Source organism: Klebsiella sp. 2680, assembly GCF_900198535.1.
Lineage (GTDB): Bacteria > Pseudomonadota > Gammaproteobacteria > Enterobacterales > Enterobacteriaceae > Klebsiella > Klebsiella indica.
In genome coordinates this window covers 1,095,758-1,269,482 of record NZ_FZNJ01000002.1, presented here as the reverse complement: position 1 = coordinate 1,269,482, position 173,725 = coordinate 1,095,758, and the positions used below count along the sequence as shown (strand labels likewise).

General features: G+C 53.3%; 146 protein-coding genes and 2 pseudogenes (1 of these 148 only partly in view). 95 read left to right on the top strand and 53 right to left on the bottom strand.

Features of this window, described 5'->3' with window-relative positions; genetic code table 11:
- The first annotated feature begins 694 nt into the window (after positions 1 to 694).
- Positions 695 to 1,993 (top strand): MFS family transporter, encoded by a 1,299-nt coding sequence (locus FN037_RS13185; protein ID WP_142502411.1) that lies wholly within the window; start codon positions 695 to 697, stop codon positions 1,991 to 1,993.
- Between the two features lie 56 nt (positions 1,994 to 2,049).
- Here FN037_RS13185 and pssA read toward each other — a convergent pair whose 3' ends face one another.
- From pssA to trxC, 4 genes are all read right to left on the bottom strand, one after another.
- On the bottom strand, positions 2,050 to 3,405 hold the full coding sequence (gene pssA / locus FN037_RS13180) for a CDP-diacylglycerol--serine O-phosphatidyltransferase (RefSeq protein ID WP_138361131.1): 1,356 nt from the start codon (positions 3,403 to 3,405) through the stop codon (positions 2,050 to 2,052).
- A gap of 117 nt (positions 3,406 to 3,522) precedes the next feature.
- The gene (locus FN037_RS13175) at positions 3,523 to 6,177 is read right to left on the bottom strand and encodes a bifunctional acetate--CoA ligase family protein/GNAT family N-acetyltransferase (protein WP_142502410.1); all 2,655 of its coding nucleotides are present in this window, start codon (positions 6,175 to 6,177) and stop codon (positions 3,523 to 3,525) included.
- A gap of 53 nt (positions 6,178 to 6,230) precedes the next feature.
- Complete coding sequence (gene tapT / locus FN037_RS13170) at positions 6,231 to 6,911, bottom strand: tRNA-uridine aminocarboxypropyltransferase (protein WP_138361002.1); 681 nt, start codon at positions 6,909 to 6,911, stop codon at positions 6,231 to 6,233.
- 69 nt (positions 6,912 to 6,980) lie between these two features.
- A complete protein-coding gene (gene trxC, locus FN037_RS13165; protein ID WP_138361003.1) occupies positions 6,981 to 7,406 on the bottom strand; it encodes a thioredoxin TrxC in 426 nt (141 codons plus the stop codon).
- Positions 7,407 to 7,609: 203 nt separating this feature from the next.
- On the opposite strand from trxC, the gene FN037_RS13160 reads away from it, so the two are divergent.
- Positions 7,610 to 8,683, top strand: coding sequence for a tRNA/rRNA methyltransferase (locus FN037_RS13160; RefSeq protein ID WP_142502409.1), 1,074 nt, complete (start codon positions 7,610 to 7,612; stop codon positions 8,681 to 8,683).
- Positions 8,684 to 8,749: 66 nt separating this feature from the next.
- Here the strand turns inward: FN037_RS13160 and ung are convergent, their stop codons facing one another.
- Entirely contained in the window at positions 8,750 to 9,439 is a 690-nt protein-coding gene (gene ung / locus FN037_RS13155; RefSeq protein WP_142502408.1) for a uracil-DNA glycosylase, read from the bottom strand.
- Between the two features lie 310 nt (positions 9,440 to 9,749).
- On the opposite strand from ung, the gene grcA reads away from it, so the two are divergent.
- Positions 9,750 to 10,133, top strand: coding sequence for an autonomous glycyl radical cofactor GrcA (grcA, locus tag FN037_RS13150; RefSeq protein WP_138361006.1), 384 nt, complete (start codon positions 9,750 to 9,752; stop codon positions 10,131 to 10,133).
- Positions 10,134 to 10,179: 46 nt separating this feature from the next.
- Here grcA and srmB read toward each other — a convergent pair whose 3' ends face one another.
- The gene (srmB, locus tag FN037_RS13145) at positions 10,180 to 11,508 is read right to left on the bottom strand and encodes an ATP-dependent RNA helicase SrmB (protein ID WP_138361007.1); all 1,329 of its coding nucleotides are present in this window, start codon (positions 11,506 to 11,508) and stop codon (positions 10,180 to 10,182) included.
- 132 nt (positions 11,509 to 11,640) lie between these two features.
- On the opposite strand from srmB, the gene trmN reads away from it, so the two are divergent.
- Positions 11,641 to 12,381 carry a tRNA(1)(Val) (adenine(37)-N(6))-methyltransferase TrmN gene (trmN, locus tag FN037_RS13140; RefSeq protein WP_138361008.1) on the top strand — a complete coding sequence of 247 codons (741 nt, stop codon included), beginning with the start codon at positions 11,641 to 11,643 and terminating at the stop codon, positions 12,379 to 12,381.
- On the opposite strand, the gene nadB is transcribed toward trmN, so the two are convergent.
- The gene (gene nadB / locus FN037_RS13135; RefSeq protein ID WP_138361009.1) at positions 12,366 to 13,985 is read right to left on the bottom strand and encodes an L-aspartate oxidase; all 1,620 of its coding nucleotides are present in this window, start codon (positions 13,983 to 13,985) and stop codon (positions 12,366 to 12,368) included. The genes trmN and nadB overlap by 16 nt on opposite strands.
- 274 nt (positions 13,986 to 14,259) lie before the next feature.
- Between nadB and rseD the strand changes: the two genes are divergently transcribed.
- From rseD to acpS, 12 genes are all read left to right on the top strand, one after another.
- Positions 14,260 to 14,376 carry a rpoE leader peptide RseD gene (gene rseD, locus FN037_RS24780; protein ID WP_138361133.1) on the top strand — a complete coding sequence of 39 codons (117 nt, stop codon included), beginning with the start codon at positions 14,260 to 14,262 and terminating at the stop codon, positions 14,374 to 14,376.
- A gap of 39 nt (positions 14,377 to 14,415) precedes the next feature.
- Positions 14,416 to 14,991 (top strand): RNA polymerase sigma factor RpoE, encoded by a 576-nt coding sequence (gene rpoE, locus FN037_RS13120; RefSeq protein WP_004104583.1) that lies wholly within the window; start codon positions 14,416 to 14,418, stop codon positions 14,989 to 14,991.
- Between the two features lie 32 nt (positions 14,992 to 15,023).
- Positions 15,024 to 15,674: an anti-sigma-E factor RseA gene (gene rseA, locus FN037_RS13115; protein ID WP_138361010.1), complete on the top strand. Its 651-nt coding sequence runs from the start codon at positions 15,024 to 15,026 to the stop codon at positions 15,672 to 15,674.
- Positions 15,674 to 16,630: a sigma-E factor regulatory protein RseB gene (rseB, locus tag FN037_RS13110; protein WP_142502407.1), complete on the top strand. Its 957-nt coding sequence runs from the start codon at positions 15,674 to 15,676 to the stop codon at positions 16,628 to 16,630. The genes rseA and rseB overlap by 1 nt, the downstream gene beginning before the upstream one ends.
- Positions 16,627 to 17,106, top strand: coding sequence for a SoxR-reducing system protein RseC (gene rseC / locus FN037_RS13105; protein ID WP_138361012.1), 480 nt, complete (start codon positions 16,627 to 16,629; stop codon positions 17,104 to 17,106). Before rseB ends, rseC begins: the two co-directional genes overlap by 4 nt.
- Before the next feature lie 185 nt (positions 17,107 to 17,291).
- The gene (gene lepA / locus FN037_RS13100) at positions 17,292 to 19,091 is read left to right on the top strand and encodes a translation elongation factor 4 (RefSeq protein WP_138361013.1); all 1,800 of its coding nucleotides are present in this window, start codon (positions 17,292 to 17,294) and stop codon (positions 19,089 to 19,091) included.
- A gap of 15 nt (positions 19,092 to 19,106) precedes the next feature.
- Entirely contained in the window at positions 19,107 to 20,081 is a 975-nt protein-coding gene (lepB, locus tag FN037_RS13095) for a signal peptidase I (protein WP_138361014.1), read from the top strand.
- A gap of 224 nt (positions 20,082 to 20,305) precedes the next feature.
- Positions 20,306 to 20,986: a ribonuclease III gene (gene rnc, locus FN037_RS13090; protein ID WP_138361015.1), complete on the top strand. Its 681-nt coding sequence runs from the start codon at positions 20,306 to 20,308 to the stop codon at positions 20,984 to 20,986.
- Positions 20,983 to 21,888 (top strand): GTPase Era, encoded by a 906-nt coding sequence (gene era, locus FN037_RS13085; RefSeq protein ID WP_142502406.1) that lies wholly within the window; start codon positions 20,983 to 20,985, stop codon positions 21,886 to 21,888. The genes rnc and era overlap by 4 nt, the downstream gene beginning before the upstream one ends.
- 164 nt (positions 21,889 to 22,052) lie before the next feature.
- Entirely contained in the window at positions 22,053 to 22,790 is a 738-nt protein-coding gene (recO, locus tag FN037_RS13080) for a DNA repair protein RecO (RefSeq protein WP_142502435.1), read from the top strand.
- 11 nt (positions 22,791 to 22,801) lie between these two features.
- Positions 22,802 to 23,533 carry a pyridoxine 5'-phosphate synthase gene (pdxJ, locus tag FN037_RS13075; RefSeq protein WP_138361017.1) on the top strand — a complete coding sequence of 244 codons (732 nt, stop codon included), beginning with the start codon at positions 22,802 to 22,804 and terminating at the stop codon, positions 23,531 to 23,533.
- Positions 23,533 to 23,913 carry a holo-ACP synthase gene (acpS, locus tag FN037_RS13070; protein WP_138361018.1) on the top strand — a complete coding sequence of 127 codons (381 nt, stop codon included), beginning with the start codon at positions 23,533 to 23,535 and terminating at the stop codon, positions 23,911 to 23,913. The genes pdxJ and acpS overlap by 1 nt, the downstream gene beginning before the upstream one ends.
- On the opposite strand, the gene FN037_RS13065 is transcribed toward acpS, so the two are convergent.
- Positions 23,910 to 24,170 carry a YfhL family 4Fe-4S dicluster ferredoxin gene (locus FN037_RS13065; RefSeq protein WP_142502405.1) on the bottom strand — a complete coding sequence of 87 codons (261 nt, stop codon included), beginning with the start codon at positions 24,168 to 24,170 and terminating at the stop codon, positions 23,910 to 23,912. The two genes, acpS and FN037_RS13065, sit on opposite strands and share 4 nt — an antisense overlap.
- Before the next feature lie 95 nt (positions 24,171 to 24,265).
- A complete protein-coding gene (locus FN037_RS13060; protein ID WP_138361020.1) occupies positions 24,266 to 25,114 on the bottom strand; it encodes a MurR/RpiR family transcriptional regulator in 849 nt (282 codons plus the stop codon).
- A 211-nt stretch (positions 25,115 to 25,325) separates the two neighbouring features.
- On the opposite strand from FN037_RS13060, the gene yfhb reads away from it, so the two are divergent.
- Positions 25,326 to 25,961: a phosphatidylglycerophosphatase C gene (gene yfhb / locus FN037_RS13055; RefSeq protein WP_138361021.1), complete on the top strand. Its 636-nt coding sequence runs from the start codon at positions 25,326 to 25,328 to the stop codon at positions 25,959 to 25,961.
- 59 nt (positions 25,962 to 26,020) lie between these two features.
- The gene (gene tadA, locus FN037_RS13050) at positions 26,021 to 26,515 is read left to right on the top strand and encodes a tRNA adenosine(34) deaminase TadA (RefSeq protein WP_206665973.1); all 495 of its coding nucleotides are present in this window, start codon (positions 26,021 to 26,023) and stop codon (positions 26,513 to 26,515) included.
- Positions 26,516 to 26,557: 42 nt separating this feature from the next.
- On the opposite strand, the gene mltF is transcribed toward tadA, so the two are convergent.
- Entirely contained in the window at positions 26,558 to 28,174 is a 1,617-nt protein-coding gene (gene mltF / locus FN037_RS13045; RefSeq protein WP_142502404.1) for a membrane-bound lytic murein transglycosylase MltF, read from the bottom strand.
- Positions 28,175 to 28,348: 174 nt separating this feature from the next.
- Here mltF and purL point away from each other — a divergent pair, with 174 nt between their 5' ends.
- The 5 genes from purL to glnB all read left to right on the top strand — a co-directional run bounded on the left by purL (position 28,349) and on the right by glnB (position 36,814).
- Positions 28,349 to 32,236: a phosphoribosylformylglycinamidine synthase gene (purL, locus tag FN037_RS13040; RefSeq protein ID WP_138361024.1), complete on the top strand. Its 3,888-nt coding sequence runs from the start codon at positions 28,349 to 28,351 to the stop codon at positions 32,234 to 32,236.
- A 695-nt stretch (positions 32,237 to 32,931) separates the two neighbouring features.
- Positions 32,932 to 34,368, top strand: a complete 1,437-nt coding sequence (locus FN037_RS13035; RefSeq protein ID WP_142502403.1) for a sensor histidine kinase — start codon at positions 32,932 to 32,934, stop codon at positions 34,366 to 34,368.
- A gap of 13 nt (positions 34,369 to 34,381) precedes the next feature.
- Positions 34,382 to 35,086, top strand: a complete 705-nt coding sequence (gene qseG, locus FN037_RS13030) for a two-component system QseEF-associated lipoprotein QseG (protein ID WP_142502402.1) — start codon at positions 34,382 to 34,384, stop codon at positions 35,084 to 35,086.
- Positions 35,073 to 36,410: a two-component system response regulator GlrR gene (gene glrR, locus FN037_RS13025; RefSeq protein ID WP_138361026.1), complete on the top strand. Its 1,338-nt coding sequence runs from the start codon at positions 35,073 to 35,075 to the stop codon at positions 36,408 to 36,410. Before qseG ends, glrR begins: the two co-directional genes overlap by 14 nt.
- A 65-nt stretch (positions 36,411 to 36,475) precedes the next feature.
- Complete coding sequence (gene glnB, locus FN037_RS13020; protein ID WP_002914032.1) at positions 36,476 to 36,814, top strand: nitrogen regulatory protein P-II; 339 nt, start codon at positions 36,476 to 36,478, stop codon at positions 36,812 to 36,814.
- 100 nt (positions 36,815 to 36,914) lie between these two features.
- On the opposite strand, the gene hmpA is transcribed toward glnB, so the two are convergent.
- Positions 36,915 to 38,105: an NO-inducible flavohemoprotein gene (gene hmpA, locus FN037_RS13015; RefSeq protein ID WP_142502401.1), complete on the bottom strand. Its 1,191-nt coding sequence runs from the start codon at positions 38,103 to 38,105 to the stop codon at positions 36,915 to 36,917.
- A gap of 323 nt (positions 38,106 to 38,428) precedes the next feature.
- Here hmpA and glyA point away from each other — a divergent pair, with 323 nt between their 5' ends.
- Entirely contained in the window at positions 38,429 to 39,682 is a 1,254-nt protein-coding gene (gene glyA / locus FN037_RS13010) for a serine hydroxymethyltransferase (protein WP_142502400.1), read from the top strand.
- A 95-nt stretch (positions 39,683 to 39,777) separates the two neighbouring features.
- On the opposite strand, the pseudogene FN037_RS24610 reads toward glyA, so the two are convergent.
- Positions 39,778 to 39,891: pseudogene (locus FN037_RS24610) on the bottom strand (hypothetical protein); the annotation flags it as partial.
- 69 nt (positions 39,892 to 39,960) lie between these two features.
- On the opposite strand from FN037_RS24610, the gene FN037_RS13005 reads away from it, so the two are divergent.
- Entirely contained in the window at positions 39,961 to 41,094 is a 1,134-nt protein-coding gene (locus FN037_RS13005) for a 3-phenylpropionate MFS transporter (protein WP_142502399.1), read from the top strand.
- Here the strand turns inward: FN037_RS13005 and csiE are convergent.
- The 7 genes from csiE to FN037_RS12970 all read right to left on the bottom strand — a co-directional run bounded on the left by csiE (position 41,091) and on the right by FN037_RS12970 (position 49,381).
- Positions 41,091 to 42,368, bottom strand: a complete 1,278-nt coding sequence (csiE, locus tag FN037_RS13000; RefSeq protein WP_142502398.1) for a stationary phase inducible protein CsiE — start codon at positions 42,366 to 42,368, stop codon at positions 41,091 to 41,093. The genes FN037_RS13005 and csiE overlap by 4 nt on opposite strands.
- A 216-nt stretch (positions 42,369 to 42,584) precedes the next feature.
- Positions 42,585 to 43,196, bottom strand: a complete 612-nt coding sequence (locus tag FN037_RS12995) for an SIS domain-containing protein (protein WP_138361031.1) — start codon at positions 43,194 to 43,196, stop codon at positions 42,585 to 42,587.
- Positions 43,193 to 44,830 (bottom strand): FGGY-family carbohydrate kinase, encoded by a 1,638-nt coding sequence (locus FN037_RS12990; protein ID WP_142502397.1) that lies wholly within the window; start codon positions 44,828 to 44,830, stop codon positions 43,193 to 43,195. Before FN037_RS12990 ends, FN037_RS12995 begins: the two co-directional genes overlap by 4 nt.
- A gap of 17 nt (positions 44,831 to 44,847) precedes the next feature.
- Positions 44,848 to 45,801: an ABC transporter permease gene (locus FN037_RS12985; protein WP_138361033.1), complete on the bottom strand. Its 954-nt coding sequence runs from the start codon at positions 45,799 to 45,801 to the stop codon at positions 44,848 to 44,850.
- 1 nt (position 45,802) lies between these two features.
- The gene (locus FN037_RS12980) at positions 45,803 to 46,792 is read right to left on the bottom strand and encodes an ABC transporter permease (RefSeq protein WP_142502396.1); all 990 of its coding nucleotides are present in this window, start codon (positions 46,790 to 46,792) and stop codon (positions 45,803 to 45,805) included.
- Positions 46,785 to 48,293: a sugar ABC transporter ATP-binding protein gene (locus FN037_RS12975; RefSeq protein WP_142502395.1), complete on the bottom strand. Its 1,509-nt coding sequence runs from the start codon at positions 48,291 to 48,293 to the stop codon at positions 46,785 to 46,787. The genes FN037_RS12980 and FN037_RS12975 overlap by 8 nt, the downstream gene beginning before the upstream one ends.
- A gap of 104 nt (positions 48,294 to 48,397) precedes the next feature.
- On the bottom strand, positions 48,398 to 49,381 hold the full coding sequence (locus tag FN037_RS12970) for an autoinducer 2 ABC transporter substrate-binding protein (protein WP_142502394.1): 984 nt from the start codon (positions 49,379 to 49,381) through the stop codon (positions 48,398 to 48,400).
- A gap of 414 nt (positions 49,382 to 49,795) precedes the next feature.
- Here FN037_RS12970 and FN037_RS12965 point away from each other — a divergent pair, with 414 nt between their 5' ends.
- Positions 49,796 to 50,434: a DUF1007 family protein gene (locus FN037_RS12965; protein WP_138361036.1), complete on the top strand. Its 639-nt coding sequence runs from the start codon at positions 49,796 to 49,798 to the stop codon at positions 50,432 to 50,434.
- Positions 50,425 to 51,405: a nickel/cobalt transporter gene (locus FN037_RS12960; protein WP_138361037.1), complete on the top strand. Its 981-nt coding sequence runs from the start codon at positions 50,425 to 50,427 to the stop codon at positions 51,403 to 51,405. The genes FN037_RS12965 and FN037_RS12960 overlap by 10 nt, the downstream gene beginning before the upstream one ends.
- 259 nt (positions 51,406 to 51,664) lie before the next feature.
- Here FN037_RS12960 and suhB read toward each other — a convergent pair whose 3' ends face one another.
- Complete coding sequence (gene suhB, locus FN037_RS12955; protein WP_138361038.1) at positions 51,665 to 52,468, bottom strand: inositol-1-monophosphatase; 804 nt, start codon at positions 52,466 to 52,468, stop codon at positions 51,665 to 51,667.
- Positions 52,469 to 52,588: 120 nt separating this feature from the next.
- On the opposite strand from suhB, the gene trmJ reads away from it, so the two are divergent.
- The 11 genes from trmJ (at position 52,589) to sseB (ending at position 61,748) form a co-directional block, all read left to right on the top strand.
- Positions 52,589 to 53,323, top strand: a complete 735-nt coding sequence (gene trmJ / locus FN037_RS12950) for a tRNA (cytosine(32)/uridine(32)-2'-O)-methyltransferase TrmJ (RefSeq protein WP_138361039.1) — start codon at positions 52,589 to 52,591, stop codon at positions 53,321 to 53,323.
- Positions 53,324 to 53,558: 235 nt separating this feature from the next.
- Complete coding sequence (gene iscR / locus FN037_RS12945) at positions 53,559 to 54,050, top strand: Fe-S cluster assembly transcriptional regulator IscR (protein ID WP_138361040.1); 492 nt, start codon at positions 53,559 to 53,561, stop codon at positions 54,048 to 54,050.
- 176 nt (positions 54,051 to 54,226) lie between these two features.
- Positions 54,227 to 55,441: a cysteine desulfurase gene (gene iscS, locus FN037_RS12940; protein ID WP_138361041.1), complete on the top strand. Its 1,215-nt coding sequence runs from the start codon at positions 54,227 to 54,229 to the stop codon at positions 55,439 to 55,441.
- A gap of 26 nt (positions 55,442 to 55,467) precedes the next feature.
- A complete protein-coding gene (gene iscU / locus FN037_RS12935) occupies positions 55,468 to 55,854 on the top strand; it encodes a Fe-S cluster assembly scaffold IscU (protein ID WP_002913991.1) in 387 nt (128 codons plus the stop codon).
- A 19-nt stretch (positions 55,855 to 55,873) separates the two neighbouring features.
- Complete coding sequence (gene iscA / locus FN037_RS12930; RefSeq protein ID WP_004104506.1) at positions 55,874 to 56,197, top strand: iron-sulfur cluster assembly protein IscA; 324 nt, start codon at positions 55,874 to 55,876, stop codon at positions 56,195 to 56,197.
- Between the two features lie 197 nt (positions 56,198 to 56,394).
- On the top strand, positions 56,395 to 56,910 hold the full coding sequence (hscB, locus tag FN037_RS12925; protein WP_138361042.1) for a co-chaperone HscB: 516 nt from the start codon (positions 56,395 to 56,397) through the stop codon (positions 56,908 to 56,910).
- Positions 56,911 to 56,925: 15 nt separating this feature from the next.
- Positions 56,926 to 58,776, top strand: a complete 1,851-nt coding sequence (gene hscA, locus FN037_RS12920) for a Fe-S protein assembly chaperone HscA (protein WP_138361043.1) — start codon at positions 56,926 to 56,928, stop codon at positions 58,774 to 58,776.
- A gap of 1 nt (position 58,777) precedes the next feature.
- Positions 58,778 to 59,113, top strand: coding sequence for an ISC system 2Fe-2S type ferredoxin (gene fdx / locus FN037_RS12915; protein WP_138361044.1), 336 nt, complete (start codon positions 58,778 to 58,780; stop codon positions 59,111 to 59,113).
- A gap of 1 nt (position 59,114) precedes the next feature.
- Complete coding sequence (gene iscX / locus FN037_RS12910) at positions 59,115 to 59,315, top strand: Fe-S cluster assembly protein IscX (protein WP_004104502.1); 201 nt, start codon at positions 59,115 to 59,117, stop codon at positions 59,313 to 59,315.
- A 269-nt stretch (positions 59,316 to 59,584) separates the two neighbouring features.
- Entirely contained in the window at positions 59,585 to 60,871 is a 1,287-nt protein-coding gene (gene pepB, locus FN037_RS12905; protein WP_138361045.1) for an aminopeptidase PepB, read from the top strand.
- A 100-nt stretch (positions 60,872 to 60,971) separates the two neighbouring features.
- Positions 60,972 to 61,748 carry an enhanced serine sensitivity protein SseB gene (sseB, locus tag FN037_RS12900; RefSeq protein WP_142502393.1) on the top strand — a complete coding sequence of 259 codons (777 nt, stop codon included), beginning with the start codon at positions 60,972 to 60,974 and terminating at the stop codon, positions 61,746 to 61,748.
- Positions 61,749 to 61,782: 34 nt separating this feature from the next.
- Here sseB and sseA read toward each other — a convergent pair whose 3' ends face one another.
- The 3 genes from sseA to FN037_RS12885 form a co-directional block, all read right to left on the bottom strand.
- Entirely contained in the window at positions 61,783 to 62,628 is an 846-nt protein-coding gene (gene sseA / locus FN037_RS12895) for a 3-mercaptopyruvate sulfurtransferase (protein ID WP_142502392.1), read from the bottom strand.
- A 123-nt stretch (positions 62,629 to 62,751) separates the two neighbouring features.
- Positions 62,752 to 63,936: a M20 family metallopeptidase gene (locus FN037_RS12890; protein ID WP_138361048.1), complete on the bottom strand. Its 1,185-nt coding sequence runs from the start codon at positions 63,934 to 63,936 to the stop codon at positions 62,752 to 62,754.
- Positions 63,937 to 63,972: 36 nt separating this feature from the next.
- On the bottom strand, positions 63,973 to 65,184 hold the full coding sequence (locus FN037_RS12885; RefSeq protein WP_142502391.1) for a hypothetical protein: 1,212 nt from the start codon (positions 65,182 to 65,184) through the stop codon (positions 63,973 to 63,975).
- Between the two features lie 540 nt (positions 65,185 to 65,724).
- On the opposite strand from FN037_RS12885, the gene FN037_RS12880 reads away from it, so the two are divergent.
- The 11 genes from FN037_RS12880 (at position 65,725) to FN037_RS12830 (ending at position 83,281) form a co-directional block, all read left to right on the top strand.
- On the top strand, positions 65,725 to 70,671 hold the full coding sequence (locus FN037_RS12880) for an alpha-2-macroglobulin (RefSeq protein WP_142502390.1): 4,947 nt from the start codon (positions 65,725 to 65,727) through the stop codon (positions 70,669 to 70,671).
- Positions 70,672 to 72,996, top strand: coding sequence for a peptidoglycan glycosyltransferase PbpC (gene pbpC / locus FN037_RS12875; protein WP_142502389.1), 2,325 nt, complete (start codon positions 70,672 to 70,674; stop codon positions 72,994 to 72,996).
- Positions 72,997 to 73,427: 431 nt separating this feature from the next.
- Positions 73,428 to 73,859 (top strand): nucleoside-diphosphate kinase, encoded by a 432-nt coding sequence (gene ndk, locus FN037_RS12870; RefSeq protein ID WP_138361052.1) that lies wholly within the window; start codon positions 73,428 to 73,430, stop codon positions 73,857 to 73,859.
- A gap of 289 nt (positions 73,860 to 74,148) precedes the next feature.
- Entirely contained in the window at positions 74,149 to 75,315 is a 1,167-nt protein-coding gene (locus FN037_RS12865) for a bifunctional tRNA (adenosine(37)-C2)-methyltransferase TrmG/ribosomal RNA large subunit methyltransferase RlmN (RefSeq protein WP_138361053.1), read from the top strand.
- 274 nt (positions 75,316 to 75,589) lie between these two features.
- The gene (gene rodZ / locus FN037_RS12860; RefSeq protein ID WP_138361054.1) at positions 75,590 to 76,567 is read left to right on the top strand and encodes a cytoskeleton protein RodZ; all 978 of its coding nucleotides are present in this window, start codon (positions 75,590 to 75,592) and stop codon (positions 76,565 to 76,567) included.
- 26 nt (positions 76,568 to 76,593) lie between these two features.
- Positions 76,594 to 77,715 carry a flavodoxin-dependent (E)-4-hydroxy-3-methylbut-2-enyl-diphosphate synthase gene (gene ispG / locus FN037_RS12855; RefSeq protein ID WP_142502388.1) on the top strand — a complete coding sequence of 374 codons (1,122 nt, stop codon included), beginning with the start codon at positions 76,594 to 76,596 and terminating at the stop codon, positions 77,713 to 77,715.
- A gap of 91 nt (positions 77,716 to 77,806) precedes the next feature.
- Complete coding sequence (hisS, locus tag FN037_RS12850; protein ID WP_138361056.1) at positions 77,807 to 79,081, top strand: histidine--tRNA ligase; 1,275 nt, start codon at positions 77,807 to 77,809, stop codon at positions 79,079 to 79,081.
- A 34-nt stretch (positions 79,082 to 79,115) separates the two neighbouring features.
- Positions 79,116 to 79,736, top strand: coding sequence for a YfgM family protein (locus FN037_RS12845; protein WP_138361057.1), 621 nt, complete (start codon positions 79,116 to 79,118; stop codon positions 79,734 to 79,736).
- 10 nt (positions 79,737 to 79,746) lie between these two features.
- Positions 79,747 to 80,925, top strand: coding sequence for an outer membrane protein assembly factor BamB (gene bamB / locus FN037_RS12840; RefSeq protein ID WP_138361058.1), 1,179 nt, complete (start codon positions 79,747 to 79,749; stop codon positions 80,923 to 80,925).
- Between the two features lie 115 nt (positions 80,926 to 81,040).
- On the top strand, positions 81,041 to 82,519 hold the full coding sequence (der, locus tag FN037_RS12835) for a ribosome biogenesis GTPase Der (protein WP_138361059.1): 1,479 nt from the start codon (positions 81,041 to 81,043) through the stop codon (positions 82,517 to 82,519).
- Positions 82,520 to 82,987: 468 nt separating this feature from the next.
- Positions 82,988 to 83,281, top strand: coding sequence for a hypothetical protein (locus FN037_RS12830; protein ID WP_138361060.1), 294 nt, complete (start codon positions 82,988 to 82,990; stop codon positions 83,279 to 83,281).
- Between the two features lie 237 nt (positions 83,282 to 83,518).
- On the opposite strand, the gene FN037_RS12825 is transcribed toward FN037_RS12830, so the two are convergent.
- Together FN037_RS12825 and FN037_RS24605 are read right to left on the bottom strand one after the other, a co-directional pair.
- Positions 83,519 to 85,213, bottom strand: a complete 1,695-nt coding sequence (locus FN037_RS12825) for a TonB-dependent receptor family protein (protein ID WP_260607861.1) — start codon at positions 85,211 to 85,213, stop codon at positions 83,519 to 83,521.
- Positions 85,210 to 85,584, bottom strand: coding sequence for a TonB-dependent receptor plug domain-containing protein (locus FN037_RS24605; protein ID WP_260607860.1), 375 nt, complete (start codon positions 85,582 to 85,584; stop codon positions 85,210 to 85,212). Before FN037_RS24605 ends, FN037_RS12825 begins: the two co-directional genes overlap by 4 nt.
- A gap of 494 nt (positions 85,585 to 86,078) precedes the next feature.
- Between FN037_RS24605 and FN037_RS12820 the strand changes: the two genes are divergently transcribed.
- Complete coding sequence (locus FN037_RS12820) at positions 86,079 to 86,297, top strand: zinc ribbon domain-containing protein (protein WP_142502387.1); 219 nt, start codon at positions 86,079 to 86,081, stop codon at positions 86,295 to 86,297.
- Between the two features lie 6 nt (positions 86,298 to 86,303).
- On the opposite strand, the gene xseA is transcribed toward FN037_RS12820, so the two are convergent.
- The gene (gene xseA / locus FN037_RS12815) at positions 86,304 to 87,674 is read right to left on the bottom strand and encodes an exodeoxyribonuclease VII large subunit (protein WP_142502386.1); all 1,371 of its coding nucleotides are present in this window, start codon (positions 87,672 to 87,674) and stop codon (positions 86,304 to 86,306) included.
- Positions 87,675 to 87,832: 158 nt separating this feature from the next.
- Between xseA and guaB the strand changes: the two genes are divergently transcribed.
- The 3 genes from guaB to FN037_RS12800 all read left to right on the top strand — a co-directional run bounded on the left by guaB (position 87,833) and on the right by FN037_RS12800 (position 92,443).
- Positions 87,833 to 89,299, top strand: coding sequence for an IMP dehydrogenase (gene guaB, locus FN037_RS12810; protein ID WP_138361063.1), 1,467 nt, complete (start codon positions 87,833 to 87,835; stop codon positions 89,297 to 89,299).
- A 68-nt stretch (positions 89,300 to 89,367) separates the two neighbouring features.
- Positions 89,368 to 90,945: a glutamine-hydrolyzing GMP synthase gene (gene guaA / locus FN037_RS12805; RefSeq protein ID WP_138361064.1), complete on the top strand. Its 1,578-nt coding sequence runs from the start codon at positions 89,368 to 89,370 to the stop codon at positions 90,943 to 90,945.
- Between the two features lie 307 nt (positions 90,946 to 91,252).
- Positions 91,253 to 92,443 (top strand): site-specific integrase, encoded by a 1,191-nt coding sequence (locus tag FN037_RS12800; RefSeq protein WP_142502385.1) that lies wholly within the window; start codon positions 91,253 to 91,255, stop codon positions 92,441 to 92,443.
- A gap of 493 nt (positions 92,444 to 92,936) precedes the next feature.
- Here FN037_RS12800 and FN037_RS12795 read toward each other — a convergent pair whose 3' ends face one another.
- Entirely contained in the window at positions 92,937 to 93,971 is a 1,035-nt protein-coding gene (locus tag FN037_RS12795; RefSeq protein ID WP_142502384.1) for a transcriptional regulator, read from the bottom strand.
- An 87-nt stretch (positions 93,972 to 94,058) separates the two neighbouring features.
- Here FN037_RS12795 and FN037_RS12790 point away from each other — a divergent pair, with 87 nt between their 5' ends.
- From FN037_RS12790 to FN037_RS12755, 8 genes are all read left to right on the top strand, one after another.
- On the top strand, positions 94,059 to 94,286 hold the full coding sequence (locus FN037_RS12790; RefSeq protein ID WP_034497625.1) for a helix-turn-helix transcriptional regulator: 228 nt from the start codon (positions 94,059 to 94,061) through the stop codon (positions 94,284 to 94,286).
- A gap of 12 nt (positions 94,287 to 94,298) precedes the next feature.
- Entirely contained in the window at positions 94,299 to 95,288 is a 990-nt protein-coding gene (locus tag FN037_RS12785; protein WP_142502383.1) for a replication protein RepA, read from the top strand.
- 791 nt (positions 95,289 to 96,079) lie between these two features.
- Positions 96,080 to 96,433 (top strand): conjugal transfer transcriptional regulator TraJ, encoded by a 354-nt coding sequence (traJ, locus tag FN037_RS12780; RefSeq protein ID WP_142502382.1) that lies wholly within the window; start codon positions 96,080 to 96,082, stop codon positions 96,431 to 96,433.
- A gap of 81 nt (positions 96,434 to 96,514) precedes the next feature.
- A complete protein-coding gene (gene trbJ, locus FN037_RS12775; protein WP_142502381.1) occupies positions 96,515 to 97,309 on the top strand; it encodes a P-type conjugative transfer protein TrbJ in 795 nt (264 codons plus the stop codon).
- Between the two features lie 187 nt (positions 97,310 to 97,496).
- On the top strand, positions 97,497 to 98,888 hold the full coding sequence (trbL, locus tag FN037_RS12770) for a P-type conjugative transfer protein TrbL (protein WP_142502380.1): 1,392 nt from the start codon (positions 97,497 to 97,499) through the stop codon (positions 98,886 to 98,888).
- 81 nt (positions 98,889 to 98,969) lie between these two features.
- Positions 98,970 to 99,398, top strand: a complete 429-nt coding sequence (locus FN037_RS12765; RefSeq protein ID WP_142502379.1) for a HigA family addiction module antitoxin — start codon at positions 98,970 to 98,972, stop codon at positions 99,396 to 99,398.
- A 151-nt stretch (positions 99,399 to 99,549) separates the two neighbouring features.
- Positions 99,550 to 100,557: a PIN domain-containing protein gene (locus FN037_RS12760; RefSeq protein WP_012135940.1), complete on the top strand. Its 1,008-nt coding sequence runs from the start codon at positions 99,550 to 99,552 to the stop codon at positions 100,555 to 100,557.
- A 162-nt stretch (positions 100,558 to 100,719) separates the two neighbouring features.
- A complete protein-coding gene (locus FN037_RS12755) occupies positions 100,720 to 104,817 on the top strand; it encodes a HigA family addiction module antitoxin (RefSeq protein WP_142502378.1) in 4,098 nt (1,365 codons plus the stop codon).
- Between the two features lie 531 nt (positions 104,818 to 105,348).
- Here FN037_RS12755 and FN037_RS12750 read toward each other — a convergent pair.
- Positions 105,349 to 105,570: a hypothetical protein gene (locus FN037_RS12750; protein ID WP_142502377.1), complete on the bottom strand. Its 222-nt coding sequence runs from the start codon at positions 105,568 to 105,570 to the stop codon at positions 105,349 to 105,351.
- A 455-nt stretch (positions 105,571 to 106,025) separates the two neighbouring features.
- On the bottom strand, positions 106,026 to 106,217 hold the full coding sequence (locus FN037_RS12745; protein WP_185929266.1) for a YfgG family protein: 192 nt from the start codon (positions 106,215 to 106,217) through the stop codon (positions 106,026 to 106,028).
- Between the two features lie 372 nt (positions 106,218 to 106,589).
- Between FN037_RS12745 and FN037_RS12740 the strand changes: the two genes are divergently transcribed.
- Positions 106,590 to 108,851: an EAL domain-containing protein gene (locus FN037_RS12740; RefSeq protein WP_142502375.1), complete on the top strand. Its 2,262-nt coding sequence runs from the start codon at positions 106,590 to 106,592 to the stop codon at positions 108,849 to 108,851.
- Here the strand turns inward: FN037_RS12740 and ppx are convergent.
- The 4 genes from ppx to purM form a co-directional block, all read right to left on the bottom strand.
- Positions 108,848 to 110,386: an exopolyphosphatase gene (gene ppx / locus FN037_RS12735; RefSeq protein WP_138361068.1), complete on the bottom strand. Its 1,539-nt coding sequence runs from the start codon at positions 110,384 to 110,386 to the stop codon at positions 108,848 to 108,850. The genes FN037_RS12740 and ppx overlap by 4 nt on opposite strands.
- A 3-nt stretch (positions 110,387 to 110,389) precedes the next feature.
- Positions 110,390 to 112,450 (bottom strand): polyphosphate kinase 1, encoded by a 2,061-nt coding sequence (gene ppk1, locus FN037_RS12730; RefSeq protein WP_138361069.1) that lies wholly within the window; start codon positions 112,448 to 112,450, stop codon positions 110,390 to 110,392.
- Positions 112,451 to 112,630: 180 nt separating this feature from the next.
- On the bottom strand, positions 112,631 to 113,272 hold the full coding sequence (gene purN / locus FN037_RS12725; protein ID WP_138361070.1) for a phosphoribosylglycinamide formyltransferase: 642 nt from the start codon (positions 113,270 to 113,272) through the stop codon (positions 112,631 to 112,633).
- Entirely contained in the window at positions 113,269 to 114,306 is a 1,038-nt protein-coding gene (purM, locus tag FN037_RS12720) for a phosphoribosylformylglycinamidine cyclo-ligase (protein WP_138361071.1), read from the bottom strand. The genes purN and purM overlap by 4 nt, the downstream gene beginning before the upstream one ends.
- 362 nt (positions 114,307 to 114,668) lie before the next feature.
- Between purM and FN037_RS12710 the strand changes: the two genes are divergently transcribed.
- The 4 genes from FN037_RS12710 to FN037_RS12695 all read left to right on the top strand — a co-directional run bounded on the left by FN037_RS12710 (position 114,669) and on the right by FN037_RS12695 (position 119,736).
- Positions 114,669 to 116,099: a 6-phospho-beta-glucosidase gene (locus tag FN037_RS12710; protein ID WP_142502374.1), complete on the top strand. Its 1,431-nt coding sequence runs from the start codon at positions 114,669 to 114,671 to the stop codon at positions 116,097 to 116,099.
- 832 nt (positions 116,100 to 116,931) lie between these two features.
- Positions 116,932 to 117,558: a uracil phosphoribosyltransferase gene (upp, locus tag FN037_RS12705; RefSeq protein ID WP_138361073.1), complete on the top strand. Its 627-nt coding sequence runs from the start codon at positions 116,932 to 116,934 to the stop codon at positions 117,556 to 117,558.
- Positions 117,559 to 117,649: 91 nt separating this feature from the next.
- Positions 117,650 to 118,939, top strand: a complete 1,290-nt coding sequence (gene uraA, locus FN037_RS12700) for a uracil permease (RefSeq protein ID WP_142502373.1) — start codon at positions 117,650 to 117,652, stop codon at positions 118,937 to 118,939.
- Between the two features lie 95 nt (positions 118,940 to 119,034).
- Entirely contained in the window at positions 119,035 to 119,736 is a 702-nt protein-coding gene (locus FN037_RS12695; RefSeq protein ID WP_213799324.1) for a DnaA inactivator Hda, read from the top strand.
- Between the two features lie 39 nt (positions 119,737 to 119,775).
- On the opposite strand, the gene arsC is transcribed toward FN037_RS12695, so the two are convergent.
- A complete protein-coding gene (arsC, locus tag FN037_RS12690; protein WP_138361076.1) occupies positions 119,776 to 120,135 on the bottom strand; it encodes an arsenate reductase (glutaredoxin) in 360 nt (119 codons plus the stop codon).
- A 9-nt stretch (positions 120,136 to 120,144) separates the two neighbouring features.
- A complete protein-coding gene (bepA, locus tag FN037_RS12685) occupies positions 120,145 to 121,608 on the bottom strand; it encodes a beta-barrel assembly-enhancing protease (protein WP_138361077.1) in 1,464 nt (487 codons plus the stop codon).
- 225 nt (positions 121,609 to 121,833) lie between these two features.
- Here bepA and FN037_RS12680 point away from each other — a divergent pair, with 225 nt between their 5' ends.
- The gene (locus FN037_RS12680) at positions 121,834 to 122,901 is read left to right on the top strand and encodes an AI-2E family transporter (RefSeq protein WP_142502372.1); all 1,068 of its coding nucleotides are present in this window, start codon (positions 121,834 to 121,836) and stop codon (positions 122,899 to 122,901) included.
- Positions 122,902 to 122,979: 78 nt separating this feature from the next.
- On the opposite strand, the gene bcp is transcribed toward FN037_RS12680, so the two are convergent.
- Positions 122,980 to 123,450 carry a thioredoxin-dependent thiol peroxidase gene (gene bcp, locus FN037_RS12675; protein WP_138361079.1) on the bottom strand — a complete coding sequence of 157 codons (471 nt, stop codon included), beginning with the start codon at positions 123,448 to 123,450 and terminating at the stop codon, positions 122,980 to 122,982.
- A gap of 3 nt (positions 123,451 to 123,453) precedes the next feature.
- On the bottom strand, positions 123,454 to 124,023 hold the full coding sequence (locus FN037_RS12670) for a glycine cleavage system transcriptional repressor (RefSeq protein WP_138361080.1): 570 nt from the start codon (positions 124,021 to 124,023) through the stop codon (positions 123,454 to 123,456).
- 153 nt (positions 124,024 to 124,176) lie between these two features.
- On the opposite strand from FN037_RS12670, the gene dapA reads away from it, so the two are divergent.
- The 6 genes from dapA to ypfH all read left to right on the top strand — a co-directional run bounded on the left by dapA (position 124,177) and on the right by ypfH (position 130,947).
- Complete coding sequence (dapA, locus tag FN037_RS12665; RefSeq protein WP_138361081.1) at positions 124,177 to 125,055, top strand: 4-hydroxy-tetrahydrodipicolinate synthase; 879 nt, start codon at positions 124,177 to 124,179, stop codon at positions 125,053 to 125,055.
- Between the two features lie 16 nt (positions 125,056 to 125,071).
- Positions 125,072 to 126,106, top strand: a complete 1,035-nt coding sequence (bamC, locus tag FN037_RS12660) for an outer membrane protein assembly factor BamC (protein WP_138361082.1) — start codon at positions 125,072 to 125,074, stop codon at positions 126,104 to 126,106.
- Between the two features lie 230 nt (positions 126,107 to 126,336).
- Positions 126,337 to 127,050 (top strand): phosphoribosylaminoimidazolesuccinocarboxamide synthase, encoded by a 714-nt coding sequence (purC, locus tag FN037_RS12655; RefSeq protein WP_138361083.1) that lies wholly within the window; start codon positions 126,337 to 126,339, stop codon positions 127,048 to 127,050.
- A 238-nt stretch (positions 127,051 to 127,288) separates the two neighbouring features.
- Positions 127,289 to 128,158, top strand: a complete 870-nt coding sequence (locus FN037_RS12650) for a neutral zinc metallopeptidase (protein WP_138361084.1) — start codon at positions 127,289 to 127,291, stop codon at positions 128,156 to 128,158.
- Between the two features lie 12 nt (positions 128,159 to 128,170).
- Positions 128,171 to 130,171 (top strand): tRNA(Met) cytidine acetyltransferase TmcA, encoded by a 2,001-nt coding sequence (locus FN037_RS12645; protein ID WP_142502371.1) that lies wholly within the window; start codon positions 128,171 to 128,173, stop codon positions 130,169 to 130,171.
- Positions 130,172 to 130,248: 77 nt separating this feature from the next.
- Positions 130,249 to 130,947, top strand: coding sequence for an esterase (gene ypfH, locus FN037_RS12640; protein ID WP_138361086.1), 699 nt, complete (start codon positions 130,249 to 130,251; stop codon positions 130,945 to 130,947).
- 76 nt (positions 130,948 to 131,023) lie between these two features.
- On the opposite strand, the gene FN037_RS12635 is transcribed toward ypfH, so the two are convergent.
- From FN037_RS12635 to FN037_RS12625, 3 genes are read right to left on the bottom strand one after another with little or no spacing between them, the layout of a single operon-like run.
- Positions 131,024 to 131,224 (bottom strand): YpfN family protein, encoded by a 201-nt coding sequence (locus FN037_RS12635; RefSeq protein ID WP_138361087.1) that lies wholly within the window; start codon positions 131,222 to 131,224, stop codon positions 131,024 to 131,026.
- Between the two features lie 26 nt (positions 131,225 to 131,250).
- Positions 131,251 to 132,378 (bottom strand): succinyl-diaminopimelate desuccinylase, encoded by a 1,128-nt coding sequence (gene dapE / locus FN037_RS12630; protein WP_138361088.1) that lies wholly within the window; start codon positions 132,376 to 132,378, stop codon positions 131,251 to 131,253.
- Between the two features lie 3 nt (positions 132,379 to 132,381).
- Positions 132,382 to 132,735: an ArsC family reductase gene (locus FN037_RS12625; RefSeq protein WP_138361089.1), complete on the bottom strand. Its 354-nt coding sequence runs from the start codon at positions 132,733 to 132,735 to the stop codon at positions 132,382 to 132,384.
- Between the two features lie 526 nt (positions 132,736 to 133,261).
- On the opposite strand from FN037_RS12625, the gene ypfM reads away from it, so the two are divergent.
- On the top strand, positions 133,262 to 133,321 hold the full coding sequence (ypfM, locus tag FN037_RS12620) for a protein YpfM (RefSeq protein ID WP_100181659.1): 60 nt from the start codon (positions 133,262 to 133,264) through the stop codon (positions 133,319 to 133,321).
- Between the two features lie 133 nt (positions 133,322 to 133,454).
- On the opposite strand, the gene acrD is transcribed toward ypfM, so the two are convergent.
- On the bottom strand, positions 133,455 to 136,568 hold the full coding sequence (acrD, locus tag FN037_RS12615) for a multidrug efflux RND transporter permease AcrD (protein WP_138361090.1): 3,114 nt from the start codon (positions 136,566 to 136,568) through the stop codon (positions 133,455 to 133,457).
- Positions 136,569 to 136,956: 388 nt separating this feature from the next.
- Here acrD and aegA point away from each other — a divergent pair, with 388 nt between their 5' ends.
- The 3 genes and pseudogenes from aegA to FN037_RS12600 all read left to right on the top strand — a co-directional run bounded on the left by aegA (position 136,957) and on the right by FN037_RS12600 (position 140,707).
- Positions 136,957 to 138,939 (top strand): formate-dependent uric acid utilization protein AegA, encoded by a 1,983-nt coding sequence (gene aegA / locus FN037_RS12610; RefSeq protein WP_142502370.1) that lies wholly within the window; start codon positions 136,957 to 136,959, stop codon positions 138,937 to 138,939.
- 58 nt (positions 138,940 to 138,997) lie between these two features.
- A pseudogene (gene nudK / locus FN037_RS12605) lies at positions 138,998 to 139,595 on the top strand (GDP-mannose pyrophosphatase NudK).
- Positions 139,596 to 139,660: 65 nt separating this feature from the next.
- Positions 139,661 to 140,707, top strand: a complete 1,047-nt coding sequence (locus FN037_RS12600) for a DUF1176 domain-containing protein (protein ID WP_142502434.1) — start codon at positions 139,661 to 139,663, stop codon at positions 140,705 to 140,707.
- Here FN037_RS12600 and tkt read toward each other — a convergent pair.
- Positions 140,697 to 142,691, bottom strand: coding sequence for a transketolase (gene tkt, locus FN037_RS12595; RefSeq protein ID WP_138361093.1), 1,995 nt, complete (start codon positions 142,689 to 142,691; stop codon positions 140,697 to 140,699). The genes FN037_RS12600 and tkt overlap by 11 nt on opposite strands.
- A 291-nt stretch (positions 142,692 to 142,982) precedes the next feature.
- On the opposite strand from tkt, the gene maeB reads away from it, so the two are divergent.
- The gene (maeB, locus tag FN037_RS12590; protein WP_138361094.1) at positions 142,983 to 145,262 is read left to right on the top strand and encodes an NADP-dependent oxaloacetate-decarboxylating malate dehydrogenase; all 2,280 of its coding nucleotides are present in this window, start codon (positions 142,983 to 142,985) and stop codon (positions 145,260 to 145,262) included.
- 421 nt (positions 145,263 to 145,683) lie between these two features.
- Here the strand turns inward: maeB and hemF are convergent, their stop codons facing one another.
- Both hemF and amiA read right to left on the bottom strand, forming a co-directional pair.
- Entirely contained in the window at positions 145,684 to 146,583 is a 900-nt protein-coding gene (gene hemF, locus FN037_RS12585) for an oxygen-dependent coproporphyrinogen oxidase (protein ID WP_142502369.1), read from the bottom strand.
- Positions 146,583 to 147,455, bottom strand: a complete 873-nt coding sequence (gene amiA, locus FN037_RS12580; protein WP_138361096.1) for an N-acetylmuramoyl-L-alanine amidase AmiA — start codon at positions 147,453 to 147,455, stop codon at positions 146,583 to 146,585. Before amiA ends, hemF begins: the two co-directional genes overlap by 1 nt.
- 211 nt (positions 147,456 to 147,666) lie before the next feature.
- Between amiA and FN037_RS12575 the strand changes: the two genes are divergently transcribed.
- The 9 genes from FN037_RS12575 to cysM all read left to right on the top strand — a co-directional run bounded on the left by FN037_RS12575 (position 147,667) and on the right by cysM (position 155,338).
- Positions 147,667 to 148,092 (top strand): GNAT family acetyltransferase, encoded by a 426-nt coding sequence (locus tag FN037_RS12575; protein ID WP_138361097.1) that lies wholly within the window; start codon positions 147,667 to 147,669, stop codon positions 148,090 to 148,092.
- Positions 148,079 to 148,528 (top strand): DUF2919 domain-containing protein, encoded by a 450-nt coding sequence (locus tag FN037_RS12570; RefSeq protein ID WP_138361098.1) that lies wholly within the window; start codon positions 148,079 to 148,081, stop codon positions 148,526 to 148,528. Before FN037_RS12575 ends, FN037_RS12570 begins: the two co-directional genes overlap by 14 nt.
- 61 nt (positions 148,529 to 148,589) lie before the next feature.
- Positions 148,590 to 149,165: an RpoE-regulated lipoprotein gene (locus FN037_RS12565; RefSeq protein WP_138361099.1), complete on the top strand. Its 576-nt coding sequence runs from the start codon at positions 148,590 to 148,592 to the stop codon at positions 149,163 to 149,165.
- A 94-nt stretch (positions 149,166 to 149,259) separates the two neighbouring features.
- Entirely contained in the window at positions 149,260 to 150,159 is a 900-nt protein-coding gene (locus tag FN037_RS12560; RefSeq protein ID WP_142502368.1) for a Dyp-type peroxidase, read from the top strand.
- A gap of 346 nt (positions 150,160 to 150,505) precedes the next feature.
- Positions 150,506 to 151,522 (top strand): sulfate ABC transporter substrate-binding protein, encoded by a 1,017-nt coding sequence (locus tag FN037_RS12555; RefSeq protein ID WP_142502367.1) that lies wholly within the window; start codon positions 150,506 to 150,508, stop codon positions 151,520 to 151,522.
- Positions 151,522 to 152,355 carry a sulfate/thiosulfate ABC transporter permease CysT gene (gene cysT, locus FN037_RS12550; RefSeq protein ID WP_138361102.1) on the top strand — a complete coding sequence of 278 codons (834 nt, stop codon included), beginning with the start codon at positions 151,522 to 151,524 and terminating at the stop codon, positions 152,353 to 152,355. Before FN037_RS12555 ends, cysT begins: the two co-directional genes overlap by 1 nt.
- Positions 152,355 to 153,230: a sulfate/thiosulfate ABC transporter permease CysW gene (gene cysW / locus FN037_RS12545; protein WP_142502366.1), complete on the top strand. Its 876-nt coding sequence runs from the start codon at positions 152,355 to 152,357 to the stop codon at positions 153,228 to 153,230. Before cysT ends, cysW begins: the two co-directional genes overlap by 1 nt.
- Positions 153,220 to 154,314: a sulfate/thiosulfate ABC transporter ATP-binding protein CysA gene (cysA, locus tag FN037_RS12540; RefSeq protein WP_138361104.1), complete on the top strand. Its 1,095-nt coding sequence runs from the start codon at positions 153,220 to 153,222 to the stop codon at positions 154,312 to 154,314. Before cysW ends, cysA begins: the two co-directional genes overlap by 11 nt.
- Positions 154,315 to 154,426: 112 nt before the next feature.
- Positions 154,427 to 155,338, top strand: a complete 912-nt coding sequence (cysM, locus tag FN037_RS12535) for a cysteine synthase CysM (RefSeq protein WP_142502365.1) — start codon at positions 154,427 to 154,429, stop codon at positions 155,336 to 155,338.
- 132 nt (positions 155,339 to 155,470) lie between these two features.
- Here cysM and ptsJ read toward each other — a convergent pair whose 3' ends face one another.
- Positions 155,471 to 156,772: a transcriptional regulator PtsJ gene (gene ptsJ / locus FN037_RS12530; protein WP_142502364.1), complete on the bottom strand. Its 1,302-nt coding sequence runs from the start codon at positions 156,770 to 156,772 to the stop codon at positions 155,471 to 155,473.
- Positions 156,773 to 156,854: 82 nt separating this feature from the next.
- Between ptsJ and pdxK the strand changes: the two genes are divergently transcribed.
- Positions 156,855 to 157,742, top strand: coding sequence for a pyridoxine/pyridoxal/pyridoxamine kinase (pdxK, locus tag FN037_RS12525; RefSeq protein WP_142502363.1), 888 nt, complete (start codon positions 156,855 to 156,857; stop codon positions 157,740 to 157,742).
- A gap of 59 nt (positions 157,743 to 157,801) precedes the next feature.
- Here the strand turns inward: pdxK and crr are convergent, their stop codons facing one another.
- From crr to cysZ, 5 genes are all read right to left on the bottom strand, one after another.
- Positions 157,802 to 158,311: a PTS glucose transporter subunit IIA gene (gene crr / locus FN037_RS12520; RefSeq protein ID WP_101978383.1), complete on the bottom strand. Its 510-nt coding sequence runs from the start codon at positions 158,309 to 158,311 to the stop codon at positions 157,802 to 157,804.
- Positions 158,312 to 158,351: 40 nt separating this feature from the next.
- Positions 158,352 to 160,079, bottom strand: a complete 1,728-nt coding sequence (gene ptsI, locus FN037_RS12515) for a phosphoenolpyruvate-protein phosphotransferase PtsI (protein WP_138361108.1) — start codon at positions 160,077 to 160,079, stop codon at positions 158,352 to 158,354.
- Positions 160,080 to 160,123: 44 nt separating this feature from the next.
- On the bottom strand, positions 160,124 to 160,381 hold the full coding sequence (ptsH, locus tag FN037_RS12510; RefSeq protein ID WP_002913505.1) for a phosphocarrier protein Hpr: 258 nt from the start codon (positions 160,379 to 160,381) through the stop codon (positions 160,124 to 160,126).
- Positions 160,382 to 160,761: 380 nt separating this feature from the next.
- Positions 160,762 to 161,733, bottom strand: coding sequence for a cysteine synthase A (gene cysK, locus FN037_RS12505; RefSeq protein ID WP_142502362.1), 972 nt, complete (start codon positions 161,731 to 161,733; stop codon positions 160,762 to 160,764).
- A gap of 160 nt (positions 161,734 to 161,893) precedes the next feature.
- Complete coding sequence (gene cysZ / locus FN037_RS12500) at positions 161,894 to 162,655, bottom strand: sulfate transporter CysZ (RefSeq protein ID WP_138361110.1); 762 nt, start codon at positions 162,653 to 162,655, stop codon at positions 161,894 to 161,896.
- A gap of 230 nt (positions 162,656 to 162,885) precedes the next feature.
- Here cysZ and zipA point away from each other — a divergent pair, with 230 nt between their 5' ends.
- From zipA to FN037_RS12485, 3 genes are all read left to right on the top strand, one after another.
- Positions 162,886 to 163,902, top strand: coding sequence for a cell division protein ZipA (gene zipA, locus FN037_RS12495; RefSeq protein WP_171034870.1), 1,017 nt, complete (start codon positions 162,886 to 162,888; stop codon positions 163,900 to 163,902).
- 74 nt (positions 163,903 to 163,976) lie between these two features.
- Positions 163,977 to 166,001, top strand: coding sequence for an NAD-dependent DNA ligase LigA (gene ligA / locus FN037_RS12490; protein WP_142502361.1), 2,025 nt, complete (start codon positions 163,977 to 163,979; stop codon positions 165,999 to 166,001).
- A complete protein-coding gene (locus FN037_RS12485; protein ID WP_138361112.1) occupies positions 165,994 to 166,212 on the top strand; it encodes a DUF3820 family protein in 219 nt (72 codons plus the stop codon). Before ligA ends, FN037_RS12485 begins: the two co-directional genes overlap by 8 nt.
- On the opposite strand, the gene FN037_RS12480 is transcribed toward FN037_RS12485, so the two are convergent.
- A complete protein-coding gene (locus tag FN037_RS12480; protein ID WP_138361113.1) occupies positions 166,209 to 167,207 on the bottom strand; it encodes a bile acid:sodium symporter family protein in 999 nt (332 codons plus the stop codon). The two genes, FN037_RS12485 and FN037_RS12480, sit on opposite strands and share 4 nt — an antisense overlap.
- Positions 167,208 to 167,296: 89 nt before the next feature.
- On the opposite strand from FN037_RS12480, the gene FN037_RS12475 reads away from it, so the two are divergent.
- The 4 genes from FN037_RS12475 (at position 167,297) to FN037_RS12460 (ending at position 171,475) form a co-directional block, all read left to right on the top strand.
- Positions 167,297 to 168,223, top strand: coding sequence for a LysR family transcriptional regulator (locus FN037_RS12475; RefSeq protein WP_138361114.1), 927 nt, complete (start codon positions 167,297 to 167,299; stop codon positions 168,221 to 168,223).
- Between the two features lie 114 nt (positions 168,224 to 168,337).
- Positions 168,338 to 169,171: a xanthosine phosphorylase gene (xapA, locus tag FN037_RS12470; protein ID WP_142502360.1), complete on the top strand. Its 834-nt coding sequence runs from the start codon at positions 168,338 to 168,340 to the stop codon at positions 169,169 to 169,171.
- A gap of 67 nt (positions 169,172 to 169,238) precedes the next feature.
- On the top strand, positions 169,239 to 170,495 hold the full coding sequence (locus FN037_RS12465; protein ID WP_142502359.1) for a nucleoside permease: 1,257 nt from the start codon (positions 169,239 to 169,241) through the stop codon (positions 170,493 to 170,495).
- A gap of 95 nt (positions 170,496 to 170,590) precedes the next feature.
- Positions 170,591 to 171,475, top strand: a complete 885-nt coding sequence (locus FN037_RS12460) for a LysR family transcriptional regulator (RefSeq protein ID WP_138361117.1) — start codon at positions 170,591 to 170,593, stop codon at positions 171,473 to 171,475.
- A gap of 184 nt (positions 171,476 to 171,659) precedes the next feature.
- Here FN037_RS12460 and focA read toward each other — a convergent pair whose 3' ends face one another.
- On the bottom strand, positions 171,660 to 172,517 hold the full coding sequence (gene focA, locus FN037_RS12455; RefSeq protein WP_138361118.1) for a formate transporter FocA: 858 nt from the start codon (positions 172,515 to 172,517) through the stop codon (positions 171,660 to 171,662).
- Positions 172,518 to 172,632: 115 nt separating this feature from the next.
- Positions 172,633 to 173,725: the 3' portion of a sigma-54-dependent Fis family transcriptional regulator gene (locus FN037_RS12450; protein ID WP_138361119.1), read on the bottom strand. Its footprint extends 920 nt past the window's final position; 1,093 of the gene's 2,013 nt are visible here — the last part of the coding sequence; the start codon falls outside the window, past its right edge; it ends in the stop codon at positions 172,633 to 172,635.

The window sequence follows — 173,725 nt, the reverse complement described above, 5'->3', positions numbered from 1 at the left end:
ATCAAATAAAGCAAAGGGCTCAGTCGAAAGACCGGGCCCTTTGCTTTATCTGTTGTTTGTCGGTGAGCGCTCTCCTGAGGAGGACAAATCCGCCGGGAGCGGATTTGAACGTTGCGGAGCAACGGCCCGGAGGGTGGCGGGCAGGACGCCCGCCATAAACTGCCAGGCATCAAATAAGTGAAAAGGTCATCCTCACGGATGGCCTTTTAGATTGCTGACAAAGTGCGTTTTTCCGGAATTGCCCGGCGGCGCTTCGCTTGCGCGGGCCTACGAAAAACCCATAACATGATGATATTATTGGTTTTACATGCCAGGTAAGGCGATGGCCGCCACCCGGCAGAAATGCGAGCACAATATCTAAATCAGGTTTGTCATCAGCCTCAAAGGTCATCCTCACGGATGGCCTTTTTGCGTTTATACCGTCCGGGCACTGCCGGATGGCGGCTGCGCCTTATCCGGCTTACGTATGAACCAACACAAAGGCCTGCTCAGACTCACTTATCCTCATATTTCACTTTATCTTCGCCTGTGCGTTATCGTTAATCTTGAATGCTCCTGTCACGGAATAAAACGTGATAACCGTCACATATAAAATTATAACAATTGTATAACATTTTATTCACCAATTAATTTATCCAGATAATCTGCCACGCCCGACGAGACAGATTACAGTCTTTGCTGGAGTAGAATTATAATGACAGAAAGTAGCATTAGCGCATGCAGAACGCTGGATCATGGCGATACCCGGCGTCGTATATGGGCAATTGTAGGGGCATCGTCAGGCAATCTGGTTGAATGGTTTGATTTTTATGTTTACTCATTTTGCTCACTTTATTTTGCCCACATTTTCTTTCCTTCCGGAAATACCACTACGCAATTGTTACAAACTGCAGGTGTATTTGCCGCAGGTTTCCTGATGCGCCCAATTGGCGGCTGGTTATTCGGGCGTATTGCCGATCGACGTGGACGTAAGACGTCCATGCTTATCTCGGTTTGCATGATGTGTTTTGGTTCCCTGGTGATCGCATGCTTACCCGGTTATGCAACGATCGGGACCTGGGCCCCGGCTCTGCTTCTGCTGGCGCGTTTATTTCAGGGACTGTCTGTCGGAGGAGAATATGGCACCAGTGCAACCTATATGAGTGAGGTTGCCGTTGAAGGTAAGAAAGGTTTTTATGCCTCATTTCAGTATGTCACTCTGATTGGAGGCCAGCTTCTGGCGGTACTTGTCGTTGTAGTTTTACAACAAATCCTCAGCAATGAAGATCTGCACGCCTGGGGATGGCGCATTCCCTTTGCGCTTGGCGCAGTGTTAGCTATCGTTGCCCTGTGGCTGCGCCGTCAATTGGACGAAACGTCTAAACAGGAAACGCGCGCGCTAAAAGAGGCGGGATCGTTTAAAGGATTATGGCGTAACCGCAAAGCATTTATTATGGTGCTGGGTTTCACTGCCGCTGGTTCATTGAGCTTTTATACTTTCACCACCTATATGCAAAAATACCTGGTCAATACCGCGGGCATGACGGTGGGTACCGCGAGTATGATTATGACCGCAGCCCTGTTAGTATATATGTTAGTTCAGCCGTTGTTTGGTGCGCTCTCGGATAAAATTGGCCGTCGCACCTCTATGCTCTGCTTTGGCGCATTAGTTACCCTGTTTACCGTTCCTGTCCTCAATGCATTACAACACGTAAGTTCGCCGTATGCGGCATTTGCTTTAGTGGTATGCGCGTTGCTGATCGTCAGTTTCTATACTTCAATTAGCGGGATTCTGAAGGCCGAAATGTTTCCGGCCCAGGTTCGGGCCTTAGGAGTTGGGTTATCTTACGCGGTTGCCAATGCATTATTTGGCGGTTCGGCAGAGTACGTTGCTCTGTCGTTAAAATCGGCCGGGATTGAGCACGCTTTCTACTGGTATGTCACCGTCATGGGGGCGATCGCTTTCCTGGTTTCCCTGACGTTGCACCGTAAAGGTAAGGGCCTGCGTTTGTAGAATTAATGATATGCCTGCAAATGTCAGAAAAAAGCCCCGTGGTACGGGGCAACAATTCAGAGAATGCGGCTGATCAAACGATCTATTCGGATTCGTCGCAGACGCCGGATCAGTTTGCGGACTTTCACCGGGTAGTCGGCAATACTTTGTAGATCACGATAGTGCTGGACGATCGTGGTATGTTGACGGATGAGATTTAGCTCTTTTTCACGCATTGCGCTAAGCTGATTCTCCGGGTCATGAATAAGAATGGCATTTTCCAGATCCAGGCGCCAGGCGCGAGGGTTTAGATTGTTACCGGTCAGCAGCATCCATTCGTCATCAACCCACATGCCTTTCAGGTGGTAGCTGTTATCGTCGTCCTTCCATAAACGGATAATCAATTGCCCACTGTTGACATAATACTGTAGTCGGCTCAGAAAACGCCGTAGATTGATTTCATAAAGATAGGGTAGCGCACCGATAATTTTAAACGGCTGATCTTCCGGAATATAGAAATCATTAGCGGTTTTATCACCGACGATAATTTCAACTTTTTTCCCGCCGCGTAACAGCTGGATGATATTACGCACCAGTAGAGCGGGCAGGTTGAAATAGGGAGTGCAGATAGTCAGTTTATGCTCGGTACAGGGCATCAGATGGAAGATTGTTTTATTCAGCAGGCTGGTCTTACCCAGACCAACGAGCGGCGTTACCGATAGCCGGTCTTCATCCGCATTCCCGAGGAAGTGGTAGCTGCTATCGCGAAGTTCCTGACGATACTGACGGATATCATTTTTGATTTCCGGGCTTTTTGGGCGATCGGATCTGTCAAGACGATTAACGCCACGGCCTTGTACCAGGTGCTGCTCAACCCAGTCGAACATCACATCGGCCATCTTGCTGTTGCGGATACACTGATAGCGATCGTAACGATATTTATCGTGCTGATGCAGGTAAACGTCATTCAGACTGGCGCCGCTATAGAGCACGCAATCATCAATGATAAAGCCTTTGAAGTGGAGAACCCCGAGCGCTTCACGGGTATTGACCGGAACGCCATAAACCGGGATATCGACACCAGGATTTTTCTGCGCCATGCGGCAATACCAGTCGGCATTGGTGTTTGATGCTGCGGCACCAATACGGCCACGCTGGGCGCGATGCCAGTCCACCAGCACCCGAACATCCAGTTCAGGGCGCAGGCGCTTCGCATCATACAATGCCTGCAGAATTCCTTTGCCGCCATCATCCTGCTCCAGATAGAGCGCAATAATACAAATACGCTGGGTGGCCTGAGCTATCCTGGCCAGTAACGCTTGCCGAAAATCTGCCGGAGCGTAAAAGAACTCGATATCATCAACTGACTGATAAAGCTTAGGGAGTTGGGCAAGGTGTTGTTGATGTTTATTACGTTTAAATTTTGACAACATCACAGTGCGTTTCTTCTCTGTTTATTGAAGGGTCTTCTGTACCATGCAGACGACGTAAGCGGGCAATAATACCATTACTACCCGTTAAAGTAGTCAACAATTGCGCCCGGCTGTTTGTCATTGCTCAGATACAAGCTGAAGAGACAGACTGACAATCCCATCTTCAAGCTGAATATCAACCGAGAATCCCAGCTTTCTGGCGAGGCCGATCATGCCTTTATTATTCGGCATAGTGATGCCATTTAGCCGCTGAAGTCCATGGCTTTGTGTATAGGCAATCAGCTTTTCGAGTAGACGGCGGCCTAAACCCAGGCCTTTCAAGTCAGATCGCACCAGTACGGCGAACTCGGCATCAATATTATCCGGATCGGAGATTGCCCGCGTCACGCCGAGGATCTCATTCCCCGCCGTTGTGGAACGTACTGCGACAAAGGCCATTTCTCGATCGTAGTCGATCTGCGTCATATTGGCTAAGTCATCGTGCGTAAATTCGTTGATTTCGCTGAAGTAACGATAATAAAGATCTTCCTTCGTGACCTGGGCAATAAAGGCCAATAGCTGGGGTTCATCTTCCGGGAGGATTGGGCGGAACAGGCAGCGTTCACCATTCTTCATTATCACCCACTCTTCCAGTTGCTGCGGATAAGGGCGTATGGCCAGGCGGCTTTCTCTATCGCCAGTGAATGGGGACAGACTTAATGTTACGTCAAGCGCAGTGAATTCATGGCCGGAAGCCAGAAGAGGATGAATATCCAGACGCTGAATCTGCGGGCAATCGACAATTAAATTTGAGACCTGTACCAGCAGTTGGCTCAGGCCCGGAATATCCAGAGGGCGTAGCGCACTGCGCCCACGCACCTTTTTACTTTTGATGGCCTGAATAACCAGATAGCGCGCAAGGTTCATATTCAGCGGTGGCAGCGCGACAGCGGCCTGATCCTCCGCACGCCACTCCATGCCGCCTTCGCCCAGCATGATCAGCGGCCCGAAAACCGGATCGTGCTCCACAACCACCCGTAACTCCTGCGCCCCGGCGCGATTGGCCATGCTTTGCACCAGTAGCCCGTGAATGCGTGCCTGCGGCCAGGTCATTTTGACGCGATCGATAATGGCATCCGCCGCCTGCTGGACCTCGCTGGCGGTACGCAGATAAAGCATAACCCCCTGAACTTCCGACTTATGCGGAATATCCGGTGAACGGAGCTTCAGGGCCACAGGATAACCAATCTGCTCGGCAATATGCACAGCCTCGGCACTATCTGCGGCAATCCATGTTGGCAGGGTATGAATACCGTAAGCATGCAGGACAGGGCTCACTTCATGCGTGTCCAGCGACGTTGCGCCTTCGTCAATCGCACGCTGTAGCAAACTATGAGCTTCGGTGGAATTGGCGGTTAAGGAATTTGACAGTACCGGGGTTTCTCTGAGCTGTTTCTGGTTACGTCGATACTCCACCATATGCATAAAGGCGGTAATCGTCCCTTCGGGCGTGCGATAGGTTGGCAGACCAGCATCGCTAAACAGACGTCGGGCTTCCTGAGAGGAAAACTCACCACACCAGTTGGTGAGAACGGTGACGAACTTGCCGCGCGGATGACGCTTCAGGGCGTCAATGAGCGCCAGCGCGCTTTCTGTTCCTGGTGCGGCGGCGCTTGGTGAATGGATTACCAGTAGCGCATCGTAGTCATGGCTATCCAGCAGTACATTCAGCGCGTTGAGATAGTGCTCGCTACTGGCGTCATCGCGCAGATCCAGCGGGTTGGCGATGGCAATACCGTCAGGTAATGCCTGGCGGAGATTGTTGCAGGTTTCCTCGCTGAGAACGGCAAGTTTGCCGTTACGTAGCCAGAGTTCGTCGAGGGCCAGCGCTGCTGGCGCGGCGCCGTTACTGATAATCATCAGTTTCTCGCCGCGCAGAGGGCGCATGTGACTAAGGGTTTCGACCGCAGAAAAGAGTTCGTGTGTGTCCTGCACCCGCAGTAAGCCTGCGCGCTGAATAGCTGCGTCCCAGGCGGGATCCATACCGGAATTAACGTGCAGAAGCTTCTGTGCCGCCGGGCTGCGCCCACTTTTAATCACCAGGATGGGCTTGTTGCGCGATGCGCTACGGGCCGCTGAAACAAAACGTCGGGCATCGCTCAGGTGCTCAAGGTAGAGCAAAATAGCGCTGGTTTTACTGTCGCGCGCAAGGAAGTCGAGCAGGTCGTCAACATCAATATCCAGGCTATCGCCCAGGGCAATAAAGTAAGAAAACCCCATCTCGCGCTGCTGAGCCCAGTCGAGAATCGTGTTGGAGACCGCCGCTGATTGTGAGATAAACGCCAGTTTACCGCGATGAATCGGGACCGGTGAAAAACTGGCGTTGAGACCCTGCCAGGGAGCGAGAAGGCCCAGACTATTCGGCCCGAGCAGCCGCATTTGGTAGCGGGCGGCGCACTCAAGCAGAGCAGGATAGTGTTCGGGAATGGACGAGAGAATAATGCAGGTTTTACACCCTTTTTTCCCCAGTGCTTCCAGCAATTCAAGGTTTCTGCGGGCGTTAGTACAAAGCACAGCAAGATCGGGCGTGAAGGGCAGCGTATCGACGGTGGGCCAGGCCAGCACCCCGAGGACCGCTTTCCATGCCGGCGTTACCGGGAGAACCGGGCCGTTAAATCCGCCAGCCAGCAGGTTGCGCATCATCAGATAACCGGCGCGCTGTGGCTTCATGGATGCGCCAATAACGGCGATCGACTTTGGCCGCAGCAATGCTTCCAGGCCTCGTTGGCTCATACCGGTCTCCTTTGATCCGCAATGACCGAATGATTTTAAACGCTTTCTGGCAATTATGCTGTGATACTGCCCCTGTGCTGCGTTTTTCCTGCCAGGTAGCGTGTTCTGAATAAGCTAAAGTGATCGCCAAGCGCAGCGGCTGCGGTTTTATCCCCCGCGAGATCCAGCAGCGCAATCGCCACTTCGGCGGTGCAGTATTGCCCTTCCGCGTGAGCTTCCCGCAGTTGATAAGCGGAGATACGCGACAGGTCGACGGAAATCATCGGCAGCGCATCGAGCCACGGACTTTTGCGGAACATTTTTCGCGCTTCGGGCCAGGTGCCGTCAAGCATAATAAACAGCGGCGGTTTTCCCGGAGGCGGAGCATCAAGCACCTGGCGTTCAGTACCGGCATAAGAAGCCGGAAAAACCACCATCGGCTGGTATCGCGAGTCGGCGACTAAGTCGAGAAGCGCTTGTGGTGGTTCGGTGCGTGACCATTGAAATGCTTCCGTATCCGGCAGGATGTCAGCAATCAGCCGTCCGGTATTGCTGGGCTTCATTGGCTCGGTATCGAACATCACCAGACAAAAACGGCTGGCGGCAGTAGCCGGGGCGAGAGTGGCGCAGAGACACTGCTTCTGCGGGAGCAGGCAACCCTGGCAGCGAGGGATGCGGTTGCCGCGGGCAAGAAAAGGCCGGGTAGCGCGTGCGAGGCGTTCAGCGCGAAGGCGAAGGACAGCGTTATCAGTCATGGGGATCGCTAACAAAAGACGCCATTGTCGCAGAGGTGAAAACGGGGCACAAGCGGCGCCCCGTCTCGTTTACTGCTGGCCTGCTTCGTTTAGCCAGCTATCGAAAGGCGCTTTGGGGACGGCGCCGTTCAGCATATCGATAACCTGACCATTTTTGAACATCATAATGGTGGGGATACTGCGAATGCGGAAACGCGCGCTCAGTTCTCGTTCCACTTCGGTATTCACCTTCACGAAACGCATTTCGCCGCTGCGTTCTTCCGCCACATCTTCAAATACTGGCGCAAAGTTACGGCAAGGGCCGCACCACGGCGCCCAAAAATCGACAACAACAGGGAGATCGTCTTTCAGCAGTTTATCCAGCGTTGCCCCGGTCGCGTTGATCACATCGCCGTCAAAAAGATCGTGACCGCAGCGTCCGCATTTCGCGCCTTCTGCGCTACGATCGTCCGGGATGCGGTTCAGAGCCTGACAACTGGCACAAACGGTATTCATAACTAACCTCTGGTTATGGGTTGCAGCGCGGCACGTGGCCGATTTGTTTCTGTAATGTTACATATTATTGATGCTCAGATAATAAAGGACAATGAGTTTTATTCAATGAATACGATAGACTCCGGCTTTTAAATGAAATAATGGCTAAGTGATGGCACATCGGGTAATCTGCGCGCTTCGCGCAGCGCAGGTGGAGAAAATTGATGAGCGACGACGAACTGAAAAATAAAAGCGGCAAGGTCAAAGTGATGTATGTCCGCAGTGATGATGATTCTGACAGACGTACCCATAACCCACGAACCGGGAAAGGCGGGGGGCGTCCAGGAAAGTCTCGTGTTGACGGTCGTCACCGCCCTGCGCGCGATGAAAAAGAGAGCCGCGGCGGCGAGCGTAAACGTGATGAGCGCAAGCGTGAAGGTTTTGTCGGTGAGGGAACCTCTCCGTGGCGTACCGTATCCCGCGCGCCGGGTGATGACGCGCCGGTAAAAGTGGATCACGGCGGGATCAGCGGAAAAAGCTTTATCGATCCTGAAGTGCTGCGCCGCCAGCGTGCGGAAGAGACCCGCGTCTATGGTGAAAATGCCTGTCAGGCGCTTTTCCAGAGCCGTCCGGATGCCATCGTACGCGCCTGGTTTATTCAGAGTGTCACCCCGCGCTTCAAAGAAGCCCTGCGCTGGATGGCGGCTAATCGTAAAGCCTACCACGTGGTCGATGATGCAGAACTGGCGAAAGCGTCCGGCACTGAACATCATGGGGGCGTATGTTTCCTGATTAAAAAGCGGCACGGGACCTCGGTTGAACAGTGGGTGGCGAAAGCCGATGCTGAAGATTGCGTCCTGGCGCTGGAAGATGTCGGCAATCCGCATAACCTCGGCGCGATTATGCGCAGCTGCGCGCACTTCGGGGTGAAGGGGGTGATTGTGCAGGATGCGGGCGTTATGGAGTCCGGGGCTGCAATTCGTACCGCAGAAGGCGGCGCGGAACATGTTGAACCGATTACGGGCGACAGCTTTATCGATACGCTTGATCGCTTCCGCAAAGCGGGTTATGCGATTGTTTCGACGTCGAGCCATAACGGAACGCCATTGTTTAAAGCCGAACTGCCGAAGAAAATGGTGCTGGTATTAGGTCAGGAAAATGATGGTCTGTCCGATGCCGCTATCTCCAGCGCCGATCTGAATGTGGTGATTGAAGGAACCGGCAATGTTGAAAGCCTGAACGTTTCCGTTGCGACCGGCGTGCTGCTGGCGGAATGGTGGCGTCAGAATAAAGCATGATGCCTTAGTCCAGAGTTAAAAATGCCAGCGTAATGCTGGCATTCTCATTTTGAATCTGGCTCTGCGTTATTCACTTTCAGCCGGCAGCCTGGGTACCCAGTCAATCGGCGTTTCACCGCGTTCCGCCAGCCACTGATTTGCCCGAACGAAATGATTGCTGCCGAAGAACCCGCGGTGAGCGGAGAGCGGCGAAGGATGAGGCGCTTTCAGCACGCAGTGGCGCTGGCGATCGATAATCGCGCCTTTCTTCTGGGCATGTGAACCCCACAGCAGAAACACAACGCCTTCCCGATGCTGGTTAATCAAGGAAATCACTTTATCCGTAAAGGTTTCCCATCCGAGGCTGGCGTGCGAGTGTGCCTGGCCTGCGCGTACCGTTAATACGGTATTGAGCAGCAGTACTCCCTGACGTGCCCAGCTTTCGAGATAGCCGTGATTCGGGCGCTGGAAGCCGGGTATTGTCCCTTCCAGTTCCTTGTACATATTCAGCAACGATGGCGGCGTCGCAATCCCTGGCCGAACGGAGAAAGCAAGGCCGTGAGCCTGTCCCGGCCCGTGGTAGGGGTCCTGGCCCAGAATCACCACTTTGACGTCGCTGAGTTCAGTGTAACGAAACGCGTTAAAGACATCTTTTTGCGGTGGGTAGATGGTGATTCCTGATTGGCGCTCTTCAGCTACGGTTTTCAGGGTATTGATAAAATAAGGCTGCTGTTTCTCTTCTGCCAGCACATCGTGCCAGGTTGATGGGGCGGTCATTTTGCTCTCCTGCAAAGTGTCATTGCCATAGCTTAACTGCATCTTTCAGCATCACAAAATTTGCGCCGCCAGATTGACGTTCTTCATGCAAATAAAATTGAAAATTTACAAATTTATTTAGCATTCGCTGGGGCGTAACTTGATGTAAAACAATAATATCCGGTTATACCCATTTTTCTGGTGTGGTTTTTATTGATTTAAATCAAAGAATGCCGGGTGTCCGGCTGATATATATACACTCATACAACAATGGTTTTACCAATTGGCCGAGAAGGCCAATAATCGATAAACACTGCCTGGGAGGCACCAAATGATTACTGGTATCCAAATTACTAAAGCTGCAAATGACGACCTGCTGAACTCTTTCTGGCTGCTGGATAGTGAAAAAGGCGAAGCCCGTTGCCTGTGTGCTAAAGCCGGTTTTGCTGAAGATGATGTGGTTGCGGTAAGCAACCTGGGTAAGATCGAATACCGTGAAATCCCGGTAGATGTGAAACCAGAAGTTCGTGTTGAAGGTGGTCAACACCTGAACGTGAACGTTCTGCGCCGTGAAACGCTGCTGGATGCGGTTGAACATCCGGAAAAATACCCACAGCTGACTATTCGTGTTTCTGGCTATGCGGTGCGTTTTAACTCTCTGACGCCGGAACAGCAGCGCGACGTTATCGCCCGTACTTTTACCGAAAGCCTGTAAGGTTCATTTGATGTGAAAACGCCGGGATATCATTCCCGGCGTTTTTTTACTCTTCGTTTGACTGCGGCGCCGTATCCGCGCTGGGTTTACGGCGCTTACCAATGTTTTTGGTATCGCGATGACGTTTCTTCACGCGCGGTTTCTCTTTATCTTTCTTTTTCTTCTCTGCACGCTTCGCTAAGACTTTTTTCGACGGTTTACCCGTTAGCTTCTCGCTTGGCGCGCGCGTTACCGGGCGCAACTCATCGATCACGCGGGCCTTTAACGGTTCTTCAATATAGCGGCTAATTTTCCCCAGCAACAGGTGATCGTGGGCTTCAACCAGAGAAATTGCCGTTCCTTTCTTACCTGCGCGCCCGGTACGACCGATACGATGCAGATAGATATCCGCCGTACGCGGTAGATCGAAGTTGATGACGTGGCTGACGTCGGGAATATCAATACCGCGGGCGGCAACATCGGTAGCAATTAACACGTTAATACGGCCATCCGTCAGGCGATTAATCGCTTCGTTGCGCTTCATCTGCACCATTTCGCCTTCCAGCCAGCAGGTATTAATACCCGCTTCACGTAGCCAGCCAGCCAGTTCATGAACACGCTCACGCTTGCGTACAAAGACGATAGAACGCGTCGCTTCTGGCTGTTTCAGAAGATGGACGAGCAATGCGGTCTTATGTTTAATGTCATCGGCGCGGTAATACCACTGGTGAATCTTTTTGCGTTCACGAGTAGAAGGGTTAGCAGAGACCTCAACCGGCTCGTCCAGCAGACGCTCAGCAAAATCCTTAATTGCATCGCCTTCGAGGGTGGCGGAGAACAGCATGGTCTGCTTACGCCAGCGGGTTTCACCGGCAATGTGTTCGATATCCTGCGCAAAGCCCATGTCCAGCATACGGTCCGCTTCATCAAGAATCAGCGTTTCAACGGCGCGGCAGTCGAAGTTCTCTTCTTTAATATATTGCAGCAGACGGCCCGTTGTGGCGACAACGATGTCCTGATTCTCGCTAAACACTTCGGCGTGATTCATATATGCGACACCGCCGGTGATCGTGGCGATATCCAGATGGGTATGTTTTGCTAACTCACGCGCATGGTCGGCAACCTGCATTGCCAGCTCGCGGGTCGGGGTCAGGATCAGAATGCGCGGCGGACCAGACTTCTTGCGCGGAAAATCGAGCAGATGCTGCAACGCGGGCAGGAGATACGCCGCTGTTTTACCCGTACCGGTTGGCGCTGAACCGAGGATATCACAGCCATCAAGCGCAGGCGGAATAGCGGCGGCCTGAATGGCGGTCGGGCGTGTGAAACCTTTATCCTGGAGTGCGTCCAGCAGGTTTTCGTCGAGTTCGAGTTCGGAAAAAGTCGTTACAGTCATGATCTACCTCTGAGTGGACCGCCGATTATAGACGTTACCGACGCAATGTTCATCTGTTTGTAAGGCTATCTGTTCTCCGGTATTGTTCATAGCCTTAAGCTCAGGAGTTTTTTGCCCGCAAGGTTATTCAGGATGTCTCAGTCGAAGTTTGCGCTGCCGCGCAATGGTTTTACCTTTAAACAATTCTTTATCGCTCACGATCGATGTGCAATGAAAGTGGGTACAGACGGTATTTTACTTGGCGCATGGGCACCGATAGCTCAGGTAAAGCGCGTGCTGGATATCGGCACCGGCAGCGGCCTGCTGGCGCTGATGCTCGCGCAGCGAACCGGGGAAACTGTCATTGTTGATGCGGTAGAGCTGGAACAAGAGGCGGCGGAACAGGCGCGAGAAAACGCGGTGAATTCTCCATGGGGCAGGCGTATCCAGATCCACCAGGCGGATATTCAGCAATGGCAGCCGCCGCAAACCCGGCGTTATGAGCTGATTGTCAGCAATCCGCCTTTTTTCGTGGAAGGCGTACCCTGCGCAACCTTGCAGCGCGAGCAGGCCCGTTATACCACTTCGCTCGATCACGCGACGTTGTTAACCTGCGCCGCTGAGTTCATTACCGAAGAGGGCTTTTTCTGCGTTGTGCTTCCGGTCGATATTGGTAACGCGTTTGTGCAGCGGGCACAGAATATGGGCTGGCATCTGCGTTTACGTACTGATGTTGCGGAAACGGACGTGCGCCCGCCGCATCGGGTTCTGTTGGCGTTTTCACCAACGGCGGGGGAGGCGTGTTTTAGCGATCGCCTGGTTATCCGTGGGCCAGAGCAGCAATATTCCGAAGGATTTACCGCGCTGACTCAGGATTTTTATCTTTTTATGTGATCCAGCGGAGAGAGCACTGACGGCCCGCTGTTCGTCAGTTGATCAGGATAATCCAGCGTATAGTGAAGCCCGCGGCTCTCTTTACGCAACATGGCGCAGCGAACAATCAGTTCGGCAACCTGAACCAGGTTACGTAACTCCAGCAAATTATTGGAGACACGGAAGCGGGCATAGTATTCATCAAGCTCCTGTTGCAGCATATTGATGCGGCGCAGGGCGCGCTCCAGGCGGCGGGTCGTGCGCACAATGCCGACATAATCCCACATCAGTAAGCGCAGCTCGTGCCAGTTGTGTTGGATGACCACCAGCTCGTCAGGAATTTCGACCTGGCTTTCGTCCCACGACGGCAGCGCATTGACCGCCTGGGCGAAAGGTATGCGTTTAACGATATCTTCAGCAGCGGACCAGCCGTAGACAAGGCATTCAAGCAGCGAGTTTGAGGCCATGCGATTAGCGCCATGTAATCCGGTATAGCTAACTTCGCCGATGGCGTACAGGCCATCGACATCGGTGCGTCCGTTATCATCAACCATCACCCCGCCGCAGGTATAGTGGGCCGCGGGAACGACAGGCACCGGTTCTTTTGTCAGATCGATACCCAGTCCCTGCAGCTTTTCGTCGATCATCGGGAAGTGATGGCGAATAAATTCCGCCGGTTTATGGCTGATGTCAAGATACATGCAGTCAGCACCAAGACGCTTCATTTCATGGTCGATTGCTCTGGCAACGATGTCTCGCGGCGCCAGTTCGCCGCGCTCGTCAAAATCCGGCATAAACCGTGTGCCGTCCGGGCGTTTTAACAAGGCGCCTTCGCCACGCAGCGCTTCAGTCAGCAGGAAATTGCGCGCTTGCGGATGATATAACGCGGTAGGGTGAAACTGATTAAATTCAAGGTTGGCGACCCGACAGCCCGCTCGCCAGGCCATAGCGATGCCATCGCCGGAGGAGACGTCTGGATTTGTCGTATATTGATAGACTTTAGCCGCGCCGCCGGTCGCCAGCACCACCGCTTTCGCGCGACAGGTTTCAACCGCTTCTTTATTACGATTCCAGATCCAGGCGCCCACAACGCGACGTGTCCCCGGCAGGCCGATTTTATCAGAGAGAATCAGATCAACGGCGTTGTTGCGCTCCAGCACATGGATGTTGGGATGCGCCAGCGCCTGACTGACCAGGGTGGTCTCAACAGCTTTCCCCGTTGCATCGGCAGCGTGGAGAATTCGACGATGGCTATGACCTCCTTCACGGGTCAGGTGATAGCTCTCTTCGCCATTCGCCTGAACCTGGGTATCGAACAGTACGCCCTGATCGATAAGCCACTGCACACACGCTTTCGCATGACTGGCGACAAAAGAGACCGCATGACGATCGCAAAGACCCGCACCGGCAATCAACGTATCTTCAATGTGGGATTCTATGCTGTCGGTTTCATCAAAGACAGCGGCGATCCCGCCCTGCGCGTAGAGCGTTGAACCTTCGCTGACAGGGCCTTTGCTCAGCACCGCGACCGAACAGTGTTTCGCCAGGCGTAGGGCAAGGGATAAACCGGCAGCGCCGCTACCGATAATCAACACATCACAGGAGACATCAGGCGTTGTATTCATGGTTTTTGTTTAATTTACTAAACATGGTTGCTGAACAATAGCACCTGAAGGCGATAGTTTGTACATTTTTTTTGTCGCGTGTTGTGACGGCTAAACATAGCGCCTGAATCCAGCGGGCGGTAAATTTAAATGAAAGACACGTTTTACGCCGCCGCTGGCTGGCATCTGGATTTTATAGTGAAATAAAAGCCGGGTTACGCTACCCTTCTGGCGGGTCCTGCGCTTTTTCTTATTATCTTACATATCGTTTAGCAACCGGGACATATAATGAGAGATAACAACCTGTCAGCGGCTGCAAGACGAAAAACACAGGCGTAACGGAACTTTATTGTTTTCAGATACTCCAACCCACAGCTTGCTCATTTATGCAGTAATTGGGTGGTGTTTTTGAATTCACATGGGAATTGGGTTTGGGGAGACATTACCTCGGATGAGCGAGCAGTTAACGGATCAGGTCCTTGTTGAGCGGGTCCAGAAAGGAGATCAGAAAGCATTTAATTTGCTGGTGGTGCGTTACCAGCATAAGGTTGCAAGTCTGGTTTCCCGCTACGTGCCGCCGGGCGATATCGCTGACGTTGTTCAGGAGTCGTTCGTAAAAGCATGGCGTGCGCTGGATTCTTTCCGGGGGGATAGTGCTTTTTATACCTGGTTGTATCGCATTGCCGTCAATACGGCGAAGAATTATCTGGTTGCTCAGGGGCGCCGTCCGCCATCCAGCGATGTTGATGCTAATGATGCTGAAAACTTCGAAAGCGGCGGGGCGTTGAAAGAAATTTCGAACCCTGAGAACTTAATGTTGTCAGAAGAGCTGAGACAAATCGTTTTTCGTACCATCGAATCGCTGCCGGAAGATTTACGCATGGCGATTACGTTGCGGGAGCTGGATGGCATGAGCTATGAAGAAATAGCCGCCATCATGGATTGTCCGGTGGGCACCGTGCGTTCGCGCATCTTCCGGGCGCGGGAAGCTATTGATAATAAAGTTCAACCGCTAATCAGGCGTTGACGATAGCGGAATACTGGAAAAGGGTATCAGGTATGCAGAAAGAAAAACTTTCGGCCTTAATGGATGGCGAGGCGCTGGATAACGAGCTGCTCAATGAGCTGGGTCGTTCATCTGAAATGCAAAAAACCTGGGAGAGTTACCATCTCATCCGCGATACGCTGCGCGGCGATACGACTGAGGTGCTCCATTTCGACATCTCCGCTCGCGTTATGGCTGCGATTGAAAACGAGCCCGCTCGTCATTCGGTTCCTCTTATTCCTGAATCTCAACCTACACCGCATCAGTGGCGCAAGATGCCCTTCTGGCAAAAATTGCGTCCATGGGCCAGTTCGCTCACTCAAATGGGCGTCGCGGCGTGCGTATCCCTTGCGGTGATTGTCGGCGTTCAACAGTATAATGGCCAGGCGGATTCTTCTCAGCAGCCCGAGGCGCCGGTATTTAATACTCTGCCGATGATGGGTAAAGCCAGCCCGGTCAGTCTGGGCGTACCTGCGGATGCGTCAGCAGGAAGCGGTCAGCAGGCTCAGGTGCAGGAACAGCGCCGCAGAATTAATGCTATGCTGCAGGACTATGAATTGCAGCGTCGCCTGCATGCTGAACAGCTTCAGTTTGGTCAGGCCCAGACTCAGCAAGCTGCTATTCAGGTGCCAGGCTATCAAACTTTAGGAACGCAATCGCAGTAATGAAGCAATTTTGGTGTGCCATGTCGCTCATGGCAGGCAGTCTGTTTTTCTCCGTCAACGCCTCGGCTGATGCATCGTCCGGGGCGTTGTTGCAGCAGATGAACCTGGCCAGTCAGTCCCTCAATTACGAGCTTTCGTTCGTCAGCATCAACAAGCAGGGCGTTGAGTCGTTGCGTTATCGACACGCAAAACTGAATAATCGCCCTCTCGCTCAGCTGTTACAGCTCGACGGGCCTCGTCGTGAAGTGGTGCTGCGTGGCACGGAAATTAGCTATTTTGAACCGGGCCTTGATCCGTTCACTCTGAACGGTGACTATATTGTTGATTCCCTGCCTTCACTGGTGTATAGCGACTTTAAACGGCTGGCGGCTTATTACGACTTTATCTCCGTCGGGCGTACGCGCATCGCCGATCGCTTATGCGATGTCGTCCGCGTCGTTGCGCGTGACGGTACGCGTTACAGCTATATCGCCTGGTTAGATGTTGAAACGAAGCTACCGCTACGCATTGATTTGCTTGATCGCGATGGTGAAACGCTTGAGCAATTCCGCGTCGTCGCGTTTAACGTCGGCGATAACGTGAGCGCCAGTATGGAAACGCTGGCTAAGGCGAGTCTCCCCCCGCAACTGTCCGTTCCGGAGAGTAGTAATAAGGCCAACTTTAACTGGGCGCCAACCTGGCTGCCGCAGGGCGTTACCGAGGTGTCCAGCAGCCGACGCCGTCTACCCAATTTCGATGGCCCGGTAGAATCGCGGCTGTATTCCGATGGGTTGTTTAGTTTCTCTATCAATATCAATCACGCCACGGCAAACAGCAGCGATCAGCTCCTGCGTACCGGCCGTCGTACCGTAAGCACCACCGTGCGCGATAATGCAGAGATAACCATTGTTGGCGAGCTACCGCCGCAAACCGCGAAGCGTATTGCCGACAGTATTAAATTCGGGGCAGCACAATGATCAAAGAGTGGGCGACGGTTGTTTCCTGGAGTAACGGCATTGCGCAGGTGCACTGCGATGTTAAGGCATCCTGCAGTAGCTGCGCTTCCCGCGCCGGTTGCGGTAGTCGGGTGCTGAATAAGCTTGGTCCGCAAACCAGTCATACCATTAGCGTTCCATATGAACAACCGTTGTCGGGCGGGCAAAAAGTGGAACTGGGTATTGCGGAGAGCAGCCTGCTGGGGTCAGCGATGTTGGTCTATATGGTGCCGTTAGTCGGGCTATTCGTGATGGCGTCGATATTCCAGTTTCTGTTTGCCAATGACTTCGCTTCGCTGTGTGGGGCAATTCTGGGGGGCGTTGGCGGGTTTTTGCTGGCCCGTGGTCTTTCAGCGGGCTTAGCCACCCGGCAGTCATGGCAGCCGGTTATTCTTAGCGTTGGTTTGCCGCCAGATTTAGTCCGTGTTGAGACACCTTCCTCACCATTGGGTCAGTGATTTCACTGGCCCTTATCTTTACTTACAACTCCTGCAAGATCTCGTCATTTACTCCGGTTATGCTAGCGGTAAGAGCATTTCCTGGTTTCGTGGATGTAGTGTAGAATGCGGCGTTTTCGGATTAAAAAACGTCAGGCGCAGAACTGCGGCCTCATGATACGCGTAAGGCATAATTAACTCTAAATATGAAGAATATACGTAACTTTTCCATCATCGCCCACATCGACCACGGTAAGTCGACGTTGTCTGATCGTATTATCCAGATTTGCGGTGGCCTGTCCGATCGTGAAATGGCGGCTCAGGTTCTGGACTCCATGGATCTTGAACGTGAGCGCGGTATCACTATTAAGGCGCAGAGCGTTACGCTGGATTATAAAGCGACTGATGGCGAGACCTATCAGCTGAACTTTATCGACACCCCTGGTCACGTCGATTTCTCTTATGAAGTTTCCCGTTCCCTTGCGGCCTGTGAAGGCGCTTTGCTGGTGGTTGACGCCGGTCAGGGCGTTGAAGCCCAGACGCTGGCTAACTGTTATACGGCGATGGAAATGGATCTCGAAGTGGTGCCGGTCCTGAACAAAATCGACCTGCCTGCGGCCGATCCGGAACGCGTGGCGGAAGAGATTGAAGACATCGTAGGTATTGACGCTACTGATGCGGTGCGCTGTTCGGCGAAGACCGGCGTTGGCGTACCGGATGTGCTGGAGCGTCTGGTACGGGATATTCCGCCGCCGGAGGGTGACCCGGAAGCGCCGCTACAGGCGTTGATTATCGACTCCTGGTTTGATAACTACCTCGGCGTTGTCTCCCTGGTGCGTATCAAAAACGGCACCATGCGCAAAGGCGATAAAATCAAGGTGATGAGTACCGGGCAGGTGTATAACGCCGATCGTCTGGGTATTTTCACGCCGAAGCAGATTGACCGTACTGAACTGGAATGCGGTGAGGTTGGCTGGCTGGTTTGCGCGATTAAAGATATTCTCGGCGCGCCGGTTGGCGATACGCTGACGCTCGCCCGTAACCCGGCGGAAAAAGCGCTGCCGGGCTTTAAAAAGGTCAAACCGCAGGTTTATGCCGGCCTGTTCCCGGTAAGCTCGGATGATTATGAAAACTTCCGCGACGCGCTGGGCAAACTGAGCCTCAACGACGCGTCTCTGTTTTATGAGCCGGAAAGCTCAACTGCGCTGGGCTTTGGTTTCCGCTGCGGCTTCCTCGGCCTGCTGCATATGGAGATCATCCAGGAGCGCCTGGAGCGTGAATACGATCTGGATCTGATCACCACCGCGCCAACGGTAGTCTATGAAGTCGAAACCACCTCAAAAGAAGTGATCTACGTTGATAGCCCGTCTAAGCTGCCGCCGTTGAACAATATCCAGGAGTTGCGCGAACCGATCGCCGAATGTCATATGCTGCTGCCGCAGGAGTATCTCGGCAACGTGATTACCCTGTGTGTGGAAAAGCGTGGTGTGCAAACCAACATGGTTTACCACGGTAATCAGGTTGCGCTGACCTATGAAATCCCAATGGCGGAAGTGGTGCTCGACTTCTTTGATCGTCTGAAGTCTACCTCGCGTGGCTATGCGTCGCTGGACTATAACTTCAAGCGTTTCCAGGCTTCCAACATGGTGCGCGTGGATGTGCTGATCAATGGCGAACGCGTTGATGCGCTGGCGCTGATCACCCACAACGATAACGCGCCGTATCGTGGCCGCGAGCTGGTTGAGAAGATGAAAGATCTGATCCCGCGCCAGCAGTTTGATATTGCTATCCAGGCCGCTATCGGCAACCACATTATTGCCCGCTCCACCGTTAAACAACTGCGTAAAAACGTGCTGGCGAAATGCTACGGCGGCGACGTCAGTCGTAAGAAGAAACTGCTGCAGAAGCAGAAAGAAGGTAAGAAGCGTATGAAGCAAGTGGGTAACGTTGAATTGCCGCAGGAAGCGTTCCTCGCCATTCTGCACGTTGGTAAAGACGGTAAATAACCTTAAGGAGTTGGCATGGCGAACATGTTTGCCCTGATCCTGGTCATCGCTACACTGGTGACGGGTCTGTTGTGGTGCCTCGATAAATTTATCTTTGCGCCAAAACGTCGTGATCATCAGGCCGCTGCTCTGGCAGCGACTGGCGACCAGTTGGACAAAAAAACGCTGAAAAAAGTTGGCCCGAAACCCGGCTGGCTGGAAACAGGCGCTTCGGTATTCCCGGTACTGGCCATTGTGCTGGTGGTTCGCTCATTTATTTATGAGCCCTTCCAGATCCCTTCGGGGTCAATGATGCCGACCCTGCTGATTGGCGATTTTATCCTGGTGGAGAAGTTTGCTTACGGCATTAAAGATCCGATTTATCAGAAAACGCTAATTGAAACCGGTCATCCGAAACGGGGCGATATCGTCGTCTTCAAATATCCGCAAGATCCGAGCCTGGATTATATTAAACGTGCGGTGGGTTTACCGGGTGATAAAGTCACTTACGATCCGATCGCTAAACAGATCACCATTCAGCCAGGCTGTAGTTCTGGCCAGGCCTGCGGCAATGCTCTGCCGATAACCTATTCCAACGTTGAGCCGAGCGATTTCGTACAGACTTTCTCTCGTAGCAATGGCGGTGAAGCGAGTAGCGGTTTCTGGCAGTTGCCAAAAGGCGAAACTAAGGCTGACGGTATCCGGCTGACGGAACGCAAAGAGACGCTGGGCGACGTCACGCACAGTATTCTGACCGTGCCGATTGCGCAGGACCAGGTGGGGATGTATTACCATCAGTCCGGCTTGCCGCTGGCGACCTGGATCGTTCCGCCGGGGCAATATTTCATGATGGGCGACAACCGTGATAACAGCGCTGACAGCCGTTATTGGGGCTTTGTGCCGGAAGCCAATCTGGTGGGTAAAGCGGTCGCAATCTGGATGAGCTTCGAAAAACAGGAAGGTGAGTGGCCTACCGGAGTCCGTTTATCCCGTATCGGCGGCATCCATTAATTTCCCGCTCTTATTCACGCTGCCGCGGTAATAACGGCAGCGTGAATTATTTAAGATTTAAATCTTGCCAAACTAACGACATCCCTTGTTGTTGCGTATAGAATATCCCCCTGAAGTTTTAGGTTGTCTTTCGTAAGATTGACACAGCACACGAAACCGCGTTGGTTGTTACTCAGGTCGGTTTCGTGTGCTGCATTTTTGACGCATTTATCTATTGGTAACGCATGAACCCCATCGTAATTAATCGGCTTCAACGAAAGCTGGGCTACACTTTTCATCATCAGGATCTGTTGCAACAGGCATTAACTCACCGCAGTGCCAGCAGCAAACACAATGAACGTCTGGAGTTTTTAGGCGACTCAATATTGAGTTTTGTGATCGCAAACGCGCTCTATCATCGTTTTCCACGTGTGGATGAAGGCGATATGAGCCGTATGCGCGCGACGCTGGTGCGAGGCAATACGCTGGCGGAGATTGCTCGCGAATTTGAGCTAGGTGAATGTCTGCGTCTTGGACCGGGTGAATTGAAAAGCGGAGGTTTTCGCCGTGAATCCATTCTGGCGGATACCGTTGAAGCTTTAATTGGCGGGATTTTCCTCGACAGCGATATTCAGAACGTGGAGCGCCTGATTCTCTCCTGGTACCAAAGCCGTCTGGACGAAATTAGTCCGGGTGATAAGCAAAAAGATCCGAAGACCCGCTTGCAGGAGTACCTGCAGGGGCGTCACCTGCCGCTACCGTCTTACCTGGTTGTCCAGGTTCGCGGCGAGGCGCACGATCAGGAATTTACTATCCACTGCCAGGTTAGCGGCCTGAGTGAACCGGTGGTTGGCACGGGTTCTAGCCGCCGTAAGGCGGAGCAGGCTGCCGCCGAACAGGCGCTGAAAAAGCTGGAGCTGGAATGAGCGAAGAAAAAAACTACTGCGGATTTATTGCCATCGTTGGTCGTCCTAACGTGGGTAAATCTACTCTGCTGAATAAGCTGCTCGGGCAAAAGATCTCTATCACTTCCCGTAAAGCCCAGACTACGCGTCACCGCATTGTCGGTATTCATACCGAAGGTCCGTATCAGGCAATCTATGTCGATACTCCCGGTCTGCATATGGAAGAAAAGCGCGCCATTAACCGCCTGATGAACAAAGCGGCCAGCAGCTCTATCGGCGACGTTGAGCTGGTTATCTTCGTGGTTGAAGGTACCCGCTGGACGCCAGACGACGAGATGGTGCTCAACAAGCTGCGTGACGGTAAAGCGCCGGTGATCCTGGCGGTGAACAAAGTCGATAACGTACAGGAAAAAGCGGATCTGCTGCCGCACCTGCAGTTTCTCGGTAGCCAGATGAACTTCCTCGATATCGTGCCGATCTCCGCGGAAACCGGGCTGAACGTGGATACTATCGCCGGGATCGTGCGCAAGCATCTGCCGGAGGCTATCCATCATTTCCCGGAAGATTACATCACCGATCGCTCCCAGCGCTTTATGGCTTCCGAGATCATCCGTGAAAAACTGATGCGTTTCCTCGGGGCTGAACTGCCGTATTCCGTTACTGTCGAAATTGAGCGCTTCGTGTCTAATGAACGCGGCGGCTACGATATCAACGGCCTGATTCTGGTTGAGCGTGAAGGGCAGAAGAAGATGGTGATTGGCAATAAAGGCGCCAAAATCAAAACCATCGGTATCGAAGCGCGTAAAGACATGCAGGATATGTTCGAAGCGCCGGTTCACCTGGAGCTGTGGGTGAAAGTGAAATCCGGCTGGGCCGATGACGAACGCGCGTTGCGCAGTCTCGGTTACGTCGACGATCTCTGAGTTGGATACGCTATGGCTTTCCGGGAGCCGGAAAAAACGCGCGGGGTTTTGAACAGCGCTTGCGCTGACTCGGTCAGCACCGGATCCGGGGAGTATACTGTTGTTTGCAGTGGCGGAAAGCGGGCGCAACCCGTCTGTCGGCAACGTAAAAGACGGCAAATATGATGGACGGCTGGCAGCGCGCTTTTGTTCTGCATAGTCGACCCTGGAGCGAAAGCAGCCTGATGCTGGACGCCTTCACGGAAGAGTCAGGGCGCGTACGCCTTGTCGCTAAAGGCGCACGTTCTAAACGCTCCAGTCTTAAAGGCGCGCTTCAGCCTTTCACGCCCTTACTGCTCCGCTTTAGCGGGCGCGGCGAAGTCAAAACGTTGCGCAGCGCGGAGGCCGTTTCCCTGGCGCTGCCGCTTAGCGGTATCACGCTTTACAGCGGGCTTTACGTTAACGAACTGCTTTCCCGCGTGCTGGAGCACGAAACGCGCTTCTCTGAACTCTTCTTTGATTATCTGCACTGTATTCAGTCTCTGGCTGGCGCGAGCGGCTCGCCGGAACCGGCGCTGCGTCGTTTTGAACTGGCGCTGCTTGGGCACCTGGGCTACGGCGTTGATTTTCTGCACTGCGCCGGGAGCGGGGAACCGGTTGACGACACCATGACCTATCGCTACCGTGAAGAGAAAGGTTTTATCGCCAGCGTGGTTATTGATAACAACACCTTTACCGGGCACCATCTTAAGGCGCTGGCGAGCCGGGAATTTCCTGACAGCGACGCCCTGCGCGCGGCAAAACGTTTCACCCGTATCGCCCTGAAACCCTATCTTGGCGGAAAACCGTTAAAGAGTCGGGAGCTGTTTCGCCAGTTTATGCCCGCGCGGGCGGCGCGTGCCGATAAACCAAATAACGATTAATGAGGATTGTCATGGCTGAATTACTGTTAGGGGTCAATATTGACCACATTGCGACATTACGCAACGCGCGCGGCACCGCTTATCCGGACCCGGTACAGGCGGCTTTTATCGCTGAGCAGGCCGGCGCCGATGGTATTACCGTTCATTTACGTGAAGATCGCCGACATATTACCGATCGTGATGTTCGTATTCTGCGCCAGACCCTTGATACGCGCATGAATCTGGAAATGGCGGTAACGGAAGAGATGCTGAATATTGCCTGTGAGGTTAAACCCCATTTCTGCTGCCTGGTGCCGGAAAAACGCCAGGAAGTAACCACCGAAGGCGGGCTGGATGTTGCTGGTCAGCCAGATAAAATGCGTGATGCCTGCAAACGTCTCGCCGATGCGGGGATCCAGGTGTCCCTGTTTATTGATGCTGATGAGGCGCAAATTAAGGCGGCAGCGGCGGTCGGCGCGCCCTATATCGAAATTCACACTGGCTGCTATGCCGATGCGGAAACGGACGCTGAGCAGGCAAAAGAGCTGGCGCGTATTGCTAAATCGGCAACCTACGCCGCCAGTCTGGGGTTGAAGGTCAATGCCGGTCATGGCCTTACCTATCATAACGTGAAAGCGATCGCGGCCCTGCCGGAAATGCACGAGCTGAACATCGGCCACGCTATTATTGGTCGCGCGGTGATGAGCGGCCTGAAAGAGGCGGTTGCTGAAATGAAGCGTCTGATGCAGGAAGCGCGTGCTTAATGGCTATTCTCGGGCTGGGTACTGACATTGTTGAAATTGTGCGTATTGAAGCCGTGATCGCCCGCAGCGGCGATCGCCTTGCTCGTCGGGTACTTAGCGATCATGAATGGGCGATATGGGAGCAGCACCAGCAGCCGGTTCGATTTCTGGCGAAGCGCTTTGCAGTTAAAGAAGCCGCGGCGAAGGCGCTTGGCACAGGTATTCGCAATGGTCTGGCGTTTAATCAGTTTGAAGTTTACAACGACGAACTGGGAAAACCCAGGCTACGACTGTGGGGGGAAGCGAAGGATCTGGCGGAACGCATGGGGGTCGGCCATATTCACGTTACGCTGGCTGATGAGCGTCACTACGCGTGCGCCACGGTTATCGTTGAGAGTTAGATTTTATCGGCGTGATGCAGTAAGACGAATTTATCCCATAGCTGCTCTTCGTTTTCCTGATGTGCCGGGTCCTTCAGAATGGTATTCGGGATCGGGCACACTTTCTGGCAGGTCGGCGTGTCATAATGACCCACGCATTCGGTGCAGCGGTCGCTATTAATTTCGTAAATGCTGTCACCCATGGATATCGCTTCGTTCGGACACTCCGGTTCGCACATATCGCAGTTGATGCATTTTTTGGTGATTAACAGCGCCATCAAGAAATTCTCAGAAACAACACAAACAGGGCGGGCATTATACGCCCATTATCTGCTCAGGCCAGCTCTTTTGCATCGCGCAGAAGCGCTCGCCGTCACACCAGCTTTTTCACCAGCGCTTCGCTGTGACGGATACGATCCGGAGCATGCTCAAGGTCCTGCTGGATGAGGCCCATAAACAGGAGGTCGGTGAGCATCATTTGCGCGCTGGTGGAGGAAATGGCGGCGCTGCGCGTAGCCTGCTCTTCAGCAATGGTATACAGACACAGGGTTGCCTGCTGTTGCAGCGCGTTAGGATTAAAGCCGGTGATCGCCAGAATCTGGCTCCCCACTCGTAATGCTTCACCGGCAGCCATATTGATTTCACGCCGTTCGCCAGAATAGGAGATCGCCACCAGCAGATCGTCCGACGACATCGCTTGTACCGTTGCCAGCAGAGCATGCATATCCTGTTCAGCAACGGCGTTAATGCCAATCTTCATCAGCTTCCAGCTAAAATTTCTCGCCACCAGCCCCGACGCGCCGATACCGGTAATAATAATCCGCCGGGCGTGACGCAATAGCGCAACGGCTTCCAGTAGTTTATCTTCAGTATTGACATCCAGCGACGCGTGCATTGCCGCGATATTGTCTTTAATCAGCTTTTCTCCCACCAGTCGCAGAGGATCATCGCCGCGAATTTGATTATGCACCGGTACGGATTGCGCGGTGCTACTGCTGGCCAGCGCTTCGCTTAACGCCAGCTTCAAGGCCGGAAAACCCTTGAATCCCATTTTCTGGGCGAATTTCACGACGCTTGACTGGCTGATACCGGCTTCGCCCGCCAGCTGCTGCGAGCTGAGGTGGCGGGTTTGATCCGGTTGAGCCAGAATAAAATCAGCCAGTTTTTTATCACTGGCGGCCAGCGAGGGGTAGCGCTGGCGGATACGGGTCAAACAGTTCATAGCGGCTCCGGAGGACAGCTTTTACCCTCGGCTGAAAGAATTTTGTATTCAATTATAAAAGGATTATCGCGAATTAAAAATTCTATGTCTCAGATTTTTCAGCAAAAGCATTTTCTTAATCCAGACTCAACGACGGTCGATGTTTTCCCCGTATGTGGCCTGAGGCTGTTAATCTGTGAGTTATCGGAGCAATCGTTCAGGGGAGTGAGTTTTGAATAGCAGTATACGGCGGGTGGTTTTCTTTGATCTGGATGGAACGTTACATCAGCAGGATATGTTCGGCAGCTTCTTACGCTATGTTTTACGCCATCAGCCGTTGAATGCGCTGCTGGTGGTTCCTGCATTGCCGGTTATTGTTGCCGGACTGCTGTTAAACGGCCGTGCGGCGCGTTGGCCGATGAGCCTCCTCCTCTGGGCGGCGACCTTTGGGCGCCGCGAGATTCATCTTAAACGTCTTGAGGTTAATTTTGCCCATTGGTTTCGTCAGCGCGTCACGGCATTTCCGGTTGTGCAGGCGCGGCTGAATAACTATCTGACCAGTACCGATGCGGATGTCTGGTTGATTACCGGCTCGCCGCAGTCGCTGGTTGAACAGGTTTATGTTGATGCTGTATGGCTGCCGCGGGTGAATGTGCTTGCCAGTCGAATGGCTCGTCGTTATGGCGGCTGGGTGCTGACGGTACGCTGCCTTGGCAACGAAAAAGTGAGGCAACTGGAACAAAAAATCGGCGCGCCTTTACGCTTATATAGCGGCTATAGCGATAGCGAGCAGGATAACCCGCTGCTCTATTTTTGCCAGCACCGCTGGCGAGTCACGCCAAAGGGCGATCTGCAGCAGTTAGAATAGTGTGTAATACAGAGCGACCATGTATAATGCGCCCCGCTTTTTCCGCAGGAGTGTCCGCTTTGTCTGACCATGAATTAAATGATGAATACTGGATGCATCACGCTCTGACGCTGGCGCAACGCGCGTGGGAAGAGGGGGAGGTGCCGGTCGGCGCGGTGCTGGTGCACAATCATCAGGTTATCGGTGAGGGCTGGAACCGGCCAATCGGCCGCCACGATCCGACTGCCCACGCTGAGATTATGGCGCTGCGTCAGGGGGGGTTAGTGCTGCAAAACTATCGCCTGATCGATGCGACGCTGTATGTGACCCTTGAGCCTTGTGTGATGTGCGCCGGGGCGATGGTGCACAGCCGTATTTCCCGGCTGGTATTCGGCGCCAGAGACGCTAAAACCGGCGCAGCCGGGTCGCTGCTTGATGTGTTGCACCATCCTGGAATGAATCACCGGGTCGAGATAACCGAAGGCATTCTGGCGGAAGCGTGCTCCGGCATGCTGAGCGACTTTTTCCGCTGGCGGCGCGAAGAGAAAAAGGCGCTAAAGAAAGCGAGCCAGTAGGTCAGGCGGTGCCCCGGAACAGGCACTATTACAGGATACTGCCTAATACCCCAGCCCCGGAATTTTCAATTTTGCGTTATCAACCAGGGCCTCGGCGCTAAGTTTGAAAAAGGGCATGGCAAACGGCTCTTCTTTATCCAGTTCATCCGGCATGACCGCCGGGTAGCTTTCGCCTATGGCCGCGACCTGCGCCTCTCTCCTTTCTTTTTCCGCAAGATAGCCCACGAGGCTAATATGGTATTTACGGATATTCTCGACGTAGGCGTAAGCTTCATGACCGCGCGCATAGCCGTATTTTAGCCGGCTGTAGTAGTTTTTCTGACTCAGTAGCGGCAGGCGTTGCTTCACATCGGCCCAGCTATTGGGGTCGCCTTTTTGCTTTTTCGTCAGCGCCATGGCGTCAAGCATATGCGCATAGCCCATATTGTAAGCCGCCAGCGCAAACCAGATTCGCTCGTCCTGAGGAACGGCGTCCGGGACTTTACTCATCATGTCCTGTAAATAACGCATGCCGCCGTCGATGCTTTGCTCGGCATCAGTACGGTCGGTCAGGCCGAGGCTTTGCGCCGTATTACGGGTGAGCATCATTATTCCGCGAACGCCGGTCGGCGAGGTGGCCTGCGGATCCCAGTGTGACTCCTGCCAGGAAATAGCCGCCAGCAGTCGCCAGTCTATCTGCCGGGCATATTTTTCAAACATTGGCTGCAGTTCCGGGAGGACGTTTTCCACCGCGCGCAGAAAGGTCCGGGTATCGACGTAATCAAAATCGTTGCCGTGGCCGAGATATTTCTCTTCCAGGCGCGCGAGAGCGCCGTTTTCATTGATATTATTGAAAAAATCGAGCATTGCCGCCGACAGGGAATTATCCTCGCCCTTTTCGCTAAACCAGGTCACCGGTTGTTCGTCGCTGATATCCAGCGCCACGGCCAGCTCCGGATGGACGCGCTGAAAGCGGCTGATGGCCACCGAATCCGCGATGGTGTAGTCGAGCTTGCCATCAATGACCGCCTGCATCAGATCCGTTGTCCCGCGTTTATCGTCCACGCGCCAGGCGAGATCGGGGTATTTTTGCGCTTTTATTACCTGCAGATCGTTAATCGCTACATGTCCTGGCGCGATAACCAACTGCCCGGCGGTGAGATTTGCCAGGCTGCGCGGGCGCTGGCTACCGACGCGGTAAACCAGTTGCTGCGAAACAGAATAGTAGATTGGCCCGGTCTGATAGTTTTTCACCCGCTCAGCATTGTAGACCAGGCCGGCGGCCAGCATATCGGCTTTTCCCTCATCAAGGTCGTCGAATAGCTGGCTGATATTCTGTCGGACGGTGATTTTCAGCTTAACGCCGAGATAGTCGGCAAACTGCTGCGCCAGCTCATAGTCGAAACCGTAGGTCTTATTATTGATTGTCGCGAAGGTCATGGGCGAATTAATGGTACTGACGCGCAGTTCTCCGCGCGCGATAATCCCCGCCACGCGATTCTCTGGTTTCCCGGTCCACGGGATTGACGGCCACAGCGCAGCCGCCAGCAAAAGCGTGACAATGCCGATCAGCAGATAATTAATCTTGAGTTTTTTCAGATGGTTAATTTTCTGCAGCGTCCGGATCCTCAGCAGATTATGAGCGGAAAAAATAAAAGCCTGTTGTTGAATGAGCGGCATTTTGCTTAAGAATGCGCCAGTTGGCAACTTATTCGCGAGACGGGGCACATTAATTGCGAAATGACGGCAAGTATTTTATTTCTACGCAAACGGTTTCGTCGTGACGCAGGATTCACTATAATGGCGCCCGTTTCCCCCCTGGCTCACCCTGAAAGCTTCGAAGACGAGAGACTTATGATGGAAATTTTTCGTGGTTCACCTGCACTGTCGGCATTCCGTATCAATAAACTGCTGGCACGTTTCCAGGCGGCCAACCTTCCGGTAAGCACGATATATGCCGAGTATGTTCATTTTGCCGACCTCAGCGCCCCGTTAAACGGCGACGATCGCGAGAAACTGGCCAGGTTGCTCAAGTATGGCCCGAACTTAAGCAGCCATACCCCAACCGGTAAGCTACTGCTCGTCACTCCCCGTCCTGGCACCATCTCTCCCTGGTCTTCTAAAGCTACCGACATCGCCCATAACTGCGGTCTGTCCCAGATTGTGCGCCTGGAGCGCGGCGTCGCGTACTACGTTGAAGCCAGCAGCCTGAATGATGAACAATGGGCGCAGGTGGCGGCTGAACTGCACGACCGGATGATGGAAAGCGTATTCGATGTGCTGGAAGCGGGGGAAAAACTGTTCGCCCACCATCAGCCAACTCCGGTGACCAGCGTCGATTTGCTGGGGCAGGGGCGTCAGGCGCTGATTGATGCCAACCTCCGTCTGGGGCTGGCCCTGGCGGATGACGAAATAGACTATCTGCAGGATGCCTTCCAGACGCTGGGGCGTAACCCGAATGATATTGAACTCTACATGTTCGCACAGGCCAACTCCGAGCACTGTCGACACAAGATTTTTAACGCCGACTGGGTTATTGATGGCGAACAGCAGCCGAAGTCGCTGTTCAAAATGATCAAAAACACCTTCGAGAAGACTCCTGATTATGTGCTGTCGGCCTATAAAGATAACGCTGCCGTGATGGAAGGTTCGGCGGTGGGGCGTTACTTTGCTGACCATGAAACCGGCCGCTATGACTTCCATCAGGAAGAGGCGCATATTCTGATGAAGGTTGAAACCCACAACCACCCGACGGCGATCTCTCCGTGGCCGGGGGCGGCTACCGGTTCCGGCGGCGAAATCCGCGATGAAGGCGCGACCGGTCGCGGGGCTAAACCGAAAGCAGGCCTGGTTGGTTTCTCCGTTTCCAACCTGCGTATTCCTGGATTTGAACAACCCTGGGAAGAGGATTTCGGCAAGCCGGAGCGTATTGTTACCGCGCTGGATATCATGACCGAAGGCCCTCTGGGCGGCGCGGCCTTTAATAACGAATTTGGGCGCCCGGCGCTGAACGGTTATTTCCGTACCTATGAAGAGAAAGTGACCAGCCATAACGGCGAAGAGCTGCGCGGCTATCACAAGCCCATTATGCTGGCGGGCGGTATCGGCAACATTCGCGGCGAACACGTGCAGAAGGGCGAAATCGTGGTTGGCGCGAAGCTGATTGTCCTCGGGGGCCCGGCGATGAATATTGGTCTCGGCGGAGGCGCGGCTTCCTCAATGGCTTCCGGTCAGTCTGATGCGGATCTGGATTTTGCGTCCGTACAGCGCGACAACCCGGAAATGGAGCGCCGCTGCCAGGAAGTGATCGACCGCTGCTGGCAACTGGGCGACGCTAACCCGATTCTGTTTATTCACGATGTTGGCGCGGGCGGTTTGTCGAATGCGATGCCGGAACTGGTCAGCGATGGCGGCCGCGGCGGTAAATTCCAGTTGCGTGACATCCTTAGCGATGAGCCGGGCATGAGCCCGCTGGAAATCTGGTGTAACGAATCTCAGGAACGCTATGTTCTGGCGGTAGCCCCGGAGCAGTTGCCGTTGTTTGATGAGCTGTGCCGTCGCGAGCGCGCGCCGTACGCGGTCATCGGTGAAGCGACTGAAGAGCAGCACCTGAGCCTCAGCGATAGCCACTTTAACGATCGACCGATTGATCTGCCGCTGGACGTACTGCTGGGCAAAACGCCGAAAATGACCCGCGATGTGCAGTCTCTGAAAGCCCAGGGCCAGAATCTGGAACGTCAGGGTATCACCATTGCCGACGCGGTGAATCGTGTACTGCATCTGCCGACCGTGGCGGAGAAAACGTTCCTGGTCACTATTGGCGACCGCACCGTAACCGGCATGGTTGCGCGGGATCAGATGGTCGGCCCGTGGCAGGTTCCGGTTGCCAACTGCGCGGTAACCACTGCCAGCCTCGACAGCTACTACGGTGAAGCCATGTCAATCGGCGAACGCGCGCCGGTCGCGCTGCTGGATTTTGCCGCTTCCGCCCGTCTGGCGGTAGGCGAGGCGCTGACCAACATTGTCGCCACGCAGATTGGCGCGCTTAACCGCGTGAAGCTGTCGGCAAACTGGATGGCCGCAGCCGGCCATCCGGGGGAAGACGCTGGCTTATATGAGGCGGTAAAAGCGGTTGGCGAAGAGCTTTGTCCGGCTCTGGGGCTGACGATTCCGGTGGGTAAAGATTCGATGTCGATGAAAACCCGCTGGCAGGAAGGGGCTGAACAGCGTGAAATGACCTCTCCGCTGTCGCTGGTGATTTCCGCTTTTGCCCGCGTGGAGGACGTGCGCCGCACCGTGACGCCGCAGCTCTCCAGCGAAGAGAACGCCCTGCTGTTGATTGATCTGGGCAAGGGGAATAATGCGCTGGGCGCAACCGCGCTGGCGCAGGTTTATCGCCAGCTCGGGGATGTCACCGCAGACGTTCGCGACGTTGCACAACTGAAAGGCTTCTGGGACGCAATGCAGACGCTGGTGGCGGAGGATAAGCTGCTGGCCTGGCATGACCGTTCCGATGGCGGCCTGCTGGTGACGCTGGCTGAAATGGCGTTTGCCGGTCACTGCAGCGTCAATGTTGATATCGCCGCGCTTGGCGCTGACCATCTGGCGGCGCTGTTTAATGAAGAGCTGGGCGGCGTAATTCAGGTTCGAGCAGCCGATCGCCAGGCGGTTGAAGCGCTGCTGGCGGCAAATGGGCTGGCGGATTGCGTTCACTATCTGGGCCAGGCGACGGCGGGCGACCGCTTTGTTATTTCGGCGGATGACCGTGTGGTATTTAGCGAAAGTCGTACCACCCTGCGTACCTGGTGGGCAGAAACCACCTGGCAGATGCAGCGTCTGCGTGATAACCCGGAGTGTGCTGACCAGGAGCACGATGCGAAAACTAACGATGCCGATCCGGGCCTTAACGTGAAGCTCTCCTTCGACATCAATGACGATATTGCTGCTCCCTATATTGCTACCGGCGCACGTCCGAAGGTTGCGGTGCTGCGTGAGCAGGGCGTTAACTCACACGTTGAAATGGCGGCGGCGTTCCATCGCGCAGGCTTTGACGCTATCGACGTACATATGAGCGATCTGCTGGCGGGCCATACCGGTCTTGCGGATTTCCAGGCCCTGGTGGCCTGTGGCGGCTTCTCCTACGGCGATGTGTTAGGCGCAGGCGAAGGCTGGGCGAAATCGATTCTGTTTAATGAGCGCGTGCGCGACGAGTTTGCCACCTTCTTCCATCGTCCGCAGACGCTGGCGCTGGGGGTGTGCAACGGTTGTCAGATGATGTCAAATCTGCGCGAGCTGATCCCCGGCAGTGACCTGTGGCCGCGCTTTGTACGCAACCAGTCTGACCGTTTTGAAGCGCGCTTCAGCCTGGTTGAAGTGACCCAAAGCCCGTCGCTGCTGTTGCAGGGCATGGTCGGGTCGATGATGCCAATTGCCGTTTCTCACGGTGAAGGGCAGGTGGAAGTCCGTGATGGCGCGCATCTGGCGCAGCTTGAGAGCAAAGGTCTGGTGGCGCTGCGCTTCGTGGATAACTTCGGTCAGGTCACGGAAAACTATCCGGCTAACCCGAATGGTTCGCCGAACGGTATCACCGCCGTGACCAGCGAAAGCGGGCGCGCCACGATCATGATGCCGCACCCGGAGCGTGTTTTCCGTACCGTGTCGAACTCCTGGCACCCGGAAAACTGGGGTGAAGACAGCCCGTGGATGCGTATTTTCCGCAATGCGCGTAAACAGCTGGGTTAAGTCTTCAGGTTATTGAGCGTGAATTGCCCGGAGGAACGCGCAATTCTGCTCCGCGGGTAAACTTCATCAAGCCTCATGCGACTGCAGGGGGCTTTTCTGTATCTGGTGGCCGTTGGCAAGGGTGTCGGGAATCGCCGACAAATGCCTTATAGCGGTGTCGCTAAAAGGAGACACTTAACTAATTGATTTTAAATGGTATAGAAAAATCGCTTATTCGGTGTTGCTGATTAGCGACACTTTGTGCAAATGATGTTCACTATCATTACGCACTGAAGCTGTTAAATATTCCTTATTTATCATTGAATTAATAAATATCTTTGTGATATGGCACGCTTCGTGCATAATTACCGTCAGTGGCTCATTCACCTTCTTATGTCAGCCCCTTCGGGACGCGCTACATAAACTTCGAATGACGCACAAACAGGTGCCTGCCGTCCAACTCCTGATAATAGCGACGCTTTATCAGTCATCGGGCGAAACGTCGAGTTAGGCACCGCCTCATTTCTTAATAAAGCCAGGTTGTTTACAGCCTGGCTTTATTATATTCGTTATCGTCTGCGCGACAGGCTCTCTCCGGCGCCGGTGTAAACGCGGCTCAGAACACCGTGTGTTTTGACCTGTAACATGAAATCCATAGCGTATATCGGGCATTTTCGGGGTAGCATCGTAATGTGCCAATGAGTGAGACGATATCCTTGAAGCGACTCTCCCTTTTTCCCCGTTCGTTGCGTCAGCTGGTTATGCTGTCGTTCGTGCTGATCCTGCTCCCGCTGTTGGTGCTGGCATGGCAGGCGTGGCAGAGCCTCAACGCGCTCAGCGCGCAGGCGGCGCATATCAACCGTACCACCCTTATCGATGCCCGCCGTAGTGAGGCGATGATCAATGCTTCTCTGGAGATGGAGCGCAGCTACCGACAATACTGCGTGCTGGACGACCCGACGCTGGCGCGGGTCTATCAAAATCAGCGTAAACGCTACAGTGAAATGCTTGAGGCTCATGCGGGCGTTCTTCCGGACGAAAAAATCTGGCAGGCGTTGCGTCGGGATCTTGACGATCTGGCGGATCTTCAGTGCAAAAATAGCGGTCCGGCGGCGAAATCCGCCGCCAGTCTGGAGGCGTTTGCCTCAGCCAATAGCGATATGGTCCAGGCGACTCGCGCGGTAGTCTCTTCTCGTGGACAACAGCTGCAGCAAGAAATTGCCGAGCGCGGCCAGTTTTTTGGCTGGCAGGCGCTGGTGCTGTTTCTGCTGAGCCTTGCGCTGGTCCTGCTTTTCACTGGCATGATTATCGGCCCGGTGAAAGGCATCGAAAGAATGATTAACCGACTGGGCGAGGGGAAATCGTTGGATGATGCCGCGCTGTTTACCGGCCCGCGAGAATTGCGTTCGGTCGGGAAACGCATTATCTGGCTGAGTGAGCGTCTCGCCTGGCTCGAATCCCAGCGCCATCAGTTCTTGCGCCATCTCTCCCATGAGCTGAAAACGCCGCTGGCCAGCATGCGCGAAGGGACAGAGTTGCTCGCCGACCATGTGGCCGGGCCGCTGACGCCGGAACAGCGGGAGATCGTCGAGATTCTCGATAGCAGCAGCCGAAATTTACAAAAATTGATTGAACAATTACTCGATTACAACCGTAAACAGGCTGATGTCCCGGTTGCTCGCGAGGTAATAGATCTGCGCGAACTGGTGGAGAATGTGGTTTCCGCCCATAACCTGCCGGCAAGAGCTAAAATGATGCATACCGAACTGTCGCTTACCGCGCGTTTTTGCCTGGCAGAACCGTCGCTGTTAGTGAGCGTTCTGGATAATCTCTACTCCAATGCGGTGCACTATGGGGCTGAATCCGGTAACATTCGTATTCATAGCTATCGGCGCGATGAGCAGGTGTGCATTGACGTCATTAATGATGGCGAGCCGATCCCGCCAGCTGAGAGAAACATGATTTTCGAGCCTTTTTATCAGGGAAGCCACCAGCGTAAAGGGGCAGTAAAAGGCAGCGGCCTGGGGCTGAGCATTGCTCGCGACTGTGTGCGGCAAATGCAGGGCGAGCTAAGCCTGGTAGATGATAACTCAGGGCTTGTCTGTTTCCGTATTACGCTGCCCGCCGCTGAGGCTGAAAAAAATAACGTATAACTATCGGGTGAATATGTCCCACTTCTTCGTATTTGTCCGTTCCCTCAGGGAATGGCTGCTGCCGGGTCTTTCCTGCCTGGCGCTGGCGGGCTGCTCCGCCTTCACATCATCACATAGCGCGGATGACAAAACGCGTTTTGCGCTACCGCAGCAGCAGGTTGCTGATTTTCTGGCTGTCGAGTGCGCCGACATCTGGGCGCTGCAAAATGAGGTCAGCGATAAAAATCCACTTTACTGGCTGCGGGGAATTGATTGCGCGGAGCGCCTTGCCCCGGAGCAGGCGCGTACGGAAGCCCGGCGGCACAATGACGACAGCTGGCAAGATGCCTTTAAGCGCGGCATTTTACTGGGCGATGCCAGAATCACGCCTGATGAACGCCGGGATATGCTGGCGCGTCTGGACAGCTTCAGCGTGCAAATTGACCCGCAGATTCGTCCGCTTTATCAGCTCTGGCGCGATGCTCAGGACCGGCAGATTCAGTTAATTGACCAGCGTTCCCGTTATGCCAGACTACAGCAGTCCAGCGATACGGAACTTGAGGCGTTGCGGCAGCAGGAACAGGCATTACGCAGCCAGCTCGAACTCACGACCCGCAAGCTGGAAAATCTGACGGATATTGAGCGTCGGCTTTCCAGCCGCAAACCCGGGGGCAATTTTAATTCTGAAGGCGGGCATGGCGGCGATAAGGTGCCGGAGGTGATCCATGACGATCCGTAAACCGGCCCGCCTGCTATTAGTGGACGACGATCCGGGGCTGCTGAAGTTATTAGGAATGCGTCTTGTCAGCGAGGGATATAGTGTGCTCACCGCTGAGAGCGGCCCGGAAGCATTGCGTATTCTGGGGCGTGATAAAGTGGATCTGGTGATCAGCGACCTGCGGATGGATGAGATGGATGGTCTGCAGTTGTTCAGCGAGATCCAGAAGGCCCAGCCGGGGATGCCGGTGATCATTCTGACCGCTCACGGTTCTATTCCGGATGCTGTTGCCGCGACTCAGCAGGGGGTATTTAGCTTTCTCACCAAACCAGTCGACAAAGACGCGCTGTATAAAGCCATTGACGATGCCCTGGAACAGAGCGCGCCGACCACCGATGAGCGCTGGCGGCAGGCGATTGTTACCCGCAGTCCGTTGATGGAGCGCCTGCTGGAGCAGGCCGGGATGGTGGCGCAATCGGACGTCAGCGTGCTGATTAATGGGCAAAGCGGTACCGGGAAGGAGATCGTCGCCCAGGCAATCCATAATGCCAGCCCACGCCGCGATAAACCATTCATCGCCATCAACTGCGGCGCGCTTCCTGAACAACTGCTGGAATCGGAACTGTTCGGCCACGCGCGCGGCGCGTTTACCGGAGCGGTGAGCCAGCGCGAGGGGTTATTTCAGGCTGCGGAAGGCGGAACGTTGTTTCTTGATGAAATCGGCGATATGCCGATGGCGTTACAGGTTAAGCTGCTGCGCGTCCTGCAGGAACGTAAAGTACGTCCGCTGGGCAGCAACCGTGATATTAATATTGATGTGCGTATTATTTCCGCCACCCATCGCGATCTACCGAAAGCGATGGTGCGCGGCGAATTTCGCGAAGATCTGTTTTACCGCCTGAACGTAGTGAATCTGAAAATTCCGCCGCTGGCGGCGCGCACTGAAGATATCCCGCTGCTGGCTAACCATCTGCTGCGTCAGTCTGCGGATCGACATAAACCGTTTGTCCGCGCTTTCTCCACCGATGCGATGAAGCGGCTGATGGCGGCGAAATGGCCGGGGAATGTGCGCCAGTTGGTGAACGTGATTGAGCAGTGCGTAGCGTTGACCTCTTCGCCGGTGATCAGTGATGCGCTGGTGGAGCAGGCCCTGGAAGGGGAAAATACTGCGCTGCCCACTTTTGTTGAGGCGCGTAATCAGTTTGAGCTGAATTATCTGCGCAAGTTGCTGCAAATTACTAAAGGCAACGTTACGCATGCGGCGCGGATGGCGGGGCGCAACCGCACTGAATTTTATAAGTTACTGTCACGCCACGAGCTCGACGCCAACGACTTTAAAGAGTAGCCCCGCAACATAACGCACGTTATGATACGGTTAGTGACCGGTTATGTGACTAAAACAGGAACACCATGAAAAAGATTGATGCGATTATTAAACCTTTCAAACTGGATGACGTGCGTGAAGCGCTGGCGGAAGTCGGCATCACCGGGATGACGGTAACGGAAGTGAAAGGCTTTGGCCGCCAGAAGGGACATACCGAGCTGTATCGTGGCGCTGAGTATATGGTGGATTTTCTGCCGAAAGTGAAAATCGAAATTGTGGTTACCGATGATATTGTTGACACCTGCGTAGATACCATTATCCGTACTGCGCAGACGGGCAAAATCGGCGACGGTAAAATATTTGTTTTCGATGTCGCGCGGGTGATTCGTATCCGTACCGGCGAAGAAGACGACGCGGCGATTTAAACGCAATTCAGGATTAGGCGCAGCGTGGCTAATCCTGAACATCCCATTAGTCTGTCGCCCCGGTCAGCGCCGCGCCGCCGGGGAATTTACCAATACGCAGCTATAGCACCTTATGCGGGCCGAAGCATTCGTAATGAATGTTATCGTGGTTTACTTCCAGTTCTACCAGTTGCTTCGCGACAAACTGCATAAATGCGACCGGGCCGCACAGATAGAACTGCATCTGCGGGTCGCTGAGCTTCTCCTCCAGCGCTGATAAATCCATCAAACCTTCGCTATCAAACGGTGTCGACCGGCGATCAGCTTCACTCGGCGCGCGATACCAGACATGAGAAACGAACTTCGGCAGCGTTGCGCCCAGTGCTTTAACCTCGTCGGCGAAGGCATGAACCTCGCCGTTTTCTGCCGCATGGAACCAGTTAACCTGGGCCGGATGCTGCGTTTTCGCCAGTACATCCAGCATCGCCAGCATTGGCGTTTGGCCGACGCCGCCGGAGAGCAACGTGACCGGTGTTTCTGGCGCCACGTTGAGGAAAAAATCGCCCGCCGGTGCGGCCAGGTAAACCACGTCGCCTTCTTTGGCCGAATGATGCAGCCAGTTTGAAACCTGTCCGCCGTTTTCCCGTTTGACCGCAATGCGATAGCTTTTGCCATTGGGCTGGCGGGTCAGGGAATACTGGCGAATTTCCTGATGGGGAAAACCTTCCGGTTTCAGCCAGAGTCCCAGATATTGCCCTGGAGAGTATTCAGCCACCGGGCCGCCGTCGACCGGCTCAAATTCGAAACTGGTAATCAGCGCGCTGCGCGGGATTTTCTTCGCGATGCGAAATGCGCGGGTGCCTTCCCAGCCGCCGGTTTTACCGGCGCTTTCACGGTAGATTTCCGCTTCACGGTGAATAAAAACGTTCGCCAGTACGCCATAGGCTTTGCCCCAGGCATCCAGCACTTGCTGACCCGGACTGAACATTTCGTCCAGCGTTGCTAACAGGTGGGAGCCCACGATGTTGTACTGCTCGGGTTTTATCTGGAAGCTAGTGTGCTTCTGGGCGATTTTCTCTACCGCGGGCAGCAGCGCAGGGAGATTCTCAAGATTGCTGGCGTAAGCGGCAATCGCGTTAAACAACGCTTCCCGCTGATCGCCGTTACGCTGGTTACTCATATTAAAAATTTCTTTGAGTTCCGGGTTATGCGTAAACATACGGTCATAAAAGTGGGCGGTCAGTTTGGGGCCAGTTTCAACCAGCAGGGGAATCGTGGCTTTCACCGTGGCGATGGTTTGCGCGTCGAGCATAGTGGCTTCCTTTACGTATTATTTAATTGATGTATTTTAAATGCATCTTATAAAGATAACCCTGCATTGTAAATGGTTCTGTAATACTTTCCTGAAAGCCGTTACAACATGAATTATTTGCATCACATAGCTGAAAAGAAATCCGTTGATAATTGCAGCGTCTTTATTGCTCAAAGCCTTGTGTAACGCCGAGCCAATCGTTTGCGTAAAATCCTTTGTCAAGACCTGTTATCACAGAATGATTCAGTTATACTGTGGGCCGTTGTCCAATCGGACCGCCTTTTAGGCCGAAATTTTATTGTTAGCTGAGTCAGGAGATGCGGATGTTAAAGCGTGAAATGAACATTGCCGATTATGATGCCGAACTGTGGCAGGCTATGGAGCAGGAAAAAGTACGTCAGGAAGAGCACATCGAACTGATCGCCTCCGAAAACTACACCAGTCCGCGCGTAATGCAGGCACAAGGGTCTCAGCTGACCAACAAATACGCTGAAGGATATCCGGGCAAGCGTTACTACGGCGGCTGCGAATACGTGGATATCGTTGAGCAACTGGCTATCGACCGCGCGAAAGCGCTGTTTGGCGCCGACTACGCTAACGTCCAGCCGCACTCGGGTTCTCAGGCTAACTTCGCGGTCTACACAGCGCTGCTGCAACCGGGCGACACCGTTCTGGGTATGAATCTGGCGCAAGGCGGCCACCTGACGCACGGTTCTCCGGTAAACTTCTCCGGTAAACTGTATAACATTGTGCCTTACGGCATTGATGAGTCCGGTAAAATTGACTACGAAGAGATGGCGAAGCTGGCTCAGACTCACAAACCGAAGATGATCATCGGCGGTTTCTCTGCTTATTCCGGCATCGTTGACTGGGCAAAAATGCGTGAAATTGCCGACAGCATTGGCGCATACCTGTTTGTGGATATGGCGCACGTCGCGGGTCTTATCGCCGCAGGCGTTTACCCGAACCCGGTTCCGCATGCTCACGTTGTGACCACCACCACGCACAAAACCCTGGCGGGTCCGCGCGGCGGCCTGATCCTGGCGAAAGGCGGTGACGAAGAATTGTACAAAAAACTGAACTCTGCCGTTTTCCCGAGTGCTCAGGGCGGCCCGCTGATGCATGTGATCGCCGGTAAAGCGGTGGCGCTGAAAGAAGCGATGGAACCGGAGTTCAAAGTCTACCAGCAGCAGGTGGCGAAAAACGCCAAAGCGATGGTGGAAGTGTTCCTGAACCGCGGTTACAAAGTGGTTTCCGGCGGTACGGAGAACCACCTGTTCCTGCTGGATCTGGTGGACAAAAACCTGACCGGTAAAGAAGCTGATGCCGCGCTGGGGCGTGCCAACATCACCGTCAACAAAAACAGTGTGCCGAACGATCCGAAGAGCCCGTTCGTCACTTCCGGTATCCGTATCGGCTCTCCGGCCATTACGCGTCGTGGCTTTAAAGAAGCGGAAGCTAAAGAGCTGGCAGGCTGGATGTGCGATGTGCTGGACAACATCAACGATGAAGCGGTTATCGAGCGCATCAAAGGTAAAGTGCTGGATATCTGCGCACGTTTCCCGGTTTATGCATAACCTTTAACCGTTAAGCTGTAACGAAGGCCGCGATTGCGGCCTTTTTTGCGTCTGTCTTACATAAGGTCTATGCTCTGGTCGTGTCTCGTCCGGGCTTAACGCAACGTTTGCAGTTGTTCCTCCACATACAGATAGCCAATCCCCATAAGTTGCTGCGCACGGGTGAGTTTGCCAAAGCCGATTTGGGTGGCGTGCGCTTGCGCCCTGTCGGCAGTGAGAGACATCTTGCATGCACCTGACTTTATCGCCAGACTATCGCCTCCATTCAGGAGGGAATCATGGTTTTGCACTCCACGCGCTGGCTGGCGCTTAGTTATTTTACCTACTTTTTTAGCTACGGCATCTTCCTGCCTTTCTGGAGCGTCTGGCTCAAAGGCCTCGGACTTACGCCGGAAACTATCGGCCTGTTGCTTGGCACCGGGCTGGTGGCGCGTTTTCTCGGTAGTTTGTTCATCGCTCCACGGGTGAGCGATCCATCCCGACTGATTTCTGCGTTGCGTATTCTGGCTCTGCTCACGCTACTCTTTGCCATCGCCTTCTGGATGGGGACGAATGTCGCCTGGCTCATGGTGGTGATGGTTGGTTTTAACCTCTTTTTTTCCCCACTGGTACCTCTGACCGATGCGCTGGCGAATACCTGGCAGAAGCAGTTCCCCCTGGACTACGGACGTGTGCGTTTATGGGGATCGATTGCCTTTGTGATTGGTTCCGCGCTGACCGGTAAGCTGGTGAGTTTGTTTGACTATCGGGCGATACTGACGATGCTCAGTCTTGGTATCGCCTCAATGCTTCTTGGTATGCTGCTGAAACCGTCGGTGATGCCACAGGGGGGAGTCCGTCAGCAGGAAACGGCGGGACTACCTGCCTGGTTGACGCTGGTACGACAAACCTGGCCTTTCCTGGTTTGCGTCAGTCTGTTGCAGGGAGCGCATGCCGCCTACTACGGATTTAGCGCCATCTACTGGCAGGAGGCTGGTTACTCCGCTTCCGCTGTCGGTTATCTGTGGTCGTTGGGCGTGGTGGCGGAAGTGGTGATTTTCGCGCTGAGCAAAAAAGTTTTCCGTCGCTTCAGCGCCCGCGATTTATTGCTGCTATCAGCTGTGTGTGGGCTGATTCGCTGGTCGCTGATGGGATGGACCACGGCGCTGCCGTGGCTTATCGTCGTGCAGATCCTGCATTGCGGAACCTTTACTGTTTGCCACCTGGCGGCAATGCGCTATATCTCCGCTCGGCAGGGTAGCGAGGTGATCCGTCTGCAGGCGGTCTATTCCGCTATCGCGATGGGGGGCAGTATTGCGGTTATGACGGTATTTGCTGGATTCCTCTATCAGCACCTGCATCAGGGCGTCTTCTGGGTGATGGCGCTGGTGGCATTACCCGCGCTGGTGGTGCGGCCAAAAGCGGTAGCTTAGGTTTCGAGCATTTTACAAATCTGCTGCCGCTGATGATCGCTGAACGCTTCTTCGGCATGAAACAGCGGCGGTGAAAACAGCGGTAATGTTGTGGCATAAGGGGTCACGATAAGCGTTATTCCCTTCGGCGCCCCTTCTTTCTGAAAAGCATGAGCGCTCAGATATTTAATATTGATCGGCAGCAGGGTTAACTCGCGTAACTGCCTCTCCAGCGATTGTTCCAGTCGCGGATTATCCGCAGTGATCAGAAGCACCTGCTTCTCCTGCAGGTCACTTTTTTGCACCAGCCACGCGCCGAAAATTACTGCGATTAACCCCACTTCCTCATGGCTAAAACGCACTTTCCAGTCAGTTTCAAAATCCTCCAGCGCCGCCTGCGTTGTGCGCACTAAACGCGGGTACAGACGGCTAATTTCCTCCGGTAGCGCGTTATCGATTCCGATAGCGAATACGCTGCGGTGCAGCGCCTGAGAAAGATGAATATAGAGTTGGTCGCTCAACCCCTGTTCATCGCTAAAGGCGTGGCCGGACAGACGCTGAAAACGGTAAATCAGGCCGGAAATCGCCAGGTGCAGCCGTCGGTCCTGCTGATGACCGTCGTGGATGGGATCGGGCGTTTTCAGCAACATAAACAGCAGGGCGAGAAACAACCGCTCCTCAGGGGGCAGCGCTGTCACGGCCCGCCGTTGCCAGTGGCGTACAATCTCTTGTGCAAGGGAGAACTCCGTAGCGGCCTGTACCCATCTCTGCTGCTCACGGGTGAAGAAGGGACTCTGTCCGACATGGTGTTGCAGCAGGCAATACTGCAAATAGAGACGCAGAAAGTGCCTGTCACGGCAGTCAAAATGCCGGTTAAGCGCCCGTGCGCAGCGGTTGACCAGAGCCTGCAGGTTGGTGTCGTCATACAGCGTGCGCGCGACACCCTGCTGTTTAAGCTGCGTTTTTAATGCCGGGGTAAAATGCTGGTTGACAAAATGCGGGCATAAGCGCAGAGCGCGTTTTAACCCGTGTAAGAGGCAAAGACGTTGATTAAGCACGGTTCCTTCAATCCGGTAGCGGTCATCCCGACTGACAGTAATGGTCAACTGATGGTCGCGCTGAATCTCCTGCCCTGTTTCGAGAATATCTTCGCGGACAATGTGCTCATCAACGTCATTTAATGTACTGAATGTCTTGGTGGTGACAATTTGCTCCGGCAGGAAAAGCGTCAGCAGTACCTGGCATCGGCGCTGGGGACCGGAAAGTACAGATGGTGGAGCAAGCGTTGGCATCATCCGTCAGGTCTCCGGTAAGTATGTCAGCTAAGAATAGCTAAAGTTTGTTTATAGAAATGGTGAATGAAAGGCTTTCCGTCTGGAATACGGAGGAGGGTCACAGAATTTTTAACGTAGCGACTGAAGGTGTGACGCGTAATCTCTGAATGTACTTTCGCGCTGTTTTATCTTTGGCTGAAACCGGGCTCCGCCAACGAGAGTGGCCGAGCCGGTATCTCATTTCTGCATGTTATGCGCCTGACTTAGCGTTAACCCTACGTCACCACCCGGATGTACAGCCAGAAGTGTCTCTTTCGAATAACCGCTCTCGTTCATCAGACAGGCGCAGGCGGCATCGAAAATCGCCAGCACCAGAACGATTGATGTCGTGGCTAACATATTGAGTGGATCGGCTTCTTGCCGCACGCCGGTGGAAATCACCAGACGAGCAGCTTTGGCAATGGCGGAATCTGGATTTTCCGTGACGCTAAGGATGGGAACATTTTTCGCTGCGAGTCCAGGCAACAGCCGGGTGAGCTCATCAGAATTGCCGCCGCGTGAAAGCATGATTACCAGATCGTCGGTACGTAAAAACCCCAAATCGCCATGCGCGGCGTCAGTCGCATTGAGGTATATCGCCGGGCGCTCAACGCAAGCGAGCATATGCGCGACTTTTCGTGCCGCTATGCCGGAAGTCCCGACGCCAGTGACCACGATTTTACCCTGACAGCCGCGCAGTTCAGCCATCAGCGTCTGCCATTGTTCCGCACTCAGATGGCGTTCCAGAGCCGCCAGCTCTTCGCTGTACAGTTGCCAGACGTGAGTGGCTTGATGCCATGTATGATTCATGCGTCCCCCTGCATCAGTTGACGGTATTTCATATGGTCCTGATACATCTCGTGGAATACCTGATATTTACGATCGTAATACTGCTTAATGCGATTGGTCTGTGGAGTGACGGTTTTCCCAATCCGGCTCATCGCCGACATTGTTTCAGGGAAGGTTTCAAACACGCCGGCGGCAAGGGTACCCATCATGGCGCCGCCCAGCAGCATGGCTTCACTCTCTTCGGGGAGCAGCATGGCGCAGCCAGTAGCGTTAGCGTGTTCCTGAACGAAGATCGGATTTTTGGTGCCGCCACCGCTGGCCATGATCGTATCGATGCTGTAACCGCTGTGATTCATCGTCTCAATAATATGCCGGGTACCTAAGGCAATTGCCTGGATGGACGCCAGATACTGGAGCGCCATATCCTCCGGCGTGCGGGAGAGTTTCAGTCCGGTAATCACGCCAGTTAAGGTCGGATTCGCGCGCGGCGAACGGTTGCCGTGGAAGTAGGGGAGAATGTGCATGTCGCGGGTTAAAAAAGCGATATCTTCCGGCTCGCCGGCCATTTTCCGCAGCAGCGCATTCAGCACTTCATAAATTGTCTGCCCCTGGGTTTTTGCCTGCGCCAACAGAGTTTCATAGCACGGATGCGACTGAATAATATGGTCGATTAATGCACCCGTGGCAGACTGACCACCTTCGTTGAGCCAGTACTCTGGCAGGACAGCAGAATAATAAGGCCCCCAGACGCCGCCGATAAAACGCGGCTCTTTGGAGATCGCCATATGCCCGGTGGAGGTCCCGCCAATCAACGCGATACGACGGTCAAAATCCGCCACTTCGCCAGAAACGCCACAGGCGCCAAGCGTACCGAGCGTGCCGGCGTGGGCATCAATAATGGATACGCTCACCGCCGTCCCTGGGATCAGGCCCAGTTCACTGGCGGCGCGTTGGGTCAGGCCGTGACCCAACGGCTCCCCCATGGTTTTGACGTAACGACCGATTTTTGCCGCGTCGTGCTCCAGCAGCTCTTCCAGTCCAATCTGGCGGAAATAGCTGGCATCCCACTTATCCTCATGGCCCATGTAGGTCCATTTACAGACGGTGGAACACAGCGATCGGGTATCGTCGTTGGTTGCCCGCCAGGTCAGAAAATCAGGCAGGTCAAAATAGTATCCGGCGTTCGCCCAGGTGTTGGGCATATGCTGCTTCAGCCACAGCAGTTTTGGCGTTTGCATTTCCGGAGAGATAATTCCGCCGACGTAGTCCAGTACCCGGTGGTGCAGGGCATTGATACGCGCAGCCTGAGAGATGGCACGGTGGTCCATCCAGACGATAATGTTCTGCTCGCTGCGCCCGGAAGGGCTGATGGTCAGCGGTCTGCCTTCTTTATCCAGTACCACCAAAGAGCAGGTGGCATCAAATCCCAGCCCTTTAACCTGAATGGGATTGATATCTGACTGGTTGATCGCATCACGAACCGCGTTGCACACCGCCTGCCAGATGTTATCTGAAGACTGTTCAACGAAATCGGCCTGCGGACGATAAATGTCAATGGCACGGCTGGCCTGACCGACCATTCTGCCGTTGAGGTCAAACACGCCTGCACGGGCGCTTCCGGTTCCTACATCCACACCAATAAAATAGCTCGCCATAATTTTTTCTCCTGAAATCAGGCGTTACGGTTCTGTAATGCGATAAAGAGGATCAGCACTGCGCCCCAGAGCGCCATCGTCAGATAGCTGCTAATCCCCAGCAAGTTAAAGCCGCTTTCCAGCATCTGTAGCACAATCAGTGCCAGCACCAGACCGACAATGCGCCCGAAACCGCCGTCCGGGTTGATACCGCCCAGTACGGAGGCGAGGATGGTCACCAGCAGGTATGATTCACCGTACCCGGCTTTTGCGGAGTTAAATTTCGCCATCATCAAAATGGCTGCCATCCAGCCCAACAGGGCAGAAATGATGTAGACGGAAATTTGCACCCGAACGGTACTGACGCCGCTGTAACGGGTCGCCTGCTCATTAGACCCCACCAGATAAAGGCTGCGGCCCAGCGTGGTGTGTTCCAGCAGTACCCACAGCAGTACCGCGACCAGTAAAAAGAGCAACAGCGCCACCGGAATACCGGCAAGCGTGGCGTTGCCGAGGAACTGAATGGCCGCCGGGAAACCGGAAATTACCGTTCCATTGGAGAGCAAAATATTGAGGCCGGAGATGAGCGTCATCGTTCCCAGGGTGGCAAGAATCGGGGAGACGCCAACCCAGGCGACAAGCGCGCCGTTGAGCGTACCAATCGCCACGGCCACCGCCAGCCCCGCCAGCAGGGCGAGCACCAGAAACAGCGGATTATCCGGATGAGTGACAATCACCGCCGCCATGACCAGTGAGCAGGCGTTAGCCCCGGCGATAATCGACAGGTTAATGCCCCCGGTCAGCATCGTGATGCCCATTCCCAGCGCCAGCATACCGAGAATCGGCAGTTGTGAGCCAATGGACTGGAAATTTGCCACACTGAAAAAACGGCCGCCAAGCAGGGCGGAGAAAGCCAGCACCACCACAATAATAATGATGCACTGCAGGCGAATGATGGCATCACCGGGTAAAAATCTGGCGATTGTTTTCATCTTAAAGCTCCCTTGCCAGTTTGCGTTTTTCATTCCAGACCGTAGCGCTAATGCTGATCAGGATAATGGCGCCACTGAAAACGGTGTGCCAGTAAGAAGAGACGCTGAGCAGGGTCAGGCCATTTTGTAAAAAGGCCAGTAGAATGACCCCGAGCAGCGTACCGGTTAACGTACCGCGACCACCGCTCATACTGGTGCCGCCGAGCACCACTGCCGCCAGCACTGTCAGTTCAAAACCAAGCAGGGAGTTTGGCGCGACGGACTGGGTGATCTGCGCCTGCACCACGGCGGCAACACCGGCGAGAATACCCATATAGCCGTAAACGTAGAAATGCAGTTTCAGCAGATTCAGTCCCAGGCGAGAAGCCGCATCCCGATTGCCGCCCATGGCGTAAATCTGCCGTCCAGGACGGGTGTAGTTCATCAGCACCGCGGTAAAGACAATCACTGCCGCCAGACAGAGTAGGGGGAGCGTAAGGCCGTAATCGTAACCGTCCGCTGCAGTGAATGAAAACCAGTTGATGCCGTTCATAAACCAGTCGGGGAAACCGTACAGCCAGGTACCTTTGGTGGTGTAGACCAGCAGGCCATAATAAACATTCAGCGTGGCGATGGTGATGATGATCGCCGGTACGCGCAACCTGTAGACCAGAATACCGTTGATAAGCCCCAGAACCAGACCCACCGCCATCGCGATAATCAGCGCCAGCACAAAGTTGCCGCCGTGGCCAATGATCCAGCTTGCCATTGCGTACTGCGCGATAGCGGTCATTGCCGGGAATGAAATGTCAATGCCGCCGGATATTAAGACCACAAACAGCCCACAGGCGAGAATGCCCAGAATGGCGTAGCTGGTGGCGACATCCGTCAGGTTGCCGAGCGAAAGGAACTCGTCGGTGCTGATGCTCAGGCCAACGGCCAGCGCGACCACCAGTAGTCCCAGCCAGAATTCATGTTGCCCGATTAAGCGGGAAAGACGCTCATTATTCATTGATGACCTCAACTACTTCAGCAATCTCCTCTTCGCGACAGCGATGAGGGTTAAACTCCGCCACCAGTTCGCCGCGACGCATCACCAGCACGCGGTGGCTGTTGTAATAGGCTTCCGGGATTTCATCGCAAATCATCAGAACCGCCATGCCCAGCTCCGCAAGATCGCGAGCAATCTGGTAGATTCCCTCTTTGTTGGCGATGTCCACGCCAACGGTGGGAGAATCCAGAATCAGGATACGTGGGTTGGTCGCCACCCATTTGGCAATAGCGATGCGCTGGGCGTTACCGCCGGAGAGCGTTTTAACCGGCAGCTGCGGATCGGCGACTTTGATGTTCAGTTCGCGGATCAGATCGGCGACCAGCTTTTGCGCCTTGCCATGATCGAGCAGGCCGCTGCGGGTATGCAGTTTGTCAAACACCGTGACGATAGTGTTATCGTAGATTGACTGCTCCATGATCAGCCCCTGGGTCAGGCGATCCTCCGAGACATAGCCGATCCCGTGTTTGATGGCATCGCGATTACTACGTAGTCTGACTGGCTGGCCGTTAATCCGCATTTCGCCGCTTTCCGGATGGGTCATGCCAAACAGGCTAAGGCAAAGTTCGGTTCTCCCGGCTCCCAGCAGGCCAACGATCGAAACAATCTCGCCGCGGCACAACGACAGGTTGATATTGTGATATTTCCCCTTGCGGCTCAGGTTACGCAGCTCCAGCATGGGTTCCTGTTCAACGGGCGGTTTTTCCGGCAACGGACTGTAGTGGAAGCGTTGGCCGGTCATCAGGAAGGCCAGCTCGTGACTGTCGAGTTCGCTGGCAGGGAAAGTGCCGACCAGCTTGCCATCGCGCATCACGCTGATGCGATCGGCCACTTCCATCACTTCATCCAGTCGATGGCTGACAAACACCACGCAGATCCCGGCCGCTTTCAGCTCATTGACGACTCGCAGCAGGCCGTTAACCTCCTGACGCGTCAAAGAGGCCGTAGGCTCATCCATGATCACCAGACGTGCATTGGCGGCAATCGCCCGGCAAATGGCCACTAACTGGCGGTCGGCAATAGAGAGTTTTTCAACTTTTTTATCCGGGTTGATCGTTACGCCTATGCGCTTCATTGCGGCCAGCGCCTGCTGTTTCATTGCGCCGCGGCGTACCCAGATGTCGCCGCCGGGCAGATAGCGGTTAACGGCAATATTCTCCGCCACGCTGAAGTTTGGAAACAACGACAGATCCTGATAGATAACCTGAATACCGTAGTGCGAGGAAAGCTGGGGTGTCAGGTGGTGAAACAGTTTACCGTCAAGCTGAATCTGCGCCCCTTTCTCCGGGTGATATACCCCGGAGATCACTTTAATAATGGTGCTTTTGCCGCAGCCGTTTTGACCCGCCAGACAGTGAACTTCCCCTTTCTTCAGCGTCAGATTCACATTATCCAGCGCCAGCACGCCCGGAAATTGCTTGCTGATATTCTCAAGAGTGATAAATGCGGTGGTGTCTGTCATGGACAATACCCCTGCGAGCGTCCGGCTGGACGCTGAGTTGTTAATTTGTCGATAGCGCCGACCAGACGGCCGGCGTCAGAGTTACCTGGTGTTGGCGTGATGCCCTAGAAACCGAGTGACTGGGCGTTGTCTTTCGTGACCTCAAGGATTTTGTTAAAGCGGATTACTTTCTTATCCATGTCGACATCCGCTTTCCCTAAACCGTCAATTGTCAGATCCGGGGTGACCTCTTTGCCCTGCAGCAACTGGTCAGCTACCGTAACCAGCGCATAACCTGCGTCTTTTGGGTCCCACAGCAGCGCTTTCTTGATGTCGCCGCGCATCAGATAAGGGGCCGCCTGGGCTGGCATCGCAATACCAACCACGGCGATTTTATCTTTAGCTCGTTTTTTCTGTACCGCCTGGCCCGCACCAATTGGGCCCAAAGAGCCGAAACCAATGATCCCTTTCATCTGCGGATAGGTTTTCATCAGATCCAGGGTGGTGGAGTAGGATTTATCAATACTCTCAGCGACTGGCAGACGTGAAGTGACTTCGAACATCTCTGGGTATTTTTCTTTCTGGTATTTTATGGCGTAATCAGCCCAGGCGTTATGTAAGGGAACGGTCAGCGAGCCGACATAGATAGCATAACCCCCTTTACCGCCCATATCTTTTGCCAGCTCATCGACATTGGCCTGCGCATATTTTTCACTGTCGATGGTCTCAATATCCCACTGACCAATTTGCTGATCCGGCGACTCATGCGTCAGGACAACAATGCCTTTATCGCGCGCCTTCTTCAGTACGGGTTCAAGGACTTTGGCATCATTAGGCACCACAATGATGGCGTTCACGTTTTTGGCAATCAGATCTTCAATCACCTTAACCTGTTGGGCCGGATCCGGTGTGGATGGTCCGGTCTGATAAGCGTTGACATCCAGTTTCTTCGCTGCTTCGTTGACGCCGGTTTCCATTCGGTTAAACCATGGAATACCGGTGACTTTAGCCACCACTGCAATTTCGTATTTCTCTGCCGCAAAGGACGTGCCAGACAAAACGCATGCAGAAGCCAGGGTTGCACTGAGTAATGCGAGTTTGAATTTCATAATTGTACCTTTTGTAGGGAGCAGGGCATGTCACGGCGTGAGGTTAACAACGAAGGGAAGAGGTAATGAATATAAAGTTGTGAAAATGTGATGAATAACCATTTTTGTTAACTTGTAGATAAAATTTAGTTAAATTTTAGTTAATTTAAATGATGTGACATTCATTCATCGTGTGATTGTGTTAATGATATAATTTATATTATCATTTATTTAACATATAATTTACAATATGAGCGTTTGAAGCGGCTGAATACTCCGGCTTATGGTTGTCTGTAAGTGAAGAAATTTGCAAAATTGAGAACTGAATCGAGACCAGAAATCGATGCTCACTATTTTCTCGTTCGATGATATTCTCACGGCAATCTCATCAACGACCGTAACTGATGGCGGTCAGGATTTAGCCGTGGAGAGTTCATGCACCGCGTTCATCGTCTCGTCATAACGTTCTTGTTCGCTGTCCTGTCTTCTGGTGTCAGCGCCCATCCACACAGTTTCATCAGTTTGCAAACGCAGGCCGTGGCGGAAAAGGGTCTGCTCACCGGTTTCAAAATGCGCTGGACGATGGATGAAATGACCTCTGCCGATCTGCTTTATGATGCGGGTAATGCTAAGCCAGGCAGCGAAATCTGGAAGAAACTGGCGGCGGAAGTGATGGCTAACGTGCTGGGCCAGCACTATTTCAGCGAACTGTGGCATAACGGCCAGCGGGTGAAATTTGAGAATCGCCCCGATGGCTATGGCCTTGAGCGCAACGGCCACCAGGCGGTACTCACCTTTACCTTGCCGCTGGCGAAGCCGCAGCCTCTGGCCGGGCAAAAATTTACCTTTTCGACATATGATCCCACTTATTTTGTCGATATGTATTACGACAAAGCGTCAGACTTCACCCTGCCGGCTGCAATGAAGCCGATGTGTACAGCGAAAGTCATGACGCCGAAACCAAATGAAAAAATGTTGTCTTATGCCCAGTCGCTGGATAAAGCGGATGCCCCGCCGGAAGATATGGAACTGGGAAGCTACTTCGCACAAAAGGTGACGCTGCAATGTCAGTAATTTTCACGCAAACCGGACGTTCGCCGCGCTGGCGTCAGCTGTGGCCGCTGGCGCTATTTTTGCTGCTGGTGGCAGGCGCGGGCTTCTGGCTATGGCGAGCGTGGCCGCAGGTGCTGCTGCAAAGCGCCATCTGGCAGCGTGCGCTGAATGTCGAACTGAGCGCGTTGTTACAGTCGGTGGCGAACAATCCTTCCGCTGCGGGGCTATCGTTGCTGGGATTTAGCTTCGTATATGGTGTTCTGCATGCTCTGGGGCCCGGGCATGGAAAAATGGTGATTACGACCTGGCTGGCTACCCATCCCTCGAAACTGAAATCAAGTATCGGTCTGACGCTGGCCGCGTCGTTGTTGCAGGGAATGGTGGCAATCGCATTAGTGGTGGCGGTGCTCACCTTGCTACAGCTTCCGGCAAGACAGTTGCATCTGAGTAGTTTCTGGCTGGAGAAGGGGAGCTACCTGCTGGTCGGTGCGCTGGGGGTGCTGCTATGCTGGCGGGCGCTGAAAAAGCTGCGGATGCTGCTGCGACGACCAAAATTTACCGCTTTCACTCCGCACCATGTTCATCATGCTAACTGCGGCTGCGGGCACCAGCATTTACCGACTCCGGAACAGCGGCAAAGCGGCGACGACTGGCGGGCGCGGCTGGTGATTGTACTATCGATGGGGATGCGGCCCTGCTCCGGGGCCATTATGGTGTTGCTGTTCAGCAAAGTTATTGGCGTATTTGGCTGGGGGATGGCGGCGGCAATGGCGATGGCGGCAGGAACATCGTTGACGATTAGCAGCCTGGCGCTGCTGGTGCACGGTTTTCGTCAACTGGCGGTCAGGCTGAGCGCGAATCGGGCGCCGGTACTCTGGAAGCAGGTCGGCTGGGCAACGCTGGCGCTGGCCGGCGGCATGATTTTACTGGCAGCAGCGGTGGTGATGTGGAGTAGTGCGATGCCACAGGGCGGCGGCCTGCGTCCGTTTTAAAGAGAGAAAAAAGAGAGAAAAAAGGAAGCCGTGGCTTCCTTGAGGCTGATGACAAACCTGATTTAGATATTGTGCTCGCATTTCTGCCGGGTGGCGGCTATCGCCTTACCTGGCATGTAAAACCAATAATATCATCATGTTATGGGTTTTTCGTAGGCCCGCGCAAGCGAAGCGCCGCCGGGCAATTCCGGAAAAACGCACTTTGTCAGCAATCTGAAGGAAGCCGTGGCTTCCTTTTTGCTTTTCAGTCAGTGAGGAATTAGCGCTTCAGCGCTTCGCTCAACTGCTCGCGCATATTCGCCAGCATGGCTTTCACGACGCGCGGGTTACCTGCAACGATGTTGCCGGTCAGCAGATAGTTATGGCCGCCGGTAAAGTCGCAGACAATCGCGCCTGCTTCACGGGCGATCAGTTCGCCGGCCGCGAAATCCCACGGCTTGAGACCAATTTCAAAATATCCGTCAACGCGGCCAGCGGCAACGTAGGCCAAATCCAGGGCCGCGGAACCGGTGCGGCGGAAATCTGCGCATTCGGTATACATGTTGCCGAGGATGTTCATGTAAGCGGTGGCGTGCTGTTTCGCTTTGAACGGAAAGCCGGTGGCGATGATGGTGCCGTCCAGGTCGCGAGCGCTGCTGCCGCGCAGACGGTAGCCGTTTAGCTGCGCGCCCTGACCGCGGGTCGCGGTAAACAGTTCGTTACGCATGGGATCGTAAACCACCGCCACTTCAGTACGCCCTTTAATACGGACGGCGATGGAGACGGCGAAATGAGGAAGACGTTTTACGAAGTTGGTGGTGCCATCCAGTGGATCGATAACCCATTGAACATCCTGATCAATACCTTCGTGTTCACCGCTTTCTTCGGTGATGATGGTGTGCTGAGGGTAAGATTTGCGAATGGTTTCGATAATAATCGCTTCGGCGGCTTTATCGACGTTAGTCACAAAATCATTGCTGCCTTTCTGACTGGTTTCTACGCTGTCTGGCGTTTCGTAGTGCTTGGCAATTAAATTACCCGCCTTGCGCGCTGCGCGCACGGCGATGTTCAGCATCGGATGCATCGGTCTCTCTCACTGGATGTTAAAGAACGGGAAAAAACGGCACATATAATAGCAGTGAAATCTGCTTATGTCTCCGTTTTATGGTAGCATGCACGAATAATCTTTAGTCGAAGAACCGTAATGCTGCAAAATATCCGAATTGTACTGGTAGAAACCTCACACACCGGCAATATGGGCTCTGTCGCCCGCGCAATGAAAACCATGGGGTTAACTAATCTCTGGCTGGTTAATCCGCTGGTAAAACCCGATTCTCAGGCTATCGCTCTGGCGGCCGGCGCCAGCGACGTGATTGGCAATGCAAATATTGTCGATACCCTCGATGAGGCGCTATCGGGGTGTAGCCTGGTGGTCGGTACCAGTGCTCGTTCGCGTACGCTGCCGTGGCCAATGCTCGACCCTCGCGAATGTGGCCTGAAAAGCGTCGCTGAAGCCGGGCATGCGCCGGTTGCGCTGGTATTTGGCCGTGAACGCGTCGGGCTCACTAATGATGAACTGCAAAAGTGCCACTATCATGTAGCCATCGCGGCGAACCCGGAATACAGCTCATTGAACCTCGCAATGGCAGTGCAGGTGATCGCCTACGAAGTACGCATGGCCTGGCTGGCGGCGCAGGCGCAAAACGCGCCCGCCGTTGAACACGAAGACACTCCTTATCCGCTGGTCGATGACCTGGAGCGTTTCTACGGTCACCTTGAACAGACGTTGCTGGCAACCGGTTTTATTCGCGCCGGTCATCCGGGACAAGTCATGAACAAGCTGCGCCGTCTGTTTACCCGCGCCCGCCCGGAGAGTCAGGAGCTGAATATCCTGCGCGGTATGCTGGCGTCGATCGAGCAGCAGAAAAATAAAGAGTAGTATTGCACGTTATTACCCGGCGGCGCGATGCTTGCGCAAGCCTGCGGTTGTGTCAGTTGGATAAGCGTAGCGCCACCCGACAATCGCGGTGGGAGCACGGAAAGCTTAATACCTGACTAAAACAGTCAAGTAAATAGTTGACCAAATTACTCGGGAATGTCAGACTTGGCCTTGCTATGCAATACCCATTTTAATAAAAAGCCCGGGCAGGGGCGAGTTTGAGGTTAAGTAAGACATGAGACTGACATCTAAAGGGCGTTATGCTGTGACCGCGATGCTTGACGTTGCGCTCAACTCTGAATCAGGTCCGGTTCCGTTGGCGGATATTTCAGAGCGTCAGGGAATATCGCTTTCCTATCTGGAGCAGCTGTTCTCTCGCCTGCGTAAAAATGGCCTGGTTTCCAGCGTTCGTGGGCCGGGCGGCGGTTATCTGTTGGGTAAAGAAGCGGGTAGCATCGCCGTTGGCGAAGTTATCAGCGCAGTGGATGAATCCGTTGACGCCACCCGTTGCCAGGGTAAAGGCGGCTGCCAGGGCGGCGATAAATGCCTCACTCATGCGCTGTGGCGCGATCTGAGCGAGCGGCTGACCAGTTTCCTGAATAACATCACGCTGGGTGAACTGGTGAATAACCAGGAAATCCTTGATGTCTCCGGTCGTCAGCACAATCATGAATCTCAGCGTAATGCCCGTGCTCAGGATGCTATCGACGTTAAACTGCGCGCGTAGTTCTTATTTTGTTTCATCTTGCAGCTGTCCGGCTGCAAGATGAAACGCGCTGAGTAAAAACGATAAAAAGATTTCAGAATCAGGCCGGGATATTCCATCATCCTGTCTACTCGGTCGTACATCAAGCCGGTTGCCTGATTCCTTGCATTGAAGCGATGTACGGAGTTTATAGAGCAATGAAATTACCGATCTATCTCGATTACTCCGCAACCACGCCGGTGGACCCGCGTGTTGCCGAGAAAATGATGCAGTTCCTGACGCTGGACGGGACCTTTGGTAACCCGGCCTCTCGTTCACACCGTTTCGGCTGGCAGGCTGAAGAGGCGGTAGATATCGCCCGTAATCAGATTGCCGATCTGGTCGGCGCCGATCCGCGCGAAATCGTCTTTACTTCCGGCGCGACGGAATCCGACAACCTGGCGATTAAAGGTGCAGCCAACTTTTATCAGAAAAAAGGCAAGCACATCATCACCAGCAAAACTGAACACAAAGCCGTGCTGGACACCTGTCGTCAGCTGGAGCGCGAAGGGTTTGAAGTGACCTATCTCGCCCCGCAGCGTAACGGCATTATCGATCTGAAAGAACTGGAAGCAGCGATGCGTGATGACACCATCCTGGTTTCCATTATGCACGTCAACAACGAAATCGGCGTCGTGCAGGATATCGCGACCATCGGCGAAATGTGCCGCGCCCGCGGTATTATCTATCATGTTGACGCGACCCAGAGCGTGGGCAAGCTGCCTATCGACCTGAGCCAGTTGAAAGTGGATCTGATGTCTTTCTCCGGCCATAAAATCTATGGTCCGAAAGGTATCGGTGCACTGTACGTGCGTCGCAAACCGCGTGTGCGTATCGAAGCGCAGATGCACGGCGGCGGTCACGAGCGCGGCATGCGTTCCGGTACGCTGCCTGTCCACCAGATCGTCGGTATGGGCGAAGCCTACCGTATCGCGAAAGAAGAGATGGAAAGCGAAGTGGCCCGCCTGCGCGGCCTGCGTAACCGTCTGTGGGAAGGCGTAAAAGACATGGAAGAGGTCTACCTGAATGGCGATCTTGAACAGGGCGCGCCGAATATTCTTAACGTCAGCTTTAACTATGTTGAAGGCGAGTCGCTGATTATGGCGCTGAAAGACCTGGCGGTTTCCTCCGGTTCAGCCTGCACTTCCGCAAGCCTTGAGCCATCCTATGTGCTGCGCGCGCTGGGGATGACCGATGAGCTGGCGCACAGCTCCATCCGTTTCTCTTTAGGTCGTTTTACAACCGAAGAAGAGATTGACTACACCATCAATCTGGTTCGCAACGCCATTGGCCGTCTGCGCGAGCTTTCTCCGCTGTGGGAAATGTTCAAACAGGGCGTGGATCTGAACAGCATTGAATGGTCACATCACTAATTCGGTTTCAATAAGGAGAATTCATCATGGCTTACAGCGAAAAAGTTATCGATCACTACGAGAATCCGCGCAACGTCGGCTCTTTCGACAATAGCGACGAAAATGTCGGTAGCGGCATGGTTGGCGCGCCGGCATGTGGCGACGTGATGAAGCTGCAGATTAAAGTCAACAATGAAGGTATCATTGAAGACGCGCGTTTCAAGACCTACGGCTGTGGTTCCGCCATCGCTTCCAGCTCCCTGGTGACCGAATGGGTGAAAGGGAAATCGCTGGATGAAGCGCAGGCGATTAAAAATACCGATATTGCCGACGAGCTTGAGTTGCCGCCGGTGAAAATTCACTGCTCTATTCTGGCGGAAGACGCGATTAAAGCCGCGATTGCGGATTACAAAAGCAAACGTGAAGCAAAATAATTAAGAGTTGAGGTTTGTTATGTCGATTACTTTAAGCGACAGTGCGGCAGCGCGAGTCAATACCTTTCTGGCCAACCGCGGAAAAGGGTTTGGTCTGCGTCTGGGAGTGAGAACTTCCGGCTGTTCAGGTATGGCTTATGTACTGGAGTTTGTTGACGAACCGGCGGCAGAAGATACCGTGTTTGAAGACAAAGGCGTGAAGGTCGTGATCGACGGCAAAAGTTTGCAGTTCCTCGACGGTACGCAGCTGGATTTCGTCAAAGAAGGTCTTAACGAAGGGTTTAAGTTCACCAACCCGAACGTGAAAGACGAGTGCGGCTGCGGCGAAAGCTTTAACGTGTAATCACGTTTCTCTGTTATACCGATTAATTCGTGTTGCAGAAAGGCGGCAAGCGAGTGAATCCCAGGCGCTTACTTAAGTAAGTGACTGGGGTGAACAAGTGTAGACAACGCATCTGCAGCGCGAAGTAAGAAGGTATAGCCCCACCGTAGTCTCGCTGCGCGTGGGGTTTGCTTTATCTCGTTAACCCTGAGGTCGCTATGGACTATTTTACCCTCTTCGGGTTACCGGCCAGCTATACCCTTTCGTTAGAACCCCTGGCTGCCCGGTACCAGGAGCTACAGCGCCAGTATCACCCTGATAAATTCGCCAGCGGTACCGCGGCTGAACAGCTTGCCGCCGTACAGCAGTCCGCGACCATCAATCAGGCGTGGCAAACTCTTCGTCATCCGTTGACCCGCGCCGAATATCTCCTTTCGCTTCACGGTTTTGATCTCGCCAGCGAGCAGCATACCGTACGCGATACCGCGTTTCTGATGGAACAGCTTGAGCTGCGGGAAGAGCTGGATGAAATAGGCAAAGCGAAAGACGAGGCGCGGCTGGAAGGCTTTATCAAGCGTGTCAAAGCGCAATTTGATACCCGGCATCAACTGATGGTTGAACAACTGAATAACGAGACGTGGGAGGCGGCGGCGGATACCGTGCGCAAGCTGCGTTTTCTCGATAAACTGCGAAGCAGTGCGGAACAACTCGAAGAAAAACTGCTCGATTTTTAATTTTCGGAAGCAATTATGGCCTTATTACAAATTAGTGAGCCTGGCCAGAGCGCCGCGCCGCACCAGCGACGTCTGGCGGCGGGTATCGACCTGGGCACCACCAATTCGCTGGTTGCTACCGTGCGTAGCGGTCAGGCCGAAACGTTAGCCGACCATCAAGGGCGCTATCTGCTGCCGTCGGTAGTTAACTATCAGGCCTCGGGTTTGACGGTTGGCTATGCGGCGCGACAGAACGCGGCCCAGGATCCGGTCAACACCATCAGCTCCGTCAAGCGCATGATGGGGCGCTCTCTTACTGATATCGAATCCCGCTACCCGCATCTGCCTTATCAGCTACAGGCAAGCGAAAACGGTCTGCCGATGATCCAGACCGCCGCTGGTCTGCTGAACCCGATTCGCGTCTCTGCCGATATTCTGAAGGCACTGGCTGAGCGCGCCACCGAGGCGCTGGCAGGAGAGCTTGATGGCGTAGTGATTACCGTTCCGGCCTACTTCGACGATGCCCAGCGTCAGGGGACCAAAGACGCGGCGCGTCTGGCGGGTCTTCATGTGCTGCGTTTGCTGAACGAACCGACAGCGGCGGCGATTGCCTACGGCCTGGACTCCGGTCAGGAAGGGGTCATTGCGGTTTACGATCTCGGCGGCGGTACTTTTGATATTTCCGTGCTGCGTTTAAGCCGCGGGGTATTTGAAGTGCTGGCCACCGGCGGGGATTCCGCGCTTGGCGGCGATGACTTCGATCATCTGCTGGCCGATTACCTGCGCGAGCAGGCGGGTTTCAGCGATCGTAGCGATAACCGCCTGCAGCGTGAACTGCTGGACGCGGCCATTGCGGCGAAAATCGCCCTCAGCGACGCCGATGTTACGCGCGTAAATGTTGGCGGCTGGCAGGGGGAAATCACCCGCAGCCAGTTTAATGACCTGATCGCGCCGCTGGTGAAGCGTACGCTGCTGGCCTGCCGTCGCGCCCTGAAAGATGCTGGCGTGGAGGGGCATGAGGTGCTGGAAGTGGTGATGGTCGGCGGCTCTACCCGCGTGCCGCTGGTACGCGAGCGCGTCGGAGAGTTCTTTGGCCGTTCCCCGCTGACCTCCATCGATCCGGATAAAGTCGTCGCCATCGGCGCGGCGATTCAGGCGGATATTCTGGTGGGCAATAAGCCGGACAGCGAACTGCTGCTGCTCGACGTTATTCCGCTCTCGCTGGGTCTGGAAACCATGGGCGGTCTGGTGGAGAAGGTGATTCCGCGCAACACCACCATTCCGGTCGCGCGCGCCCAGGAGTTCACCACTTTCAAAGATGGTCAGACGGCGATGTCTATCCATGTGATGCAGGGCGAGCGCGAGCTGGTGCAGGATTGCCGCTCCCTGGCGCGCTTTGCGCTGCGCGGCATTCCGCCACTACCGGCGGGCGGGGCGCATATTCGCGTGACTTTCCAGGTGGATGCTGACGGTCTGCTGAGCGTGACGGCGATGGAGAAATCGACCGGCGTCGAGGCTTCTATCCAGGTGAAACCGTCCTATGGCCTCACCGATGGCGAGATCGCCAATATGATCAAAGATTCAATGAGCTACGCTGAACAGGATATTCAGGCACGTATGCTGGCCGAGCAAAAAGTCGAAGCCGCACGTGTTCTGGAAAGTCTGGCGAGCGCGCTGGCCGCCGACGCCGCGCTGTTAAGCGCCGCAGAGCGTCAGGCTATCGATGACGCCGCGGCGCAGGTTCGCGCCGCAGCGGCAGGCGATGACGCCGATGCGATTAAAGAAGCGATTAAAAATATCGACACACAAACCCAGGAATTTGCCGCACGTCGTATGGATCAATCGGTCCGTATTGCGCTGAAAGGCCAATCCGTGGACGAGGTTTAAAATGCCAAAAATTGTTTTTCTGCCCCATCAGGACCTGTGTCCGGATGGCGTAGTTGTGGAAGCTGAAACGGGTGAGACCATTCTTGATGCCGCGCTGCGTAGCGGAATCGAGATTGAGCACGCCTGCGAAAAATCTTGTGCCTGCACCACCTGCCACTGCATCGTACGCGAAGGCTTTGACTCGCTGGCTGAAAGTACCGAAGATGAAGACGACATGCTGGATAAGGCGTGGGGGCTGGAGCCCGATAGCCGTCTGAGCTGCCAGGCGCGCGTGACCGACGAAGATTTGGTCGTCGAAATTCCGCGCTATACCATCAACCACGCACGCGAGCATTAATATGGGACTGAAATGGACCGACAGTCGTGAAATCGGCGAAGCGCTGTATGACGCTTTCCCGGATCTCGACCCGAAAACCGTTCGCTTCACCGATCTGCACCAGTGGATTTGCGATCTCGAAGAGTTTGATGACGATCCGAACGCATCCAATGAAAAAATTCTTGAGGCGATTCTGTTAGTCTGGTTAGACGAAGCCGAATAATTTTCGCGTCATGATCCCCGTTGCAGAGGTGTTGTCCACGTTGCTGCAACGCGAATCATTTAGAGTCTATCCCATTAGGGCTATTTTGCTTGTCATTTTGAACCTGGGCAGTGCTCAGAATCCTCACGTACTACGTGTACGCTCCGGTTCTTCCGCGCTGGCCGTGTTCAAACTGTCTGCGCCAATAACGCCTGGTGGGATAGGCTCTTAGCGAGAAAAATCTAACGGGCTGCCAGAGGGTGGCCCGTTTGCTAATAAGGATAAATAAAATGACCGAAGCTATGAAAATTACGCTTACTGCTCAACCAGCCGATGCGCGCTGGGGAGAAAAAGCGTCTTACAGCATTAATAACGACGGTATTGCCCTGCATCTGAACGGCAAAGACGACCTGGGATTGATCCAGCGCGCGGCGCGTAAAATTGACGGTCTGGGCATCAAACACGTTGCGCTTGACGGTGAAGGCTGGGATAGCGATCGCGCCTGGGCGTTCTGGGCGGGTTATAAAGGGCCGAAGGGGAGTCGTAAAGTTGAGTGGCCAGCCCTGGATGACGCGCAGAAAAGCGAACTGGACAACCGCCTGACCATTATCGATTGGGTCCGCGATACCATTAATACGCCTGCGGAAGAGCTGGGGCCGGAACAGCTGGCGCAGCGTGCGGTAGACCTGCTGTGCAGCGTCGCCTGCGACAATGTCACTTACCGCATTACTAAAGGCGAAGACCTGCGCGAGCAGAATTACCTCGGCCTGCACACCGTTGGCCGCGGGTCCGAGCGTCAACCGGTTCTGCTGGCGCTGGATTATAACCCAACCGGCGATAAAGACGCCCCGGTGTATGCTTGCCTGGTGGGTAAAGGTATCACCTTTGATTCAGGTGGTTACAGCATCAAGCAAAGCGCATTTATGGATTCGATGAAGTCCGATATGGGCGGCGCGGCGACGGTGACCGGTGCGCTGGCGTTTGCCATAACCCGCGGCCTTAATAAACGCGTGAAGCTGTATCTGTGCTGCGCTGATAACCTGATTAGCGGCAACGCCTTCAAGCTTGGTGATATTATTCGTTATCGCAACGGTAAAACCGTCGAAGTTATGAATACCGATGCTGAAGGTCGTCTGGTGCTGGCGGATGGCCTGATTGACGCGTCCGCGCAGCAGCCGGAGCTGATTATTGATGCCGCCACCCTGACCGGCGCGGCGAAAACCGCGCTGGGCAATGATTATCATGCATTGTTCAGCTTTGATGATAATCTGGCGAATCGTCTGCTGGCGAGCGCGCAGGCGGAGAATGAAGCCTTCTGGCGCCTGCCGTTGGCTGAGTTCCACCGTGGTCAGTTACCGTCGAACTTTGCTGAACTGAATAACACCGGCAGCGCGGCCTATCCGGCGGGCGCCAGTACGGCGGCAGGCTTCCTGTCCCACTTTGTGGAAAACTATCAGCAAGGCTGGTTGCATATCGACTGTTCGGCGACTTACCGCAAATCTGCGGTTGAACAGTGGGCGGCGGGGGCGACCGGTCTCGGCGTGCGTACCATCGCAAATCTGCTGACCGCGGAATAATCTTTGACCCTCTCCCCACAGGGAGAGGGCGCTGTGCGGCTTTCTCCCGCGTTGCCTGCGGGAGATGGCGGGATTGGGGCATCACCGTTCTGGAACCACTATGTCCGAAACTAAAAATGAGCTAGAAATCTTGCTGGAGAAGGCGGCCACCGAGCCCGGTCATCGCCCGGCATTTTTCCGTACCTTGCTGGAAGCCACCGTCTGGGTTCCGGGAGCTGTGGCAGAGGGTGAGCCGGTCGCTGAAGATAGCGTGCTGGATCTGCAGCACTGGGAAAAAGACGACGGCACATCAGTGATCCCGTTTTTTACTTCTCTGCAAGCGTTGCAAGAGGTTGTTAAAGACGAGCAGTCTTTTGTCGCGATGCCGGTGCGTACGCTGTTCGCCATGACCCTCGGCGAGACGCTCTATCTCAACGCTAGGCTGCCAACCGGCAAAGAGTTTTCGCCGCGCGAGATTAGCCATCTGCTGGGGGAAGAGGGGAGTCCGCTCAGTTCCCAGACCGTGCTTGAAGGCGGGGAGTCGCTGCTGCTTTCCGAAGTTGCCGAGCCGCCCGCGCAGATGGTGGATTCGCTGACCACCTTGTTTAAAACCCTGAAGACGGTGAAGCGCGCTTTTTTGTGCTCCATTAAAGATAGCGCCGATGCGCCAGCCAACCTGTTGATTGGTATCGAAGCGGAAGGCGATATTGAGGAGATTATTCAGGCTACGGGCAGCGTCGCCACCGATACCTTTCCCGGCGACGAGCCGATTGATATCTGTCAGGTGATGGAGGGGGAAAAGGGGATCAGCCACTTTATGATTGCCCACATCACGCCGTTCTATGAAAAGCGCTGGGGCAGTTTCCTGCGCGACTTTAAGCAGAACCGCATTATCTGAATATCACCGGGGGCTTGCGCCCCCGGTGTGTTATCTACTGTGTCGGTTCAATGGGCAAATCCGTTCGCGCCCCCCATTCGCTCCATGAGCCATCATACAGGGACACACCGTTGACGCCCAGGGTGGTGAGCGCCAGCACCACGACTGCCGCCGTTACGCCGGAGCCGCAGCTGGCAATGATTGGCCGCGCAAAATCCACTCCCTGACGGGCGAAAATCTCGTTCAGCTCATCGACGGTTTTTAGTTCGCCGTTCATGACCAGTTCAGTCCAGGGTACGTTCAGCGCACCGGGAATATGCCCTTTGCGCAAGCCTGGACGCGGTTCCGCGACGATGCCATTAAAGCGCGCTGCCGGGCGGGCATCGACGATCTGCGCCGATCCCTCATGACTGACTAACAGCACATCGGTCAGGCGTTTGATCACCTGCGGATCGAAACGGCCGTCAAAATCCCCTTCCGCCAGATCCACAGGCCCTTGTTCCAGCGGTAGCTCATCGCGACGCCAGCCTTCAAGCCCGCCAGCAAGAATCGAGACCTTTTCGACACCGAAAGTCCGCAGCATCCACCAGGCGCGCGGGGCGGAGAAGAGATTGCCTTCGTCGTACACCACCAGATGCTTATCGCTGTTAACGCCAAGTTCGCGCATCGCGACGGCGAATGTCTCCGCGCGCGGCATCATATGCGGCAGCGGGCTGGTATGGTCGGAGAGCGCTTCAATATCGAAAAAGAGCGCGCCGGGAATGTGGCCTGCCAGGTGTTCGGCGTTGAGATCGCGATCTTCTTGCCCCGGCGCCGCCATCCGCGCATCGATTATCTGGATTTCCGGGTCATTAATGTGTTCCGCCAGCCAGTCGGCGGCGACAAAAAATGAGGTAGACATAAGTGCCTCCGTGTCATCAACAATTAAGTGATTGTTGTTGTTTTTTGCGTTATGGACAAGGCATTTTCAAGAGGAGGCGGCGGTAATGTGAGACGCCCCCGAACGGGTCGGGGGAACAGACGCTTAAAACTGGCTTTGCCGCAGGTAGCGCCAGGCGTACTGCGCATACAACTCCGCACCGTTTTTCATCACCTGCTCATCAATATTAAAGCAGCCATGATGATGCGCATAATCGCTGCCTTTCTCTTTATTACCTGAGCCTAGCAGTGCGAACGCGCCGGGAATATTTTCCATATAAAAGCTGAAATCTTCGCCGCCGGTGGTCGGCCTTTCGTTGAAAAGAACATCCTCGCCAAAGGCGTCGCGAATAACCGACTGCGCCAGCAGTGCGCTGCGTTCCTCGTTGATCACCGGCAGCGTGCCGTAGCGGTACTCCACCTCGGCAGTCGCGCCATAAACAGCGGCGGTGTGCTCCGCGTAGCGGGCGATCGCCGCCTCCAGACGCTGGCGGGCTTCAATGCTGAAGCAGCGCACGGTGCCATCAAGTACGGCATTTTCGGCAATGACGTTAAAGCGCGTGCCGACATCCATTTTGCCGATGGTGACCACGGCAGACTCCAGCGGTGACGTTTCGCGCGCCACGACAGCCTGCAGGTTCATAACGAAAGCCGAAGCGACCACCGCCGCATCGACGCACGCTTCCGGCATTGAACCGTGTCCGCCGCGGCCGCGGAAAGTGACTTTCAGTAAATCCGCCGATGCAAATGATGATCCGACGTTGCAGGAGATTTTTCCGGACGGCGTGACTGACCAGATATGCATACCAAAAACGTTATCCACGTTGTCGATTGCCCCCTGTTCGATCATCGCCTTCGCGCCTTCGGCAATCTCTTCCGCAGGCTGAAAGATCAGCCGCACGTTACCCGCAAGCTGTTCGCGGATTTCATATAACGCGCGGGCGGCGGTCAGCAGCATGGCGGTATGTGAGTCATGACCGCAGGCGTGCATTTTCCCTGCGGTTTGCGACTTGTAGCTGAGCCGATCGTTTAGTTCCAGCACCGGTAACGCATCCATATCGGCGCGCAGGGCTACCGTTTTCCCCGGCTGGCCGCCGGTGATGTCGGCGATAATCCCGGTGGGATGGGTACGACGGAAAGGAATACCGATGGCCTCCAGCCCGGCGGCGACGCGATCGGTGGTGCGCTTCTCCTCCCAGGGGAGTTCCGGGTGGGCGTGAAGGTCGCGGCGAAAAGCGATCATCGCCTGTTCTTCCCTTGCGATAATGGCTGTAATAGCTGGATTAATCATTTTGTATCTCCATATATAGCTGAACGTTCAATGTGCTCAACTGACAACGGGCGTCAGGTAGCTGACCAGGATCCCGGCTAACACCACTGAAACCATGGTGACGGAGATAAATCCGCCAACCAGCATCGGCGCCAGCATGTGGTGAGTCAGTATCTGCCGCTCTTTTTCATCATGAGTGAGGGCGTTGATAGCTTCGTTGGTAATAATGTAGTCGGCGGGAAAACCGTACAGTGCGGTCAGAGAGATGGCGTACGACATTGGACCGCTAACGCCAAGCAGTTTCCCGACCAGCCAGGAGACGATAAACATGCCGATGACCGCCGTGGCGATTAATACCACCATTGGGAAAATCAGGCGCAGCAGCATTTCCGGGGTCGCTTTATTCAGCGTATCAAAGATAAATAGCATCAATGCCATAATGGCGAAACCAAAGCCGTTGGCTTTATGCAGGGTGTGTTTTTCCAGGAAACCTAACGAAGCAAAGACCACGCCAAAAAACAGACACAGCACGAAGGGGCTAATGTTGACCAGCGGTTTTGCGAGATCGGAGACAACCCAGGCCAGACAAGCGACCAGCGCCAGGCGCAGGAATTTAAAGTAGTTGCTGTTATAGCCGACGGGGATTTTGCTGAACAGGCGCGGCATGTGTTCCTCGCCAACGGCGGTGAGGGGCTGCTCATTAGGGATACTATCAGGTTGGTACTCGCCGCGGCGATAACGGGCAAGAACCGCTTTGCCTTCGCGCTGCAGCATAATGGCGGTCAACGGGTATCCGGCGAAGCCTTGCATTACGTAGATCAAAATAGCGAAGACCGACAGGTCCACCAGCCCGGCGTTACTCGCGCCTTGCGACATAATCAGCGATGACACAATCCCGCCGACCAGCGGAGGAATGGTCACCAGTGCGGTGTTGCGGTCAAACAACACCATAGATACGGCGAAACCCCCCGCCGTTATTCCGGCAATACCGGCGAAGGAAATGACCACGGTCTTCCACTGCTGCACTAATTCTTTAAGCGACAGCAGTGTACCCATATTGGTGATTAATAGATACATCATCATTATGGCGACAGGGGTACCTATTCCGGCCTGGCTGACAATATCCGCCGGGAAAAATGTCCAGTAACCAATTAAAAACAACACCGCGCAGACAAATACCGAAGGGATCCAGGCTTTTGTGCGAGTAGAAACAACGTCGCCGATATAAAGAATGAAAATAATAACCGACAGTGCGACCATTTGTGACATAAATAATTTCCATATTATTCATCCCGTAAATGTTTTATGGGATGGGTTGATGTTGTGTTATCGAAGAAACTGCGGAACTGGCAGTTAATATCGTCGCCTCAGAGGGATGATTTATAATTAAAGGCATTGATAGATATCAAGTAATGGAAATTATGTAGGTTGTCAATTTATATGTCTGATGAGAGTAATAATTCAGAAAAAAAAGTCATATCGCCGATGATATTCAATACGGATACCCGTTCCCTTTCAGGATGCATATTGGTCAGTCGCCAGAATCTATCCGGTCACTTCGCTTGCGTAAGCTTACAGGTTCCTTTTCGCCGCCATTCAGATGCAACGCGGATGATTTTTTCTATGTGAGAAGAATGTTGCTCTTTGATATTTTGATAATTAATTCATTGCAGATATTCGTTATCCACACCCATTTTTGTTTCACATCGTTCAATATCACCGGCTGGCGAGCCATTGGTAATTTTGTCGTTAAGGCATAATAATGTGTTCACTGAATGTATCTGGCTCTCGGGCCGAGGGGTTAGAAGGATGAAACCATTTCGTTTGGCGGCGCTCTCGCTGGCGCTACTCACCGCATTATCGTTGACTGGCTGCGATGACAGCGGCAAACCACAGGCGGTCGCCCCTGCGGCCTCCGCGGTAGCGGATAAAGACAGCGCGAAACCGGACAGCGGCAGGCTGGCGGCGCTGGCGGAAAAAAGCCAGGGCAAAGCGCTGACGCTGCTTGATGCCTCAGAAGCACAGCTTGACGGCGCGGCGACGCTGGTGCTGACCTTTTCTATCCCTCTGCAGCCGGATCAGGATTTCTCCCGTAGCGTGCATCTGGTGGACAAAAAAAACGGCAAAGTGGACGGTGCCTGGGAGCTGGCGCCGAACCTGAAAGAGCTGCGGTTTCGCCATCTGGAGCCAAAACGTGAGCTGATTGTCTCGGTAGACCCGACGCTGACGGCGCTAAATCACGCGACGTTTGAGCGCAGTTTTGAAAAAACCATCACGACCCGCGATATTGCCCCGAGTATCGGGTTTGCCAGCCGCGGCTCGCTGTTGCCGGGGAAAGTGGTCGCCGGTCTGCCGGTGATGACGCTGAATGTTGATAATGTCGATGTGAACTTTTTCCGTGTCAAACCAGAATCGCTCTCCGCTTTTGTCAGCCAGTGGGAATACCGTCATTCGCTGAGCAACTGGGAGTCGGATGAGCTGCTGAAAATGGCCGATCTGGTCTATACCGGCCGTTTCGATCTCAACCCCGCCCGCAATACGCGAGAAAAACGGCTGCTGCCGCTGGCGGATATCAAACCTCTGCAACAGCCGGGCGTCTATATCGCAGTGATGAATCAGGCGGGCCGCTACAGCTATAGCAACGCCGCGACGCTGTTCACGCTCAGCGATATTGGCGTATCCGCGCACCGTTACCATAACCGACTGGATGTCTTTACCCAGAGTCTGGAAAACGGCGCGGCGCAGTCCGGTATTAATGTGCAGTTGTTGAATGCCAAAGGGCAGATTCTGGCGCAGGCGGAAAGCGACGCTCAGGGCCACGTCACGCTGCAAACCGATAAAGACGCTGCGCTGCTGCTGGCGCGCAAGGACGGGCAAACCACGCTGCTGGATCTTAAACTTCCGGCGCTGGATCTGGCTGAATTTTCTATTGCCGGCGCGCCGGGTTTCAGTAAGCAGCTCTTTATGTTTGGTCCACGCGACCTTTATCGTCCCGGCGAAACGGTGATGCTTAACGCGTTACTTCGCGATAGCGACGGTAAACCGCTGACAGAGCAACCGGTAAAGCTCGAAGTGGTACAACCGGACGGCCAGGTTATCCGTTCAACGCTCAGCAAACCGGTTAATGGCCTGTATCAGTTTACGTATCCGCTCGATAGCGGGGCAGCGACCGGAATGTGGCATATACGCGCCAGCACGGGCGATAACCAGCCGCGCGAGTGGGACTTCCATGTGGAAGATTTTATGCCCGAGCGCATGGCGCTAAACCTGACGCCGCAAAATATGCCGATTGCGCCTGCGGCGGATGTGCGTTTTGCCGTTACCGGCGCGTATCTGTACGGCGCGCCGGCCAGCGGTAACCTACTACAGGGCAATCTGTTCCTGCGCCCGCTGCGCGACGCGGTGCCTGCGCTGCCGGGCTTCCAGTTTGGCGATATCGCCGAAGAGAACCTTTCCCGTAGCCTTGATGAAGTGCGGGCCACTCTTGATGAGCAGGGGCATGCCGAAATCACCGCCGCCAGCCAATGGAAAGAGAGCCACTCGCCGTTGCAGGTGATCCTGCAGGCCAGCCTGCTGGAATCTGGCGGACGCCCGGTTACGCGTACCGTCCGGCAGCCAATCTGGCCAGCCGATACGCTACCGGGCATTCGTCCGCAATTTCCCCTGAAAGAGGTTTACGACTATCGCACCGACAGAACCGTCAGGCAGCCGGTCGTCGATGAAAACGGCGACGCCGCGTTTGAGATTGTCTACGCCGATGCCAAAGGCGAGAAAAAAGCGGTCTCCGGTTTGCAGGTGCGCTTGATTCGCGAGCGCCGGGACTACTACTGGAACTGGTCCGATAACGAGGGCTGGCAGTCGCAGTTCGATCAAAAAGATCTCCTGGAAGGCGAGGCGTCGCTGGATCTGTCTGCCGGGCAGACGGCGAAAGTGAGCTTTCCGGTTGAGTGGGGCGCGTATCGCCTGGAAGTCAAAGGGCCGGAAGATGTCGTCAGCAGCGTGCGCTTCTGGGCCGGTTACAGCTGGCAGGATAACAGCGACGGCCAGGGGGCGACGCGCCCGGATCGCGTTACCATGAAGCTGGACAAACCGGCCTATAAACCGGGCGATACCATCAAGCTGCATATTGCCGCTCCGGCGGCGGGTAAAGGTTATGCGCTGGTGGAATCGAGCGACGGGCCGCTGTGGTGGCAGGAAATAGAGGTTCCGGAACAAGGCATGGATCTGTCTATTCCGGTAGATAAAGCCTGGAATCGTCACGACCTGTATCTCAGCACGCTGGTGATTCGTCCGGGAGATAAATCACGCTCCGCGACGCCAAAACGGGCGGTGGGTCTGCTGCATCTGCCGCTTGGCGATGAAAATCGCCGCCTGAACCTGGCGCTGGACGTGCCGGATAAAATGCGGCCGAACCGGCCGTTGACGGTTAACGTTAAAGCCAGCGTCAAAGATGGCGAGACGCCGAAGCAGGTGAACGTTCTGCTCTCGGCGGTGGATAGCGGCGTATTGAATATTACCGATTATGCGACGCCGGATCCGTGGAACGCGTTCTTTGGCCAGAAGCGCTACGGCGCGGATATTTACGATATCTACGGCCAGGTGATTGAAGGACAGGGGCGACTTGCCAGCCTGCGCTTCGGCGGTGACGGCGATGAGCTCAAGCGTGGCGGCAAGCCGCCGGTCAACCACGTCATGATTGTCGCGCAGCAGGCGCAGCCAGTGGTACTGGATGATAAAGGCGAAGGCACGGTCACCCTGCCAGTCGGTGACTTTAACGGCGAACTGCGGGTAATGGCCCAGGCGTGGACGGCCGATGATTTTGGCAGCAGCGAAGAGAAAGTTATCGTTGCCGCGCCGGTAATAGCTGAGCTGAATATGCCGCGTTTTCTCGCCAGCGGAGATACCGCTCGTCTGGCGCTGGATCTCAGCAACCTGACCGATAAGCCGCAAACGCTTAATGTTGATCTGACCGCCAGCGGCCTGCTTCAGCTGGAAGGCGGAGAACTGGCGCCAGTACAGCTTGCCCCCGGCGCGCGCAGCACGCTGTTTGTCTCCGTTCGCGCGAATGACGGTTTTGGCGACGGACAGGTTAACGCCACAATCAGCGGCCTGAATCTGCCGGGCGAAACCTTCACGCCGATGCAGAAACAGTGGACGCTGGGCGTGCGCCCGGCCTTTCCGGCGCAAACCGTGAGTTCCGGCGTGCTCCTGCAAGCGGGTGAAAGCTGGCAGGCTCCGGCCGCGCAACGTCAGGGCTTCTCGCCCGCCACGCTGCAAGGGCAACTGGTGTTGAGCGGCAAACCGCCGCTGAATCTGGCGCGCTATATTCGCGATCTGAAAGCTTATCCTTATGGCTGTCTGGAGCAGACCACCAGCGGACTGTTCCCGTCGCTCTACACTAACGCCGCACAGCTTAAGGCGCTGGGCATTCGTGGCGACAGCGATGAAAAACGGCGCGCGGCGGTGGATATCGGCATTTCGCGTCTGTTGCAAATGCAGCGTGATGATGGCGGTTTTGCCCTGTGGGATAAAGAGGGGCCGGAGGAGTACTGGCTGACCGCCTATGCGATGGACTTTCTTGTGCGTGCGGGTGAACAGGGCTACAGCGTGCCGGTTAACGCCGTCAACAACGGCAACCAGCGCCTGCTGCGTTATTTACAGCAGCCGGGGCTGATCACCGTTCGCTATAGCGATGATGCCCGGGCCAGCCGCTTTGCCGCTCAGGCTTACGCCGCGCTGGTGCTGGCGCGACAGCAAAAAGCGCCGCTCGGCGCGTTGCGCGAAATCTGGAGCCGTCACGACCAGGCGCGTTCCGGGCTGCCGCTGCTGCAACTGGGGATTGCGCTGAAAGCGATGGGCGATGTGCCGCGCGGCGATGAAGCCCTGAAGCTGGCGATGATCACGCCGCGTCAGGATGCTAATCGTTGGTTTGGCGACTATGGTAGCGAGTTGCGCGATGATGCGCTGAAGCTGGCGCTGCTGGAAGAAAACAGGATGCTGCCGGAGGCGCAAAATACCCTGTTAAGCCAGCTGGCGGAAGACGCCTATGGCCAGCGCTGGCTCTCAACGCAGGAGAGTAATGCCCTGTTCCTGGCCGGGCGCAGGTTGCAGGAGAGTCCTGGCGACTGGCAGGCACAAACTTCCCTGCAGGCCGGACCGCTCTCCGGTAATAAGGCGCAAACCCGTAATCTGACCGGCGACCAGCTGGCGGCGTTGCAGGTGAGCAACACCGGTCAGCAGCCGCTGTGGCTACGCCTCGACAGCAGCGGCTATCCGCAGAGCGCCCCGCAGCCGGGCGGTAACGTGCTGGGGATTGAACGGCAGATTTTTGATACCCAGGGGCAGCAAAAATCGCTCACTTCGCTGCACAGCGGCGAGCTGGTACTGGTGAAGCTGGAAGTCACCGCCAGGCGTAACGTGCCTGACGCGCTGGTGGTGGATTTACTGCCGGCGGGGATGGAGCTGGAAAACCAGAATCTGGCCAACAGCAGCGCCAGCCTGCAGGAAAATGGCGAGGTGGTGCAGAGTCTGCTGAACCAGATGCAGCAGGCGGATATCCAGCACATTGAGTTTCGCGACGATCGTTTTGTGGCCGCCGTGGCGATCAATGAAGGTCAGCCGGTGACGCTGGTTTATCTGGCGCGCGCGGTGACGCCGGGAACGTATCAGGTTCCGCAACCGCAGGTGGAGTCCATGTATGTCCCGCAGTGGCGGGCAACCGGCGCGGCCAGCGGCCCGCTGACCGTTGCTCCTTAAATGCGCGCGCTGAGTCGCATAAAGCGTCGCTGGCGCTGGCTGGCGGCGAGTATTGCCCTGTTGTGGCTGGCGGTGCTGGCGGCCGACAGAGTGTGGCCGCTGCCGCTGCATGACGTCACGCCTGCCAGAGTGGTGGTGGCGGAAGACGGGACGCCGCTGTGGCGCTTTGCCGATGCCCAGGGTGTCTGGCGCTATCCGCTGACGCTTACCGATGTGTCACCGCGCTATTTGCAGGCGCTGATCCAGTATGAAGATCGCTGGTTCTGGGATCATCCCGGCGTAAATCCCCTGGCGGTCGCCAGGGCCGCCTGGCAGGATCTGACCGCCGGGCGGGTGATCTCCGGAGGCAGTACGCTGACAATGCAGGTAGCACGCCTGATCGATCCGCATCCTCGTACCTTCGGCGGCAAGCTGCGTCAGCTTTGGCGGGCGCTACAGCTGGAGTGGCATCTGTCAAAAAGCGAAATTCTCACGCTATATCTCAACCGGGCGCCGTTCGGCGGGACACTACAGGGTATCGGCGCGGCCAGTTGGGCCTATCTCGGTAAACCGCCCGCGCAGTTAAGCTATGGCGAAGCGGCGCTGCTGGCGGTGCTGCCCCAGGCGCCGAGTCGCCTGCGTCCGGACCGTTGGCCGCAGCGCGCCCAGGCGGCGCGCGATAAAGTATTGCTGCGGATGCAAAGCCAGGGCGTGTGGCCGTCAAAAGCGGTGCGCGAAGCTATCGAAGAACCCGTATGGCTGTTTCCGCGCCGGATGCCGCAGCTGGCGCCGCTTTTTTCCCGCCGCGCGCTGGCGGGCAGCCGTGACGAGAAGGTGGTGACAACCCTCGATGCCGGGCTGCAGCGACAACTGGAGGATCTGGCGCTGAACTGGAAGTCGCGCCTGCCGCCGCGCAGTTCGCTGGCGATGATTGTTGTCGATCATACCAATATGAAAGTACGCGGCTGGGTGGGGTCGGCGGATATTCGCGATGACAGCCGCTTTGGTCATATTGATATGGTGTCGGCTATCCGCTCTCCCGGCTCGTTACTCAAGCCGTTTGTCTATGGTATGGCGCTGGATGAAGGGCTGATTCACCCGGCTTCTTTGTTACAGGATGTTCCGCGCCGCTTTAGCGACTATCGTCCGGGCAACTTTGATAGCGGTTTTCACGGCCCGGTTAGCGCCAGCGACGCGCTGGTCCGGTCGCTGAATCTTCCGGCGGTGCAGGTGCTGGAGGCCTACGGACCGAAACGTTTTGCCGCCCGGCTACGTAACGCCGGGTTGTCGCTGGTGCTTCCCGGAGGCGCGGAGCCAAATCTGTCGTTGATCCTCGGCGGCGCCGGAGCGCGCCTTGAGGATATGGTGGCGGCCTACAGCGCGTTCGCCCGTCATGGTAAGGCGGCGCGACTGCGTATCACGCCGGGCTCTCCGTTACTGGAACGGCCGCTGCTGTCGCCGGGGGCGGCATGGATTGTGCGGCGCATTCTGGCCGGTGAAGCGCAGCCTGTTCCCGATGCGTCGCTGACGCAGGTGGTGCCGCTGGCGTGGAAAACGGGCACCAGCTACGGCTATCGCGATGCCTGGGCAATCGGCATAAATGCCCGTTACCTGATCGGTATCTGGACCGGGCGACCCGATGGAACGCCGGTCGTCGGGCAGTTTGGCTTTGCCAGCGCGGTGCCGCTGCTTAATCAGGTCAATAACATGCTGTTGGCACGACCGACGATGAGCCGTGGCGGGTTACCGACCGATCCGCGCCCGCCATCGGTGAGCGCCGGAACCATTTGCTGGCCCGGCGGGCAGAATTTGCCGACGGGCGATGCGAACTGCCGCCGACGGCTGGCAACCTGGCTGTTGGATAAGAGCCAGCCGCCGACGCTGCTGCTGCCGGGGCAGGAAGGTATCCGCGGGATCCGTTTCCCGATATGGTTAAATGAAAAAGGGTTACGAACGGCGGCGGATTGCCCTGGCGCGATGGAGAAAACGATCGACGTCTGGCCGCTGCCGCTGGAGCCCTGGCTACCCGCAGGCGAACGGCGTCTCGCCAGGTTGCCCGCGGCAGCGGCGGAGTGTTCGCCGCTGCAAATCGTCAATGCCGCTCCGCTGGGGCTATCAGGTATTCGCGAGGGGACGGTAATTAAACGTCTGCCCGGCGAGCGCAAGGTTATGCTGCCGTTGCAGACGACCGGCGGGGAAGGGCGGCGCTGGTGGTTTCTGAATGGCGCGCCGCTGACGGCGGAAGGGGCCGGCATCACCCTTAATCTTGAGCGTGCCGATAGTTACCAGTTGGTGGTGATGGATGAGAGCGGGCAGATTGTTGCCGAGAATTTCACCGTGCAATAAGCGGCGTGAGGCTTAATTGGCCGGATTTGTTGTTTACGGTCGCTTTTTTTTAAAAAAATGTTACCTAAACACATAGGCAATCGCCATAGATGATGATTATAATTCGCGCCTTATTTATACCCTAAATAATTCGAGTTGCGGGACAAAACGGTTAACCGCTTTAAACCGCGTTTCTGCTGGCCTCGTCAAGGCGAGGCCACAGGCCGAATTACGCGGCGAGAGCGTGAATCCCCGGGCACATCGATAGTTATGTGACTGGGCTGAGTGACAAATCTGCCGGGAGCAGATTTGAACATCGCTTGCGACGGCCTGTAAGGGCAAGTCGCATGGATGAGACGCGTCGTTCAGAAGTCAACGCATCTGCAATTTGAAGTATGATGGGTATATCGGTCTCATCTGCGAACCAGAACAACATATATAAAGAGGTTATCATGGCTATCGAACGTACTTTTTCCATCATCAAACCAAACGCGGTGGCAAAAAACGTTATCGGCAGTATCTTTTCTCGCTTTGAAGCAGCAGGGTTCAAAATTGTTGGCACCAAAATGTTGCATCTGAGCGTTGAGCAGGCTCGTGGTTTCTACGCTGAGCACGAAGGTCGCCCGTTCTTCGACGGTCTGGTTGAATTTATGACTTCCGGTCCGATCGTGGTTTCCGTGCTGGAAGGCGAAAATGCAGTACAGCGCCACCGCGATCTGCTGGGCGCAACCAACCCGGCGAACGCGCTGGCGGGCACCCTGCGCGCTGACTATGCGGACAGCTTCACCGAGAACGGCACCCACGGTTCCGACTCCGTTGAATCCGCGGCGCGCGAAATCGCGTTCTTCTTTGCTGAAGGCGAGGTTTGCCCGCGCACCCGCTAATCTTCTGCGTCTTTCACGCCACCGCTTTGTTGGCGTTATTCGCATACCCCGGTCACAGCGTTATCTATGCTCACGGGGATTTGCGAACTGGCCGCTTTGCGACAGTTGAAAATCCTTAGAGGATCAGGCCGGCAGTTACAGATTTTTTCATCATTGCCGCGTGCAAACGTGGTATTGATGGGCCAGAATTTGTAGAATACAGCGCCCCGGATGAGCCGTTGCTCTCCGGGGCGTTTCTTTTTCAACCCTCCAGGGGCCATAACGTGTAATAACGAGGCCGGAATCAATTATGTCTGAACAAATAGTCACACCTGATAGCGCCGCGCTGACGGTGCCGAACAACGATGCCAAAATCAACCTGCTGGATCTCAACCGTCAGCAGATGCGCGAGTTTTTCAAAAACATGGGCGAAAAGCCTTTCCGCGCCGATCAGGTGATGAAATGGATGTATCACTACTGCTGCGATAACTTTGATGAGATGACCGACATCAACAAAGTTCTGCGCAGCAAACTGAAAGAAGTCGCGGAGATCCGCGCGCCGGAAGTCGTTGAAGAGCAGCGCTCCAGCGACGGCACCATCAAATGGGCGATTGCCGTCGGCGATCAGCGCGTTGAAACGGTGTATATCCCGGAAGACGATCGCGCCACTCTGTGCGTTTCTTCACAGGTTGGCTGTGCGCTGGAGTGTAAATTCTGCTCTACTGCGCAGCAGGGCTTTAACCGTAACCTGCGGGTGTCGGAAATTATTGGCCAGGTCTGGCGCGCGGCGAAAATTGTCGGCGCGGTGAAAACCACCGGCGTGCGTCCGATCACCAATGTGGTGATGATGGGAATGGGCGAGCCGCTGCTGAACCTGACCAACGTGGTTCCGGCAATGGAAATCATGTTGGACGACTTCGGCTTTGGTCTTTCCAAACGCCGCGTCACGCTCTCCACTTCCGGCGTGGTTCCGGCGCTGGACAAACTGGGCGATATGATTGACGTGGCGCTGGCGATCTCCCTGCACGCGCCGAACGACACCATTCGCGATGAGATCGTGCCGATCAACAAGAAATACAATATTGAAACTTTCCTGAATTCGGTGCGTGGCTACATTTCGAAGTCCAACGCCAACCAGGGTCGCGTCACCATCGAGTACGTTATGTTGGATCACGTCAATGACGGTACCGAACATGCGCATGAACTGGCTGCGCTGTTGAAAGATACGCCGTGCAAGATCAACCTGATTCCGTGGAACCCTTTCCCGGGCGCGCCGTATGGTCGTAGCTCCAACAGCCGTATCGACCGTTTCTCTAAGGTGCTGATGGAGTATGGCTTCACCACCATTGTGCGTAAAACCCGTGGTGACGATATTGACGCCGCCTGCGGTCAACTGGCCGGGGATGTTATCGATCGTACCAAGCGTACGCTGCGTAAACGGATGCAGGGTGAAGCGATCGCGGTGAAAGCAGTCTGATAAATGATGCAACGCACAACCCAGGATGTGTGTTGCGTCACTCTGTTGCATCGCCGGGCGAAATACGCTGTTCTGATTAATAATTACGGTGCGTTTTTGTCGACTTTGAGGCAGTATGTAGCGGTACAACAACCGCTTAGCATTCAATATTGATAAGTCTCTGTGATAGCGCGTCATACGGACTTATACTGTTTGTCTGACGTTGAGCAGATGTCTCGCGGCGCGGGGTTACCGGCGCTGAACTTTAAATTTCACGTACCAGTAGTTGTAACGAATGAATACTGAAGCCACTCAAGATCATCAAGAAGCAAACACCACGGGCGCGCGTCTGCGTAATGCCCGCGAACAACTCGGGCTCAGCCAACAAGCCGTGGCTGAACGCTTATGCCTGAAGGTTTCCACGGTTCGTGATATTGAAGACGATAAGGCGCCTGCCGATCTTGCTTCAACCTTCCTGCGCGGCTATATCCGCTCTTATGCCCGTCTTGTGCATATCCCGGAAGAAGAACTGCTGCCGATGATGGCAAAGCAGGCGCCGATTCGTGCGGCGAAAGTTGCGCCGATGCAGAGCTTCTCGCTCGGCAAACGCCGTAAAAAGCGTGACGGCTGGCTGATGAGTTTCACCTGGCTGGTGCTGTTCGTGGTGATTGGCCTCAGCGGTGCCTGGTGGTGGCAGGATCACAAAGCACAGCAGGACGAGATCTCCACCATGGCCGATCAATCTTCCGCTGAACTCAATGCTGTCGATAACAGCAGTCAACGTATCCCTCTGGATAACAGTACGGCGAATTCCACACCGGACGCTGTTGCGAACAGTGCGCCGGTAGAGGCTCCTCCGGCGCCTGCGGCGTCGACTCCGGCTCCGGTTGATAATAACGCCGTCGTTGCGCCTTCTCAGGCGAACGTTGACACGACGGCAGCGCCAGCGCCCGCAAATCCGGCTTCACCACTGCCGACCGATCAGGCAAGTGTGGCCGCTGCGGCGACCTCTGTTCAGGATCTGGTGTTGAACTTTACCGCTGACTGCTGGCTGGAAGTCAGCGATTCCACCGGTAAAAAGCTGTTCAGCGGTTTGCAGCGCAAAGGCGGTAATCTCAATCTGAGCGGTCATCCGCCTTATAAACTGAAAATCGGTGCGCCGGCGGCGGTGCAGATTCAGTATCTGGGTAAACCCGTCGATTTAAGTCGTTTTATCAGAACTAACCAGGTTGCGCGTCTGACCCTCAATGCCGAACCATCACCGGCGCAGTAACAGACGGGTAACGCGGGAGATTTTTCATGCATAACCAGGCTCCGATTCAACGTAGAAAATCGAAACGAATTTACGTTGGGAATGTGCCGATTGGCGATGGCGCCCCCATTGCCGTACAGTCGATGACAAACACGCGCACCACTGATGTGGCAGCGACGGTCAAGCAAATTAAAGCTCTGGAGCGCGTTGGCGCAGATATCGTTCGCGTTTCGGTGCCAACGATGGATGCGGCGGAAGCCTTCAGGCTTATCAAACAGCAGGTTAATGTCCCGCTGGTCGCCGATATCCACTTCGATTACCGAATTGCGCTGAAAGTGGCGGAATATGGCGTCGATTGCCTGCGTATTAACCCGGGTAATATCGGCAATGAAGAGCGTATCCGCATGGTGGTGGATTGCGCTCGTGATAAAAATATCCCCATTCGCATTGGCGTGAATGCCGGTTCACTGGAAAGAGATCTCCAGGAAAAATACGGCGAGCCGACCCCACAGGCGCTTCTGGAGTCAGCGATGCGTCATGTTGATCATCTCGATCGTCTGAATTTTGATCAGTTCAAGGTCAGCGTAAAAGCGTCCGATGTCTTCCTCGCGGTCGAATCCTATCGTCTGTTGGCTAAACAGATCGAGCAGCCTCTGCATCTTGGGATCACCGAAGCGGGCGGCGCGCGCAGCGGCGCGGTGAAGTCCGCTATCGGGCTCGGTTTACTGCTTTCCGAAGGGATCGGCGATACCCTGCGTGTTTCCCTCGCGGCGGATCCGGTTGAAGAGATTAAAGTCGGCTTCGATATTCTGAAGTCGCTGCGAATCCGCTCTCGCGGCATCAACTTTATTGCCTGCCCGACCTGTTCTCGCCAGGAATTTGACGTTATCGGTACCGTCAATGCGCTGGAGCAGCGCCTGGAAGATATCATTACGCCAATGGATATTTCGATCATTGGCTGTGTTGTAAACGGTCCCGGCGAGGCGCTGGTTTCGACGCTTGGCGTGACCGGCGGCAATAAAAAAAGTGGCTTGTACGAAGATGGCGTGCGTAAAGACAGGCTGGATAACGACGATATGATCGCGCAACTGGAAGCGCGTATTCGTGCGAAAGCTTCGATGCTTGATGAAGCGCGTCGTATCGATATTCAGCAGGTTGAAGCGAAATAACGTATTGGGAAGCGATACGCTTCCCGTGTATGATTGAACCTGCGGGCGCGAAGCGTCGGGGTTCATTTTTGTATATATAAAGAGACTAAACGTGGCAAAGAACATTCAAGCCATCCGTGGCATGAACGATTATCTGCCGGGCGAAACCGCTCTCTGGCAGCGCATTGAAGGCTCACTGAAGCAGGTGCTTGGTAGCTACGGTTACAGCGAGATCCGTTTGCCGATTGTAGAGCAGACCCCGTTATTCAAACGCGCTATCGGTGAAGTGACCGACGTGGTTGAAAAAGAGATGTACACCTTTGAGGACCGCAACGGCGATAGCCTGACCCTGCGTCCGGAAGGTACCGCTGGTTGCGTGCGCGCCGGTATTGAACATGGTCTCCTGTACAATCAAGAGCAACGCCTGTGGTACATCGGGCCGATGTTCCGTCATGAGCGTCCGCAAAAGGGGCGCTATCGCCAGTTCCACCAGATAGGCGCAGAAGTTTTTGGCCTGCAGGGCCCGGACATCGACGCGGAACTGATTATGCTCACCGCCCGCTGGTGGCGTGAACTGGGTATCTCCGGCCATGTTGCCCTGGAGCTGAACTCTATCGGTTCGCTGGAAGCCCGCGCCAACTATCGCGACGCACTGGTGGCCTATCTTGAACAATTTAAAGATAAGCTTGATGAAGACTGCAAACGCCGCATGTACAGCAACCCGCTACGCGTGCTGGATTCGAAAAATCCTGAGGTACAGGCGCTGCTGAACGACGCGCCGGCGCTGGGCGACTATCTGGATGAAGAGTCTAAAGCGCACTTTGCCGGGCTGTGCGCGCTGCTGGATGATGCCGGTATCCGCTATACCGTGAATCAGCGTCTGGTGCGCGGTCTTGATTATTACAACCGCACGGTATTTGAGTGGGTAACCACCAGCCTTGGTTCCCAGGGGACCGTCTGCGCTGGCGGCCGTTATGACGGTCTGGTTGAGCAGCTCGGTGGCCGCGCCGCGCCTGGCGTAGGTTTTGCGATGGGGCTGGAACGTCTTGTTTTACTGGTCCAGGCAGTGAATCCGGAATTTAAAGCCGATCCTGTTGTCGATATATACCTGGTAGCCTCCGGAACCGGCACCCAGTCTGCAGCAATGCGTCTGGCTGAGCAGGTACGCGATGCGTTACCCGGCGTTAAGCTGATGACCAACCACGGCGGCGGCAACTTTAAGAAGCAGTTTGCGCGCGCTGATAAATGGGGCGCGCGCGTTGCGCTGGTGCTGGGTGAATCAGAAATCGCTGACGGAAACGTGGTAGTGAAAGATTTACGCTCAGGTGAGCAAACTACCGTAACGCAGGATAGCGTTGCCGCGCATTTGCGCACACTTCTGGGGTAATCTCCCGGGAATCATTAGTCAGGAGAAGGACTGCGTGGAAATTTACAATAACGAAAATGATCAGGTCGATGCGCTTAAGCGTTTCTTTGCCGAAAATGGCAAAGCGCTGGCCGTCGGGGTGATTTTAGGCGTTGGCGCACTGGTTGGCTGGCGCTACTGGACCTCCCATCAGTTAGATACCGCCAGAGGCTCATCGCTGGCTTATGAGAATGCGATTTCCGCGCTCAAATCGGATAAGCCAGATGCGCTGAACGCCGCGCAGAAGTTTGCCGCCGACAGCAAAAACACCTATGGTGCCTTTGCTTCGCTTGAGCTGGCGCAGCAGTTTGTTGATAAAAACGACCTGCAGAGTGCTGAAAAGCAGCTTCAGCAGGGGCTGGCGGCCGCTTCTGATGATAACCTGAAATCGGTTATCAATTTGCGTCTTGCGCGTGTACAACTGCAGCTTAAGCAACCCGATGCGGCGCTGAAAACCCTGGATGCCGTGAAAGGCGAAGGCTGGACGGCGATTGTTGCCGATTTGCGCGGCGAGATCCTGCTGAGTAAAGGCGATAAGCAAGGGGCGAAAGCGGCCTGGGAAGCTGGCTCGACAAGCGATGCTTCACCGGCGCTCAGCGAAATGATGCGTATGAAAATAAATAATTTGTCCATCTGAGAGGGACTCGATGCAATTGCGTAAATTACTTTTGCCAGGGCTGCTTTCCGTTACCTTATTGAGCGGTTGTTCGTTGTTCAACGGCGAAGAAGATGTGGTGAAGATGTCGCCACTGCCGACGGTGGAAAACCAGTTTACGCCGTCCACGTCCTGGAGCACCTCTGTCGGCGACGGTATTGGCGAATTCTACTCTAATCTGCACCCAGCTTTTGCTGATGGTGTGGTGTATGCCGCCGATCGTAAAGGTACCGTTAAGGCCCTGAGCTCAGGCGACGGTAAAGAGGTATGGTCGGTTAACCTGGCTGAGAAAGACGGCTGGTTCTCACGTGCGCCTGCGTTGCTTTCCGGCGGCGTCACTGTTTCCGGCGGCCATGTTTATATCGGTAGCGAAAAGGCCAAAGTTTATGCGCTGAATACCAGCGACGGTAGCGTCGCATGGGAGACGAGCGTTGCGGGCGAAGCGATGTCTCGTCCGGTCGTGAGCGACGGCATGGTCCTGATCCATACCTCCAACGGTCAGTTGCAGGCGCTGAACGAAGCCGATGGGGCGATAAAATGGACCGTTAACCTTGATATGCCCGCACTCTCCCTGCGCGGTGAATCCGCGCCGGCTACCGCCTATGGCGCCGCTATTGTTGGCGGTGATAACGGCCGCGTCAGCGCGGTGCTGATGCAGCAAGGGCAAATGATTTGGCAACAGCGCATTTCTACAGCGACCGGGCCGACTGAAATCGATCGTCTTAATGACGTTGATACGACGCCGGTTATCGTGAACGGTGTGGTTTATGTGCTGGCTTATAACGGCAATCTGACAGCGCTTGATCTGCGCAGTGGTCAGATTATGTGGAAACGTGAACTGGGCTCGGTAAACGACTTTATCGTTGACGGAAACCGTATTTACCTGGTAGACCAGAACGATCGCCTGCTGGCGCTGACCACCGATGGCGGCGTGACGCTGTGGACGCAAAGCGATCTACTGCATCGTCTGTTGACGGCGCCTGCGTTGTATAATGGCAACCTGGTTGTTGGCGATAGCGAAGGTTATATGCACTGGATCAATCCCGAAGATGGTCACTTTGTCGCTCAGCAGAAGGTGGACAGCTCAGGCTTCCTGACCGATCCGATCGTTGCTGACGGTAAGTTGCTGATCCAGGCCAAAGACGGCACGCTGTACGCGATTACGCTTTAAATACGGCAGTTGTCTGGTTTTGAGAAACGGCCCCTGGCAGACAGGGGCCGTTTTGACTTTTTAAAAAACGTCGCGATATACGGCGTTGTATCGATTTTTGTATGAGGCATTTAACATGATACCTGTGGTCGCGCTTGTCGGGCGCCCTAACGTTGGAAAATCCACGCTTTTTAACCGCTTAACGCGCACTCGTGATGCGTTGGTCGCGGATTTTCCGGGGCTGACTCGTGACCGTAAGTACGGTCGTGCTGAAGTGGAAGGCCGTGAATTTATCTGTATCGATACTGGCGGGATCGACGGTACCGAAGATGGCGTTGAGACGCGGATGGCGGAGCAGTCGTTGCTGGCGATTGAAGAAGCGGACGTAGTGCTGTTTATGGTCGATGCGCGTGCTGGTCTGATGCCTGCGGATTCGGCGATTGCTAAACATCTGCGCTCTCGTGAAAAGCCAACCTTCCTGGTGGCAAACAAAACTGACGGTATTGATGCCGATCAGGCGATTGCTGATTTCTGGTCGCTGGGGTTAGGCGATATTTATCCGATCGCTGCTTCACATGGTCGCGGCGTGACCAGCCTGCTGGAGCATGTGCTTCTGCCGTGGGTTGACGAAGTGAATCCGCCAGAAGAAGTTGATGACGACGCGGCATACTGGGCGCAGTTTGAAGCGGAACAGAACGGTGAAGACGTTGCCGAGCCGGAAGATGACTTTAACCCGCAGGATCTGCCAATTAAGCTGGCCATTGTCGGTCGCCCGAACGTAGGTAAGTCAACGCTCACCAACCGCATCCTGGGCGAAGAGCGTGTGGTGGTTTACGATATGCCGGGCACGACTCGTGACAGTATCTATATCCCAATGGAACGTGATGAGCGTGAATATGTGCTTATCGATACCGCGGGCGTGCGTAAGCGCGGTAAAATATCTGACGTTGTAGAGAAATTTTCGGTTATCAAAACCCTGCAGGCAATTGAAGACGCTAACGTCGTGCTGCTGGTGATTGATGCGCGAGAAGGTATCTCCGACCAGGATTTGTCCCTGCTGGGCTTTATCCTCAATAGCGGTCGCTCGCTGGTGATTGTCGTCAATAAATGGGACGGTCTGAGCCAGGAAGTGAAAGAGCAGGTGAAAGAGACCCTGGACTTCCGTCTGGGCTTTATCGATTTTGCCCGGGTGCATTTTATCTCCGCGCTGCATGGTAGCGGCGTCGGCAACCTGTTTGAATCCGTACGTGAGGCCTACGACAGCGCAACCCGTCGCGTGGGCACCGCGATGCTGACCCGCATCATGACCATGGCTGCCGAAGATCATCAGCCGCCGCTGGTGCGCGGTCGTCGCGTGAAGCTGAAATATGCCCATGCTGGTGGCTATAACCCGCCAATCGTGGTGATCCACGGTAACCAGGTGAAAGATCTGCCGGATTCTTACAAACGTTATCTGATGAACTACTTCCGCAAATCGCTGGAAGTGATGGGGACGCCTATTCGTATTCAGTTCAAGGAAGGGGAGAACCCGTTTGCCAACAAACGCAATACCCTGACGCCGAACCAGATGCGTAAGCGTAAGCGCCTGATTAAACATATCAAGAAAAGCAAATAAGCGATCCACTGGCGAGAAATACGAAGCCGCATCTGTGAACGTGAACTGCACCCTAAAAGTTGGACACCGACTAAGTAAGGTGCAGTTTTTTATGGCAAAGCCAACGTATTTTTTGAAACAAGATGAGGTGTTATTAATCAGTACTGCTCTGGAAAGAGCTCGATATCCCACTTAGCTTTTTGCTGTAGTAAGAACATTGCTATAGTGACGGGCCGGAATCAGGCGGCTTGATAATATTGATATTTTTATCTTTGAAGATTAATTTAGCCTGATCGTCTTACCCGAATTTTCCCGGCGCCCAAATTCTGTAGATCATATATTATTTAATATTAGTCAGACGGATCTCCTGTGTCATACCGCGTAAACTACTATTTTTAATAGGTAGACTGATGCGGTTGGTAAAGAACAATATTGATTTACTATTCAACGCATACTCTGGATGTTTATCAACTGCCCGGAGAGAGTCAAATGAACATCAAATTAGTGACTATTTCGTTGCTTGCTGCTGGTTTTATCCTGGCGTCAGATATGGCTATCGCCAAATTGGCTCCGTTAACAGATAACCAGGTGAAGCAGAGGATTATTGACGACTCTATCGCTTCCTACCCCGGTACATGCGCCTGCCCATTTAATACGGCACGTAACGGAAGTTCATGCGGTCGCCGCAGCGCCTGGAGCAAAGCCGGAGGTTACTCGCCGATTTGTTATAAAAAAGAAGTGACAAAAGAGATGGTTAAAGAATGGCGTCAGCGGAATCAATGAGTTGAAATTCGTGATTCGGATACAGCGGTTTTGATGTTTTCAGCCTGCTAATCCTTTTTATCTTGCTATATAAATAATTTAATTGGCAGGATCGCCCATGTCTATTTTTTTAACACAGCGTTATTCACCAATAGTGAAACGATGCCAGTGCCGGAGTGGTAAAACTGAGGTTTTCTTGTTTGTGAGACCGGGGTGAGTAGTAAAGCCAGTTCAAATATAAACTGGCTTTTATGATGGTTAGAATTTCATACTAACGCCAGCGGTAACCGAACGCCCCGGTGCGGGTTGACGTCCCCACGGGCTGGTGTCTATTCCGCGGAACCAGTAATCACGATTAAAGAGATTATTGATACCAATATAACCGTTCAAAACGGTGTTGCCGGATTTGTAGAGATCGCGGCTAACCTGTGCGTTCCATACCCAATAGGATGGCAGTTGTCCTACTGAGTCGGTGCTATTTTCATCAAGCGTGTTTGCTGCATCGGAATAAGATTTACTGAAGTAGTAACCCGCGAGAGTAAAGGTTGTACCACGCCAGTCATAATTACCGTCGAGTGTTACCTGATTGCGCGAGGCGTATGGCACTTCTTTTCCTCGGTTGACGCCATTACGTTGTTCTGCCTGCAGATATGCGTACCCTGCATGCAATTTTAGCCCGCTAACCACGTCTGGACTCCAGAACCCTTCCAGCTCAATCCCCTGATGTCGGGTACGGCCTATATTGAGATAGCTGTCTGATGTGCTGTCGTAAGAGATTTGATCTTTATAGTCGATTCGGTAAATATCCGCATGCAGGCTGATATTTTTTGTCGGCGTATAGCGCACGCCGCTTTCATAGTTCCAGGCCAGCTCCGAGTTGACATCTCCGCCTTTTACAATTTGCGTGACCTGTACGGGGCGAAGGCTCTTTTGCATATCAGCATACAGGAACCATTGCGGCGTCATTTGATAACCTACGGTCAGCCCGGGTAACCACTGGTCGTCAGGGGAAGAGGTATGCAGACCCGTATTGTTGTCAGTGTACTTTTCGCTGACATGTTCGAAACGCATACCCGGAGTAATAGTTAATGAATCATCGAAGAGTTTTATGGCGTCGCTGATGTAACCGGCCCAAGCCTTATCATTAAAACTCCAGTCGCGGGTTACCGCGGTTGTACCTGTGGCGAGGGTTTTCTGGCGTACCTGATAATCAATTTTTTCACTGACAAAACGACCACCAATGATCCACTGTTGATTGACGTTATCGCCCGTAATATCCATGCTCAGACGTGGCTCCGTACCCCATACCTTAAAGTGTCGCGGAGAGTTTTGTACGATGTCTGCAGGTAGCGAAGGGTTCCATGTCTGGCCGGAGACTTTACTCATTCCGACATGAAAATCGCGATCGGAGTTATGCCCGAAAAATAGCCAGTTAAATTCGGCAGAGTCGATGATTCCCAGGGATCCTAATAGCTGGTTATAGACAGCGCTGTAGCGTTTGGTATGGCCATCATAATCGTCCCACGGACGAGTGCTCTGCCTGCGATCATGCTGATAGTCCTCAGCCGATAGCGCGCCGGCGAGATCTGCATGTGCATCGTAGTATTGGTATGAGAGGTTTAGGGTTGTGTCTTCATTGATGTTCCAGAGACCTCTTATGCGGAAATTTTGCACTTTACTGTCGCTGTGTTCGCGGAAAGAGTTACCTTTTACCTGATTGGCTTCAACCTGCAAGCCAAAATCATCGTTCAACATTCCGCCAGTTCTCAGGTAGGTGTCCCACAGGTTGCGGCCCTTACCATAAAAGGTGGCTCGCTCTGAGATCTCATTCTCCCATTTCAACGGGATGGGTTTACTGATCAGATTTATTACGCCGCCGACATTGTTGGGACCGTACTGTACAGCCGCACCGCCGCGAACCACATCGATACGGTCAATGGTGGCAAACGTCACCGGGAAAGCGACATTCCCTCTTGTCCGTATGGTGCCAGCGCCAGGGGGATCCCATCTTCAAGGATTTGCGCTCGGCCGCTGCGACTGTCGTACAAACCGCGGATCGCGATTTGTGGCAGAACTCCGGTCCCCGTTTCATCCTGAATTTTTACTCCGGGAACGCGCTGTAGGGCATCATCCAGTGTGCGATTCGCCCCTTTTTCTAATTGTTCATTGCTGATAACGGTCCGGCTTCCGGCCCATGTTTTTACCGCTTCAGCGCGAGAGTCACCGAGGATGTTGCCATTAACTACGATTGTTTGTTCAGCAGCGGCGCTGGCGTTTCCTGCCATCAGGAGTGTTATTAATGTTGCTATCTTCGAGTACTGCATTTTTTATCCCTGAATAATGGTTCTTATTAATAATAATTTTAATAAACATTATCATTATTAATTGTGGGTCGGTATCTACCCGAAAATGAAATGATGTTGTCAAGGGTTGGTTTGGTGGCCTGGTTAAAGGGCGGATACGGTGTGTAATACGACAGGTTTCAGTGAGAAAAGCAGGAAAGACGCGCCACAGAGAGTGCGATTACTGTTGAACTTAAATAGAGACTTAACCTAAATCAAAATTTTTGATAAAGATGTTTAAAGTTTACGAATAAAACTATTTTATTGGGCAATTATTAGGTTGTTCCGGTCCACTGGACGAAACCGTCGGAAGTGTATCGCTCATCAGCAGGTTGCTGTGCGGTAACGGATACCAGGTGAAAACAAAAAATGCGCTATTTTCACCATATCAAACCGAAAAGGCAGTTATGTACGCAGGCTTTATCAAACCTGAAACATGATAAAATCGCGCAAGACCAACTTCATCAGGAGTCACTATGGAATTTGATTGCCCCGTATGCCGCGCCCCGCTTGAGGTACAGGCCAATAGCGTTCATTGTGAGCATTGTGCGAAAGATTTTGCAGTGGAAGCTCGCTGCCCGGAGTGCCATAAGCCGCTGGACGTTTTAAAAGCCTGCGGCGCGGTGGATTACTTTTGTCAGAACGGACACGGGCTGATTTCGAAAAAACGCGTTGAGTGGGAAGCGGTAGAGTAACTGGCCTTACTTCTTTTTTACCCGGGTTTTCTTCACCGGCGTAACCGTTTTTACCTCGCTCTCTACCCAGCCATCGTTCAGGCGAGTGGTGAGGAGATCTCCTTCGCGTACCTGTTTGGTCTGCTTCAGCACGGTACCGTTGCTGGCGGAAGTCACGCTATAGCCGCGGGCGAGGGTGGCCAGTGGACTGACGGCTTCCAGGTGCGTGACCATATTACCGAAGCGTTCGCGCTGTTCAGCAAGTCGTGCACGGATGTTTTCCGCCAGTCGGTATTCGAGTTGCTGAATACGGCTCTGGGCACGGTGAATACGCGGCTGCGGGTTTTGCTGATTCAGGCGCTGTATGGCGCGCTGCTGGCGCTGGTCGGCGCGCTTCATTTGCGCCTCAAGGGCGAAACGCATGCGCTGACGCAATCTTTCCAGTTCCGTTTGCTGGCGAGCCAGCCGCAACTGGGGATGCTGCTGTTGCAGGCGGTGAAAAAGCTGGGTAAAGCGACGATGGCGGTTGGCAAGGAAGTAGTCCATCGCCATTTCCAGACGCTGCTGCCCGGATTGTATCTGGCGCAGCAGCTCCTGCTGGTTACGGCTGACAATCTCCGCCGCGGCGGAAGGCGTTGGCGCCCGTAGATCAGCGACGAAATCAGCGATAGTGACGTCGGTTTCATGGCCTACCGCGCTGACGATTGGAATTTGACTGGCAAAAATCGCCCGCGCGACCCGCTCGTCGTTAAAGCTCCATAAATCTTCCAGTGAACCGCCGCCGCGCCCGACGATAAGCACATCGCACTCCTGACGCGCGTTGGCCAGCTCAATCGCGCGAACGATCTGCCCTGGGGCGTCATCGCCCTGAACGGCGGTCGGGTAAATAATAACCGGTAGCGAGGGATCGCGACGCTTGAGCACCTGCAAAATATCGTGCAGTGCGGCGCCGGTTTTTGACGTAATAATGCCGGTGCAGTGTGCCGGTGAGGGGAGGGGCTGTTTATGCTGCTGATCGAACAACCCTTCTGCAGACAACATCACCTTGAGCTGCTCATACTTCTGCTGAAGCAGACCTTCACCTGCTGGCTGCATACTTTCAACGATGATTTGATAATCGCCGCGTGGTTCGTAAAGGGTAACATTCGCGCGCACCAGCACCTGCTGCCCGTGCTGTGGGCGAAAAGTGACGCGGCGGTTGCTGTTGCGGAACATCGCGCAGCGCACCTGAGCGTTATCGTCCTTTAAGGTGAAGTACCAGTGGCCTGATGATGGCTGGCTGAAATTTGAAATCTCGCCGCTAATCCATACCTGCCCCATTTCACGTTCCAGCAGCAGACGAACCGCCTGATTCAGGCGACTTACCGTGTAAATTGAGGGTGACTGGGATGGAAACATGTGAGCAAGATCAAATTTTAAATCAGCAGGTTATTCAGTCGATAGTAACCTGCTCAGAGGGGATCGCAAGTATTATTTTCAAAAAAGGGTAGATGCAATCGGTTACGCTCTGTATAATGCCACGGCAATATTTATCCACCCTGGTCGAGATATTGCCCATGCTACGTATCGCTAAAGAAGCTCTGACGTTTGACGACGTCCTCCTCGTTCCCGCTCATTCAACCGTTCTGCCAAATACCGCCGATCTCAGCACTCAGTTGACGAAAACCATTCGTCTGAATATTCCTATGCTCTCCGCAGCAATGGATACCGTGACCGAGGCGCGTCTGGCAATTGCTCTGGCACAGGAAGGCGGCATCGGCTTTATTCATAAAAATATGTCCATCGAGCGCCAGGCTGAAGAAGTCAGGCGTGTGAAGAAGCATGAGTCCGGCGTGGTAACCGATCCGCAGACCGTCCTGCCGACCACCACGCTGCGGGAAGTGAAAGAACTGACCGAACGTAACGGTTTTGCGGGTTATCCGGTGGTGACTGAAGACAACGAACTGGTCGGTATTATCACCGGTCGTGATGTGCGTTTCGTGACCGATCTGAATCAACCGGTTAGCGTTTATATGACGCCGAAAGAGCGTCTGGTCACCGTTCGCGAAGGTGAAAGCCGCGAAGTGGTGTTTGCCAAAATGCATGAAAAACGCGTTGAGAAAGCGCTGGTTGTGGATGACAGCTTCCATCTTCGCGGCATGATCACGGTTAAAGATTTCCAGAAAGCGGAACGTAAACCGAACGCCTGTAAAGATGAGCAGGGCCGCTTACGTGTTGGCGCCGCAGTTGGCGCAGGCGCGGGTAACGAAGAGCGCGTAGATGCGCTGGTTGCTGCGGGCGTTGATATTCTGCTGATCGACTCCTCTCACGGTCATTCCGAAGGCGTATTGCAGCGTATTCGTGAAACTCGCGCTAAATATCCTGATCTGCAGATTATCGGCGGCAACGTTGCCACCGGCGCGGGCGCGCGGGCGCTGGCTGAAGCGGGCGTGAGCGCGGTGAAAGTAGGGATCGGTCCTGGCTCCATCTGTACCACGCGTATCGTCACCGGCGTGGGCGTTCCGCAGATCACGGCAGTATCCGATGCGGTTGAAGCGCTGGAAGGTACCGGTATTCCGGTGGTTGCTGATGGTGGTATCCGTTTCTCCGGCGATATCGCCAAAGCGATTGCCGCAGGCGCGGCGGCGGTAATGGTTGGCTCTATGCTGGCCGGTACCGAAGAATCCCCGGGCGAAATTGAACTTTATCAGGGGCGTTCTTATAAATCTTACCGTGGTATGGGCTCCCTTGGCGCGATGTCCAAAGGCTCCTCCGACCGTTACTTCCAGAGCGACAATGCTGCCGACAAACTGGTGCCGGAAGGTATCGAAGGCCGCGTCGCCTATAAAGGCCGTCTGAAAGAGATCATTCACCAGCAGATGGGTGGCCTGCGCTCCTGTATGGGGCTGACCGGTTGTGGTACTATCGATACACTACGGACCAAAGCGGAATTCGTGCGCATCAGCGGCGCGGGTATCCAGGAGAGCCACGTTCACGACGTGACCATCACCAAGGAATCCCCGAACTACCGGATGGGCTCCTGATTTTCATCGCCCGGCCATGTGCCGGGCGATTTATTTAACCTGTATCACTTGCCTCGGAATTATCGTCAATGACGGATAACATTCATAAACATCGTATTCTTATCCTGGACTTCGGTTCTCAGTATACCCAACTGGTTGCGCGTCGCGTGCGTGAATTAGGTGTCTATTGTGAACTGTGGGCATGGGACGTGACTGAAGCTCAAATTCGTGAGTTCAATCCTAACGGCATCATTCTTTCCGGTGGCCCGGAAAGCACTACCGAAGATAACAGCCCGCGCGCGCCGGAGTATGTCTTCGAAGCAGGCGTGCCGGTATTTGGCGTATGCTACGGTATGCAGACCATGGCGATGCAGCTTGGCGGTCATGTTGAAGCGTCCAATGAGCGTGAATTCGGCTATGCGCAGGTTGAAGTTCAGACCGATAGCGCGCTGATCCATGGTATTGAAGATGCGCTGAGCGCGGATGGCAAGGCTATGCTGGATGTCTGGATGAGCCACGGCGATAAAGTTACCGCCATTCCGTCTGACTTCGTCACCGTCGCCAGCACCGAAACCTGCCCGTTTGCCATTATGGCTAATGAAGAGAAGCGTTTCTATGGCGTGCAGTTCCATCCTGAAGTGACCCATACTCGTCAGGGACTGCGTATGCTGGAGCGCTTTGTGCTTGAGATCTGCCAGTGTGAAGCGCTGTGGACGCCAGCGAAAATTATTGACGATGCCATCGAGCGTATTCGTCAGCAGGTCGGCGACGATAAAGTGATCCTTGGCCTGTCAGGCGGCGTGGATTCCTCTGTTACCGCGATGCTGCTGCACCGCGCTATCGGCAAAAATCTGACCTGTGTATTTGTGGATAACGGTCTGCTGCGCCTGAACGAAGCACAACAGGTGATGGATATGTTTGGCGACCGTTTCGGTCTGAACATCGTTCATGTGGAAGGCGAATCCCGCTTCCTGGCCGCGCTGGCGGGGGAAAACGATCCTGAAGCGAAGCGTAAAATCATTGGCCGCGTGTTCGTTGAGGTATTCGACGAAGAGGCGCTGAAGCTGGAAGATGTTAAATGGCTGGCGCAAGGCACTATCTACCCTGATGTCATTGAGTCTGCGGCCTCCACGACCGGTAAAGCGCACGTCATCAAATCTCACCACAACGTGGGCGGATTACCGAAAGAGATGAAGATGGGCCTCGTTGAACCGCTGCGTGAGTTGTTCAAAGATGAAGTGCGTAAGATTGGTCTCGAACTGGGTCTGCCGTACGACATGCTGTACCGTCATCCGTTCCCGGGGCCGGGTCTTGGCGTTCGCGTGCTGGGCGAAGTGAAGAAGGAGTACTGCGACCTGCTGCGTCGCGCGGATGCTATTTTTATTGAAGAGCTGCACAAAGCCGATCTGTATAACAAAGTGAGCCAGGCGTTCACTGTGTTCCTGCCGGTTCGCTCCGTCGGCGTGATGGGCGATGGTCGTAAGTACGACTGGGTGGTGTCCCTGCGCGCGGTGGAAACCATCGACTTTATGACCGCCCACTGGGCGCATCTGCCGTACGATTTCCTCGGCCGCGTGTCTAACCGCATCATCAATGAAGTCGACGGTATTTCCCGCGTGGTGTATGACATCAGCGGTAAACCGCCGGCAACAATAGAGTGGGAATGATTTAACGTCTGGCAACAGCCTGCACGTAAAAGCAGTAAAGTACCTCTAAGCCCGCGTAACTGCGGGCTTTTTTGTTTTTGTGTCTGGCACTTTCTGGCAGCTTTTAGCAACGGGAAGCACGGTTTTTTCAATGGAATTTTTGATGGTACTCTCTGGTTTTGAATTCAGGTTTGAAAAAGTACCATGTGATAAATTTCGGTTGAGTTATGGTATTTGTTTTTTATAACTCAATTAAAAACAGAGAGTTAAATGACTTTTCTGGATTTTTTACAACATGGTATTTTTTGATAAAGGAAAACAATAAACCATGTTGACTGACACCAGGCTGCGTCACCTTAAGCCGAAGGAGAAACTCTATAAAGTTAATGACCGTGATGGTCTGTATGTTGCGGTCACTCCGGCTGGAACTATTTCATTTCGTTATAACTATTCAATAAACGGAAGACAGGAGACCGTTACTTTTGGCCGCTATGTTGTTGGAGGGATCACGCTTGCAGAAGCGCGTGAACGGCTCAATGAAGCCAAAAAAATGGTTGCCAGTGGAAGATCGCCTGCTAGGGAAAAAGCCAGAGATAAAGCGCGTATCAAAGATGCTGAGACTTTTGGTGCGTGGGCTGAGAAATGGTTACGCGGTTATCAAATGGCTGAATCGACACGTGATATGCGGCGTTCGGTATATCAAAGGGAGTTGAAGTCAAAATTTGCCCAGCAGAAACTTAGCGAGATTACACATGAAGACTTACGTGCATTAACCGATAACATTGTCGAGAGAGGGGCACCGGCGACAGCTGTACACGCCAGAGAGATTGTATTGCAAGTCTATCGCTGGGCTATTGAGCGCGGTCAGAAGGTGGAGAATCCAGCTGATCTGGTACGGCCTGCAAGCATAGCGAAATTTGAGCCTCGTGACAGGGCATTGACGCCAGTTGAAATCGGTCTGATGTATCGGTATATGGAACGGGTAGGAACGACGCCATCAATCAGAGCAGCGGTTAAACTTTTGCTGTTAACGATGGTACGTAAAAGCGAGCTTACTAACGCGACTTGGAGCGAGATCAATTTTAGTGAAGCATTATGGACGATACCAAAGGAGAGGATGAAACGACGTAATCCACATTTGGTTTTTCTTCCCCAACAGGCAATGGATATTTTGATTGCTCTTAAAACCTTTGCCGGTAGCTCTGATTTTATCCTTCCTTCGCGCTACGATTCCGATGCACCTATGAGTAGCGCTACTTTAAACCGGGTTTTGACACTGACGTATCGTCAGGCACAGAAAGAAGGGGAGTTGTTGCCTAAGTTTGGCCCCCATGACTTACGGCGTACTGCCAGCACCTTGCTACATGAGGCCGGGTATAATACTGACTGGATTGAGAAGTGCCTTGCCCATGAACAAAAGGGGGTACGAGCTGTTTATAACAAGGCTGAATATCGTGAGCAGAGGGCTGAGATGCTACAAGATTGGGCGAATATGATTGATGAATGGGTAAGTAATTGATAATAAATTAAATTGTAATCAATCTTTTTCTGGCGACAGAAGGAAAATTTTAGCCGCTAAAATATGAAGGCATCTATGTCTCTAAATGCCACCTCTATGATTCAGCAAGTAAGATAGCACCTATTGAGCAGAGGGAAGGGCAACTGTAAACGACCCTTTGGCTTAGACTTACTCGCAGGAAAACCAATGCCTTTCATGATCAGAGGCAAGTAAGGTGATGAGCCATTGCATAACCATAGAATTGATCAGCCCTATGTCATTACAGATCAGCTTCTGTGGTTTACTGGTAAGGTAATATCACAGAGATCCATTTTGCATAATCGCTTACAGCTGCGCTATAAATGATAAATCATAACACCATGAGCCATCATCTTAATACCGTTTAATCGCGGAAGATTTTACATAACTGGTTGATGATAATATTAAAATGTATTATGTATTTAGTTTTTCTGCGAGAGATTTTAGCCGCTAAAATTTTGCCAGAAATGGAATTTTATAAGATGAACTCATCACGAATCGTTCCTAAGGCTTTAGAAATAGCTTGATTTGTTAGTACACTACCTGTTAAGCCCCCTAATTTTATACCAATTTCGCGATTGGAAAGCCCTTGCTTATGAAGAACCAGTATTCGCTTTTTGTTGTCAGTCAGTCGCGAATCTACCATTCTGCGTGCTAAGTTGCGCAGTTCAGCGACATTAGTTGGATCCAGTGAAGAATCAAAGAGGTAATGATAAAAGTACTCATCAACTAAATTATCTCCAGATTTTGCATTGTAGCGATCTGGATGGGCAATTTGTCTCCGTAGCCTCAAGACTTCTTGCTCAAATTGCTTTGTAGAACGTTTTGCCTGTTTGTAGGTCGCGTTCCAAGAACCATCGTGCAGTTTCGGTCGGTGATTTAGACAGTATGTTTGACTGAAGTCTGGTCTCTTTTTTTTTCCAAATTTCTCATTATCTTCGTTTTCTTCACCTTCAATAACTCCATTCTCTTTCCATGATCTAATAAATGATGAAAATTCAGTCGGGTTTCCACATAAGGCACAAATTCGCGTTTTTCTTTCCATATTTACATAGAGATCGGGGGCTAGCTTTGAATTTTTTGGGCTGTTTCCTTCACAATACATAAAAAATGATTTGAGCATGTCCTGAGTGGATATGAAAAACATGTCTTGCTCTGTATGAGAACTATGGTTAACAAAATTTCTCAGATGAAAGTGAATTTGATCGGCCGTATAAGAAAAGCCTCTGAGTTTAACAAGATCGCTATAGTTACAATTTTTTATTGAGGCAGGGCAAAAAGATAAATAATGATTTGGAAGTCGACTTAAATATTCCGATACAGATAGATCAATCAACTCTTTGATCAATTTTATGATGTTGTACCGTTTAGATTTATCAGAATATGAATGCCATTTTTCCCTAAAGATGCGGATGGCATGCACTACCGTTTCATCAGTATGTTCCCAAACAGGGATGTAATACAGCCCTAGTCTTTTTTGCGCATTCTCTTCCGTTTCAAATATTTTCATGTCCAACCTATTTGTCCAATTGATACCTCTAAGATACAAGAAACTTCAGGCAATATCTACTAAACAGTGTTGATAAGGAGATATGGTATGAATTCGTCAATGACTAATAAAATGCTGATTAATCGCAGAACATTACTCAAGATGATTCCTTTGTCTGATCGAACAATCTATAACTTGGAGCAGCGTGGTGAGTTTCCTAAGCGTATTGTTTTGACTAGCCGAAGTGTTGCTTGGGATTTAGCTGAGGTTGAAAACTGGATTGAAGAAAAGCGCAGATCGGCTTTAAAGGCAGCAAGACCCGGTTTTTTTTGGTAAGTGCGAGTCATCATGATGATTAAATATGTAATGGATGCTCCATCTAGGGAACCGACTCAAAACAAAAAAGGGTCAGTGAAAGTTAAGAGAAATACGAGATATATAGATAAACTTTTGGCAATCCAGGAGTGTAGTGCTCTGGAAGCCAATGAAATTGGTTTTATTGCTCGGTTCTTAATTCAAGCAACCCTACCACACAGCAATCCAGGATTGAATGAGTGGTGCCGTAAAAATGGTAATTTAACCATGCATATGATGGCACCATCAGCAGTAGGTTTGCCTTTCGGTTGCTATGCTCGATTGCTATTAGTTTGGGTTAGTTCTCAAGCAGTTAGAAATAAGTCAAAACTGGATAAAGGATTTATTACAGAACAGGAAGCACGTAAGCTTGAATTGGGTCGCTCCCAACGGCGTTTCATGGAAGACTTAGGTCTTCGCTCAACCGGTGGAAAAAATGGTTCTATAAATCCATTTCGAGAACAGATGCGGCGATTATTTAAAACTACGGTCAGTGTTACGTTTGCAGAGTTAAATGAGGAAAGTGGATATGTTTGTGAGGATGAAATGGGAGCCAGAGTAGCGGATGTATCCCATATTTTGTGGAGTGCAAAACAACCAGAGAAAGATTTTCTATGGGAGTCTTGGGTTGAGTTGTCACCTAAATTTTTTCAACTGATAACAGATAAACCTGTCCCATTGGATATGAGAGTATTGCGTTTGATTAAGCGCTCTCCGATGGCCTTGGATATATATTGCTGGGCGACGTATCGTGTGAGTTATTTAAAGCGAGGCACAATTATCCCTTGGCTAGGTTTGATGGAGCAAATGGGTTCAAATTATTCCGATGTCAGAGACTTTAGGAGACGGTTTAACGATGGGCTTGAAAAGGTACAGCGGGCATGGCCAGGGCTAGACGCTACACCGACCGACAAAGGACTTCTTATAAAACCAGGTGCTCCTCAAGTACCTCGAAGGAAAAAATACAGAACTGAGGGATATTGAAGCGTGATGAACGTCTATCAACTTAAACTTTACAAGTGTGTATAAGCTTGGGGATGAAGAAAGTTATCCACGCATATTCTGTCACGCTTTAAAGAAAGTATTCTGCGCATGTTCTGTCGAAGTTTACGCATGTTTTGTCTCGGTATACGCATGTTCTGTCACTTGGATGGTTGTAAAATCAATTTATAACAAAGGGTTATAGAACACCCTGTAGTGTTTTCCTGTAGGTTTAACCTATATAAAAATTAACCTGTAGTTAAAGGAAAGATACTGTGGATAAGCTCGATGGGGTCAAATTCATTCCTGATTATCACTATTAGATTTTTTAGTGTAAATTTTATTGGGGTTTGTTTAGCTAAACATTAATTGCTTGTGTTTGTATTGTTGACACATGAGGTAGAGGTTTTTAAGCATATAAAATAATTGGTTAGCTGTGATTAGGAGGCTTTAGAAATTTTAGCCGCTAAAATCCGATAAATTTCCCTATGAGTTAGGTGCGATGAAATCAGTTATGGCTGAGTTTATAACCAGTGAGACGGGGTCGAGATTCACGATATACCGAAGGATTTTACCCGAGTAATCCTGCATTAATACGCCAAGAAAACACATCCTGTACACTGAAATACACATTGATGTGCACAGATATACTACGGCAACTGGAGGGCAGGATATGTAAAGTAGGCCCACCGTGAACGGTGGCCCAACTTTACCTTCCCTTATTCGCAGCTGGGCTGCTCAACGGGAATCCTGCTCTGCGAGGCTAATCGGCTACCGCCTTTTTGGAGATCGAGATGACAGAGAAACAGACACGGAAAAATTGCACGCCTATCAAGGTGTACTGTCTGCCAGAAGAAAAAATGCTCATCCAAGAAAATGCAGAAACATCTGGATTAAGTGTTGCCTGTTTTGTTCGTAGAGTTGCAATGGGTTATCAGGTTGATTCTATCGCAGATATAAAACAGGTTAATGAACTTAGCCGAGTAAACGCTGATCTTGGACGACTTGGCGGATTACTTAAATTATGGCTCGCAAATGATCCTCGAACAGTTGATTTTTCACCCACACTGATAAGAACCTTGCTTGCGAAAATAGAATCAACTCGGCAAGAACTAAGGAACATTATGGATAAAATTTTGGATAAATAAATGTGTGGTTTCCTATATACCTGCGTCTGTTAACAGACAGTGTGTTAAATATTACTGAACTGATGAAAAAGAGGTGAGCAAATGAATTTAATGTTCCGAGTGGTTTCATTACAAAGAGGGATTTTAGCCGCTAAAAAAGCTTTAATAGTTCCTTTCGTGGCGTCCGTCATCGCATTACCGGTGAAGGCCGGAATTCCCGTTATTGATGGCACAAATGTGGTTCAGACCACAATCAGCGCAGTTAACAACGTTCAGGCTGTGACTAAACAAATCCAGCAGTACCAGACGCAGCTGCAGCAGTATGAAAACATGCTGCAGAACACCGTAGCTCCTGCGGCCTATATCTGGGACCAGGCAAATTCAACAATTAATAAATTGTTGCAGGTGCAGAATACCCTTAATTACTACAAGAATCAGGCCGGGAGTCTGGATGCGTACCTGAAACGATATCAGGATGTCAACTACTACAGGACATCACCTTGCTTTAACAGCAATGTTGAATGTACCGCGTCTGAAATTAGTGCACTGCGTGAAGCTGAACAGAACAGCTCAGGGGCGCGTAAAAAGGCCAATGACGCAGTATTTAAGGTAATTGACGAACAGCAGAACACCCTGCAGAGCGATGCTGATAATCTTGCCGAATTACAAACTCAGGCAAGCGGCGCACAAGGGCAAATGGAAGCTATTCAGGCGGCAAACCAGCTTGCCAGTGCACAGACAAATCAGTTACTGCAAATCCGCTCACTTTTGGTAGCCCAACAAAACGCTGCAGCAACACTGGCACAGGCTCAGGCAGATAAAGAATCACAACAGATAGCCGCTGATGAAAAAGCGTTAGCTGGAGAGAATACACCAAGCCCGAAGCGAATTTGGTGAGGAAACGCAGAATGAAAGATAATCTTTTGATTGTATCTATTCTGATCAGTTTATTGACCATATGTTCTTGCGATAAAAATGATAAAGATTGTTTATCGACGCCAGATAATAAATTTGATGAACATAAATACGATAAATGTGCTCTACGGAGTAATAATAAACCAAGCCCTAAACGAGAATGGTAATCATGAAAATAGTAAGTAAGCTCACCTTTTTAGGTATCATACTTTTCTTTTCTATAAATGCCTATGCTGGTCAATTAGATAGTAGCGGGCTACTTGATTCTTTATTAGATAAGTTTCAACAAGTAGCCAGTACATGGACAACAGTAATTGCTGACTATGCAAATTGGCTCTTCTGGGGGCTGGTATTAATAAGTATGGTTTGGACATTTGGTATGATGGCGATGCAAGGGGAAGGGTTGACAGGCGTACTTGCTGAAATAGTTCGCTTTTTTGCCGTCATTGGTTTTTTTTACTATCTTTTAATCAATGGCCCATCCATATCTCAATCCATAATTAATTCAATGAGACAACTTGCAGCAAACGCTTTAGGAATAAGTACTGGTATTTCGCCCTCAAGCATAGTTGATATGGCGTTTGCGATATTAACAAAGGTCAGTTCAGCCGCATCAATTTGGTCGCCAATGATATCCACCATTATGATAACGGTCGCGATAATCGTTTTGGTAGTGATGTCCCTTATAGCGATAAATATGCTAATCATGTTGGTTTCTGCATGGGTGTTATGTTATGCAGGAGTTATATTGCTTGGATTTGGTGGTTCGAAATGGACCTCTGATATAGCAATTAATTACTTACGAACTGTTTTATCGATTGGCATTCAATTATTCACGATGACATTAATTATTGGGATTGGACAATCATTTTTAGATCAATATTTTTCTCTTATTAATGATGATGTTCCTGATCTTAATAGTCTTATCGTTTTGCTTTTGGCGTCAATTATCCTATTAGTATTAACGAATAAGCTACCACTGTTGTTATCAGGTGTTGTAGGAGGGGGGTCTTTACAAGGGATTGGTGGATTTGGGGCGGGTATGATTACCGGCGCTGCCGCTACTGCCATCAGCGGTGCTGGATCAATGGCAATAGGGGCATCAGCTCAACTCAGCGGCGGAGCCTCTGCATTAAAGGCAGCGTTCGAGTCTGCGCAAGCTGCCATGGCCGAAGAATCTGGTTCAGGTGGTGGAGGCAGTTCCGGTGGAGGATTTGGCGGCGGGGAAGATACCGGTTCTGTAGATACTTCTGGAGGCCAACCCTCAGGCAGTTCCGGTGGTTCGTCAGCAGGGAGCAGTTCAGTTAGCACCAGTGGAGGAAGTCAGGGGTTTGCTTCATTCTCACGAGCTGGCCGCATGGCAAGCCATATGGGAAGCAGCATGGCCAACGGAGCTGCTGAGTACCAGAAAATGAAGCGAAGTAGCAATTCTTCTCGTGTCCAACAAACTATTGGAGGGGAGTTGGCGACTCAGATACGTAAGCAGACAGCTACTCATCGGGATAACCGCGAACATGATGATTTTGCCGATGATAGCTTATCGGGTAATAATAAATCTTAAGTCACGTGCGTCAGTTAACGAGGTAGCGTGAGCTGACGATTTCACTGTGCGAACTTTACTCCTGCAATTCAAAGGAAAAACATGTCCAGGACTCCCTATACACGGTTACGCATTGAGGGCTTCCGCAAAGCAGAGGCTTCCCTGAGATTTGAAGGAATGGACCCCAGTGGTACGCCACTGTACGAGTCCATTAAGGCACGTATTATTTCAGGTGAGCTTACGTATGAGCTGGGGCGTTCAGAGATTCTTGCATACTACACAAAAGCAGATACCGCCGGGCCTGTGACAGTGGGAGAAATGTTGGCAGAGGAATTTTTGAAACCGCTGAGTATGTCTCATGATGAACTGGCGGAAGCTATTGGTGTTTGCAAGCAGGATATTGAAGATATTATCTGTGGTTTGCGTCGTCTTACGGATGATGAGGCTCGCGTTCTTGCTGACATATTTGGGACTGATGAGGATTTCTGGAGTAATCTGCAGAAGTTGCAAGATCGGAAGAAACGACGGTAGAAATAATAACTCAATGCCATGATATCTGCGCAGCCCCTCAAGTGTCATGACAGTAGTTCTTCAAGTCATAGCATCTTGAAACACCTTCGATTATCAGGTAACGATCTTATATAGTATAGGTCTTTGACTTTCATGACTTTTGGGAGCTTTAATGCATCTAATAATGCTCGATACATGTGTTTGGCTTGATATTTCCTCTAAAAAAGCTGAATTGCCAATGCTTACTGCCATCGAGCATCTGGTAGAGGATGGGAGTATCAAAATACTACTGCCCGATCTGATACGTGCCGAGTACGAACGAAATAAAGAAAGGGTGATTGAGGCTACGCGAAAACGACTCTCCAGTGAATTTCGAGTAATTAAAGGGGTAGTTGAGTCTTTTGGCGGTGAAGGTAAAGATACTGCGCTCAGGACCTTAGATGATGTTAATCACAGATTGCCTATTCTTTCCGAAGTTAATCAAAATACAGTAAATCGTGTTACCAAAATTTTTGACATGGCCCACGAAGTTATAATCTCTGATGCCGCAAAAATAAGAGCGGCAGAGCGGGCTATCGCTAAGAAGGCACCGTTCCATAAGCAGAAGAATAGTGTGGCTGATGCAATGTTAGCAGAAACTTTCCAAGAGTTTCGGCTGTCGCATATAAGTGAGTACGAAACCTTTAGATTTGTCACTCACAATGTGACGGATTTTTCCGGCAAAGACCACAGGCAGCCACACGACGATTTCGCAGATATTTTTGACGGCAACAGCTCTTTATTCTTTAACGCCACGAGCGCTGCCATCGAGGATCTGCTCGATCTTGAAGAATTTCACTATGAGAATAGCTTTGCTTGGGAGGACGAAACTCGTGGGCTTCAGGAAATCATGTCTGCGATGGACGAGCTCTTCGATAAAGTTTGGTACAACCGCCATATGAACATGATGTATCACCTAGATAATGGTGATATAGAGGTAATCCCCGCTGGCACAAAACGCCACGGCAATGATGTGATTCACGAAGATACCCTCGACCAAGCAAAAATTGCAGCTCAACGAGTCAGGGATAAATATGAAGATACTGGGCCTTGGAGCGACTTTGAATGGGGGGTGCTCAATGGGAAGCTTTCTGCCCTGCGATGGGTCTTGGGTGATGAGTGGGACATGCTCGATACGTAAGTAAGGAAGGCATTGCTGCTTATCGAATGGGCAAAAGCTACGCTGGCGAGCCGCTATCTTGGAGGATGATTACGGGAAGAGCTGCATAAAGACATTGCAATGAACCGTTTTTGAACTTAATGTGTAAAGTGTAACGTAACACTTTACATAGAGGCAGCGACCATGACTGATGATTCCCTCCCCCTTCATCCCGGTTCCTATGTTCGGAAAAACGTCCTTGATCCTCGTGGGCTCACGGTTACTGAGGTGGCGAAGTTGATCGGCGTTAGCCGCCCGGGCCTATCGAATTTTCTCAATGGGAAGGTATCTGCAACGCCCGATATGGCAGCACGTCTTGAACGTGCTTTCGGGATTTCCGCCAAGGCCATTCTCGATTTGCAGACAGAATATGACGCGCAGGGTGATAAAACGGCAGGCGCAGCTCAAAAGGCGCGTACTTACGTGCCCCCTTTTTTAAATGTCCAAGCCAACGATCTCGTAAATTGGTTCACAACGACAATTCTTGCGCGCACTAAGCTGTCGGTGCTGCTGCGAACGCTCATTCACTCCACGGGACGTGATCTTCAGAAAGTAGATTTCCCCGGTAACGACGATGCCGAGCGTGCCGGCTGGGATGGCTTCATTGAGGCCAGTTCCGGCACACCTTGGATACCTTCTGGTGCCTCTGGGTGGGAGTTCGGTGTCACCGCGGACATCAAGGCCAAGGCAGACGGGGATTTTGCAAAAAGCGTCCGGGCTATCAAGAGCGCTGAAAGGGCAAATATTACGTTTGTCTTTGTCACTCCAAGGCGGTGGCCGGGTAAGACGGCCTGGGTCGCGGATATGAAGAGCAAAAAGCTTTGGAAAGACATTCGTGCATACGACGCCAGTGATCTTGAGCAGTGGATGGAGCAATCACTCGCGGCCCAGACCTGGTTTGCGAACCAGACGGATCGTCCTTCTAATGGTGTCAGAACCTTAGAGCGTTGCTGGAGCGATTGGGCAAACGTAGCGGCCCCCGCGCTTCATCCTTCTCTTTTTACTACGGCGAATGAGGCGTGGAACGGCAAGATCAAATCCTTCCTGGCGAAAGACGATGCGAATCCCTTAGTAATAGCGGCTGACTCCGTTGAAGAGGCGCTGGCGTTTTTAAATCAAGTCTTGGCCCCCCCCGAGTTTGAACAGTATAGGGATCGGGTGTTGGTATTTGACAAGGCAGGAGTACTCCCGAAACTCGCCCAAGGCACTACCGATTTCATTGCAGTAGCCCATACGCGGGAAGTGGAGCGTGAGCTTGGGCCCTACAGCACATCGCTGCGAACCATTGTTGTTTATCCCCGCAATGCTACTAGCGTGGAGCCTCATGTCGTGTTGGAGCCGCTCGGGTTCGAGCCGTTCACTAAAGCTCTGGAAGCGATGGGAAAATCGCGCGATGACATAGCGAAACTAACTAACGCCTCGGGGCGTTCGTTGACGGTTCTTCGACGTCAACTCTCGAATATTCCGGCAATCCACACACCTGCTTGGGCTGAAGATCCAAGAATCGCATCGGGGATTGTTCCGCTTGTTCTTGTCGGCGCATGGGACGCTCAGAACAAGGCGGATCAAACTATCCTGTCCCATCTGGCTGAGGCACCTTTTGAGGTGTTGGAAAAGCGCATTCTTGATTTGTTGCGGCTCAACGATTCTCCAGTCTGGTCAATTGGTGGGTATCGGGGGGTGATTTCGAAAATCGACTCCCTCTTCGCAATTGCGGGCACGGTCTCCAAGGCTGATCTTGACCGCTTTCTTGACGTTGCGCGGACTGTACTGGGTGAAGATGATCCTGCCCTCGACTTGCCCGAGAAAGATCGTTGGGCGGCGGCCATTCATGGCAAAAGACGAGAGTTCTCGGGGGCTGTGCGAGAAGGCGTTTCCGAGACTTTGGTTTTGCTGGCTGTGTACGGCAAGAATCTCTTCGGGAAGCACCTTGGCTTTGATGGGGAATTTGAAGCCGCGAAAATCGTGCGTGATCTTCTTGTGCCTGTAACGACTAGAAAGCTAGAGGCTAATGGGCGCGACCTTCCACTTTATGCAGAAGCTGCTCCCGCCGAGTTTCTTGATATCATCGAGCGTGATCTGCGAGCAGAAAAGTCCGAAGTCATGGGCTTGCTGAGGCCTACCGATACCGGGGTTTTTGGCTCATGTCCGCGCACTGGACTGCTTTGGGCTCTCGAAGGACTTGCTTGGAATCCGACCACCTTTCCGCGGGTAGTGAAGATTCTGGGCCAGCTTTCTGAGGTAGAGATTAACGATAACTGGGCAAATAAGCCTATCGAATCGCTTGGTTCCATTCTTCGTGCATGGATGCCGCAGACGGCGGCAAACCACGAGATGCGCCTGAAGGCGGTCAGCATGCTTTTGGATAAGCACCCGGCGGTCGGGTGGAGGGTTTGCCTCCAGCAGTTCGGTGATTACGGCAGTGGCGTCGGCGGCTATAGCCATAAGCCGAAGTGGCGTCCTGACGGCTACGGGTTTGGGGAGCCTTTCAAAACATGGGGACCAATCCATGCATTCGTCAGAGAGATGGTAAAAGTCGCGCTAAGCAGGCCGTCCTACACTGTCGAGATGTTATGCGACCTTGTGTCAAGGCTGCATGCACTCGCGGCGGAGGATCAGGCGCGCGTATGGGAGATTATCGACGAGTGGCGCAACTCGGGCGCGCTTGACGAGGAAGTTGCGAAGATCCGCGAGAAAATTCGTGTGACTGTTCTCTCTCGCCGGGGGCGTAAAAAGGTCAATGAGGAAGGCCAAGCGAGCCTGACGGAGAAAGCCAAGGCAGTCTATGCGGAGTTGCAGCCCAAGGACATTGTGAATAAGTATGAATGGCTGTTTCGGCAGGGATGGGTTGAGGAGTCGGCAGACGAACTCGCAGGAGACGAGATGGACTTCCGAGCGCGTGAGCAACGCATAGAAAAGCTCCGCGTTGAAGCCCTGACAGACATTGTGCAAGAACGAGGTATTCCGGGCATTCTCGCACTCTCTGAAAAAGGAAATTCCCAACGCCAAATCGGTGCTCACCTGGTGTCCGGCATACTTACCGACGAGCAGATTGAAGATTTGATCTTGCAATGCCTGCGTCCGGCAGAAAATTATTCGGGTCGTGATGGCATTGTCGCCGGCGCGCTCTGGTCGTTGGACGAGGATAGGAGAAAGGCCATATATGCGGGCCTGCGGGATAAAGTGGTCGAAGAGGAAACGCTCCGTCTCTTGTTGCTTTCACCTTACCGGGCTTCTACGTGGGGGCTTGTAGATCAACTTTCGGCTGAAGCTCGGAGTCGTTACTGGGTTGAAGTAGTTCCACAATATGTTTTTGACTCGCCTGAGGAAAACAATGAGAGCGTTCGCCGCCTGCTTGAAGTCGAACGTCCGAGGGCAGCCTTCGCATCAATACATTTCAAGCTTGAAGAAATACACCCACCTCTCCTAGTGCAGACTCTATCTGCCATGGCGAAAAATAGTCAGGATAAAGCTGGGGAGTACCAGCTGCACGACTACGATGTGCGGCGCGCCTTCCAGCTTCTCAATCGCAACTCAGACCTCACTCTAGAGGAAAAAGCTGGACTGGAATTCGCATATTTAGAGGTTCTGGCTCGCTCTTTCCGAGGGGGAGACCAGCAGCAGATTCCAAACCTTGAGCGCTACATTGAGGAACATCCTGAACTATTCGTGCAGGCTGTAGTGTGGGCCTATAAGCGCAAGGATCGTGGCGAAGATCCCGCCGAGTTTCGCATTACAGAAGGTCGCGAGCATATGGCACAGCGCGGGTACCGCCTCCTTGAAGCCATTGAACGTATCCCTGGTCAAGATAAAGCAACTAAAGAGGAACAGCAGGAAAAGCTCGCAGAATGGGTTGCAACGGTAAGGCGGTCTTGTGCTGAACTTGACCGCGCGGAGATCGCGGACGTGTGCCTTGGAAAGCTATTCTCTAACGCACCGGCTGGCGAGGATGGCGCGTGGCCGAACGAAGCTGTTCGCGATGTGATGGAGGATCTACGGTCTGAGGACATCAGCAGCGGCGCACATACGGGTTTATACAACGCGCGCGGCGTTCATTGGCGCGGGGAAGGCGGTGGTCAGGAGCGGGAGCTTGCAGACAAGTATCGCGCCTGGGCCGACACCTTGCAATTTACGCATCCCTTCGTGGCGTCATCGTTGCTGATGTCGATGGTCAATACGTATGAGCGTGAAGCTGAGCAACACGATACTGAAGCCGGTATCCGTCGTCGGTTAAGGCATTAAAGGGGAGAATATGGCTGTGGCTTATACTTCATGGTATTCTCCATGGTATCATGATGTTGGTGATATTCATGTTTTTGATGTGTAAGGGAAATATCACTCTATTGATAATAGAGTGGGAATGATTTCCCTCAATTTTCTATGACTGATTTTAATGGCTGAATGAAACCCTCTGTTTTGCAGAGGGTTTTTTACGCCTGGTCTTCAGGGGCCAGAAGAATAGTTTTAAATCCAGCTGCGAACACATCCGTCGCGGGTAATGGCATGGAGATGCTCAAGTTTCGCTTTTTGTTGGCCAATGATGAAATCTTTTATGGCAGGTAATATGATCCTCTGCCGTTGAAAATCAAGTATTTTCAATGAGCATGGGGATAAGCGGAAAATGACCAAACAGGATATTTATCAGTCAATAATAGTTATGCGCCAGATAATTCGAGTTGCAGAACAAATTGTTCAGGCACGAATTATAACGCTGTTCATGGTGTCTGTCAGGATGAAGCTCTGGGATGAGCTGAGTTATTTCTAATGTATTGATTAACCGGTAATAAAAGATAACCACGCCATAATGGTTACTGCTGATGTCAGAGTATAGCCTACGCCTTCTCCTGCCATATAACGACGCATGGTCATATTCATATTACCTACCTGAATTTTCTCATATTTCTCTTCGTGCGTGGCCTTGATGATCGTTCGAAATGCAGCAATTCCATTGGTCAATAAAAGCGAACAGAAGGCAGCAACGGCAAAGGTTAGCATGTTATCCATGGTCATCGATTTCAAAAGGTCTGTCAGTTGAAGTTGAGAGATATTTTATTTCAGATATCGGCAGATTTCAGATTAAAATTAGCTATCAATTCCATCGTTCCAGACTTTAATGCACACAGTCGGGATAAATGTGACCATGCCGGAGAAAATAAAAGGCAAGGAATCGCACCACTGTATTCAGTCAGGAAAACGTAATGCTCTCTGTCCGGAGGCGGCATAGTCAACAATTGCCGCCTGGTGTTCGATAATGTCACCCTCACGGTCGGACACTTTGTCATCCATCATCCAGCCCGATTTTATGGTCCAGCTGTCAGTTTGTAACCGTATCTTCGGAGTACCATTCTGGTTGTACTGTATTGACGGTTTACAGTCTTCTGCCCGGTATCGCGAGGAATCAATGGCATCATTGCCGCCAGACGTGATGCGGCATCAGGACAGCTGCCCGTTTATTTTTGCGCGGGTGCTTTTGCTGGATCGGAAGGTTCAACGGTGATGGTTGATTGCTGTGATTGCTTTTTGTCCTGATGATGATACCAGGCACCGATAGAAGAGTAGACAAAGCGTCCAAAGAAGAAGATAAAGCTGATAAGCAGTACGATACGGGTCATGCGACGGTTAAATCGATGTCGTTTACGCATACTGGGTGCCTGACTCACAAAAGGTTCCTTCAAGTATACCCGGCGAATGGGCGATGTGCGTATTAAGGCACAGGAAAGCGGAAGGGTCAATTGATGAGAAGGCAAAAATCCGCTGTTCAATATATTACCAAATCTTATATAAGAGAATTGTTGTATTGACATATTTTCTGCTTATAGCGAGCAGATGCTAAAAAACAGGGCGTTATCAATATAGGCCAGGCGATTTATTGATTTATATCAATCGTCTGTCGTCGTTGATAACTAAAATCACCAGCCAGTTCCGCGTTGTTAACCCTGGTATGATTATGATGGCTGGTTAGATGCCCACCCGACTATTTTGAGGTGGGATTTAGGGATATCCGTATAACATCAATGAAGATAATTAAACTTTACAGGCAATATCGTGATAAATGGTGGGCGCTGCCGTTCGTCTTACCCGTTGTTCTGCTCCCCATGTCAAGATGGGCCAATACCACCGTATTGCTGGAGGGGAGAGACGTCTATCTTTACTATTTACCCTTGGCAATGGTACTCAGCCTGATGATGTTTTTTGGCTGGGCTTCGTTGCCAGGCATTATTCTCGGTTTGTTACTTTCCATTACGCACGGTATGACGCTGGAAAATTCCATTTGCGTCATTTTCCATTTTCTTATTCCGGCAGTTTTATGCCGGGGCGGATACCATATTTTTGTGCCACGCAGGCAGCAAATTTCACTTTGTCACCCAGGAGCAATGCCTCAGCGGCTTTTCTGGCAGGTGTTTATGCCATCTGGTATCTTTCTTATTCTCTGGCAACTCGCTGAGTGTCTTGGTATTCAGCCGCAGGCGATGCACCTGATGGAGATAAACCCTTTAAGTTTGCATTCGCTCATCACGTTTCAGGCTTTGATGGTGGGGTGTTTAACCGGGGGAATATTGTGTTATTTTTTAATTCGTATCATCCGGCATCCACCGTATATCCGCGGGGTTATTTCTCAAATCAGGTTGCAAAGTGATCCGAAAGTAACGTTCCCGGAGATCTTTTTATGGGCTGCGGCGCTATGCATGTTATTCATTCTACTATTAATGCCGTTAAGTCGTGCGAGTACTATTCTTAATACATATTATACGTTGTCATGGCTTATGCTGGTCATACTATGGGGGGCAATACGCTTCGGCTGTTACGTTATTTCGTTAATTTGGTTGCCAGTTCTCATTGTTCTTATTCACTTTCATTATCAATACCTGCCGTTATCTCTGACTTATAATAACCAATTGGCTATAACTTCTTCCAGCTATCTGGTGTTCTCTTTTATTATTATTTATATGTCGATGCTGGCGACGCGACAACGAACAATTTGCTCGCACAGGCGGCGGATGGCTTTACTGGATCGGACGATTAACTTGCCTAATTTGCGCGCATTGAGCCGCGAACTCAATTACACACCCCGGTCGGTACTGTGCCTTTTACGTATTCCGGGGCTGGAAATACTGGGGCATCATTACGGCATTCTGCTGCCCGTTCAGTACAAACAGCAACTGGCCGGGGTGCTCAGCAAGTTATTACAGCCGGGGGAAGATATCTATCAAATGACCGGGCATGGGCTGGCGATCCGCCTCAACAGCGAAGGTCATCATCAACGAATCCCCTTGTTATATGAGCGGATTCAAACGTTTCGCTTTGTCTGGAATGATATGCCATTACAACCACCAGTGGGAGTGAGCTATTGCAGCGTCAACTCTCCGGTGAGCCGTCTGCATTTGCTGCTTGGTGAACTCAACAGCGTGACCGATCTCTCGCTGGCTACCGGGGAGCCGGAAAATTTACAGCGCAGTGGCGCGATCAATTTGCAGCAGCAGCTAAAAAATAAAATCACAATGATGAATCAACTGATGAAAGCGCTGGAACAGGATCGATTTCTGCTGATGGCCCAGCCGATAGTTGGTATCCGCGGCGACAGTTATCATGAAGTCCTGCTCAGGGTGCGGAATGACAATGATGAGATCATTATGCCGGAGACTTTTTTGCCGGTAGCAGAGGAATTGGGTCTCTCAGCGCGTATTGATAGCTGGGTTCTGGAGCGTACTCTGGCATTTATGGACAGGCAGCGTAATACTCTGCCGGGAATACGCCTGATCATGAATGTTTCGCCTTTTTCCGTGAACAATAGCCACTTTCATCGGCAGGTGAAAATGCTGCTGATCCGCTACGATATTGAGCCCTGGCAGCTTATTTTTGCATTGACTGAAAACCATTTTCGGGGCAGCCCGGAACGGGCGCGGAATACGCAGGCGCACTTGCAGGAGATGGGCTGTCGCGTAGTGATGGATGAGTTTGGCCGCGGTTATTCCAGCGACGCGCAACTGAAAATGATCAATGCGGATCTGGTGAAAATTGACGGTGGTTTTATTCGTAATCTACTGAGCAGTAGTCTTATCTATCAGACCGTCGCATCCATTTGCCTTGTTGCGCGAATGCACAATATGCAGGTGGTGGCCGATTATGTCGACACGCCAGAAATTCGTCAGGCGGTAATTTCGCTGGGGATTGACTATATGCAGGGTGATGATATTGGCAAGCCTGTCCCGCTTGAGAAGCTGGTGATGCCTGCTGATAGCGATGGGCCGGGGGGCGGCCCATCGGGGATGACTTAACCCTCGGCGTCAGGTTTTTCTTCGCTGATCTTCAGCAACCAGTCCGGAACGCCTTGCCAGTATTCCTGCTCTTTCTCCAGATCGAGCAGTACCAGCGCATTCTGGCTGAACCAGTCATGGGGGAACACCAGCGTCCAGTGGTTGGCTTCGGTTTTTAGCGTGAGGGTCGGCGGCGTTGTCGTCGCCTGACGCTGGTTATTCAGCAGGACGCCAAGGCGCAGAAGCTGAATCAAAGGCAAAAACTGCTTTTTCTTAAACAGCGTAAAACGCGGCAAATCATCCAGCTTAATGGCTTTCCGATGGTAGCGGACCAGCGTCGCCATCAGCATTTGCTGTTCCTGATTAAAGCCCGGCAGATCACTGTTTTGCAGGATATAAGCCGAGTGGCGATGCATTCCGCTGTGATTAATATTTAAGCCGACTTCATGTAGCATGGTTGCCCATTTCAGCAGCGCCTCCAGATGCGGATTAGCCAGCTTAGGATTTTGCTCCTGCCACTGCTCAAACATATGGGTGGTTGTCTCCAGTACCCGCCGCGCCTGCTCACGATCGATATTGTACTGGTTGGCCAGACTTTGTGCGGTGCGGCTACGAATGTCCTGATGACGGAACCGGCCCTCCATCTCGTACAGCACGCCTTCGCGCAGCGCGCCATCGGACAAACGCAGCTCTTTAATCGCCAGCGCGTCGAATACGCCGCAGAGAATTGCCAGGCCGGGAGCAAACACGGCCTTACGATCTTCCGATAATCCCGGCAGGTTCAGCGAGTCGTAATTTTTGTATTTCAATAGCTCATCAACCAGCATTTCGAGGCGTTCCGGGGTAATAACGCCATCTTTCTCGCCCATCGCCACCAGCACTTCATGCGCGGCTTTGATGGTGCCGGATGCGCCGAGGGCGACGTTCCAGCCCTGAATACGGAACTGCCAGGCCAGCGTTTCCAGCTTTTGCACGGCTGACAGGCGCGCGCGCTGGAAATTTGCTTTACTGATAACGCCGCCAGGAAAATAAACCTGGGAGAAGCTCACGCAGCCCATCCGGCGGCTTTCCACCAGACGGGGTTCAAAATCTTCGCCGATGACCAGTTCGGTAGAACCGCCGCCGATATCAATAACCAGCTTACGGCCTCGCTCCGGTTGCGTATGCTCCACGCCCATAAAAATCAGACGCGCTTCTTCGTTGCCGGGGATAATTTCAATCGGATAGGGGATGACCTGCTCGGCGCGCTTGAGAAATTCCGCCGCGTTGGTTGCCTGGCGTAGCGTATGAGTACCGACAATGCAGACGCTTGAGGGATCGAACCCCTGCAAGCGCTCGGCAAACAGCGACAGACAGTTCAGCCCGCGTTTGATGGCCTCTTCGCTGAGGAGAGAATTTTCATCCAGACCGTCAGCCAGATGTACACGCTGCTTCAGACGACCGATGATCTGCATTGCTCCGTCGACGACACGGGCGATCACCATATGAAAACTGTTCGAACCGAGGTCGACCGCAGCAAACTCTTGTGGCCGGGGGGCATTTTCGTTTATTGGCATAGGTTAATCGGGCTGTTCAAGTGATTTGAGGTAGTCGTATATCGCCATCTGTGCGCGAACTTTACGGCGGTTGCCGCGCGGCACGTAGCGATTACTCAGTTCTTTATCAAGATAGCGCGCTTTTACCGTATCGCTGAACAGAATATCTAAAATATCCAGCACGCGCTGTTTGAGTCGGGGATCCAGCAGCGGCGTGGCGACTTCGATACGATAGTCGATATTGCGCGTCATCCAGTCCGCGGACGATAACCAGACCTGCTTATCGCCGCCGTTTTCGAAGCTATAGATCCGATCATGCTCAAGGAAGCGGTCAACGATGCTGATCACGCGAATATTGTCACTGATGCCTTCCAGACCGGGGATCAGCGAGCACATGCCGCGAATCAACAGGTTCACCGGGACGCCGGAACTTGAGGCCGCGTACAGACGATCCACCAGCCCCTTATCAACCAGGTTGTTCAGCTTCAGCGTAATGCCTGATGGCCGGCTATTCTGCGCGTTAGCAATTTCACGGTCGATCATTTCATACAGCAGTCGGCGCGAGTTTTGCGGTGATACCAGCAAATAGTCGAAGCTTACCGGGCGATAGGGGTTTTCGATAAAGTTAAACACCCGACGAACTTCATTGGTGATCCGCGCATCGGCGGTGAGCAATGAATAGTCGGTGTAGAGACGGGCGGTTTTTTCGTTGAAGTTGCCGGTACCGATATGCGCATAACGGACGACTTCATCCCCTTCTTTACGGGAAACGAGAAACAGCTTGGCGTGGATCTTCAACCCTGGCGCGGAGAAGATAACGTGCACGCCGGCTTCGGTCAGACGTTTGGCCCAGTGAATGTTGGCTTCTTCATCAAAACGCGCCTGCAGTTCCACAACTACGGTTACTTTTTTACCGTTGTGGGCGGCGTGGATCATCGAATCAATAATTCGCGAATCTTTAGCGACACGATAGATGTTGATTTTGATAGCCAGCACGCTCGGGTCGAAAGAGGCCTGACGCAGCAGTTCCAGCACGTGCTCGAAGGTGTGGTACGGATAGTAGAGCAGCACATCGCGTTCGCGAATCGCATCAAAGCCGTTGCGGAACTTATCGAACCACAGATGGCGCAGGCGCGGCATCGGCTTGTTAACCAGGTTGGCTTTGCCAACATTCGGGAAACTAATAAAATCTTTAAAGTTGTGGTAGCGTCCGCCCGGCAGCATCGAGTCGTAGTTGGAGATAGAGAGCTTATCGCGCAGCATTTCGACCATCGCGTCAGGCATATCGCGCTGATAGACGAAGCGCACCGGTTCGGCGGTCAGACGCTGTTTCAGACTGGAGGACATCAGCTCCATCAGGCTCGATTCCATCTCGTGCACCAGGTCGTATTCGGCATCACGCGTCATTTTCATTGAGTAGGCGTTGAGCGTGTCGTAATCAAAGAAGCCCTTAAAGATATCATCGAGGCAATAGCGCAGAATATTATCTAAAAGAATCATTGGCTTACGGCGACGTGGCGCTTCCGGCGGAAGGTTCACAAAACGGGGTACCTTGTCTGACGGAATCTCCAGCAGCGCGTAATTGATCGTTTCTCCGCGGATGATCTCAACGGCCAGATAGGTGTAATCATCCTTCAGAAACTGTACCAGATCCGTTTCGTGGTTGATCAGGATTGGCGAGATATGCTGGCGAAGGTAGACCTTGAAGTAGTTACGCAGCCATGACTGCTGATTAACCGAAAGCTGACGCTCGTTAATCAGGAAAATCTGGTTACGCGCCATTTCCAGTAACAGCTCGTTATATAAACTGTCAAACTCCTGATCGGCCTTCAATACGCGCGTCTGAATTTTACCCAGCAGGTGGCGAGAGTGGGCGGTAATACCTTGTTCTTCACTAATGATGATGCGCCGCTTCAGCTCGGCAAAACGGACTTTATAAAATTCATCGAGATTGTTGGAGTAAATGCCTAAAAAGCGCATGCGCTCGATCAGCGGATTGCTTTTGTCCGCCGCTTCCTGAAGTACACGCTCGTTAAAGGACAACCAGCTGAGTTCTTTTTCGATGTATAGCTTTTCCTGGCCCATTACAACTCACACTCCGTTTAACTCACAGGACGTAGACTATTATGACGAAATTTTCCGCATAGCGATCCACTGTGTCACAATAATATGACAGTAAGAAGAACAATACTCTTCAATATGATTGATTGTTAAGCGATTTTAATCAAAAAAAAGCCCCGCGTGGATAAAGCGCAGGGCGGTGGGTTACTCGTCAGCGGCGTAGCCTTGCGGTGGCAGTTTGACCTTATCAAGCCAGGCTTCATTCCCTACCGCGCGAAGGCGACCGTCGACAAACCAACTGATGACCAGCGGATAGATGTCGTGTTCCTGAGCCTGTACACGGGCGGTAATCTCGTCTTCGGTATCCTCAGTAAAGACCGGCACTTTCGCCTGCAGCACCACCGGGCCTCCGTCCAGCTCATCAGTCACGAAATGCACCGATGTCCCGTGCTCCTCATCACCGTTTTCCAGCGCCTGACGATGGGTGTGCAGCCCCGGATATTTCGGCAGCAGGGAAGGATGGATGTTCAGCAAACGCCCCTGATAGTGCGCGACAAATGCCGGGCTCAGAATACGCATATAGCCGGCCAGCACCACCAGATCCGGCGCGTAAGCATCAATTTCGTGCATCAGTTCACGATCGAAGGCTTCACGACTGGCAAACTGGCCGGGAGAGAGCGCATGAGCCGGAATATTCGCCGCGCGAGCGCGCTCCAGGCCGAAGGCTTCGGCTTTGTTGCTGAAGACTGCACGCAGGGTGCCGTTGATTTTTTTCCGGGCGCAGGCGTCAATAATGGCCTGCAGATTACTGCCGTTACCGGAAATCAGCACCACGATGTTTTTCATTCAATAACCACACGCTGTTCGGAATCTGAGGTTTTGATATAACCTATTTTCCACGCGTTTTCACCTTTGTCGTTCAGGAAAGCGATTGCGTTATCGGCCGCTTCCGCCGGGAGAGCGATAACCATGCCGACGCCGCAGTTAAAGGTACGATACATCTCATGGTTGCTGACGTTTCCGGCCGTTTGCAGCCACTTGAACACCGCCGGCCACTGCCAGGAGGACTCATCGATAACCGCCTGAGTGTTGTCCGGCAGAACGCGCGGGATATTTTCCCAGAAGCCGCCGCCGGTCAGATGGGCGATGGCGTGCACGTCAACGTTGGCAATCAGGTCGAGTACCGGTTTCACATAAATACGGGTCGGTGCCAGCAGGTGATCGGCCAGAGGCTTGCCGTTGAGATCGGTAGTTTGCGGGTCAACGCCGCTGACTTCGATAATTTTGCGCACCAGAGAGTAGCCGTTGGAGTGCGGGCCACTGGAGGCCAGTGCGACGAGAACATCGCCATCGGCCACTTTGCTGCCGTCGATAATTTCCGCTTTTTCTACTACCCCAACGCAGAAACCTGCTACGTCGTAGTCTTCGCCATGGTACATGCCCGGCATCTCCGCCGTTTCACCGCCCACCAGCGCGCAACCTGATTGCAGGCAACCTTCGGCAATGCCGTTGATCACGCTGGCTGCGGTATCGACATCCAGTTTTCCGGTCGCGTAGTAATCAAGGAAGAACAGCGGCTCTGCGCCCTGAACCACGAGATCGTTCACGCACATGGCGACCAGGTCGATACCGATAGTGTCGTGACGCTTCAGGTCCATCGCCAGACGCAGCTTGGTGCCAACGCCATCGGTGCCGGAAACCAGTACCGGCTCGCGATACTTCTGCGGCAGCGCGCACAGTGCGCCGAATCCGCCCAGTCCACCCATCACTTCCGGGCGACGGGTTTTCTTCACCACGCCCTTAATACGGTCGACGAGAGCGTTGCCTGCATCAATATCCACGCCGGCATCTTTATAGCTGAGAGAGGTTTTATCGGTCACTGCGAAGTCTCCACGCGTTTGCGGTAGCAATAAAAAACGGCGCAATTCTAACAGGGAAAGCAAACGTTTGCGAGCCTGCTTTGCAGTCAATACAAAACGACGGCTAAGTGTACAAATTTGATACTGTTCACGAAAATGAAACCGGGTACATTCTTCCGCTTGCTACGGTGTACACGAATGATCATTATGCCACTGAAACCGGTTTCTGTTTTTGTCGCATGCTGTATGACGCAGATAAACCGCGAATGCGATATCAGCGATACGGCGTTAAAAATGGCGTAATGAGGCGCTCAGGCGGATGTCAGTTACCCTTTTAATCAGCAGCAGAGGCGCATAGCGGCCGCTGCGCATAGGGAGAGAGCATGTCTGGATTTAAACAAGGTTTTCTGTGGGGCGGGGCGGTTGCCGCGCATCAGCTGGAAGGCGGATGGAAAGAGGGGGGTAAAGGCGTTAGCGTCGCCGATGTCATGACCGCGGGCGCGCACGGTGTACCGCGCGAAATCACCGATGGCGTGTTGCCCGGGAAAAATTACCCCAATCATCAGGCAATTGATTTTTATCATCGTTATAAAGATGACATTCAGCTGTTTGCCGAAATGGGTTTTAAATGCTTTCGGACGTCTATTGCCTGGACGCGTATATTCCCGCGAGGAGATGAGCTAGAGCCCAACGAAGCCGGGCTACAGTTTTATGATGATCTGTTCGATGAGTGTCTGAAGCACGGCATTGAGCCGGTGATTACGCTCTCCCACTTTGAAATGCCGTACCATCTGGTGACGGAATACGGCGGCTGGCGTAATCGTCAGCTGATTGATTTCTTTGTTCGTTTTGCGCGGGTTGTGTTTACCCGTTATCAGCATAAAGTGAAGTACTGGATGACCTTTAATGAGATCAACAACCAGGCTAATTTCCATGAAGATTTTGCGCCGTTCACCAACTCGGGACTGAAGTTTCTGCCGGGAGAAGATCGTGAGCCGGTGATGTACCAGGCGGCGCACTATGAGCTGGTCGCCAGCGCGCTGGCGGTCAAAGCGGCTCGCGAGATTAACCCGTCACTGCAGATTGGCTGCATGATCGCCATGTGTCCGATTTACCCGCTGAGCTGCGCGCCAGACGACATGATGATGGCGATGAACGCCATGCATCGTCGCTACTGGTTCACCGATGTTCACGTGCGCGGCAAATACCCGCAACATCTGCTGAACTACTTTGCGCGTCGCGGTTTTGCGCTGGATATGAGCGAAGAGGACCGCGTGGCGCTGACCGAGGGCCGCGTCGACTATATCGGCTTTAGCTACTATATGTCGTTCGCCACCAAAGCGACCGATGACAATCCGCAACTGGATTATGATGAAACCACCAGCCTGGTTTCTAACCCGTATGTACAGAAGTCAGACTGGGGCTGGCAGATTGATCCTGTCGGCCTGCGTTACTCTCTGAACTGGTTCTGGGATCACTATCAACTGCCGCTGTTTATTGTTGAGAATGGCTTCGGCGCCATTGATGTGCGTGAAGCGGATGGTTCGGTGGATGACCAGTATCGTATTGACTATCTCGCCGCGCATATCGCTGAGATGAAAAAGGCGGTTGTTGAAGATGGCGTAGAGCTGATGGGATATACCCCGTGGGGCTGCATCGACCTGGTCTCCGCCGGTACTGGCGAGATGAAAAAACGCTACGGTTTTATCTATGTCGATAAAGACAATGAGGGCAACGGTACGCTGGCGCGTAGCCGCAAGAAATCGTTTGCCTGGTATCAGCAGGTTATCGCCAGCAACGGCGAGAGGTTGTAAATCGTCGCAAAGCCTTATACGGCCCCGCTTTTGGCGCAATGCTGGTCAGTTAAGGGCTGTCAGTTGTATTTATGGCTGGCTGAGCGGTTCCGTTAATCGGTGGTTCTGGCGAACATGACGCATTTTTCATTTTCACCCATTTTGGCTTAGTGGCCTGTTCCGTTCACTATAAATTCGCGGATATTCGTTATATCCACAGCGTGTGAACGGGCAGGGGGACGTTTCGCCCGTCCCCCTGCCCCCCCGGCATGGCGCTGAAAACCTGCCGCTGCGCGGTTCGCTCCACTCCGGCTTCATCTGGCGGACCGGGCGGGACTCGCCCTTCCAGGGCCAGCGCAAGCGCTGTTCAAAATTGCTCCCGGCAATTTTGTCCTGTCTCGACCCGCCCTCTGGCCACCGTCCTGGCGGCCAGTCATGGATGCGCGCCTGCGTTCTCGCGAGGCTTTCCTTGATGCGCCCAACCCCCATGCGGTGAGTCCGTTATTCGTCAGGGGCTTTTCAGAGGCTGAAAATCATAAAAAAAGTTATATCCTTTATATTTCATTCAGCCCGTATCAGCTCAGTAAGTGAATCAATCGAATCAGATTTTCGTTTAAACCACCGATAATGCGATTGCCACAGGCAAATAAAACAAAAGGCAACACCAATGGTTTGCTTAAGTGAACGGCATTGCCGCTTTTGGCGGGGCTTTTTTTTATTTCGTTTATACTGCCTCAGGAAGCGTAAAGCATTTTGCTTGATCGGGGTCAAACATATCGGCTATGGCGCAAAAGGGAAAAAGCGGTATAATCCCGCGATTTTTTTTGTGGTTGCCCTTCAGAGGAGAAAGAGAATGAAGATTGTGGAAGTGAAACACCCACTCGTCAAACACAAGCTGGGGCTGATGCGTGAGCACGACATCAGCACCAAACGCTTCCGTGAACTCGCCTCAGAAGTGGGCAGCTTACTGACTTATGAAGCGACCGCCGATCTGGAGACGGAAAAAGTCACCATTGAAGGCTGGAACGGCCCGGTAGACATTGAGCAGATCAAAGGCAAAAAAATTACTGTGGTGCCGATTCTGCGCGCAGGTCTGGGCATGATGGACGGCGTGCTTGAGCACGTCCCAAGCGCGCGCATCAGCGTCGTGGGTATCTACCGTAATGAAGAAACCCTTGAGCCGGTGCCCTATTTCCAGAAGCTGGTGTCCAATATCGACGAACGCATGGCGCTGGTGGTTGACCCTATGCTGGCAACCGGCGGCTCAATGATCGCCACCATTGACCTGCTGAAGAAAGCAGGCTGTAACAGCATTAAGGTGCTGGTTCTGGTGGCTGCACCGGAAGGCATTGCCGCGCTGGAGAAAGCTCATCCGGATGTGGAACTCTACACCGCGTCGATTGATCAGGGCCTGAACGAGCACGGATACATTATTCCGGGGCTCGGCGATGCCGGTGATAAGATCTTTGGTACCAAGTAAATGATGAAGTAAAAAAAGCCGACTTTGATAGTCGGCTTTTTTTTGAATAAAACACACAGCAACTAACAAACGACTCTCAGAGGAAAATGCTATGACGCGCCGTGCTATCGGGGTGAGTGAAAGACCACCACTTTTACAGACAATCCCGCTTAGTTTGCAACATCTGTTCGCCATGTTTGGCGCAACGGTACTGGTGCCCGTTCTGTTTCATATAAATCCGGCCACGGTACTGCTGTTTAACGGCATTGGTACACTGTTATACCTTTTCATCTGCAAAGGTAAAATCCCGGCTTATCTTGGATCGAGCTTTGCGTTTATTTCTCCGGTTCTGCTTCTGCTGCCGCTGGGCTACGAAGTCGCTCTCGGCGGCTTTATCATGTGCGGCGTACTGTTTTGTATTGTCTCCTTTGTGGTGAAAAAAGCCGGTACCGGCTGGCTGGACGTGATGTTTCCTCCGGCGGCGATGGGGGCAATTGTCGCGGTTATCGGCCTGGAACTGGCGGGCGTCGCGGCAAATATGGCCGGTCTGTTGCCTGCCGAAGGGCAATCGCCGGATAGCAAGACCATCATTATTTCACTGGTGACGCTGGCCGTGACGGTCTTCGGTTCGGTGCTGTTCCGTGGCTTTCTGGCGATTATCCCGATTTTAATCGGCGTACTGGTCGGCTACGCGCTCTCTTTTGTCATGGGGGTAGTCGATACCACGCCTATCGCTGAGGCGCACTGGTTTGCGCTACCGACCTTCTACACGCCAAGTTTTGAATGGTTTGCGATTTTCACCATTTTACCTGCCGCGCTGGTGGTGATCGCCGAGCACGTTGGCCACCTGGTGGTGACGGCCAATATCGTCAAAAAAGATCTTATCCGCGATCCGGGTTTACATCGCTCGATGTTTGCCAACGGTCTGTCTACGGTGATCTCCGGCTTCTTTGGTTCAACGCCGAATACTACATACGGCGAGAATATCGGCGTCATGGCGATTACCCGTGTATACAGCACCTGGGTTATCGGTGGGGCGGCGATCATCGCCATTTTGCTCTCCTGCGTCGGGAAACTGGCCGCAGCGATCCAGATTATTCCGCTACCGGTCATGGGCGGCGTCTCCCTGCTGCTGTATGGTGTGATTGGCGCATCAGGTATTCGCGTGCTGATTGAATCCAAAGTGGATTACAATAAGGCGCAGAATCTGATCCTCACCTCCGTTATCCTGATTATCGGTGTCAGTGGCGCGAAAGTGCATATTGGCGCCGCCGAGCTGAAAGGTATGGCGCTGGCGACCATTGTCGGTATCTGTCTGAGCCTGATCTTCAGGCTGATCGGCGTTTTGCGCCCGGAAGAGGTTGTCCTCGATGCCGCGGACAGTGAAGACGCAAAACCGTGATCCTTATACCGGGCGGTGAGCCTGCCCGGTTCTCTCCTTGCGTATTTCTGTGCTAAACTCTTCGCGTTTTTCTGCAAGCCTATGTTGAGGTCCATCTGAACGCACCGGCACAGCTCTCTTTGCCACTGTATCTTCCCGATGATGAAACTTTCGCAAGTTTCTGGCCGGGTGATAACCCTTCTCTTCTTGCTGCCCTCCAGAACGTGCTGCGGCAGGAACATAGCGGATATATCTATATCTGGTCGCGCGAAGGGGCGGGGCGCAGTCATTTATTACACGCCGCCTGCGCGGAACTCTCCCAGCGTGGCGATGCAGTGGGCTATGTTCCTCTGGATAAACGGACGTGGTTTGTGCCGGAAGTGCTGGACGGAATGGAGCAGCTATCGCTGGTTTGCATCGACAACATTGAATGTGTGGCCGGTGATGAACTGTGGGAAATGGCTATCTTCGACCTCTATAACCGCATTCTTGAATCAGGGAAAACCCGGCTGCTGATTACCGGCGATCGGCCGCCTCGCCAGCTTAAGCTGGGGCTGCCGGATCTGGCCTCGCGTCTCGACTGGGGGCAAATCTACAAACTGCAACCCCTGTCGGATGAGGATAAGCTCCAGGCACTGCAACTGCGCGCCAGACTGCGCGGTTTCGAAATGCCGGAGGACGTCTGCCGTTTCCTGCTTAAGCGACTGGATCGCGAAATGCGTTCGTTGTTTATGACGCTCGATCAGCTCGATCGTGCCTCGATTACCGCCCAGCGCAAACTGACGATTCCATTTGTGAAAGAGATCCTGAAGCTTTAACTGCACGGCGACGTTCTAATCCGCCGCCGTGAAAGCGCGTTAGCCAATGATTTCCAGCACTTGCTCCGGTGGGCGACCGATACGCGCTTTGCCGCGGCTGACGACGACAGGTCGTTCGATCAACTTCGGATTATCGATCATCGCCTGGATCAGCGCTTCTTCGCTGAGCTGCGGATTTGCCAGCTCCAGTGATTTATACAGATCTTCTTTCTGGCGCATTAATTCGCGTGCGCTGGCCATTCCCAGCATCTTCAGCAACTGGCGCAGCGTTGCGGCATCCGGTGGCGTCTCCAGATAAAGCACCACTTCGGGGTCGATACCGTTGGCCTTCAGCAGGCTCAGGGTGTCGCGGCTCTTGGAGCAGCGGGGATTATGATAGATTTTGACCGTCTCGGACACGAGATCTCCTTACATTTTCTGGTACGGTTTGAAGCGTTCCTGCAACTGTCGCAACTGATCGATGCGCGCGTCGTAGCGCGCTTGTTGCAAGCTGCCTAATTTCACTTGCGAACTGGCGCGGCTAAGTAATGAGATAGCCTGATCGAGTCGCCCGACCAGCGCCATGCTTTCTGCACGCGCCGCCAGTTCCTGATCGCGATTGCCGAGTTTGGCTTCCGCCTGGGCCAGTAAATCCCAACCGTTGACGTCCTCTTTATTATTAAAGGTGTAGCGGTTAAGAATAGTTGCGGCTTCCGCCGGTTGCCCGCCTTCCAGTAACGCGTTGGCAAGGTTTATCTGTAGAACCGGATCGGTACGAAGTTCACGGGCATTTTTCAGGCGCCTGATCGCATCAGTTGCTCTCTTTTGCCCGAGGTCGATATCGGTTGCCAGATCGAGATACCAGGCGTTTTGCGGATCGGCGTTTAACAGCGGTTGCAGCGTTTTGCGCGCCAGATCGTAATTATCGCTGCCCATTGCCAGCAGGGCGCGTCCGTATCGGGCGGCGTGTTGTTCGCGGATATTGCCTTTTTCCCAACTGCTCAGTAGATCATTATTGAGCTTATTGTCTCCGGAAGCATACATCCCGAGGGTTCTGGCCTTTGCCAGATAGAAGTTTGCGGAAGATTGCACGACAACCGGGCGCATCTGATTCGCCCGGTTGCGGGCGTCAGCGAGGCGGCTTTCCGGCAATGGGTGAGTCAGCAACATTTCCGGCAGACGGGTCGAATAACGTGATTGGTCAAGCAGTTTTTCCATAAATGCCGGCATGGCCTGAGGATCGAACCCTGAACGCTGAAGCACCTGAATACCAATACGGTCCGCCTCTTCTTCGTTTTGTCGGGTAAAGCTGATCATCCCCTGCTGAGTACCGGCAAGCGTGCCGGTGAGCGCCGCCATCCCGGCCTGCGGGCTGGCCATCGCCAGCAGAATAGACCCCAGCGCGCCGACCCAGGTCAGTGGGGCATTACGCTTCTGATCTTCCATTGCGCGGGCAAGGTGGCGTTGGGTGACGTGTGAAATTTCGTGCGCCATGACGGATGCCAGCTCGCTTTCGTTATCCACGTAACGGAAGAGCGCCGAGTGCAGCACAACGTTGCCGCCGAAGAAAGCAAAGGCGTTAATTTCGTCATTATTAATCAGATAAAAGTGGAATGGCGTACGCACTGAATTGGCGTGCGAGACCAGCCGCATGCCTAAGCCATTAATATATTGCACCAGAAGAGGGTCGTTGATTAACGGCGCGCTGCCGCGCAGCTGACGAACATAGTAATCTCCCATCTGCATTTCCTGACCGATGGAGAGCGTGCTTCCTGCGGTGGTGCCCATGTCTGGCAACGTATCTGCGGTATCGGCAAAAGCAGGTAATATCGACCCCAGCGTCAACGACGCGATGACGGCTGCCACCAGCGTTTTCTTCAACTGCCTGAACATAACCCCTGTCCTGTAATGTGGATGTGCCAGTTTGACCGATTGTGCGGCGTAATGTTCCCTGACCGCAACTCCAGCGAGTTTAGCTGGGGTGAACCGCATTGAAAATATGATATTCACCCGGTCATTAATGTTTGTCGTTTTACCCATAAAAAGCGAAGTCTTTTTTGTGACATTTCGATACAATTCCTGAGATTGTTACAGCTTCGCTCTTCAGGGAAGGGTTTTATGCTTCAGATGTTAATGCAGTGGTATCGTCGCCGGTTCAGCGATCCGGAGGCGATAGCGCTGCTGGTCATTTTGTTGGCCGGGTTTGGCATTATGTTTTTCTTTAGCGGCCTGCTGGCGCCGCTCTTAGTGTCTATCGTACTGGCTTATTTGCTGGAATGGCCGACCGTCAGACTGGAGCGCATCGGTTTTTCACGGACCTGGGCCACGTCAGTTGTTCTGATTCTGTTTGTTGGTATTTTGCTCCTGATGGCTTTCGTGGTGATGCCGGTTGCCTGGCAACAGGGTATTTATCTGATTCGCGATATGCCTGGCATGCTGAACAAACTTTCTGACTTTGCCGCCACCGTGCCGCGTCGTTATCCCGCCTTAATGGATGCCGGAATTATCGACGCGATGGCGGAAAATATGCGCAGCCGGATGTTAACCGTCGGCGATTCGGTGGTGAAATACTCCCTGGCTTCACTGGTCGGGCTGCTGACGCTGGCGGTCTATCTGGTACTGGTCCCGCTGATGGTGTTCTTCCTGCTGAAAGATAAAGCGCAGATGCTGAATGCCGTGCGCCGTGTTCTGCCGCGTAATCGCGGTCTGGCCGGGCAGGTGTGGGAAGAGATGAACCAGCAAATTACCAACTATATACGCGGTAAGGTGCTGGAAATGATTGTCGTCGGCGTGGCGACATGGATTGGCTTTATCCTTTTTGGGCTCAATTATTCGCTGTTGTTGGCAGTGCTGGTCGGTTTTTCGGTATTGATCCCTTACATTGGCGCGTTTGTGGTCACCATTCCGGTGATTGGCGTGGCGCTGTTTCAGTTTGGCGCGGGCACCGAGTTCTGGAGCCTGTTCATGGTGTACCTGATTATTCAGGGGCTGGATGGCAACCTGCTGGTTCCGGTATTGTTCTCAGAAGCGGTTAATCTGCATCCGCTGGTCATTATTCTGTCGGTGATTATCTTCGGCGGTTTGTGGGGATTCTGGGGCGTGTTCTTCGCGATTCCGCTGGCGACGTTAATCAAAGCGGTAATGCATGCCTGGCCGGATGGCCCTGTTATCGAAGACGGGAAGTAGCTGAGAAGCTGAAAAATATGCGCTAAAAAAGACGCCGGGTGGTTGGGTAACGACCCGGGTCTTGCATTTTTCTCAGCGTCAGGCGTTTTCTTTCAGCCAGTTCAACACCACTTCGTGGTGATTACTGGTTTTGAAATCATCAAATACATGCTCGATTTTGCCATCGGCATCAATGAGGAAGCTGATGCGGTGAATGCCGTCGTAGGTTTTCCCCATAAACGTTTTTTCACCCCAGATACCAAACTGTTCGCATACCTGATGATTTTCATCAGAGAGCAAAGTGAAGTTCAGCAGCTCTTTTTCGGCGAAACGGGAGAGTTTTTCTGGTTTATCCGTACTGATGCCCAGTACTTCAACGCCTGCTTTTTTCAGGTCGTCCATGTTATCGCGCAAACCGCACGCCTGTACGGTGCAGCCCGGGGTCATGGCTTTCGGGTAAAAATAAACCAGAACACGCTGTCCCTGGAAGTCGGTCAAATTTACTTCCTCGCCGTCCTGGTCCGGTAAGCTAAATTTCGGTGCAATATCACCGGCTTTCAGTGGGTTCATTACTCAAACTCCATCCTGTTCATCATGCTGTGAATAATTAACGATATTAATACTGCCTTGTGCATTCAGTTCTGTACATAGTGCTTTAAATGCTTGTTCGATATTTGACGCATTTTGCGTTGTTGGACTATGGGCGGTGATTTGGATAAAAAGCTGAACGGAATCGTCGTTTGCGCCCGATTGGGTGCGGGAAACCAGTTCGGCAATATTCATTTTCCATTTATCACACAGGGCGGTAAATCGCTCAATAATATGCGGTGAATCCGGCACCTCAACCTGAATCCAGACGGTATTCTGCATCGCCTGAGGCGGTCTTGCGGTTGTACGCTTCATCACGATAAGCAGTTCCAGCTCGGCGCCTTTCAGCGGCAGAGTGGATTCAATCAGGTTAATCGCATTCCACGAGCCGGAAAGCAGCATGATAAACGTAAACTCGTCGCCAAGCATAGCCAACCGGCTGTCTTCGATATTACAGCCGCAACTGCTGACGTGGCGAGTGATTGTATTCACGATGCCCGGGCGGTCTGCGCCCAATGCGGTAATAACCAGATAGTGTTGTAATGAGGCGGTCAAACCTGTTCTTCCTTTAAAAAGGTGAGGTAACGTTAGGAAAGCATAAAAAAAACCGGCATACAACATCCCTGATGGCATCGGGTCTCTTGCTTTTATTACAGCACCAAACGTAACATTGAATATCTTATCCCACTTCTGCTCTGAGGATGGCCCATGTTTACGGGAAGTATTGTAGCGCTTGTCACGCCGATGGATGAAAACGGCAATGTCTGCCGATCAAGCCTGAAAAAACTGATTGATTACCATGTCGCCAATGGAACCTCGGCGATCGTTTCGGTAGGGACTACCGGAGAGTCCGCAACCCTAAGCCATGAAGAGCATGGTGATGTGGTGATGCAGACGCTGGAACTGGCTGACGGGCGTATTCCGGTGATTGCCGGTACCGGTGCGAATGCCACCGCCGAGGCGATTAGTCTGACTAAACGCTTTAACGATAGCGGTGTGGTAGGTTGTCTGACGGTAACGCCTTATTACAACCGCCCGACTCAGGAAGGGGTGTTCCAGCATTTTAAAGCGATTGCCGAACATACTGATTTGCCGCAAATTCTGTATAATGTGCCGTCCCGTACGGGGTGCGATATGTTACCGGAAACCGTTGGCCGTCTGGCGGAAATCAAAAATATTATCGGTATTAAGGAAGCAACGGGGAACTTAACGCGTGTTCATCAGATCAAAGAGCTGGTTTCAGATGACTTTATTCTGTTGAGCGGCGATGACGCGACCGGAATGGACTTTATGCAGCTTGGTGGTCATGGCGTGATTTCCGTAACGGCAAACGTTGCGGCGCGTGAAATGGCCGAAATGTGCCGACTGGCGCTGGCGGGTCAATTTGCTGAAGCGCGTGCGATTAACCAGCGTCTGATGCCGTTGCATACCAAATTATTTGTCGAACCCAATCCTATCCCGGCCAAATGGGCCTGTAAGGCATTGGGTCTTGTGGCGACCGATACGCTACGTCTGCCGATGACACCAATTACCGAAAATGGTATTAAGGCTGTCACCGCCGCGTTGAAGCATGCCGGTTTGCTGTAAAGTTTAGGGAGATTTGATGGCTTACTCAGTACAGAAGTCGCGCCTGGCGAAGGTTGCGGGTGTTTCGCTGGTTCTACTCCTCGCGGCCTGTAGTTCTGATTCGCGCTATAAGCGCCAGGTGAGCGGCGATGAGGCCTATTTGCAGGCAACGCCGCTCAGTGAACTTCATGCGCCAGCAGGCATGATCCTGCCGGTTCAGGTGGGTGATTATAACATTCCGGTTGCGACCAGCACCGGTAACACAGGTAAAGCGCTGGACATCCGTCCGCCTGCTCAGCCTCTGGCCCTGCTCAGCGGCGCGAGCACCCAGTTTAAGGGGGATACCGCGACGCTGATGGTGGAAAATGGCCGCAGCGGTTCGTTGTGGGCACAGGTGGCAAGCATCGTGCAGGCGAAAAACTACACTATTGCTAAGCGTGATGATGCCAGCCAGACGCTGAATACCGACTGGGTCGACTGGAATCGCCTTGATGAAGATCAGCAGTACCGTGGTCGCTATCAAATCTCAGTGAAGCAGCAGGGCTATCAGCAGGCAGTGATCGTGAAGCTGGTGAACCTGGAGCAAGCGGGTAAACCCGTTGCCGATCCGGCGTCGCTGCAGCGCTACAGCACCGCGATGCTGAACGTCATTTCCGAGGGGCTGGATCTGAACGCCACCAACGCACAGAACGCCGCGCAGAAAAATGCCGGAGCGACTTTCGACGTGCAGAGCGCGGCTGATGACACCGGCCTGCCGATGCTGGTGGTGCGTGCGCCGTTTAACCTGGTTTGGCAACGTCTGCCGGGCGCGCTGGGAAAAGTGGGGATGAAGGTAACCGACAGCTCTCGTTCTCAGGGCAGTCTTTCTGTGACTTACAAACCGCTATCTGACAGCGGCTGGACCGATCTGGGGGCTCGCGACCCGCAGCTGGTATCCGGCGATTATAAACTGCAGGTCGGGGATCTCGATAACCGCAGCAGTCTGCAGTTTATCGATCCGAAAGGGCATACGTTGACGCAGTCGCAAAATGATGCGCTGGTCGCCGTATTCCAGGCGGCATTCAGTAAGTAATAAACAGGGCTGGAGCAATCCGGCCCTTTTTAATGTATAGTGACGCAAACGTGTGCGTATGCGCATCATCCTTCAAATTGCGTCGTTGTTGGTTGCCTTCGTTCACCCCAGTCACTTGCTTATGTTAATGACCGGGGATTCGCTCAGTTGCCGCCTCAATGCGCTTTGAATGATGTTGTGTACAGGCGGGAATGTATTTTTTGGGCTTAATATCACTGGAGTGGTGAAAGATGAAAAAGCAAGCTGAGTTGTATCGTGGTAAAGCGAAAACGGTATACAGCACCGAAAATCCGGATCTGTTGATACTCGAATTCCGTAACGATACGTCAGCAGGGGATGGCGCTCGCATTGAGCAGTTTGATCGTAAAGGCATGGTGAACAACAAGTTCAACCATTTCATTATGAGCAAGCTGGCGGAAGCGGGTATCCCGACCCAGATGGAAGCGCTGCTGTCCGATACCGAATGTCTGGTTAAAAAGCTGGATATGGTGCCGGTGGAGTGCGTGGTGCGTAACCGCGCTGCCGGTTCTCTGGTAAAACGCTTAGGGATTGAAGAAGGTATTGAACTGAATCCGCCGTTGTTCGATCTGTTCCTGAAAAACGACGCCATGCATGACCCAATGGTCAACGAATCCTACTGCGAAACCTTTGGCTGGGTGAGCAAAGAGAACCTGGCCCGGATGCGGGAACTGACCTATAAAGCTAACGATGTGCTGAAAAAGCTGTTCGACGACGCAGGCCTGATCCTGGTGGACTTCAAGCTGGAGTTTGGTCTGTTCAAAGGTGAAGTGGTGCTGGGTGACGAATTCTCTCCGGACGGCAGCCGCCTGTGGGATAAAAAGACCATGGATAAAATGGATAAAGACCGCTTCCGCCAGAGCCTTGGCGGTCTGATTGAAGCCTACGAAGAAGTGGCGCACCGTTTAGGCGTCAAACTGGATTAAGCCTTCCTCTCTTTCTGCCGGGCTGACAGGCCTCGCTCTCCATGCCGGATGCACCGTTTACGTCGCCATCCGGCATGTCACTGATGACGTTATGCTCATCAGGTCGACAATAACTCTCCGTATTCCGGTCAGATAACGTGAGGCCGGGGACATGCCCTCCGACATATTTCCAGTGGTAATCCCGTTCATAACCGCCTACGATCGTAGGAGTAATTTATAGAAGAAGATAGAGGTAGTTATGCGTTGGCAAGGACGTCGCGAAAGCGACAATGTTGAAGATCGCCGTGGTCAATCTGGTTCGTCAATGGGAGGGGGCGGGGGTTTTCGTCTTCCCAGCGGGAAAGGCGGCATTGTGCTGCTGATTATTATTCTGGTGGCGGGCTATTACGGCGTAGATTTAACCGGTATGTTGACCGGCGAACCGCTCTCTCAGCAGCAGACCACCAACCAACGCTCCATCAGCCCGCAGGATGACGAAGCCGCGACATTCACGAAAGTGGTTCTGGCGGATACGGAAGATACCTGGGGCGCGATTTTTAACGATATGGGCAATCAGTATCGGCAACCGAGGCTGGTGATGTATCGCGGTTCGACGCCAACCGGCTGCGGTACTGGCCAGTCGGTGATGGGGCCATTTTACTGTCCCGCAGACAGCACTGTTTATATCGATCTGTCGTTCTACGATGACATGAAAACCAGGCTCGGCGCGGGCGGCGATTTCGCCCAGGGTTACGTTATCGCCCATGAAGTGGGCCATCATGTGCAAAAGCTGCTGGGGATTGAATCGAAAGTGCGCCAGCTACAGCAGAATGCTTCACAGGCGGAAGCCAATCGCCTGTCGGTAAAAATGGAGCTACAGGCGGACTGTTTTGCGGGCGTCTGGGGCTACAATATGCAGAAGCAGGATTTACTGGAGGCCGGCGATCTGCAGGAGGCGCTGAACGCCGCAGAGGCGATTGGCGATGACCGCTTGCAGCAGCAGAGCCAGGGGCGCGTGGTGCCGGACAGCTTTACCCACGGGACGTCACAGCAGCGCTATACCTGGTTTAAGCGCGGTTTTGACAGCGGTGACCCGGCGCAGTGCAATACATTTGGCAGTACGTTATAACCTCGGCCCGTCATGGATGAACTGCTTCATCTGACCACACAAATGGCGCGTGAAGGCATCCGTCGTCTGCTGGTCCTCAGCGGCGATGATGCCTGGACTTTGCGTCAGGCGCAAATACTGCGAACGGCGTTGGCCGGTGACGGTCTGTGGGTCGGCCCGCAGCCGATGCCGGCACCGTACACCTCACCTGGAACGCTGAAATCCCTGCTGGGACGCGAATTTCAGCATGCCTTTTTTGATGCCCGCGAGGGCTTTGATGTCGCGGCGCTGGCTGCGCTCGCCGGTACGCTGCGCGCCGGAAGCTGGCTGATCCTGCTGACGCCTGATTTCGCGCAGTGGGCCATGCGGCCAGATGCGGATTCTTTGCGCTGGAGCGACACTCTCCTGCCTGTGGTTGCGCCGAATTTTGTCTACCGCTTCTGTCAGCAAATTATTGCCGATAGTGAGTCCATTCTCTGGCGGCAGAGACACAAACTGGTTGTGCCGGACTTTTCAGCGCGCGTCGCATGGCATCCTGCTGATGGTCATCCGCAGGCGGAGCAGGCCACCGTTCTTGCCGAACTGGCCGATTTTTCCCCCGGTATTGCCGCGCTGATCGCAGAACGCGGGCGAGGAAAGTCCGCTCTCGCCGGAATGCTTATTCGCCAACTGGCGGGCGATGCCATTGTTACGGCGCCTGCACGTGGAGCAACCGATGTGATGGCGGCTTTCGCCGGGGGGGATTTTCGTTTTATGGCTCCCGATGCATTACTGGCGTCAGAATGCAATGCTTCATGGCTGATTGTCGACGAGGCCGCCGCCATTCCTGGCCCGCAGTTGCGCCAGCTTATCGCCCGCTTTCCGCGAACGCTGTTGACCACGACCGTGCAGGGGTATGAAGGTACCGGACGCGGCTTTCTGCTTAAGTTTTGCGCCAGTTTTACGCATTTGCGGCAGTTCAGTTTGACGACGCCTGTCCGTTGGGCGGCAGGCTGCCCGCTGGAAGCGATGATTGCGCAACTGCTGCTGTTTGGCGACGAGACTTTCCGCCAGCAGCCAATTGGCGATGTGATGCTGGAAAGCGTCGATCAGGCCCTCTGGCGGCAATATCCCGGGCTACCGGAAGCGATGTACCAGTTGCTCTCCGGCGCGCATTATCGTACCTCTCCGCTGGATCTGCGGCGTATGATGGATGCGCCAGGACAGCATTTTGTCTGCGCCCGCAGCGGCGACCGCGTTGCCGGGGCGCTGTGGCTGGTGGAAGAGGGCGGGCTTGAGCCCTCGCTTAGCCAGGCTGTGTGGGCCGGGTTCCGTCGACCGCGTGGTAATCTGGTGGCCCAGTCGCTGGCGGCGCACGGCGGCAGTCCGCTGGCGGCAACGTTGACCGGGCTGCGTATCAGCCGTATTGCCGTGCATCCGGCCCGCCAGCGTGAGGGACTGGGGCAACGGCTGGTGGCCCGGGCGATATCTCTGGCGGCGGACCGGGATTATCTTTCCGTCAGTTTTGGTTACACGCCGGAGCTATGGCGTTTCTGGCAGCGTTGCGGTTTTACGCTGGTACGTTTAGGAACCCACCGGGAAGCCAGCAGCGGCTGTTATACCGCGATGGCGCTCTATCCCCTCAGCGAGTCGGGTCACCAACTGGTTAATAAGGAAGCGCAGCGACTGTTGCGCGACGAGTACTGGCTACGTGACTGGCGGGATGGCGCTTTTCCGCTGACAATGCAGGAAGCGACTATCCTTACGGAGGAGGACTGGCTGGAGGTGGCGGGCTTTGCTTTTGCCCATCGTCCGTTGCTGGCGTCGGCGGGCAGCCTGAACCGCCTGCTTATGCAGGTTGATTTACCGCTACCGGCGCTGCGGGCGCGTCTGCGGCGGCAGGACGAGTCGACGCTGTGCCGGGCGTTACAGATATCAGGGCGCAAAGCCCTGCTGGCCAGGCTACGGGAAGAGGCGGCCCAGGCGTTATCCAGCCTTAACGCAACCCGTGCCGATGCCCTGCGCCAGCAGGTGACAATTCTGCAATTTTTTTAACTAACTCCTTCAGTTAAATGACATGGTCATATTCCGCCTGTGGCGTAAACTTCCTTGCAGACATTAAGGAGACAGCCATGAAACACGATCATTTTATTGTTCAAAGCCCTGCGACACCTGCACAGCAACTGCTGCTGCTGTTTCATGGCGTCGGCGATAACCCGGTTGCCATGGGGCAAATCGGTAGCTGGTTTGCCCCGCTCTTTCCTGATGCGCTGATTGTCAGCATCGGCGGCGCAGAGCCGTGCGGGCCGCCGCCGGGGCGCCAGTGGTTTTCCGTGCAGGGCGTTACTGAAGATAACCGCCAGCAGCGCGTGGATGCCATTATGCCGACCTTTATTGACACGGTTCGCTACTGGCAGCAGCAAAGCGGCGTCAGCCCGCAGGCGACGGCGCTGATCGGCTTCTCGCAGGGCGCGATTATGTCCCTCGAAAGTATTAAGGCGGAGCCGGGTCTGGCCTCGCGGGTGATTGCCTTTAATGGTCGCTATGCGACGATGCCCGAGTCGGCGAGCACGGCCACGACCATCCACCTGATTCACGGCGGCGAGGATCGTGTCATCGATCTGGCATGGGCGGTAGCGGGACAGGAGGCGTTACAGCAGGCAGGCGGTGACGTGACGCTGGATATTGTTGAGGGGCTGGGACACGCGATTAATGAGCAAAGCATGCAGTTTGCCCTCGATCATCTGCGTTTTACCGTACCGAAGCACTATTTCGACGAAGCGCTCAGCGGCGGCAAGCCGCAGGACGACGATATTATCGAACTGCTGTAATAAAAACCCCGGTAGTGAAAAACAGATACCGGGGTTAATGTTTAAAAAGCGTGGCTGGTCAGGCTGAACAATACGCTTATTTCTTTGACTGGTCGTTTTTAGGCCAGTCGTCATCATCGTCCCACTTGTCGTTGAAGTCACGATGCGGCGGCAAATCCGGCTTATTGTTGAGAAATTTTTTGTGGTCAACGCGGTTAAGATCTTTAATCACGTTGATGATCACCCCCACTAAAAAGACTAATACCAGGATCCACCAGTGTTTGATGAGCCACTCCATGCGCTACTCCTTTTCCGGCAATGCCCTCAGGCGATCAGTTGTTCCATAATGCGTTGATACATCCGCGCCAGCAGCTGGAGGTCGGCGGCATTTACGCACTCATTGATTTTATGAATGGTGGCATTCACAGGCCCCAGTTCAACCACCTGCGCGCCCATGCGCGCGATAAAGCGCCCGTCGGAAGTGCCGCCATTAGTCAGCAACTGCGGCTTTATTTCATTATAGTGCTCAATGGCGTTTACGACGGCATCCACCAGCTTACCGCGGCTGGTCAGGAATGGCTGGCCTGAAAGCCACCACTCAACGCTGTAACGTAGCGCGTGCTTCTCCAGCAGGGCCACGACGCGCGCTTTAATCATTTCGTCGGTGAGCTCGGTGCTAAAACGGAAGTTGAACTGCACAAACATATCGCCGGGAATCACATTGTTGCTGCCGGTTCCTGAGCGCACATTAGCGATTTGCATACTGGTTGGCGGGAAAAATTCGTTGCCTTGATCCCACTCAATGTTCACCAGTTCAGCCAGCATCGGCGCAGCGCGGTGTACCGGGTTATCGGCGAGATGCGGATAGGCAACGTGCCCCTGAACGCCGTGAATGGTCAGGTTACAGGTCAGCGAACCGCGACGGCCATTTTTGACCACATCGCCGACGACTTCGGTGCTGGACGGTTCGCCGACGAGGCAGTAATCCAGGCGTTCGTTGCGTGCCATCAGCGCTTCAACGACCTTGACGGTGCCATTTTTCGCGCTGGCCTCTTCATCAGAAGTGATCAGAAACGCCAGACGGCCTTTATGGTCAGGGTGATGAGCGACAAAACGTTCGGCGGCAACCACCATCGCGGCCAGAGAACCTTTCATATCCGCCGCGCCGCGGCCAAACAGCATGCCGTCACGAATGGTCGGCTCGAACGGTGGGTTAATCCAGCGGTCAGCGTCACCTGAGGGAACAACATCGGTGTGGCCGGCGAAGGCCAGCGTCTCTCCGTGCCCACGCCAGGCCCAGAAATTTTGAGTATCGCCGAAATCCATCGGTTCGACGGTAAAGCCAATCGCCCGCAGACGTTCAATCATTAATGCCTGACACCCCGCGTCATCGGGGCTGAGGGAAGGGCGGCGAATAAGCTGCTGAGCAAGCTCAATGACCGGGCAAGACATAGACTACACCTCGTTAAACTGCTGATAACTTGATTCACTGAAACCCAGCAGCATAGGCTTACCAGGCGCACAGAGCAATGGGCGCTTGATGATTGCCGGCATTTCCAGCATCAGATCCGCTGCGGCGTCGGCGTTATTGATACTGGCGCGAACCGTTTCATCCAGTTTGCGCCAGGTGGTCCCTCGGGTGTTGAGCAGGGCTTCCCAGCCGAGTTCGGCGATAAAGGTGTCGACTAATTCGCGACTCAGGCCATCAGCACGATAATCATGAAAGCGATATTCAAGCTGATGGGCGTCCAGCCAGCGGCGGGCCTTTTTTATGGTGTCGCAGTTTTTAATTCCGTACAGGGTTAGCATGATTAAACCTTTCTCTTTGAATTAGAGCCTGTCCCATTAGGGCTATTTTGCTTGTCATTTTGAACCTGGGCAGTGCTCAGAATCCTCACGTACTACGTGTACGCTCCGGTTCTTCCGCGCTGGCCGTGTTCAAACTGTCTGCGCCAATAACGCCTGGTGGGATAGGCTCTTAATCTTTGGATTGAGATACTCCGAATAGATACCCTAAATAATACGCGAATGACTGTAATAAATATCTTTTTTTCCCGCAGGATAGTTTGAATGTAATATTTTTCGTCTGTTTTTTAACCTCTCGTTTGTGCTTATCCCGACCCGGGGTCAGGGCTGGCGGATTGAGCAGATGAATGAATGTTGCTGAATGTTGCTATTGGTCACATTAAACCGCCACAAATAGGCTCATAGTACTTACGAATGAAAGGGGAACATGTCGGAGACGATAGTAAAGCAATGAGAGCGATAGCAAAAACAAACTTTTCATTAACAACAAATTTGCATAAAATTACCCATAATAATAAGAGAGGTTAGTATGATTGAGCATGAACTGGGGAACTGGAAAGATTTTATCGAAGGTATGCTTCGTAAATAAGTTTCCACAATGAGAGCAGGGCGATTCCACGAGCAGGATAATAATGCAGTTGAAGCGGCCACATGAAAAAGGCGACACCATATGTCGCCTTTTCTGTTATTTGCCCCGGTGAAAACTGTCACCATCGCTTCTGCTATTGTGGCCGTTCCTTGAGCGGAAAACGGCGTCGCACAAGCGTGAAGAACAGCGGCACGAAGAAGATAGCCAGTAGGGTGGAAGAGAGCATGCCCCCCATAACACCGGTGCCGACGGCATGCTGGCTGCCGGAACCCGCACCGGTGCTGATAGCCATTGGCAGTACGCCGAAGATAAACGCCAGCGAGGTCATCAGAATTGGCCTCAGACGCTGACGGCAGGCCGATAACGTCGCGGTAAGCAGATCCTCGCCTTTTTGGTTTAACTCATTGGCAAACTCGACGATAAGAATAGCGTTTTTGGCCGACAGGCCGATAACCGTCAACAGGCCCACCTGGAAGTAGACATCGTTGTCGAGCCCGCGCGCCCAGGTTGCCAGTAGCGCGCCAATAACCCCCAGCGGCACCACCAGCATCACCGAGAACGGCACCGACCAGCTTTCATACAGCGCCGCCAGGCATAAGAACACCACCAGCAGAGAAATCGCATACAGGGCCGGCGCCTGCGCGCCGGAGAGACGTTCCTGCAAGGACATCGCCGTCCATTCAAGGCCAAAACCGTTCGGCAACTGCTGAGCCAGTTTTTCCATAATCGTCATGGCGGTGCCGGTACTGACACCGGGCGCGGCTTCGCCGATGATTTCTACCGCCGAGTAGCCGTTGTAGCGCTCCAGGCGCGGCGAACCGGTCTCCCAGTGGGAGGTGGCGAAGGCGGAGAAGGGGACCATTGTGCCGCTACTGTTGCGCACGTACCATAGATTGATATCGTCTGGTAGCATGCGATACGGCGCAGCCGCCTGGACATAGACTTTCTTCACGCGCCCACGATCCATAAAGTCATTGACGTAGCTTGAACCCCATGCGGTTTGCAGCGTGTCGTTGATATCGTCGATGGAAAGGCCCAGCGCCTGAGCTTTACGTTGATCGATATCGATCTGCAATTGTGGGCTATCGTCGAGGCCGTTGTGGCGTACGCGGGTTAGCTGTTTATTTTGCGCGGCCAGTTCCAGCAGAGTATCGCGGGCGGCCATCAGCGCATCGTGCCCGTTGCCCGCGTGGTCCTCCAGTTCCATATCGAAACCGGCTGAACTGCCGAGTCCGCTGATAGCCGGTGGGCTGCTGGCAAAGACGCGAGCCTCTTTAATCTTGTTAAACGCTTTCGTTGCGCGTTCGATGATGGCGAAAGAGGAGCCGCTCGTCGGATCGCGCTGGTTCCAGTCTTTCAGGCGTATGAACATTCGCGCCACGTTCTGGCCGTTGCCACCGGGGCCGGCACCGATTGTTGCGAACACCGATTCAACGTTCGCTTTCTCCTTTTTCAGGAAATAATCTTCTACCTTCTGCACCACTTTCAGCGTTTGTTGCTGGGTCGAGCCGCCAGGCAACTGTACTGAAGTGATAAACATTCCACGGTCCTCCTGCGGCAGGAACGACGTCGGCAGATGCAGAAACAGAAAGACCATGCCGCCCAGCAGCAGAATGTAGATCATTATCCAGCGCAGCGAACGATGAAGAATTTTCGCCACCGCGGATTCGTAGCGGCTGGCGTTGCGGTTAAATAGGCGGTTAAACCCGCCGAAGAAGCCCCGTTTCCCGTGATCGTCTCCGCGGTGAATCGGCTTCAGTAAGGTGGCGCACAGGGCGGGCGTCAGAATCATCGCCACCAGAACAGACAGTACCATCGCTGAAACAATGGTAATTGAGAACTGACGATAGATCGCGCCGGTTGTGCCTCCGAAAAAGGCCATTGGCACAAATACCGCCGACAGGACCATCGCGATGCCAACCAGCGCGCCCTGGATCTGCCCCATCGATTTACGCGTCGCTTCGCGCGGCGAGAGGCCCTCCTCGCTCATGATACGTTCGACGTTTTCCACCACCACGATAGCATCATCCACCAACAGACCGATTGCCAGCACCATGGCGAACATGGTTAAGGTGTTGATACTGTAACCGCAGACATAGAGGATGGCGAAGGTGCCCATCAGCACCACCGGTACGGCAATCGTCGGGATAAGCGTGGCGCGGAAGTTTTGCAGGAACAGATACATCACGAGGAACACCAGTACGATGGCCTCAAGCAGCGTTTTGACGACGTCAGTAATGGATGCTTTGACGAAAGAAGTCGTCTCGTAAGCGACTTTGTATTGCAGGCCGTGCGGGAAGTATTGCGATAGTTCGTTCAGGCGATCGATAACGCGCTCGGCGGTTGCCATTTCGTTAGCGCCGGAAGCCAGCTTGATCCCCAGGCCGGAGGCCGCCTGGCGGTTGTAGCGACTGAGATAATCATATTTCTCCGCGCCCATTTCGACGGTAGCCACGTCGCCAAGGGTGACTTCGGAACCATCCGGATTCACTCGTAACGTGATATTGCGGAACTGCTCCGGGGTTTGTAACAGCGATTGCGAATTAATGGTGGCGTTCAGCGCCTGCTTATCCACCGATGGCGTGCCGCCCAGTTGACCGACAGCGATTTGCGCATTTTGCGCGGAAATGGCGTCAGTGACATCGCTCGCCGTCATCTGAAAACTATTGAGTTTGGCCGGATCGAGCCAGATGCGCATCGCGTACTGCGAACCGTAAGCGTCGATATCGCCGACGCCGTTCACGCGACTGAGCGGCTCCTGAATATTACTGGCGACGTAGTCGGCGATGTCTTGTTTATCCATACTGCCGTCGGTGGAGACGAAAGCAAGGGTCAGAATGTTGGTGTCCCCGGTTTTTCTCACCGTCACGCCCTGGTTTTGTACGGCCTGGGGGAGCTTGCGCATTGCCGATTGCAACTGGTTTTGTACCTGCTGGACGGCTTCATCCGGGTCGGTGCCGGCGGTAAAACTTAGCGTAATCGTGGCCTGGCCGGAACCGCTGCTTTGCGATGACATATACATCAGGTTGTCAAGGCCCGTCATGTTTTGTTCTATAACCTGGGTGACGGTATTTTCCAGCGTCTGTGCTGAAGCGCCGGGATAGTTCGCGGTGATCCGCACGTTAGGCGGGGCCAGTTCGGGATATTGCTCAACGGGAAGCGATAAGATTGCAAGCGTTCCGGTCAGGCATAAAAGGATGGCCAGAACCCACGCAAAAATGGGGCGATCGATAAAAAAATTCGCCATCAGAATCAGGACCTCATTGTGTGCATTTTTTTGTTATTGCGCAGCCTGTGACACTCTAGCGGCAAGCTCTCAGACAACTGTGGAGAAAGCAAGGAGAACGTGTAAGTTATCGTGCGCCGTTTCTGGTAGCGTAAAGAATCGTCCTTCTCTCTCTACCTTTATCAATATTTCCACGTTCTTCCCGTCGCCGCAGCTTCTCTGGCGTAAGCAATTATTACCTGAATAAATAAAACGCAATTTCATTTAAGTCAAAAAAATTGATCCAACTCGGGTTATTACCAAAAAATCGCCATCCTGGGCAAATGTACATTGTTCCGGTACCGCCTTGTCGGTTAATAGATAGGCATGCGAATTGAGGGGTTATTCACCACTAATACTGAAGGATGTCATGAACCACTTTATTTTAAGCGATAGTCATAAGTGCATCGGATGCAAGGCTTGTGAAGTTGCCTGCGTTATGGCGCACAACGATGAGCAGCATGTATTGACCCCGCAGCGTTTTTTGCCGCGTATCACGGTTATCAAAGGCGAGCAAAAGCGTAACGCAGTAACATGTCATCATTGTGAGGGGGCTCCCTGTGCCCGCAGTTGTCCAAATGGCGCCATCAGCCAGCTTAACGGCAGTGTCCAGGTTAATCAGGAGAAATGCATTGGTTGTAAATCCTGTATGGTCGCCTGTCCGTTTGGTGTGATGCAAATCGTCCTTACGCCGGTAAAGGCGGGAAGCGTCAAGGCGACAGCACACAAATGCGATTTGTGCAGCGGTCGTGAAGAGGGGCCTGCTTGCGTACAGAATTGCCCGGCCGAGGCACTGCAGCTGGCGACGGACGACACGCTGCTGAATCTGGCGAAACAGCGCCGGCAACGCGCGGCGCGGATGGACGCTCAGCCGTGGCACAGCCATTCCGGCGCGGTGGTCCCACTGCGCTCTGTCGGAAAAGCGGCGCGCATGGCCGCCACGCCGCCGCGTGGCGAGGCCGATAAACTGTCTGCTGAGGCGCGTAAAGCTAATTTCGCCGAAATATATCTCCCGTTTAGCGCCGGACAGGCCAGCCGTGAGGCGGAACGCTGCCTGAAGTGCGGCGAACACAGTATTTGCGAATGGACCTGTCCGCTGCATAACCATATTCCGCAGTGGATTGAGCGCGTCAAAGCGGGCGATATCTCCTCCGCGGTGGAGCTTTCTCATCAGACCAACTGTCTGCCGGAAATTACTGGCCGTGTCTGCCCGCAGGATCGCCTGTGCGAAGGGGCCTGTACGCTGCGCGATGAGTACGGTTCGGTCACTATCGGCAACATTGAACGCTATATTTCCGACCAGGCGCTGGCCAGCGGCTGGCGGCCGGATCTCTCGCAGGTGGTTGAAAGCGGCAGGCGAGTGGCGATTATCGGCGCCGGCCCCGCCGGGCTTGCCTGCGCTGATAATCTGGTGCGCAACGGCGTTCGGCCAGTGGTGTTTGATCGCCACCCGGAAATCGGCGGCTTGCTGACCTTTGGTATTCCGGCGTTTAAGCTGGATAAATCGCTCCTTGCCCGGCGGCGTGAAATCTTTACCCAGATGGGCGTGCGCTTTGAGCTTAACTGCGAGATAGGCAAAGATCTCCCGTTGACCACGCTGCTTGACGACTACGATGCGGTGTTTATCGGCACCGGAACCTACCGTTCAATGAAAGCGGATCTGCCAAATGAAGACGCGCCAGGCGTGTATGATGCGTTGCCATTCCTGATTGCCAACACCCGGCAGGTGATGGGGCTTGCTGAGCTGCAGGATGAGCCTTACATCAACACCGAGGGGCTGAATGTTGTCGTGCTGGGCGGCGGCGATACGGCGATGGACTGTGTGCGGACTTCGCTGCGCCACGGCGCGAAACAGGTCACCTGCGCCTATCGTCGCGATGAAGCCAACATGCCGGGCTCGAAGAAAGAGGTTAAAAACGCGCGTGAAGAGGGGGCGATGTTTGAGTTTAACGTCCAGCCAGTGACGCTGGAACTGGATGCGGAAGGCCACGTTAACGGCGTACGCTTCCTGCGTACTCAACTTGGCGAGCCGGATGCTCAGGGGCGTCGCCGTCCGTCGCCGATCCCGGGAAGCGAGTTCGTGATGCCTGCCGATGTGGTGATCATGGCTTTTGGTTTCCATCCACACGGCATGCCCTGGCTGGAGTCGATCGGCGTACAGCTTGATAGTCGCGGTCGGATTAAAGCCAGCGTTGAAAGCCGCTATCGTTATCAGACTACCCATCGTAAGGTGTTTGCCGGGGGGGATGCCGTGCGCGGCGCTGACCTTGTGGTGACGGCGATGGCGGAAGGACGCCATGCTGCGCAGGGGATAATGGATTTCCTCGGTGTGAAATCGAATCCGCTTCACTAACGACAAAGCGGGTCCCGCGGCGTAGTATGACGACGTCATTCTATGCTGTGGGGCCTGTATGTCACTCAATATCAACGTCATCAAAGATAAAATCCTCTCCGAAAACTGGTTTGTTTTACGCAATATGACCTATGAACTCACGCGCAGCGATGGCAGCGTGGTGCGCCATAAGCGTGAGGTTTACGATCGCGGAAACGGCGCCACCATCATGCTGTATAACCGGCGTAAGCAGAGTGTCGTGCTGGTACGCCAGTTCCGCGTCGCCACCTGGGTAAACGGTAATCAGGATGGCATGCTGATCGAAACCTGTGCCGGGCTACTGGATAATGACGAGCCGGAAGTCTGTGTGCGCAAAGAGGCCATTGAAGAGACCGGTTTCGAGGTTGGGGAAGTGCGTAAACTGTTTGAGCTGTATATGTCTCCAGGCGGCGTCACCGAGCTTATCCATTTCTTTATCGCCGAATACAGCGATGCCCAACGGGCAAACGGCGGTGGCGGCGTTGATGATGAAGATATTGAGGTGCTGGAACTGCCTTTTAGCCAGGCGCTGGAGATGGTCGCGAACGGGGAGATTCGCGATGGCAAAGCGGTGATCCTCCTGCAATATTTGCAAACATCCGGGCTGATGACGCGGGATATCTGATAAATCTGATTGAGTAAAACCTTGCCGCTGGTGAACATGGCCGCTGTTTATCGCGTTTTCACCGGGGTTGTGCCGCTCATGTTGTATCGGGTTATTCTTTTTCTGCTCTTCGGTTTGCTGCCGATGTCGCAGGTGCGGGCGGCACCTGCCCAACAGCTATTCAGCGACTGGCTGGTGACCTGCAATAATCAGAATTTCTGCATCGCCCGCAACGTCGGGCTGCACTATGGTCTGGTTATGACGGTCAGTCGTAGCGCCGGGGCGACGACTAACGCCAGTCTGCGTATTGAACTTGGCGGCGTGGGCAACCCCGTCTCGGCGCTGGCACCGATCGCACCGCGTCTCCAGCTTGACGGCCATCCATTGATCCTCAGCGATAAACAGTGGCAGATCACCGATAAACTGCTTAAAACCGACGATAGCCTCACCATTGATGCTTTCCTGCAGCAGGTGCAGGACGCGCAGGCCATTACCCTGGAGAATGGCCTGCAGAGTATTTCTCTGCAAGGGCTGAAAGCCGCTTTATTGTTCATTGACAGCCGACAAAAGCGTGTGGGGAATGAAACCGCGTGGGTAGGTAAGGGAGAGGCTCTGTCGTTTAGCGTTCCGCCCGCGCCCGCTTTACGCGCGGTGGGAAAAGTCGATATGGCGCAGTCACCCCTCAGTCGCGATGAACTTAACGATCTGATGGATTACGGCAACGAGAAGATGAACAGCAGCGCTTGTTCACTGGACCCTTTTCGCCGCGAAGTACGGGTTAGCGCATTGACCGATGACAATGTTCTACTGATGACCAGTTGTGAAGCGGGCGCTTACAACACCATTTGGCTGGCCTGGCTGGTTTCGCGTCAGCGGCCATTCATTGCACGTCCGCTCCATCTGGCGTTGCCGTTTCAGCCGCCCGGCGATGCCGCGCGCGACATTGAGCTGGTTAATGCCAGCTATGATGACCAGCGTCAGGAACTGGTGACGCTGGATAAAGGGCGCGCGTCCGGCGATTGTGGCACACAAACTCGCTGGCGTTACGATGGTCAGCGATTTAATCTCGTACGTTATGCGCAGCAGCCGCGGTGCGATAACTGGCAGGGGCCAGATGCCTGGCCCACGCTGTGGGTTACCCGTTGAGTATCTCATTTGCCACATTAACAATATGCTCAACGGTAAAGCCGAAGTGAGGGAAGAGCTTGTCCGCGGGTGCTGATTCGCCATAACTGGTCATACCGACGATTTTTCCTTTTAGCCCCACGTATTTATACCAGTAGTCGGCGATTCCGGCCTCGACGGCGACGCGGGCGTCGACGTCTGCTGGCAATACCGATTCCCGATAGGTTTCGTCCTGAGCATCGAACACGTCGGTCGATGGCAGGGATACCACACGGACATTCACTCCCCGGGCGAGCAGTTTTTCTGCCGCCAGCACCGTTATCTCTACTTCTGAACCGGTCGCTATCAGGATCAGGTCTGGTTTACCTCCGGCATCTTTCAGTACATAACCGCCGCGGGCGATATTCTGTACTTGTTCCGGCGTCCGCGCCATTTGCGCCAGGTTTTGCCTTGAGAGGATCAGCGCCGTCGGGCCGCAGTGTCTTGCTACTGCTGCCTGCCATGCGACGGCTGTTTCGACCTGATCGCATGGTCGCCAGGTGCTGAAGTTGGGCGTCAGTCGCAGGCTGGCCAGTTGCTCAACCGCCTGATGAGTCGGGCCATCTTCGCCAAGACCGATAGAGTCATGGGTATAAATCATGATTTGTCGCGCTTTCATCAGCGCCGCCATCCGCGCCGCATTGCGGGCATACTCGACAAACATCAGGAACGTGGAGGTGTAGGGGATAAAGCCGCCGTGTAACGCGATGCCGTTAGCAATAGCGGTCATGCCGAATTCACGTACGCCATAGTGGATATAGTTGCCTGCGGGCTCTTCTTTAATTGACTGCGAACCGGACCAGATGGTCAGGTTGCTGGGCGCGAGATCCGCCGAACCGCCCAGTAGTTCAGGCAGGATGGGGCCGTATGCGTTCAGCGCGTTTTGTGAGGCTTTTCGGCTGGCAATTTTCGCCGGTTCCGCCTGCAATCCGGCGATATAATGCTGAGTGACTTCCGTCCAGTTTTCCGGAAGCTTGCCGCTCATCCTGCGGGTGAGTTCCGCTGCCAGTTCCGGATATTGTTGTTGATAATCGGCGAATTTTGCGTTCCACGCCTGTTCGGCCTTTTCGCCGCGCGGACGGGCATCCCAGCCCTGATAGATTTCTTTGGGAATGTCAAACGGCGGATATTTCCAGCCCAGTTTCTCGCGGGCCAGAGCGACCTCTTTTTCCCCTAATGCGGCGCCATGTGACTCTTCGGAACCGGCTTTATTCGGTGAGCCAAAGCCAATAATGGTGCGGCAGATAATCAGCGAGGGCTTATCCTTAACGCCCTGCGCTTCAACAATGGCCTGTTTGACTGCCAGTGGATCGTGGCCGTCAATATCACCGATGACGTGCCAGTGGTAGGCGTTGAATCGCGCGGCGGTATCATCGGTAAACCAGCCTGCGGTTTTACCATCAATAGAGATGCCGTTATGGTCGTAGAAGCCAATGAGTTTCCCTAACCCCAGGGTGCCCGCCAGTGAACTGGCTTCGTGAGAAATCCCCTCCATCAGGCAACCATCGCCCATAAACACGTAAGTGAAATGATCGACTACGTCATGCCCAGGACGGTTGAACTGGGCAGCGAGCGTGCGTTCGGCAATCGCCATTCCCACGGCGTTGGCGAGCCCCTGGCCCAGCGGACCGGTGGTGGTTTCGACGCCAGGCGTATAGCCATACTCCGGATGACCGGGGGTTTTCGAATGTAGCTGGCGAAAGTGTTTGAGTTCCTCTATCGACAGCGCATAACCGGTCAGGTGCAGCAGGCTATAGAGCAGCATGGAAGCATGACCGTTGGAGAGAATAAAACGGTCGCGATCGTACCAGTGAGGATTCTGCGGATTGTGTTTAAGAAAATCGTTCCACAATACCTCGGCGATATCCGCCATTCCCATTGGCGCGCCGGGATGGCCTGAGTTGGCTTTCTGGACCGCATCCATACTGAGGGCGCGGATGGCGTTAGCAAGTTCTCTACGGGACATAATGTACTCCTGAAACAATACGTTGCATGAGTTTTTATTGATTTAGGATAGAGAGGACGATGAGTTGCATAACTAAAAAGCATAGCAGACAGGGCCATCCTTGCTTTCAAGGGCAAGTTACATACACATTATAAATCTATAACAAATATAACGTTGTTATGGCGAGAGTTTGGCGGTGTTCAAAGTTTGCGACGCCGTCAGGCGAGATACTGGGTCACCCTTTAGGGTGAACACCAGGTACGCTATTACGTTTCACCCTCCCTACGATCGATACGTGAAAGGAACGATAAAATGGATGAGCAGTTAAAACAAAGCGCCCTTGATTTCCATGAATTCCCGGTTCCCGGAAAAATCCAGGTTTCCCCGACCAAGCCCCTTGCGACCCAGCGCGATTTGGCGCTGGCCTACTCGCCGGGCGTCGCTGCACCCTGTCTTGAAATCGAGAAAGATCCGCTGGCGGCCTATAAATATACCGCGCGTGGCAACCTTGTGGCGGTGGTCTCTAATGGTACGGCAGTGCTGGGGTTGGGCCATATCGGCGCCCTGGCCGGTAAACCGGTGATGGAAGGGAAAGGTGTTCTGTTTAAGAAATTCGCCGGTATTGATGTTTTCGATATTGAGGTTGATGAACTGGACCCGGACAAATTTATCAATGTTGTCGCGGCGCTGGAGCCGACGTTTGGCGGGATTAACCTCGAAGATATTAAAGCGCCGGAATGCTTCTACATTGAGCGCAAGCTACGCGAACGCATGAATATTCCGGTCTTCCATGACGATCAACATGGAACCGCGATTATCAGCACCGCCGCTATTCTTAACGGCCTGCGGGTGGTGGAAAAAAATATCTCTGACGTGCGGATGGTGGTCTCCGGCGCGGGCGCGGCGGCGATTGCCTGTATGAACCTGCTGGTGGCGCTGGGGATGCAGAAACACAACATCGTGGTCTGCGACTCGAAAGGCGTGATCTACAAAGGCCGCGAGGCGAATATGGTGGAAACCAAAGCGGCCTATGCGGTGGAAGATAGCGGTAAGCGCACGCTGGATGATGTGATTGACGGGGCGGATATTTTCCTTGGTTGTTCCGGGCCGCGAGTGCTGACGCAGGAGATGGTGAAAAAAATGGCTCGTGCGCCAATGATTCTGGCGCTGGCCAATCCGGAGCCGGAAATTCTGCCGCCGCTGGCGAAGGAAGTGCGTGCCGACGCCATTATCTGTACCGGTCGTTCTGATTACCCGAACCAGGTTAACAACGTGCTGTGTTTCCCGTTCATCTTCCGTGGGGCGCTGGACGTTGGCGCAACCGCGATCAACGAAGAGATGAAGCTGGCAGCTGTTCGCGCCATTGCCGAACTGGCCCATGCCGAACAGAGCGAAGTGGTGGCCTCCGCCTATGGCGATCAGGATCTGAGCTTCGGCCCGGAGTACATTATTCCGAAACCGTTCGATCCGCGTCTGATTGTCAAGATCGCCCCTGCGGTGGCGAAAGCGGCGATGGATTCCGGCGTGGCGAAGCGTCCGATTGCCGACTTTGACGCTTATATCGATAAGCTGACCGAGTTTGTTTACAAAACCAATCTGTTTATGAAACCGATTTTCTCGCAGGCGCGCAAAGCGCCGAAGCGCGTGGTGCTGGCGGAAGGGGAAGATAGCCGGGTGCTGCACGCAACCCAGGAGCTGGTCACTCTGGGGCTGGCGAAACCGATCCTGATTGGTCGTCCGGGAGTGATCGAAATGCGCATCCAGAAGCTGGGGCTGCAGATCAAATCAGGCATTGACTTTGAGATCGTCAACAATGAATCCGATCCGCGCTTTAAAGAGTACTGGAACGAGTATTACCAGATTATGAAGCGTCGCGGCATCACGCAGGAGCAGGCGCAGAGAGCGGTTATCAGCAACACCACGGTGATCGGCGCGATCATGGTGCATCGTGGTGAAGCGGATGCCATGATTTGCGGCACTATCGGTGATTACCATGAGCATTTCAGCGTGGTAAAAGAGGTGTTTGGCTACCGTGAAGGCACCCATGCGGCGGGCGCGATGAACGCATTGCTGCTGCCAAGCGGCAACACTTTTATTGCCGACACCTACGTCAATGACGATCCGACACCGGAAGAACTGGCGGAAATCACCGTGATGGCGGCGGAAACCGTGCGTCGCTTCGGGATTGAGCCGAAAGTGGCGCTGCTGTCGCACTCTAACTTCGGTTCGTCCCGATGCCCATCGTCCGGCAAAATGCGTGCAGCGCTGGAACTGATCAAAACCCGCGCGCCCGATCTGATGATTGACGGGGAAATGCACGGCGATGCCGCGCTGGTGGAAAGCATTCGTAATGACCGGATGCCGGACAGTCCGCTGAAAGGCTCTGCCAATATTCTGGTGATGCCGAATATGGAGGCAGCGCGTATTAGTTACAACTTACTACGGGTCTCCAGTTCCGAAGGTGTGACGGTTGGACCGGTGTTAATGGGCGTAGCCAAACCGGTTCACGTATTAACACCGATCGCTTCTGTTCGTCGTATTGTTAATATGGTGGCGCTGGCGGTCGTGGAAGCGCAAACACAGCCATTGTAATCTCTATTTAATTCATTCAGGCGCGGGAACTCTCCCGCGCTTTTTTATCGACAAAAAAATAGCCGGAGACTGATAATAAACCGGTTCAGATACCGTACTGGTGTTTTATACCCGTCATACTTCAAGTTGCATGTGCGTTGGCTTTCCTCGTTCACCCCAGTCACGTACTGGAGTACGCTCCCGGGGATTCACTGCGTCGCCGCCTTCCTGCAACTCGAATAATTTAGGGTATAGTCGGGTGGAGGCTGACGCTCTTCCCGCGCCGTGAAGCCAACAATATGATCAAGTTATGCATCTATTGTCGGCCCGGCCAGGGAAGCGGCCCGGGCGATTTCAGAAGAACTCACTTTGCAACATTCTGAGTCATAATAGTATCTACAAGACGAGTCGTGCAGGCCAGATAAATGTCACCCATACGGGTTCACACCCAGTCGCGCACCTGAATAAATTCGCTCAGCGCCGCTTCCGGGCTGCCTTCTTCCGGCTGCCAGTTGTACTCCCAGCGCACCAGCGGCGGCATCGACATCAGAATCGACTCTGTGCGCCCGCCGGTTTGCAGGCCAAACAGGGTGCCGCGGTCCCATACCAGATTGAACTCGACGTAGCGTCCGCGGCGGTAGAGTTGAAAATCACGCTCACGTTGACCCCAGAGCATTTCCTTGCGCCGCCCGACAATCGGCAGATACGCGTCGGTATAGCCTTTTCCTACCGCCTGCATAAAACGGAAGCAACTGTCGAAATCTGGCGTATTCAGATCATCGAAGAAGATCCCGCCGATGCCGCGCTGTTCATTACGGTGTTTGAGAAAGAAGTAGTCGTCGCACCATTTTTTATAACGCGGATAAACCGCTTCGCCGAAAGGCTGGCACAAATCCCGCGCCGTGCGGTGCCAGTGAACGGCGTCTTCCTCAAAACCATAATATGGCGTTAAATCGAACCCGCCGCCAAACCACCAGACCGGCTCCGCGCCGGGTTTCTCGGCGATAAAAAAACGCACGTTGGCATGGCTGGTGGGAATATAGGGATTGAGCGGATGCACCACCAGCGACACGCCCATCGCTTCGAAGCTGCGACCCGCCAGCTCAGGTCGATGAGCGGTAGCGGACGCCGGCATCGCATCGCCGTGTACGTGCGAAAAGTTAACGCCTGCCTGTTCAAAGATACCGCCATCGCGCAGTACCCGACTGCGTCCACCGCCGCCAGCTTCCCGCTGCCAGTTATCTTCAACAAAATTGCTTCCGTCGGTCGTACTTAGCTTCTGGCAGATGACGTCCTGCAACTGAAGCAGGAAGGCTTTGACCTGATGGGCGTCGGGTTTCATTAACGTCTCTTCGAATGGGCTTTCTGGTTATCGAACCAGTGGAAATAACTCATAATGCCGTTAGCAATTGCCGTGGCGATTTTGTGGCGGAACGCGGTGGTCCCTAACAGCTTTTCTTCGTTCGGATTGGTAATAAACGACGTTTCTACCAGCACGGAAGGGATCGAGGGCGATTTTAGCACCACGAACGCCGCCTGCTCGGTATTACGGCTGTGCAACTTATGCACCGGCTTAATTTTTTTCAGAACATACGAACCGAGCGTCAGGCTGTTTTTGATGGTGTCAGTCTGGACCAGATCGAACAGTACCTGCTGCAGAAGGTGGTCCCTGTCTGTCGTTTTTTTGCCCGCGACTTCGTCGGCGCGGTTTTCCCGATCGGAGAGATACTTCGCCATCGCGCTACTGGCTCCACGGTTGGACAGGGCGAAAACAGAGGCTCCTGCCGCGCTCGGATTGGTAAAACCGTCGGCGTGAATCGACATGAAAAGATCGGCGCCATGCTTATGGGCGATCTCTACGCGGTCATATAGCGGGATAAAGGTATCGTCAGTTCGCGTAAGCCGCGCGTCAATACCGTTGCTGCGTAAAATGCTGCGCACGTTTTTCGCGATCGCCAGAACAACGTGTTTCTCTTCTGAACCGTTATGACCAATAGCGCCGGTATCAATGCCGCCATGGCCGGGATCGAGCATGACGATACGTTTAGCGCCCTTTTTCTTCGCGGCGGGTTTGCTGTGACCATTGGCTGTCTTCAATGGCTGTTCTTTCGCGCTGGCCGGAGAGGCGATCCCTGAAAGCGTGATTGCTGCCAGCCCGGCTTTCAGTACCTGGCGGCGCGAAGCAAGTATTTTTAATGGTTTAAAAGTGCTCATTCGGCCTGAATTGCAAACAAGTGGTAATCAATGTTATATCGTATCGTGTTTTCCGTTACGACCATTCCAAATAAGAATTGTTTTACTTTTCATTTCAATACATGACAAAGTCACATTATGCCATTTTTTGAGACGCATTGCGCCTGATATTGGCTATCCGGCGCAATCGCGCCATAATCTCAGTTTTTAACCGTCAATGGTGGGCAATACCATGGAGATACGCGTTTTTCGCCAGCAAGATTTTGAAGAGGTGATAACCCTGTGGGAGCGTTGCGATCTTCTGCGGCCGTGGAACGATCCGGAAATGGATATTGAACGTAAGCTGAACCACGATGCCAGCCTGTTTCTGGTTGCCGAGGTTAATGGTGAGGTGGTTGGTACGGTGATGGGCGGCTATGACGGTCATCGCGGATCTGCTTATTATCTTGGCGTTCACCCTGAATACCGTGGTCGCGGTATTGCTAATGCCCTGTTGAATCGGCTGGAAAAAAAGCTGATCGCGCGTGGTTGCCCGAAAATTAACATTATGGTGCGCGAAGATAACGAGATGGTTCTGGGGATGTACGAGCGCCTTGGCTATGAGCATTCTGACGTGCTGTGCCTCGGTAAGCGTTTGATTGAAGATGAAGAATATTGAGTATACCCCCGCCGATTTTGATTCCCACGGTCGCCTGCGCTTACCGTTCCTTTTTTGGTGCGTGCTGTTGTTGCAGGCCCGAACATGGGTGCTATTTCTGATGGCCGGCGCATCGCGTCAGCAGGGGGATGCGTTGCTGAATCTGTTTTATCCGGACCACGATAACTTTTGGCTGGGATTGCTGCCCGGCATCCCGGCGGTTATGGCGTTTATTATCAGCGGATACCGTCAGCGCTTTCCCCGCTTCTGGCCATTAATGCGTTGGCTTCTGGTGATCTCTCAGCTATTGCTGCTGGTCTGGCAACCGCTATTGTGGGTGGGCGGCGAATCGCCTTCGGCAGTGACCAGCGTCCTGCTGGCGGCGGATCTTTATGCGTTGTGGTGGCTGTTAAGTAACCGGCGCCTGAAAGCCTGTTTCCATGAAGAACAGCTTTAACGGCACTTTTTGCCGATCGCGTACTCCAACTTGCGTTGAATTAATCAGAAAGGACTGAGTCATGACATCGCTACGTATACTTCTCTGCGCATTACCGCTGGCTTTAACCGGCTGCTCAACGATGAGCGCGGTCAACTGGTCGGCGGCTTATCCGTGGAACTGGTTTGGTTCTTCGACGGAAGTGACTGAGCAGGGCGTCGGTAATCTGACAGCAGCAACGCCACTAAGCGAGCAGGCTATCAGTGATGCGATCGGTAGCGGTTATCATCTGCGCAGCGGTATGAAAATGGATAATGGCAGGATTGTGCGCTACTTCGAAGCGTTAAAAGATGGCAAAGTGGCGCTGACCATCAATGGCGACAACGGTACCCTCAGCCGTATTAACGTACGTGATAGCCGTATCGCAACCGCCAGTGGGGTGAAAATTGGTACGCCGTTCAGTGCTATCTACAGCAAAGCTTTTGGTAACTGTCAGCAAGGCCATAACGACAGCGGCAGCGTAGTGGAGTGTAAAGCCAGGGATAGCCAACATATTAGCTATGTTTTTACCGGTAGCTGGAGTGGCCCTGACGCGCTAATGCCTGCCGACGATACGCTGAAAAACTGGAAGGTGAGTGAAATTATCTGGCGCCGCTAATTTGATCTGAAGTGATTCGGCTCCCTGAAAAAACGGGTACAATAGCGCCTTAAAAAGGCCACCGTGTGGTGGCTGTATAATTTCAGGAGGAGCGATGTCTCAGGTTCAGAGTGGCATTTTGCCGGAACATTGCCGCGTGGCGATTTGGATTGAAGCCAATGTCAAAGGTGACCTTGATGCCCTGCGGAAAAGCAGTAAGGTTTTTGCCGATAAATTAGCGACCTTTCAGGCAACATACCCGGATGCTAAGCTGGGCGCGGTCGTGGCTTTCGGCCATAACATCTGGCGCCAGTTGAGCGGCGGCGTGGGGGGCGAAGAGTTAAAAGCGTTCCCGGGCTACGGCAAGGGGCTGGCCCCGTCCACGCAGTACGATCTGCTGATCCACATTCTTTCCGCACAGCATGAGGTGAACTTCTCTGTTGCCCAGGCGGCAATGGCGGCGTTTGGCGCAGTGGTGGACGTTAAAGAAGAAGTTCATGGTTTCCGCTGGATTGAAGAGCGCGATCTGAGCGGCTTTGTCGATGGTACGGAAAACCCGGCTGGCGAAGAGACGCGCCGTGAAGTGGCGATAATCAACGATGGCGTGGATGCGGGCGGCAGCTATGTTCTGGTGCAGCGCTGGGAGCATAATCTTAACCAGCTTAATCGTATGAGTATTCCCGATCAGGAAATGATGATTGGCCGCACCAAAGAAGCCAATGAAGAGATTGACGGCGATGCGCGTCCGGCAACTTCTCATCTGAGCCGCGTGGATCTGAAGGAAGAGGGTAAAGGGCTGAAGATTGTTCGTCAGAGCCTGCCGTATGGCACCGCCAGCGGTACCCACGGCCTTTACTTCTGCGCTTACTGCGCGCGCCTGTACAACATCGAGCAACAACTGCTGAGTATGTTTGGCGATACCGATGGTAAGCGTGACGCGATGTTACGTTTCACTAAGCCCGTCACTGGCGGGTACTATTTCGCGCCGTCGCTGGACAGGCTGCTGGCGCTGTAAATTCCCCCTTATCCTGGCCCTCTCCCCACAGGCTGAGAGAGGGCCGGGGTAAGGGTATCAGTGCGTCGCGCTTCACATATCCTCGCTATCACCGTCTTCTCATAATGCGCAAACGTATTATTCCGGAAGCGTAGAACTCTTGCCGCCATCGGGTACTGTGCCAGCTTGCCAGCGTCTGTCAGAACGCTATCCTGATTCTGGATGCACGATTCAGAAAAACGTTGCGGTTCTCTTATTCTCTTTTCGACTTCCAAATCGCCAAACGGTATATAAAACCGTTACTCCTTTCGTACCTGTTATAAATATTATGACTATAAGAAAGTCATCAAATTTATAAGGGTGCGCAATGGCGATAAATTCACTGAAAAAAGGATATCTGGCGCTGGCGGCTTCTGTGCTGTTGGTTGCGCAGGCGCAGGCGACGGAACTGCTCAACAGCTCATATGACGTTTCCCGCGAGCTATTTGCCGCCCTTAACCCGCAGTTTGAACAGCAGTGGGCGAAAGATAACGGCGGCGATAAGCTGACGATTAAACAATCTCATGCCGGGTCATCAAAACAGGCGCTGGCGATCCTGCAAGGGTTGAAGGCCGATGTGGTGACCTATAACCAGGTGACTGACGTACAAATTCTGCATGACAAAGGCAAACTGATCCCGGCCGACTGGCAAAGCCGCCTGCCGAATAACAGTTCGCCGTTTTACTCGACAATGGGATTTCTGGTTCGCAAAGGGAATCCGAAAAATATCCACAGCTGGAATGATCTGGTGCGTCCCGACGTTAAGTTAATTTTTCCGAATCCGAAAACGTCAGGTAACGCGCGTTATACCTATTTAGCTGCGTGGGGTGCGGCGGATAAAGCGGACGGTGGCGATAAAGCGAAAACCGAACAGTTCATGACGCAATTCCTGAAAAATGTCGAAGTCTTTGATACCGGCGGTCGCGGCGCCACAACCACTTTTGCCGAACGCGGACTCGGCGACGTGCTGATTAGCTTTGAATCAGAAGTGAATAACATCCGTAAACAGTACCAGGATCAAGGATTCGAGGTCGTTATTCCTGAAACCAATATTCTTGCTGAATTCCCGGTGGCCTGGATAGACAAAAATGTGAAGGCCAACGGGACTGAAAAAGCGGCTAAAGCCTATCTGAACTGGCTCTACAGCCCGCAGGCGCAGGCCATCATTACCCGTTTTTACTACCGCGTGAACAACCCGGAAGTCATGGGGAAACTGAAAGATAAATTCCCGCAGACCAAACTGTTCCGCGTGGAAGACCAGTTTGGTTCCTGGCCAGAAGTGATGAAAACCCACTTTGCCAGCGGTGGTGAACTGGACAAACTGCTGGCTGCGGGGCGTAATTAATGTTTGCTGTTGCGACAAAGCGTGTGCTGCCGGGCTTTACTCTGAGTCTTGGTACCAGCCTGCTGTTTGTTTGCTTGATTCTGCTGTTGCCGTTGAGCGCGCTGGTAATGCAACTGGCGCAAATGACCCTGAGCCAATACTGGGATGTGATCACCAATCCCCAGGTTGTGGCGGCATATAAAGTGACCTTGCTATCGGCCTTTGCGGCGTCGATTTTTAACGGCGTATTTGGTCTGCTGATGGCATGGGTCCTCACGCGCTACCGATTTCCGGGCCGCACGCTGCTGGATGCGCTGATGGATCTGCCGTTTGCGCTACCGACAGCGGTGGCGGGCCTGACCCTGGCATCGCTGTTTTCGGTCAACGGTTTTTACGGCGAATGGCTGGCGAAGTTTGATATCAAAGTGACCTATACCTGGCTGGGGATCGCGGTCGCGATGGCTTTTACCAGTATCCCGTTTGTGGTTCGGACGGTACAACCTGTACTGGAAGAGCTCGGGCCGGAGTATGAAGAAGCGGCGGAAACCCTGGGCGCGACGCGCTGGCAAAGCTTTCGCAAAGTCGTCCTGCCGGAGCTTTCTCCCGCGCTGTTGGCTGGTATTGCGCTGTCCTTTACTCGTAGTCTGGGGGAGTTTGGCGCGGTGATCTTTATCGCCGGCAACATCGCGTGGAAAACGGAAGTGACCTCGCTGATGATTTTTGTTCGTTTGCAGGAGTTTGACTATCCGGCGGCCAGCGCGATTGCCTCGGTGATCCTTGCGGCGTCGTTGTTGCTGCTGTTCTCGATTAACACCCTGCAAAGTCGCTTTGGTCGACGTGTGGTAGGTCATTAATGGCGGAAGTGACTCAATTGAAGCGCTATGACGCACCCCGCATTAACTGGGGAAAATGGTTTCTGATTGGTATCGGAATGTTGGTGTCCGCTTTCATTCTGATCGTGCCGATGGTCTATATCTTCGTGCAGGCCTTTAGCAAAGGCCTGATGCCGGTGCTGCAAAACCTTGCCGACCCGGACATGCTGAATGCTATCTGGCTGACGGTGATGATCGCCTTAATTACCGTGCCGGTAAATCTGGTATTTGGCACATTGCTGGCGTGGCTGGTGACGCGTTTTACTTTTCCGGGGCGTCAGCTGTTGCTGACGCTGCTGGATATTCCGTTTGCCGTCTCGCCGGTGGTGGCGGGGCTGGTATATTTGCTGTTTTACGGTTCTAACGGTCCGCTTGGCGGCTGGCTTGACGAGCATAATCTGCAGATCATGTTTGCCTGGCCGGGTATGGTGCTGGCGAGCATTTTCGTGACCTGCCCGTTTGTGGTTCGTGAGCTGGTGCCGGTGATGATGAGTCAGGGCAGTAATGAAGATGAAGCGGCGATTCTGCTTGGCGCATCAGGCTGGCAGATGTTCTGTCGGGTTACGTTGCCAAATATCCGCTGGGCGCTGCTTTATGGTGTGGTGCTGACCAACGCCCGGGCGATCGGTGAATTCGGCGCGGTTTCGGTGGTTTCAGGCTCGATTCGCGGTGAAACCTTGTCACTGCCATTACAGATTGAATTACTGGAGCAGGATTACAATACCGTCGGCTCCTTTACCGCCGCCGCGCTGCTGACGCTGATGGCGATTATTACCCTGTTTTTGAAGAGTATGTTGCAATGGCGCCTGGAAAATCAGGAAAAACGCGTGCAACAGGAGGAAAATCATGAGCATTGAGATTGCCAATATTAAGAAGTCTTTTGGTCGCACCCAGGTGCTGAATGATATCTCGCTGGATATTCCTTCCGGGCAGATGGTTGCGCTACTGGGGCCGTCAGGCTCTGGTAAAACCACGCTGCTGCGCATCATCGCCGGGCTGGAGAATCAGTCCAGCGGTCATATTCGTTTTCATGGAACTGACGTCAGCCGGGTACATGCCCGCGACCGTAAAGTGGGTTTTGTGTTCCAGCACTATGCGCTGTTTCGTCATATGACGGTGTTTGACAATATCGCCTTTGGTCTGACGGTGCTGCCGCGTCGTGAACGGCCAAATGCAGCCGGAATCAAGGCCAAAGTCACTCAGTTGCTGGAAATGGTCCAACTGGCGCACCTGGCCGATCGCTATCCGGCCCAGCTCTCTGGCGGGCAGAAGCAGCGCGTAGCGTTAGCGCGTGCGCTGGCGGTCGAACCGCAAATTCTGCTGCTGGATGAACCCTTCGGCGCGCTGGATGCTCAGGTACGTAAAGAGTTGCGACGCTGGTTGCGTCAGTTGCATGAAGAGTTGAAGTTTACCAGCGTATTTGTGACGCACGACCAGGAAGAGGCGATGGAAGTCGCTGACCGCGTTGTGGTGATGAGTCAGGGGAATATTGAGCAGGCCGATGCGCCGGAGCAGGTGTGGCGTGAACCTTCCACCCGTTTTGTGCTGGAGTTTATGGGCGAGGTTAATCGCCTGAAGGGCACAATTCGCGGCGGTCAGTTTCATGTCGGCGCACATCGCTGGCCGTTAGGCTATACTCCCGCGTACCAGGGGCCGGTCGACCTGTTCCTGCGCCCGTGGGAAGTGGATATCAGCCGCCGTACCAGCCTGGATTCACCCTTGCCGGTACAGGTGCTGGAAGCCAGTCCCAAAGGGCACTATACCCAACTCGTCGTTCAGCCGCTTGGGTGGTATGACCAACCGTTAACCGTGGTACTGCAGGATAATGACGCTCCGTATCGTGGGGAGCGCCTGTTTGTCGGCTTGCGGAACGCCCGTTTGTACAACGGCGATGAGCGCATTGAGCCGCGTGAAGAGCTTGCTCTGGCGGAATCAGCCTGATAGGTTAATATCACGTAGTTTTGCCGGGTGGCGCTGCGCTGACCCGGCCTACAATATGATCTGCGTAGGCCCGGTAAGCGAAGCGCCACCGGGCTTTTTACTGGACAGAGAAGTGAACACATTAGAACAAACAATTGGCAATACGCCTCTGGTGAAATTGCAGCGGATGGCGCCGGATAACGGCAGTGAAATTTGGGTCAAGCTGGAAGGCAATAACCCTGCCGGGTCAGTGAAAGACCGGGCGGCGCTGTCGATGATCGTCGAAGCGGAAAAACGCGGAGAGATTAAGCCTGGCGATGTGCTGATTGAAGCGACCAGCGGAAATACCGGCATTGCGCTGGCGATGATCGCCGCGCTCAAAGGCTACCAGATGAAACTGCTGATGCCGGACAACATGAGCCAGGAGCGCCGCGCGGCGATGCGCGCCTATGGCGCTGAGCTGATTCTGGTCAGCAAAGAGCAGGGGATGGAAGGGGCGCGCGATCTGGCGCTGGAGATGGCCCGGCGTGGGGAAGGTAAGTTGCTCGATCAGTTTAATAATCCCGATAACCCGTACGCGCACTACACCACCACCGGGCCGGAAATTTGGCAACAGACTCACGGGCGTATTACGCATTTTGTTTCCAGCATGGGCACCACCGGTACGATTACGGGTGTTTCACGCTTTCTGCGTGAGCAGGATAAAAAGGTCAGCATCATCGGGTTACAGCCGGAAGAAGGCAGCAGCATTCCGGGGATCCGCCGCTGGCCTGCTGAATATATGCCGGGTATTTTTAACGCGCAACTGGTGGATGCGGTGCTGGATATTCATCAACGGGATGCAGAAAACACCATGCGGATGCTGGCGGTGAAGGAAGGTATTTTTTGCGGCGTGAGCTCAGGTGGCGCGGTAGCCGGCGCCTTACGTATTGCGCGGGAAAATCCCGGCGCCGTGGTGGTGGCGATCGTTTGCGATCGCGGCGATCGCTACCTTTCTACCGGCGTCTTTGGTGAAGAGCATTTCAGCCAGGGCGCGGGGATTTAAGCCGTCGGGCTGAGCGGTATCACCGGTGTCTGCGTCGTCAGCATGGAGGCTCGTGCTCCTCAGATTCGTTCTCTGTGTATCAGGCTTGAACGCAAGTGACCCGTTTGGACGCAACGACGACATTATGAGCTGTTACGGGATATAGCCTGTTACCTGGTATAAATCATTGGCAAGTTTGTGAATTTCATCATCATTCAGCGTTGCAAGTGAAAGCCGTAGCCCGTGGGATGGTGTGCCAATACCGAAAGCTTCCCCTTCGCGAACCCGCCAGCCTGCATGCGCCAGGCGAAGTGCCGCCTGTTGGCTCGGCTTCTCCAGCGGGAACCAAAAATTCAGCCCATCCCCTGGCGTCAGGTGGGTGATCCCGCACTTTACCAGCGCGGCAATGAGTTTTTCATGTTGCTGACGGTAGTGGCGCCGACTGGTCGCCAGGGATGCCATAAAGATCTCATCGTTCAGGCAGGCCAGCACCAGATCCTGCAATAAATGGCTGACCCATTGGCTGCCGGAATTGAGCCTAAGGCGTAGCGCCGCCGAAGTCTCAGCATCGCTGGCGACAATAGCCAGACGCATGTCCGGCCCCAGGGTTTTCGATAGCGAGCGCACCAGCGCCCAGCGCTTCGTTTCCGGGGAAAGCGGTGAGTACCAGGGGGTGGCGGATAACAGCGCGAAATGGTCATCAATAATTACCAGAACCTGCGGGTAACGGGCGAGTATCTGGCGTATCTTGCGGGCGCGGGTTGCGTTGAGGCTACAGCCTGTCGGATTATGCGCCCGGGGGGTAATCATCACCGCCCGGGCGCCGTTGCTCAGCGCCTTCTCAAGTGCGTCTGGCTGCATGCCTTTACTATCGACCGGAACGGGGGAGGGGTGAAAGCCGGTATAGCGCAGCATATTGATACTACTGAGAAAGCAAGGGTCTTCGATGGCCACACTATCTCCCGGAAGCAGCAGAGCGCACAGCAACCGTTCAAACGCATCAATAGCGCCGTTGGTAAGATTAATCGCGGCGTCTATCCCCAGATCGTTGTTCATCCAGTTCCGGGCCCAGGCTGCCAGTTGTGGTTCAACTGCCGCATCGCCATACAGACGCGGCGCTTCTGCGATAGCGTCAAAGTAGTTCTTGATGTGCGCCAGGCGGGCAGGGTCGGGGTTCCCGCTGGAGATATCCTTGAGCGGAGAAGACGGATCGCCACCTTCAAGGGCAGGAAGAGGAGTCGGTGCCTTGATGGCTGTACCATTGCGTCCCTGACCCGTAGCCAATCCTGAAGTCACCAGTCGCTTATAGGCGGCAGCGACGGTGTTGCGATTGACCGCCAGGTCGATCGCCAGGTCGCGCACTGGCGGTAAAACATCCCCTGGTTTGAGTTCACCATTTTGTACAAGGTGACGGATGTTGTCGAAGATTTCACTGGCTGTTTTCCCGCCAATCATTATTGACCTATGACAAAATGAATTTTAGCATAGGACAAATGATAATCAGGGGATGACAAGCTGTCCAGCGGGGGAGAAAAGGATGGAGCAAGAAGACGAAATACAATCGGTGCTCTTTAGCGATAAAAGCCGGGCGCAACAGGCTGATATCGTGGCCGTTCAATCGCAGGTCGTTTACGGTAGTGTGGGAAACAGTATCGCAATACCGGCAATCAAGCAGCATGGGCTGCGGGTAGTGGCGGTACCGACCGTGTTGTTCAGCAATACTCCGCATTATGATACCTGGTATGGTGGCGTGATCCCGGAAGAGTGGTTTGTCGGTTATTTAAAGGCGCTGGAAGAGCGTGATGCCCTTCGCGAGCTCAAGGCGGTGACGACCGGCTATATGGGAAGTGCGGTACAGATTGAGCGGCTCGCGCAATGGTTACGTCGAATCCGCAAACGCCACCCTGGAGTATGTATTCTGGTCGATCCGGTCATTGGCGATGTGGATAGCGGTATCTACGTGAAGGCTGAGATCCCGGAAGCCTATCGCAGCCATTTACTGCCCCTGGCGCAGGGGATTACGCCAAACCTGTTTGAGCTGGAGATGCTGAGCGGCCTTCCTTGCGCGAATCAACAGGAAGCGGTTGTTGCCGCCCGGAGCCTGTTATCCGAGTCACTGAAATGGGTGGTGATTACCAGCGCGCCGGGAATGGACAGCTCGACAATCAACGTGATGGTGGTCAGCGCTGAAGCGGTTGAGGTGGTGGCGCATCCACGGGTGGAAACCGACCTGAAAGGAACTGGTGACCTGTTCTGTGCAGAGCTGGTGAGCGGTCTGGTTTGCGGGGTCTCATTGCATGATGCGGTTCATACCGCTGCGCGACGGGTACTGGCGGTAATGACCTGGACCGAGGAACAAGGTTGTGATGAACTTATTCTTCCTCCGCAGGGGAAGGATACAGAAAATGGCGATACCGTGGCGTGAGAAAACAGAGTGTGATAAAAAATGGCGCCCTTGAAGGCGCCATTTTTCTGCAATAAGAATTACTTCTTAATGCGGATAACCGGGGTTTCACCGACGGTCACGCTACCGGACAGTTTGATCAGCTCTTTGATCTCGTCCATGTTGGAGATAACAACCGGGGTCAGCGTTGATTTGGCTTTTTCTTCCAGCAGCGGCAGATCGAATTCGATAACTGTATCGCCGACTTTCACTCGCTGGCCTTCTTCAGCAATGCGTTTGAAACCTTCACCTTTCAGTTCAACGGTATCAATACCAAAGTGAACGAACAGTTCAATGCCGCTATCAGATTCGATTGAGAACGCATGGTTAGTTTCAAAAATTTTACCGATGGTGCCATCTACCGGAGCAACCATTTTGTTGCCAGTAGGTTTGATTGCAATGCCATCACCCACAATTTTTTCCGCAAAAACGACATCCGGCACGTCTTCGATGTTGACGATCTCGCCAGAGAGCGGAGCAACAATCTCAATAGTTCCGGTGTCTTTTTTGTCATCAGAAACCAGAGATTTCAATTTATCGAACAAACCCATGATCTTCTCCTAAGCAGTAATTTGGGCCGCATCTCGTGGATTAGCAGATTGTTTTTTCTTCAATGAACTTGTTAACCAGCGTCATTAACTCGTCCGTTGTCGGTTGAGCAAGAGCTTGCTCTGCTAATACCTTCGCATCTTCGAAGTTCGTGTTACGGATAATCTTCTTAATGCGCGGGATAGAAATGGCGCTCATAGAGAACTCGTCCAGCCCCATCCCCAGCAACAGAAGTGTAGCACGTTCATCGCCCGCAAGCTCACCGCACATGCCAGTCCATTTGCCTTCAGCATGAGAAGCATCAATAACTTGCTTAATCAGCGTCAGTACAGACGGCGACATTGGCTGGTAAAGATGTGAAATCATATCATTACCACGGTCAACCGCCAGAGTATACTGCGTTAAATCATTGGTACCGATACTAAAGAAATCAACTTCTTTGGCTAAGTGATGAGCAATGGTTGCCGCGGCAGGGGTTTCTACCATGACGCCAATTTCAATTGCTTCATCAAAAGCTTTACCTTCGCCGCGCAGTTCCTGTTTGTAGGACTCAATCTCTTTTTTCAGTGCGCGCACTTCTTCAACAGAGATGATCATCGGGAACATGATGCGCAGTTTACCGAAAGCAGAGGCTCGCAGAATCGCGCGCACCTGATCGCGCAGAATCTCTTTGCGATCCATTGCGATACGCACGGCGCGCCAGCCGAGGAACGGGTTCTCTTCTTTCGGGAAATTCATGTACGGCAGCTCTTTGTCGCCGCCGATGTCCATGGTGCGAACGATAACGGCCTGTGAGCCGCACGCTTCGGCAACCGCTTTGTAAGCGGAAAACTGTTCTTCTTCCGTTGGCAGCGAATCGCGATCCATGAACAGGAATTCGGTACGATACAAACCCACGCCTTCCGCGCCGTTACGCTCCGCGCCTTCGACATCACGAACGGTACCGATGTTGGCGCAGACTTCAACCTGATGGCCGTCAAGGGTAATCGCCGGCAGGTCTTTCAGCTTAGCGAGCTCTGCTTTTTCTTCCGCGACCTGAGACTGCAGATTGCGCAGCTCTTCGATTTTTTCGTTGTCTGGGTTAACCAGAACCTGATTATTCACCGCGTCGAGGATCAGATAGTCGCCGTTTTTCACCTGCGCTGTCACGTTACCAGTGCCCACGATGGCTGGCAGTTCAAGGGAACGCGCCATGATAGAGGTGTGGGAAGTACGACCGCCTGCATCAGTGATAAAGCCCAGCACTTTGTCCAGGTTTAGCTGTGCGGTTTCTGACGGCGTAAGATCGGCGGCAACCAGGATCACTTCGTCCTGAATCGCGCTCAAATCAATGATCGCCAGACCAAGAATATTGCGCAACAGGCGCTTACCGATATCACGTACGTCAGCCGCACGCTCTTTCAGGTATTCATCATCCAGCTCTTCCAGTGCAGAAGCCTGACCTTCGATAACTTCATGCGCAGCTGCGTCAGCCGTCATGTTCTTATCTTTAATCAGGGCTATGATTTCCTGCTCCAGCTCCTCATCTTCCAGCAGCATGATGTGCCCTTCGAAGATGGCTTCTTTTTCTTCACCGAAAGTTTCACCAGCTTTGGTTTTGATAGCCTCCAGCTGGGCGGAGGCTCTGGCGCGGCCACTCAGAAAACGTTCAACTTCCTGATCAACCTTATCGGCAGAAATTTTTTTCCGGTCGATGACAATTTCATCTTCTTTCAGCAGAAGCGCCTTGCCGAAAGCGATACCCGGGGATGCTAAAATGCCTGAAATCATAACCCTACCTTACTTGTGACTGATATTAAAAAGAACCCGTGAACTTATTCGAGCTCAGCCATCAGTTTTACCAGATGCTCAACGGCTTTTTGCTCATCTTCGCCTTCGGCAGAGAGAGTCACAACAGTCCCCTGAGTCAGACCCAGAGTCTGCAGTTTGAACAAGCTTTTGGCGCTGGCGCTTTTGCCGTTGGAGGTTACAGTGATCTCAGAAGTGAAGCCTTTAGCTTCTTTAACAAACTGAGCGGCAGGGCGGGTGTGCAGACCGTTCGGAGCGGTAATAGTAACTTCTTGCTGGAACATTATATTTCCCCAACTTATAGGTTTAGTGTTGTGGACCTAAAGTTTAGCTTAACGGCTAAACTTTAGCCTGTATCGTTAGCGCCGGCATCACATGTCCGGCTCAGGCACCAGGAGCAGAGTATTGCTGTGGAAACCTTCAGGCCGTTGACATCTACATGTCATTAAACATTATGCCGCTAAAGGAAGACTTGAACCAAATCATAAAATCGATTCAGCCTACGGAAATCCAAATCGGAATAATTTCGCGCATCAAAATAAATGTGCTGGTTAAATACCAGACCCAACGAAGTGAATCAATGCCAGGAGGGGTAAAAGTTTGACCTGTGCCACAAAAAAGCACCTGAAAAGGTGCTTTTTTACACAATATTAACAAGCTGGCATTACTGTTGCAGTTCTTTCTCAGTGAAAAGATCGGCAAACAATGCGGTGCTTAAATAACGTTCACCTGAGGAAGGTAGGATAACCACAATATTCTTATTGGTAAAGGATTCATCTTCCTGTAGCTTCAGTGCCGCGGCAACGGCAGCGCCAGAGGAGATGCCGGCCAGAATACCTTCTTCTTCCATCAGGCGACGTGCGGTGGAAATCGCCTCTTCGTTGGTAATCGTAACCACTTTATCAACCAGCTTCAAATCCAGGTTGCCCGGGATAAAGCCGGCACCGATACCCTGAATTTTATGTGGCCCAGGTTTCAGTTCTTCACCGGCCAGCGCCTGGGTGATAACCGGAGAATCGGTCGGTTCAACTGCAACGGTAATCAGATCTTTTTTGCCTTTCGTGCCTTTGATATAACGGCTTACGCCGGTCAGCGTACCGCCCGTGCCGACACCGGAGATGAATACATCGACCTGGCCGTCAGTATCTTCCCAGATTTCCGGGCCGGTGGTTTTTTCATGAATTTCCGGGTTTGCCGGATTGCTGAACTGCTGAAGCAGGAGGTATTTTTCCGGATTGCTGGCGACGATCTCTTCGGCTTTCTGGATGGCGCCTTTCATGCCTTTCGCGCCTTCGGTCAGAACCAGATTGGCGCCCAGCGCTTTCAGCAACTTGCGACGTTCGATGCTCATGGTTTCCGGCATCGTCAGCGTGAGCTTATAACCGCGCGCGGCAGCGACATAGGCCAGGGCGATACCGGTGTTACCGCTGGTCGGCTCGACCAGCTCAATGCCAGGTTTCAGCACGCCGCGTTTTTCGGCATCCCAAATCATATTGGCACCGATGCGGCATTTAACGCTAAAGCTTGGGTTACGAGATTCTACTTTTGCCAGAATGCGCCCGTTACCGATGCGGTTCAGTCGTACCAGCGGCGTATGACCGATAGTCAGGGAGTTGTCTTCAAAAATCTTACTCATGGCCCGTCCTTAACTGTATGAAATTTGGGAGTACAGCTTCAGCATACCCGCTTAAAGAATATGCGGAAGTAAGGATTTAGCATATCTATATTCGGAAGAGAAATAATGGCAAGCCAGAAGTAATAAGGAGCGGTATAAGCCGCTCCGAATAAAGACAGTGTTACTTCCACATGGCGTGTTTGTCGCGATAGCAATCGACCCACATAGCCGTTGCGCCGCAAATGGCTACCGGCAGGATGACCAGATTTAATACCGGGATCATGGTAAACAAGCTGGTTAAGGCGCCAAATTGCATATTGGTCACTTTGCGGGTACGCAGCGCTTCACGCATGGTTTTAAACGGCACTTTATGGTTATCAAACGGGTAATCGCAGTACTGAATGGCCAGCATCCATGCGCTGAACAGGAACCACAATACCGGGGCAACAGTCTGGCCGATGCCGGGAATGAAGTAGAGGAGTAACAGTACGATCGCGCGTGGCAGATACCAGGCGAATTTTTGCCATTCCCGTTTCATAATACGCGGCACGTCTTTCATTATGCCGAAAACCCCCACATCCGGAGGTGTTGCGCCGGTGAGGCGGGCTTCAAGCTGTTCGGCCAGCAGGCCGCTGAAGGGTGCGGCAATCCAGTTGGCAATCGTGGAGAAAAAGTAGCCAAAAACCAGCAGGATTGAAATGACCGCGATTGGCCATAACAGATAGTTGAGCCAGTGCAGCCAGTCTGGCACATGGTTCATCAGCGAAGGGATCCAATGACCCAGACGATTGAACAACCACCAGAATGCGCCGCCCATCAGAACAATATTGACGAGTAAAGGGAGGAACACGTATTGACGGATCCCCGGCAACCTGATTAGTTTCCAGCCTTGTGAGAAATAGTAAACGCCACTACGTGGGGCCGTTACGGATGATGAAACCATAGTCAGGTAATGCTCCTTTTTTAACATCCGGGCTGAATGCCGGGCTATTTTATCGGGTTAACGGATAATAACCAGTTAGGAAATGTTCGAAAAAACAGCAAAAAGCACGATTTAGTTCATCTTTATGTAGTGAAAGTTCCTGACGCACTTGCACTTGGTGTAATCGCCAAATACTCTTAGTGAGTAAATGTTTGCCGTGGTGGCAAGGTGTTAGAACAACAGAGAATATAATGATGCAGGATTTGCGTCTGATATTAATCATTGTTGGCGCGATCGCTATAATCGCTTTACTGGTACACGGTTTCTGGACCAGCCGTAAAGAGCGCTCCTCGATGTTTCGCGATCGTCCACTTAAACGTATGAAGTCTCGCGACGAAGAAGCGCTGGAAGGCGATGACTTTGATGATGATGATATTGAAGGTGTAGGTGAAGTTCGGGTTCATCGAGCCAATCATGCGCCGAATAGCGCTCATGGGGAGCATGAAGCACCCCGTCAGCCGCGGCAGCACCAGTATCAGCCTCCCTATGAGCGTCAGGCGCAACCGCAGCCAGTGCGCCAGGAAGAGCCTGTTCGCGCACCGCAGCAGCCGCATCCGCCGCAGCCACATCACCAGCCAGTTGTTCATACTCAGGCGCCGGTTCAGCAGCCGCAGTCGGTGACGCAACCTCAGCCGGTACAACAACCGCAGCCGGTACAACAACCTGTGCCCCGGCCACAGTCGGCGCAACAATCTGCTGCCCAGCCGGTGGCCGCACCTCCGTCGCAACCCGCGCCTGAACCGCAGGCGCCTGAACCACCGCCGGCGGCGCCAAAGCCAAAAGAGCGCAAGGAGACGGTGATTGTGATGAACGTCGCCGCGCATCATGGTTCGCAGCTTAATGGCGAGCTGTTGCTCAACAGCATCCAGCAGGCTGGCTTTACATTTGGTGATATGGACATTTTCCATCGTCATTTAAGCCCGGATGGCAGCGGGCAGGTTCTGTTTAGTCTCGCGAATATGGTCAAACCAGGGACTTTTAATCCGGATAGTATGGCGGATATGCTAACCCCCGGGGTGACGATCTTTATGCAGGTTCCGTCCTTTGGCGATGAACTGCAAAACTTTAAACTGATGCTACAGTCCGCCCAATACATCGCTGATGAAGTCGGCGGCGTGGTGCTGGATGATCAGCGTCGCATGATGACGCCGCAAAAACTGCGTGAATACCAGGACCGCATCCGTGAAGTGAAAGAGGCTAACGCCTGATTCATCTTCCTGCGTTTCGTCTGCTGAGCCTGAACCCCCGCCCGTCGGGGGTTTTTTATCATTGATGGTGTGATATGGAATCGAATGAACAAAAACTGACTGAACTGCGAACCACGCTTCGCCATCATGAATATCTGTACCACGTCATGGATGCACCGGAAATTCCTGATGCTGAATATGACCGCTTAATGCGTGAGCTGCGTGAGCTGGAAGCGCAACATCCTGAACTGATTACGCCGGACTCGCCAACCCAGCGCGTCGGCGCCGAACCGCTGGCCTCATTTAGCCAGATTCGTCATGAAGTCCCGATGCTGTCGCTGGATAACGTTTTTGATGAAGAGAGCTTCCTCGCGTTTAATAAGCGCGTTCAGGATCGCCTGAAAAACACCGACGATCTTGTCTATTGCTGTGAGCTAAAACTGGATGGCCTGGCCGTCAGTATTCTGTATGAAAACGGCATACTGGTACAGGCGGCGACTCGCGGCGACGGAACAACCGGGGAGGACATTACGTCCAACGTGCGTACTATTCGCGCTATCCCGCTGAAGCTGAGAGGCGACAATATCCCACAGCGGCTGGAAGTTCGCGGTGAAGTTTTTCTCCCTCAGGCTGGATTCGAAAAAATCAATGAAGAGGCTCGCCGAACCGGCGGGAAAGTGTTCGCTAACCCACGTAACGCGGCTGCCGGTTCTTTACGTCAGCTCGATCCGCGCATTACGGCGAAGCGACCACTTACATTCTTTTGCTATGGCGTGGGTGTGCTGGAAGGCGGCGTGTTGCCGGAGAGCCATTCAGCGCGTTTACAGCAATTTAAAGCCTGGGGATTGCCGGTCAGCGATCGCGTAACGCTCTGTCACACGCCAGAAGACGTGCTTACTTACTATCGCAAAGTGGAAGAAGATCGGCCGAGTCTGGGGTTTGATATTGATGGCGTGGTTATCAAAGTTGATTCACTGGAATTGCAGGAACAGTTGGGCTTTGTGGCCCGCGCGCCGCGTTGGGCGGTGGCGTTTAAGTTTCCGGCGCAAGAACAGATGACCTTCGTACGCGATGTTGAGTTTCAGGTTGGGCGTACCGGCGCCATTACGCCCGTTGCGCGTCTGGAGCCGGTCCATGTCGCCGGGGTGTTAGTCAGCAATGCGACGCTGCATAATGCGGACGAAATCGAACGTCTGGGGCTACGAATTGGTGACAAGGTGGTTATTCGCCGGGCCGGGGATGTTATCCCCCAGGTGGTCAATGTGGTTCTCTCGGAACGCCCGGAAGGGACGCGCGAGATTGTATTTCCCACCCATTGCCCGGTGTGCCACTCCGATGTTGAGCGCGTTGAGGGTGAAGCCGTTACTCGCTGTACAGGCGGTCTGATCTGTGGCGCGCAGCGTAAAGAGTCTCTCAAGCATTTTGTCTCTCGTCGTGCGTTAGATGTCGATGGTATGGGCGATAAGATCATCGATCAACTGGTTGAGAAAGAGTACGTGCATACGCCGGCCGATCTTTTCCGGTTGACGCCGGGTAAACTCACCGGGCTGGATCGCATGGGGCCGAAATCCGCGCAAAATGTCGTGGACGCACTGGAAAAATCCAAAGAAACCACGTTTGCCCGTTTTCTTTATGCGCTAGGTATCCGTGAAGTTGGGGAGGCCACGGCAGCAAGTTTAGCCGCGCATTTCGCCACCATTGAGGCACTGGAACAGGCTTCCATTGACGACCTGCAAAAAGTGCCCGATGTGGGGATTGTTGTCGCTACGCATGTGCGTAATTTCTTTGCTGAAGAGAGCAACCGTGACGTTATTGCGCAATTGCGTAAAGAAGGCGTCCGCTGGCCCGCGCCTGTCGTGGTCAACGCCGAAGAGATTGATAGCCCATTTGCCGGTAAAACGGTGGTTCTGACGGGCAGTCTGAGTCAGCTGTCGCGGGACGATGCGAAAGCGCAGCTCGTTGCGTTGGGCGCGAAGGTCGCGGGCAGCGTGTCGAAGAAAACTGATCTGGTCATCGTCGGGGAAGCCGCGGGGTCTAAACTGGTCAAAGCGCAGGAACTGGGGATTACGGTGATTGATGAAGCCGAAATGCTGCGCCTGCTTGGAGAATCGCGTGGATAAAGCCCGGCTTATTGAGATTGCCAACACGGAAATGCCGTTTGGTAAATACAAAGGACGTCGTTTAATTGATGTGCCGGAAGAGTATTTGCTGTGGTTTGCCCGTAAAGATCAATTTCCCGCCGGGCATCTTGGCGAGCTGATGGCGTTGACGTTGCTGATTAAAACGGAGGGGCTGACCGACCTGGTTCAGCCCCTGAAGCGTCCTCGTTAAGCCTCGGAGGCGCGGGTCTTTTCCTGTGCCTGTAATGCTTCGTTCTGGCGTTTATAGCGCCTCGCCAGAACGGCGCACACCATTAACTGAATCTGATGGAAGATCATCAGCGGCAGCACCATTATCCCCAGTATTGAGGTCGGGAAGAGAATATTGGCCATCGGGATCCCGTTTGCCAGGCTCTTTTTCGACCCGCAGAACACAATGGTAATTTCATCCGCCTTATTGAAGCCGCATTTACGCGCGACAACGACGTTAATCGTAATCACAATGGCCAGAAGTACCAGGCATACAATGACGATAAACAGCAGCGATCCGATACCGACTTTATGCCAGATACCGTTAACGACCGCTTCGCTGAAGGCCGAATAAACAACCAGCAGAATGGACGTCTGGTCGGTTTTTGAGATCCACTTTTTATGTTTTGCCACCCAGTCGCCAATCCAGGGACGAGAAAGATGCCCCAGCACAAACGGCAGAAGCAGTTGTAGCATAATTTTTCCGACCTGCTCCAGACTTCCGCCTGCGCCGTGCAGATTCATCAACAGACCGACCAGCAAGGGCGAAATAAAAATCCCCAGCAAGCTTGAGGCCGAAGCCGAGCACACGGCAGCCGCGACGTTACCGCCAGCCAGCGAAGTAAACGCAATCGCCGACTGGACGGTCGCGGGCAGAATACACAGATAAATAAAACCGGTGTACAGCGCCGGATCAACGTTGATGGGGGCCCACTTTGCGAACAGTACGCCGAGCACAGGGAATACGATAAACGTGCTGCATATTACCCAGAGATGCAGGCGCCAGTGGCTTCCTCCGGCAACAATCGCCTCACGAGAGAGTTTCGCACCATGCATAAAAAATAACAGGGCAATGGCGGCGGTGGTCAAATGCTCGAAGAAGGGAACAAACCCACCGCGGGCAGGGAAAAAGGAGGCCAGCAGGACCACGGTGACTAACGTGAGAGTGAATGGATCAATAATGCGGAAAAATTTCATAAACGCTCCTGAAAATCGATGCCGCTATTGTGCTTTCTTTAGTTTGAGAAATAAAATTGATTTATTGCATCTATTCATGAAAAAAAGAAATGAATTACTCGCTACGTCAATTAAGAGTGTTTGTGGCCGTCGCACGCGCTAAAAGCTTTAGTCGGGCGGGGGAGAATATCGGTCTCAGTCAGTCGGCGGTCAGCCATAGTGTTAAAGACCTGGAGCATCGCACCGGCGTGCGTTTGCTCGATCGAACGACCCGGGAAGTGGTACTCACGGAGGCCGGTCAGCAACTGGCCGTCAGGCTTGAACGTCTGCTAGATGAACTGAACAGTACGTTGCGCGAAGCGGGCCGTGTCGGACAGCAACTGACGGGAACCGTCCGGGTTGCGGCCAGTCAGACCATTTCTGCGCATCTGATCCCGCAGTGCATTGCCTATAGTAATCAGTATTATCCGGAGATCGATTTCGTTCTGCACGATCGCCCTCAGCAGTGGGTGCTGGAGAGCATTCGTCAGGGCGAGGTGGATTTTGGCATTGTGATCGATCCCGGCGCTGTCACTGATCTACAGTGTGAGACGGTTCTCGCGGAGCCTTTCTTGTTGCTTTGCCGTCGGGATCACTCTTTTTCTTCTCGTGACTCGGTGAGCTGGCAGGCGCTACAGCATCAGCGACTGGTGTTACAGGATTATGCATCAGGTAGCCGTCCGCTTATTGATACCGCGCTTGCGCGATTTTCGGTTGAGGCAAATATTGTGCAGGAGATTGGCCACCCGGCAACGCTGTTTCCCATGGTTGAGTCGGGGATAGGTATCAGCATATTGCCAGCGTTAGCTCTGCCGCTTCCGCAAGGCAGTCAGTTACAGGTGAAACGGCTTACGCCGGTGGTTGAGCGGCAACTGATGCTGGCACGACGTAAAAATCGCTCGTTATCTACCGCGGCAGAAGCGTTGTGGGAGGTGGTCCGACATCAGGCCGGCCAATTAACCGCGTTGCGCGAGCATGACCCCTTGTATCAGATATAAAATCAATAGCTTTTAGGTATTGAACGTCCTGGAAAACTGTATTGGTAATCGATTGCGTAGCATCGTTATAACAATCTGGTGCCAGATCAATTTTTCAGTTTTTAAGGACATTTCATGAGCCATTCTCTTTTCTCACAGAACCCGTGGTATAGCGCAGACATTATTCGCGGCTATAAGCCAGATTTTACGCCGCGGGTCGCGTTTATTCTTGGCTCAGGCCTCGGGGCGCTGGCAGAACAAATTGACGATGCCGTGGCGATTTCTTACGAGAAGCTGCCGGGATTCCCTGTCAGTACCGTGCATGGACATGCAGGTGAACTGGTACTCGGCTATTTGGCTGGCGTTCCTGTCGCATGTATGAAAGGTCGCGGGCATTTCTATGAAGGGCGCGGCATGACGGTGATGACCGATGCCATCCGGACGCTAAAACTTCTGGGGTGTGAATTGCTGTTCTGCACTAACGCGGCGGGCTCTTTACGCCCGGAAACCGGGCCCGGCAGTCTGGTGGCGTTAAGCGATCACATTAACACCATGCCGGGGACGCCAATGGTTGGCCTGAATGATGAACGCTTCGGCGAGCGTTTCTTTTCTATGGCCAATGCCTATGACGCGGATTATCGCGCCATTTTGCAGCGTGTTGCGGCCGAAGAAGGTTTTCCGCTTACCGAAGGTGTGTTTGTTTCTTATTCGGGGCCTAATTTTGAAACCGCGGCAGAGATTCGCATGATGCAGATTATTGGCGGCGACGTGGTGGGGATGTCCGTGGTACCGGAAGTGATTACGGCCCGTCATTGCGGGTTGAAAGTGGTGGCCGTCGCGGCAATCACCAATCTGGCTGAAGGTCTGGGGGATGTGAAATTATCTCATGCGCAAACTCTGGCGGCGGCAGAACTTTCCCGGCAGAACTTTATCAACCTGATCTGCGGCTTCCTGCGCAAACTGGTCTGAATAAACCATAACACCAATAATATTGCTCCCATTTGCGGAGTTTTACTTTAAGGGCAAGGAACGGAAAATGGGTATCGTATCTCGCTTAAAGCTCATGTCGTTTTTGCAGTATTTTATCTGGGGAAGCTGGCTGGTAACTCTGGGTTCTTACATGATCAACACCCTGCATTTCACCGGGGCGAATGTCGGTATGATTTATAGTTCCAAGGGACTGGCAGCGATTATTATGCCGGGCGTTATGGGGATCATTGCCGACAAATGGTTACGTGCGGAACGCGCCTATATGCTCTGCCATCTGGTCTGCGCCGGGGTGTTGCTTTATGCGACGACCGTTACCGACCCGGAGACGATGTTTTGGGTGATGCTCATTAACGCGATGGCCTATATGCCGACGATCTCGTTGTCCAACAGTGTCTCCTACGCTTGTCTGGCGCAGTCTGGCCAGGATCCGGTGGCCGCATTTCCACCAGTTCGCGTATTTGGCACCATGGGTTTTATTGTCGCGATGTGGACGGTGAGCCTGATGGGACTGGAACTGAGCAGCGCGCAACTGTATATCGCCTCTGGCGCTTCGTTATTTCTGGCGATGTATGCGTTTACGCTACCAAAAATCCCTGTTGCCGGGAAAAAATCGGCGGCAACGTTTGCCAGTAAACTGGGGCTGGATGCCCTGGTGCTGTTTAAAAATGCGCGAATGGCGATTTTCTTCCTGTTCGCTATGATGCTGGGGGCGGTGTTGCAAATTACGAATGTCTTTGGTAACCCGTTCCTGCATGATTTTGCCCGCTATCCGGCGTTTGCAGATAGTTTTGTGGTGAAGTATCCCTCTATTTTGCTTTCGGTTTCGCAGATGGCGGAAGTCGGTTTTATTCTCACTATTCCGTTCTTTCTTAAGCGCTTTGGCATTAAAACAGTGATGCTGATGAGTATGCTGGCGTGGACGTTGCGCTTCGGTTTCTTTGCTTTTGGCGATCCTTCTCCGCTCGGTTTTGTGCTACTGCTGATGTCGATGATCGTCTACGGGTGCGCATTTGATTTCTTTAATATTTCGGGATCGGTGTTCGTGGAGCAGAGCGTCAGTCCAGACATTCGTGCCAGCGCGCAAGGGCTGTTTATGACAATGGTGAACGGTTTCGGCGCGTGGCTGGGGTCAATTCTGAGCGGCATGGCGGTGGATTATTTCTCTGTCGATGGCGTGAAGGACTGGCAGACCATCTGGCTGGTGTTTGCGGCCTATGCGTTGGCGGTGGCGGTTCTTTTTGCGCTATTTTTCCGAGAGCGGCATGAGCCTGAGGCGTTGACGAAGAAAGAAATGGCGCCGTAGCTTTCCGGTGGCGGGGTCATTTCCCCGCCGTTTCATTTTCTATGATGCCATGTGGTAACTTTGCGTATTCTCTTCCGCTCAGGAACGCATTACATATGGAACGCACGCATCGTATCGATCTGAAGTTATTGCGCTACTTTCTTGCTGTCGCAGAAGAGCTGCATTTTGGACGAGCGGCCGCCCGCCTGAATATGTCGCAGCCTCCGCTGAGTATTCATATTAAAGATCTGGAACAGCACCTCGGTACGCCGTTGTTTGTTCGTCATTCCCGCAGCGTGGCGTTGACGCATGCCGGAAAAATTCTGATGGAGGAATCCCGCCGTCTGCTTACCAACGCGAACCAGGCCCTGGCGCGAGTGGAGCAGATTGGGAGGGGTGAAGCGGGGCGGATAGAATTAGGTGTGATCGGCACGGCAATGTGGGGAAACATGCGCCTGGCGATGCGCCATTTTTTGCAGGAAAATCCGAATGTTGAAGTCCTTTTTAGAGAGAACATGCCTGCTATGCAGATGGCGATGCTGGAACGACGGGAGCTGGACGCCGGGATCTGGCGAATGGCAATAGAGCCTTCTCCAGGGTTTACCAGCCAGCGTTTGCATGAATCCTCTTTTCTGGTTGCAATGCCGGAAGAGCACTCACTTACCGTGCTTGAGGAGATCCCTCTTGCGTTGCTGCGTAACGAATATTTTGTCACTATGCCGTCAATACATACCGACTGGACGTTTTTGCAACGCGTATGTCAGCGGGCGGGATTTTTGCCGATGATTGTCCGCGAAGTGATGGAGCCGCAAACGGTTCTGGCGATGATCAGCATGGGAATGGGTATCACACTGATCGCCGATAGCTATGCGCAGATGCAATGGCCTGGCGTCGTGTTTCGTCCACTGGAGGAGCGTATTCCGGCCGATTTATACATCGTATATGACCACCAGCAGGTGACCCCCGCTCTGGAGAAAATGGTCTCAGTGCTGACGAATTGAATGCCGTATGCCGCGGGCGAGGGAAATGAGCGCGTTACCCGGCCTGGGCAGACGCAAAACGCTCCCGACGGACTCGCAGACTGAGATATCCATCTGAAGTCCGAACGGTTGTCCGGACTTTGAATCGTATTTTTCAGACGCGGGCGCCTGACTTCAGAATAAGGCGCCTCGCGGGGGCGATAGATTAATGTTCATGTTTCTGTTCGCGCAAATAGATTATCCAGTAGGTAATACTGACCAGAACGCCGCCGCCGATAATATTGCCGATGGTTACCGGGATTAAATTATCGATAATAAAATTATGCACCGTCAGCATCGGGAAATTATCCGCTGTGGTCTGCGTCATACTCCAGAATTGATCGGGGGAAAAGTCGCGAATCACGATCGCCAGCGGGATGATAAACATATTGGCAATACTGTGCTCAAAGCCACTGGCGACAAACATGCCGATAGGCAACAACATTGCGACGATTTTGTCCGTCAGAGAGTGGCCGGAATAACTCATCCAGACGGCAAGGCAAACCATTAAATTACACAACGTCCCCAGGCAGACCGCCTCAATAAAGGTATGGTGCATTTTATGATCGGCGGTTTGCAGAACATTGAGCCCCCATAAGCCATTGCTGCTCATGGCTTGTCCGGAAAACCAGATCAACAAAACAAAAAAGAGCGCCCCGACAAGATTGCCGAAATAAACAATAATCCAGTTCACAATTAACTGCCGCCAGCTAATTAAGCCGCTGGCTTTCGCCATGACCGTCATTACTGTCGACGTAAAAAGATCGGCACCACATACGACAACCAGAATCAGACCGAGTGTAAAACAGAGGCCACCGGCGAGTTTTGTTAATGATGTTGCCGGCGTTGCCCCCGTGGTTACCGTGATATAAAAAACAAAGGCAATAGAAATAAAGACTCCCGCGGTTATAGCCAGAAAAAATGCGAGATCTTTTCTCTTGGAAACTTTATAGACACCGGCCTGTTCCGCGACTTTTGCCATTTCTGCGGGCATGCGCAAATCGAAAGAAATATCATTCTTCATCGAAGGCTCCTGGATTACATTAAGACATGCATGATTACCTTCATATATGCATAGTGCGTACCAGAATGCCTTCGTCATTCGGTGCTAATATGTGATCCATTTCACTTTACAACCGCTAGAGTACTTCCCGTGCGGCAATGCCCAGACGCTGCATCCGCGACAACAGGGTCGTGCGCTTCATCCCCAGGCGGGTTGCCGCGCCGCGCGGCCCGGCGACAATACCATTCGTCTCCCTGAGCACCTGGATAATTCGCTGGCGTTCCTCTTCATCGGTTTCCGGCGCGGCGGGATTTAACATTTGCGCCATTGAACCTCGCGGCTGAACGTCATGACTTAAAGACGGCAACAGGTGAGTTTGCGGGGTATTAAGATGTAAATTCAGGGTGGTGCCGCGAGTGAGCAACACGGCGCGTTCAATAACGTTTTCCAGTTCCCGTATATTACCAGGCCAGTCCCATGACATCAGTTGCTGGAGCGTTTCGGAGGAGATGCTATCAATGGTACGATTCATCCGTTTCGCCATTTTTTGCGTAAAATATTTCGCCAGCAGAGGAATATCTTCCGGCCGCTCGCGCAACGGCGGTAATTCCAGAGGGAAGACATTAAGCCGATAAAAAAGATCGCTGCGAAACTCCCTGTCTTCAACCATTTGCCATAAGTCACGATTGGTGGCGGCAATGACTCTGACATTAACCGGAATAGTTTTATTGCTGCCGAGGCGCTCAATTTCCCTTTCCTGTAATACGCGCAATAATTTGGGCTGTAGCTCTAATGGAAGGTCGCCGATCTCATCAAGAAACAGCGTACCCCCATCGGCAATCTCAAAACGACCGCGATGGGTGTTAATTGCGCCGGTAAAGGCCCCTTTATCGTGGCCAAATAATTCACTTTCCAGCAGGCTGGCGGGGATGGCGGCGCAGTTAATTTTCACCAGTGGTTTATCGCGCCGCAGACTTAACTGATGTACGGCGCGGGCGATAACTTCTTTGCCGGTTCCGGTTTCTCCGCAGATGAGAACCGTGCTGTCGCTTTGCGCCACAATTTCGACCTGCTGTAGCAGCTCGTCCATAGCCCGGCTTTTATAAATAATATCGCCCATCCCCTGGCTGGAAAATAACTGCTCGCTGAGCTGGCGATTCTCCTGTTTAAGACTTTCCTTCAGCTCTGTCATATTGCGCCAGGCGTTGGCATTATCGACAGCAATAGCG

Bases quoted from the DNA above. Each gene is read 5' to 3' on its own strand.
- aegA (WP_142502370.1), top strand. From the start codon at position 136,957: ATGAACCACTTTATTTTAAGCGATAGTCATAAGTGCATCGGATGCAAG.
- rpoE (WP_004104583.1), top strand. From the start codon at position 14,416: ATGAGCGAGCAGTTAACGGATCAGGTCCTTGTTGAGCGGGTCCAGAAA.
- hscB (WP_138361042.1), top strand. From the start codon at position 56,395: ATGGACTATTTTACCCTCTTCGGGTTACCGGCCAGCTATACCCTTTCG.
- FN037_RS12745 (WP_185929266.1), bottom strand. From the start codon at position 106,217: ATGCGTAAACGACATCGATTTAACCGTCGCATGACCCGTATCGTACTG.
- FN037_RS12785 (WP_142502383.1), top strand. From the start codon at position 94,299: ATGATGATTAAATATGTAATGGATGCTCCATCTAGGGAACCGACTCAA.
- glnB (WP_002914032.1), top strand. From the start codon at position 36,476: ATGAAAAAGATTGATGCGATTATTAAACCTTTCAAACTGGATGACGTG.
- FN037_RS12570 (WP_138361098.1), top strand. From the start codon at position 148,079: ATGAAGAATATTGAGTATACCCCCGCCGATTTTGATTCCCACGGTCGC.
- FN037_RS12790 (WP_034497625.1), top strand. From the start codon at position 94,059: ATGAATTCGTCAATGACTAATAAAATGCTGATTAATCGCAGAACATTA.
- nadB (WP_138361009.1), bottom strand. From the start codon at position 13,985: ATGAATACAACGCCTGATGTCTCCTGTGATGTGTTGATTATCGGTAGC.
- FN037_RS12625 (WP_138361089.1), bottom strand. From the start codon at position 132,735: ATGCTAACCCTGTACGGAATTAAAAACTGCGACACCATAAAAAAGGCC.
- FN037_RS13175 (WP_142502410.1), bottom strand. From the start codon at position 6,177: ATGAGCCAACGAGGCCTGGAAGCATTGCTGCGGCCAAAGTCGATCGCC.
- FN037_RS12600 (WP_142502434.1), top strand. From the start codon at position 139,661: ATGTTGTATCGGGTTATTCTTTTTCTGCTCTTCGGTTTGCTGCCGATG.
- pepB (WP_138361045.1), top strand. From the start codon at position 59,585: ATGACCGAAGCTATGAAAATTACGCTTACTGCTCAACCAGCCGATGCG.
- maeB (WP_138361094.1), top strand. From the start codon at position 142,983: ATGGATGAGCAGTTAAAACAAAGCGCCCTTGATTTCCATGAATTCCCG.
- FN037_RS12760 (WP_012135940.1), top strand. From the start codon at position 99,550: ATGCATCTAATAATGCTCGATACATGTGTTTGGCTTGATATTTCCTCT.
- FN037_RS12820 (WP_142502387.1), top strand. From the start codon at position 86,079: ATGGAATTTGATTGCCCCGTATGCCGCGCCCCGCTTGAGGTACAGGCC.
- ptsJ (WP_142502364.1), bottom strand. From the start codon at position 156,772: ATGATTGGCGGGAAAACAGCCAGTGAAATCTTCGACAACATCCGTCAC.
- FN037_RS12480 (WP_138361113.1), bottom strand. From the start codon at position 167,207: ATGAAATTTTTCCGCATTATTGATCCATTCACTCTCACGTTAGTCACC.
- tapT (WP_138361002.1), bottom strand. From the start codon at position 6,911: ATGACTGATAACGCTGTCCTTCGCCTTCGCGCTGAACGCCTCGCACGC.
- FN037_RS12965 (WP_138361036.1), top strand. From the start codon at position 49,796: ATGCACCGCGTTCATCGTCTCGTCATAACGTTCTTGTTCGCTGTCCTG.
- FN037_RS12890 (WP_138361048.1), bottom strand. From the start codon at position 63,936: ATGATTAATCCAGCTATTACAGCCATTATCGCAAGGGAAGAACAGGCG.
- qseG (WP_142502402.1), top strand. From the start codon at position 34,382: ATGTCCCACTTCTTCGTATTTGTCCGTTCCCTCAGGGAATGGCTGCTG.
- FN037_RS12465 (WP_142502359.1), top strand. From the start codon at position 169,239: ATGGGTATCGTATCTCGCTTAAAGCTCATGTCGTTTTTGCAGTATTTT.
- rseC (WP_138361012.1), top strand. From the start codon at position 16,627: ATGATCAAAGAGTGGGCGACGGTTGTTTCCTGGAGTAACGGCATTGCG.
- bamB (WP_138361058.1), top strand. From the start codon at position 79,747: ATGCAATTGCGTAAATTACTTTTGCCAGGGCTGCTTTCCGTTACCTTA.
- der (WP_138361059.1), top strand. From the start codon at position 81,041: ATGATACCTGTGGTCGCGCTTGTCGGGCGCCCTAACGTTGGAAAATCC.
- focA (WP_138361118.1), bottom strand. From the start codon at position 172,517: ATGAAGAATGATATTTCTTTCGATTTGCGCATGCCCGCAGAAATGGCA.
- upp (WP_138361073.1), top strand. From the start codon at position 116,932: ATGAAGATTGTGGAAGTGAAACACCCACTCGTCAAACACAAGCTGGGG.
- FN037_RS12970 (WP_142502394.1), bottom strand. From the start codon at position 49,381: ATGAAATTCAAACTCGCATTACTCAGTGCAACCCTGGCTTCTGCATGC.
- pdxJ (WP_138361017.1), top strand. From the start codon at position 22,802: ATGGCTGAATTACTGTTAGGGGTCAATATTGACCACATTGCGACATTA.
- FN037_RS12680 (WP_142502372.1), top strand. From the start codon at position 121,834: ATGCTTCAGATGTTAATGCAGTGGTATCGTCGCCGGTTCAGCGATCCG.
- pssA (WP_138361131.1), bottom strand. From the start codon at position 3,405: ATGTTGTCAAAATTTAAACGTAATAAACATCAACAACACCTTGCCCAA.
- FN037_RS12460 (WP_138361117.1), top strand. From the start codon at position 170,591: ATGGAACGCACGCATCGTATCGATCTGAAGTTATTGCGCTACTTTCTT.
- FN037_RS12635 (WP_138361087.1), bottom strand. From the start codon at position 131,224: ATGGAGTGGCTCATCAAACACTGGTGGATCCTGGTATTAGTCTTTTTA.
- FN037_RS12990 (WP_142502397.1), bottom strand. From the start codon at position 44,830: ATGGCGAGCTATTTTATTGGTGTGGATGTAGGAACCGGAAGCGCCCGT.
- grcA (WP_138361006.1), top strand. From the start codon at position 9,750: ATGATTACTGGTATCCAAATTACTAAAGCTGCAAATGACGACCTGCTG.
- lepB (WP_138361014.1), top strand. From the start codon at position 19,107: ATGGCGAACATGTTTGCCCTGATCCTGGTCATCGCTACACTGGTGACG.
- zipA (WP_171034870.1), top strand. From the start codon at position 162,886: ATGATGCAGGATTTGCGTCTGATATTAATCATTGTTGGCGCGATCGCT.
- FN037_RS13185 (WP_142502411.1), top strand. From the start codon at position 695: ATGACAGAAAGTAGCATTAGCGCATGCAGAACGCTGGATCATGGCGAT.
- csiE (WP_142502398.1), bottom strand. From the start codon at position 42,368: ATGATGCCAACGCTTGCTCCACCATCTGTACTTTCCGGTCCCCAGCGC.
- lepA (WP_138361013.1), top strand. From the start codon at position 17,292: ATGAAGAATATACGTAACTTTTCCATCATCGCCCACATCGACCACGGT.
- FN037_RS12560 (WP_142502368.1), top strand. From the start codon at position 149,260: ATGTCTCAGGTTCAGAGTGGCATTTTGCCGGAACATTGCCGCGTGGCG.
- glyA (WP_142502400.1), top strand. From the start codon at position 38,429: ATGTTAAAGCGTGAAATGAACATTGCCGATTATGATGCCGAACTGTGG.
- sseB (WP_142502393.1), top strand. From the start codon at position 60,972: ATGTCCGAAACTAAAAATGAGCTAGAAATCTTGCTGGAGAAGGCGGCC.
- cysW (WP_142502366.1), top strand. From the start codon at position 152,355: ATGGCGGAAGTGACTCAATTGAAGCGCTATGACGCACCCCGCATTAAC.
- FN037_RS12565 (WP_138361099.1), top strand. From the start codon at position 148,590: ATGACATCGCTACGTATACTTCTCTGCGCATTACCGCTGGCTTTAACC.
- hscA (WP_138361043.1), top strand. From the start codon at position 56,926: ATGGCCTTATTACAAATTAGTGAGCCTGGCCAGAGCGCCGCGCCGCAC.
- FN037_RS12575 (WP_138361097.1), top strand. From the start codon at position 147,667: ATGGAGATACGCGTTTTTCGCCAGCAAGATTTTGAAGAGGTGATAACC.
- mltF (WP_142502404.1), bottom strand. From the start codon at position 28,174: ATGCCGCTCATTCAACAACAGGCTTTTATTTTTTCCGCTCATAATCTG.
- rnc (WP_138361015.1), top strand. From the start codon at position 20,306: ATGAACCCCATCGTAATTAATCGGCTTCAACGAAAGCTGGGCTACACT.
- bepA (WP_138361077.1), bottom strand. From the start codon at position 121,608: ATGTTCAGGCAGTTGAAGAAAACGCTGGTGGCAGCCGTCATCGCGTCG.
- traJ (WP_142502382.1), top strand. From the start codon at position 96,080: ATGACAGAGAAACAGACACGGAAAAATTGCACGCCTATCAAGGTGTAC.
- crr (WP_101978383.1), bottom strand. From the start codon at position 158,311: ATGGGTTTGTTCGATAAATTGAAATCTCTGGTTTCTGATGACAAAAAA.
- iscR (WP_138361040.1), top strand. From the start codon at position 53,559: ATGAGACTGACATCTAAAGGGCGTTATGCTGTGACCGCGATGCTTGAC.
- dapA (WP_138361081.1), top strand. From the start codon at position 124,177: ATGTTTACGGGAAGTATTGTAGCGCTTGTCACGCCGATGGATGAAAAC.
- bcp (WP_138361079.1), bottom strand. From the start codon at position 123,450: ATGAACCCACTGAAAGCCGGTGATATTGCACCGAAATTTAGCTTACCG.
- FN037_RS12980 (WP_142502396.1), bottom strand. From the start codon at position 46,792: ATGAATAATGAGCGTCTTTCCCGCTTAATCGGGCAACATGAATTCTGG.
- FN037_RS13065 (WP_142502405.1), bottom strand. From the start codon at position 24,170: ATGGCGCTGTTAATCACCAAAAAATGCATCAACTGCGATATGTGCGAA.
- FN037_RS12995 (WP_138361031.1), bottom strand. From the start codon at position 43,196: ATGAATCATACATGGCATCAAGCCACTCACGTCTGGCAACTGTACAGC.
- pdxK (WP_142502363.1), top strand. From the start codon at position 156,855: ATGGAGCAAGAAGACGAAATACAATCGGTGCTCTTTAGCGATAAAAGC.
- cysT (WP_138361102.1), top strand. From the start codon at position 151,522: ATGTTTGCTGTTGCGACAAAGCGTGTGCTGCCGGGCTTTACTCTGAGT.
- FN037_RS12555 (WP_142502367.1), top strand. From the start codon at position 150,506: ATGGCGATAAATTCACTGAAAAAAGGATATCTGGCGCTGGCGGCTTCT.
- FN037_RS24605 (WP_260607860.1), bottom strand. From the start codon at position 85,584: ATGCAGTACTCGAAGATAGCAACATTAATAACACTCCTGATGGCAGGA.
- trbJ (WP_142502381.1), top strand. From the start codon at position 96,515: ATGAATTTAATGTTCCGAGTGGTTTCATTACAAAGAGGGATTTTAGCC.
- purL (WP_138361024.1), top strand. From the start codon at position 28,349: ATGATGGAAATTTTTCGTGGTTCACCTGCACTGTCGGCATTCCGTATC.
- FN037_RS13060 (WP_138361020.1), bottom strand. From the start codon at position 25,114: ATGAACTGTTTGACCCGTATCCGCCAGCGCTACCCCTCGCTGGCCGCC.
- purN (WP_138361070.1), bottom strand. From the start codon at position 113,272: ATGAAAAACATCGTGGTGCTGATTTCCGGTAACGGCAGTAATCTGCAG.
- amiA (WP_138361096.1), bottom strand. From the start codon at position 147,455: ATGAGCACTTTTAAACCATTAAAAATACTTGCTTCGCGCCGCCAGGTA.
- fdx (WP_138361044.1), top strand. From the start codon at position 58,778: ATGCCAAAAATTGTTTTTCTGCCCCATCAGGACCTGTGTCCGGATGGC.
- cysA (WP_138361104.1), top strand. From the start codon at position 153,220: ATGAGCATTGAGATTGCCAATATTAAGAAGTCTTTTGGTCGCACCCAG.
- FN037_RS12885 (WP_142502391.1), bottom strand. From the start codon at position 65,184: ATGTCACAAATGGTCGCACTGTCGGTTATTATTTTCATTCTTTATATC.
- xseA (WP_142502386.1), bottom strand. From the start codon at position 87,674: ATGTTTCCATCCCAGTCACCCTCAATTTACACGGTAAGTCGCCTGAAT.
- FN037_RS12710 (WP_142502374.1), top strand. From the start codon at position 114,669: ATGTCTGGATTTAAACAAGGTTTTCTGTGGGGCGGGGCGGTTGCCGCG.
- guaB (WP_138361063.1), top strand. From the start codon at position 87,833: ATGCTACGTATCGCTAAAGAAGCTCTGACGTTTGACGACGTCCTCCTC.
- iscX (WP_004104502.1), top strand. From the start codon at position 59,115: ATGGGACTGAAATGGACCGACAGTCGTGAAATCGGCGAAGCGCTGTAT.
- iscA (WP_004104506.1), top strand. From the start codon at position 55,874: ATGTCGATTACTTTAAGCGACAGTGCGGCAGCGCGAGTCAATACCTTT.
- suhB (WP_138361038.1), bottom strand. From the start codon at position 52,468: ATGCATCCGATGCTGAACATCGCCGTGCGCGCAGCGCGCAAGGCGGGT.
- FN037_RS12865 (WP_138361053.1), top strand. From the start codon at position 74,149: ATGTCTGAACAAATAGTCACACCTGATAGCGCCGCGCTGACGGTGCCG.
- ispG (WP_142502388.1), top strand. From the start codon at position 76,594: ATGCATAACCAGGCTCCGATTCAACGTAGAAAATCGAAACGAATTTAC.
- trmJ (WP_138361039.1), top strand. From the start codon at position 52,589: ATGCTGCAAAATATCCGAATTGTACTGGTAGAAACCTCACACACCGGC.
- pbpC (WP_142502389.1), top strand. From the start codon at position 70,672: ATGCGCGCGCTGAGTCGCATAAAGCGTCGCTGGCGCTGGCTGGCGGCG.
- tkt (WP_138361093.1), bottom strand. From the start codon at position 142,691: ATGTCCCGTAGAGAACTTGCTAACGCCATCCGCGCCCTCAGTATGGAT.
- FN037_RS12740 (WP_142502375.1), top strand. From the start codon at position 106,590: ATGAAGATAATTAAACTTTACAGGCAATATCGTGATAAATGGTGGGCG.
- ung (WP_142502408.1), bottom strand. From the start codon at position 9,439: ATGACCGCCCCATCAACCTGGCACGATGTGCTGGCAGAAGAGAAACAG.
- cysZ (WP_138361110.1), bottom strand. From the start codon at position 162,655: ATGGTTTCATCATCCGTAACGGCCCCACGTAGTGGCGTTTACTATTTC.
- purC (WP_138361083.1), top strand. From the start codon at position 126,337: ATGAAAAAGCAAGCTGAGTTGTATCGTGGTAAAGCGAAAACGGTATAC.
- FN037_RS12475 (WP_138361114.1), top strand. From the start codon at position 167,297: ATGAATTACTCGCTACGTCAATTAAGAGTGTTTGTGGCCGTCGCACGC.
- xapA (WP_142502360.1), top strand. From the start codon at position 168,338: ATGAGCCATTCTCTTTTCTCACAGAACCCGTGGTATAGCGCAGACATT.
- srmB (WP_138361007.1), bottom strand. From the start codon at position 11,508: ATGACTGTAACGACTTTTTCCGAACTCGAACTCGACGAAAACCTGCTG.
- ypfH (WP_138361086.1), top strand. From the start codon at position 130,249: ATGAAACACGATCATTTTATTGTTCAAAGCCCTGCGACACCTGCACAG.
- rodZ (WP_138361054.1), top strand. From the start codon at position 75,590: ATGAATACTGAAGCCACTCAAGATCATCAAGAAGCAAACACCACGGGC.
- rseA (WP_138361010.1), top strand. From the start codon at position 15,024: ATGCAGAAAGAAAAACTTTCGGCCTTAATGGATGGCGAGGCGCTGGAT.
- FN037_RS12750 (WP_142502377.1), bottom strand. From the start codon at position 105,570: ATGCTAACCTTTGCCGTTGCTGCCTTCTGTTCGCTTTTATTGACCAAT.
- FN037_RS12765 (WP_142502379.1), top strand. From the start codon at position 98,970: ATGTCCAGGACTCCCTATACACGGTTACGCATTGAGGGCTTCCGCAAA.
- acrD (WP_138361090.1), bottom strand. From the start codon at position 136,568: ATGGCGAATTTTTTTATCGATCGCCCCATTTTTGCGTGGGTTCTGGCC.
- ligA (WP_142502361.1), top strand. From the start codon at position 163,977: ATGGAATCGAATGAACAAAAACTGACTGAACTGCGAACCACGCTTCGC.
- hmpA (WP_142502401.1), bottom strand. From the start codon at position 38,105: ATGCTCGACGCGCAAACCATCGCCACGGTGAAAGCCACGATTCCCCTG.
- guaA (WP_138361064.1), top strand. From the start codon at position 89,368: ATGACGGATAACATTCATAAACATCGTATTCTTATCCTGGACTTCGGT.
- FN037_RS12830 (WP_138361060.1), top strand. From the start codon at position 82,988: ATGAACATCAAATTAGTGACTATTTCGTTGCTTGCTGCTGGTTTTATC.
- hemF (WP_142502369.1), bottom strand. From the start codon at position 146,583: ATGAAACCCGACGCCCATCAGGTCAAAGCCTTCCTGCTTCAGTTGCAG.
- FN037_RS12985 (WP_138361033.1), bottom strand. From the start codon at position 45,801: ATGAAAACAATCGCCAGATTTTTACCCGGTGATGCCATCATTCGCCTG.
- FN037_RS12645 (WP_142502371.1), top strand. From the start codon at position 128,171: ATGGATGAACTGCTTCATCTGACCACACAAATGGCGCGTGAAGGCATC.
- ppx (WP_138361068.1), bottom strand. From the start codon at position 110,386: ATGCCAATAAACGAAAATGCCCCCCGGCCACAAGAGTTTGCTGCGGTC.
- ppk1 (WP_138361069.1), bottom strand. From the start codon at position 112,450: ATGGGCCAGGAAAAGCTATACATCGAAAAAGAACTCAGCTGGTTGTCC.
- iscU (WP_002913991.1), top strand. From the start codon at position 55,468: ATGGCTTACAGCGAAAAAGTTATCGATCACTACGAGAATCCGCGCAAC.
- iscS (WP_138361041.1), top strand. From the start codon at position 54,227: ATGAAATTACCGATCTATCTCGATTACTCCGCAACCACGCCGGTGGAC.
- FN037_RS12975 (WP_142502395.1), bottom strand. From the start codon at position 48,293: ATGACAGACACCACCGCATTTATCACTCTTGAGAATATCAGCAAGCAA.
- FN037_RS12755 (WP_142502378.1), top strand. From the start codon at position 100,720: ATGACTGATGATTCCCTCCCCCTTCATCCCGGTTCCTATGTTCGGAAA.
- recO (WP_142502435.1), top strand. From the start codon at position 22,053: ATGGACGGCTGGCAGCGCGCTTTTGTTCTGCATAGTCGACCCTGGAGC.
- trmN (WP_138361008.1), top strand. From the start codon at position 11,641: ATGTCTCAGTCGAAGTTTGCGCTGCCGCGCAATGGTTTTACCTTTAAA.
- trbL (WP_142502380.1), top strand. From the start codon at position 97,497: ATGAAAATAGTAAGTAAGCTCACCTTTTTAGGTATCATACTTTTCTTT.
- FN037_RS12650 (WP_138361084.1), top strand. From the start codon at position 127,289: ATGCGTTGGCAAGGACGTCGCGAAAGCGACAATGTTGAAGATCGCCGT.
- FN037_RS13160 (WP_142502409.1), top strand. From the start codon at position 7,610: ATGAGCGACGACGAACTGAAAAATAAAAGCGGCAAGGTCAAAGTGATG.
- ndk (WP_138361052.1), top strand. From the start codon at position 73,428: ATGGCTATCGAACGTACTTTTTCCATCATCAAACCAAACGCGGTGGCA.
- bamC (WP_138361082.1), top strand. From the start codon at position 125,072: ATGGCTTACTCAGTACAGAAGTCGCGCCTGGCGAAGGTTGCGGGTGTT.
- FN037_RS12800 (WP_142502385.1), top strand. From the start codon at position 91,253: ATGTTGACTGACACCAGGCTGCGTCACCTTAAGCCGAAGGAGAAACTC.
- trxC (WP_138361003.1), bottom strand. From the start codon at position 7,406: ATGAATACCGTTTGTGCCAGTTGTCAGGCTCTGAACCGCATCCCGGAC.
- cysK (WP_142502362.1), bottom strand. From the start codon at position 161,733: ATGAGTAAGATTTTTGAAGACAACTCCCTGACTATCGGTCATACGCCG.
- uraA (WP_142502373.1), top strand. From the start codon at position 117,650: ATGACGCGCCGTGCTATCGGGGTGAGTGAAAGACCACCACTTTTACAG.
- FN037_RS12960 (WP_138361037.1), top strand. From the start codon at position 50,425: ATGTCAGTAATTTTCACGCAAACCGGACGTTCGCCGCGCTGGCGTCAG.
- ptsH (WP_002913505.1), bottom strand. From the start codon at position 160,381: ATGTTCCAGCAAGAAGTTACTATTACCGCTCCGAACGGTCTGCACACC.
- era (WP_142502406.1), top strand. From the start codon at position 20,983: ATGAGCGAAGAAAAAAACTACTGCGGATTTATTGCCATCGTTGGTCGT.
- acpS (WP_138361018.1), top strand. From the start codon at position 23,533: ATGGCTATTCTCGGGCTGGGTACTGACATTGTTGAAATTGTGCGTATT.
- FN037_RS12795 (WP_142502384.1), bottom strand. From the start codon at position 93,971: ATGAAAATATTTGAAACGGAAGAGAATGCGCAAAAAAGACTAGGGCTG.
- rseB (WP_142502407.1), top strand. From the start codon at position 15,674: ATGAAGCAATTTTGGTGTGCCATGTCGCTCATGGCAGGCAGTCTGTTT.
- FN037_RS13005 (WP_142502399.1), top strand. From the start codon at position 39,961: ATGGTTTTGCACTCCACGCGCTGGCTGGCGCTTAGTTATTTTACCTAC.
- FN037_RS12880 (WP_142502390.1), top strand. From the start codon at position 65,725: ATGAAACCATTTCGTTTGGCGGCGCTCTCGCTGGCGCTACTCACCGCA.
- ptsI (WP_138361108.1), bottom strand. From the start codon at position 160,079: ATGATTTCAGGCATTTTAGCATCCCCGGGTATCGCTTTCGGCAAGGCG.
- dapE (WP_138361088.1), bottom strand. From the start codon at position 132,378: ATGTCTTGCCCGGTCATTGAGCTTGCTCAGCAGCTTATTCGCCGCCCT.
- glrR (WP_138361026.1), top strand. From the start codon at position 35,073: ATGACGATCCGTAAACCGGCCCGCCTGCTATTAGTGGACGACGATCCG.
- sseA (WP_142502392.1), bottom strand. From the start codon at position 62,628: ATGTCTACCTCATTTTTTGTCGCCGCCGACTGGCTGGCGGAACACATT.